Annotated in this window: 218 protein-coding genes, 4 tRNA genes and 6 pseudogenes (2 of these 228 cut by a window edge); 119 read left to right on the top strand and 109 right to left on the bottom strand. The window is 72.8% G+C overall.

What is annotated here, in order from left to right:
* A protein-coding gene (locus ACN26Y_RS07125) for an AraC family transcriptional regulator (protein ID WP_155329514.1) crosses the window boundary here: on the bottom strand, positions 1–626 show its 5' portion. 244 nt of this gene lie to the left of the window's left edge; 626 of the gene's 870 nt are visible here — the first part of the coding sequence; the start codon lies at positions 624–626; its stop codon lies off the left edge, out of view.
* Here ACN26Y_RS07125 and ACN26Y_RS07120 point away from each other — a divergent pair.
* Both ACN26Y_RS07120 and ACN26Y_RS07115 read left to right on the top strand, forming a co-directional pair.
* Positions 614–1,015 (top strand): annotated as a pseudogene (locus ACN26Y_RS07120) (cell wall-binding repeat-containing protein); the annotation flags it as partial. The gene ACN26Y_RS07125 and the pseudogene ACN26Y_RS07120 sit on opposite strands and share 13 nt — an antisense overlap.
* 289 nt (positions 1,016–1,304) lie before the next feature.
* Positions 1,305–2,198: an LLM class flavin-dependent oxidoreductase gene (locus ACN26Y_RS07115; RefSeq protein ID WP_155329513.1), complete on the top strand. Its 894-nt coding sequence runs from the start codon at positions 1,305–1,307 to the stop codon at positions 2,196–2,198.
* An 8-nt stretch (positions 2,199–2,206) separates the two neighbouring features.
* On the opposite strand, the gene ACN26Y_RS07110 is transcribed toward ACN26Y_RS07115, so the two are convergent.
* A complete protein-coding gene (locus ACN26Y_RS07110) occupies positions 2,207–2,638 on the bottom strand; it encodes an ASCH domain-containing protein (RefSeq protein WP_155329512.1) in 432 nt (143 codons plus the stop codon).
* Positions 2,639–2,943: 305 nt separating this feature from the next.
* Between ACN26Y_RS07110 and ACN26Y_RS07105 the strand changes: the two genes are divergently transcribed.
* Positions 2,944–3,072, top strand: a complete 129-nt coding sequence (locus ACN26Y_RS07105) for a hypothetical protein (RefSeq protein ID WP_255456162.1) — start codon at positions 2,944–2,946, stop codon at positions 3,070–3,072.
* 93 nt (positions 3,073–3,165) lie between these two features.
* Here ACN26Y_RS07105 and ACN26Y_RS07100 read toward each other — a convergent pair whose 3' ends face one another.
* Together ACN26Y_RS07100 and ACN26Y_RS07095 are read right to left on the bottom strand one after the other, a co-directional pair.
* Positions 3,166–5,160, bottom strand: coding sequence for a cell wall-binding repeat-containing protein (locus ACN26Y_RS07100; protein ID WP_196255798.1), 1,995 nt, complete (start codon positions 5,158–5,160; stop codon positions 3,166–3,168).
* Positions 5,161–5,352: 192 nt separating this feature from the next.
* Positions 5,353–5,952 (bottom strand): phosphoribosyltransferase, encoded by a 600-nt coding sequence (locus ACN26Y_RS07095; protein WP_370463306.1) that lies wholly within the window; start codon positions 5,950–5,952, stop codon positions 5,353–5,355.
* A 148-nt stretch (positions 5,953–6,100) separates the two neighbouring features.
* On the opposite strand from ACN26Y_RS07095, the gene ACN26Y_RS07090 reads away from it, so the two are divergent.
* The 5 genes from ACN26Y_RS07090 to ACN26Y_RS07070 all read left to right on the top strand — a co-directional run bounded on the left by ACN26Y_RS07090 (position 6,101) and on the right by ACN26Y_RS07070 (position 13,074).
* Positions 6,101–8,290, top strand: coding sequence for a N,N-dimethylformamidase beta subunit family domain-containing protein (locus tag ACN26Y_RS07090; protein ID WP_422734503.1), 2,190 nt, complete (start codon positions 6,101–6,103; stop codon positions 8,288–8,290).
* Between the two features lie 245 nt (positions 8,291–8,535).
* Positions 8,536–9,165 carry a septal ring lytic transglycosylase RlpA family protein gene (locus tag ACN26Y_RS07085; RefSeq protein ID WP_422734502.1) on the top strand — a complete coding sequence of 210 codons (630 nt, stop codon included), beginning with the start codon at positions 8,536–8,538 and terminating at the stop codon, positions 9,163–9,165.
* 100 nt (positions 9,166–9,265) lie between these two features.
* Positions 9,266–10,393 (top strand): PP2C family protein-serine/threonine phosphatase, encoded by a 1,128-nt coding sequence (locus ACN26Y_RS07080; RefSeq protein WP_422734501.1) that lies wholly within the window; start codon positions 9,266–9,268, stop codon positions 10,391–10,393.
* A gap of 165 nt (positions 10,394–10,558) precedes the next feature.
* Entirely contained in the window at positions 10,559–12,415 is a 1,857-nt protein-coding gene (locus ACN26Y_RS07075) for an acyl-CoA dehydrogenase (protein WP_155329507.1), read from the top strand.
* A 389-nt stretch (positions 12,416–12,804) separates the two neighbouring features.
* Entirely contained in the window at positions 12,805–13,074 is a 270-nt protein-coding gene (locus ACN26Y_RS07070) for a DUF6458 family protein (RefSeq protein ID WP_155329506.1), read from the top strand.
* A 61-nt stretch (positions 13,075–13,135) separates the two neighbouring features.
* On the opposite strand, the gene ACN26Y_RS07065 is transcribed toward ACN26Y_RS07070, so the two are convergent.
* On the bottom strand, positions 13,136–13,672 hold the full coding sequence (locus tag ACN26Y_RS07065) for a SixA phosphatase family protein (protein WP_155329505.1): 537 nt from the start codon (positions 13,670–13,672) through the stop codon (positions 13,136–13,138).
* 115 nt (positions 13,673–13,787) lie between these two features.
* Here ACN26Y_RS07065 and ACN26Y_RS07060 point away from each other — a divergent pair, with 115 nt between their 5' ends.
* Positions 13,788–14,072 carry a DUF6458 family protein gene (locus ACN26Y_RS07060; protein WP_155329504.1) on the top strand — a complete coding sequence of 95 codons (285 nt, stop codon included), beginning with the start codon at positions 13,788–13,790 and terminating at the stop codon, positions 14,070–14,072.
* A 61-nt stretch (positions 14,073–14,133) separates the two neighbouring features.
* Here ACN26Y_RS07060 and trhA read toward each other — a convergent pair whose 3' ends face one another.
* Entirely contained in the window at positions 14,134–14,811 is a 678-nt protein-coding gene (gene trhA / locus ACN26Y_RS07055) for a PAQR family membrane homeostasis protein TrhA (RefSeq protein ID WP_155329503.1), read from the bottom strand.
* A 109-nt stretch (positions 14,812–14,920) separates the two neighbouring features.
* On the opposite strand from trhA, the gene ACN26Y_RS07050 reads away from it, so the two are divergent.
* From ACN26Y_RS07050 to ACN26Y_RS07040, 3 genes are read left to right on the top strand one after another with little or no spacing between them, the layout of a single operon-like run.
* Positions 14,921–15,583, top strand: a complete 663-nt coding sequence (locus ACN26Y_RS07050) for a 5-oxoprolinase subunit B family protein (protein WP_422734500.1) — start codon at positions 14,921–14,923, stop codon at positions 15,581–15,583.
* Positions 15,580–16,458 carry a biotin-dependent carboxyltransferase family protein gene (locus ACN26Y_RS07045; protein WP_422734499.1) on the top strand — a complete coding sequence of 293 codons (879 nt, stop codon included), beginning with the start codon at positions 15,580–15,582 and terminating at the stop codon, positions 16,456–16,458. Before ACN26Y_RS07050 ends, ACN26Y_RS07045 begins: the two co-directional genes overlap by 4 nt.
* Complete coding sequence (locus ACN26Y_RS07040; protein ID WP_155329500.1) at positions 16,442–17,191, top strand: LamB/YcsF family protein; 750 nt, start codon at positions 16,442–16,444, stop codon at positions 17,189–17,191. Before ACN26Y_RS07045 ends, ACN26Y_RS07040 begins: the two co-directional genes overlap by 17 nt.
* 58 nt (positions 17,192–17,249) lie before the next feature.
* Here the strand turns inward: ACN26Y_RS07040 and ACN26Y_RS07035 are convergent, their stop codons facing one another.
* From ACN26Y_RS07035 to pdhA, 6 genes are all read right to left on the bottom strand, one after another.
* Entirely contained in the window at positions 17,250–19,082 is a 1,833-nt protein-coding gene (locus tag ACN26Y_RS07035) for an NHL domain-containing thioredoxin family protein (RefSeq protein ID WP_422734498.1), read from the bottom strand.
* 150 nt (positions 19,083–19,232) lie between these two features.
* The gene (locus ACN26Y_RS07030) at positions 19,233–21,815 is read right to left on the bottom strand and encodes an LppU/SCO3897 family protein (protein ID WP_422734497.1); all 2,583 of its coding nucleotides are present in this window, start codon (positions 21,813–21,815) and stop codon (positions 19,233–19,235) included.
* Between the two features lie 365 nt (positions 21,816–22,180).
* Complete coding sequence (locus ACN26Y_RS07025; RefSeq protein ID WP_196255796.1) at positions 22,181–22,318, bottom strand: hypothetical protein; 138 nt, start codon at positions 22,316–22,318, stop codon at positions 22,181–22,183.
* A gap of 227 nt (positions 22,319–22,545) precedes the next feature.
* The gene (locus ACN26Y_RS07020; RefSeq protein ID WP_422734496.1) at positions 22,546–24,039 is read right to left on the bottom strand and encodes a dihydrolipoamide acetyltransferase family protein; all 1,494 of its coding nucleotides are present in this window, start codon (positions 24,037–24,039) and stop codon (positions 22,546–22,548) included.
* A complete protein-coding gene (locus ACN26Y_RS07015) occupies positions 24,036–25,025 on the bottom strand; it encodes an alpha-ketoacid dehydrogenase subunit beta (RefSeq protein WP_155329497.1) in 990 nt (329 codons plus the stop codon). Before ACN26Y_RS07015 ends, ACN26Y_RS07020 begins: the two co-directional genes overlap by 4 nt.
* Positions 25,025–26,200 carry a pyruvate dehydrogenase (acetyl-transferring) E1 component subunit alpha gene (gene pdhA, locus ACN26Y_RS07010; protein WP_155329496.1) on the bottom strand — a complete coding sequence of 392 codons (1,176 nt, stop codon included), beginning with the start codon at positions 26,198–26,200 and terminating at the stop codon, positions 25,025–25,027. Before pdhA ends, ACN26Y_RS07015 begins: the two co-directional genes overlap by 1 nt.
* A 514-nt stretch (positions 26,201–26,714) precedes the next feature.
* On the opposite strand from pdhA, the gene ACN26Y_RS07005 reads away from it, so the two are divergent.
* Positions 26,715–27,647, top strand: coding sequence for a hypothetical protein (locus tag ACN26Y_RS07005; protein ID WP_422734495.1), 933 nt, complete (start codon positions 26,715–26,717; stop codon positions 27,645–27,647).
* A gap of 101 nt (positions 27,648–27,748) precedes the next feature.
* Positions 27,749–28,306 carry a phosphatase PAP2 family protein gene (locus tag ACN26Y_RS07000; RefSeq protein WP_155329494.1) on the top strand — a complete coding sequence of 186 codons (558 nt, stop codon included), beginning with the start codon at positions 27,749–27,751 and terminating at the stop codon, positions 28,304–28,306.
* A 61-nt stretch (positions 28,307–28,367) separates the two neighbouring features.
* Here the strand turns inward: ACN26Y_RS07000 and ACN26Y_RS06995 are convergent, their stop codons facing one another.
* The 3 genes from ACN26Y_RS06995 to ACN26Y_RS06985 all read right to left on the bottom strand — a co-directional run bounded on the left by ACN26Y_RS06995 (position 28,368) and on the right by ACN26Y_RS06985 (position 33,283).
* Positions 28,368–29,588, bottom strand: coding sequence for a hypothetical protein (locus ACN26Y_RS06995; RefSeq protein ID WP_155329493.1), 1,221 nt, complete (start codon positions 29,586–29,588; stop codon positions 28,368–28,370).
* Positions 29,589–29,777: 189 nt separating this feature from the next.
* Positions 29,778–31,439 carry a GTPase gene (locus tag ACN26Y_RS06990; RefSeq protein ID WP_155333968.1) on the bottom strand — a complete coding sequence of 554 codons (1,662 nt, stop codon included), beginning with the start codon at positions 31,437–31,439 and terminating at the stop codon, positions 29,778–29,780.
* Between the two features lie 17 nt (positions 31,440–31,456).
* Complete coding sequence (locus tag ACN26Y_RS06985) at positions 31,457–33,283, bottom strand: GTPase domain-containing protein (protein ID WP_155329492.1); 1,827 nt, start codon at positions 33,281–33,283, stop codon at positions 31,457–31,459.
* Between the two features lie 196 nt (positions 33,284–33,479).
* Between ACN26Y_RS06985 and dnaK the strand changes: the two genes are divergently transcribed.
* The 5 genes from dnaK (at position 33,480) to ACN26Y_RS06960 (ending at position 38,240) form a co-directional block, all read left to right on the top strand.
* On the top strand, positions 33,480–35,372 hold the full coding sequence (dnaK, locus tag ACN26Y_RS06980) for a molecular chaperone DnaK (protein ID WP_155329491.1): 1,893 nt from the start codon (positions 33,480–33,482) through the stop codon (positions 35,370–35,372).
* Between the two features lie 33 nt (positions 35,373–35,405).
* Positions 35,406–36,146 carry a nucleotide exchange factor GrpE gene (gene grpE, locus ACN26Y_RS06975; RefSeq protein WP_155329490.1) on the top strand — a complete coding sequence of 247 codons (741 nt, stop codon included), beginning with the start codon at positions 35,406–35,408 and terminating at the stop codon, positions 36,144–36,146.
* An 83-nt stretch (positions 36,147–36,229) separates the two neighbouring features.
* Positions 36,230–37,408 (top strand): molecular chaperone DnaJ, encoded by a 1,179-nt coding sequence (gene dnaJ, locus ACN26Y_RS06970; RefSeq protein WP_155329489.1) that lies wholly within the window; start codon positions 36,230–36,232, stop codon positions 37,406–37,408.
* Between the two features lie 48 nt (positions 37,409–37,456).
* Complete coding sequence (locus ACN26Y_RS06965; protein WP_155329488.1) at positions 37,457–37,897, top strand: heat shock protein transcriptional repressor HspR; 441 nt, start codon at positions 37,457–37,459, stop codon at positions 37,895–37,897.
* A gap of 145 nt (positions 37,898–38,042) precedes the next feature.
* A complete protein-coding gene (locus ACN26Y_RS06960; RefSeq protein WP_155329487.1) occupies positions 38,043–38,240 on the top strand; it encodes a hypothetical protein in 198 nt (65 codons plus the stop codon).
* A gap of 124 nt (positions 38,241–38,364) precedes the next feature.
* On the opposite strand, the gene ACN26Y_RS06955 is transcribed toward ACN26Y_RS06960, so the two are convergent.
* The 4 genes from ACN26Y_RS06955 to ACN26Y_RS06940 form a co-directional block, all read right to left on the bottom strand.
* On the bottom strand, positions 38,365–38,844 hold the full coding sequence (locus tag ACN26Y_RS06955) for a GNAT family N-acetyltransferase (protein ID WP_230688907.1): 480 nt from the start codon (positions 38,842–38,844) through the stop codon (positions 38,365–38,367).
* A 67-nt stretch (positions 38,845–38,911) separates the two neighbouring features.
* A complete protein-coding gene (locus ACN26Y_RS06950; protein ID WP_155329486.1) occupies positions 38,912–39,343 on the bottom strand; it encodes a hypothetical protein in 432 nt (143 codons plus the stop codon).
* Between the two features lie 181 nt (positions 39,344–39,524).
* Positions 39,525–40,730, bottom strand: a complete 1,206-nt coding sequence (locus ACN26Y_RS06945) for a cation:proton antiporter (protein ID WP_155329485.1) — start codon at positions 40,728–40,730, stop codon at positions 39,525–39,527.
* Positions 40,731–40,735: 5 nt separating this feature from the next.
* A complete protein-coding gene (locus ACN26Y_RS06940) occupies positions 40,736–41,236 on the bottom strand; it encodes a cation:proton antiporter regulatory subunit (RefSeq protein ID WP_155329484.1) in 501 nt (166 codons plus the stop codon).
* A 30-nt stretch (positions 41,237–41,266) separates the two neighbouring features.
* On the opposite strand from ACN26Y_RS06940, the gene ACN26Y_RS06935 reads away from it, so the two are divergent.
* A complete protein-coding gene (locus tag ACN26Y_RS06935) occupies positions 41,267–42,367 on the top strand; it encodes a WD40/YVTN/BNR-like repeat-containing protein (RefSeq protein WP_422734494.1) in 1,101 nt (366 codons plus the stop codon).
* A 26-nt stretch (positions 42,368–42,393) separates the two neighbouring features.
* Here ACN26Y_RS06935 and ACN26Y_RS06930 read toward each other — a convergent pair whose 3' ends face one another.
* Positions 42,394–42,642 carry a winged helix-turn-helix domain-containing protein gene (locus ACN26Y_RS06930; protein ID WP_155329482.1) on the bottom strand — a complete coding sequence of 83 codons (249 nt, stop codon included), beginning with the start codon at positions 42,640–42,642 and terminating at the stop codon, positions 42,394–42,396.
* 325 nt (positions 42,643–42,967) lie between these two features.
* On the opposite strand from ACN26Y_RS06930, the gene ACN26Y_RS06925 reads away from it, so the two are divergent.
* The 15 genes from ACN26Y_RS06925 (at position 42,968) to ACN26Y_RS06855 (ending at position 55,383) form a co-directional block, all read left to right on the top strand.
* Positions 42,968–43,225 carry a hypothetical protein gene (locus ACN26Y_RS06925; RefSeq protein WP_155329481.1) on the top strand — a complete coding sequence of 86 codons (258 nt, stop codon included), beginning with the start codon at positions 42,968–42,970 and terminating at the stop codon, positions 43,223–43,225.
* Between the two features lie 86 nt (positions 43,226–43,311).
* Positions 43,312–45,906, top strand: a complete 2,595-nt coding sequence (gene clpB / locus ACN26Y_RS06920) for an ATP-dependent chaperone ClpB (protein WP_155329480.1) — start codon at positions 43,312–43,314, stop codon at positions 45,904–45,906.
* A gap of 108 nt (positions 45,907–46,014) precedes the next feature.
* Positions 46,015–46,395 (top strand): hypothetical protein, encoded by a 381-nt coding sequence (locus ACN26Y_RS06915; protein ID WP_422734493.1) that lies wholly within the window; start codon positions 46,015–46,017, stop codon positions 46,393–46,395.
* 69 nt (positions 46,396–46,464) lie between these two features.
* Complete coding sequence (locus tag ACN26Y_RS06910) at positions 46,465–47,385, top strand: hypothetical protein (RefSeq protein ID WP_422734492.1); 921 nt, start codon at positions 46,465–46,467, stop codon at positions 47,383–47,385.
* Positions 47,386–47,520: 135 nt separating this feature from the next.
* Positions 47,521–48,144 carry a DUF4178 domain-containing protein gene (locus tag ACN26Y_RS06905; RefSeq protein WP_155329477.1) on the top strand — a complete coding sequence of 208 codons (624 nt, stop codon included), beginning with the start codon at positions 47,521–47,523 and terminating at the stop codon, positions 48,142–48,144.
* The gene (locus ACN26Y_RS06900) at positions 48,145–48,651 is read left to right on the top strand and encodes a DUF2617 family protein (RefSeq protein ID WP_155329476.1); all 507 of its coding nucleotides are present in this window, start codon (positions 48,145–48,147) and stop codon (positions 48,649–48,651) included.
* Positions 48,648–49,073, top strand: coding sequence for a DUF4247 domain-containing protein (locus ACN26Y_RS06895; RefSeq protein ID WP_422734491.1), 426 nt, complete (start codon positions 48,648–48,650; stop codon positions 49,071–49,073). Before ACN26Y_RS06900 ends, ACN26Y_RS06895 begins: the two co-directional genes overlap by 4 nt.
* 42 nt (positions 49,074–49,115) lie before the next feature.
* Positions 49,116–49,538 (top strand): DUF350 domain-containing protein, encoded by a 423-nt coding sequence (locus ACN26Y_RS06890; RefSeq protein ID WP_155329474.1) that lies wholly within the window; start codon positions 49,116–49,118, stop codon positions 49,536–49,538.
* Between the two features lie 62 nt (positions 49,539–49,600).
* Positions 49,601–50,347, top strand: a complete 747-nt coding sequence (locus ACN26Y_RS06885; RefSeq protein ID WP_230689144.1) for a hypothetical protein — start codon at positions 49,601–49,603, stop codon at positions 50,345–50,347.
* On the top strand, positions 50,344–51,906 hold the full coding sequence (locus ACN26Y_RS06880; RefSeq protein WP_422734490.1) for a polyamine aminopropyltransferase: 1,563 nt from the start codon (positions 50,344–50,346) through the stop codon (positions 51,904–51,906). The genes ACN26Y_RS06885 and ACN26Y_RS06880 overlap by 4 nt, the downstream gene beginning before the upstream one ends.
* 70 nt (positions 51,907–51,976) lie before the next feature.
* Positions 51,977–52,762: a hypothetical protein gene (locus ACN26Y_RS06875; RefSeq protein WP_230688906.1), complete on the top strand. Its 786-nt coding sequence runs from the start codon at positions 51,977–51,979 to the stop codon at positions 52,760–52,762.
* Positions 52,763–52,835: 73 nt separating this feature from the next.
* Positions 52,836–53,444 carry a hypothetical protein gene (locus tag ACN26Y_RS06870; RefSeq protein WP_155329471.1) on the top strand — a complete coding sequence of 203 codons (609 nt, stop codon included), beginning with the start codon at positions 52,836–52,838 and terminating at the stop codon, positions 53,442–53,444.
* A gap of 9 nt (positions 53,445–53,453) precedes the next feature.
* Positions 53,454–54,263 (top strand): SDR family NAD(P)-dependent oxidoreductase, encoded by an 810-nt coding sequence (locus ACN26Y_RS06865; protein ID WP_155329470.1) that lies wholly within the window; start codon positions 53,454–53,456, stop codon positions 54,261–54,263.
* A 145-nt stretch (positions 54,264–54,408) separates the two neighbouring features.
* Positions 54,409–54,948 carry an orotate phosphoribosyltransferase gene (gene pyrE / locus ACN26Y_RS06860; protein ID WP_155329469.1) on the top strand — a complete coding sequence of 180 codons (540 nt, stop codon included), beginning with the start codon at positions 54,409–54,411 and terminating at the stop codon, positions 54,946–54,948.
* A gap of 57 nt (positions 54,949–55,005) precedes the next feature.
* Positions 55,006–55,383, top strand: a complete 378-nt coding sequence (locus ACN26Y_RS06855) for an ArsR/SmtB family transcription factor (protein ID WP_007454255.1) — start codon at positions 55,006–55,008, stop codon at positions 55,381–55,383.
* A gap of 134 nt (positions 55,384–55,517) precedes the next feature.
* On the opposite strand, the gene ACN26Y_RS06850 is transcribed toward ACN26Y_RS06855, so the two are convergent.
* The 6 genes from ACN26Y_RS06850 to ACN26Y_RS06825 all read right to left on the bottom strand — a co-directional run bounded on the left by ACN26Y_RS06850 (position 55,518) and on the right by ACN26Y_RS06825 (position 63,382).
* Positions 55,518–56,231, bottom strand: a complete 714-nt coding sequence (locus tag ACN26Y_RS06850; protein WP_155329468.1) for a DedA family protein — start codon at positions 56,229–56,231, stop codon at positions 55,518–55,520.
* 158 nt (positions 56,232–56,389) lie between these two features.
* Entirely contained in the window at positions 56,390–57,175 is a 786-nt protein-coding gene (locus ACN26Y_RS06845) for a thioesterase family protein (RefSeq protein WP_422734489.1), read from the bottom strand.
* Positions 57,176–57,276: 101 nt separating this feature from the next.
* A complete protein-coding gene (locus ACN26Y_RS06840) occupies positions 57,277–59,796 on the bottom strand; it encodes a polynucleotide kinase-phosphatase (RefSeq protein WP_422734488.1) in 2,520 nt (839 codons plus the stop codon).
* Positions 59,793–61,229 carry a 3' terminal RNA ribose 2'-O-methyltransferase Hen1 gene (locus ACN26Y_RS06835; protein ID WP_155333965.1) on the bottom strand — a complete coding sequence of 479 codons (1,437 nt, stop codon included), beginning with the start codon at positions 61,227–61,229 and terminating at the stop codon, positions 59,793–59,795. Before ACN26Y_RS06835 ends, ACN26Y_RS06840 begins: the two co-directional genes overlap by 4 nt.
* Positions 61,230–61,361: 132 nt before the next feature.
* The gene (locus ACN26Y_RS06830; RefSeq protein WP_370463348.1) at positions 61,362–61,604 is read right to left on the bottom strand and encodes an LPXTG cell wall anchor domain-containing protein; all 243 of its coding nucleotides are present in this window, start codon (positions 61,602–61,604) and stop codon (positions 61,362–61,364) included.
* A gap of 1,565 nt (positions 61,605–63,169) precedes the next feature.
* Positions 63,170–63,382 carry a hypothetical protein gene (locus ACN26Y_RS06825; protein WP_155329464.1) on the bottom strand — a complete coding sequence of 71 codons (213 nt, stop codon included), beginning with the start codon at positions 63,380–63,382 and terminating at the stop codon, positions 63,170–63,172.
* 135 nt (positions 63,383–63,517) lie between these two features.
* Between ACN26Y_RS06825 and ACN26Y_RS06820 the strand changes: the two genes are divergently transcribed.
* Complete coding sequence (locus tag ACN26Y_RS06820) at positions 63,518–63,898, top strand: phage holin family protein (protein ID WP_155329463.1); 381 nt, start codon at positions 63,518–63,520, stop codon at positions 63,896–63,898.
* 137 nt (positions 63,899–64,035) lie between these two features.
* Positions 64,036–65,058: a class II fructose-bisphosphate aldolase gene (fbaA, locus tag ACN26Y_RS06815; protein ID WP_155329462.1), complete on the top strand. Its 1,023-nt coding sequence runs from the start codon at positions 64,036–64,038 to the stop codon at positions 65,056–65,058.
* Positions 65,059–65,112: 54 nt separating this feature from the next.
* Here fbaA and ACN26Y_RS06810 read toward each other — a convergent pair whose 3' ends face one another.
* On the bottom strand, positions 65,113–66,360 hold the full coding sequence (locus tag ACN26Y_RS06810) for an LOG family protein (protein WP_422734487.1): 1,248 nt from the start codon (positions 66,358–66,360) through the stop codon (positions 65,113–65,115).
* Between the two features lie 260 nt (positions 66,361–66,620).
* On the opposite strand from ACN26Y_RS06810, the gene ACN26Y_RS06805 reads away from it, so the two are divergent.
* Positions 66,621–67,049, top strand: a complete 429-nt coding sequence (locus ACN26Y_RS06805) for a DUF3151 domain-containing protein (protein WP_155329460.1) — start codon at positions 66,621–66,623, stop codon at positions 67,047–67,049.
* 48 nt (positions 67,050–67,097) lie between these two features.
* On the opposite strand, the gene ACN26Y_RS06800 is transcribed toward ACN26Y_RS06805, so the two are convergent.
* Positions 67,098–69,434 carry a chromosome partitioning protein gene (locus ACN26Y_RS06800; RefSeq protein ID WP_422734907.1) on the bottom strand — a complete coding sequence of 779 codons (2,337 nt, stop codon included), beginning with the start codon at positions 69,432–69,434 and terminating at the stop codon, positions 67,098–67,100.
* 71 nt (positions 69,435–69,505) lie between these two features.
* Positions 69,506–70,501: a hypothetical protein gene (locus tag ACN26Y_RS06795; RefSeq protein ID WP_422734486.1), complete on the bottom strand. Its 996-nt coding sequence runs from the start codon at positions 70,499–70,501 to the stop codon at positions 69,506–69,508.
* A gap of 125 nt (positions 70,502–70,626) precedes the next feature.
* Between ACN26Y_RS06795 and ACN26Y_RS06790 the strand changes: the two genes are divergently transcribed.
* From ACN26Y_RS06790 to ACN26Y_RS06770, 5 genes are all read left to right on the top strand, one after another.
* Entirely contained in the window at positions 70,627–71,916 is a 1,290-nt protein-coding gene (locus ACN26Y_RS06790; RefSeq protein ID WP_155329458.1) for an adenylosuccinate synthase, read from the top strand.
* 194 nt (positions 71,917–72,110) lie between these two features.
* A complete protein-coding gene (locus ACN26Y_RS06785) occupies positions 72,111–73,046 on the top strand; it encodes a hypothetical protein (protein WP_155329457.1) in 936 nt (311 codons plus the stop codon).
* An 84-nt stretch (positions 73,047–73,130) separates the two neighbouring features.
* Complete coding sequence (gene purD / locus ACN26Y_RS06780) at positions 73,131–74,378, top strand: phosphoribosylamine--glycine ligase (RefSeq protein ID WP_422734485.1); 1,248 nt, start codon at positions 73,131–73,133, stop codon at positions 74,376–74,378.
* Between the two features lie 99 nt (positions 74,379–74,477).
* Complete coding sequence (locus ACN26Y_RS06775; RefSeq protein ID WP_155333963.1) at positions 74,478–74,993, top strand: SigE family RNA polymerase sigma factor; 516 nt, start codon at positions 74,478–74,480, stop codon at positions 74,991–74,993.
* A gap of 13 nt (positions 74,994–75,006) precedes the next feature.
* On the top strand, positions 75,007–75,825 hold the full coding sequence (locus ACN26Y_RS06770) for a hypothetical protein (RefSeq protein ID WP_155329455.1): 819 nt from the start codon (positions 75,007–75,009) through the stop codon (positions 75,823–75,825).
* Here ACN26Y_RS06770 and ACN26Y_RS06765 read toward each other — a convergent pair.
* The 4 genes from ACN26Y_RS06765 to ACN26Y_RS06750 form a co-directional block, all read right to left on the bottom strand.
* Positions 75,816–77,141, bottom strand: a complete 1,326-nt coding sequence (locus ACN26Y_RS06765) for an MFS transporter (RefSeq protein WP_422734484.1) — start codon at positions 77,139–77,141, stop codon at positions 75,816–75,818. The two genes, ACN26Y_RS06770 and ACN26Y_RS06765, sit on opposite strands and share 10 nt — an antisense overlap.
* Positions 77,142–77,163: 22 nt before the next feature.
* Complete coding sequence (locus ACN26Y_RS06760; protein WP_155329453.1) at positions 77,164–78,726, bottom strand: AMP-binding protein; 1,563 nt, start codon at positions 78,724–78,726, stop codon at positions 77,164–77,166.
* Positions 78,727–78,824: 98 nt separating this feature from the next.
* A complete protein-coding gene (locus ACN26Y_RS06755; protein WP_155329452.1) occupies positions 78,825–80,039 on the bottom strand; it encodes an acyl-CoA dehydrogenase family protein in 1,215 nt (404 codons plus the stop codon).
* A 1-nt stretch (position 80,040) separates the two neighbouring features.
* Entirely contained in the window at positions 80,041–80,493 is a 453-nt protein-coding gene (locus ACN26Y_RS06750; RefSeq protein WP_155329451.1) for an SCP2 sterol-binding domain-containing protein, read from the bottom strand.
* A gap of 68 nt (positions 80,494–80,561) precedes the next feature.
* Between ACN26Y_RS06750 and ACN26Y_RS06745 the strand changes: the two genes are divergently transcribed.
* Complete coding sequence (locus ACN26Y_RS06745; RefSeq protein WP_196255793.1) at positions 80,562–81,200, top strand: TetR/AcrR family transcriptional regulator; 639 nt, start codon at positions 80,562–80,564, stop codon at positions 81,198–81,200.
* Between the two features lie 63 nt (positions 81,201–81,263).
* Here the strand turns inward: ACN26Y_RS06745 and ACN26Y_RS06740 are convergent, their stop codons facing one another.
* From ACN26Y_RS06740 to ACN26Y_RS06730, 3 genes are read right to left on the bottom strand one after another with little or no spacing between them, the layout of a single operon-like run.
* Positions 81,264–81,869 carry a DedA family protein gene (locus ACN26Y_RS06740; protein ID WP_155329449.1) on the bottom strand — a complete coding sequence of 202 codons (606 nt, stop codon included), beginning with the start codon at positions 81,867–81,869 and terminating at the stop codon, positions 81,264–81,266.
* A gap of 55 nt (positions 81,870–81,924) precedes the next feature.
* The gene (locus ACN26Y_RS06735) at positions 81,925–82,989 is read right to left on the bottom strand and encodes a MaoC/PaaZ C-terminal domain-containing protein (protein ID WP_155333962.1); all 1,065 of its coding nucleotides are present in this window, start codon (positions 82,987–82,989) and stop codon (positions 81,925–81,927) included.
* Positions 82,989–84,377 carry a 3-oxoacyl-ACP reductase gene (locus tag ACN26Y_RS06730; RefSeq protein WP_422734483.1) on the bottom strand — a complete coding sequence of 463 codons (1,389 nt, stop codon included), beginning with the start codon at positions 84,375–84,377 and terminating at the stop codon, positions 82,989–82,991. Before ACN26Y_RS06730 ends, ACN26Y_RS06735 begins: the two co-directional genes overlap by 1 nt.
* A gap of 55 nt (positions 84,378–84,432) precedes the next feature.
* Here ACN26Y_RS06730 and ACN26Y_RS06725 point away from each other — a divergent pair, with 55 nt between their 5' ends.
* On the top strand, positions 84,433–85,725 hold the full coding sequence (locus tag ACN26Y_RS06725) for an acetyl-CoA C-acetyltransferase (protein ID WP_422734482.1): 1,293 nt from the start codon (positions 84,433–84,435) through the stop codon (positions 85,723–85,725).
* Here the strand turns inward: ACN26Y_RS06725 and ACN26Y_RS06720 are convergent.
* Positions 85,695–86,900 carry a PKD domain-containing protein gene (locus tag ACN26Y_RS06720; protein WP_155329446.1) on the bottom strand — a complete coding sequence of 402 codons (1,206 nt, stop codon included), beginning with the start codon at positions 86,898–86,900 and terminating at the stop codon, positions 85,695–85,697. The genes ACN26Y_RS06725 and ACN26Y_RS06720 overlap by 31 nt on opposite strands.
* A gap of 96 nt (positions 86,901–86,996) precedes the next feature.
* Between ACN26Y_RS06720 and ACN26Y_RS06715 the strand changes: the two genes are divergently transcribed.
* Complete coding sequence (locus tag ACN26Y_RS06715; RefSeq protein ID WP_155329445.1) at positions 86,997–87,596, top strand: hypothetical protein; 600 nt, start codon at positions 86,997–86,999, stop codon at positions 87,594–87,596.
* 19 nt (positions 87,597–87,615) lie between these two features.
* Here the strand turns inward: ACN26Y_RS06715 and ACN26Y_RS06710 are convergent, their stop codons facing one another.
* Together ACN26Y_RS06710 and ACN26Y_RS06705 are read right to left on the bottom strand one after the other, a co-directional pair.
* Positions 87,616–88,122 carry a hypothetical protein gene (locus ACN26Y_RS06710; protein WP_422734481.1) on the bottom strand — a complete coding sequence of 169 codons (507 nt, stop codon included), beginning with the start codon at positions 88,120–88,122 and terminating at the stop codon, positions 87,616–87,618.
* The gene (locus tag ACN26Y_RS06705; RefSeq protein ID WP_155329443.1) at positions 88,119–88,508 is read right to left on the bottom strand and encodes a hypothetical protein; all 390 of its coding nucleotides are present in this window, start codon (positions 88,506–88,508) and stop codon (positions 88,119–88,121) included. The genes ACN26Y_RS06710 and ACN26Y_RS06705 overlap by 4 nt, the downstream gene beginning before the upstream one ends.
* Before the next feature lie 240 nt (positions 88,509–88,748).
* Between ACN26Y_RS06705 and ACN26Y_RS06700 the strand changes: the two genes are divergently transcribed.
* The 3 genes from ACN26Y_RS06700 to purB all read left to right on the top strand — a co-directional run bounded on the left by ACN26Y_RS06700 (position 88,749) and on the right by purB (position 91,648).
* Positions 88,749–89,291: a UTRA domain-containing protein gene (locus ACN26Y_RS06700; protein ID WP_155329442.1), complete on the top strand. Its 543-nt coding sequence runs from the start codon at positions 88,749–88,751 to the stop codon at positions 89,289–89,291.
* Positions 89,292–89,308: 17 nt separating this feature from the next.
* Positions 89,309–90,037: a GntR family transcriptional regulator gene (locus tag ACN26Y_RS06695; RefSeq protein WP_155329441.1), complete on the top strand. Its 729-nt coding sequence runs from the start codon at positions 89,309–89,311 to the stop codon at positions 90,035–90,037.
* A 186-nt stretch (positions 90,038–90,223) separates the two neighbouring features.
* Positions 90,224–91,648: an adenylosuccinate lyase gene (gene purB, locus ACN26Y_RS06690; RefSeq protein WP_155329440.1), complete on the top strand. Its 1,425-nt coding sequence runs from the start codon at positions 90,224–90,226 to the stop codon at positions 91,646–91,648.
* Between the two features lie 175 nt (positions 91,649–91,823).
* Here the strand turns inward: purB and ACN26Y_RS06685 are convergent, their stop codons facing one another.
* Positions 91,824–92,390, bottom strand: a complete 567-nt coding sequence (locus ACN26Y_RS06685) for a YbjQ family protein (protein ID WP_155329439.1) — start codon at positions 92,388–92,390, stop codon at positions 91,824–91,826.
* A gap of 24 nt (positions 92,391–92,414) precedes the next feature.
* Positions 92,415–93,098, bottom strand: a complete 684-nt coding sequence (locus ACN26Y_RS06680) for a S1 family peptidase (protein ID WP_155329438.1) — start codon at positions 93,096–93,098, stop codon at positions 92,415–92,417.
* A gap of 393 nt (positions 93,099–93,491) precedes the next feature.
* On the opposite strand from ACN26Y_RS06680, the gene purS reads away from it, so the two are divergent.
* The 4 genes from purS to ACN26Y_RS06660 all read left to right on the top strand — a co-directional run bounded on the left by purS (position 93,492) and on the right by ACN26Y_RS06660 (position 97,986).
* Positions 93,492–93,755, top strand: a complete 264-nt coding sequence (gene purS / locus ACN26Y_RS06675) for a phosphoribosylformylglycinamidine synthase subunit PurS (RefSeq protein WP_155329437.1) — start codon at positions 93,492–93,494, stop codon at positions 93,753–93,755.
* Complete coding sequence (gene purQ / locus ACN26Y_RS06670; protein WP_155329436.1) at positions 93,752–94,435, top strand: phosphoribosylformylglycinamidine synthase subunit PurQ; 684 nt, start codon at positions 93,752–93,754, stop codon at positions 94,433–94,435. Before purS ends, purQ begins: the two co-directional genes overlap by 4 nt.
* Positions 94,436–94,502: 67 nt before the next feature.
* Positions 94,503–97,226, top strand: a complete 2,724-nt coding sequence (gene purL / locus ACN26Y_RS06665) for a phosphoribosylformylglycinamidine synthase subunit PurL (RefSeq protein WP_155329435.1) — start codon at positions 94,503–94,505, stop codon at positions 97,224–97,226.
* A 4-nt stretch (positions 97,227–97,230) separates the two neighbouring features.
* A complete protein-coding gene (locus tag ACN26Y_RS06660; protein WP_155333961.1) occupies positions 97,231–97,986 on the top strand; it encodes a 2-phosphosulfolactate phosphatase in 756 nt (251 codons plus the stop codon).
* A gap of 360 nt (positions 97,987–98,346) precedes the next feature.
* Here the strand turns inward: ACN26Y_RS06660 and ACN26Y_RS06655 are convergent.
* Positions 98,347–100,369, bottom strand: a pseudogene (locus ACN26Y_RS06655) (hypothetical protein).
* Between the two features lie 130 nt (positions 100,370–100,499).
* Here ACN26Y_RS06655 and ACN26Y_RS06650 point away from each other — a divergent pair.
* The 5 genes from ACN26Y_RS06650 to amcA all read left to right on the top strand — a co-directional run bounded on the left by ACN26Y_RS06650 (position 100,500) and on the right by amcA (position 105,221).
* Complete coding sequence (locus ACN26Y_RS06650) at positions 100,500–100,853, top strand: sterol carrier family protein (protein WP_155329433.1); 354 nt, start codon at positions 100,500–100,502, stop codon at positions 100,851–100,853.
* A 159-nt stretch (positions 100,854–101,012) separates the two neighbouring features.
* Complete coding sequence (gene purF / locus ACN26Y_RS06645; protein WP_155329432.1) at positions 101,013–102,530, top strand: amidophosphoribosyltransferase; 1,518 nt, start codon at positions 101,013–101,015, stop codon at positions 102,528–102,530.
* Between the two features lie 60 nt (positions 102,531–102,590).
* The gene (purM, locus tag ACN26Y_RS06640) at positions 102,591–103,745 is read left to right on the top strand and encodes a phosphoribosylformylglycinamidine cyclo-ligase (protein ID WP_155329431.1); all 1,155 of its coding nucleotides are present in this window, start codon (positions 102,591–102,593) and stop codon (positions 103,743–103,745) included.
* A 167-nt stretch (positions 103,746–103,912) separates the two neighbouring features.
* Complete coding sequence (gene amcB, locus ACN26Y_RS06635) at positions 103,913–105,016, top strand: cyclophane-forming radical SAM peptide maturase AmcB (protein WP_422734906.1); 1,104 nt, start codon at positions 103,913–103,915, stop codon at positions 105,014–105,016.
* Positions 104,985–105,221: a multiple cyclophane-containing RiPP AmcA gene (amcA, locus tag ACN26Y_RS06630; RefSeq protein ID WP_366603336.1), complete on the top strand. Its 237-nt coding sequence runs from the start codon at positions 104,985–104,987 to the stop codon at positions 105,219–105,221. The genes amcB and amcA overlap by 32 nt, the downstream gene beginning before the upstream one ends.
* Positions 105,222–105,357: 136 nt before the next feature.
* Here the strand turns inward: amcA and ACN26Y_RS06625 are convergent, their stop codons facing one another.
* Complete coding sequence (locus ACN26Y_RS06625) at positions 105,358–105,573, bottom strand: DUF3073 domain-containing protein (RefSeq protein ID WP_155329428.1); 216 nt, start codon at positions 105,571–105,573, stop codon at positions 105,358–105,360.
* A 292-nt stretch (positions 105,574–105,865) separates the two neighbouring features.
* Complete coding sequence (locus ACN26Y_RS06620) at positions 105,866–106,948, bottom strand: Glu/Leu/Phe/Val family dehydrogenase (protein ID WP_155329427.1); 1,083 nt, start codon at positions 106,946–106,948, stop codon at positions 105,866–105,868.
* A gap of 213 nt (positions 106,949–107,161) precedes the next feature.
* Between ACN26Y_RS06620 and ACN26Y_RS06615 the strand changes: the two genes are divergently transcribed.
* Both ACN26Y_RS06615 and ACN26Y_RS06610 read left to right on the top strand, forming a co-directional pair.
* Positions 107,162–108,001 carry a hypothetical protein gene (locus ACN26Y_RS06615; RefSeq protein WP_155329426.1) on the top strand — a complete coding sequence of 280 codons (840 nt, stop codon included), beginning with the start codon at positions 107,162–107,164 and terminating at the stop codon, positions 107,999–108,001.
* Positions 108,002–108,242: 241 nt separating this feature from the next.
* Complete coding sequence (locus ACN26Y_RS06610) at positions 108,243–108,452, top strand: BldC family transcriptional regulator (protein ID WP_007073996.1); 210 nt, start codon at positions 108,243–108,245, stop codon at positions 108,450–108,452.
* A gap of 131 nt (positions 108,453–108,583) precedes the next feature.
* Here the strand turns inward: ACN26Y_RS06610 and ACN26Y_RS06605 are convergent, their stop codons facing one another.
* The gene (locus tag ACN26Y_RS06605) at positions 108,584–108,964 is read right to left on the bottom strand and encodes a PPOX class F420-dependent oxidoreductase (RefSeq protein ID WP_155329425.1); all 381 of its coding nucleotides are present in this window, start codon (positions 108,962–108,964) and stop codon (positions 108,584–108,586) included.
* Between the two features lie 113 nt (positions 108,965–109,077).
* On the opposite strand from ACN26Y_RS06605, the gene ACN26Y_RS06600 reads away from it, so the two are divergent.
* Positions 109,078–109,860: a class I SAM-dependent methyltransferase gene (locus ACN26Y_RS06600; protein ID WP_155329424.1), complete on the top strand. Its 783-nt coding sequence runs from the start codon at positions 109,078–109,080 to the stop codon at positions 109,858–109,860.
* Positions 109,861–109,870: 10 nt separating this feature from the next.
* Here the strand turns inward: ACN26Y_RS06600 and ACN26Y_RS06595 are convergent, their stop codons facing one another.
* Complete coding sequence (locus tag ACN26Y_RS06595; RefSeq protein ID WP_155329423.1) at positions 109,871–110,167, bottom strand: hypothetical protein; 297 nt, start codon at positions 110,165–110,167, stop codon at positions 109,871–109,873.
* Positions 110,168–110,349: 182 nt separating this feature from the next.
* Between ACN26Y_RS06595 and ACN26Y_RS06590 the strand changes: the two genes are divergently transcribed.
* Together ACN26Y_RS06590 and ACN26Y_RS06585 are read left to right on the top strand one after the other, a co-directional pair.
* A complete protein-coding gene (locus tag ACN26Y_RS06590) occupies positions 110,350–111,207 on the top strand; it encodes a 3-hydroxyacyl-CoA dehydrogenase family protein (protein ID WP_155329422.1) in 858 nt (285 codons plus the stop codon).
* On the top strand, positions 111,204–111,947 hold the full coding sequence (locus tag ACN26Y_RS06585) for an enoyl-CoA hydratase/isomerase family protein (protein WP_155329421.1): 744 nt from the start codon (positions 111,204–111,206) through the stop codon (positions 111,945–111,947). The genes ACN26Y_RS06590 and ACN26Y_RS06585 overlap by 4 nt, the downstream gene beginning before the upstream one ends.
* 56 nt (positions 111,948–112,003) lie before the next feature.
* Here ACN26Y_RS06585 and ACN26Y_RS06580 read toward each other — a convergent pair whose 3' ends face one another.
* A complete protein-coding gene (locus ACN26Y_RS06580) occupies positions 112,004–113,356 on the bottom strand; it encodes an ABC transporter substrate-binding protein (RefSeq protein WP_155329420.1) in 1,353 nt (450 codons plus the stop codon).
* A gap of 154 nt (positions 113,357–113,510) precedes the next feature.
* Between ACN26Y_RS06580 and ACN26Y_RS06575 the strand changes: the two genes are divergently transcribed.
* Together ACN26Y_RS06575 and ACN26Y_RS06570 are read left to right on the top strand one after the other, a co-directional pair.
* On the top strand, positions 113,511–113,900 hold the full coding sequence (locus ACN26Y_RS06575) for a hypothetical protein (RefSeq protein ID WP_155329419.1): 390 nt from the start codon (positions 113,511–113,513) through the stop codon (positions 113,898–113,900).
* A gap of 109 nt (positions 113,901–114,009) precedes the next feature.
* A complete protein-coding gene (locus ACN26Y_RS06570) occupies positions 114,010–114,711 on the top strand; it encodes a DUF2786 domain-containing protein (RefSeq protein ID WP_422734480.1) in 702 nt (233 codons plus the stop codon).
* A gap of 8 nt (positions 114,712–114,719) precedes the next feature.
* Here the strand turns inward: ACN26Y_RS06570 and ACN26Y_RS06565 are convergent, their stop codons facing one another.
* On the bottom strand, positions 114,720–115,238 hold the full coding sequence (locus ACN26Y_RS06565) for an SRPBCC family protein (protein ID WP_155329417.1): 519 nt from the start codon (positions 115,236–115,238) through the stop codon (positions 114,720–114,722).
* 175 nt (positions 115,239–115,413) lie between these two features.
* On the opposite strand from ACN26Y_RS06565, the gene ACN26Y_RS06560 reads away from it, so the two are divergent.
* The gene (locus ACN26Y_RS06560; RefSeq protein WP_422734479.1) at positions 115,414–116,526 is read left to right on the top strand and encodes a hypothetical protein; all 1,113 of its coding nucleotides are present in this window, start codon (positions 115,414–115,416) and stop codon (positions 116,524–116,526) included.
* A 100-nt stretch (positions 116,527–116,626) separates the two neighbouring features.
* Here the strand turns inward: ACN26Y_RS06560 and ACN26Y_RS06555 are convergent, their stop codons facing one another.
* The 13 genes from ACN26Y_RS06555 to ACN26Y_RS06495 form a co-directional block, all read right to left on the bottom strand.
* Positions 116,627–117,325 carry a cation diffusion facilitator family transporter gene (locus ACN26Y_RS06555; RefSeq protein WP_155329416.1) on the bottom strand — a complete coding sequence of 233 codons (699 nt, stop codon included), beginning with the start codon at positions 117,323–117,325 and terminating at the stop codon, positions 116,627–116,629.
* A complete protein-coding gene (locus ACN26Y_RS06550) occupies positions 117,322–117,681 on the bottom strand; it encodes an ArsR/SmtB family transcription factor (protein ID WP_155329415.1) in 360 nt (119 codons plus the stop codon). The genes ACN26Y_RS06555 and ACN26Y_RS06550 overlap by 4 nt, the downstream gene beginning before the upstream one ends.
* Positions 117,682–117,826: 145 nt before the next feature.
* Positions 117,827–118,012 (bottom strand): hypothetical protein, encoded by a 186-nt coding sequence (locus ACN26Y_RS06545; protein ID WP_422734478.1) that lies wholly within the window; start codon positions 118,010–118,012, stop codon positions 117,827–117,829.
* Between the two features lie 36 nt (positions 118,013–118,048).
* Positions 118,049–118,945: an RNA polymerase sigma-70 factor gene (locus ACN26Y_RS06540; RefSeq protein WP_422734477.1), complete on the bottom strand. Its 897-nt coding sequence runs from the start codon at positions 118,943–118,945 to the stop codon at positions 118,049–118,051.
* Between the two features lie 8 nt (positions 118,946–118,953).
* The gene (locus ACN26Y_RS06535) at positions 118,954–120,162 is read right to left on the bottom strand and encodes an NAD(P)/FAD-dependent oxidoreductase (protein WP_155329413.1); all 1,209 of its coding nucleotides are present in this window, start codon (positions 120,160–120,162) and stop codon (positions 118,954–118,956) included.
* Between the two features lie 1,212 nt (positions 120,163–121,374).
* Positions 121,375–122,502, bottom strand: coding sequence for a tyrosine-type recombinase/integrase (locus ACN26Y_RS06530; protein WP_422734476.1), 1,128 nt, complete (start codon positions 122,500–122,502; stop codon positions 121,375–121,377).
* A complete protein-coding gene (locus ACN26Y_RS06525; RefSeq protein ID WP_422734475.1) occupies positions 122,502–122,714 on the bottom strand; it encodes an excisionase family DNA-binding protein in 213 nt (70 codons plus the stop codon). Before ACN26Y_RS06525 ends, ACN26Y_RS06530 begins: the two co-directional genes overlap by 1 nt.
* On the bottom strand, positions 122,699–124,441 hold the full coding sequence (locus tag ACN26Y_RS06520; RefSeq protein ID WP_422734474.1) for a replication initiator: 1,743 nt from the start codon (positions 124,439–124,441) through the stop codon (positions 122,699–122,701). The genes ACN26Y_RS06525 and ACN26Y_RS06520 overlap by 16 nt, the downstream gene beginning before the upstream one ends.
* Positions 124,438–125,070 (bottom strand): GGDEF domain-containing protein, encoded by a 633-nt coding sequence (locus tag ACN26Y_RS06515; RefSeq protein WP_422734473.1) that lies wholly within the window; start codon positions 125,068–125,070, stop codon positions 124,438–124,440. The genes ACN26Y_RS06520 and ACN26Y_RS06515 overlap by 4 nt, the downstream gene beginning before the upstream one ends.
* Complete coding sequence (locus tag ACN26Y_RS06510; protein WP_422734472.1) at positions 125,067–125,714, bottom strand: DUF2637 domain-containing protein; 648 nt, start codon at positions 125,712–125,714, stop codon at positions 125,067–125,069. The genes ACN26Y_RS06515 and ACN26Y_RS06510 overlap by 4 nt, the downstream gene beginning before the upstream one ends.
* Entirely contained in the window at positions 125,711–127,141 is a 1,431-nt protein-coding gene (locus ACN26Y_RS06505) for a cell division protein FtsK (RefSeq protein WP_422734471.1), read from the bottom strand. Before ACN26Y_RS06505 ends, ACN26Y_RS06510 begins: the two co-directional genes overlap by 4 nt.
* A gap of 3 nt (positions 127,142–127,144) precedes the next feature.
* On the bottom strand, positions 127,145–127,516 hold the full coding sequence (locus ACN26Y_RS06500) for a hypothetical protein (protein ID WP_422734470.1): 372 nt from the start codon (positions 127,514–127,516) through the stop codon (positions 127,145–127,147).
* A 176-nt stretch (positions 127,517–127,692) separates the two neighbouring features.
* On the bottom strand, positions 127,693–128,118 hold the full coding sequence (locus ACN26Y_RS06495; protein ID WP_422734469.1) for a hypothetical protein: 426 nt from the start codon (positions 128,116–128,118) through the stop codon (positions 127,693–127,695).
* Positions 128,119–128,279: 161 nt separating this feature from the next.
* On the opposite strand from ACN26Y_RS06495, the gene ACN26Y_RS06490 reads away from it, so the two are divergent.
* From ACN26Y_RS06490 to ACN26Y_RS06480, 3 genes are all read left to right on the top strand, one after another.
* Positions 128,280–129,146 carry a GntR family transcriptional regulator gene (locus tag ACN26Y_RS06490; RefSeq protein WP_422734468.1) on the top strand — a complete coding sequence of 289 codons (867 nt, stop codon included), beginning with the start codon at positions 128,280–128,282 and terminating at the stop codon, positions 129,144–129,146.
* Positions 129,143–129,853, top strand: coding sequence for an HAD family hydrolase (locus ACN26Y_RS06485; RefSeq protein WP_422734467.1), 711 nt, complete (start codon positions 129,143–129,145; stop codon positions 129,851–129,853). The genes ACN26Y_RS06490 and ACN26Y_RS06485 overlap by 4 nt, the downstream gene beginning before the upstream one ends.
* Positions 129,854–129,977: 124 nt before the next feature.
* The gene (locus tag ACN26Y_RS06480) at positions 129,978–130,688 is read left to right on the top strand and encodes a PaeR7I family type II restriction endonuclease (protein ID WP_422734466.1); all 711 of its coding nucleotides are present in this window, start codon (positions 129,978–129,980) and stop codon (positions 130,686–130,688) included.
* Positions 130,689–130,697: 9 nt separating this feature from the next.
* Here ACN26Y_RS06480 and ACN26Y_RS06475 read toward each other — a convergent pair whose 3' ends face one another.
* From ACN26Y_RS06475 to ACN26Y_RS06430, 10 genes are all read right to left on the bottom strand, one after another.
* Positions 130,698–132,386, bottom strand: a complete 1,689-nt coding sequence (locus ACN26Y_RS06475) for an Eco57I restriction-modification methylase domain-containing protein (RefSeq protein WP_422734905.1) — start codon at positions 132,384–132,386, stop codon at positions 130,698–130,700.
* A gap of 418 nt (positions 132,387–132,804) precedes the next feature.
* On the bottom strand, positions 132,805–133,644 hold the full coding sequence (locus ACN26Y_RS06470) for a hypothetical protein (RefSeq protein WP_422734465.1): 840 nt from the start codon (positions 133,642–133,644) through the stop codon (positions 132,805–132,807).
* A gap of 184 nt (positions 133,645–133,828) precedes the next feature.
* Positions 133,829–133,902 (bottom strand) — tRNA-Phe (locus ACN26Y_RS06465).
* Between the two features lie 98 nt (positions 133,903–134,000).
* Positions 134,001–134,077: transfer RNA gene (locus ACN26Y_RS06460), tRNA-Asp, on the bottom strand.
* Positions 134,078–134,103: 26 nt separating this feature from the next.
* A tRNA-Glu gene (locus tag ACN26Y_RS06455) sits at positions 134,104–134,176 on the bottom strand.
* Positions 134,177–134,330: 154 nt separating this feature from the next.
* Positions 134,331–135,128, bottom strand: a complete 798-nt coding sequence (locus ACN26Y_RS06450) for a polysaccharide deacetylase family protein (protein WP_155329411.1) — start codon at positions 135,126–135,128, stop codon at positions 134,331–134,333.
* A gap of 169 nt (positions 135,129–135,297) precedes the next feature.
* The gene (locus ACN26Y_RS06445) at positions 135,298–136,224 is read right to left on the bottom strand and encodes a MerR family transcriptional regulator (RefSeq protein WP_155329410.1); all 927 of its coding nucleotides are present in this window, start codon (positions 136,222–136,224) and stop codon (positions 135,298–135,300) included.
* Positions 136,214–136,816, bottom strand: a complete 603-nt coding sequence (gene idi, locus ACN26Y_RS06440) for an isopentenyl-diphosphate Delta-isomerase (RefSeq protein WP_155329409.1) — start codon at positions 136,814–136,816, stop codon at positions 136,214–136,216. Before idi ends, ACN26Y_RS06445 begins: the two co-directional genes overlap by 11 nt.
* The gene (gene crtI / locus ACN26Y_RS06435; RefSeq protein WP_422734464.1) at positions 136,813–138,294 is read right to left on the bottom strand and encodes a phytoene desaturase family protein; all 1,482 of its coding nucleotides are present in this window, start codon (positions 138,292–138,294) and stop codon (positions 136,813–136,815) included. Before crtI ends, idi begins: the two co-directional genes overlap by 4 nt.
* 32 nt (positions 138,295–138,326) lie before the next feature.
* On the bottom strand, positions 138,327–139,481 hold the full coding sequence (locus tag ACN26Y_RS06430; RefSeq protein ID WP_155329407.1) for a polyprenyl synthetase family protein: 1,155 nt from the start codon (positions 139,479–139,481) through the stop codon (positions 138,327–138,329).
* A 65-nt stretch (positions 139,482–139,546) separates the two neighbouring features.
* Here ACN26Y_RS06430 and ACN26Y_RS06425 point away from each other — a divergent pair, with 65 nt between their 5' ends.
* The 4 genes and pseudogenes from ACN26Y_RS06425 to ACN26Y_RS06410 all read left to right on the top strand — a co-directional run.
* A complete protein-coding gene (locus tag ACN26Y_RS06425; RefSeq protein WP_155329406.1) occupies positions 139,547–140,458 on the top strand; it encodes a phytoene/squalene synthase family protein in 912 nt (303 codons plus the stop codon).
* Positions 140,455–141,777, top strand: coding sequence for a cryptochrome/photolyase family protein (locus ACN26Y_RS06420; protein ID WP_155329405.1), 1,323 nt, complete (start codon positions 140,455–140,457; stop codon positions 141,775–141,777). Before ACN26Y_RS06425 ends, ACN26Y_RS06420 begins: the two co-directional genes overlap by 4 nt.
* Positions 141,778–141,921: 144 nt before the next feature.
* Positions 141,922–142,927: pseudogene (locus ACN26Y_RS06415) on the top strand (FAD-dependent oxidoreductase); the annotation flags it as partial.
* An 89-nt stretch (positions 142,928–143,016) separates the two neighbouring features.
* A pseudogene (locus tag ACN26Y_RS06410) lies at positions 143,017–143,388 on the top strand (NAD(P)/FAD-dependent oxidoreductase); the annotation flags it as partial.
* Here ACN26Y_RS06410 and ACN26Y_RS06405 read toward each other — a convergent pair.
* Complete coding sequence (locus ACN26Y_RS06405) at positions 143,381–144,145, bottom strand: crotonase/enoyl-CoA hydratase family protein (protein WP_155329403.1); 765 nt, start codon at positions 144,143–144,145, stop codon at positions 143,381–143,383. The pseudogene ACN26Y_RS06410 and the gene ACN26Y_RS06405 sit on opposite strands and share 8 nt — an antisense overlap.
* 103 nt (positions 144,146–144,248) lie before the next feature.
* On the opposite strand from ACN26Y_RS06405, the gene bluB reads away from it, so the two are divergent.
* Positions 144,249–144,878, top strand: a complete 630-nt coding sequence (gene bluB / locus ACN26Y_RS06400) for a 5,6-dimethylbenzimidazole synthase (RefSeq protein WP_155329402.1) — start codon at positions 144,249–144,251, stop codon at positions 144,876–144,878.
* A gap of 102 nt (positions 144,879–144,980) precedes the next feature.
* Entirely contained in the window at positions 144,981–145,832 is an 852-nt protein-coding gene (locus ACN26Y_RS06395; RefSeq protein WP_155329401.1) for a Rieske 2Fe-2S domain-containing protein, read from the top strand.
* A gap of 138 nt (positions 145,833–145,970) precedes the next feature.
* Here ACN26Y_RS06395 and ACN26Y_RS06390 read toward each other — a convergent pair whose 3' ends face one another.
* Together ACN26Y_RS06390 and ACN26Y_RS06385 are read right to left on the bottom strand one after the other, a co-directional pair.
* Positions 145,971–147,134 (bottom strand): LysM peptidoglycan-binding domain-containing protein, encoded by a 1,164-nt coding sequence (locus tag ACN26Y_RS06390; RefSeq protein WP_155329400.1) that lies wholly within the window; start codon positions 147,132–147,134, stop codon positions 145,971–145,973.
* A 14-nt stretch (positions 147,135–147,148) separates the two neighbouring features.
* Positions 147,149–147,538: a hypothetical protein gene (locus tag ACN26Y_RS06385; protein ID WP_155329399.1), complete on the bottom strand. Its 390-nt coding sequence runs from the start codon at positions 147,536–147,538 to the stop codon at positions 147,149–147,151.
* 96 nt (positions 147,539–147,634) lie between these two features.
* Between ACN26Y_RS06385 and ACN26Y_RS06380 the strand changes: the two genes are divergently transcribed.
* Positions 147,635–147,949 (top strand): putative quinol monooxygenase, encoded by a 315-nt coding sequence (locus ACN26Y_RS06380; RefSeq protein WP_155329398.1) that lies wholly within the window; start codon positions 147,635–147,637, stop codon positions 147,947–147,949.
* A gap of 8 nt (positions 147,950–147,957) precedes the next feature.
* Here the strand turns inward: ACN26Y_RS06380 and ACN26Y_RS06375 are convergent, their stop codons facing one another.
* The 10 genes from ACN26Y_RS06375 to ACN26Y_RS06330 all read right to left on the bottom strand — a co-directional run bounded on the left by ACN26Y_RS06375 (position 147,958) and on the right by ACN26Y_RS06330 (position 155,512).
* A complete protein-coding gene (locus tag ACN26Y_RS06375) occupies positions 147,958–148,431 on the bottom strand; it encodes a TadE/TadG family type IV pilus assembly protein (protein ID WP_155329397.1) in 474 nt (157 codons plus the stop codon).
* A complete protein-coding gene (locus tag ACN26Y_RS06370; RefSeq protein WP_155329396.1) occupies positions 148,416–148,820 on the bottom strand; it encodes a TadE/TadG family type IV pilus assembly protein in 405 nt (134 codons plus the stop codon). The genes ACN26Y_RS06375 and ACN26Y_RS06370 overlap by 16 nt, the downstream gene beginning before the upstream one ends.
* A gap of 60 nt (positions 148,821–148,880) precedes the next feature.
* Complete coding sequence (locus tag ACN26Y_RS06365) at positions 148,881–149,075, bottom strand: hypothetical protein (protein WP_155329395.1); 195 nt, start codon at positions 149,073–149,075, stop codon at positions 148,881–148,883.
* A gap of 25 nt (positions 149,076–149,100) precedes the next feature.
* Positions 149,101–149,967, bottom strand: a complete 867-nt coding sequence (locus ACN26Y_RS06360) for a type II secretion system F family protein (RefSeq protein ID WP_155333958.1) — start codon at positions 149,965–149,967, stop codon at positions 149,101–149,103.
* A 106-nt stretch (positions 149,968–150,073) separates the two neighbouring features.
* Complete coding sequence (locus ACN26Y_RS06355) at positions 150,074–151,018, bottom strand: type II secretion system F family protein (RefSeq protein WP_155329393.1); 945 nt, start codon at positions 151,016–151,018, stop codon at positions 150,074–150,076.
* A complete protein-coding gene (locus ACN26Y_RS06350) occupies positions 150,979–152,499 on the bottom strand; it encodes a CpaF family protein (RefSeq protein ID WP_422734463.1) in 1,521 nt (506 codons plus the stop codon). Before ACN26Y_RS06350 ends, ACN26Y_RS06355 begins: the two co-directional genes overlap by 40 nt.
* Positions 152,489–153,289: a ParA family protein gene (locus ACN26Y_RS06345; protein ID WP_155329391.1), complete on the bottom strand. Its 801-nt coding sequence runs from the start codon at positions 153,287–153,289 to the stop codon at positions 152,489–152,491. The genes ACN26Y_RS06350 and ACN26Y_RS06345 overlap by 11 nt, the downstream gene beginning before the upstream one ends.
* A complete protein-coding gene (locus ACN26Y_RS06340) occupies positions 153,289–153,948 on the bottom strand; it encodes an SAF domain-containing protein (protein WP_155329390.1) in 660 nt (219 codons plus the stop codon). The genes ACN26Y_RS06345 and ACN26Y_RS06340 overlap by 1 nt, the downstream gene beginning before the upstream one ends.
* Positions 153,945–154,871: a hypothetical protein gene (locus tag ACN26Y_RS06335; RefSeq protein ID WP_155329389.1), complete on the bottom strand. Its 927-nt coding sequence runs from the start codon at positions 154,869–154,871 to the stop codon at positions 153,945–153,947. Before ACN26Y_RS06335 ends, ACN26Y_RS06340 begins: the two co-directional genes overlap by 4 nt.
* Entirely contained in the window at positions 154,865–155,512 is a 648-nt protein-coding gene (locus ACN26Y_RS06330) for a hypothetical protein (RefSeq protein ID WP_370463305.1), read from the bottom strand. Before ACN26Y_RS06330 ends, ACN26Y_RS06335 begins: the two co-directional genes overlap by 7 nt.
* A 455-nt stretch (positions 155,513–155,967) precedes the next feature.
* Here ACN26Y_RS06330 and ACN26Y_RS06325 point away from each other — a divergent pair, with 455 nt between their 5' ends.
* The 3 genes from ACN26Y_RS06325 (at position 155,968) to ACN26Y_RS06315 (ending at position 158,025) form a co-directional block, all read left to right on the top strand.
* Positions 155,968–156,756 carry a prepilin peptidase gene (locus tag ACN26Y_RS06325; protein ID WP_155329387.1) on the top strand — a complete coding sequence of 263 codons (789 nt, stop codon included), beginning with the start codon at positions 155,968–155,970 and terminating at the stop codon, positions 156,754–156,756.
* 118 nt (positions 156,757–156,874) lie between these two features.
* Entirely contained in the window at positions 156,875–157,462 is a 588-nt protein-coding gene (locus ACN26Y_RS06320) for a glycosyl hydrolase family 65 protein (protein ID WP_422734462.1), read from the top strand.
* A gap of 71 nt (positions 157,463–157,533) precedes the next feature.
* Positions 157,534–158,025 (top strand): GNAT family N-acetyltransferase, encoded by a 492-nt coding sequence (locus ACN26Y_RS06315; protein WP_155329386.1) that lies wholly within the window; start codon positions 157,534–157,536, stop codon positions 158,023–158,025.
* On the opposite strand, the gene ACN26Y_RS06310 is transcribed toward ACN26Y_RS06315, so the two are convergent.
* Positions 157,969–158,475 (bottom strand): hypothetical protein, encoded by a 507-nt coding sequence (locus ACN26Y_RS06310; RefSeq protein WP_155329385.1) that lies wholly within the window; start codon positions 158,473–158,475, stop codon positions 157,969–157,971. The genes ACN26Y_RS06315 and ACN26Y_RS06310 overlap by 57 nt on opposite strands.
* Before the next feature lie 102 nt (positions 158,476–158,577).
* The gene (locus ACN26Y_RS06305) at positions 158,578–159,786 is read right to left on the bottom strand and encodes a hypothetical protein (protein WP_422734461.1); all 1,209 of its coding nucleotides are present in this window, start codon (positions 159,784–159,786) and stop codon (positions 158,578–158,580) included.
* A 304-nt stretch (positions 159,787–160,090) separates the two neighbouring features.
* On the opposite strand from ACN26Y_RS06305, the gene ACN26Y_RS06300 reads away from it, so the two are divergent.
* From ACN26Y_RS06300 to ACN26Y_RS06270, 7 genes and pseudogenes are all read left to right on the top strand, one after another.
* Entirely contained in the window at positions 160,091–160,633 is a 543-nt protein-coding gene (locus tag ACN26Y_RS06300; protein WP_155329383.1) for a GNAT family N-acetyltransferase, read from the top strand.
* Positions 160,634–161,560: 927 nt separating this feature from the next.
* Positions 161,561–161,899 (top strand): annotated as a pseudogene (locus ACN26Y_RS06295) (hypothetical protein); the annotation flags it as partial.
* A gap of 151 nt (positions 161,900–162,050) precedes the next feature.
* Positions 162,051–163,016 (top strand): zinc ribbon domain-containing protein, encoded by a 966-nt coding sequence (locus ACN26Y_RS06290; RefSeq protein WP_422734460.1) that lies wholly within the window; start codon positions 162,051–162,053, stop codon positions 163,014–163,016.
* Positions 163,009–163,377, top strand: coding sequence for a hypothetical protein (locus tag ACN26Y_RS06285; RefSeq protein ID WP_230688898.1), 369 nt, complete (start codon positions 163,009–163,011; stop codon positions 163,375–163,377). The genes ACN26Y_RS06290 and ACN26Y_RS06285 overlap by 8 nt, the downstream gene beginning before the upstream one ends.
* Positions 163,374–163,736, top strand: a complete 363-nt coding sequence (locus ACN26Y_RS06280) for a hypothetical protein (protein WP_422734459.1) — start codon at positions 163,374–163,376, stop codon at positions 163,734–163,736. The genes ACN26Y_RS06285 and ACN26Y_RS06280 overlap by 4 nt, the downstream gene beginning before the upstream one ends.
* Positions 163,733–164,464, top strand: a complete 732-nt coding sequence (locus tag ACN26Y_RS06275; protein ID WP_422734458.1) for a hypothetical protein — start codon at positions 163,733–163,735, stop codon at positions 164,462–164,464. The genes ACN26Y_RS06280 and ACN26Y_RS06275 overlap by 4 nt, the downstream gene beginning before the upstream one ends.
* The gene (locus ACN26Y_RS06270; protein WP_155329380.1) at positions 164,451–164,777 is read left to right on the top strand and encodes a hypothetical protein; all 327 of its coding nucleotides are present in this window, start codon (positions 164,451–164,453) and stop codon (positions 164,775–164,777) included. The genes ACN26Y_RS06275 and ACN26Y_RS06270 overlap by 14 nt, the downstream gene beginning before the upstream one ends.
* Positions 164,778–164,924: 147 nt before the next feature.
* On the opposite strand, the gene ACN26Y_RS06265 is transcribed toward ACN26Y_RS06270, so the two are convergent.
* From ACN26Y_RS06265 to ACN26Y_RS06250, 4 genes and pseudogenes are all read right to left on the bottom strand, one after another.
* Positions 164,925–165,272, bottom strand: a complete 348-nt coding sequence (locus tag ACN26Y_RS06265) for a hypothetical protein (protein ID WP_155329379.1) — start codon at positions 165,270–165,272, stop codon at positions 164,925–164,927.
* A gap of 89 nt (positions 165,273–165,361) precedes the next feature.
* A tRNA-Lys gene (locus ACN26Y_RS06260) sits at positions 165,362–165,433 on the bottom strand.
* Positions 165,434–165,503: 70 nt separating this feature from the next.
* Positions 165,504–165,695 carry a DUF397 domain-containing protein gene (locus tag ACN26Y_RS06255; RefSeq protein WP_422734904.1) on the bottom strand — a complete coding sequence of 64 codons (192 nt, stop codon included), beginning with the start codon at positions 165,693–165,695 and terminating at the stop codon, positions 165,504–165,506.
* Positions 165,667–166,488: pseudogene (locus ACN26Y_RS06250) on the bottom strand (helix-turn-helix domain-containing protein). Before ACN26Y_RS06250 ends, ACN26Y_RS06255 begins: the two are co-directional and overlap by 29 nt.
* Before the next feature lie 57 nt (positions 166,489–166,545).
* Here ACN26Y_RS06250 and ACN26Y_RS06245 point away from each other — a divergent pair.
* The 3 genes from ACN26Y_RS06245 (at position 166,546) to ACN26Y_RS06235 (ending at position 168,848) form a co-directional block, all read left to right on the top strand.
* Entirely contained in the window at positions 166,546–166,749 is a 204-nt protein-coding gene (locus ACN26Y_RS06245; RefSeq protein ID WP_422734457.1) for a hypothetical protein, read from the top strand.
* 387 nt (positions 166,750–167,136) lie between these two features.
* On the top strand, positions 167,137–167,619 hold the full coding sequence (locus ACN26Y_RS06240; RefSeq protein ID WP_155329365.1) for a DUF1772 domain-containing protein: 483 nt from the start codon (positions 167,137–167,139) through the stop codon (positions 167,617–167,619).
* Positions 167,620–167,786: 167 nt separating this feature from the next.
* A complete protein-coding gene (locus tag ACN26Y_RS06235; protein ID WP_422734456.1) occupies positions 167,787–168,848 on the top strand; it encodes an NAD-dependent epimerase/dehydratase family protein in 1,062 nt (353 codons plus the stop codon).
* 7 nt (positions 168,849–168,855) lie between these two features.
* Here the strand turns inward: ACN26Y_RS06235 and ACN26Y_RS06230 are convergent, their stop codons facing one another.
* The 7 genes from ACN26Y_RS06230 to ACN26Y_RS06200 form a co-directional block, all read right to left on the bottom strand.
* Complete coding sequence (locus ACN26Y_RS06230; protein ID WP_155333956.1) at positions 168,856–170,028, bottom strand: hypothetical protein; 1,173 nt, start codon at positions 170,026–170,028, stop codon at positions 168,856–168,858.
* Between the two features lie 70 nt (positions 170,029–170,098).
* On the bottom strand, positions 170,099–171,289 hold the full coding sequence (locus ACN26Y_RS06225; RefSeq protein WP_155329363.1) for a GNAT family N-acetyltransferase: 1,191 nt from the start codon (positions 171,287–171,289) through the stop codon (positions 170,099–170,101).
* 47 nt (positions 171,290–171,336) lie between these two features.
* Positions 171,337–172,056 (bottom strand): PP2C family protein-serine/threonine phosphatase, encoded by a 720-nt coding sequence (locus ACN26Y_RS06220; RefSeq protein ID WP_155329362.1) that lies wholly within the window; start codon positions 172,054–172,056, stop codon positions 171,337–171,339.
* A gap of 77 nt (positions 172,057–172,133) precedes the next feature.
* A complete protein-coding gene (locus ACN26Y_RS06215) occupies positions 172,134–172,490 on the bottom strand; it encodes a hypothetical protein (RefSeq protein ID WP_155329361.1) in 357 nt (118 codons plus the stop codon).
* 29 nt (positions 172,491–172,519) lie between these two features.
* Positions 172,520–172,765: a hypothetical protein gene (locus ACN26Y_RS06210; RefSeq protein ID WP_155329360.1), complete on the bottom strand. Its 246-nt coding sequence runs from the start codon at positions 172,763–172,765 to the stop codon at positions 172,520–172,522.
* An 82-nt stretch (positions 172,766–172,847) separates the two neighbouring features.
* Positions 172,848–173,306, bottom strand: coding sequence for a large conductance mechanosensitive channel protein MscL (gene mscL / locus ACN26Y_RS06205; RefSeq protein WP_155329359.1), 459 nt, complete (start codon positions 173,304–173,306; stop codon positions 172,848–172,850).
* A gap of 39 nt (positions 173,307–173,345) precedes the next feature.
* Positions 173,346–174,029, bottom strand: a complete 684-nt coding sequence (locus ACN26Y_RS06200) for a FadR/GntR family transcriptional regulator (protein WP_155329358.1) — start codon at positions 174,027–174,029, stop codon at positions 173,346–173,348.
* Between the two features lie 284 nt (positions 174,030–174,313).
* On the opposite strand from ACN26Y_RS06200, the gene ACN26Y_RS06195 reads away from it, so the two are divergent.
* Positions 174,314–175,516, top strand: coding sequence for an MFS transporter (locus tag ACN26Y_RS06195; RefSeq protein WP_155333955.1), 1,203 nt, complete (start codon positions 174,314–174,316; stop codon positions 175,514–175,516).
* On the opposite strand, the gene ACN26Y_RS06190 is transcribed toward ACN26Y_RS06195, so the two are convergent.
* Complete coding sequence (locus ACN26Y_RS06190; protein WP_155329357.1) at positions 175,513–175,869, bottom strand: STAS domain-containing protein; 357 nt, start codon at positions 175,867–175,869, stop codon at positions 175,513–175,515. The two genes, ACN26Y_RS06195 and ACN26Y_RS06190, sit on opposite strands and share 4 nt — an antisense overlap.
* A 163-nt stretch (positions 175,870–176,032) precedes the next feature.
* Between ACN26Y_RS06190 and ACN26Y_RS06185 the strand changes: the two genes are divergently transcribed.
* From ACN26Y_RS06185 to ACN26Y_RS06160, 6 genes are read left to right on the top strand one after another with little or no spacing between them, the layout of a single operon-like run.
* The gene (locus ACN26Y_RS06185; protein ID WP_155329356.1) at positions 176,033–176,893 is read left to right on the top strand and encodes an STAS domain-containing protein; all 861 of its coding nucleotides are present in this window, start codon (positions 176,033–176,035) and stop codon (positions 176,891–176,893) included.
* Positions 176,893–177,306, top strand: a complete 414-nt coding sequence (locus ACN26Y_RS06180) for an STAS domain-containing protein (RefSeq protein WP_155329355.1) — start codon at positions 176,893–176,895, stop codon at positions 177,304–177,306. The genes ACN26Y_RS06185 and ACN26Y_RS06180 overlap by 1 nt, the downstream gene beginning before the upstream one ends.
* The gene (locus ACN26Y_RS06175) at positions 177,303–177,722 is read left to right on the top strand and encodes an ATP-binding protein (protein ID WP_155329354.1); all 420 of its coding nucleotides are present in this window, start codon (positions 177,303–177,305) and stop codon (positions 177,720–177,722) included. The genes ACN26Y_RS06180 and ACN26Y_RS06175 overlap by 4 nt, the downstream gene beginning before the upstream one ends.
* On the top strand, positions 177,719–178,735 hold the full coding sequence (locus ACN26Y_RS06170) for a SpoIIE family protein phosphatase (protein WP_155329353.1): 1,017 nt from the start codon (positions 177,719–177,721) through the stop codon (positions 178,733–178,735). Before ACN26Y_RS06175 ends, ACN26Y_RS06170 begins: the two co-directional genes overlap by 4 nt.
* On the top strand, positions 178,732–180,081 hold the full coding sequence (locus ACN26Y_RS06165; protein ID WP_155329352.1) for a sensor histidine kinase: 1,350 nt from the start codon (positions 178,732–178,734) through the stop codon (positions 180,079–180,081). The genes ACN26Y_RS06170 and ACN26Y_RS06165 overlap by 4 nt, the downstream gene beginning before the upstream one ends.
* Before the next feature lie 2 nt (positions 180,082–180,083).
* Entirely contained in the window at positions 180,084–181,622 is a 1,539-nt protein-coding gene (locus tag ACN26Y_RS06160; RefSeq protein ID WP_422734455.1) for a SpoIIE family protein phosphatase, read from the top strand.
* Positions 181,623–182,029: 407 nt separating this feature from the next.
* Here the strand turns inward: ACN26Y_RS06160 and ACN26Y_RS06155 are convergent, their stop codons facing one another.
* Positions 182,030–182,866: a helix-turn-helix domain-containing protein gene (locus ACN26Y_RS06155; RefSeq protein ID WP_155329350.1), complete on the bottom strand. Its 837-nt coding sequence runs from the start codon at positions 182,864–182,866 to the stop codon at positions 182,030–182,032.
* Positions 182,867–182,897: 31 nt separating this feature from the next.
* On the opposite strand from ACN26Y_RS06155, the gene ACN26Y_RS06150 reads away from it, so the two are divergent.
* From ACN26Y_RS06150 to ACN26Y_RS06125, 6 genes are all read left to right on the top strand, one after another.
* Positions 182,898–183,473: a TIGR03086 family metal-binding protein gene (locus tag ACN26Y_RS06150; protein ID WP_155329349.1), complete on the top strand. Its 576-nt coding sequence runs from the start codon at positions 182,898–182,900 to the stop codon at positions 183,471–183,473.
* 79 nt (positions 183,474–183,552) lie between these two features.
* On the top strand, positions 183,553–184,089 hold the full coding sequence (locus ACN26Y_RS06145; RefSeq protein ID WP_155329348.1) for a PadR family transcriptional regulator: 537 nt from the start codon (positions 183,553–183,555) through the stop codon (positions 184,087–184,089).
* Entirely contained in the window at positions 184,086–184,787 is a 702-nt protein-coding gene (locus ACN26Y_RS06140; RefSeq protein ID WP_422734454.1) for an ABC transporter ATP-binding protein, read from the top strand. The genes ACN26Y_RS06145 and ACN26Y_RS06140 overlap by 4 nt, the downstream gene beginning before the upstream one ends.
* Positions 184,784–186,328, top strand: a complete 1,545-nt coding sequence (locus tag ACN26Y_RS06135; protein ID WP_155329346.1) for an FtsX-like permease family protein — start codon at positions 184,784–184,786, stop codon at positions 186,326–186,328. Before ACN26Y_RS06140 ends, ACN26Y_RS06135 begins: the two co-directional genes overlap by 4 nt.
* Before the next feature lie 104 nt (positions 186,329–186,432).
* A complete protein-coding gene (locus tag ACN26Y_RS06130; protein WP_422734453.1) occupies positions 186,433–186,864 on the top strand; it encodes a hypothetical protein in 432 nt (143 codons plus the stop codon).
* 3 nt (positions 186,865–186,867) lie between these two features.
* Positions 186,868–188,985: a bifunctional polysaccharide deacetylase/glycosyltransferase family 2 protein gene (locus tag ACN26Y_RS06125; protein WP_155329344.1), complete on the top strand. Its 2,118-nt coding sequence runs from the start codon at positions 186,868–186,870 to the stop codon at positions 188,983–188,985.
* Between the two features lie 72 nt (positions 188,986–189,057).
* Here ACN26Y_RS06125 and ACN26Y_RS06120 read toward each other — a convergent pair whose 3' ends face one another.
* The gene (locus ACN26Y_RS06120) at positions 189,058–189,237 is read right to left on the bottom strand and encodes a hypothetical protein (RefSeq protein WP_155329343.1); all 180 of its coding nucleotides are present in this window, start codon (positions 189,235–189,237) and stop codon (positions 189,058–189,060) included.
* Positions 189,238–189,278: 41 nt separating this feature from the next.
* Here ACN26Y_RS06120 and ACN26Y_RS06115 point away from each other — a divergent pair, with 41 nt between their 5' ends.
* The gene (locus ACN26Y_RS06115) at positions 189,279–190,223 is read left to right on the top strand and encodes a threonine ammonia-lyase (protein ID WP_422734452.1); all 945 of its coding nucleotides are present in this window, start codon (positions 189,279–189,281) and stop codon (positions 190,221–190,223) included.
* 52 nt (positions 190,224–190,275) lie between these two features.
* Here the strand turns inward: ACN26Y_RS06115 and ACN26Y_RS06110 are convergent, their stop codons facing one another.
* Positions 190,276–192,369, bottom strand: a complete 2,094-nt coding sequence (locus tag ACN26Y_RS06110; protein ID WP_422734903.1) for a S9 family peptidase — start codon at positions 192,367–192,369, stop codon at positions 190,276–190,278.
* Between the two features lie 142 nt (positions 192,370–192,511).
* On the opposite strand from ACN26Y_RS06110, the gene ACN26Y_RS06105 reads away from it, so the two are divergent.
* Positions 192,512–193,861, top strand: coding sequence for an FAD-binding oxidoreductase (locus ACN26Y_RS06105; protein ID WP_155329341.1), 1,350 nt, complete (start codon positions 192,512–192,514; stop codon positions 193,859–193,861).
* A gap of 60 nt (positions 193,862–193,921) precedes the next feature.
* On the opposite strand, the gene ACN26Y_RS06100 is transcribed toward ACN26Y_RS06105, so the two are convergent.
* Positions 193,922–195,994, bottom strand: coding sequence for a SpoIIE family protein phosphatase (locus ACN26Y_RS06100; protein ID WP_155329340.1), 2,073 nt, complete (start codon positions 195,992–195,994; stop codon positions 193,922–193,924).
* Positions 195,995–196,186: 192 nt separating this feature from the next.
* On the opposite strand from ACN26Y_RS06100, the gene ACN26Y_RS06095 reads away from it, so the two are divergent.
* The gene (locus tag ACN26Y_RS06095) at positions 196,187–200,554 is read left to right on the top strand and encodes a HAMP domain-containing protein (protein ID WP_155329339.1); all 4,368 of its coding nucleotides are present in this window, start codon (positions 196,187–196,189) and stop codon (positions 200,552–200,554) included.
* Positions 200,551–201,108, top strand: a complete 558-nt coding sequence (locus ACN26Y_RS06090; protein WP_155329338.1) for a response regulator — start codon at positions 200,551–200,553, stop codon at positions 201,106–201,108. Before ACN26Y_RS06095 ends, ACN26Y_RS06090 begins: the two co-directional genes overlap by 4 nt.
* A gap of 7 nt (positions 201,109–201,115) precedes the next feature.
* Here ACN26Y_RS06090 and ACN26Y_RS06085 read toward each other — a convergent pair whose 3' ends face one another.
* Entirely contained in the window at positions 201,116–201,451 is a 336-nt protein-coding gene (locus ACN26Y_RS06085) for an STAS domain-containing protein (protein ID WP_155329337.1), read from the bottom strand.
* 155 nt (positions 201,452–201,606) lie between these two features.
* Between ACN26Y_RS06085 and hemL the strand changes: the two genes are divergently transcribed.
* The 7 genes from hemL (at position 201,607) to ACN26Y_RS06050 (ending at position 209,267) form a co-directional block, all read left to right on the top strand.
* A complete protein-coding gene (gene hemL / locus ACN26Y_RS06080) occupies positions 201,607–202,944 on the top strand; it encodes a glutamate-1-semialdehyde 2,1-aminomutase (protein WP_155329336.1) in 1,338 nt (445 codons plus the stop codon).
* Between the two features lie 64 nt (positions 202,945–203,008).
* Positions 203,009–203,656 (top strand): histidine phosphatase family protein, encoded by a 648-nt coding sequence (locus ACN26Y_RS06075; RefSeq protein WP_155329335.1) that lies wholly within the window; start codon positions 203,009–203,011, stop codon positions 203,654–203,656.
* Positions 203,656–204,231 (top strand): TlpA family protein disulfide reductase, encoded by a 576-nt coding sequence (locus ACN26Y_RS06070; protein WP_155329334.1) that lies wholly within the window; start codon positions 203,656–203,658, stop codon positions 204,229–204,231. Before ACN26Y_RS06075 ends, ACN26Y_RS06070 begins: the two co-directional genes overlap by 1 nt.
* On the top strand, positions 204,231–205,088 hold the full coding sequence (locus ACN26Y_RS06065) for a cytochrome c biogenesis CcdA family protein (RefSeq protein ID WP_155329333.1): 858 nt from the start codon (positions 204,231–204,233) through the stop codon (positions 205,086–205,088). Before ACN26Y_RS06070 ends, ACN26Y_RS06065 begins: the two co-directional genes overlap by 1 nt.
* Positions 205,088–206,758, top strand: a complete 1,671-nt coding sequence (gene resB / locus ACN26Y_RS06060) for a cytochrome c biogenesis protein ResB (protein ID WP_155329332.1) — start codon at positions 205,088–205,090, stop codon at positions 206,756–206,758. Before ACN26Y_RS06065 ends, resB begins: the two co-directional genes overlap by 1 nt.
* A complete protein-coding gene (gene ccsB, locus ACN26Y_RS06055) occupies positions 206,758–207,732 on the top strand; it encodes a c-type cytochrome biogenesis protein CcsB (protein ID WP_155329331.1) in 975 nt (324 codons plus the stop codon). Before resB ends, ccsB begins: the two co-directional genes overlap by 1 nt.
* Before the next feature lie 53 nt (positions 207,733–207,785).
* Positions 207,786–209,267: an AAA family ATPase gene (locus ACN26Y_RS06050; RefSeq protein ID WP_422734451.1), complete on the top strand. Its 1,482-nt coding sequence runs from the start codon at positions 207,786–207,788 to the stop codon at positions 209,265–209,267.
* A 117-nt stretch (positions 209,268–209,384) separates the two neighbouring features.
* Here ACN26Y_RS06050 and ACN26Y_RS06045 read toward each other — a convergent pair whose 3' ends face one another.
* Positions 209,385–209,975, bottom strand: a complete 591-nt coding sequence (locus tag ACN26Y_RS06045) for a protoglobin domain-containing protein (protein WP_155329330.1) — start codon at positions 209,973–209,975, stop codon at positions 209,385–209,387.
* A gap of 203 nt (positions 209,976–210,178) precedes the next feature.
* Here ACN26Y_RS06045 and ACN26Y_RS06040 point away from each other — a divergent pair, with 203 nt between their 5' ends.
* Together ACN26Y_RS06040 and mqnP are read left to right on the top strand one after the other, a co-directional pair.
* On the top strand, positions 210,179–211,639 hold the full coding sequence (locus ACN26Y_RS06040; protein ID WP_422734450.1) for a menaquinone biosynthesis decarboxylase: 1,461 nt from the start codon (positions 210,179–210,181) through the stop codon (positions 211,637–211,639).
* Positions 211,639–212,550, top strand: coding sequence for a menaquinone biosynthesis prenyltransferase MqnP (mqnP, locus tag ACN26Y_RS06035; protein WP_155329328.1), 912 nt, complete (start codon positions 211,639–211,641; stop codon positions 212,548–212,550). The genes ACN26Y_RS06040 and mqnP overlap by 1 nt, the downstream gene beginning before the upstream one ends.
* A 19-nt stretch (positions 212,551–212,569) precedes the next feature.
* Here mqnP and ACN26Y_RS06030 read toward each other — a convergent pair whose 3' ends face one another.
* On the bottom strand, positions 212,570–213,574 hold the full coding sequence (locus ACN26Y_RS06030; protein ID WP_422734449.1) for a terpene synthase family protein: 1,005 nt from the start codon (positions 213,572–213,574) through the stop codon (positions 212,570–212,572).
* A 171-nt stretch (positions 213,575–213,745) separates the two neighbouring features.
* Between ACN26Y_RS06030 and ACN26Y_RS06025 the strand changes: the two genes are divergently transcribed.
* A complete protein-coding gene (locus tag ACN26Y_RS06025) occupies positions 213,746–214,375 on the top strand; it encodes a UbiX family flavin prenyltransferase (protein WP_155329326.1) in 630 nt (209 codons plus the stop codon).
* A gap of 68 nt (positions 214,376–214,443) precedes the next feature.
* On the opposite strand, the gene ACN26Y_RS06020 is transcribed toward ACN26Y_RS06025, so the two are convergent.
* Complete coding sequence (locus ACN26Y_RS06020) at positions 214,444–214,710, bottom strand: BldC family transcriptional regulator (RefSeq protein WP_130321259.1); 267 nt, start codon at positions 214,708–214,710, stop codon at positions 214,444–214,446.
* A 268-nt stretch (positions 214,711–214,978) separates the two neighbouring features.
* On the opposite strand from ACN26Y_RS06020, the gene ACN26Y_RS06015 reads away from it, so the two are divergent.
* The 3 genes from ACN26Y_RS06015 (at position 214,979) to ACN26Y_RS06005 (ending at position 217,624) form a co-directional block, all read left to right on the top strand.
* Complete coding sequence (locus ACN26Y_RS06015; protein WP_155329325.1) at positions 214,979–215,437, top strand: Lrp/AsnC family transcriptional regulator; 459 nt, start codon at positions 214,979–214,981, stop codon at positions 215,435–215,437.
* Between the two features lie 224 nt (positions 215,438–215,661).
* Positions 215,662–216,510 carry an SDR family NAD(P)-dependent oxidoreductase gene (locus ACN26Y_RS06010; RefSeq protein ID WP_422734448.1) on the top strand — a complete coding sequence of 283 codons (849 nt, stop codon included), beginning with the start codon at positions 215,662–215,664 and terminating at the stop codon, positions 216,508–216,510.
* 22 nt (positions 216,511–216,532) lie between these two features.
* On the top strand, positions 216,533–217,624 hold the full coding sequence (locus ACN26Y_RS06005) for a PLP-dependent cysteine synthase family protein (RefSeq protein WP_155329323.1): 1,092 nt from the start codon (positions 216,533–216,535) through the stop codon (positions 217,622–217,624).
* Between the two features lie 79 nt (positions 217,625–217,703).
* On the opposite strand, the gene ACN26Y_RS06000 is transcribed toward ACN26Y_RS06005, so the two are convergent.
* From ACN26Y_RS06000 to ACN26Y_RS05990, 3 genes are all read right to left on the bottom strand, one after another.
* Positions 217,704–218,324 (bottom strand): putative glycolipid-binding domain-containing protein, encoded by a 621-nt coding sequence (locus ACN26Y_RS06000; RefSeq protein ID WP_155333953.1) that lies wholly within the window; start codon positions 218,322–218,324, stop codon positions 217,704–217,706.
* A 137-nt stretch (positions 218,325–218,461) separates the two neighbouring features.
* Entirely contained in the window at positions 218,462–220,054 is a 1,593-nt protein-coding gene (locus ACN26Y_RS05995; RefSeq protein WP_196255790.1) for a DEAD/DEAH box helicase, read from the bottom strand.
* A gap of 187 nt (positions 220,055–220,241) precedes the next feature.
* Positions 220,242–221,323, bottom strand: the 3' portion of a protein-coding gene (locus ACN26Y_RS05990; RefSeq protein ID WP_422734447.1) for a hypothetical protein. Its footprint extends 226 nt past the window's final position; 1,082 of the gene's 1,308 nt are visible here — the last part of the coding sequence; its start codon lies off the right edge, out of view — the gene reads right to left on this strand; the stop codon is at positions 220,242–220,244.

The following is a 221,323-nucleotide window of genomic DNA, read 5'->3' as shown; positions in this document are numbered from 1 at the left end:
CGGTCGACGGCGACCCCGTGCAGGTAGGTCAGCTCGCTGCCCTCGGTGCCGTCCGGGTCGAGGTCGTCGCTGACCTGCAGCAGGCCTCCCGGCTCGGCGTCACCGAGGGCCTTCAGCCGGACGTGCTCCTCCGGCGGCAGTGCGGTGATGTGCCGCTGGATGTGCGGGTTGACGCCATGGTGGATCAGCGGAACCCGCGCTGCGTGTCCGACGAGCCGGAACGCGGGGCGGTCGACGATACGGGTGTCCATGGCAGTGCTCCCTTCGACGGTCAGGCGGAACCTGAGCTGCGACTGTGTGCGAAGGGGGCCTCCGTCGCGGCGAACGTCACCGGGGCCGGCGCCGTGGACCGCCCGGAACGCACGGCCGAACGCCTCGGTCGAGCCGTACCCGTGCCGGACGGCGATGCTCAACAGGTCGTCCTCGCCCCGGACGACGTCGGCAGCGGCGACGGTCATGCGGCGCCGACGCACGTACTCCGACAACGGCATGCCGGCCAGCGACGAGAACATCCGGCGCAGGTGGTACTCGGTCGTGCCGAGCGCGGTGGCGAATCCGTTGACGTCGAACTCTTCGGTGAGGTGCTTCTCGACCAGGTCGACAAGCCGGTTGAGTGCCGAGATCACGAGGCCTCCCTTCGCCGTCAAGCCTGGTTGAACGACCCCGGGCCGCGCCCGACCGCTGCGGTCCGATCCGATCACACGCCTGGCTGCATGAGTCGGATCTTCCGGTCGAGGATCCGCACCTCGTCCTGCCCTCCGTCAACCGGGGGGTCGAAGCGGTACGTGAACACGTGGCAACGCGACGGGGTCCGGAGGATCGGCCGGACCCCGTCGGGGTCGCGACCGGCATCAACTGGCCGGACGCCCTCGCCGGTGGTGCGCTGATGGACCTGCTCAACGGCCCGCTGATGCTCACGCCGGGCACGGCCACCGACCTCGGTCTCGACGCTCTCCACCTGCTCGGTCAGTCCGCCGGATCCACCCGGGAGGTGCTGATCTCCGGCGGAGCAGGGGTGGTGACCGATCGGCAGCGCGACCAGGCCCGGTACTGGATCAGCGGGCCGCTCGGCGCAGGGTTCGTCAACAACCCGACCGGCCTCGCAGCGGCGCGGGTCTGCGCGCGGCGGGCACGCAGACCGCTCAGCCTCGTACCGCCGAGGAGGCGGCCGAGGCCGCCAGGACGGCGCGGGTGGGCCTCGACGCCCTGCGCTGATCGCTTCATCAGAGAGGAAGGGCCCGGCCGTGGTGCGGCCGGGCCCTTCCTCGTCGGAGACTCCTCGTTGGTCGGGCGACGGCTAGGGTGTGATCATGCGGATCGGCATCGTGATCCTTCCGGACCAGCGTTGGTCGGAGGCCGCGCGTCGCTGGCGGCGGGCCGACCAGTGGGGCTTCGACCACGCGTGGACGTACGACCACCTCGGCTGGCGGGACCTGGTCGACGGGCCGTGGTTCGACTCGATGAGCACGCTGACCGCCGCGGCGACCGTGACCAGCCGGATCCGCCTGGGCACCCTGGTCGCCTCGCCGAACTTCCGACACCCGGCCGCCTTCGCCCGCCAGGTCACCGCCCTCGACGACGTGTCCGCCGGGCGGGTCCTGCTCGGCCTCGGCGCGGGCGGTATCGGGTTCGACTCGGCCGTGCTGGGCGGGCAGACCCTGCCGCCGCGTCAGCGGGTGGACCGGTTCACCGAATTCGTCGAGCTGCTCGACCTGGTGCTGCGCGAGGACGGTACGACGTGGCACGGCGACTGGTTCGCCGCGGTCGACGCCCGCAACAATCCCGGCTGCGTGCAGACCCCGCGGGTGCCGTTCGTGGTCGCCGCCAACGGTCCCCGCTCGATGCGGCTGGTCGCCCGCTTCGGCCAGGGTTGGGTCACCACCGGCTCGGGCGGTGACGACCTGGACACCTGGTGGGGCGGCGTGGCTGACCTGGCCGCCCGGATGGACAAGGTTCTCGCGGCGGCCGGCCGTGACCCGGCCACGCTCGACCGGTATCTGTCGCTGGATGCCGCGCCGGTGTTCTCGCTGCGCAGCGCCGACTTCTTCGCTGAGCAGGTGGACCGCGCCGCAGCGCTCGGCTTTACGGACGTGATCACCCACTGGCCCCGGGAGAGCAGCTGGTATGCGGGGGAGGAAGCCGTCTTGGTGGACGTGGCCACGCGCCTCCTACCCGAGCTGCGCGGTGCGACTGCGTGAACGCGCCGTTACGTGCCGAGGTCGCCGGTGGTGATGCCGCCGTGCCCGGCGGAGACCAGCCGGAAGCGGACGCACACGATCGCGGTGTCGTCGTCGACGGGCGTGCCGGCCCGGGCCCAGAAGCGCTGGTGACCGGCCCGCCACTCCTCGAGCGACGCGTCACCCTCTCCCTCCGAGCGGGCGAAATCCCAGGAGACCTGGGCGAAGCGGACCACCTCGACACCGGTGACCTGCACGACGGCGACCAGCCCGTCGTGGTCGTCGACGAGCGCCAGCCGCTCACCGACGTGCTCCAGTTCCTCGCCCTCGCGCTCGTACTCGCTGAGCAGCCCGGCGGTAGCCTGCTTCACTCCGGCGAGCACGAGCGTGTTCAGGTACGTCCGCAGCTCTCCGGGCGTGCCGAGGTCGAGCGTGCGCAGTCCACCGATGCGAGGCCACATCCTGCCGAGGCTACCGGCGGCCGCCGCCCCAAGCCGGGCCGGTGCGACGGTACGGTGACGGATCCGCGAGCACAAGGCGAACATGGCGGATCGGCGGGTAGCGCTCATCCGGGTCGGGGCTACGACACGTGGTACGCGCTCCCTGGCCGCGGAGCGCGGCTGCCCGCCGTCTGGCTGACGTCGTTGCTGCACCGTCCCGAGGTGGTCGACGCCCTCGATCGGGCCACCGCGCCCTTCCTGCTGGTCGGCGGCACCGCCGACTCGTCCTGGACACGGTCCACTCGCCCGCCCGGCTCACCCCGTACGTGGTCGAGATCGCCGACGCCGACCACTCCCTGATCGTGCCGGGGCCGTTGGCCCGCTCCGCCGAGGCGCTCGGACGGGTCTGCACCGCCCTTGAGGACTTCCTGGCCGGACGGGCGCTCGCGCACTGACGACGCCATCCGCCAGAGGTGCTGGAGCAACACCCGCCCCGACAACGCGACGGGGCCCGGCCGATCGGCCGGGCCCCGCTGCTGTAGCCGGTGTCAGCGATGCTTTTCGGCGAACCGCTTCGCGGCAGCCTCCGCGGCCGCCTTGAAGTCCGCCACCGTACGCGGAGTATCGGCCGCAGCCGCTCCCCGCTTGGCGGTGACGTCCTGGGCGCCGGTGGTGGCGCGCCGCACGTCCGTCGGGTTGCCGGCGGTGCTGAAGCCGGCGGGACCGCTGATGGTCAGGCCGAGGCCGTCCCGCTGGATGTCGTTGAGCACAGCGGAACCACCGAACATGATGCCGGTGTGGATGGAGCCGGCGTGCTCGTCGCCGACCTCCCACATGTAGTAGCCGACCTGCGCGCCGTTGCCGGGGGCCAGCACCAGCGGGGCGTCGAGCGACGCCATCAGGGCGCCACCCGAGAGCGCGTCCGGCCAGTTGCCGCCGGTCGCCACGCCGAGGTGTTTGTAGCCGCCGAAGAAGACCCACGCGACCAGCGCGGCCGTCTCGTAGCGATCGGTGCCGACCAACGACGCCGGCAGGTAGGCCTGGGTCGCCAGGTCGGCGGAGCCGCCAACGCTGAAGATTCCGGTGCTGTCCGGCAGTGCGTCGAGGTAGGACTTCGTCGCCGGGGTGAGGCCGCCGCCCTTGGTCAGCACCACGACGGCGGAGACGCCCTTGCCGGGCAGGTTCTGCGCACCGGCGGCGGCACCGGCGGCGAGCGCGTCCGGGAAGTTGGCGCCGGTCGCCGCGAGCACCATGTCGGGCGTCGGGTCGATGGCGTTCGCGATGGAGATCGAGGTGGCGTAGCGGTCGGCACCGGAGAGCCGTACGGTCGGGAAGCCCAGCGCCTTCACCTGGTTCTCGACGGCGGTCGAGAGCGCGCCCGTCCCGCCGAGCAGGTAGACCGTGCGGCCAGGCGCGAGGACCCGGGTGAGCTCGGCGGCCGTCGCCGGGTGCAGCCCCGCCGGCTTGGTCATGAGCAGCGGGCCGTTCTTGGCGGCGGCGAGCGCCGACCCACCGAGCGCGTCCGCGAAGTTGTCCGACCGGGACAGGACCACGGCGTTGGCCTTGGCCCGCGCGTCGGAGGCGTTGCTGTGGGTCGCCCAGTGCGACTGGGAGATCGCCGTGGCGGTGGTGAACCGCTCCGACCCGGCGAGCCGGACCACCCGGTCCTTCTTGGCGGGCCGGTAGTCCGGCACCCCGGAGAGGCCATTGACGACGGTCGGGGTGGCGCCGGCGGTGGTCGGCGCGGTCGCGATGGCCGAGCCCTGCGCGAAGGCGACCTGCGTGCCGTCGGCGTTGAGCACAGGGTCCGACTTGGCGGATCCGCCGGAGGTCACCTGGACCTCGGTGCCGCCGGCCGCGTTGGCGGTCCACACCTGGCCGCCGCGGATGAAGGCGACCTTCTGGCCGTTCGCGGAGATGGTCGGGCTGGCCGCGTCCGTGGCGATCAGCGTGAAGTTGCTGCCGTCCAGGAAGCCAATCTCGGGCGTGCCGCTCGGGTTGCCGCCAGCGTCGCTCTGCCGCTGCACGACGATCCGCTGGCCGCCGTTCGTGTCGGGCTCCAGGTAGTGCTTGCCGTCGTTCGGCGAGCGCCGGACGGACCCCCAGTCCTGGCCGGCAAGGGCTTCCTGGATCTGCCACTGGCCTCCGGCGGCCCGCTCGGCCCAGATCACGGTGGAGCCGTCACCCACCCACTCCGGGGTGGCGCGCTCGACCCCGTCGAAGTTCTGGTCGATCGGGTAGACGATCGCGGCCCCGGCCAGCGGGGACTTGCCGATCGTCGCGACGTCGCCCTGGTCGTTGATGAAGACCGCGCGACTGCCGTCGGGCGACCAGGCCGCGTCCGAGATGGTGTAGCCATCCTCGGAGACGATCGGGGCGCCGCTGGTGGTAGCGATGGTGAACGTGCCGTTGCTCGAGGTGAGGACACCGCTCGGGCCGTGGGTCGCGTATGCGGCGTTCGCGCCGCCGAACAGCGTGGTGGCGCCGATGGCCAGCAGCGTGGCGCACGCTGCCGAACGGCGCGACAGGGAGGATCGAAGCAAGGAAGCTCCTCGAGATCGATTCGCGCCGCAGCTATGGGATCGGGGGCCGGAGAACGGCCGGGGCGGCGCCGCTTCACTGTAGAGGACGTGGGCCAGCCCGCGCTGTCCCACGTCGCGGAACCGGCCAAGACCGACCTGCGGGCGCCGCGAGGCCGGGCCGTGGACTCCCGCCCAGCTCAAGCGTCGAGTCTCTCAGCTCGCCAGGTCGGCGCCGGCGACCAGACCCCGGACGCGCAGCTCGCTGGCGACCTCCGGCGGGCAGTCGACCACCACCGCCGAGGTGCCCAGGGTTTCCGCGCCCCGCGCCGCACAGATGTCGTAGAGGGTGCGGACCTGCGCGCCCGTGGCCACCCAGTCGTCCACCACCAGCACCCGGTCGTCCCGTCCCAGGTGCCGCTCCCGGACGGCCAGGTCGACCCGCCGGCCGCGGAAGTCCGGCGGGCTCTGTGCCCAGGTGAGCGGACCGGCGGGCAGGCGGCCGTCGCCCGGTTTGTGTGCCGGTAGGAAGCCCACGCCGAGCGCGGTCGCGGCGAGGGGTCCGAGCAGGAACCCGGTGACCGCCGGCGAGACGACGACCGTCGGCCGGGCGGCCCGGAACGGCTCCACGAGCGCCGGACCGAGGGCGGCGAGCAGGTCCGCGTCGCGCCACCAGCCGGACACGTCACTGACCAGGTGCGTGGAGCCCGGCCCGGGGTCGATCCAGCGACAGCGGGCGATGAGGCGGTCGCGCAGGTCGGTAGCCACCTCACCATCCTGCCGGAGGCCGGACGGTCCGCCCGGGAGATCCGGCATCGGCTGATCGACCGATCAGGAGAGTTCGTTCGGATTGAACCTTGCCGTGCGACGGCTGATTCCGCGCCCAGTCCTGCTCCACGGGTCGGTACGCGAGCCCGCCTCACTCTAGGGTCCTCCACGATCCGAGCGACTGAGGGGGACAGTCATGTCTGACGAGCTGAATCCGGACGGAGTCTCGCGACGCCGGGTGCTCCGCAACGGGGCGGTCATCGCGGCCGCCGTGCCACCGATGCTCATGGTGGATCCCGGCACCGCGTCGGCCCAGCAGGCCCAGGCGGTCACGATCGACCCCCAGCAGCGGTTCATCCGGCTGGTCGGCGGCGGCAACGGTGTCATCTACGCCATCCAGGCCGACGGCGGCCTGCTGTGGTACCGGCACCTGGGGTGGCAGACCGGGACGGCGACCTGGGCAAGCGGCTCCGGCCGGCGGATCGGCTCGGGCTGGCACGAGTACCGGGCGGTGTTCGGTGGCACCAATGGGTCCCTGTACGGCGTACGGGCCGACGGGACGGTCCACCTCCACCGGTATGCGCTCACCGACTCGCTCTCCGGTGCCGGATCGTGGATCGAGGAGGGCGAGGTCGGCCGGGGCTTCGACCGCTACCCACGGTTGGCCGGCTTCAACGGCAGTATCTACGGCCAGGACAACAAGGGCCGGCTGTACTGGCACCACTACGTCCCGGCGCTGCGGAGATGGGCAGCCGCGGGGCAGTACCTCGGCAGCGGTTTCCAGGGCGGCGTACTCCAGGCGGACGAATTCAACGTCATCTACGCCTACCGCTACGGCAACCTCCACTGGTACCGCCACCTGGGCGGCCCGCGGTGGGCGACCGGTTCCGGTTTCCAGTTCGGTAGCGGGTTCCGCGACATGGCCTACAACGACGGTCTGTGGTTCGCCGGCCAGGGCATCCTGTACGCCGTTCCCCCGAACCCGCCTACCGGCACCCAGACCGGCACCCTTCTCCAGTACCGCGTGTTGAACTACCGGTCCGTTGGTCCGGACAACCGGGTGGTCTGGGCCAACAAGGGAGTGGCGTCGAAGGTGGGGCGCGGCTGGACCATGCAGAGCCAGGCCGCGCTCCAGGGCTACCCCAACACCCCGAGCGTCAAGCAGGGGGAGACGGTCCGGGTGGCGGTGTCGACGGGCTTTACGTCGCTCACCGCGTCTCTGGTCCGCCTGGCGCCGAACACCGGCGAACCGACGGTCATGACGGGCCCGATCCCGGTCGCCGGAGGCATCCAGCAGCTTCCACCCGGGTTCGTCAAAGCGGGTTGCGGCTGGGCGGACCGGATCACCCAGCAGATTCCCGGCACCTGGAAGCCGGGTCTCTACGCGGCCCGCCTTGAGGGGCCGCACCGGCTCCGCCGGTACGTGCCGTTCGTCGTCCGCCCGGCTCAGGTGACCAACCCGATCGCGGTCCTGCTGCCCACCTTCACCTACAACGCGTACAACACCTGGGGCGGACACAGCCAGTACTGCAAGGACCTGGCCGGTCGCCGTCCGTTCACCACCCGCCGGCCGTCGTCGGAGTGGAACGTCGACGACCCGGCGATGCGCGACCACACGCTCTTCTCGGACCTGATGCTGCTGCGCTGGTTGACCCGGCAGAGCCTCGAGTACGACTGCTACGAGGACATGGACCTGCACGCTTCCGGAGCGTGGCTGACGCAGTACCGGGTCCTCGTGCTGGCCAGCCACCCGGAGTACTGGTCCGACGCGATGCGCCAGAACCTGGTCAACTACCAGGCCGGCGGTGGCCGGATCGTCTATGCCGGCGGCAACGGCCTGTACGAGCGGGTGCAGGTCGACGCCAGCCGCACTGTGGTGACATATCGCAAGTCGGACGGGCTGCGCGACGTCTACACGGCGCTGGGACTGCCCGCCTCCCAGCTGGTCGGTGTCAACTACTCGAACCACAGCACGTACGCCTCATACAAGGTCGTGCGCGACCACGAACTCCTCGCCGGCACGGGCCTGAAGGTGGGGAGCACCTTCGGTCGCGACGGCTACAACGGCGCGGCGAGCGGCTGGGAGACCGACGCGATGGTCGGCCTGGCCGGCGAGGCGACCGAGAGCCAGGTGATCGCCCGTGGGCAGAACCCGGGCGGCGGCGCGGCCATGGTGTTCATCGAGAAGCCGAACGGCGCGTTGGTCTTCAGCGCATCCTCGATCTCCTTCGTTGCGGCGCTCGACAGCGATCCGGCGATGTCGACCCTCTTCCGCAACGTCTTCGACCGGATGCTGGAGCCCGGCCCGGCGGTCAGGGCCACGACGGCGCCGATGGAGCGCACCCGACCCGCGCCGGCGGTCCCGGAGCCGATGCACCTCGACTGATCACAGCCGGCTGGCGGGCCGGAAGGAACACCTCGGTCCGCCAGCCGCCGCCGGGACCCGCCGGCCTCCGCCTCGGCGTTGTTTCCGCAGCTCACGGGTTGGCTGAGCGGTCCAGTCGGGGTCGGATGATCGGCTACACGTTCCACCGCAATTCCGACCATACCTTCATGATCACGTTGACTTCGGAAGTGCTTCTCTCGTTACGGTCCGACCCGGTTTGTTCCGATGGCGAAAGGACCGGGCTGGTGGCTGGCAGGCACTCGCGTCCCCGGAGGTTCTCCTCCCCGACCGGCATCGCGGCCACCGCCGCGCTCGGTGTGCTCCTCGCGGTCGGAGGCACCGTCGGCGCCGTGCAGTTGACCGCCGGCGCGGAGACCGAGCGTCCGGCCGCCGTCGACCTGGCGCCCACCGGCGTGGCGACCAGCGCCGACCCCGGCTCGCCGTCCGCGTCGCCGAGCACCAGCGCCTCCCCGAGCCCGACCGCGAGCCCGAAGGTCACCCGTTCGGCGCAGGCCCCGTCGCGGAGCAAGCCGCGCACCGCCACGCCGAAGCCGACCGCCACGAAGAAGACCAGCACCGCCCGTCCGGTCGTGGACACCGGCTCCTGCGGCGCCTCCTTCTACTCGGAGGGGCAGCTCACGGCCAACGGCGAGACGTTCGACCCGTCGGCGATGACCGCCGCGCACAAGACCCTGCCGTTCGACACGAAGGTGCGGGTCACCAACCCGGCGACCGGCAGGTCGGTGACTGTCCGGATCAACGACCGCGGCCCGTTCATCGAGGGCCGGTGCCTGGACCTGTCCCGCGCGGCGTTCGCGGCGATCGCCTCCCTGGACGCGGGCCACGTCGAGGTCCGGTACGAGGTGCTGGGCTGAGCGGGTGCGGCACGGCGATCGGGCCGGTGGCGGGGACCGCCCGGCCAGATCCACCTCGGACGTCGGGCCAGGTTCATTCACCGTTTCACGTCGATCAGGCATGCTGTCCCTCGTACGCACGCACGCCTTCCAGTCGGGCCGCGGCCCACTGAGCCCCGGATCCCGCGCCGGCCTCGGCGCGGCCCTCGGCCTGCTCGCGCTCGTGTCCGCCGTGGAGTTGGCGGACGGCCGGGGTGCGAACTACATCGCCCTCATGGTCGCCGCGCCCTTCCTGGCCGCGGCCCTGGCCTCGTGGCGGGTCGTGCTGGGCGTGGGCGGGGCCGCAAGTGTCCTCGGCGCGAGTTTCGCGCTGGGCGAGCAGACCGTCTCGCTCTCCACCGCCGTCGCGGTCGCGGGGATCGCCCTGGGCACGGCGCTCGCCGCGGCCACGGCGTCGGTGCGGCAGCGACAGGCCGAGCAGATCGCGGAGCTGTCGAAGCTCGCCGCGGTGGCCCAGCAGGCGGTGCTCCGTCCGCTCGGCCCGCAGGTGGGGTCCCTCGCGGTCGCCGCCCGCTACATCTCGTCCACCGCCACCGCGGAGATCGGCGGGGACCTGTACGAGGCGCTCGACACCCCGTACGGCGTACGCATGATCATCGGCGACGTCCGGGGCAAGGGCCTGGACGCGGTCCGACTGGCGAGCATCGTCCTGGGGTCGTACCGGCACGTGGCGTACGAGCGGGCCGACCTGCGGGCCGTCGTCGCCGACCTGGACCGGGCGGTGGCCCGCAGCGTGGGCGACGAGGACTTCGTCACCGCCGCCCTGGTCGAGGAGCGGGGCGGCACGCTGACGATCGTCAACTGCGGGCACCCGCCGCCGCTGCTGCTGCGCCACGGCGCGGTCATTCCCCTCGAACCGCCGGCCCCGGCGCCGCCGCTGGGGTTCATGCCGGTGGTCCGGCCGCGGGTCGAGCGGCTGGAACCGGGTGACCGGCTGTTGCTGTTCACCGACGGGCTGGGCGAGGCCAGGAGGGACGGGGAGTTCTTCCCGACCGCCGACCGGGCCTGGCGGCTCCTCGGTCACGGGACGGTCGCCGACGGGCTTGCGTCCCTGGAGACGGCGTTGGTGGAGTGGGTCCACGGCCGGCTCGACGACGACATCGCGCTGGTGCTGATGGAGTACACGGGCGCCCGCAGCGGGGTGACCGCTGCCGTGCCGAGCTGGGAGGTCGGCGCGGCCGAGGGCTGAGTTGCCGTGGCGTTTCCACCCCGTTGCGGTCCGCGCCGGCGCACCTGAACGGAAGGTGTGTAATGGTCGTCACTTCGTCGATCGGCTTGTCGCTGCCTACCCGCGAGTAATACAGTCGGGGTTACTGATCGGTAACACACCTGTCCGGAAGCGGGGCCAGCGAGCATGACCCACTACAAGAGCAACCTTCGGGACCTCGAGTTCAACCTGTTCGAGGTCTTCGGGGCGGACCGGACGTTCGGCCAGGCGCCGTACACGGAGCTGGACGTCGACACCGCCCGCAGCTTCCTCTCCGAGGTCGACCGCCTGGCCCGCGAGGACCTCGCGGCCAGCTACACGGACAGCGACCGGAACCCGCCGGTGTTCGACCCGGCGACGCACACCGCGCCGCTGCCCGAGTCGTTCAAGAAGTCGTACAAGGCCTTCATGGACTCCGAGTTCTGGCGGCTGGACCTGCCCGAGGTGCTGGACGGTTCCAACGCCCCGCGCGCGCTCTGGTGGTCCCTCGCCGAGTTGGTGCTCGGCGCCAACGCCCCGATCTGGATGTACGCGTCCGGCCCGTCCTTCGCCCACGTCCTGCACGTCGAGGGCACCGAGCAGCAGAAGAAGTGGGCCAAGCTCTTCATCGACAAGCAGTGGGGCTCGACGATGGTGCTGACCGAGCCGGACGCCGGCTCGGACGTCGGCGCCGGCCGCACCCGCGCCATCCAGCAGCCGGACGGCTCCTGGCACATCGAGGGTGTCAAGCGCTTCATCACCTCGGGTGAGCACGACCTCTCCGACAACATCGTCCACTACGTGCTGGCCCGCCCGGTCGGCGTCGAGGGCGTGGGCGGCCCGGGCACCAAGGGGCTCTCGCTCTTCGTCGTCCCGAAGTACCACTTCGACGAGGAGACCGGCGAGCTGGGCGAGCGCAACGGCGTCTTCGCCACCAACGTCGAGCACAAGATGGGCCTGAAGGTCTCGAACACCTGCGAGGTGACCTTCGGCGAGCACGGCGTTCCGGCCAAGGGCTGGCTGCTGGGCGAGAAGCACGACGGCATCCGGCAGATGTTCATGATCATCGAGTATGCCCGGATGATGGTCGGCACGAAGGCGATCGCCACGCTCTCCACCGGTTACCTGAACGCACTCGAGTACGCCAAGAACCGGGTGCAGGGCGCCGACCTGACCCAGATGGCCGACAAGACCGCGCCGCGGGTGACCATCACCCACCACCCGGACGTGCGCCGCTCGCTGCTGCTGCAGAAGTCGTACGCCGAGGGTCTGCGCGCGCTGGTCTGCTACACGGCCACCTGGCAGGACAAGGTCGCCATCGCGGAGACGGCCGGCGACGAGAAGGCCACCAAGCTGGCCAAGCGGGTCAACGACCTGCTGCTGCCGCTGGTGAAGGGCGTCGGCTCGGAGCGGGCGTACGAGCTGCTCGGCCACGAGTCGCTCCAGACCTTCGGCGGTTCCGGCTTCCTTCAGGACTACCCGCTGGAGCAGTACGTCCGGGACGCCAAGATCGACACCCTGTACGAGGGCACCACCGCGATCCAGAGCCTCGACCTGCTCTTCCGGAAGATCGTCCGGGACAACGGCAAGGCGCTGATGGCGGTCGCCGGCGAGATCCAGGAGTTCATCGCCACCGAGGGCGGCAACGGCCAGCTCAAGGAGGAGCGGCAGGCGCTGGGCAAGGCGCTCGCCGAGATCCAGACCATCCTGGGCGTGATGACCGGCTGGCTGGGCGAGGCGCAGGGCGGGGACACCCGCGCCCTGTACAAGGTCGGCCTCAGCAGCCGCCGGTTCCTGCTGGCGGTGGGTGACCTGGTCGTGGGCTGGCTGCTCCAGAAGCAGGCCGACGTCGCCCTGAAGGGGCTCGCCGGCGAGGTGTCCGCGTCCGACAAGGCGTTCTACACCGGCAAGGTGGCCGCTGCCCGGTTCTTCGCCCGCGAGGTGCTGCCGCGCATCGGCGCGGACCGGCGGATCATCGAGAACGCCGACCTGGACGTCATGGACCTCCCGGAGGAGGCGTTCTAAGTACGCCGTACCGCTCAGCGGTGTGGTGAGCCCGGGCCTGATCCGGGAGTGAGCTGGTCACGACGGCCGGCGGGTGTCGACCCGCCGGCCGTCGTGTTTCGTTCCCTCAGCGCGGCCCGGGGCCACGACCCCGTCGGTGGTCCCGCGGACGCCGAGCTCGGGCGGGGCTGCTACCTCCCTTTGCTCTGCTTCAACGGACGCAACGCTCCGGTGCCGGAACCTGTGCGTGGGTTGAAGCAGAGCAAAGGGGCCGAAGGGCGATGGTCGTCCGGGCCGACGGCGGCCCATGATTTCGGGTGTTGTGCGGGTAGCCGCAGCTCACGACGGGTATCCACCGCGGACCACGGCAGAGAACGCCCAGAGCCACCGCACGGGGGAGTGCAGCGCACATGGGCATTGGTAGCGGCATCTTCCTGATCGCCGTCGGAGCGATCCTCACCTTCGCCATCCGGGCCAACGTCTGGTGGCTCGACCTACGCGCGGTCGGCTGGGTGTTCATCCTGGCCGGGCTCGCCGTCCTGCTCACCACGCTCTGGTTCTGGCAGGACCGTCGCAAGCGGGCACGAACGCTGATCGTGGAGGAGAACCGGCTGTCGCACCCCACCGCGATGATGCCGCCGCCTCCCGACCCGCCGCCGCCCACCGCGCCGCCGTCCTGACCCCGCGACGACACACGCCCCGAGCCGCGCACCGACCGGTGCGCGGCTCCGGCGTGGTTCGTCAACCCCGTGCCGTGTGCCGCGCGGTGATGACGCTTCCCGCCCGGCCCAGCTCCGCCCACTCGGCCGCCGTCCGATGCACCGCGATGTCGCTGGTGCGTAGCCCGTCCTGGTCCGCCCGATCCGGGTCGAGCAGCGCCGACAGAAGCGAGATGCCGGGATTGTGGGCAACGAGCAGCACCGTTCGGGCATTCGGATCCACTCGCCGCACCAACGCCAGCAGGTCCTCCGGGTGCGCCTCGTACGCGTCCGCCGCATAGTGGACGGCGGGCGCCGGCCCGGCGGACCCGCCCTCGGGCGGCGTCCCGGTCATGCCCAACGCCACAGCGTGCCAGGTCTCGCGGGTGCGCCGCGCCGCCGAGCAGATCACCACGTCGGGCAGGAGCGCGTGCTTGGCGAGCCACGCGCCGGCCGCCGCCGCGTCCGCCCGCCCCCGCGCCGCCAGCGGACGCTCCACGTCCGGTCCGTCGTCGGGCGGCTCCGCCTTCGAGTGCCGGAGCAGCACCAGCGTGCGGGCCTGGGCGTACGGGTCCGTCATGTCCCCAAGCTTGCCCGATTGGCGATCTCACCGCCTGGGTAAGTCGATGGCTGCCGCAACCTCACCGATGGCCGCGGCGACCGGAACGCCAGGTGACAGCCGAGGAGGCGACGACATGGGCATTGGTGGCAGTATCTTCCTGATCGCGCTGGGCGCGATCTTCGCGTTCGCCGTCGAGGCGAACCTGGGGTGGCTCGACCTGGCCGTGGTCGGCTGGGTGCTGATGCTCGCCGGTGTGGCGGGCCTGCTGGTCACCCTCTACTTCTGGAACTCCCGCCGCCGCACGGTGGTCGCCCGGCCGGTCCGCGAGGAGCGCGTCGTGGCCGACCCCGTCGTGCCGGCGCAGGACCGGGTCGTGCAGGAGTACCGCGAGGTGCGCCGGCCGGGCCCGACGGTCTGACGGCTGTTAAGAAGGGCCCCTTCCTCTACCGGAGGCGTTAAGGAGGGGCCCTTCCTTCGCGTCAGACGAAGAGGGCGAAGTAGATCGCGATGTGGTGACAGATCGCGGCCACCAGCGTGCAGGCGTGGAAGAACTCGTGGTGGCCGAAGACCGTCGGCCAGGGGTTGGGCCGCCGCAGCGCGTAGAAGACGGCACCGACGCTGTAGATGGCGCCACCGACGATCAGCAGGACCAGGGCGGTCACGCCACCGACTCGGAGGATGTCCGGCAGCATCGCCACCGAGACCCAGCCGAGCGCGAGGTAGAGCGGCGCCGAGACCCAGCGTGGGGCGTGCGGCCAGACGAGCTTGAGCGCGACACCGCCGAGAGCCCCACCCCACACCAGCGAGAGCATCACCGTCGCGGGCCGCGGCTCCAGCAGGAGGACGCAGAAGGGCGTGTACGTCCCGGCGATGAACACGAAGATCATCGAGTGGTCCATCCGGCGCATGATCTGGTAGCCCCGCTCGGACCACACCCGACGGTGGTAGAGGGCGCTGGTGCCGAAGAGGCCGCAGACCGTGAGGCTGTAGACGAGGCAGCTGACCAGCGGCGACCAGCCGGGCCGGGCGGCCGCGACGGAGCAGAGCACGATGCCGCAGACGAGTGCGACGAAGAACGCGTACGTGTGGAGCCAGCCGCGCATCCGCGGCTTGCCGATGTCGACCGGCTTGAGGCGAAGCGGTGCGGAGGTGGTCACGCCAACAGGTTACGACACCGTAGGTTACTTGTAAGTAGTGCGCCCGGTCACGGCCGATGAACGCGTGCCGGGGAAACGGCGACGCGGTGCCGTCCGGAAGGATGGCGGGATGCGGATCCGACCGGTCGGGGCCCACGCCCTGCTGCTCGACTGCGCCGGCGGGACCGACCCGGCTGCCGGGGACGACATGACCGGCCCGGGTGGAGCCGTCGCGGCGCGGGTGGAGGCGTGGCGGGCCGAGCTGTGGCGCCGCCGGGAGCGCGGTGAGCTGCACGCCGTCGAGATCGTCCCGGCCGCGACCACCGTGCTGCTCGACGGCGTACGCGACCCGGAGCGCACCGCCGCGCTCGTCGCCGGGTGGACCCCGGCACCGGCCGCCACCGCCACCGCCACCGCCGCGGTCGACGTGCCCGTGACGTACGACGGGGAGGATCTGCCCACCGTCGCCGGCCACTGGCGGGTCGACGTGCCGGCCGTCGTACGGCGACTCACCACCACGGAGTTCCGGGTGGCCTTCTGCGGCTTCGCCCCCGGGTTCGCGTACCTCACCGGCCTCCCCGCCGCGCTGGCCGTGCCCCGGCTGCCGAGTCCCCGCCCCCGGGTGCCCGCCGGCTCGGTCGCCCTGGCCGGCCCGTACGCCGGGATCTACCCGAGCGCATCACCCGGCGGCTGGCTGCTCGTCGGGCGCACCGACCTGCCCCTGTTCGACGTGCACGCCGAGCCGCCGGCCCGGCTCGGCCCCGGCACCCGCGTCCGGCTGGTGCCCGCGTGACCGCCCCGACCGGCGGGCCCGCCGGCACCGTCGAAGTGCTGCGGGCCGGTGCCCTCACCACCGTGCAGGACCTCGGCCGGCCCGGCTGGGCGCACCTCGGCGTGCCGCGCTCCGGCGCCCTCGACCCGGCCGCCCTCCGGCTGGCCAACCGCCTGGTCGGCAACCCCGAGCCCACCGCCGGCCTGGAGATCACCCTGACCGGGTGCGCGCTGCGGTTCACCCGCGCCACCACCGTGGCGGTGACGGGGGCGGACACCGACGTGCGGGTCGGCGCCCGCCCCGGTGACGTCGGACGGCCGCTCGCCGTACCGGCCGGCGGGGTCGTCCGGGTCGGTCCACCCCGCACCGGCGTGCGGTCGTGGCTGGCCGTCGCGGGCGGGATCGGCGTCGAGCCGGTGCTCGGCAGCCGCGCCACGGACACGCTCTCCGGGCTGGGCCCGCCCCCGCTGCGGGACGGCGACCGGCTCCCCCTCGGTACGCCGGCCGGCCCGCCCGCCCCGGTGGACGTCACCGTCCCCGCGCCCCCCTCGGCCGAGCTGCGGTTGACGCTGCGCCTCGGCCCGCGCGACAACTGGTTCACGCCGCTCGCGCTCGACCGGCTGTTCGGCACCGCGTACACCGTCTCGCCGGTGAGCAACCGGGTCGGCGCGCGACTGACCGGCGCTGCCCTGCCCCGCGCGGTGGCCGGGGAACTGCCCAGCGAGGGCCTGGTGCTCGGCGCGGTGCAGGTGCCGGCGGACGGCCAGCCACTGGTGTTCCTCGCCGACCACCCGACGACCGGCGGATACCCGGTCATCGGGGTGGTGGCCGACGTGACCCCGCTCGCGCAGGCCCGGCCAGGGACTACGGTGACGTTCCATGGACCTCAACGCTGACCTCGGTGAGGGCTTCGGCATCTGGCGGCTCGGCGACGACGCGGCGCTGCTGGACCTGGTCACCTCCGCCAACGTCGCCTGCGGCTTCCACGCCGGGGACGCCCCCACGATGCGCCGGGTGTGCGCCGGCGCGGCCGAGCGCGGGGTCGCGGTTGGCGCGCAGGTCGGCTACCGGGACCTCGCCGGCTTCGGGCGGCGGCACATCGCCTACGACTTCGTCGAGCTGCGGGACGAGATCCTCTACCAGCTCGGTGCCCTGGACGCGTTCTGCCGGATCGTCGGCACCCGGGTGCGCTACCTCAAGCCGCACGGCGCCCTCTACCACGCCGCGGCCTGTGCCGAGTCGCAGGCGGCGGCGCTGGTCGCCGCGGTCGGCGAGTACGACGACCAGCTGCCGCTGCTCTGCCCGTCCGGCTCGGTGCTCGCCCAGCTGGCCACCGGTGCCGGGCTGCGGGTGGTCGCCGAGGGCTTCGCCGACCGGGGCTACCTGCCGAACGGGCAGCTCGTGCCCCGGGGCACCCCGAACGCCCTCGTCACCGACCCGGAGCAGATGGCGCAGCGGGCGGTCCGGATGGCCACCGAGCGGAGCGTGGTCGCGGTGGACGGCACGGTGATTCCCTGCCCGGTCGAGTCGATCTGCCTGCACGGCGACACACCGGGCTCGGTGCGCTGCGCCGAACTGGTCCGCGCCGCCCTCGTCGACGCGGGGGTTCCGCTCACCCCGTTCACGTGAAAGGAAGGGCCCCTTCTACAACGCCTCGCGTTGTAGAAGGGGCCCTTGTTAACGGGGCTCAGGCGTCCAGGCCGCGCAGCACCAGCGGGAGGCGGGTGACGGCGCCGTCGACCACCCGGACCGGAACGCCCCAGTCCTGCCGGGTCAGGTGGCAGGCGGCGTGCTCGACGTCGGCGTCACAGGTGGCGGCCTGGGCGGTCACCTGGAGCACGCCCTCGGCCACCGCCTCGTTGACCACGAGCCGCCGGGACAGGTCGGTGCCCGTGCCCGCGCCGTCCAGCAGCAGTTCCGGCGGCGAGGCCGAGACCACCAGCCGGGTCGACGGCCCGTACGTCTCGTCGAGCTTCTGCCCCGGTGCCGGCGTGAAGATGACGTCCAGGGTGACCTCGCCGGCCGCCAGGTCGGTCGGCTTCCGCTCGGCGCGGTGCCGCGGTCCGTCAACGGTGCTGGCCCCCGCGGCGGTGAGCGCGCCCGGCGCGAGCCGGGTCAGCCGGTGGGCGGCCGACTCCACGACCAGCACGCCGCCGTCCGGCGTGACCACCAGGTCGCTCGGCTCGGTGAGCCCGTCGGCGACCGTGCCGACCGCGTCGGTCTCCGGGTCGTAGCGGCGGACCGCGCCGTTGTACGTGTCGGCGATCAACACCGAGCCGTCCGGCAGCGCGCACACCCCCAGCGGGTGCTGGAGCAGCGCCTCCGCCGCCGGCCCGTCGACGTGCCCGAAGTCGAAGAGCCCCTGGCCGACGGCCGTGCCCAGGACCCCGTTCTCGACGTACCGGATGGCGCTGGTCTCGCTGTCGGCCACCCACAGCCGCGAGCCGTCGGCCGACACCGACAGGCCGGAGGGCTGGGCCATCCACGCCTCGGCCAGCGGGCCGTCCTTCAGCGCCTCGACCGTGGTGCCCGCGTACATGCCGGCGGTGCGCTTCACCGGGTCGAACCACCAGAGCTGGTGGATGCCGGCCATCGCGATCACGACCTTGTCGTCGTACCAGGCCAGGTCCCAGGGGGAGGAGAGGTCCACGGAGCGGGCGTCATGCGCGTGGTCGTCGACCGTGGAGCGCCACTGCCGACCGGTGCCGGCGACGGTGACCACCTCGCCGGTGGCCAGGCGCACGCCGCGCAGCAGGTGGTTGACCGTGTCGGCGACCACCAGGTCGTAGCCGGCGACCTCGGCGACGTGCGTGGGCAGCAGGCAGAGACCCTGCGGCTCGGAGAACGTGGCCGCTTCGGCCGGGCCGTCGGCCCGGCCGCGCTCACCGGTGCCGATCCGGCGGACCAGCGTCTCGCCGTCGGGCGCCAGCTCCGCGAGCGAGTGCCGGGCCGAGTCCGACACCAGCAGGTTCCCGTCGTCGAGTACGACGGCCTTGCCGGGGAAGCGCAGCGTGGTCTCCGGCTCGGCGGGCGGCACGTACGGGCCCTCGCCCCGGTGCAGCGTGCCCTTCGCCTCGTGGGTGGCGATCAGGTCGTCGATCAGCCGGGACAGCCCCTCGGCGTGGCCCTCACCGGCCATCGTGGCGACCACGTAGCCCTCGGGGTCGATCACCGCCAGGGTCGGCCAGGCGCGGGCGGCGTACTGCTGCCACATGTCGAGCTCGGGGTCGTCGAGCACCGGATGGTGCACCCCGTACCGCTCGACGGCGGCGGCCAGGGCGTCCGCGTCCTTCTCGTGCTCGAACTTGGGCGAGTGCACGCCGATGACGACGAGCACGTCGCCGTACTTCTGCTCCAGCGGGCGCAACTCGTCGAGCACGTGCAGGCAGTTGATACAGCAGAACGTCCAGAAGTCCGCGATCACGATCTTGCCCCGCAGATCGGACAGGGTCAGGTCCCGCCCGCCGGTGTTCAGCCAGCCCCGGCCGCGCAGCTCGGGGGCTCGTACTCGTGCGCTCATGACCCCATCGTGCCTGACCACCGGCTGCGGACCGGCCCGAGGGGGCGGACGATCTCCATGGCGGGCGTCATCCCGGCGAGCGCCGACCACTGCCGAAAGGCGGCGGCGGGGCCACGGATCGACCGTGGCCCCGCCGTTCGTCGCGTCGGGTCAGGCTGCCGGCTTGAGGCAGAGCACCCGGTTCGTGCCCTCGCCCGGAAGCACCACGTGCGGCTGCGCCGGGTCGGCGCACTTCGCCGGGGCGTCCACCTTCGACACGACGGTGAACGCACCCGCCTCCCCGCAGTCGACGGCGCTCGCGCCACTGCCGGCCTGCTTGACGCAACTGCCCACCGGCGGGTCGAAGGCCGGGGCCTCGTCACCGCCGATCTTCCCGAGCAGCGCGAGCAGGCCCAGCGGGACGGCCAGGATCAGCACGGCGGCGACCAGCACGGCGGCCAGCACCCGTCCGTTGCGGACCTTCGGCGCGGGCGCGTCGGCGGCCGGCTCGGCGATCGGCTTGAACGAGTCGAAGCGGCTCTGGTCCGCCTCGGAGCCGGTCGGCCCTCCCTGGTCCCACGACGGCACGGTCTGCTGGGGCGCCGGGGGGAACGCGGGCGAGAAGGCCGGCTCAGGCGGGGGCGGGAAGCCGGAGCCGTTGACGGCGGCGGCACCGGCGGCCGGGGTACCGAACTGGTCCGCGGGCCGGTCCGCGCCACCGTGGGGCCGGACGCCGTTCATCGGCCGGTCGTGGGCCGGCGCGTCGGCGAAGGTCGGCATGCCCGGCGGGAACGGGGGCGGCGGTGCCGGCGAGGCCGGGACGACGGGTGCGGCGCCCGCGAAGGCGGCCGGCCCGGCGGGCCGGTCCCGGTCGTCGGCGCCACGGCCGAAGCCGTTGTCCGCACCGAAGCCGTTGTCCGCGCCGAAGGAGTTGTCGGGGGCGAAGCCGTTGTCCGGGCCGTGGTCGGGCCGGGCCTCCGGTCCGAACCGGTGCGGAGCCTGGTCAGCCTGGTGGCCGTTCACCGGCTCCACGTCCTCGGTGGACTCGGGGCGGGCCGGACGGCCGTACACGCGGGGCTGCGGCGCGGGCGTCGTCGGACGCAGGGCCTGGTCGGTCGGGGGCATGACACGGCTGGCCAGCGGCACCGAGGCGCTTCCCGACACGGCGCCGGAGGCGCCGCCGGACGGCACCGCGACCGAGGCACGGCCCGCGGACTCCGGAGACGTACGCGGAGCGGGCACCACCGGGGCGGCTGCCGGCTCGTCCTGCCGGGCGGCGGCAGCCCAGTCCTGCTGCCCACCCTCGTAACCCGGGGCCCCGGCGTCCCGGCCGGGCTGCTCCGCGGCGAACGGCGCCGGAGGCGCGAAGTCGGCCGGCGGGGCGGCAGCCAGGCTGGCGCCTGGTACGCGCTGCTCCTGCGGGGGCAGCGGCACCGCGTTCGCCGGCGAGATCCCCGGCCCGGGAGCGGGCTGGTAGGCCGGCGGCTCGTCCGCCCGCTCCGGCTCCCGCGCGTCCTGCGACGCGGCCGGCTCGGAGCGGCCCCACGCCTCGCCCGGCGCCCACGGCTCGGCCTCCGGAACGGCCGGCCGCTGCGCTGGCACCCAGGGCTGCGGCGCGCCCTCCGCGGGCACCGAGGCGCTGGCCCGCGCCGGGGGCGTCGAGGTCGGCTCGGCCGGCTGCCAGCCGCCGTCGTTGGCGGTCGGCGCGGCGGCACGCGCCGCCCACCCGCCGCTCGGCGGCTGCTCGTCGTGACCCGCCCAGGTGTCGCTCGGGCGCGTCTCACCCGGCGCGTCCCGGTCACCGGAGGCCGCCCAGTCGGTCTGCGGCCGGTCGTCCTGGTGGCCGGCGGCCCAGCCACCGGACCGGGCCGGGTCGTCCTGGTGCCGCCGGTCGTCCGGCGTCGGCATGTCCGTGGCCCATCCGCCGGAGGACGCGGCGTCCTGCTGCGGGGCCGGCCAGCCGGACTGGTCCGACGTGGACTGCCGGGCCGCCTCGGCGGGGCGGTCGGGCTCCGGCCACGCCTGCGGCGTGCCGGGCACCTGCGCCGCGCCGCGCACGGCGGGTGCCCAGGCCGGCGCCGCCGCGTCCGCCGCCCAGGCGGGCTGCTCCGGCTGCGCGCCGGTGGCGTCGTCCTGCGGTGCGCCCCACTCGGGCTGCTGCGGCCGGTCGTCCTGGGTGGCGGTGCCGGTCGCCCATCCGCCGGAGGAGGACTGGTCGGGCTGGGTGCCGGGATGCCAGCCGCCGGAGCGGGCCGGGTCGGGGTGGGCGGTCCCGTTGCTCCAGCCGGTGGCCGCCTCGGGCTGGCCGGGCGTCGGGTGGGCCGGGGACTCCTGGGCGGGCCATGCCTGCGGCACCTGGGCCGCGCCCCGGGCCGCCGGGCCGGGCTGCCCCCAGGCGGGCGCGGGCGGCTCGGCCTGGGCCCATGCCGGCGCCTCGGGGGCGGGCTGTTCGGTCTGTGCGCGCCACGGGGGAGCACCGCCGTCGGGTGCCCACGCGCCCGGGGCGGGTGCTTCGCTCTGCTGCGGTACCTGGGCGGCACCCCAGGTGGGGGTCGGCGGTGCCTCGTTCGGCCAGGCGGGCGCCGCCGGGTTCGGCTGCGTGGGCGGCGGGGGCGCCCAACCGAGGTCGGGGTTGCCGACGGCGTACCCGTTGTCCTGCTGCGCCGGCCGGTCGCCGTACGGCGTCGGTCCACCAGCGCCCGGCGACGCCTCGTCCGGCTGCTGGCCGGGGTGCTGCGTGCCCTCGGACGTCATGCGTGCGCCTCCTCCATCACCTGTCGGCCGCCGGCGCCGCGTGCGCGGCACGGCGACCGGCGTCGCCGGTGGGTACCGGCCGTGCCGGCTCCCCGCACCGTATCCGGTGCCCCTGAAGGGGCATCGGGGAGCACTGGCCGTCACTCCGCGTCGCCGGACCGTGTCGATCGGCCTCTATCGGAACCGACCTGCCCGACGGGCGGGCGACGACCGGATCCCACCGTACCGGGCGCCGGGGTGATGGGGGAATCCCGGTGCCAGCCGGTGTGGGGCGGCCGACCGGTGGGTCCGGGTGAACGCCGACGGCCCGCCCGGGTGAACCCGGGCGGGCCGTCGGCTGAGGAGGCGAGGAACGTCGTGGAGCGTCAGTGCATGTGACGCTGGGCGATGGCGAGGATCTCGTCGCGTACCGCGGGCGAGTTGGCCGAGCGCAGCGCGCGCTCGATGGCGCGGGCGCGGCGGTTGGCGTCGCGGCGGTTGCGGATTCGCTCGATCATGCTCATGGGTCTCTCCATCCTGGCTATTCGGTTGTTGGCCCCTGGTGACTCCTATTTAACCGCGTCCAGCCCAAGATTTCCATCGATTGTTAGGTGAGCTGAGACACCTGCCTAACAATCTAAGGTCAGACGGGGGTCGGGGCCGAAGTTCCGTCGCCGAACGGAAACGGCCGGTGTGCCGGGCGTTCACCCGTGGCACACCGGCCGTCCATCGCTCAGCCGAGGCGGACCGGTCAGGTCCAGGCGAGCAACGCCGCCTCCGGATCGGCGAGGAAGTCACCGACGTCCCGGAGGAACTTCGACCCGAGCTCCCCGTCGATGATCCGGTGGTCGAACGACAGGCCGAGCGTCGTGACCTGGCGCGGGCGCACCTTGCCCTTGTGTACCCACGGCATCTCGCGCACCGCACCGAACGCCAGGATCGCCGACTCGCCCGGGGGCAGGATCGGCGTACCCGTGTCCACCCCGAACACACCGACGTTGGTGATGGTCAGGGTGCCGCCGGACATGTCCGCCGGGGAGGTCTTCCCGGCCTTGGCCGTCTGCACCAGGTCGGTCAGCGCGTCCGCCAGCTCCCGCAGGGTGAGCCGACCGGCGTCCTTGACGTTCGGCACGATCAGACCGCGCTCGGTGGCCGCCGCGATGCCCAGGTTGACGTACTCCTTGACCACGATCTCGTCGCCGGCCCAGGTCGAGTTGACCATCGGGTGGCGCTTGACCGCCAGCAGCACGGCCTTGGCGACCAGCAGCAGCGGCGAGACGCGGACGTCCCGCCACTCCCGCCGGCTGCGGAGCCGGTCCAGGGCCTTCGTCGCCCGGGTCACGTCGACGGTCAGGAACTCCGTCACGTGCGGCGCGGTGAACGCCGAGCGGGACGTGTTCTCCGCCGTCAGCTTCCGGACCCCCTTGACCGGGATCCGCTGCTCGCGGTCGGCGCCGAAGCTCGCCGCCGCCGTCGCCGTCGGGACCGCCGCCAGCGGCTCGGCCGCCGGGGTGCCGCTCGCCGCCCGCTGGACGTCCTCCCGGGTGATCGAGCCGAGCGGGCCCGAGCCGGTCAGGGTCGACAGGTCGACGCCGAGATCCTTGGCGAGCTTGCGTACCGGCGGCTTGGCCAGCACGAGACCACCGGCGATGGCGCCGCCGTGCCCGTTGCGGCCGCCCGCCGGCGGCGCGGCCACCGGCGCGGGGGCCGGCCGGACCGGCTCCGGGGCAGGCTGGACCGGCGCGGGCGCCGCCTGGGCCTGCGCCGGGACCTCACCCTTGCGCGGGCGGCGCTTCGCGGCGGTCGTACGCGGGCCGTAGCCCACCAGCACCGCCGTCCGGCCACCCGGAGCGGGGCCACCGATCAGGCCCGGCTCGACCGCGCCCTCGGCCGGCGCGACCTCCACCGCCGCGAGCGACGCGGCCGACGGGGTGGGCAGGTCCCCGTCCGGCGCGCCGGTGGTGGTCGGCGTGTCCAGCGGGCCGGCGCCCGGGTCGGTGTCGATCGCGATGATCGGCGTACCGACCTCGACGGTCGTGCCCTCCCCGTGGAAGATCGCCTGGACCTTGCCGGCCCACTTCGCCGGGATCTCGACGGCCGCCTTGGCGGTCTCGACCTCGACGATCGGCTGGTTCAGCTCGATCGTGTCGCCGACCTTGACCAGCCAGCTGAGGATCTCGCCCTCGGTCAGGCCCTCGCCCAGGTCGGGAAGGTTGAACTCCTTGATCCGCGACATGCCGCTCACCAGCCGAAGGTGCGGTCGACGGCGTCGAGCACCCGGTCGAGGTCGGGCAGGTACTCCTCCTCCACCCGGGCGGCCGGGTAGGGGGTGTCGTAGCCGGTCACCCGCAGCACCGGGGACTCCAGGGAGTAGAAGCACTCCTCGGTGATCCGGGCCGCGATCTCCGCGCCGAGGCCGACGTTGGACGGCGCCTCGTGCACCACCACCGCGCGGCCGGTGCGGCGCACCGACTCGTAGACCACGCCGAGGTCGAGCGGCGAGAGCGTACGCAGGTCGATGACCTCCAGCTCCCGGCCGTCCTCGGCGGCGGCGGTCGCCGCGTCCAGGCAGGTACGCACCATCGGCCCGTACGCGAGCAGGGTGGCGTCGGTGCCGGGCCGGGCGACCCGGGCGGCGTGCAGCGGGTACGCGTCGCCGAGCGGCGCGTCGACCTCGACCGGGCCCTTCTCCCAGTAGCGGCGCTTGGGCTCGAGGAACACGATCGGGTCGTCCGAGGCGATGGCCTGCTGGATCATCGCGTACGCGTCCTGCGGGTTGGAGCAGGAGACGACCTTGAGGCCGGCGGTGTGCGCGAAGTACGCCTCCGGCGACTCCGAGTGGTGCTCGACCGCGCCGATGCCGCCGCCGAACGGGATGCGGATCACCATCGGGATCCGCAGCTTGCCGCGCGAGCGGTAGTGCATCTTCGCCACCTGCGACACGATCTGGTCGTACGCCGGGTAGACGAAGCCGTCGAACTGGATCTCGCAGACCGGCCGGTAGCCGCGGATGGCCAGGCCGATCGCGGTGCCGATGATGCCGGACTCGGCGAGCGGCGTGTCGATCACCCGCTGGTCGCCGAAGTCCTTCTGGAGCCCGTCGGTGATCCGGAAGACGCCGCCGAGCTTGCCGACGTCCTCGCCCATGATGACGACCTTCGGGTCGTTCTCCAGGGCCTTGCGCAGGCCGACGTTGAGGGCCTTGCCGAGGGTGAGCGTCTCCGTGGCCATCAGTGCGCGCTCCCCTCGAACGACTCCAGGTACTTGCTGAACTGCTCCCGCTGCTCGTCGAGGAGCGGGGACCCGTTGGGGTAGACGTGGTCGAACAGGGTGGTCGGCTCCGGGTTCGGCATGGCGAGTACCCGCTCGCGCAGGTGCACCGACTCGCGCTTGGCCTGCTCGTCGACGTCGGCGAAGAAGTCCGCGTCGGCGATCTGCTGCTTCTCCAGGAAGGCCTTCATCCGGGCGATCGGGTCCTTCGCCTGCCAGGCCTCGACCTCGCTGGCGATCCGGTACCGGGTCGGGTCGTCGGAGGTGGTGTGCGCCCCCATCCGGTACGTGTACGCCTCGATCAGGCTCGGACCCTGCCCGTGCCGGGCGTTGTCCAGCGCCTGCCGGGTCACCGCGTACGTGGCGAGCACGTCGTTGCCGTCCACCCGGACCCCGGGGAAGCCGAAGCCGGCGGCCCGCTGGTAGAGCGGGATGCGGGTCTGCCGCTCCAGCGGCTCGGAGATGGCGTACTGGTTGTTCTGGCAGAAGAAGACCAGCGGCGCGTTGAAGACGCCGGCCCAGACGAACGACTCGTTCACGTCACCCTGGCTGGTGGCGCCGTCGCCGAAGTACGCGATCACCGCCTCGCCGTCGTCGGTGCCCGTCTTGCCGTCCATGGCGACACCCATGGCGTACCCGGTCGCGTGCAGGGTCTGCGCCCCGATCACGATCGTGTACATGTTGAACTTGAACTCGTTCGGGTCCCAGCCGCCCTGGTCGACGCCGCGGAACAGGCCCAGCGGCATGATCGGGTCGATGCCCCGGCAGTAGAGGACACCGTGCTCCCGGTAGGTCGGGAAGGCCATGTCCTGCGTGCGCAGCGCCCGGCCGGACCCGACCTGCGCCGCCTCCTGGCCGAGCAGGCTCGCCCAGATGCCCAGCTCGCCCTGCCGCTGCAGGGCGGTCGCCTCGGCGTCCAGCTTCCGCACCAGCACCAGGTCCCGGTAGAGGCCCCGGTACTCCTCGTCGGTGAAGTCGACGCGGTACTCGGTGCCGTCCGGCCCCGTCACGCTGTCGATCCGCTCACCCTCGGGGGTGAGCAGTTGTACAAGCTCGGGGTCGCCGGTCGCGCCCTTCCTGGACCGGGGTGCGGCCCGTCGTCCGCCTCTGGTGACCCCGGGGTCGCCCTTTGCCATCCGTCTCTCCCTGTCGTGTCTGCGCCGGCACCGGGGGGTCACCCGGCAACGCGCAACTCCTGCGCCTGTCCGGCTGGTGCCGGACCGGTTCCTGGCGACCGCGCCTAGCCCCGGTGGGGGTTGCCGCGCGGCGTGAGCCGGATCCAGGGGAGTGGATCCGGTTCGGGAGCGCCGGCGCCCAGCCGGGCCGTCCGCGGGGGTGCGCGGCGACCCCGGCTGCGTTGCCGTCGTGGTCCATATTCGCATCACACGTGAGCGGGCCCACAGCCCGACCGGCCCGCACCTCACCGCCGGTCCGCTTCGTTACACGGATTGCCGGGTGTCTGCTCCATCGACGCACCGACTTTCCGGTGATGGTTTGTCACCGTTCGGGCATATAGGCGTGTCGACACGCTGTAACGGGTTGGCTGACTGAGCGTGACTACGCCAGGGTGAGGAACGCGGGATCGCCGCGCCGCTCCCGGGCCGGCCGCGGTCGCCCGCCGTTGTAGGGGACGACGAGGAGGAATGTGCGGTGTCCGAGCCAGGTGACGCTCCACGGCCGCCGGTCTACGGCCGGCACCGCTCGGGTACCGGCTACCGCCGGCTCGTCGGCGCCCACCGGGCACCCGCCGGCGGCGGCCCGTCGCGGGGCTACCTGTTCACCGTGGCACTGCTCGCCGGCACCGCCTCCATGCCGATCCTCGCCGCGATCAGCACCGGCTCGGCCACCGTCGGCAGCACCGCCCTTCCCGACGCCGGCACCCCGTTCATCCCCACCCCGTCCGTGGGTCCGGTGGTGATCCCGCTGCCGGCGACCAGCCAGCCCGGCGTCGTGCCGTCGCCCACGCCGACGCCCGCCGTGGACGTCCCGAACGCCCCGACCTGGCGCTCCGTCGTGCGGCCGGTGGGGCGTCCGGCCCGTGCCGCCGGCCGGCCGGCGCAGGACGGCCCCGCACCGGCTCCCGCGCCACCACCCCCGCCCGGTACGCCGCCATCCCCGCCGGGTACGACGCCGTCCCCGTCCCCGCCGGCGCCGGTCCCGACGCCGACCGCCATGCCGAGCCCGACGCCCGATCCGACGGGGAGCCCCACACCGACCGAGGGTCCGACCCCGTCGGTGAAACCGACGTACAGCTGGCCGCCGTCGGATCCCACGCCCAGCGACGAGCCGGACGCGCCCACCGCGACCGGTGAGCCCCCGGAGCCCGAGCCGACGGGCGAGCCGTCCGGACCGGTGCCCACCGGTCGGCCGGAGCCGGCGGGGCCGGCCGACCCCAGCCCGACGGATGGTCCCCCGGCGGATCCCATCCGTACGTCACCGCCCCCCGCCGACCCGGCGCCGACCAGCGTGCCGCCGCCGGTCCCGGTGGGCACGACGCCGGCTGCCGACTCCCCGGCCGTACCCGTACCGGGGCGGCCGTCGCGGTCGCCGGCCGCGACGACGGCGACCACCGAGGGCCGGTGAGCCCCGGCCGCCGACGTGCCGACCGGCAACGGGACGGCAGCGGCACGGCGCCGGCCGGAGCGGACCGCCCCGGCCCGGCCCGAGGGGTCAGGCTGGCGCGGATGGTCACCGAGGCGACCGCGCCCGCGATCCTGGTCTCGGTCCTCACCGTCACGGTCGCCTGGCACAGCGCCCGGGGCGGCCTCGACGGTCTGGCGTGGGGGCTGCTCGCCACCGTGTTCGTCAGCGGCATCCCGTTCGCGTACATCGTCGGCGGGGTCCGCCGCGGCCGGCTCACCGACCATCACGTCGGGGTCCGCGAGCAGCGCCGCGTCCCGCTGCTGTTCGGGCTCGGCTCGGTGGCCGCGGGCCTCGCCCTGCTCGCGGTGCTCGGTGCGCCGCGCCCGGTGCTCGGCCTGGCCGCCGCCGGGCTGGTCGGGCTGGTGGTCGCCGTGGCGGTCAGCCACTGGTGGAAGATGTCGATCCACTCGGCGGTCGCGGCCGGCACGGTGGTCGTCCTGGTGCTCACCTTCGGGGCGCGGTTGCTGGTCGCCGCACCGCTGCTGGCCCTGGTCGGCTGGTCCCGGGTGCGGCTGCGGGATCACACCGTGCCGCAGGTGGTCGCCGGTGGGGTGTTCGGCGCCCTGGTGGCGGGCCTGGTGTACGGCACCCTCGGGTGACCCCGTCCACCGTTGACCGACCCGCCCACGCCTGACCGGGTGGGACGTCGGGCGCCGAGGCTCAGGCGCCGTCGTCGGTCAGGTGGTGGCGGTTGGCCTCGATCCAGGCGTCCAGCGCGGCCGGGTCGTCCGGGTCGACGCCGTCGGCCAGCAACTGGGCGACCGCCGCGGTCGCCGGGCTGCGCCGCTCACCCGTGGTGTAGAGGCGCGCGAACTCCGGCACCATCTCCTCGATCGCGGCGTCCGTCCGGGCCGCCGCGGTCTCCGGCAGCCCCTTCTTGCGGGCGCCGTACGCGGCCCAGCCGCGCATCACCCGGGGCAGCAGCGCCGCGTCGTCCATGTCCAGCACGGCCCGCCGGTGAACCCAGTCCAGCAGGAACAGCCCGGCCACCGTCGGACTCCACCGCAGCGGGTCGGGGTCGGTGAAGGTGGCCGCGTGGTCGAGCAGCAGGCCGAGGCAGAAGTGCAGGGAGGCGAGCTGGGCCCCGTCGACGGCGTCCAGCCCGAACCGGGTGGCCTCCGGTGCGGCGAGGAACCGCCGGACGAGGTCCGTACGCTCCGCGGCGGTGAGCGGCTCCACCACCCGGACCGGCGCCGGCCGGCCCACCGGCAGCAGGGCCAGCCGAGCTCCGACCAGCGCCCGGTCGGTGGCCAGCGACCCCTCCCCGGGCAGCTCGCTCAGGTCGTCGGTGACGGCCAGGTGCCGGGTCACCTCGGCGTGCATGCGCGCCGGCTCCTCGTCGCGGAACCAGGTCAGCTCGTCACCGGCGCACATCCGGCGGATCTGGTCGAGGACGCGGGCGGGCGGGCCACCCACGAAGACGTCCTTGGTGATCCCGATGTTGTGGTCGACGAGCGCGACGAGCGCGTGCTCCGGCCCGCCCGCCGGGTCGTCGTACGCGAACGTCGCCAGGTACGAGGTCTGGTCGCCGTACACGTCCCCGTACGACCAGCAGCCGGTCAGGTGGACCCGGCCGAGCTGACCCGACCAGGCGGGGGCGGCGGCGCCGGGGCGGACCCGGTCGGCTCCCGCCGCGTCCGGCACCAGGGCGGCGAAGACCGAGCGGATGGTGGTCGCCGCCGCCGCGCGCCGGCGGGAGGTGGCGGCGAGGAAGTCGCCGACGAAATCGCGGACGGCGTCGTCGCGCCGGGTCTCGGCGACCGCGTACACGCTGCCGAGCAACGCCGCGCCGAGCATCTCGGCGTCCAGGGCGTTGTCGAGCTTGGCCACGTCGCGGGCCGCGTGCAGCACCGCGTCGTAAGGGGTCTGCGGAGTTCCCATCCACCGACCCTACGCCGCGACGGGCTCCCAGGTCGGCTGGAGCGGTGTGGGCACCTCCGCGGGTGCGGCTCGGGCGGCCCCGGCCCGGCATCTCCCGGCCGCGACCTGGGGTCTCTCGGCAGCGGCTCGGCGTGTCTCCACCGGGGCTCGGCGTGTCGCGCGGAGCTGCCCGGCGTCCGCCGCGCCCGGTCAGTGCCGGGCGGCCTCCGCCAGGGTCCGGCGGGCCTCGGCGTACGACGCCAGCACGCCGCGCACCGGCACGAGCACGTACGCCGCCCCGACGTCCGCCACCGCGGCGGTGAGCCGCTGCTCGGCCCGCCGCCGTGCCCGCCGCGCCGCCCACCGCAGCGCGGGCCGGGTCAACGCCGCCACCAGCAGCCCGGCGAGCAGGCCGCCGAGCAGCAGCACGGTGGGCAGGGGCACCACGCCGACGGTCGGATCGTCGAGCTCCGGCAGCCCGAGGGCGCGCAGCGCGTACCCCAGGGCCAGCCAGCCCAGCCCGACCACCGCCGCTGCCGTGACCAGCCACTGGAGGCCCCCGACGAATCGCCACCACAGCGGCCGGCTGCCCATCCCGAGGTCGGTGCGGGCGATCGCGCCGTCCAGCGCGTCGGGCAGGTCGGCCAGCCGGGAGCGGGCGGCGGCGGTCACCGCCGCCGGCCAGGACGCGGGCAGGCCCGCGCCGGCGCGGTCGGCCACCGACCGGATGGCCAGCCCGAGCGCGGAGCGCTGCGCGGCGGTCGGATCGGGCACCGAGGTCGCGGCGACCAGACTCTCCGCCGGGTCCGTGCCGTCGCCGGGAGCGCCCGGCAGGTGCAGCCGGCGCAGCGGATCGGGCCGCAGCCGCCGCCAGCCCCGGACCAGCGGCCAGCCGGTCGCCGCCGCGCCCCGGTGCCGGTACGCCGCCTCCACCGCCTCGGCGACGGCGGGCACCCCGGCGGCGCCGGCGAGGGCCCGGTGCAGCCCGGCGACCGTGGAGTCGTTCAACCCGGCCGGCTCGCCCGCGTCGACCAGTTCGGTCAGGTCGGCCACCACCGCGTCCAGGTCGCCGCGCAGCCGCCGCAGCGCGGCCTGCCGCTCGGCGACCGTCCGCTCCAGCGCCTCCCGCAGCCCGGCGATGCCGTCCGGGTCGACGGCGGCGGTGGCCAGCAGCGGTACGCCGTCCAGGCCGTCCGCGTCGAGCAGCCGACGCAGGTCGGCGACGACCCGGGGCAGCTCGGCCGGGGGCAGCCGGTCGGCCTGGTTGAGCACGACGAGGGTGACGTCCCGGTGCCGGTGGAACTCGCGCAGGTAGCTCGTGTGGATCACGCGATCGGCGTACTTCTGCGGGTCGACCACCCAGACCACCAGGTCGACGAGGCCGAGCAGCCGGTCGACCTCGAGCTGGTGGGACCGCTGCACCGAGTCGAAGTCGGGCAGGTCGAGCAGGATGAGCCCGTGCAGGGTCGACTCGTCGTCGCCGTCGAGCACGCTCTCCCGGACGAACCGGTGCCGGGGCAGCACGCCGACCCAGTCCAGCAGCCGGGTGGCGTCGTCGAGCGGTCCCCAGACGCAGGCGTGCGTGACGCCGGTGGTCGGACGGCGTACCCCGACGGGCGACAGCTCCATCCGGGCGAGGGCGTTGAACAGGCTCGACTTGCCGCTGCCGGTGGCGCCGGCCAGGGCCACCACGGTGTGGTCACGGGAGAGCGCGAGCCGGGTGCCGGCGCGCTCGACCAGGGTGTGCGCGGCGACGAGCTGCTTGTCCGGTAGGTGGCCGTCGACGAGCGCGAGGAACCGGCTGACCGCCTCCAGCCGGGCGACCAGGCCATTGGCGTCCACCCGCTGCTGACCACGGAACGCCTCGCGCATCCGCCCGACGATGTTGCTCACCGCGGCCCGTCCTCCTCGGCCGGCGCGTCGACGGCGAGGCCGCTGCGGCGCCGGGCCAGCTCCACCCGGTCGGCGGCCCGGCGCAGCGTCTCGGCGGTCTCCGGGGCGGGCCGCGCGGCCGCCGTCCGGCCGAGGTAGCGCGCGGCCTCCTCGTCCAGCAGCGTCCGCACCCGCGCCAGCAGGTCCGTCCGGGCCTTGTTGGCCAGCGTACGCACCGCCTGGTCGCCGAAGATGGCCTGGAGCACGGCCTGACCGGCGACGGTCGTGCCGGCCCCGGTCGCGACCTCCAGCCCGGTGGGGATGAAGGCGGTCGACGCGAACACGGCGATCATGACGGCGAGCCCGGTGGCGTTCACCGCGTACGCGGCCGTCCGGGCCACGAAGCGCTTGTCGCCCCCTTCAACCCGCACCAGCTCCAGGACCCCGCGCTGCCACTCGCGGACCAGCCGTTCGGCGCGCTCGGGCAGGTCGGGTGACGGGTGGGCGAGCTCCGGGTCGAGCAGCGCCGTCCCGGCGGGGTGCGCCCGCCACGCGGTGTGCGCGGTCTCCGCCGCCTCCGAGGCGACCCCGCGAAGCAGCGTGACCAGCTGGGACTCGATCGCGACGCGTAGCTCGGCGGCGGGGGCGGGGCGGCCGGTCACCGCGGCGACGATGCGGTCCCGCAGGCGCCCGATGCGCGCCTCGAGCGTGCGGAAGAGCTCTCCGGTGCCCACGAACTCCTGCCAACGAGCCAGCACCTCGCCGCGCAGCAGCCGCCCGTCGGAGAGCCCCTGCTCGACCGTGCGGTGGGCGTTCCGGTACGCGGCGGCGACCCGTTCGTCGAGTGCGTCGGCGGTGGCCAGCTGCTCCTCGGCGGCCTCGGCGAGGCCTTCGACGGTCGGGTGGAGTGTCGCGAGCGCCCCGTCGAGGGTCTGCCGGACGACGGCGTCCCGGGCGTCGGCGTCGGCGGCGAGCCGGGCGAACCAGTCGGCGAGCGGCGCGGTGACCTGCTCGGGGAGCAGGCCCTGCCCGTCCACCCAGGTCTCCGGGAGGACGAACAGCGGCGCGGAGCCGAGGCCCTGGTCGGCGAGCATCTCGGAGAGGTGGGCGGCCACCTCGTCGCCCGCCTCTGGCGGCACCCGGTCGAGCACCATGGCGATGACCGTGCCCCGGGCCTGGGCGGTGCGCAGCAGCTCCCAGGGGACGGCGTCGGCGTACCGGGCGGCGGTGGTGACGAAGAGCCAGAGGTCGGCGGCGGCGAGGAGTTGGCCGGCGAGGGCCCGGTTGGCATCGACCACCGAGTCGATGTCGGGGGCGTCGAGGAAGGCCAGCCCGGGCGGCAGCGCCGGTGCGGTGACCAGGTGCAGGGTGCGTGGGTCCTCGCTGGGGGCGCCGGTGCGGGTGAGGCCGGGCAGCAGCTCGCCCTGGCGGAACCAGCTCGAGTCGGCCGGGTTGCACACCAGCACCGGGGAGCGGGTTGTGGGGCGGAGCACCCCGGCGGCGCTCACCCGGGCCTTGACCAGGCTGTTGACCAGGGTCGACTTGCCGGCGCCGGTGGAGCCGCCCACCACCACGAGCAGGGGGGCGTCGAGCCGGCGGAGCCGGGGCAGCAGGTAGTCGTCGAGCTGGTCGGTGAGCGCCCGGCCGACCCGGGTGGCTGCTTCGGCCGAGGGCAGCGCGAGCGGGAAGTGCGCCGTGCCGATCGCGGCGCGCAGGCCGGTCAGCGCGGCGGGCAGGGTGTCGTCCCCGGTGGTGGCCGGGGCCTCCCCGGCGTCGGTGGGGCCGGTGCGGGCAGCGACGGCGGGCGCGGCGGACTGGGTGGCGGGATCGCCGTGCGTCGTCACCGCTAAAGCGTGCCCGACCGATGCAATGGAAAACAACCGGACGGTAATAACGGGTGGGTTGCGTCGGGTCGGCTCAACCTCGACTTGACGATCGCCGACGGCGTGGCACTATTGAGCCAAGTTCACTCAACTTGTGGTGGGTGTGCTGCGGGCGGTGCCCGTCACCTGCTCAAACGAACGAAGCGAGGAAGCGAAGATGGCACGTGCGGTCGGTATCGACCTCGGCACGACGAACTCCTGCGTCAGCGTCCTGGAGGGCGGTGAGCCCACCGTCATCGCCAACGCGGAGGGCTCGCGGACGACCCCGTCGATCGTCGCGTTCGCCCGCAACGGCGAGGTGCTCGTCGGTGAGGTCGCCAAGCGCCAGGCGGTGACCAACCCGGACCGGACGATCCGCTCGGTCAAGCGGGAGATCGGCACCAACTGGTCCGTCGACATCGACGGCAAGAAGTACACGCCGCAGGAGATCTCGGCCCGCACGCTGATGAAGCTCAAGCGGGACGCCGAGGCGTACCTGGGCGAGCAGATCACCGACGCCGTGATCACCGTCCCGGCGTACTTCAACGACGGCCAGCGCCAGGCCACCAAGGAGGCCGGCGAGATCGCCGGCTTCAACGTGCTGCGGATCGTCAACGAGCCGACCGCGGCGGCCCTGGCGTACGGGCTGGACAAGGGCTCCAAGGAGCAGACCGTCCTGGTCTTCGACCTCGGCGGCGGCACCTTCGACGTGTCGCTGCTGGAGCTGGCCGAGGGCGTCGTCGAGGTCAAGTCGACCAGCGGTGACAACCAGCTCGGCGGCGACGACTGGGACCAGCGGATCATCGACCACCTGGTGAAGACCTTCCGGGGCGAGCACGGCATCGACCTGTCCCAGGACAAGATGGCCATGCAGCGGCTCAAGGAGGCGGCCGAGAAGGCGAAGATCGAGCTGTCCGCCGCCACCACCACCAACATCAACCTGCCGTACATCACCGCCGGCGCGGCCGGCCCGCTGCACCTCGACGTGACCCTCAGCCGGGCCGAGTTCCAGCGGATGACGCAGGACCTGCTGGACCGCTGCAAGGGCCCGTTCGAGCAGGCCGTCAAGGACGCCGGGATCAAGGTCTCCGACGTCGACCACGTCATCCTGGTCGGCGGCTCGACCCGCATGCCGGCCGTGACCGACCTGGTCAAGCAGCTCACCGGCAAGGAGCCCAACAAGGGCGTCAACCCGGACGAGGTCGTCGCCGTCGGTGCCGCCCTGCAGGCCGGTGTGCTCAAGGGCGAGGTCAAGGACGTCCTGCTGCTCGACGTGACCCCGCTGAGCCTGGGCATCGAGACCAAGGGCGGCATCTTCACCAAGCTGATCGAGCGCAACACCACCATCCCGACCAAGCGCTCCGAGGTCTTCACCACGGCGGACGACAACCAGCCGTCGGTGCTGATCCAGGTCTTCCAGGGCGAGCGTGAGATCGCGGCGTACAACAAGAAGCTCGGCACCTTCGAGCTGACCGGTCTCCCGCCGGCGCCGCGCGGCGTGCCGCAGATCGAGGTCACCTTCGACATCGACGCGAACGGCATCGTGAACGTCCACGCGAAGGACCTCGGCACCGGCAAGGAGCAGAAGATGACGATCACCGGCGGCTCCTCGCTGCCGAAGGACGACATCGAGCGGATGCGCCGGGACGCCGAGGAGCACGCCGAGGAGGACAAGCGGCGCCGCGACGAGGCCGAGACCCGCAACCTGGCCGAGGCGCTCCAGTGGCAGACCGAGAAGTTCCTCGCCGAGAGTGGCGACAAGCTGCCCGCCGAGTCCCGGGACCAGATCAACGACGCGCTCGGCGAGCTGCGCAGCGCGCTCGGCGGTCAGGACATCGAGAAGATCAAGTCGGCGCACGAGAAGCTGGCCCAGGTCTCCCAGCAGGCTGGCTCCCTGCTCTACAGCCAGCAGCAGGGCGAGCAGGCGGGCGCCGGTGCGACCGGCGGTGCCCAGGCCGGCGGTGCCCAGGCCGGCGGTGCCCAGGCCGGTGGTGCCCAGGCCGGCGGTGCTCAGGCCGGCGGCGCCGACGACGTGGTCGACGCGGAGATCGTGGACGAGGACAAGAAGTGACGGTCCTCCCACGCAGAGGGATGAGGTAGCCGCATGACGGACAAGCCACGAGCCGCCGACCCGGACAGCACCGGGTCGGCGCCGGGTGGCTCCGCGTCCGCCGGCAAGGCCGGCGAGGAGCCGCGGGTCGTCATCCGTGACAAGCGCAAGATCACCGAGACCGCGGGCGCGGACGCGGCTGCCGCCGACGCCGGGACGGACGTCCCGGCGGAGGGGCTGGTCGAGGAGGCCGAGGTCGTGGTCGACGAGATCCAGGTCGAGGCCGCCGAGGCGGAGGCCGGTCCGCCGGTGGTGGACGCGCCGGCCGAGCCGGTCGACGCCGCCGCCGCGACGTCGCTCGGCGCCGAACTGGAGGCGCTGCGCGCCGACCTCGACGAGCGGACCCGGGACCTCCAGCGGGTGTCGGCGGAGTACGCCAACTACCGCAAGCGGGTGGACCGGGACCGGGGCCTCGTCACCGAGCAGGCGACCGGGGCGGTGCTGGCCGCGCTGCTGCCGATCCTCGACGACCTGGACCGGGCTCGCGAGCACGGCGACCTGGTCGGGCCGTTCGGCGCGGTTGCCGACCAGCTCACCACCGCGCTCGGCAAGTTCGGCCTGACCCCGTTCGGGGAGAAGGGCGACCCGTTCGACCCGACTCTCCACGAGGCGGTGGCGCACCAGACCTCGGCCGACGTCACCGAGCCGACCTGCGTGCAGGTGATGCGACGGGGCTACCAGATCGGCGAGCGGCTGCTGCGGCCGGCGCTGGTCGCCGTGGCCGACCCCGAGTAAGTGGCGCGACACGATGACCGGACCGTCCCGCCCGCCCGCTCCGGGCGGGCGGGACGGTCTCGAAGCGGGAAGGGGGTGGACCGGTGAGTTCCAAGGACTGGGTCGAGAAGGACTACTACGCCGTCCTGGGCGTGCAGAAGGCCGCCTCCGCTGACGACATCAAGAAGGCGTACCGGAAGCTGGCGCGCGAGTCGCACCCGGATCACAACCCCGGCGACCCCAGGGCCGAGGAGCGGTTCAAGGCCGTCTCCGAGGCGTACGCGGTGCTCGGCGACGAGGCCAAGCGCCGCGAGTACGACGAGATGCGCTCGCTGTTCGGCTCGGGCGCGTTCCGCCGCAGCGCCCGCGGCGGGGGGCAGCCGGGCGGCATGCCGTTCGACGTCTCCGACCTCTTCGGCGGCGCGGCGGGCGGTGACCGGCGCTTCGGCGGCGCCGGCTTCCAGGACCTGTTCAGTTCGATCTTCTCGGGCGGTGGCGGTGGCGGTGCCGGGCCCCGGGGGCCGGCCCGCGGGCGGGACGTCGAGGCCGAGGTCGCGCTCGACTTCGACGACGCCGTACGCGGGGTGACCCTCCCGCTGACGCTGCGCGCCCCCGGCGTGTGCGACACCTGCCACGGCAGCGGGGCGAAGCCCGGCACCCAGCCGCGTACCTGTGCGGTCTGCCACGGCGCCGGCGTGACCACCCGCAACCAGGGGTCGTTCAGCTTCTCCGAGCCGTGCCGCAACTGCCAGGGCGTGGGCACGGTCGTCGAGGAGAAGTGCCCGGAGTGCCAGGGCACGGGCGGGGTCACCAAGACCCGGACGCTCAACGTCCGGTTCCCGGCCGGCGTGGCCGACGGCCAGCGGATCCGGCTGGCCGGACGGGGCGAGCCCGGCGAGCGCGGCGGCCCGGCCGGCGACCTGTACGTCCACGTCAAGGTGCGCCCGGACGATCTGTTCGGGCGGTCCGGTGACGACCTGACCCTGACCGTGCCGATCACCTTCGCCGAGGCCGTGCTCGGCACCGATCTGCGGGTACCCACGCTCGACGGCGCGGTGACCCTGCGGGTGCCGCCGGGTACGCCGAGCGGGCGCGTCCTGCGGGCGCGGGGCAAGGGGGTGGTCCGCAAGGACGGCCGGGCCGGGGACCTGCTGGTCACCCTGGACGTGGCGGTCCCGGCGACGCTGTCGGACGAGGCGCGGGTGGCGTTGGAGACGTTCGCCGCGCAGACTCCGCCGGCGGCCCGGGAACATCTCGACGCGCGGGTGCGTCGTGTCAGTTGACGTGGTGTTTCAGTGGGCCTGATGCAGTACGTGCGGAGGTGAGCGGGGATGTCGGACGAGTTCGTCGGCGCGGGTGACCCTGCCTACGAGGCCAAGGTACTGATGATTTCGGTGGCGGCGCGGATGGCGGGCATGCACCCGCAGACGCTCCGCCAGTACGACCGGCTGGGGCTGGTGCAGGCCGGCCGGGCGGCCGGGGGCGGTCGCCGGTACAGCGTCCGGGACGTGGTGCTGCTGCGCGAGGTGCAGCGGCTCAGCCAGGACGACGGCATCAACCTGGCCGGCGTCAAGCGGATCATCGGGCTGGAGCGGCTGCTGGAGCAGGCGCAGCAGCGGGTGGCCCGGCTGGAGGCGGAACTGGACGCCGCGTACCGCCGGATCGCCGAGCTGGAGGCCATCGCCCGGTTCCCCGGCAGCGACCTGGTACCCACCAACCGCACCTCCACCGCGCTGGTGGTCTGGCGTCCCCGCCGGAACCCCGAGCGCTGATGGATCGCACCGAACGGCGGTGTCCCCTGCCCGGGGCGCCGCCGTTCGCCGTATCCCGGTTTTTCCGCGCCACGTGTGGGCGGGTCCGCTAGCCTCAGAATCAGGTTCAACCAACTCAATCCGGACTCCGATGGCAGGGGGAGCCATGGCGGAATCGGCGAAGAAGGTTGCCCAGCAGACGGAAGACCGGCTTGAGCAGGTGGCCGAGAACGTCCGGAGGAAGTTCGACAAGCTCACCGAGGGGAAGCTCGGCGACAAGATCAAAGAAGGGCGGTTCGCCGACGCGGTCGATCACGGCATCGACCAGGGGCGTCGCGAGAGCCGCAATCCGAAGGCGCGCTGACGGCCGACGTCAGCCGACGTGCGGGCCGGGACCCACGGGGGGTCCCGGCCCGCACGCCGCACCTGTTGATCGTGAGTCAACGGGTGAATCGACCCGCCAATTTCCTGATCGACCAGGTAGGCCGTCAATCGCCGGTGCTGTTCCTGGTGTACTCGACCTTGGCCGGTCCCTCGCTCTCCAGCTGGTCCCCGTGCACCCAGCCGCACGCCTCATAGAACGAGTTGGCCGCGGTGTTGTCCGCGAAGCTCTCAAGCCGGATGGTCGAGTGCTGGGCGAGGAGCGTTTCCTCCGCGTGCCGAAGCAGGAGACGGCCCAATCCTCGACGGTGGTGATCGGGGTCGATCATCATCAGGTCGATCGTGGGGCCGTCAAGGATGGCGAAGCCGACGATCCGGCCTTCCTGGCTGAGGCAGAGCACACCACCCCGCTGCAGATGGCTCGCTACGTGGGCGTCAGCAGCGCCACTACCGATAAACCAGTCCACTCCCTCGTCGCCGAGAAACCCGCGGTAACGGGTGTCGATCGTGCGACGCGCGAGCGCCTGAAGCTCATTGAGGTCTTCCCCGGTCCCAGGTCGGATGGTGGGGTGCTGTTCGGTCGGCACGGTGATTGCAACTCCAGGGGTGGGGTGGGCGCGCAAACGTTGCCCGATGCGTCCGGAACGGCGGCGCTCAGCCGAGGCGGCGGTTCTCGCGGACCAGGCCGCCCTCGCACCAGTCGCGGTAGACGAACAGGTCCGGCCGGGCCAGCAGCACCCGGCTGTTGTGCGCCCACGTGCGCATCAACTCGTCGCCGTCCCGCTCGGCCTGCTCCACCAGCTTGCGGAAGCGGCGCTTCGGGTGGGCACGGAAGTTCGTCCGGATCCCGTCCGCGGCGTAGATGTAGAGGCAGTGCATCGCGAAGCGGCGGGCCGGGCAGGCCGGATCCATGGCCAGGTCGAAGAGGGTCAGCACCAGCCGGTCACCGGAGACCAGCAGGTCCCAGTCCGGCGGCATCGAGGTCAGCGGCACCGAGTCCGGGTGGTACGCCCACGCCCGCAACTCCGCCGGTGACGGGTCGACCGGATTGGCGAAGCCGTGGAACGTCGATTCCTGCACGCTCACCGGCCAACCTTCCCGCTCTCCCACGCGGGCCGACGTACACCCGCGAACCCCATGGCTGCTGGGGCGAAACGGTAACGCGGAGGGGCGACCAGCGGTAGACCCTGCCGGAAGCAATTCGGCAACCGTTGGCCGGCCGGCTCCGCGCGTACGGGTCGAAACCGGCCGGGACGACGGAAAGCCGTCAGTCGGCGACGGGTGCCGGCTGGGCCCGCTGCGCCGCCGCCCGGCGCCGCAGCCAGCCCTTGAACCAGGCGAGATCGGGAACCCGTGCCAGCATCGGCCCGGTCACGACCGTGATCAACACGTACGCCGTGGCGAGCGCGGCCAACCGCGGCTCGACGCTTCCGGCCGCCACCGCCAGACCGGCGATGACGATGGAGAACTCCCCACGGGGCACCAGGGCGAGACCGGCGCGCCAGCGGCCGGGCTCGGCGATGCCGGCCCGCCGGGCGGCGAGGTAGCCCGTCAGCGTCTTCGTCCCCATCGTGATCACGGCCAGCGCTAGTGCCGGCAGCAGCACCGGCGGGATGTCCCGCGGGTCGGTGACCAGCCCGAAGAAGAGGAAGAACACCGCGGCGAACAGGTCGCGCAGCGGGGTCAGCAGCTCGCTGGCGTGGTGCGCCACCGGCCCGGAGATCGCGATGCCGACCAGGAACGCGCCGACCGCGGCCGACACCTGGAGCTTCGCGGCGACGCCGGCGACCAGCAGGGTCAGGCCGAGAACGCCGAGCAGCAGCGCCTCCGGATCCTTGGCCGACATGATGTTCGAGATGATCCGGCCGTACCGGATCGCCACCACCAGCACGACCAGCACCGTGGTGACCGCGATGGCGAGCGCGATCCCCCCGCCGATCAGGCCGGTCCCGGCCAGGACGGCGGTGAGCAGCGGCAGGTAGAAGGCCATCGCCAGGTCCTCGATGACCAGCACCGAGAGCACCACCGGCGTCTCCCGGTTACCGAGCCGGCCCAGGTCGGCGATCACCTTCGCGATGACGCCGGACGACGAGACCCAGGTGATGCCGGCGAGCACGATCGCGGCCACCCAGTCCCAACCGAGCAGCAGCGCGAAGGCGGCTCCCGGCAGCGCGTTGAGCACGCCGTCGATGAGCCCCGCGGGTGCGGCCGCCCGGAGGTTGCCGACCAACTCGCCGGCCGAGTACTCCAGGCCGAGCATGACCAGCAGCAGGATCACGCCGATCTCGGCGCCGATCGCGAAGAACTCCTCGCTGGCCTTGAACTCGAACACGCCGCCGTGCCCGAAGACCAGGCCGGCGAGCAGGTAGAGCGGGATGGGGGAGAGGCCGATCCGTCGGCTGAGCCGGCCGAGCAGGCCGAGCAGGAACAGCAGCGCGCCGACCTCGACGAGCAGCGACGTGGTTTCGTGCATCCGCCTCAGCCGTCCGGGTCACCGTCGGCGAAGATGGCGGTCACGCCGTCGAGGCCCTGCCGGGTCCCGACGACGACCACCACGTCACCGGCCGCGAAGCGGAACGAGGGGTCCGGAGAGACGATCACCTCGCCGTGGCGCAGCACCGCCACGATCGAGGCGCCCGTGCGGGTACGCGCCTTGGTGTCGCCGAGCTTGCGACCGACGTACGACGAGCCGGCCGGGATCGCGATCTGCTCGGTGAGCAGGCCGGCGGCCTGCTCCCGCAGGCCCGACAGCTGGCCGAGCATCAGCGACGCGCCGAGGATGTCGGCGAGCGCCTCCGCCTCGTCGTCGGTCAGCGGAATGTCCGCCTGACAGGAGTCGGGATCGTCCGGGTCGTACAGGACGAGGTCACGACGGCCGTTGCGGTGAGTGACGACGCCGAGCCGGCGTCCGGACTCCGTCACCAGCTCGTGACGTACGCCGATCCCCGGTAGGGCAGTCTGTTCGACACGTACTCGCACGGCACAAGGCTACCTCTGACGGAGGTCGGGATGATCGAGCGGCGTCTCCCCTGGCTGGTCGCACTGGTGCCGATGCTGGCGGCCTGTTCGATCGGGGACATCCGCCGCGACCCGCCGTCCCGGACGGCCCCCATTGGGCCGTCCGCCGCCATCTCGCAAACCCCCGGGCCTCCGCCCACCGCGGTCGCCGTCGCGGAGACGCGTCGCGTGCAGGTTGCGGTGCCCGAGGGGTACGACCGCCCGTACGTCGAGTTCGTCGACGCCTCCCACGGCTACGCCCTCTTCGCCTCCTGCGGCGAGCGGCCACCTGGCCGGGACTGTCCCGCGCTGCTCTACGCCACGACGGACGGCGGCCGCTCGTGGCGGAAGCTCCGGCACCCGCGACCCGTCGCCGACAACCAGCAGGTGTACGTCGCCACCGGCGTGCTGGCACTGCTCAGCGAACCGTACGGCTGGTGGGCCTCCACGGACGGCGGCCGGACCTTCCGGCACACCAGGGGCGAGGCGGGGCCCGTCGAGTGGCGGGCCGCCCAGGGGCGCTTCCAGATCGTCGAGGCCGAGGGCGGCGTGGGCCGTTGGGACGGCGCCGGCCTGGACCGGCTTCCGGTGCAGCCCGGGGTACGGGGACTGAACACGGTCGGTGAGAGCAGAGGATTGCTCGCCGCGGCCGGGGCGGCCGGCGGCCTGCCGTACGCGGCGGTCTCCACCGACGGGGGGCGGAGCTGGCGGGCGACCCCGGTGCCGGCACCGGCGACCGGCGACGTGAACATCACCCGGGTCGAGGTCGCGCCGGACGGGGAGCTGTGGCTGATCGGCGAGCGGCCGGACCGCAGGGGATTCCCGGCGCTGTGGCGCTGGGCCGGCTCCTGGCAGCCGGTACGCGCCGAGGGGCATCCGGAGCGGGTGGCCCCGCCGGCGCTGCTGGGTGGTGGGCGAGCGGCGGTGGTCAGCTCACGCGGGGCGGGTGTGGTGGCCGGCGGCCGCTACACCGACGTGCCCTGGCCGGTGAGCCCCGAGCACTACCTCCGGATCCTCGACGACGGCACCCTCACGGCAGCCGCCCCCAAGGAACTCCTCCTGGCCCGACCCCCCTTCACCACCTGGACGAGGGTGGTGCTGGAGGCGGCGTAGGTTTCGAGATCTTGGAAGATCTCGGGTCACGCCTCGCCGTCGCGACGTGTCGGGGCGGGACGGGGAGTGACGTAGGTGCCCTTGCCCTGGTGGCCTTCGATCAGGCCCTCCGCGTGAAGGATCAGCAGAGCTGATCGCACGGGCTCGGCGGAGACTCCGTAGTGAACGGTCATCTCACGCAGCGACGGCAGCTTGTCGCCCGGGGCGTATTCACCTGAGCTGATCTTGTCGCGGATGTCCTGTGCAATCCGCTGGCGGTCGGAAACTCGGGGCATGACGGCACTCCTGGTAGGCCCCAAGATCTTCCCATGATCGCGACCGATCCTCCAACACTTCGCGTGCTTAGCATGGTCACTTGTTGTGTTCGAATGCTTTGCATTGTATGTTGGCTTCGACGGGCGGTCCGTGGCGGAAGTCCTGGTAGGCAACCAACTTCTCGACGGCGCTCATCAGGCCGAGGCGGGCATCCCCCGTGGCTCGTCTCGGCCGCGTTCAACCCTGCGGACGTACTGCCTATGGAGGCTGCGGTGGCAGGGTGGGGCGGCCCGGCCGACGGGACCTGGCCGGGCCGCCCCTTCCACCTGACGGCGAGAGGTTGCGATGAGCGGGCGGTACGTCATCCACCTGCCGGTCACGGCGCCGGACCTGGCCCGAGTCAAGATCCTGGCTCGGGCGGTCGCCCGCTCGCTGGCCTTCCTCGGCTGCGTCGAGGCGGGTGGGATCACGGTGTCGACGGAGGACAATCAGGGCGTACGCCATTGGGTCTTCTGCGACCGCAAGCTCGACGGCGGCCGGCGCTGCGCCCTCCGGGCCGACCACGAGACACCCTGCACGGCGCGCCCACCCTGGCCACGGTGACTCAGGTCACACCCGTAGGGTTGAGCGGAATGGGCTCAACTCTGGGAGTGTCCGTACCAGTGGACAACGCCGATCCGGGGGAGCCCATGAACACCGAACGTCTCACCACCAAGAGCCGCGAGACCATCACCGGTGCCGTCGCACTCGCCAACCAGCGCGGCCACGCCACCGTGGAGCCCTGGCACCTGCTGCTGTCCCTGCTGGACACCGAGGGGTCGACCGCGGCCGGCCTGCTGCGCGCCGTCGGGGCCGACCCCGGCGAGCTGCGCCGGGCCACCCAGCGCGCGATCGACGCGCTGCCCGCCGCCCGCGGCTCCAGCATCGCCGAGCCGACCCTGGCGCGCGAGTTCGTCAACGCCATCGGCGCCGCCGAGCAGATCGCCCGGCCGCTCGGCGACGAGTACACCTCCACCGAGCACCTGCTCGCCGGCCTGGCCCGGGTGGGTGGCGCGGTGTCGGCCGCGCTCACGTCCGCCGGTGCCACCGAGGAGACCCTGGTCGCCGCGTTCCCGACCGTGCGTGGCGGCGACCGGCGGGTCACCACGGCCGACCCGGAGCAGACCTACCAGGCCCTCGCGAAGTACGGCGTCGACCTGACCGCCAGTGCCCGCGACGGCAAGATCGACCCGGTGATCGGCCGGGACGCCGAGATCCGCCGGGTGATCCAGGTGCTGTCGCGGCGTACGAAGAACAACCCGGTCCTGATCGGTGAGCCGGGCGTCGGCAAGACCGCCATCGTGGAGGGTCTCGCCCAGCGGATCGTGGCCGGTGACGTGCCGGAGTCGCTGCGGGACAAGAAGCTCGTCTCGCTCGACCTGGGCGCGATGGTGGCCGGCGCGTCGTACCGGGGGCAGTTCGAGGAGCGGCTGAAGTCCGTCCTGGAGGAGATCAAGAACTCCGACGGCCAGGTCATCACCTTCCTCGACGAGCTGCACACGGTGGTCGGCGCCGGTAAGGGCGAGGGCTCGATGGACGCCGGCAACATGCTCAAGCCGATGCTCGCCCGCGGCGAGTTGCGGATGGTCGGCGCGACGACGCTGGACGAGTACCGCGAGCACATCGAGAAGGACCCGGCCCTGGAGCGCCGCTTCCAGCCGGTGCTGGTCGGCGAGCCGACGATCGAGGACACCATCGGCATCCTGCGCGGGCTCAAGGAACGCTACGAGGTGCACCACGGCGTACGCATCACCGACGCCGCGCTGGTCGCCGCCGCCGCCCTGTCGGACCGCTACATCACCGACCGCTTCCTGCCGGACAAGGCCATCGACCTGGTCGACGAGTCGGCGTCCCGCCTGCGCATGGAGATCGACTCCCGGCCGGTCGAGGTGGACGAGATCGAGCGGGCGGTGCGCCGGCTCGAGATCGAGGAAATGGCGCTGGCCAAGGAGCCGGACGCCGCGTCCGCCGAGCGGCTGGAGCGGCTGCGCAAGGAGCTGGCCGACAAGCGCGAGCAGCTCACCGCCCTCTCGGAGCGCTGGCAGCTGGAGAAGAGCCACATCACCAAGTTGTCGACCGCCAAGGAGGAGTTGGAGCGGCTCAGCGGGGAGGCCGAGCGTGCCGAGCGCGACGGCGAGCTGGAGCGTGCCGCCGAGCTGCGGTACGGCCGTATCCCCGCGCTCAAGGCCGACCTGAAGCGGGCCGAGGAGGAGCTGGCCCGGCTCCAGGCCGGTGGCGCGATGCTGAAGGAGGAGGTCGGCGCGGACGACATCGCCGCCGTGGTCGCCTCCTGGACCGGCATCCCGGCCGGTCGCCTGCTGGAGGGCGAGACCGCGAAGCTGCTGCGGATGGAGGAGTCGCTGCGCGCCCGCGTGGTCGGCCAGTCCGAGGCGGTCGGCGCGGTCTCCGACGCGGTGCGCCGCGCCCGGGCCGGCGTCGCCGACCCGGACCGCCCGACCGGCAGCTTCCTCTTCCTCGGCCCCACCGGCGTCGGCAAGACCGAGCTGGCGAAGGCGCTCGCCGAGTTCCTCTTCGACGACGAGCGGGCCATGGTCCGCATCGACATGAGCGAGTACGGCGAGAAGCACTCCGTCGCCCGCCTGGTCGGTGCCCCGCCCGGCTACGTCGGGTACGAGGAGGGCGGCCAGCTCACCGAGGCGGTGCGCCGCCGGCCGTACTCGGTGATCCTGCTCGACGAGGTGGAGAAGGCCCACCAAGACGTCTTCGACATCCTGCTTCAGGTGCTCGACGACGGCCGGCTCACCGACGGCCAGGGCCGTACGGTGGACTTCCGCAACGCCATCCTGATCCTCACCTCCAACCTCGGGTCGTCGGTGATCAGCGACCTGACGCTGGCCGAGGAGCAGCGACGTGAGGGCGTCCTGGCGGTGGTCCGGTCGCACTTCAAGCCGGAGTTCCTCAACCGCCTCGACGACATCGTGGTGTTCGCCGCGCTCCAGGGTGAGGACCTGCGGGCCATCGTGGACATCCAACTGGACCGGATGCGCCGCCGGCTGGCCGACCGCCGTCTGGGCCTGGAGATCACCGAGCCGGCCCGCACCTGGCTCGCCGAGCACGGGTACGACCCGATCTACGGTGCCCGCCCGCTGCGCCGCCTGGTGCAGTCCGCCATCGGCGACCAGTTGGCGAAGGCCCTCCTGAGCGGCGGAATCCGCGACGGCGACACGGTAAAGGTCGACCTGTCCGACTCCAAGGACGCCCTGGCGGTAACGGCCGCCCCCTGACCCGCATCCCTGGTCGATCATGAAGTTGGCGGGCGATTCGATCTCCTTGGAGCCCGCCAACTTCATGATCGACAGGGTGAGGGTGGGGCGGTGGGGTAGGAACCGGGCGTGTTCGGGATTGGGAGGAAGAAGGGGCGGGAACTGGCCGCCGCGCTCGCCGAGCTGCATCGCGCCGAGACGGTCGCGTTCGGACCGGTGGGGATCGCCGGGACGCTGCTGCCGGTGACCGAGGCGTACCGCCGGGTCGAGGCCGCGCTGGCCGACGACCCCGACGCGGTACGCGCACAGCTCGACCGGCTGCTCGGCACCGGCTCGCCCGCCGGGCGGGTGTACGCCGCCGCTCTGCTGGAGCGGCTCGACCCGGCGGCCGGACGGTCGGCCTGGGAGCGGCTCCGCGACGACCCCGCGGAGGTCCCCACGTTCACCGGCTGTGTCATAGACCGCACGACCCTGCGGGAGTACGCCGGGGACCGCCTCGGCCAGTCGTGATCAACCGGCCGGTGACGAGCGGCCGAACGGCTCTGCCGGCGCTGGCGTCGCAGCCCTACCTTGCCTGACATGACCGCTCCCACCGGCGTCCCGGCACGCCCGCCCCGGCCGCGTACCGTCGATGTCGCCTTCTGGTTGCAGCTCACCGCCGTGCTGGTCCTGCTCGGCCTCCTGGGCCTGGTGATCGCTCAGGCGATCCAGTGGGACGGGCGCATCGACGACGCGGTCCGCGCGGTTCCGAGCGCCGACCCCGACGAGGTACGCGCCGAGCGGTGGGGCAACGTCACCGGTGCGGTCTTCATCGGGCTGCCGGTCCTGCTGCTCGCGGTCTGGTACGCCGCGACGGCCCGGCCGGTCCGCCGGGGCGGCAACACCGCCCGGATCCTGGTCTTCGTGGCCGCCGGGGGCCAACTTCTGGTCTGCCTCGGGCAGGGCTGCTTCGGGGCGCTCTTCTTCCCGATGATGTTCGTCGCCGGCTTCGACGGGGAGGGGCCTCCGTACCCCGACGAGGAGGGCATGCCGGAGGACTTCTGGGGGGACAGCGCCTTCCTCGACGCCCTGTACGGGACGACCGACCCGTTCGAGGCGGTGTTCTTCCCGCTGGGCATGGCCGGGGCGCTGGCGGTGTTCCTGCTGACCGGCGCGGTGGTGCTGCTGCTGGCGCTGCCGCCCGCGCACCGCTGGTTCGTCCCCGCGGTGCCCGTGCGACCAGCGCCACCGCTGCCTTCGCCTGTCATCCCGCCATACAGCTACGCCCCGCCGGGCTACGCCCCGCCGGGCTACGTCGCGCCGGGCTACGTCGCGCCGGGCTACGTCGCGCCGGGCTACGTCGCGCCGGGACATGTCCCGCCGGGCTACGTCCCCGCCCCGCCCGGATACCTGGTCTGCCCCGACCCGTCGGCGCACGCGCAACCACCCGCTACGGGCGCACCCGTCGATCCCGGGCAACCCGGCCCGGACTCGCCCGGCTCCTCTGCCGACGATGGCTGACCCGATCACCGTCGAGCGTCCACAAGGGAGACGGGAAGACACGGCCGGTAGCCGGTCGATCACGCTATCGGGAGAAGTTTCCCCAGGTGCGCGGGGTTGTTACCGTCTGCGCCGACGTACCTGGGGAGGTTGTCGGTGAACGGGTCGGTGGCGTACCTGCTGGCGGGAGCGGGCTGCGTGGTCGGGGTGGCCGGGGTGGTGATCGCCGTACTGGCCCAGCGTCGTTCCCGCCCGCGCCCGTCCGGCGCCAAGGGTCCCGGCGACCCTCTCCGGGACCGGGACGCGGACGCGCTCCGTGGCGACCCGCGCCGGCTCAAGCCCGGCGACATCGTCGAGGTACGCGGCGTGACGTACCCGGTCCGGGGTTCGATCCGCCTGGTCGAAGGCGGGTGGAGCTGGGCGGAGCACCTCCTCGACGACGCGGGCGGCGTACGCCGCTGGCTCTCCGTCGAGGAGGACCCGGAACTGGAACTGGTGCTGTGGGAGGCCGAGCCGGGAGCAACGGTCACGCCGGGCGCCCCGACCATCGACTTCGCCGGCCGCCGGTACAGCTGGGACGAGTCCGGGCAGGCCCGCTACACCGCGGTCGGCACGACCGGACTCGACCCGAGCGGCACCATGCGCTACCACGACTACCAGGCGCCGGGCGGCGCGCGGCTGTCGTTCGAGGCGTACGGCGAGACCGGGTGGGAGGTGGCCCGGGGCGAGAAGCTGCACCGGGCCGAGGTGATGATCTACCCGCAGGCCGAGGTGGGCTGAGTGCTCGTCACCCTCCACGCCCCGTACGTCGACACCAGCGCCGCCGACCTCAGCCTCGCCCTCGACGACGCCGAGCGCCCCGCGCTGCACGTGCTCGACCTCGACCTGCCCGGCGGCGTCCACGTACGGCTGCGCCTGCTCGGCGCCTCGCACCAGGTGGTGCTGCGGGCGCCCGGCACCACGTTGACCGAGACGGTGGCCTGCCTGCCCGGCCGCCGGCCCGACCTGCCCGGCGCCCTGCACGACGAGCGGGCCGGCTACCGGTTCACCGCCACCGTGCTGCGTCCGGAAAGCAACGGCCTGCGGGACCGGGTGGCCGCGCTCCGCGCGGACCTGGCCGACGACCCGTACGCGCTGGTCGGGGTCTTCCCCGGCGACGTCGACGCGGTCACCGCGCTGTCGGTGCGCCCCGACCCGCCGGACGGCGCCCTCGGCTGGCGCACCTGGCACGCGTACCCCCAGACCAACGAACTCGTCCTGACCGAAACGGTGGTGGCCCTGCGATGACGTACCGACGCTGGTTCGTGGTGGGAGTGGTGTTCGCCGTCATCGGCGCGCTCGTCGCCGCCTTCGCCATCTTCTACGGCAACTTCTCCCCGCGCGGCTTCGTGCAGGACCGGTACGACCGGGCCTCCGCCCGGGACATCGGCGGCGCGGCGGTCGCCTACATGTCGTCGCGCCGGCCGAGCCAGGTCGCCGAGGAGATCACGGACGCCTGGAAGCCGGCCGACCGGTACGTCGACGGCAGCGGCGTCTACCTGCGCTACGACGACGACTCGGTGGTGATCCTGCCGGCCGCCGCCGGTTCGCTGATCCTCCTGGAGAAGCTCGACACCGCGTACCCGCGCTACCACTCCACGGTCGGCAACCACTGGGGTTGGGGCCGGGGGAACACCGTCCGGGGCGGCGGTCCCGGCAGCGGCAAGTAGATCCAACACCTCCGAAGTCCGAACGATCCCTGGAGCACCCCTGTGCAGACCCTCGTCACCGACCTGCTGGTCACCCTCGCGTACGGGGTGGTCGGCGTCGTCCTCATGGGCATCGGCTACGTCCTGGTCGACGTAACCACCCCGGGAAAGCTGAACGAGCTGATCTGGAACGAGCGCAACCGCAACGCCGCGCTGCTGCTCGCCTCGAACCTGGCCGGTGTCGGCGTCATCGTGGTCGCCGCGATCGTCGCCAGCGAGGACGACTTCGTCCTCGGGCTGGTCGGCGCGGCGTCGTACGGGATCCTCGGCCTGGTCATCATGGCCGCCGCGTTCCTGGTGCTGGACGTCGCCACCCCCGGCAAGCTCGGCGAGATCCTGGTCGACCCGGAGCCGCACCCGGCGGTCTGGGTGTCCGCGGTCGTCCACCTCGCCACCGGCGCGATCATCGCCGCCGCGATCAGCTGATGGCCGGCGGCAGGGCGCCCGGGAAGGCGGCGCCGAAGAAGAAGGGCGGCCAGGCCGCGCTGGTGTGGGGCATCGTGACCCTGGTGCTGGTCGGCGCCTGTGTGATCGGGGTGGCCACCGGCGGTGACGACGACAGCACCGTGGTGCCGCCGCCCACCGCCACCGAGCGGAACGACACCGTGCCGATCCTGCGCCAGGCCTTCGAGAGCCAGGGCATCTGCTACGGCTGGAAGCTCCAGGACGGTTACCGCGACGACGACGTGGTCAGTGCCGGGTCCAACCTGGGCGACGGCGTCCCGGTGGAGAACCACCCACAGTGCCCACGCTGGGTGCAGGTCAGGGGCATCGTCACCTACACCTCGGACAGCAGCGAGGCCGAGGACTACGCGTCCGTGGCGGTGCAGGGCTCGCCCGACTTCGAGGCCAGCGACCTGATCCTGGTGCAGACCGGGCTCTCCCGCTTCGACCTGACCGACGACGCCTTCGTCGACGACCCGGGGTGGGCAGTCACCCGCGCCGCCGTCACCCTGCCGCTGCTCGTCGCCGAGCGCGGCGCGGCCAGCCCGGAGCCGGTGGACACCGCCGCCGCGCCCGCCGACCCGACTCCGCTCAAGGACGCCGGCAGTGACCTGTGGCGGGACCGGTGTGGCTGGTTCATCGGCGCCGCCGCGCTGCTGCTGATCACCGCCCTGCTGGTCACCGTCGGTCTGGTGCTGCGTCGCAGGCAGCGCCGGGAGGCCGCCGCACCGGCGGTTCCGGGCCCGCGCCCCAGGGGCGGGACCGCCGCGCGTACGCCGGAGAAAGCGTGACGGTCGACGCGCCGGCACGGTGGCGCCTCGCCCGCGCCGCCGTGCTGGCCGCGGTGTTCGTCTGCGCCGCCTGCGGCCTGGTCTACGAGCTGGCCCTGGTCGCGCTCGGCAGTTACCTGATCGGCGACACGGTCGGCCAGGCGTCGATCGTGCTCGGTGTGATGGTGTTCGCCATGGGCGTCGGCGCGCTCGCCGCCAAGCCGTTGCAGTCGCGCGCCGCCGCCGCGTTCGCCGCGATCGAGCTGGCCCTGGCCCTGCTCGGCGGCCTGTCCGTGCTCGGCCTCTACGCGGCGTTCGCCTGGCTGGACCTGTACGGGCCGGCCCTGGTCGGCACCGCCTTCGTGCTGGGGCTGCTGATCGGCGCGGAGATCCCGCTGCTGATGGTGCTGCTGCAACGCATCCGGGCGCAGGCCGCCGGAAGCGCGGTGGCCGACCTGTTCGCGGCCGACTACGTCGGCGCGCTGCTCGGCGGCCTGGCGTTCCCGTTCCTGCTGCTGCCGCTGTTCGGCCAGCTCAAGGGCGCGCTCGTGGTGGGTGCCGTGAACGCGGTCGCCGGCCTGGCACTGGTCTTCACCGTCTTCCGGCGGGAGCTGAGCGGCCGGGCACGCGTCGCGCTCACCGCCGGCTCCGTGGTGGTGGCCCTCTGCCTCGGGTACGCGTGGCTGACCGCCCGCGACTTCGAGGTGACCGCCCGGCAGCAGCTCTACCGCGATCCGGTGGTGCACGCCGAGCGCAGCCGCTACCAGGAGATCGTGCTGACCCGGTCGGTCGCCGAACCCGGCCGCGGCGCCACCGACCTGCGGCTGTTCCTCAACGGTGACCTCCAGTTCAGCTCGGTCGACGAGTACCGCTACCACGAGGCGCTGGTGCACCCGGTGCTCGCCGGGCCGCGCGGCGAGGTGCTGGTGCTCGGCGCCGGGGACGGGCTCGCGGTCCGGGAACTGCTGCGCTACCCGGACGTCCGGCGGATCACCGTGGTCGACCTGGACCCGGCGGTGGTGGCGCTGGCCCGCAGCGAGCCGCAACTGCGCCGGCTCAACGGGGGCGCCCTCGACGACCCCCGCGTACGCGTGGTGCACGCCGACGCGTTCGGCTGGCTGCGGACCACCGCCGAACGGTTCGACGCGGTGGTCGCCGACCTTCCCGACCCGGACGAGACGGCCACCGCCAAGCTCTACACCGTCGAGTTCTACGCGCTGGCCCGCAACGCCCTCGCCGCCGGCGGGCGGCTCGTCGTGCAGGCCGGTTCGCCGTACTTCGCGCCCCGGTCGTACTGGTCGATCGACGCGTCGCTGCGGGCGGCCGGGTTCGCCGTCACGCCGTACCACGTGGACGTTCCCTCCTTCGGCGACTGGGGTTTCCTGCTCGCCGCGCCCGGCGCGACCGCCCCTGTCCTGGCCCTGCCGGCCGGCGTGCCGCCGCTACGCTTTCTCGACCCGGCCACGTTGGCCGCCGCCGCGGCCTTTCCGCCGGACCGGCGCCGCGTCGACGTTCCGGCCTCCACGCTGCTGCAACCCCGGGTGCTGGAGTACGCGCGCGCCGAGTGGCGCGGCTACTGACCCGTCGCGCCGCCCTGCCCTGTTGGTCCGCACTCGGTACGGTGTGTGCGCGATCTAGGGAAGGAGAATCGTGGTCGATCCTCACCAGCAGCCCGCCCGGGTACGCCCGAGCGTCGTGACCATTTCCAGCTACCTGCTCATGTTCTACGCCGCCCTCTCCGTGCTGAGCCTGATCATCGGTCTGAGCACGCTGGGCACGTTCCAGGACGTCTACCGGGACGCCTTCGCCGGCACCGAGGCGGAGGGCAGCGAGGGCGTCATCGCCTTCGCACTCGTCGGGGGCAGCATCGTCAGCCTGCTCTTCGCGGTCGGGCTCGTCGTCCTCGCCCTGCTGAACAACCGGGGGAAGAACGTCGCCCGGATCATCACCTGGGTGGTCGGCGGCATCGCCCTCTGCTGCTCCGGTCTGGCGCTGGCCGGCACCGCCGCCGGCAACGCGATGGGCGGCCAGACCAGCGGCGACGTGCCGAGCCAGGAGGAGATCAACCGTCGTCTCGACGAGGCCCTGCCGTCCTGGTACGAGCCGGTGACCCTGCTGCTCACCGTTCTCAGCATCATCGCCCTGCTGGCGGCCCTGATCCTGCTCGCCCTGCCGAAGGCCAACGAGTTCTTCCGCAAGCAGGAGCCGGCGTGGGAGCCACCGGTTCCCGGCGCCGCCTACCCGGCGTACCCGTCGACCCCCGGCCAGCCCGGGTACCCGCCGACCCCGGGTTACCCGTCGGCCCCGGGCGAGCCGGGCCACCCGCAGGCCGGCCCCACGCCGGGCGCCCCCGGCCAGCCGGGCGGCCCGGAGCAGGGCGGCGAGGCGCACCCCGGGTCCGACCGCCCCGGTCCGACCCCGCCGCCGGTGAGTTGAACGTCGGATAGCGGCGACGACGACGATCCCTCCGGATAGGTTGCAACCCGACGCCTATCCGGAGGGACCAGTCGTGTCGTACCCCGATCGGGCCCGTCGCCCCGCGGTGGTGACGGCGGCCGTCGTGCTGCTGGTGGCGATGGCGGCCGTCGCCGTCGCGTACGCCGTCACGAGCGTGTTCGTTCTGGCCGGCACGGTCGACGCCTTCCGGTCGGCGGCGCGGGACACCTCGGCCAGCGCCGACGAGATCGACACGATGGTGTTCGGGGTCGGCGCCTGGACCGTGCTCGGCGCACTGGTGAGCCTGGTCGCCGGGCTGCTGCTCGCCGTCCTCGCCGTCGGCGTGGGCGCCGGCCGGTCCGGCGCCCGGGTCGGGACGTGGGTCGTCGCCGGGTTGGGGATGCTCGCCGGCTGCTGCGGGCTGGCGGGGCTGGCCGTCCAGCGGGCCACTCCGTTGGAGCTCGACGAGAACGAGCGGGGTGTGGCCGAGTTGCTGGCCCGGCTCGACGACGCGTACCCGGGCTGGTGGATCCCGCTCGGCGCAGGGCTTTCGATCGGGCAGGTGCTCGGCTACCTTGTGGTGGCCGTGCTGCTGGCGCTCCCCGCGGCGTCCGCCTGGTTCCGCCGGCCGGCACCGGCGCCGTACGCCCCGGCGTACCCGCCCCCGTACCCCCCGAGGTGAGGACCGCCCGTGACGCTCGACCAGCCGACCACCGAGCGACGGGCCCTCGTCACCGGCGCGACCGCCGGCATCGGCGCCGCCTTCGCGCGGCGGCTCGCCGCCGACGGCTGGCACCTGGTGCTCGTCGCCCGGGACACGGCCCGGCTGGCGGAGTTCGCCGCCGAGCTGACCGGCCGGCACGGCCACGAGGTCGAGACGATCTCGGCGGACCTGTCCACCGACGACGGTTGCGCGGCCGTGGAGCGGCGGTTCGCCGAGGGTTCGCCGATCGAGCTGCTGGTGAACAACGCGGGCATCAGCCTCAACACGCCGTTCCTGCGTTCGTCGGCCGAGGCGGAGGCCCGCCTGCTCCGGCTCAACGTGCACGCCGTGATGCGGCTGACCCTGGCCGCCCTGCGTCCGATGACCGAGCGGCGGCACGGGGCAGTGATAAATGTCTCTTCCGTTGCCGGATTCGGGGCGGTCATGCCCGGATCGACGTACTCGGCCAGCAAGGCGTGGGTCACCAACTTCAGCGAGTCGGTCGGGCTCTCCGCCCGCCCGTTCGGCGTACGCGTGATGGCGCTCTGCCCCGGCTACACCCGCACCGAGTTCCACGGTCGGGCCGGCATCGACATGTCGAAGACCCCGGAGTGGATGTGGCTGCGGGCCGAGGACGTCGTCGACGAAGGCCTGCGTGACCTGGGCAAAGGCAAGCTGGTCAGCGTGCCGGCGTGGAAGTACAAAGTGGCCGTTGCCGGCCTGCGGCACGCGCCCCGGCGGCTGCTCGAGGCCGTCTCCCGCGACACCCGCGGCCGGATCGGGCGCGACGCACGCTGACCGACCCGGGGCACGACGGGCCCCGCCGTGCCGGCGAGCAGTGGCTCAGCGTAGCGGGACATCGCCGTCCGTCTCATCGCCCGCAGGGTCGACACGGGTGGACCCGACACGCGGCTCACAGCGTCGAGCAGTACCCTCTATCGCCATGGGGGACCACGACGACCTGCGTAAATTCATTACCGACCTGGCTGTGGTCCATGGACGGGTGGTGCTGTCCTCGGGACGCGAAGCGGACTGGTACGTCGATCTGCGACGCGTCACGCTGCATCACGAGGCGGCCCCGTTGGTGGGCCGGGTGATGCGGGAGCTGACCGCCGACTGGGCGTACGACGCGGTGGGTGGGTTGACGCTCGGGGCCGACCCCATCGCGATGTCGATGCTGCACGCCGCCGCCGGCACCGACCGCCCCCTGGACGCCTTCGTCGTCCGCAAGACGGGCAAGGCGCACGGCCTCCAGCGTCGGATCGAGGGGCCCGATGTGACCGGGCGACGGGTGCTGGCGGTCGAGGACACCTCCACCACCGGTCAGAGCGTGTTGACCGCCGTCGAGGCGCTTCGCGAGGCCGGGGCCGACGTGGCGGGCGTGGCGGTTATTGTTGATCGAGGCGCCGGCGACGCGGTGCGAGCCGCCGGACTGCCGTACCGAGCGGCCTATACGTTGGCTGACCTCGGCCTTGTGGCGTAAAAGTCTGCCGATTCGGATCTGCTGATATGCAGGCGGATCGATGCTGCTGGTGGAAGGATGGAATACGTGGGAACTGCGTTGGCTGAAATGACCATGCCTCAGATCTCGCCGCTTGCCGGCGAGCCGATCGAACGTGCCGATGCCGAGCGGCTGGCCGGGGTCCTCAAGGCCCTCGCCGACCCTGCCCGGTTGCGGCTGCTCAGCCTGATCCAGTCGGCTCCGGAGGGGGAGGCGTGCGTGTGCGACCTGACCGCGCCCCTCGGCCTCTCGCAGCCGACGGTCAGCCACCACCTGCGTATCCTCACCGAGGCCGGCTTGCTGGAGCGGGAGAAGCGCGGGGTCTGGGCGTACTACCGGCTGGTGCCGAGCGCGATCGCGACCATCGCCGATCTGCTGACCCCGCCGCGCAAGCGCGCCACCAAGAAGGCGCGCTGACCCGTACCGCTCGTCCGGTGCCCTCCCCGACCAGGGATGGCGCCGGACGGCCGGCCGGGGCCGCCCGACGGCCGAAGCCGTCACCCTCAGTACCGCCCCGGTAGGCGCCCGCCCCGGGCCGTTGCCGGCCCGGCTCAGTGCTTGCCGTAGTGCTCCCGGGTCTCCCGGATCGCCTCCTCGGCGGCGGCCCGCTCCGCGGCGGTCGTGCCGCGCTTCGCCGCCATGCGCGCCCGCAGCAGCTCGACCACGATCGGCACCACCGAGATCGCGACGATCGCGATCAGGATCACCTCGATGTTCGCCTTGACGAACGGGATCTGGCCGAGGAAGTAGCCGAGGACCGTCACGCCGGTGCCCCAGAGGATGCCGCCGATCACGTTGTAGACGACGAACGTGCGGTAGTTCATCCGGCTGACGCCCGCGACGATCGGCGTGAACGTCCGCACGATCGGCACGAAGCGGGCCAGCACGATCGAGCGGGCGCCGTACTTCTCGAAGAAGTCGTGTGCCTTCAACAGGTTCTCCTGCTTGAACAGCTTCGAGTTCGGCCGGCGGAACAGCGCCGGGCCCACCTTGCGGCCGAACGCGTACCCCACCTGGTCGCCCGCGATGGCCGACAGGGTGATGAGCAGGCAGACCAGCCAGAGCGGCCAGGTGATGTACTGCCCGTCGGCCGTGAGCAGGCCCGCCGTGAACAGCAGCGAGTCACCGGGCAGGAAGAACCCGATCAGCAGGCCCGACTCGGCGAAGACGATCACCAGGATGCCGAGGAGGCCGAACGTCGAGATCAGCACCTCGGGATCGAGCCAGTCCGGGCCCAGGGCCAGGGTGGTGGTGGGCGTCGACACGAGGGTGACCTCCGAGGTCGGTCGGCTGGCGAACGGTCGTCACCGGCGGCGACGGACGTCCGTAGTCTAGGCGGCTGCCCGATCCGGCCGGTGGGCGACGTCACAGTGGCCCGGTGACCAGCTGACGCCGCGCCCGCCGGCGCCGGGCCGCATCCGCGTCAGCGCGGGGCCACCACCAGCGTCTGCAGCGCCTCGCCGACGGTGCCGTCGAGATCGGCGAGGCGGCTGGCCGCGACGCCGGAGCCGTGCGGACCGATCGTGGTCGCCGAGTCGAGCAGCAGCCACTCGCCGCGCGGCGGCCGGTGCAGCGTCACCGTGAGGTCCACGTTCACGAAGAGCCAGCCGGCCAGGTCCAGCCGGGCGCTCACCCCGCTGCCCGAGTCGGCCACCAGCAACGCGAGCTCGGCCGGGCGTACCGGCTCGCCGGGCACCAGCGGGATGCGGGGCCGCGCCCACACCCGGGCCGGGCCGGGCTCCGCGAACCCGCCGGAGACGACCCGCCACTGCATGCTCGACAGGTAGCCGTCGGTGTGGGCGGTCGCCCACAGCTCCGGATCGGCGCCGGAATCCGGGCCGGGCACCGCCGGGGCGTCGTCCGGAGTGGCCGGTGTCCGCTCGGCCGGCGCGATGATGCGCCAGCCACGGGCGTGCAGCACCTCCTGCCCACCGGCCTCGGCGACCCCCTCGACGAGGGTGATCCGGCGGCCGGCGCGCAGCGTCCGTACGCGCAGCGCCAGCTCCGCCACCGGCACCGGGCGCAGGATGTCCACCGTGACGCGGCTGAGCAGTTGCCCGTCGACCGGCTCGTGGGCGGAGAGGGCCCGGGCGAGCAGCGCCGACGGTGGGCCGGCGTGCTGGGCGGCCGGATCCCACGGGCCGGCCGTCGCCGCGGTGGCGCGGAACCGGCCCGCGCCGGCCGGCTCGTAGAACGCCTCGTACGTCATGGTCGGCGACCCTACCGGCCGCCGTGCCCGCTTGATCGACCCGGATGACCGGGCGGCCGGCCGTGCCGCCCCGACCGCGCGGAGGTCGAGGCGGCCTGCGCCTACAGGCGCGGGTCGACCGGCTCGGACTCGCAGGCGAGGATCGCGAACACCAGCTCGTGGCGACGCCACAGCGGCGCCCCGGCGACCAGCGCGTCCAGGGCGGCCAGCCCGAGGCCGTGCTCCCGCAGGGCGAGGCCACGCTTGCGGCCCAGGGACCGGCGACGCAGCAGGGCCAGCTGGTCCGGCTCGGTGTAGCCGGGACCGTAGATGATCCGCAGGTACTCCCGGCCCCGGCACTTGACGCCCGGCTGGAGCAGCGATCCCCGCGCCGACCGTGCCGCGAGCCCGGCGTACGGCTTGACGACCATGCCCTCGCCGCCGGCCGCCGTGAGCCCGAGCCACCAGTCGGTGGCCTCCGCCTCGGCCGCCGGGTCGGACAGGTCGACCACCCGACGGCGGGTCGGCGTCACGAACGCCGGGTCGGCGGCGTGGAGCCGGTCGGCCAGGTCGAGGTGCCAGCCGTGGTCCCGGTCCGGGTAGGCCGACTTCGCCCCGGCCAGCACCGCGAACGGTGCCAGGGTCACCCCGCGCAGGCCGTCGGTCGGCCCCACGTACGCCCGGTAGGCCGCCGAGTACGCGGCCACGTCGTCCCGGCGGCGGGCCGTCCGGTCCCGCAGCTCGCCCAGGTCGATCCCCCGGGCGGTGGCGGCGTCCAGCGCGGCCAGCGCCGCGGGCAGGGCCGCCCGGCCGGCGGCGCCGACACTCGCGTACTGCTCGCGGATCAGCCCGCCCGCCTTCGCCGACCAGGGCAGCAGCTCACAGTCGAGCAGCAGCCAGTCGGTGTCCAGCTCGGCCCAGAGCCCGGCGACGCCCACCGCCGTCCGGACCCGGGCGAGCAGCTCGTCGTCCAGCGGCGACCCGAAGAACGGCCGGCCGGTCCGCGTGTACACCGCGCCGCCGCCGAACGGGCCGAGCGACGGCTCCCGGTCGACCAGGACGACCGCCCGCGAGCCCATGTGCTTCTCCTCGCAGACCACCCGGTCCACGCCCGCCGCGCGGTAGTCGGCGAACGCCTCGGCCGGGTGCTCCAGGAAGCCGTCCACGGTCGACGTCGAACACGGCGCCATCGTGGGCGGCAGCCACACCAGCCGGTGCGGGTCCACGGCGAAGCGGCTCATCACCTCCAGCGCCGCGGCGGCGTTCTCCGCCGGCACGGTCAGCGACCCGTACGGGTGCTCGACGTGCCGCCGGCCGGTCACGTCGGTCAGCTCCAGCACCTCGTCGGGACGGGCCGGCGCGGCGGTCAGCGGGCGGACCGGCGCGTACCACTCCCGCTCCGCCGGCACCGAGACCAGCTCCCGCTCGGGGTAGCGCAGCGCCGTGAGCCGGCCGCCGAACACGCAGCCGGTGTCGATGCAGATCGTGTTGTTGACCCACTCCGGCTCCGGCGTGGGCGTGTGCCCGTACACGACCGTCGCGGACCCCCGGTACTCCCGTGCCCACGGGTAGCGCACCGGCAGCCCGTACTCGTCGGTCTCGCCGGTGGTCTCCCCGAACAGGGCGAACGCGCGGACCCGGCCGGACGCGCGGCCCTGGTACTCCTCCTTCAGCCCGGCGTGCGCCACCACCAGCCGGCCGCCGTCCAGCACGTAGTGGCTGACCAGGCCGTCGACGAACGCCGCCACCTCGGCCGCGAACGTCTCCGGCTCAGCGGCGAGCTGCGCCATCGTCTCCGCCAGGCCGTGGGTGAGCCGCACGTCCCGGCCGCGCAGCTTGCGCAGCAGCTTCTGCTCGTGGTTGCCGGGCACGCAGAGCGCATGTCCGGCCGCGACCATGCCCATCGCCAGGCGGAGCACGCCGGGCGAGTCCGGGCCGCGGTCCACCAGGTCACCGACGAAGACCGCGGTACGCCCCGACGGGTGCGTCGCGTCCACCGGCCGGCCGGCGTCGTCCCGCACCAGATCCCAGCCGAGCCGGACCAGCAGCGCCTCCAGCTCGGCCCGGCAGCCGTGCACGTCGCCGACGATGTCGAACGGCCCGGCCAGCTCCCGGCGGTCGTTGAAGAGCTTCTCGTAGCGGATCTGCGCGGCCTCGATCTCCTCGACCCCGCGCAGCACGTGCACCTTCCGGAAGCCCTCACGCGCGAGCTGCCCGTACGTGCGCCGCAGGTCCCGCTGCATCCGGGCCAGCACCGGCCGCCCGAAGGTGCGGTCGGCCCGCGACTCCGTACGTTCCCACGCCAGGGCCTCGGGCACCTCCAGCACGATCGCGACCGGCAGCACGTCGTGCTCGCGGGCCACCCGGACCAGGGCGGCCCGCGCGTGCGGCTGGAGGTTCGTCGCGTCGACCACGGTGAGCCGCCCGGCCCGCAGCCGCCTGCCGGCGACGTAGTGCAGTACGTCGAACGCGTCGGCGGACGCCGACTGGTCGTTCTCGTCGTCGGCGACCATTCCCCGGAAGGCGTCGGACGAGAGCACCTGCGTCGGCGCGAAGTGCCGGCGGGCGAAGGTGGACTTGCCCGAGCCGGAGACGCCGACCAGCGCGACCAGGGCCAGCTCGGGAATGTCGAGGACGGTCATCGGTCGGCCTCCGTCCGGGTGAACACGGCGAGTTGGGTCGGTGCGCCCACCTCGGGGTCGTCGTCGCCGACCCCCCGCAGGACGACGGTGTAGCCGTACGTGGAACCGACGCGGGCGGCCCAGCCGGCGAACTCGGCGCGGGTCCACTCGAACCGGTGGTCGGCGTGCCGGAGGCGTCCGGCGGGGAGACCCTCGTAGCGCACGTTGTGCTCCACGTTCGGGGTGGTCACCACGACCGTGTGCGGTCGGGCGTGGCCGAACACGGTGTCCTCCAGCGCGGGCAGCCGGGGCGGGTCCACGTGCTCGACGACCTCCATCAGCACCGCCGCGTCGTACCCGCGCAGCCGGTCGTCCCGGTAGGTCAGCGCGGACTGCCAGAGCCGGATCCGGTCGCGCTGCCGCTCCGGCAGCCGCTCCAGCCGCAGCCGCCGCGCGGCGACGGCCAGCGCCCGGGTGGCGACGTCGGTGCCGACGATCTCGGTGAACCGTCGGTCGCCCACCAGCGCCGCGAGCAGCGCCCCGCCGCCGCAGCCCAGGTCCAGCACGCGGCTCGCACCGGCCTCGGCGAGCGCCGCGAGCACGGCCTCCCGCCGGCGTACGGCGAGCGACGGCCGGACCGGTCCGGCCTCCTCGGTGGTCTCGTCCACGGTGTCGGCGTCGGCGGCCGGCTCGTCGGCGAGCCGCTCCTCGGCCAGCCGGGCCAGCGCCAGCCCGGCCAGCGCCCGCCGGTGCGCCAGGTAACGGCGGCTGATCATCGCCCGTTCGGGGTGGTCGGCCAGCCAGCCCGCGCCCGCCCGGAGCAGCTTGTCCACCTCGTCCGGAGCCACCCAGTAGTGCTTCGCGTCGTCCAGGACCGGCAGCAGCACGTACAGGTGGTTGAGGGCGTCGGCCACCCGCAGCGTGCCGGTCAGCGTGAGGTCCACGTACCGGCTGTCGCCCCACTCGGGGTGCGTCTCGTCGAGGGGGACCGGGGTGGCGGTAACCGTCCAGCCGAGCGGGCCGAACATCCGCGCCGCGACGTCCACGCCGCCCCGGCACCGCAGCACCGGCACGCGGACCTCCAGCGGGATCGGCGTACGCGCCAGCTCCGGCCGGTCCCGGGACTCGCCGCGCAGCGCCGAGCGGAACACCCGGGACAGGGCGGAGGAGAGCAGGCTGGACGCCGCGTACGGCCGGTCGTTGACGTACCGCCCGAGGGTGAAGGTGTCGGGGGGTGCCGCCGCCTGCCGGCCCTTGCCACGCGGGCCGGCGAGGCGCAGCGGGTCGACGTCGAGCAGCAGGGCGGCGGTGCAGCGGTCCTCGCCGGCCTCCGGGTAGAACACGTGCGCGGTGCCGACGGGCACGTCGAAGGAGTGCGCCCGGTCGGGGTGCTTCACCAGCAGGTGACCGAGGTCGGTCGCCGGACGGTGGGTGGTGGAGAGGGTGAGCAGCACGCCGACCATGGTGTCAGTCTCGTCGATCTTGTGTCGTCCCGTTTTGCCCTGCCGTCGGGCCTGGATCGCGCCCGTAACGGACGGTGCCCCGCCGACCGGACAGGTCGGCGGGGCACCGGGTGGTGGGAGGTGTCAGGCCACGAAGCGCGTCTTGCGACGGCGGGTCACCACGTAGCCGGCGGCGCCGGCGATGAGCAGCAGGCCGCCGATGACGGTCACCAGGGTGGTCGAGTCACCGGTGATCGGCAGGGTCGGGTCGTCCCCGTCGCCGCCACCCGCGCCGCCACCGGCCGCGTTGACCAGGATCTTCGCGGTGTCGTTGGCCGGGTTCAGGTCCTTGATCTCGAGCTCTTCGTGGCCGGTGCGCAGCTTCACCTCGCCGGTCTGGCTGCCGGCCTTGTCGATGCGCACCTCGAACGCGAACTCGGCCTTCTCGCCCTTGCGGAGGACACCGTTCAGGAAGCACTGGTAGACGGCGGCACCGGGCTTGCCCGGCTCCACCTCGTCGTTGTCGACGTCCCAGCAGGTCTCCGGGGCGCTCACGGCGGTGACGCCCTTCGGCAGCGTGACATAGGTCGTGACCCACATCCCCTCGGCGGCACCGGTGCCGACCGCCGCCGGGCCGTTGTTGACGTAGCCGACCTTCATCGGGGCGGTGCTGCCGACCTCGCCGTTGACGGTGGCGCCGACCGCCGCCACGTCGGCCTTCTGGTCGCCGGTCACCTGGAGCTCGATCCAGGTCTCGTTGTTGTACGGGTCGACGTCGGTCTGCGGCGTACGCTGCGCGCCGGCGGCGGACTCGAGCTTCAGCTCACCCTCGGTGCCCTTCTGGCCGAACTCGACGCCCAGATCCGCCTGCGACAGGAACTCCTCCCAGTCGGCCGGGGTGAACCAGATCGCGGAGCCGAAATCGGTGTTCGGCGCCCAGTTGTCCGCCGGCACGGTGAACCCGAAGCTGGAGTCGAGCCGGACGGTCGCGTTCTCGGCGATGGTGGTGTCGAACGTGCAGGCGAAGGCGTGGAAGTCGAACTCGCCGCTGGTGTACTCGCAGTTCTCGTACCGCTTGGAGGGGGTCAGGCCGTACGAGCCGAAGACCAGCAGGACCGCACCGTTGGCAGCCTTCTGCCCCCGGTTCTCCACCTGGAGCGGGGCCTTGACGGTGGTGCCGGGAGCGCCCTTCAGGGCCAGAGACTCCGAAGCGGCCAGGTCCACGCCCTCACCGATGGTGACGGTCGAGCTGAAGGTGCCCGAGCCGCCCTCGGTGTCGGTGACGGTGAACTCCAGCGCACCCTCCTGGCCCGCCTCGGCGCCGTCCTTCGCGCGCACCATCAGGTCGACGATGTTCAGGAACGAGCCGTCGTCGTCCTGGTCCACGACCTTGCAGGTCAGAATCGCGCCGGACTCGGTGCAGTCGTCCTCCATGAAGGGCTGCACGTCGGCGAAGGCCGCAACCTTGCTCCGGTCGACCTTGACCGTGAAATCGCCCAGCCGCTCGGTCGTGAGGCCGAAGAGGCTGACCCACTTCTCGGTCCCGCCGGGAGCGAGGATCACGTTGTTGGCGTAGAGGTCCAGGTCGTCGGCCGGAGCCGCCGAGGCTGGGATTGCGGAGGCGGCCACGAGCGCGCCTGCGACGCCGATCCCGGCGAGCCAGCGCCGGGCGGAGTGCTTGAGCATGGGGGTTCCTTCGATGGGGGTCGCCAGAGGTGGTGGCCAGCGGATCTTAAGGAGCCCTTAAGCGTGTTCGCTGCCCCCGACGCTCCCCGAGCGGCAACATCGACCAAACGGCTGATCATCTCCGCCGCAACGGCCGGGTCCGCCGTCACGCGAGGTGAGCGCATCGACCGCCCTGGTGCTGTGCCGGTCCCCGTCCGTTGAACGGATCCGGCCGGCGCCGCATCCCGTGTCCGGGGGCGGCACCGGCCGGTCTGTCCGGTCGAGCGTCAGCGGTAGTCGTCCTCGTCGGCGGCGACGACCCGGGCCTGCTCCATGGCGTCCCAGTCGGCGACCTCCAGGCCGCGGTGCGGCTCGACGTCGACCTCGCTGGGACCGACGACCGTGGCCTGCTCCACCGCGTCGGCCGGCTCCGCCTCCAGGTCCCGCTCCTCCGGAGCGAGGTGGTCGCTCGGGGCGAAGTCCTCGTCGGGCTGACCCATCGTCCCTCCCTGGATCTCGTGCGGACAGCTACCCCACACACCGTACGGGTTGACCACCGTCCCCGCTCGGAGCCGGGACGAACGAGGAAACCGGAATGGTGCCCCCGCCCGGTGCGCCGGTGCCACGATGGTGGCATGGGCTTCCTGATCCGGCTGGCGATCACCGCGGTCGCGCTGTGGATCACGACGCTCATCGTGCCCGGGGTGGAGGTGAGCGGCCGGTCCGGCGCGAACACCGCCCTCACCCTGATCGTGGTGGCACTGATCTTCGGTGTGGTCAACGCCGTGCTCAAGCCGCTGATCAAGGTGGTGGGGTGCGTCTTCTACCTGCTCACCCTCGGGCTGTTCGCGCTGGTGGTCAACGCCCTGCTCTTCCTGCTCACCGACTGGATCGCCGGCGTGCTGGACCTGCCGTTCCAGGTGGACGGTTTCTGGGCGGCCTTCTGGGGTGCGATCGTGATGGCCGTCGTGACCTGGCTGATCAGCGTCGTCGTGCCGGACAGCCTGGAAGGGTGATGACCGCGGGCGCCGGGTCGGTTGTGCCGGCCGCCACCTTCTACGGGATACTGCCGGCGGTGGACAGCGCGGTCCGGCGCACCCAAGGACAACAGCGGCCGGTGACGGCCGAGAGCGGTAAGTAAGGAGCGTTCGACATGCCCATCGCTTCCCCCGAGGCCTACGCGGAGATGCTGGACCGGGCCAAGGCAGGCCGGTTCGCGTACCCCGCGATCAACGTGACCTCCTCGCAGACCCTCAACGCGGCGCTGAAGGGCTTCGCCGACGCGGAGAGCGACGGCATCATCCAGGTCTCCACCGGCGGCGCCGAGTACCTGTCCGGCCCGTCCGTGAAGGACATGGTCACCGGCGCGACCGCCTTCGCCCTGTACGCCCGCGAGGTGGCGAAGAACTACCCGGTCAACATCGCGCTGCACACCGACCACTGCCCGAAGGACAAGCTGGACAAGTTCGTCCGGCCGCTGATGGGCATCTCCCAGGAGCGCGTCAAGAACGGCCAGGAGCCGCTGTTCCAGTCGCACATGTGGGACGGCTCGGCGGTGCCGGTCGCGGAGAACCTGGAGATCGCCGAGCAGCTGCTCACCGAGGCCGCCAAGGGCAAGATCGTCCTCGAGATCGAGGTCGGCGTCGTCGGCGGCGAGGAGGACGGCGTCGAGAACGCCATCAACGAGAAGCTGTACACCACCGTCGAGGACGGCCTGGCCATGGTCGACGCGCTCGGCCTGGGCGAGAAGGGCCGCTACATGGCGGCGCTGACCTTCGGCAACGTGCACGGCGTCTACAAGCCGGGCAACGTCAAGCTCCGCCCTGAGGTGCTCCACGACATCCAGGTGGCCGTCGGCGGCAAGTACGGCAAGGACAAGCCGCTCAGCCTGGTCTTCCACGGCGGCTCCGGCTCGCTGCTGTCGGAGATCCGGGAGGCGCTGGACTACGGCGTGGTGAAGATGAACATCGACACCGACACCCAGTACTGCTTCACCCGTCCCGTCGCGGACCACATGTTCCGCAACTACGACGGGGTCCTCAAGGTCGACGGCGAGGTCGGCAACAAGAAGATGTACGACCCGCGGGTCTGGGGCAAGGCCGCCGAGGCCGGCATGGCCGCCCGGGTGGTCGAGGCCTGCGAGGCCCTGCGCTCCACCGGCACCAGGATGAAGTGACGCGCTGACCCGTACGGCGGCCGGCTCCTTGCGGGGAGCCGGCCGCTCGCGTCTTCAGGCCCCGGTGAGCAGGCGTACGGCCACCCGGACGTCGTCGGTCACGTGGATGGTGGGTGAGAGGTCCCCGAACGGGGACGCGGCGAGCAGCGGTCGCAGCAGCGACTCCACCGGCAGCTCGCGGGTCCAGTACGCGCGGTCCAGGAACACGTACGCGCCGCTCGCCCCGTCGGTGCCGTAGTAGGTCTTCGTCGCCGCCTGGAACACCTCCTGCACGGTGCCGGCCCGGCCGGGCGCGAACACGATCCCGCCCCGGGCCAGCCGCAGGATCGTGTCCTCCCGGATGGCGTTCGAGAAGTACTTGGCGATCCGCCCGGCGAACAGGTTCGCCGGCTCGTGCCCGTACAGCCAGGTCGGGATGGCGAGCCCGCCGCCGCGCGCCCAGTCCACGTCGCCGGCCGTGAGGGCGGCCGAGTCGGCGCGGGACCGACTGGCCGCGTCGCCGGTGCCCGCCGGCGGCGGGAGCGCCGCACCGAACAACTCCCGGACCCGCAGCGCCGCCGCCGTGTACCGGTCGTGGTCGGTGAAGTCGGGTGCCCCGGCCAGCAGATCGATCGCCTCGTCCAGGTCGGCGGCCGGCCGCAGCGCCAGGTACGCACCCAGGTTCGCCGCCTCCATCACACCGGGCCCGCCGCCGGTGACCACCAGCCGGTCGGCCCGGGCCAGCTCGCGACCCAGCACGGCCGCCATCCGGTACGGCGTGCTGCCCCGCGGCACCGCGTGCCCACCCATGATGCCGACCACCGACTGCGGGCCGTGCGTGGCCAGCCAGGCGCGGGTGGCGTCGGCGAGGGCGTTGTCCACACCGTGGTCGTGCAGCCGCTGACCGAGCGCCTCCCGGACGTCCGGCAGCGCACCGCCGTGGGTGCGGAAATGCGCGTACACGCGGGTGTCGTACATGCCCTCGAAGCCGCCGTCGGCGAAACCGGCGGCCAGGTCCTCCGGGGTGTACAGGTGCGACGGCTGCGTGGGGTACGGCAGCCCGGAGAAGGGCGGCACCACGTTCGCGCCGCGCCGGATCAGGTCGGCACCGACCTCCCGGGAGGCGAACCGGCAGCCGACGAAGAGCGTGCCGGCGACGGCCACGCCGCGGAGGTCGGGAGGGTCGAGATCGAGCCGGAGCCCCTGCACGGTCAGCCCGGCGAGGCTGCCGGTGGCCAGCCGCCGGTCGAACTCGGTGCGGGTCTCGACCTCGTCGGCGCAGATGTGCGGCTCGATGACGTCCGCGGGTGGTGGGGTCGGCACCGGATCATCCTGCCCGGTCCCGGCAACCCGCCAAACCACCCGCGGGCCGGGCGGAACCGGCCCCCATGGGCAGGAGCCCGGTGGCGCGGCCACCGGGCTCCTGCGAAACCGGGTCCTGGGGAGGCTCCGGACCATTAGTTGTAGTGGAAAACATCCCGCTCCGGCATGGGCCGCAGGCGTGACCAACTCCTCACCCGTTCAGCCGACCGGGTCCGCCAACCCTCTCGCGTGTCGCGTTGCGAAGCGGGTTGAATGGGACGATGCAGAACCTGTTGCCGGAGCCACCGGCCACCCTCCTACCCGCGCACGACGAGGCCGACGCTGCCCTGGCCGCCGCCGAGGAGACCGGCAGCGACGAGGCGTTCGCCGAGGTGGCGGCGCGCTTCCCGACCTTCAGCGCGGCCTGGGCCGCGCTGGCGGCCCGCGCCTTCGCGGCGGGCCAGGTCATTCCGGCGTACGCGTACGCCCGCACCGGCTACCACCGGGGCCTCGACCAGCTGCGCCGCAGCGGCTGGAAGGGGCACGGCCCGGTGCCGTGGTCGCACGAGCCGAACCGGGGCTTCCTGCGCTGCCTCTACGTGCTGTCCCGGGCCGCCGACGCGATCGGCGAGGCGGACGAGGCGGCCCGCTGCGCCCAGTTCCTCCGCGACTGCGACCCGGCTGCGGCGGACGCCCTGGCCAGCAACTGACCGCACCACCGAGGGCCGGCCGGGTGCGTGGCCGGCCCTCGTCGTGGGTCAGAGGCCCTCGGCGACCGCTGCGGCGATCTTGAGCCAGGCGTCGCGGGTGGCGGCGGAGAGCGCCCCGTACCGGATCGGCTCGCCGGTGTCGATGAGCCGCTCGTACGGGGCCAGCAGCACCGCCCGGGTCCGCGCCGAGAAGTGCTCCTGGATGGCCGGCAGGTCGATCTCCTTGCGCGACGGCGGCATCGAGACCACCGTCACCGCCTGCCGGACCAGCCGCTGCCGCCCGCTCTGCTCCAGGTGGTCGAGCATCCGGGCGGCCGTCTCGGCCGAGTCGTTCCGCGCCGACATGGTGACCACCAACTGGTCGGTGGCGTCCATCGCGGCCTGCCAGTTCTGGGCCCGGACGTTGTTGCCGGTGTCCACGAAGATCAGCTTGTAGAAGCGGCTGACCACCTCGCGGATCTCGGCGAACGCGGCGGCGGTGAGCATCTCGCCGCCGGTGGCCGACTCGTCCGAGGCGAGGACGTCGAACATCCCCTCACCCTGCGACCGCACGTACTGGGACAGGTCGCCGACCCGCCCGTGCGAGCCGTGGAACTGCCCCAGGTCGCGCAGCAGGTCCCGGACGGTACGGGCGTGGAAGTCCTGCTGGGCGCGCATGCCCAGGGTGCCCTGGGTCTCGTTGTTGTCCCAGGCCAGCACGTAACCGCCGCGCTTCTGGCCGAACGTCATGGCGAGCAGCAGGATGGCGACGGTCTTGCCGGCGCCGCCCTTCGGGTTGACCACGGTCACCTGCCGCAGCCCGCCGAAGTTGCGGCGGACCATCTCGATGTCCCGCCGCAGTTCCTGCTCGTGCCGGCCGGGCGGCAGGCGCAGCCCGATGCGGTTGGCCACCGCCCGGACGCCCATCGTGGCCACCGGGTCCGCGGGGCGCACCTGCCGGCGCCGGGCGAAGTCCTCGGCCGTCGGCGGGGCACCCACCTCGGGGCTCCACCCCGCCTGGGGGGCCGCTTCCGGTGTCGGGTACTGCCCGGGCTGCGCCACCGGGCTCTGCTGCCAGGGCGGCGGATACCAGCCGGGCTGGGGCGGGAACGGGCCGGGCGGCGGTGGCACGGCAGCCGCCTCGCCGGGGGCGCCCGACTCGGGCGGGGTCGCGGCCGGGACGGCCTCGGTCGGCGGCGCCCACGCGGGGGCGGGCGGGGCGGTTTCGTTGCCCCAGGCGGCGGCGGGCGTACCCGCCTCGGCCGGCGGTGCGCCGGTGGTGTCGTCGCCCCACGCCGCGGACGGCGTGCCCGCCTCGGCGGGCTGCGCGCCGGTTTCGGTGCCCCACGCCGCGGACGGCGTGCCCGCCTCGGCCGGCGGCGTCCAGGCGGGTTCCGGCGGGGTCCCCCCGGCGTCCGGGCGGGTCGGCTGGGCGGGCGATGCCGTGCCCGGATGGCCGGGTGGCTCGGTCGGCCCGGGTCGCTGCGGGGGCTGGGCCCACGGAGACTCGCCGGCCCGGCCGGCGGGAGTGCCGCCGGGCGCGGTGTGGTCCCCGCCGGCGTGCCGGGTCGCCGACGTCCCGCCCCGCGCTCCGGCGTAGCTCTCCGTGGCCTGCGGGGCCGCCGATCCCTCGCCCCGCGCTTCGGCGTAGCCCTCGCCGGCGTGCCCCGCCCTCGATGTCTCCCCTCGCGCCCCGGCGGTGCCCGGAGCGCCGGTGCCCGGGCCGGCGGGACCGGCCGCGTCGAGGCTGAACGGCAGGTCGAGGTCGACGCCGGCGGGCTGACCGGGTCGGGGTGCCGGCACCGCCGCCACGCCGGCGGCCGGTGGCGGGCCGGCGTGGCCCGCGCCCGCGCCGCCGGACGCCGTACCGGTGTGTGGGGCGGGGTGCGGGAAGGCCGAGCCGCCGCTCACCGGCGCGGTTGCGGCGTCCGGTCCAGGGAGGTTGCCCCCGGCCGTCGCCGGATGGGTGCCGTGGGCCGGACCGGGCGGCGGTGGGGGCAGCGGGGTCTGGCCGCCCCACCGGGCCGGATCGCCGGGTTGGGCCGGAGCACCTCCGGGTGCCCACCCGGACGGGGAAGTTCCGCCGGGCGCCCAGCCGGACGGGGCGTCGGCGGGTGCCCACCCGGACGAGGCGCCACCGTCGGGCGACGCGCCGGTGCGGTCGTCGGTCGGGTCCGGGCTCCACGGACGGGCGGCTCCGGGCGGGCCGATCATCGCCCAGCCACCCGGGACCGGCGCCCCGCCGCTCACCGCCGGCCCGGCGGACGCGGGTGGCTGGCCGGGGACGCCCGGTGGCGCCCAGGACGGCGCTCCCTCTGCCTGGGCTGCGGGCCACAATGGTTCGATGTCCCGCTCGGGCACCGGCTGCTGGCCGGGCGCGTACGACCGGTCGGCGTTCTCGTCCACCACGAGTCCTCCCCATTCCTCCTGCCGAGGATAGGCCCCCGGGGCCGGCCGGGTCGGATCGCCGGGACCGGTCAGGCCGACCACACCGCCCAGGCGCCCGGCTCGGTCCACCAGGACCGCTTGCGGCTCAACGTGCCCTCGGCGCCGTCGTCGACGAACGGGACGGAGCCCTCGCGGGGCACCACGGCCACCGCCCGCCCACGGGCGCGGCGGACCTCGAGTCGTACCCGCTTGCGACCCCACCGCGACCGGACGACCACCGGGACGGCCACCGCGACCTCGACCAGGCCGTCGGTCGGGTCCGGGGTCGCGAGCAGCGCCACGTCGTCCAGCCGGGCGTACCCACCGGCGTTGCCGATCGCGCAGGCCAGCAGCGGTTCGTCGCCCGCGGTGAGGATCGTGTCGTCGACCTCCACCCGGCCCCGCCAGTGCAGCGGCCGGCCGCCCTCGTCGGCCGCGCCGAGCAGCGCGCCGTCGAGCGTCACCGAGCCGCCGTCGTTGCGCAGCAGGTCCAGCCGTCGGGGTGCGCCGTCCAGCACCGCGGCGGCGACCGCCGCCGGGTCACGGGGCAACCCGAGCTGCGCCGCCAGGTCCCGGTGCGCGCCGCTGCGGGCCGGATCGAGCGGGAGTACGCCGACCGGCGGCAGGTCCGGCACGGTCCGGTTGGCGGCCAGGTCCTCCGGGCGGCGGCTCGGCGGTGGGGCGTACCGCCGGACCAGCCGGCGCACCACGGCGCGCAACTGTGCGTCACTGGCTGTGGCGACGACGAGGCGGGTCTTGGAGTCGGGGTCGGGCCAGGCGAGACCGTCCGGCCGGGGTGGGCCGTCGAGGCGGGCGAGCACCTCGTCGATCTCCGCGTCCGAGCGGGCGGTCACCGTCTCCACCCGCGCGCCGCGCGCGGTCAGCGCGTCCGCGCAGGCCAGCACCGGTACGCGCGGCGTCTCGCAGCGTTCCTCGGCCGGCTTGGCGGCCGCCTCGCCCGCGCCACCGCAGCAGCCGTCGCCGCTGCCGCAGCCGCCGGGGGCGTCCCGCTCCGAGCCGAGGGTGAGCAGCACCACGTCGTACACGGGTTGGAGCCTCCTGACTCTCGGCGCAACCCCTGCCGGTCGCGCCGTCACTACTTGTTAGCCTGACACCCCGGGCTCGCTGACCGGTCGCCACCTGGCACCCGAGCCTTCTGGAGGCTGAGAAGATGCCAGCGATCGTGCTCCTCGGTGCCCAGTGGGGCGACGAGGGCAAGGGCAAGGTTACCGACCTGCTGGGTGAGCGGGTCGACTACGTCGTGCGCTACTCCGGCGGCAACAACGCCGGTCACACGGTGATCACGCCGGACGGGCAGAAGTACGCGCTGCACCTGATGCCGTCGGGCGCCCTCTCGCCGAGCGCGAGGATCGTCATCGGCAACGGCGTGGTGGTCGACCCGAAGGTGCTGCTCACCGAGATCGACGGGCTCGCCGAGCGCGGCGTGGACGTCTCCCGGCTGCGCATCTCGGGCGACGCGCACCTGATCATGCCGCACCACCGGGCGCTGGACCGCGTCGTCGAGCGCTACCTCGGTTCGTCCCGGATCGGCACCACCGGCCGGGGCATCGGGCCCGCGTACGGCGACAAGGTCGCCCGCATGGGCATCCGCGTGCAGGACCTGCTCGACCCGGGCATCCTCCGCAAGAAGCTGGAACTCGCCCTGCGCGAGAAGAACCAGATCCTGTTCAAGGTCTACAACCGCAAGGCGATCGACGTCGACGCGACCGTCGAGGAGTACCTGGAGTACGCCGAGCGGCTCACGCCGTACATCGCGGAGACCCGGGCGATGCTCTGGGACGCGCTGGACCGCGGCGAGACCGTGCTGCTCGAGGGCGCCCAGGCGACCATGCTCGACATGGACCACGGCACGTACCCGTTCGTGACCTCGTCGAACCCGACGGCCGGCGGGGCGTGCGTCGGCGCGGGCATCCCGCCGACCGCCATCACCAAGGTCATCGCGGTGAGCAAGGCGTACACCACCCGGGTCGGCTCCGGGCCGTTCCCGACCGAGCTGTTCGACGACAACGGCCAGCACCTGCGCAAGATCGGCCACGAGTACGGCACGACCACCGGCCGCGAGCGCCGGTGCGGCTGGTTCGACGCCGTCGTCGCCCGGTACGCGTGCCGCCTCAACGGCGTCACCGACCTGGTGGTGACCAAGCTGGACGTGCTGACCGGGTTGCCGAAGGTGCCGATCTGCGTCGGGTACGAGATCAACGGCCGGCGGGTCGACGACATGCCGATGACGCAGACCGACTTCCACCACGCAACCCCGGTGTACGAGGAACTCGACGGCTGGTGGGAAGACATCACCAAGGCCAGAACCGAGGACGAACTCCCGGAGAACGCGAGGCGCTACATCGCCCGCATCGAAGAACTCTGCGGCACCCAGGTCAGCGTCGTCGGCGTAGGCCCAGGCCGCGAGGAAAACGTACTCCGCCACCCCCTCCTCCCCTAACCCACCCCACCCCCACCCCACCCCCCCCGGGCCCGGGTCACCCGCGTTGATCATGGAGTTAGCGGGTTGGTTGATCTCTAAATCACCCGCTAACTCCATGATCAACCAGGGCACGGCGTGGGTTGTCCACAGGAGGGTCGGGGTTATCCACAGGGTCTCGCGGTCGGAGTGAATGTGGTCCAACGTCATGTTCCGTGGATCGTGACGAGGTGCTGGGCAGGATTCTGGGGCTGCAGGACGGGTTGATCACCCGGGCGCAGGCGCTGCGGATCGGATTCAGCCGGAACGAGATCGACTGGCTGGCCGGGGCTGGTCGGTGGCGACCGGTTGCGCGTGCGGTCTACCTCGTCGGCCATGATCCTCAGGGCGAGGTGTCTCGGCGATGTGCGATCCGCGCCGCGTTGCTGTCGCTCGGGCCGCACGCCCACGCCGTGCTGGGAACGGCCGCAGAGCTGCACGGCATCGCCGGCCTGCCGCAGAGCAGCGAGATGCATGTCGCCGTGCCCGGGCGCTGTGGCCGGCCGCAGCCGGCCGATCCGCCGAACGTGGTGTTGCACCAGTTCGAGCGTTCGTCTGGTCAGCTGGTGCGAATCGACGGCCTTCCGGCGACGACGCCGCTCGTCACCGTGGCCGAGGTGATCCTTCGGGTCGCTCGATATCCGGCAGTCTCGGTGCTCGACTCAGCGCTGAATCGAGGGCTTGTCGCCGACGATGACCTGCTCGTCATCCCTCGCCTCATCCGGGGTCGGCGGGGAGCGGTCGCAGCACGGAGCTACCTGGCGGAGGCGGACGGGCGGGCCCAGTCCCCGCTGGAGACAAGGGCGAGACTGCGCTGCGTCGACGGCCGGGTGCCGCCCGATGTCCTGCAATTGGAGGTCCGCGACGACGACGGCTACCTGCTCGGCGTCGGCGACCTGGGCTGGCGCGCCTCCCGGGTGATCGCCGAAGCGGACGGCAGGGGCCCGCACGGCACCCCGGACGCGATCTTTGCCGACCGCCGCCGGCAGAACCGCCTGGTCAACGCCGGCTGGACGATCCTCCGCTTCACCTGGCAGGACACCCTCGACCCGGCCTACATCCCCTGGACCGTCCGCAACGCGATCGCCGCCGCCCGCGCACGTCGATCATGACGTCAGCGGGTGAGTCGATCTCCAGATCACCCGCTGACGTCATGATCAACGGGGGCGGGGTGGGGGGTCGGTAGGATCGGGCGCGTGCGGGTTCTTCTTCTTGGTGGTGGGGGGCGGGAGCATGCGCTCGCGCTCGGGCTCGCCGCCGATCCGGCCATTCAGACGCTGATCGCGGCTCCCGGGAATCCGGGCATCGCCGCGCTCGCCGACATCAGGGACGTGGTTGCGGCCGATCCGGGGGCGGTGGCGGCGTTGGCCGTGGAGACCGGCGTCGACCTGGTGGTCGTCGGGCCGGAGGCGCCGCTGGTCGCGGGAGTCGCTGACGCCGTACGCGCCAAGGGCATCCCTGTCTTCGGCCCGTCCGCCGAGGCCGCCCGGCTGGAGGGCTCGAAGACGTTCGCCAAGGACGTGATGACCGCCGCCGGGGTGCCGACCGCCCGCGCGTACACCTGCACGGACGCCGACAGCGTCGCCGCCGCCCTGGACGCGTTCGGCGCGCCGTACGTCGTCAAGAACGACGGCCTCGCCGCCGGTAAGGGCGTCGTCGTCACCGACGACCGCGCCAGCGCCGAGGAGCACGCGCGCGAGTGCGGCCGGGTGGTGATCGAGGAGTACCTGGCCGGCCCAGAGGTGTCGCTCTTCGTCGTCACCGACGGCGAGGCGGCCGTTCCGCTGCTGCCGGCGCAGGACTTCAAGCGGGTCGGCGACGGCGACACCGGCCCGAACACCGGCGGCATGGGGGCGTACGCGCCGCTGCCCTGGGCCCCGCCCGGCCTGGTCGACGAGGTGATGCGTGACGTCGTCCACCCCACGCTGGCGGAGATGCGCCGCCGGGGCACCCCGTTCGCCGGCCTGCTCTACGTCGGCCTGGCGATCACGGCGGCCGGCCCGCGGGTGATCGAGTTCAACGCCCGCTTCGGCGACCCGGAGACGCAGGTGGTCCTCGCGCTGTTGGAGACGCCGCTGGCCGGGCTGCTGCACGCCGCGGCCACCGGCACGCTGGCGGATCACCCGCCGCTGCGATGGCGGGACGGCGCCGCCGTCACCGTCGTGGTCGCCGCCGAGGGCTACCCGGCGACGCCACGCGCCGGCGACGTGATCACCGGCGCCGACCGCCCGGGCGTCATCCACGCCGGCACTCGTCGCGACGCCGACGGCACCCTGCGCTCCGCCGGAGGCCGGGTTCTCTGCGGTACGGCCACCGGCTCCGACCTGGCCGCCGCGCGGGACGCCGCCTACGAGCTGGTACGCGGCATCGAGCTGGCCGGCTCGCACCATCGCACCGACATCGCCGTCGCCGCCGTCGAGGGCCGGATCACCATTCCGGCCTGACGCCCGCCGCCGGTGGCGCCTTCCGAGAAAGTCGCCCGCCCCGGGCAACCCGGACCCTCGTCGCCTCCGTTTGAGTCGTGAGGCGAGGAGGTGACGGGGTTGCCCGTCGACATCGAGGGTTACCGCGAGTACGTCGGTGCCCGGCTGGAGCCGCTGCGCCGCACGGCGTACCTGCTCTGCGGTGATTGGCACACCGCCGACGATCTGGCGTCGACGGCCCTGGTCAAGTTGCTGCGGCACTGGCGGCGGGTGTCTGTCATGGACAGCCCGGACGCGTGGCTCCGGCGTACCCTCCTGCGGGTCTGGCTGGACGAGCGCCGCCGACCGTGGCGGCGCGAGGCCGCCTGGGCGCAGGTTCCGGACGCCGCCGTCCGGTCGGGCAGCGACGGCACCGCGGACCGGCTGACCCTCCTCGCCCTGCTGGCCGAGCTGCCGCCGCGTCGCCGCGCGGTGCTCGTGCTGCGGTACTTCTGCGACCTTTCGGTCGAGGAGACCGCCCGCGAGCTGGGTTGCACCGCCGGCACCGTGAAGAGCCAGACGGCCCGGGCGATCGACGCGCTGCGTGAACGGCTCCGAGCGCCGGGCCCAGCGGAGGAGGCGAGAAGCCGTGGATGAACTCTCCCAACGGATGCGTGCGGCCGTTGGCACGGCACCGCCGACCCGGATCGACGTGGAGGATCTGATCAGCGCCGACGCGCGGCGACGCCGGCACCGGGCGTGGACGGTCGCCGGCACCGGGGCGGCCGCCGCCGTCGCTGCCGTCCTGGCGGTGCCGGCGATGCTCGTCGGTCCCGCCGGAACGCCGGCCGCCGGCCCGCCACCCGCTGCGTCGGCGTCGGCCGTCGGCACGCCGCTGTGCGACTCGGTGACCCCGAAGGCCAGCGGCCCGCAGCCGCCGCTGCAGTCGCACGACACGGTCCGTCCCCGTCCGACGGAGACACCGGCGGAGGGGGTCGGCCGCCTGTCCGCCGCGCTTCGGGAGGTGGTGGCGTCCCAGCTGCCGGACGGCGTCTCGGTCGAGTCGGTGCAGCCGCGGTGCAGCGCGCCCCAGTTCCGGTACCACCCGAGCTACCGGGAGTACGAGGCGGGCGGCGAGCTGCGGCAGGGAGAGTCAGCCGGATGGTTCATGGTGCGGGTCGCTCCGCGACCGGCCAGGGACGAGGCGACGTGCGAGTTCGCGCCGGACTCGCGTAACTGCAACCGGGTGGTCCATTCCGACGGGTCGGTTTCGGTGTTCAGTCGCATGCCGCTCGGTGATGGCTTGATCCAGCTGTCGGTGTCGGTGTTCCGTCCGGACGGCACGCTGGTGTCCGTTGTGACCAGCAACGGTCGGATCAAGCCGGCCGGCAACGGCACCGCTACGACGGTCACCGCCAGGGAACCGTTGCTGACCGGCGAACAGATGATCGCCATCGGCCGGGCGCCGGGGCTGACGCTCTACCCCTGACCGGGTGGGTCGCGATGGGCCGAGGGTGTCCACTGCTCGCCCAGCGGGACGGGCCCCTCGGTCCGCCACGTCGTCCCGCCGGGCGGGGCGGGCGGGTATCGGGGTGGCTCGTCCAGCGCCCGCAGCACTGGCAGCGGTGCGGCGGCCACGGCCGCCACGAGCAGCGCGCCGGCCAGCACCAGGAACGCCGTCCGTAGGCCGAGCCACTCCACCAGCGGGCCGGCGAGCAGGTAGCCGGCCGGGCCGGCGGCGTACGCGAAGGAGGTCATCACCCCGACCACCCGGCCGCGCAGGTGTTCCGGGGTGCGGGTCTGCATCGCGTAGTTGGCGAGGGGGTTCACCGGCCCGTACGCGAGGCCGACGAGCGCGGCGGCGGCGAGCAGCACCGGGTACGCCGGCAGGAACGCGAGCCCGAGTAGGGCCACGCCGGTGATCACGAGCGCGACGGCGATGAGCGTCCGGCGGTGTACCAGCCGCCCGGCGGCGCCGGAGCCGAGGGCGCCCACGACCGACCCGGCGCTCATGGCCATCAGGACCGTGCCGAGCCGGGCGGGCTCCCCCTGAGCGACGAACCAGGCGGGCAGGAGTACGCCCTCGACCGGCAGGTAGAGCGCGACCAGCACCATCGTGATCAGGGCGATGGTGCGGAGCAGCGGGTCCCGCCAGACGAAACGCAGGCCCTCCGTGGTGCCGCGCCACACGCCGCTCGGTGGACGTTCGGGCCGACCGGCGCCGGGCAGCCGGACGGCGGCGATCAGCACGACGGAGAGCGCGAAGCCGGCGGCGGTGACCCAGAACGTCGCGCTCGGGCCGACGGTGGCGATGAGCAGGCCGCCGATGCCGGGGCCGACCAGGAAGGCGACGCCGAAGACCGCCTCGTGCACGCCGTTGGCCCGTTCGATCCGCCACCCGGCGGCCTGCGCCGCGGCGGGCAGCAGCGTCTCCCGCGCGGTGAGGCCGGCCGGGTCGAAGACCGCGCCGAGCACGGCCAGCGCGACGATCCAGCCGAGGTTCAGTCCGAGCAGGACGTCGACGAGCGGGATCGCGGCGACGGAGACCGCCGAGAGCGCGTCGGAGACCAGTGCGGTCCGCCGGCGCCCCAGCAGGTCGACCACCGTGCCGGAGACGAGGCTGGACAGCAGCAGCGGGAGGCCGCTCGCCGCCGCGACGACGCCCGCCGCCGTGGCGCTGCCGGTGCGTTCCAGCACCAGCCACGGCAGCGCCACGATGGCCACCCCGTTGCCGGTGGCCGAAAGCAGGGTCGCCGCCTCGACCAGCAGCAACGGCGTACGGCGGCGACGCCCGGCGGGGATCATGATGACCGAGCGTAGAGGGCGGTCATTCGTAGTAGCGGCGCAGTTCGCGGGTGAGCACCTTTCCGGTGGCGTTGCGCGGCAGGTACTTCACGAAGACGACGTCCCGGGGGACCGAGAAGCGGGCCAGGTAGTGCCGCACGTACTCGCGGACCGCGTCCGGGTCGAGCGTCTCGCCGGGGTGCAGGGCGAGGAACGCGGCGAGCCGCTGCCCGTATTCGGTGTCCGGCACGCCGATCACGGCCGCTTCGCGGATCTGGGGTAGCTGCGCGAGCAGGTGCTCCACCTCGGACGGGAAGACGTTCTCGCCACCGGAGACGATCATGTCGTCGGCGCGGCCGTCGACGAAGAGCAGGCCGTCGGTGTTCATCCGGCCCAGGTCACCGGTGTCGACCAGGCCGTCGTGGCGTTCCCGGTCCGCCCCGGAGGTGTAGCCCTCGAAGAGCATCTCGTTGCCGACGAAGATCCGGCCGACCCGGCCGCGCGGTACCGGCTCGCCGGCCTCGTCGAGGATGGCCACGCGGGTGCCGTGCGGGGGCCGGCCGGCGGTGGTGGGGGCGGCGCGCAGTTCGGCCGGGCCGGCGATGGACGCCCAGGAGACCTCGGTGGAGCCGTACAGGTTGTGGAGGACGTCGCCGTACGTGTCCATGAAGGCGGTGGCGAGGCCGCCGGGCAGCGCGGACCCGCTGACCGCGACGACCTTCAGCCGGGGTTTCGGGTCCGGCGGCGGCACCTCCATCAGTCGCTGCACCATGACGGGTACGGCGAAGAGCGCGTCGCACCGGTGCGTCACGAGGGCGGCGAGCGTGGCGGCCGGGTCGAAGCGGCGGTGCAGGACGATCGTGGCGCGCAGCGCGAAGCACACCTGGAGGGCGGCGAAGCCCCAGGTGTGGAAGATCGGGGCGGCGATCAGCACCCGGTCCCGGACGTGCAGCGGGATGCGGTCGATGATGGCGACCAGCGGGCCGAAGCCGTTCGGTGTGGGCCGCCGCGCGCCCTTCGGCGCGCCGGTGGTGCCCGAGGTGAGGACGATGATCCGGCCGTCGCGTTCGGGCGGGGTCAGCGAGCCGGGCAGGGCGTCGACGGTCAACTTCTCGCGGGCCCGCTCGTCGAGGCGGGGAAGTTCGTCGGGGAGGCCGAGGAGCCGCTCGGCGAACTCGTCGTCGTGCACCAGTGCCCGCAGCCGCTGCTCCTCGGCGACGGTCGCGAGTTGCGCCGCCGAGAGCCCGGTGTTCACCAGGACGGCGTCGACCCCGAGCAGGGTGGCGGCGACGATCGTCTCGATCAGGCCGTGGTGGTTGCGGCAGAGCACCCCGATCCGCTCCCCGGCGTGGAGGCCGTACGCCGCGCGCAGCGCCCGGGCCAGCGCCTCGGACCGGTCGAGCAGCTCGGCGTACGTCAACTCCGCGCCCTGCTCGTCGACCAGCGCGGTGCGGCCCGGATCCCGGGCGGCGGCCTGGCGCAGCTCGCCGGCGAGGCTCCAGCCCCACCGGCGCAGGGAGTTGAGCTGGGCGGCGACCCGGATCGGCCGGCCGGGGGTGAGCAGTCCGCGGCGGGTCAGGGTGGCGACGACGAACGGCAGGTCCATGCCACTGGCCTCCTTCGGCGGTACGCGAAGGGCCCCCGGAACCCGGGGGCCCTTCCTCGACGAACGGTGCAGCCGCGGACCGGCCGGGCTGGCGGGGCTCAGCGGATCTGGACGCCGGAGATGGCGCGGGAGATGACGAGCCGCTGGATCTCGGAGGTGCCCTCGAAGATGGTGTAGATCTTGGCGTCCCGGTACCAGCGCTCCACGGGGTGGTCGCGCAGGAAACCCGCGCCGCCGAGCAGCTGCACCGCCTTGTCGGTGACGGCGACGGCCACCTCGCCGGCCTTCAGCTTGGACATCGATCCCTCGCCGGCGGTGAAGGGCCGGTTGTTGCGCCCCATCCAGGAGGCGCGCCAGACCAGCAGCCGGGCCGCGTCGATCTCCATCTTCATGTCGGCCAGCGCGAACGCGACCGCCTGGTTCTCGATGATCGGGCGTCCGAACTGGATCCGGTCCTTCGCGTAGTCCAGCGCGTACTCGTAGGCGGCCCGGGCCACGCCGAGCGCCTGCGCGCCGACGGTGGGCCGGGACAGCTCGAACGTGCGCATCGCGGCCTGACCGGAGGCGCGCTGCCCGGACCGGGCCCGGGCCAGCCGCTCGTCGAGGGCGTCCTTGCCGCCGAGCAGGCAGCGCCCGGGCACCCGTACGTCGTCGAGGAAGACGTCGGCGGTGTGCGACGCGCGTAGGCCCAGCTTGCGCAGCTTGCGGGTCGCGCTGAGCCCGGCGGTGCCCGGCGGGACGACGAACGCCGCCTGCCCTCGCGACCCGAGTTCCGGGTCGACCGAGGCGGTGACGACGTGCACCCCGGCGATACCACCGTTGGTGGCGTACGCCTTCTGCCCGCGCAGCACCCACTCGTCGCTGGCCTCGTCGTAGACGGCCCGGGTGCGCATCGCGCCGACGTCGGAGCCCGCCTCGGGTTCGCTGGTGCAGAACGCCGCGACGGCGGGCGAGTCGATGTCGCCGAAGCACTGCGGCACCCACTCGACGAGCTGGTCGGGGGTGCCGGCGCCGTAGATGGCGGCGACGGCGAGCCCGGTGCCGAAGATGCTCAGGCCGATGCCGGCGTCACCCCAGAAGAGCTCTTCGCTGGCGATGGGTAGCGAGAGCCCGGTGGGGTCGGCCCAGCAGGTGGCGAGGAACTCGAAGCCGTAGAGACCGACCTTGGCGGCCTCCTGGATGATCGGCCAGGGAGTCTCCTCCCGCGCGTCCCACTCGGCCGCGGCCGGGCGCACGACCTCGGCTGCGAAGCCGTGCACCCAGTCGCGTAAATCCCGCTGTTCCTCGGTCAGGTCGAGCGAGAACTCGGCCATGTCAGCCCTTGGGGATGTCGAACAGGTTGGCGATGTTGGCGGCGAGGCCCAGGTCGCCCTTGGCCTTCAGCTTGCCGGTCATGAACATCATGACCGGGTTGGCCCCGCCGGAGACGGTCTTGAGGAACTCGACCGGGCCCATGGTGAGGCTGAGCTTCGGGTCGTGCTGCGGGGTCTCGTTGACCGTGCAGGTGCCGTCGGCGATGACGACCTCGTACGTGTCGGTGCCACCGTCGGGGCGGCCGGTGATGTTCCAGTGGATGACCGCGTTGGTCGAGCCGGCCCGGTCGGCCCGGAACAGCTGCGGCATCCGGCCGAAGACCTCGCTGAGGATCTTGCCGCGCAGGTCGCCGGACATCACCTCGGCGATCTTGTCGTCGGGGGTGGACTTGACCAGCTGCGCGAACTCCTTGGGGCCGACGTTGGCGAAGTTGGCCGGGTCGAAGTCAGTCATCAGGCGCACCTTCCGGGGAATTGGCTACTCGTGCGTAACCCTACGCACGAGTAGGTATGCTCGCAAGGGTGTCCAGCACCCCCACCTTCAAACGACTGCCGCGGGCCGTCCGTGAGCAGCAGATGCTCGACGCGGCGGTCAAGGTCTTCTCCCGACGGGGCTACCACGCGGCCAGCATGGACGAGATCGCCGACGACGCCGGCATCTCCAAGCCGATGGTGTACGCGTACCTGGGCACCAAGGAAGAGCTCTTCGTCGCCTGCCTGCACCGCGAGGGGACGCGGATGATGCAGGCCATCGCCGGTGCCGCCGCCCCCGACCTGCCGGCCGACGAGCGGCTCTGGCGCGGGCTGCGCGCCTTCTTCGGCTTCGTCGGCGCGCACCGGGACGGCTGGGCCGTGCTCTACCGGCAGGCCCGTGGTGAGCAGCCGTTCGCCGGGGAGCTCGCCGCGATGCGGGCCCGAATGGTCGAGGTGGTCGCCGGGATGCTCGACCACGCGCTGCGCGCCGAGGGCCGCGAGGTGACCGAGGCCGAGCTGGAGGTGGTCGCGTACGCCCTGGTGGGCGCGACCGAGTCGCTCGCGGACTGGCTCGCCGACCATGCGGAGGCCGACCCGGAGAAGACCGCCACCCGGATGATGAACGTCGCCTGGGTCGGCGCCGCCCAACTCCTGCACGGCACCACCTGGCGCCCACCCGAGCAGTAAGGAAGGGCCCCTTATTAACGCCTCCGGTAGAGGAAGGGCCCCTTCTTAACAGCGCCGCGCCCGTCAGCCGCGGGCGGTGGTCCGGCGGCGGGCACGGCGCACCGCCTCGATCAGCACCGTCACCACCACCGACACGCCCAGGCCGGCCAGGACGCCCCGGAGCGGGTCCCGCTCGAAGGTGATCCCGCCGAAATAGCCGAGCAGCACGCAGTACAGCGCCCAGGTCACTCCACCGATCGCGTCGTACAGCAGGAACGACCGCCGCGGGTAGCGGACCGCACCCATCGTCAGCGTGACCGCCGTCCGGCCGCCCGGGACGTAGCGCGCGGTGGTGAGGATCATCCCGCCGTGCCGGTCCAGTGCCCGGCGGGCCCACTCCAAGCTGGCCCTGCGCCGGCTCTCCGCCGGGAAGTTGGCGAGCCGCCGCGCGCCGCCGCCGCGTCCGATCTCGTATGAGACATGGTCCCCGGCGATCGCGCCGAGCGCGGCGGACACCCAGACCGCCACCAGCTCCGGCTGGCCGCTCGTGGCGAGCACGGCCGCGGCGATCACCGCCGCCTCGCCGGGCACCATCGGGACGACCGCGTCGACCGCCGTGAGCGCGAAGATCAGCAGGTACACCCACGGTGAGGTGACCGTCTGTCGCAGCAGGTCGAGCACGGACTCCATGCCCCCATGCTCGGGGCCGGGCTGTTAAGAAGGGGCCCTTCCTATGCAAAAGGCGTTAAGAGGGGGCCCTTCCTTCCGCCCGGACCGTGCCGAGCAGGTGTGGGCGGGCGTGGGAGTCGTGGATGGCGAAGTTTCCGGTGGGGGTGCTGTTGAAGTTGACCGTGCTGGGTAGGGGCAGCGGCAGCTTGAACGCCACGTCGACCGTGTAGGCGTCCGGCAGCCGGGGCTCCAGCGCGGCCAGGCAGCGCGCCTTGCTCCACATGCCGTGGGCGATCGGGCGCCGGAACCCGAACAGTCGCGCGCCGAGCCGCGAGGTGTGGATCGGGTTGTGGTCGCCGGAGACCCGCGCGTAGGCCGTACCGACCGACGGCTCGACCCGCCAGCGGGCCGAGGCGGCCGGCGCCAGGGTCGGCTCGGCCCGGTCGCGCCGCTCGCCGCCGCCGGGCGTGCGCTCCTTCCCGAGGTACGTGGACACGCCGCGCCAGACCTCCTCGCCGCCGACCGAACCCACCAGCACCACGTCCACCACCCGGCCCCGGTCGTGCGGGCGCAGGTTCTCGGCGTACGTGGTGAAGTCGAGCGTCTCGTCGGCGCGGATCGGCCGGTGGACGGTGATCCGGTTGCCGACGTGGACCACGCCGGTGAGCGGGATCGGGAAGTCCGGGGCGGTCATCAGGCGCAGCGCCAGCGGGAAGCCCATGATGTGCGGGAAGGTGGCGGGCAGCCGGTCGGTGAGCCGGAACCCGCACACCCGGTCGTACGCGGCGAGGTGACTCCGGTCCACGGCGACCTCGGCGACGGCCAGCTCGACCGACGGCGGCTGCGGAGCGCGCCGGCCGCGGCGGCCGGGCAGCGCGCCGAGCAGCGCCCGGCGGTAGAGCGCCCCCGCCGCCGGCATCTGCGCCAGTTCGACGCGGGACCGAACGACCCGCGCGGCGGTCGCGGTCAGGTCGTGCGTCCGGTCGTCGGCGAGCGCCGACAGGTCGTGGGTCGACTCGAGGCTCACGTCGTGGCCGCCGGGGTGCGGCGCCGCGAGGTCGCGTTCGGGGATGACCTGGGTGGGACCCTCGATCAGCTCGTCGACGGTGAGGTCGTCGGATGGTTCCTTCGGGCCCGCCATCACGCCCCCAGCAGACTCTGGCCGCAGACCCGGACGACGTTGCCGCTCACCGCGCCGCTCGCCGGCCAGGCGAGCCAGCCGATCGTCTCGGCCACGTCGACCGGCAGGCCGCCCTGGGACAGGCTGTTCATCCGCCGGCCCGCCTCGCGCAGCATCAGCGGGATCCGGGCGGTCAGCCGGGTCTCGATGAACCCCGGGGCGACCGCGTTGACGCTGATCCCGCGGCCGCTCAGCGCCGGCGCGAGCGACTCCACCAGGCCGATCACGCCGGCCTTGCTGGTGGCGTAGTTGGTCTGCCCGCGGTTGCCGGCGATCCCCGCGATCGAGGAGACCGAGACGATCCGCCCGCCGGCCCGGATCAGCTCACGTTCCAGCAGCACGTCGTTGATCCGCTCCTGGCTGGACAGGTTGACGTCGAGCACCGAGTCCCAGCGGTCGACGTCCATCCGGCCGAGGGTCTTGTCCCGGGTGATGCCGGCGTTGTGCACCACCACGTCGACCCGGCCCTGCCGGCTTGCCAGGTGCTCGGCGAGCCGGGCCGGCGCGTCCGGGGTGGTCAGGTCGAGCTGGACGGCGGTCCCGCCGATCTCGTTGGCCACCCGGGCCAGCTCGTCGCCGGCGGCCGGGATGTCCAGGGCGACCACCTGGGCGCCGTCGCGGGCGAGGACCCGGGCCAGTGCCGCGCCGATCCCGCGCGCCGCGCCGGTGACCAGCACGATCTGCCCGTCCAGCGGGCGGTCCCAGTCGGCGGGCGGCTCCGCCCGCCCGGTGCCGATCCGGACCACCTGCCCGGACACGTACGCGGACCGGCCGGAGAGCAGGAACCGGAGGGTGGCGTCGAGGCTGGTGAGCGTGCTCGCGTCACCGCTCGGGGTGACGTGGACGAGCTGGGCGGTGACGCCCCGGCCGAACTCCTTGCCGATGCTGCGGGTCAGCCCCTCCAGGGCCCGCTGCGCGGTGGCCTCCCGGGGCGACGGGCACTCGGCGGGCGTGGTGCCCAGCACGATGACCCGCCCGCTGGGCAGCACCGAGCGGGCATGGGGGTGGAAGAAGTCGTACAGCTGGCGGAGCCCGGTCGAGTCGGTGATGCCGGTGGCGTCGTACACCAGGGCGCCGAAGCGTGCGCTGGCCGGGGCCGGCTGTGCCGACGTGTCCCCGGCCGGTTCGACGGCGGCCGGGTCGCGCAGCTCGACCCCGGCGGCGGTCAGGATCTTGCCGACCGGCTCGACGAGGCGGCCACCGGCGGCGGCGCCGAGTAGGACGGGCCCGGGGAGGAGCGGGTCGCCGGAGCGGTGCCGGCGCAGGCGCGGCGGGTCGGGCAGCCCGAGGCGCTTGACCAGCGCGCGGCCGGCCCCCGATTGGACGAAGCTCGCGTACCTGTCGGTCATAGGCGTAGCCTACTGGCGAGTAGGTTGAGAGCAAGCCTTTCGAGGAGGCGGGATCGTGCAGAACATCCGGCGGGTCGCGGTCATCGGCGGCAACCGCATTCCCTTCGCACGCTCCAACTCGCGGTACGCGGAGGCGTCCAACTCGGACATGCTCGGCGCGGCGCTCGACGGGCTGGTGGCCCGCTACGGGCTGGCCGGCCAGCGCGTCGGCGAGGTGGTGGCCGGGGCGGTGCTGAAGCACTCGCGGGACTTCAACCTCACCCGCGAGGTGGTGCTCGGCTCGAAGCTCGACCCGCACACCCCCGCGTACGACGTCCAGCAGGCCTGCGGGACCGGCCTGGAAGCGGCCATCCTGGTCGCCAACAAGATCGCCCTCGGCCAGATCGACGTCGGCATCGCCGGTGGCGTCGACACCACCTCGGACGCGCCGCTCGCCGTCAACGAGGAGATGCGCCGCACGCTGCTCAAGCTGAACGGCGCCCGCACCCTCGGCGAGCGGCTGAGGATCGCCGCGCGGCTCCGGCCGACGCAGCCGTTCCGGCCGGACATCCCGCGCAACGCCGAGCCGTGCACCGGGCTGTCGATGGGGGAGCACGCCGCCCGCACCGCCGTCCGGTGGCAGATCGACCGGCGGTCCCAGGACGAGCTGGCGCTGCGGTCGCACCAGCGGCTCGCCGACGCGTACGAGCGGGGTTTCTTCGACGACCTCATGACGCCGTACCTCGGGCTGACCCGCGACCAGAACCTGCGGCCGGACACCACCCTGGAGAAGCTCGGCGGCCTCCGGCCGGTCTTCGGGACGAAGGGGCCGGACGCCGACCAGGCCACCATGACCGCCGGCAACTCCTCGCCGCTGACCGACGGCGCGTCCACCGTGCTGCTCGCCAGCGAGGAGTGGGCGCGGGAGCACAGCCTGCCGGTGCAGGCGTGGTTCACCTGGTCGGAGACCGCCGCCGTCGACTTCGTGCACGGCGACGAGGGGCTGCTGATGGCACCCGCGTACGCCGTGCCCCGAATGCTGGCCCGCGCCGGCCTGACCCTCCAGGACTTCGACTACTACGAGATCCACGAGGCGTTCGCCTCGCAGGTGCTGGCCACCCTGGCCGCGTGGGAGTCGCCGGAGTTCTGCAAGGACCGGCTGGGACTGGACGCCCCGCTCGGCGCGATCGACCGGGACCGGTTGAACGTCAACGGTTCCTCGCTGGCCGCCGGGCACCCGTTCGCGGCCACCGGCGGCCGGATCGTGGCGACGCTCGCCAAGCTGCTCGCGGAGAAGGGCGGCGGCCGGGGCCTCATCTCGATCTGCGCGGCCGGTGGTCAGGGCGTGACCGCGATCCTGGAGCGCTGACCGGAAACGAGGAACCGGCGCCCGCCACGGAGATCCGAGCCGACGGCGGTGGTGCGCGCGATCAGCGGTCGTGTGCCCGCCGCGTCGGCCACGACGAACCGGCGGTTGGCGTGGGCGAACAGGGCTACCCGTCCACCACCCAGGTCGACGAGGTCGAACCGCTCGTTGCTGCCGGCGGTGGTGCTGTTCGCGATCAGCGGCTTCGTACCCGCCGGGTCGGCCGTCACGAAGCGCCTGACGATCGCCTGTCGGAGCGACTTGTTCGCATCGGCGACATTCGCCCGGTAGAACTTCGTTGCGGGCCCGACCGCCGTCGCGCTCGGGATCAACGATCCGGAGGCGTTGGTACTGACGTACCGGCCGTTGGCGGCGGACTTGAGACTGACGGTGCCGTCGCTGTTCTGCTGCATCGTGAACCGCTGCGGCGTGGTCACGGTGGGAAGCCCAGGCGTCAACGCCGCACTACCCGTGGCGTCCGTGGTGAGGTAGCCCTGATCGGCCCGCGAGAAGAGGGCGACCTGGCCGTTGCCGGCGTCGGCGACGTCGAACTCCGCCGTCGAGTCCAGCGTGGTCCGGTTCGGCCCCAGCGGACCGCCGGACTTCGGGTCGCGCCCGACGTAGCGCTGGTTGCCCACGGCGAGCAGGCCCACCGTCGCGAGCCGCCGCAGCACGCTCACGTCCCTGCCGGCGCTGGTCGAGCGGTTGTCGGTGCCGATGACGTCGACGGCGACGTGGTAGTTGCCCGGCTTGGCGTAGCGATGGGTGATCCTCGGCGACGTCTGGGTGACGGTCGTGCCGTCGCCGAACGTGAAGCGGTACGAGGCGATCAGCGCGCTGCCGGGCTGCGACGCCGAGGCGTCGAGTTGCACCGAGTCGGCGGCCAGATTCAGGACCGCACGAAGCTGGGCGCTGGGATAGCGGACCAACTCGGTAGCGCCGCGGTCGGCGTACGAAGTCGGACTGGCGCCGGTGTTCGGTACGGCCCAGTCGTCGACGCGCGCGACGCCCCACTCGTCGGTGGTCTGGTACCCGGGGGCTGCCGAGTTCGCCGAGTCCCGCTTGTCAACGTTGTTGTCACTCTCGCGGTCGTGTGCGGCCTGACCCGACGCCGTACGGAACGCCGCGAGGGTCATCCGGGTGCCGTTCCAGCCGTAGATCGTGGAGGACGGCAGCACGGCGCCTGGCGGCCGACCGGTGTTGCCGACCGTTCCTACCGTGGACGCAGCCCGCCCGGACCTCACCGGTGACGGGGTCTCGCGAGGGGAGTGGTCATGTCCGGTCCAGCCCTGCTCCGCACCACCGTCGTCGCCCTGGTCGCCGCGCTGGCGGTCGCCGGCTGCGGGTCCGCCGGCACGAGCACCTCGGAGTCCAGCGCCACGACCTCGGTCACCGAGACCCCGGGCGGAGTGCCGACGTCCGGACCGGGCACATCCGCTCCCGGCACGACGGCGGGCGGGCAACCGGCCGGCGGTGGCCCGACCGGCACGGGGGCGACGGGCGGCACCGGCAGCAGCGGCGGGAAGTCCGGCGCCGGGTCGACGACGAGCACCGGCCCGTCCATCACCTACTTCCGGGTCGCGCAGCAGCCGTCCTGCCCAGCGGGCACCAGCGCCAACCCGATCGCCGGCACGTCGGTCGTCCTCGAGTGGAAGGCCAGTAACGTCGACTCCGTCGCCCTGTCCGTCGACGGCCCGGGCGTGTACGCCGACAACTACCCGCCCACCGGCAGCGAGACCCTGAACTTCCCCTGCTCCGGGTCGGAGGGCGACGTCCAGCGGCACACCTACCTGCTGACGGTCCGCAACGCCCACGGCACGCAGACGAAGACCCTCGTGGTGACCGCGACCGTGCACGACGTCCCGGAGGTGTGACGTCGCCCTGACGGAACCGCTATCCGGATCTGCTGACGTCACCCGTCGGTCGCACCGCGCCGTCGCCGTCGCGTAGCCAGCCGAGAAACCGCGCGTACAGCGCCTCGACCGGCAGGTGACGTAGATCCGACACCGCGTCGGCCAACTGCATGCCCAGGTAGACGCCGAGCGCGGGGCGGTCCCTGGCGTACCGGTCGAGCAGGCGCTGCCGGCGGTCCGGGCATGGCCAGGCCTGCCCGCAGCCGGCGCAGCACCAGTCCGGCCGGACCGGCACGTGCGCGATCGGGCACGGCTCCGGCTTGATCCGGACGGCGTCGATGCGGGCGAGCACCCGTCTCTGGCGCGGGCCGCGCGGGTCGCCGAGTTCGACGCCACGCAGGTGGATCCAGAGGCCGTCGCTGTGTCGCTCCCGCCGGCCCAACTCGACCACCCGCAGGGTCAGGGTGCCGAGGCCGTAGCAGTAGTGCTGCTCGGCCAGCTCGACCACGTCGCCCACGCGGAACGGCAGCCCGGGGAGTGCGGTCACGGCGTGACCCCGGCGTTCGGATCGGTAGGGGCGGCACCGAGCCGGATGAGCCAGACGAACGTGAGCAGCGGCGCGCGGCGCGGCGGCTGCGCTGTAGTCCTCGTCTGCGTCGAGGTCCGTCCCTGAGTTGCCGTCGCCGACCCGAACCAGTCCCGCCAGCCGGCCCGCCGGCGGCGCGGCTGGCGAGCGGGCAGCACCGGGCGGCCCAGGTCCACCAGGCGGTTTGCCGCCGCGTTGGCCGGACCGCAGGGCCCGGGGACCAGGCAGACCGCGCAGAAGCCGCTTTCCCGATCAGGTACGTGGCTTGCCAGGATCTCGCGTGCCGCCTCGGCCTCCGCCACCTCGCGGTGCCAGGACCGGCTGACCGCGGATCGGTACACACCCATCTCCCACTCCCGTTTAGCGGGGGCGGGCGCCCACGGCGTCCCCACCGCCGAAGGCGAGTGCGGCGGTCAGGGTGCCGTTGTCGAACGACAGGCATACGCCCGCCCCGTCAGGGGCCACTGCGCGCCATCGGACGCGCATCGAGAACCTTACTGCTTATCTAATAAGGCAGCAAGGATGTGACGCCGTGAGGGTAAAGGGGGATGGATACCCTTGCCGACGGAGTCGGCAAGGAGGCGAAGATGGGCGAACGTCAGTGGCTCAGTGTCTCGATGCCCTACGTTCGGCCGGATGATGCTCATGGTGGCGACGCATGGGGCGCCGATGCCGCGGGGCAAGGCGGAATTGGCACGCAGCGACTGCTCGATGTGCGTGAAGTGGTGCCGGTCGCCGAGGTGGCTGAAATTTTTCGCCTGGAACCGGGCGATCGCCTGATCGTCCGACGCCGGTTGATGCTGCTGGACGGTCAGCCGGTGGAGTTGACCGACTCGTACTACCCAATCTCCATCGCCCGCGATACCGCCCTTGCCGAGCAGCGGAAGATCCGCGGTGGGGCCGTCAGGCTGCTCGCTGAGTTGGGCTATCGTCCGAAGCGAGTACGGGAAGACGTCTACACGCGTCAGCCCGACGCGGCCGAGCGGCGCATGCTCGACCTGACCGGTCACGATTGGGCACTGGGCCTCACCCGTGTGCTGAGCACGGAAGAAGGCGTACCGGTCGAGGTCAGCATCATGACGATGGTGCCGTGGGGCCGGCGCCTACGATACGAGCTGTCGATCGACTGATGGAGCGGGAGCCTGACATGGCCAGCGGAACCGATGGCCGCCCGCGCCATGAGCAGATCGCGGCCGACCTCCGGTCCCGCATCATGTCCGGCGAACTTGCTCCGGGGTCGCAGTTGCCGTCGATCCCGACGCTCGTGCAGCTGTATTCCGCTGCCACCGCGACGGTGCAGCGCGCCCTCGGCGCGCTGAAAGCGGAGGGCGCTGTCTACAGCGAGGTCGGTCGGGGCGTCTACGTCCGGCGGAGGCGGCCGCTGGCTGTCGAGGCGTCGGCATACGTCACCCCTTCGCCCGAGGGCTACGCCTATCGCCTCCTTTCCGTGGCGGAGGTCGTGCCACCAGGGGAGGTGGCGCACGGCTTGGAGTTGACCGAAGGCGAGCGAGCCATCCTGCGGCATCGGCTGCTCCTGCACGACGACGAGCCGGTCGAACTGTCCTGGTCGTATTATCCGGCGGCCATCGCCAGGGGCACCGAGCTGGCTGAGCATCGCAAGATCAGGGGCGGAGCGCCAAGGCTCTTGGCGGACCTCGGCTATCCGCAGCAGCACATGCGCGACCGTGTGTCGGCACGGATGCCCACGACGGAGGAGATCGAGGAGCTCGACCTGCCGCCGTACGTACCAGTGCTGCGTCAGCTGCGGGTGATCCGCTCGGTCGATGGTCGCCCGGTCGAGGTTTCGGTTCTCGTCAAGGGCAGCCACCTGCATGAGCTGCACTACGACCAGGATGCTCTGACGCAGAGCACCTGACCTGCCACGGCCTTCCGGCCGACTGGGTTAGACCTGCGCGTGCGACTGCCAGCAACGCCCACGGCACGCAGACGAAGACCCTCGTGGTGACCGCGACCGTGCACGACGTTCCGGAGGTGTGACGCGACCCGCGCCGGTCCGGAGACCCCCGCGGCCGCCGCCGGCGCGTACGGGAGAATGCGGTACGTGACGACGATCCCCAACGTGCTCGCCAACCGGTACGCCTCGCCCGAACTGGCTGCCCTGTGGTCCCCGGAGGAGAAGATCCGGATGGAGCGGCGGCTGTGGCTCGCCGTCCTCCGGGCACAGCGGGACCTCGGCGTCGCCGTGCCGGACGGGGTGGTCGAGGCGTACGAGAGGGTGCTCGACCAGGTCGACCTCGCCTCGATCGCCGAGCGGGAGCGGGTCACCCGGCACGACGTGAAGGCCCGCATCGAGGAGTTCAGTGCCCTCGCCGGGCACGAGCACGTGCACAAGGGGATGACCTCCCGGGACCTCACGGAGAACATGGAGCAGCTCCAGGTGCGGGCGTCGTTGGAGCTGATCCGGGACCGGGTGGTCGCCACCCTGGCCCGCCTCGCCCGACTCGCCGTCGAGCATTCCGACCTGGTCATGACCGGTCGTTCGCACAACGTCGCGGCGCAGGCGACCACGCTGGGCAAGCGCTTCGCGTCGGCCGCCGAGGAGCTGCTGATCGCGTACGAGCGGCTGGACGACCTGATCGGCCGGTACCCGCTGCGGGGGATCAAGGGCCCGGTGGGCACCGCCGCCGACCAGCTCGACCTGTTCGACGGCGACGCCGACAAGGTCGCCGAGCTGGAGCGGCGGGTCGCCGAGCACCTCGGCTTCAACCGGGTGCTGAACAGCGTCGGGCAGGTCTACCCGCGCTCGCTCGACTTCGACGTGCTCTCCGCGTTGGCGCAGGTCGCGGCCGGGCCGTCGTCGCTGGCGACCACGATCCGCCTGATGGTCGGCCAGGAGCTGGCCACCGAGGGCTTCCAGCCGGGTCAGGTCGGGTCCAGCGCTATGCCGCACAAGATGAACACCCGCTCGTCGGAGCGGGTCAACGGCTTCGCGGTGATCATCCGGGGTTACCTGTCGATGGTCGGCGAGCTGGCCGGCGACCAGTGGAACGAGGGCGACGTGTCCTGCTCGGTGGTGCGCCGGGTGGCCCTGCCGGACGCCTTCTTCGCCGCCGACGGGCTGTTCCAGACGTTCCTCACCGTGCTGGACGAGTTCGGGGCGTACCCGGCGGTGATCAACCGTGAGCTGGAGCGCTTCCTGCCGTTCCTGGCCACCACCAAGATCCTGGTGGCGGCGGTCCGGCGGGGTGTGGGTCGCGAGGTTGCCCACGAGGTGATCAAGGAGCACGCGGTCGCCGTCGCCCTCGCCATGCGGGAGAAGGGCGCCCCCGAGAACGACCTCTTCGACCGCCTCGCGGCGGACGGCCGGTTGGGCCTGAACCGGGCCGAGATCGACGAACTGGTCGCCGACCGGCGGGCCTTCGTCGGCGCCGCCCCGGCCCAGGTCCAGGCGGTGGTCACCCGCGTATCCGAGGTGGCGGCCGCCCACCCGCAGGCGGCCACCTACACCCCACCCCCGATCCTCTGACCCCACCCCACCCCACCCCACCCCACCCTTCCCGGCCCCCACCCGCCCTTCCCGGCCCCCACCCGCCCTTCCCGGTTGATCATGAAGTTAGCGGGTGAGTCGATCTCCAAACCACCCGCTAACTTCATGATCAACGCCGTTGGGGTGGGTGGGGTGGGGTGGGGTGGGGTGGGGGTCAGGAATCGCGGGTGGGGGTTTCGGCGGCTGTGCGGAGGTTCGGGGCGCTGGCCGGTTCGGCGATGCCGCCCGGCTCCTCCGCGAACTCGCCCTCGTGGGCCGTCTCCGCGGCGACCAGCGGCTGGTCGGGGGGCATGACGTCGGGAACCTTGGGTACGACGATCACCGCCGTGCCGTACGCGCAGATCTCCATCCACATCTCGCCGCAGTCCCGACTGTCGAACCGCATGCCGATCACCGCGTTCGCGCCCAGCCGGCGGGCCTCCTCACCGAGCCGGGCCACCGAGTCGGTGCGCCAGCGGGTCAGGTTGTCCGGCGCCATCGGGTCGTACGCGCCGCCGCGCAGATTCTTCACGCCCTCGCGGTACGGGTTCCGCGTCCTGGCCATCGAGGAGACCACCTCGCCGAGGATCTGGCGGATCTCGTAGCCGGGAAGTTGATCCGTCGTCACGACCAGCACGTTTCCGATGCTGTCAGCCGATCGTGGGGCCCAACGTGAGCCCTGTTCACCTGGTCGGATGCTGAAAAACCGCGCGGCGCGGACGGCCGGCGCTCCGCCGACCATCCGCGCCGCCCGAGGCGCTAACCGTCAGACACCGGCCACCGAGGTGATCCAGGCCCGGTTGTACGCGACACTGCCGTAGTTCTGGATGCTGGAGCCGTCGGCGGTCGAGGCGACGCCCACCTGGCGGCCGTTGTAGAACTGCGGGCCGCCCGAGTCGCCCCGCCACGCGTTGCCGTTGATCCGGGTGCTCCGGATGGCCTGCCCGCCGTACGCGTCGCTGGCGCTGTTGCTGGTGACCCGGACGCTGGCGGTCTTGAGCTGGCTGGAGGCGGAGCAGCCGCTGTAGCAGGTCATGCCCCAGCCGTAGATCGAGTTCGTCGAGCCGATCGGCGGGTTGCTGCTGGCGAGCGTGACGTAGCTGGTGCTCACCGAGCTGGACAGCCGCATCAGGGCCAGGTCGTACCGGCCGTAGGTGGCGCTCACGGTGCGGGTGACGCCGCCGGAGGAGCGGTAGACGCTGCCGACCCGGACGGACATCGTCCCGCCGAGGCAGTGCCGGGCGGTGAGCACCCACTGCGGGGCGATGATCGTGCCCGAGCAGGTGAACGAGCCGTTGCTGAACACCGCGGCGGCCCACGGCGCCGACGAGACGTAGCCACCCCCGATGATGTAGGGCGTGGGTGTCGGGTTGGCGACGGCGCCGGAGCTGGCGCCGAGCACGCCGGCCACCGCGGTGGCGAGGACCGCGACCAGGGATCGGATGCGCATGTGAGGGCTCCTTCGGGGTTGGCCCGGGTTCACCGGGTCCGGCCTGCCGGCCGACGGCTCGGGTGGCTCGCCGGCCGGGGACTTCCATCGACATCTGACGATGTACGGTAGGGCTCTGAGATGTGGTTCACAAGTGTTTCATCGAAAACCATCAATTGAATCATGGCGTGATGCCCGACCGGGCAAAGGCGGGCGAACGGGGTCGGACGGCAACGGAACCGCATCGGGACGGCAACGAACCCGCATCGGTCTCCGGCCCCCCGCGCTGACAATGTCGATCACTGCCTGAACCGCGTACGGCCGGTGCGTCCGAGGCGGCATCTGCCAGGTAGGCTGGCTGCGCTCGCCCGTAGTGGGTCGGCACCCAACTGCGTACACAGTCAGGAGTGCCCAGTGCCTCGCGTCGTCGTCGACGTCATGCTCAAGCCCGAGATCCTCGATCCGCAGGGCCAGGCCGTCGCAAACGCGCTGCCCCGGCTCGGCGTCAGCGACGTCGCCTCCGTCCGGATCGGCAGGCGGATCGAGATCGAGTTCACCGGTGAACCGGACCTGGACCGCGCTCGGGAGATCGCCGACAAGTTGCTCGCCAACCCGGTCATCGAGGACTTCACCGTCCGCCTGGTCGAGGCCGACGAGACCGTGGACGCCCGCTCGTGACCGCCCGGGTCGGTGTGGTCACGTTCCCCGGATCGCTCGACGACGGGGACGCCGCCCGGGCCGTCCGGATCGCCGGAGCCGAGCCGGTCCGCCTCTGGCACGGTGACCCGCAGCTGCACGGGGTGGACGCGGTCGTCCTGCCCGGCGGCTTCTCCTACGGCGACTACCTGCGGTGCGGTGCGATCGCCCGGTTCGCCCCGGTCATGGAGACGATCGTGGACGCCGCCCGGGGCGGCCTGCCGGTGCTCGGCATCTGCAACGGCTTCCAGGTCCTCTGCGAGGCCCACCTGCTGCCCGGCGCGCTGACCCGCAACCAGCACCTGCACTTCCGCAACCGCGACCAGGTCCTCCGGATCGAGTCGGCCGGCACCGCGTGGACGAACGCGTTCCAGCCCGGCCAGGAGGTGCTCATCCCGGTCAAGAACGGCGAGGGCTGCTACGTCGCCGACACCGCGACGCTGGACCAGCTCGAGGCCGAGGGCCGGGTCGTCGCCCGCTACGTCGGGGGCAACCCCAACGGGTCCCAGCGCGACATCGCCGCCATCACCAACGCCGCCGGCAACGTGGTCGGCATCATGCCGCACCCGGAGCACGCGGTGGAGGCGCTCACCGGCCCCTCCCTGGACGGCCTCGGCTTCTTCACCTCGGTGCTCAAGCACCTGGTGGGGGCCCCGGCGTGACCGTGCGCGGCATCATCGGTCGGCTCACCCGCCCGACGGGCGGCCCTGAGCGCAGCGAGGAGAGCTCATGACCACCCAGGACCCGGTCCGGGAGACCTCGGACGCCATTCCGGCCGCGCCCGCAGCGCCGGCCGGGGAAGCCGTGCCCGCCGACTGGGCCGACGGCGTGGACACCGTCCCCCGCGCCGGCGGCACGCCCGGTGAGCTCCAGCCGTACACCGAGCTGGGCCTGCGGGACGACGAGTACGAGCGGATCCGGCAGATCCTCGGCCGCCGGCCCACGCAGGCCGAGCTCGCGATGTACTCGATCATGTGGAGCGAGCACTGCTCCTACAAGTCCAGCAAGGTGCACCTGCGCCAGTTCCAGGAGAAGGCGCCGCCGAGCGACCGGATGCTCGCCGGCATCGGCGAGAACGCCGGCGTGGTCCGGGTCTCCGACGAGCTGGCGGTGACCTTCAAGGTCGAGTCGCACAACCACCCGAGCTTCGTCGAGCCGTACCAGGGCGCCGCGACCGGCGTCGGCGGCATCGTCCGGGACATCCTCGCCATGGGCGCCCGCCCGGTCGCGGTGATGGACCCGTTGCGCTTCGGTGCGGCCGACCACCCGGACACCGCCCGCGTCCTGCCCGGCGTGGTCGCCGGCGTGGGCGGCTACGGCAACTGCCTCGGCCTGCCCAACATCGGCGGCGAGGTGGTCTTCGACCCCTGCTATCAGGGCAACCCGCTGGTCAACGCGCTCTGCCTCGGCGTGTTGCCGGTCAGCCGCCTGCAGAACAAGGCCGCCGTCGGCCCCGGCAACGTCGTCGTGCTGATGGGCGCGAAGACCGGCCGGGACGGCATCGGCGGCGTGTCGGTGCTGGCCAGCGCCACCTTCGACGAGGGCAGCGAGCAGCGCCGCCCGTCGGTGCAGGTCGGCGACCCGTTCATGGAGAAGCTCCTGATCGAGGCGTGCCTGGAGCTGTACGACGCCCAGCTGGTCGCCGGCATCCAGGATCTGGGCGGTGCCGGCCTCACCTGCGCGCTCACCGAGACCGCCGCCGCGGCCGGCACCGGCATGCGGGTCTGGCTGGAGCGGGTGCCGCTGCGCGAGCCCTCGATGGAGCCGCACGAGATCCTGGCCAGCGAGTCCCAGGAGCGGATGTTGCTGGTCGTCGAGCCGGACAAGCTGGAGGCCGTGCTCAAGACCGCCGAGAAGTGGGGCGTCTGGGCCACCGCGATCGGCGAGGTCACCCCGCCGGCGCCGGACGGTCAGCCGGGCCGCCTGGTCATCACCTGGCGGGACCACCTGGTGGTCGACGTGCCGCCGGGCTCGCTGGTGGACGACGGCCCGGTGTACGCCCGCCCGATGCGCGAGCCGGCCGACCTGATCCTGCTCCAGGCCGACCGCGCGGAGACGCTGCCCCGGCCGAGCGACCCGGAGGCGCTGCGGGAGACCGTCCTGCGGATGATCGCGTCGCCCAACCTGGCCGACAAGACCTGGGTCACCGAGCAGTACGACCGGTACGTCCTGGGCAACACCGTGCTCGCCCAGCCGGAGGACTCCGGCGTGATCCGGATCGACGAGCGCACCGGCCTCGGCGTCGCCCTGTCCGTCGACGGTAACGGCCGGTACGCGCGCCTCGACCCGTACCACGGCGCCAAGCTCGCGCTGGCCGAGGCGTACCGGAACGTGGCCGTGACCGGCGCGAAGCCGATCGCCGTCACCGACTGCCTCAACTTCGGCTCGCCCGAGGACCCGGGCGTGATGTGGCAGTTCGCCGAGGCCGTCCGCGGCCTGGCCGACGGCTGCGCCGAGCTGGGCATCCCGGTGACTGGCGGCAACGTCAGCTTCTACAACCAGACCGGTGCCGCCGCCATCCACCCGACCCCGGTGGTGGGCGTGCTGGGCGTGCTGGACAACGTCGCCGATCGGGTGTCGATGGGCTTCGTCCCGCGCGGCGGCGGCGACCACGACCAGATCTACCTGCTCGGCGAGACCCACGTGGAGCTGTCCGGCTCCGAGTGGGCGTGGGTGACCCACGAGCACCTCGGCGGCGTACCCCCGCAGGTCGACCTCGCCCGCGAGCGGGCGCTCGCCGACCTGATGGCGGAGGCCGCGCGGGTCGGACACCTCAGCTCCGCGCACGACCTGTCCGACGGCGGTCTCGCGCAGAGCCTGGTCGAGTCCTGCCTGCGGCGGGGCGTCGGGGCCCGGATCGCCGTGCCGGAGCGGTTCGAGAGCGGATCGATGCCGTTCGTCTTCCTGTTCAGCGAGTCCGCCGGCCGTGCGCTGGTCTCGGTGCCGCGCGGGCACGAGAAGGCGTTCACCGCGCTGGCCGCCGAGCACGGCGTACCGGTCGAGCTGATCGGTGTCACCGACCCGGCCGGCGGTGCGCTGGAGGTGCACGGCCAGTTCCGGATCGGCCTGGACGAGCTGCACGCCGCCCACACCGCCACCCTGCCCCGCCTTTTCGGTGGGTCGGAGATCCTGGAGGTGGACGCCCCGGCGGCCGGCGTGGCCGGCGCCGTCGAGGCGGTGCCCCTGGCCACCGCGACCGACGCCGAGCCGGTCGACCCGGCCGAGGTCGTGAGCGAGCCGATCGCCTCGTCCGGCCCGGACCCGGTGACCGGCGCACCCGAGCCGATCGTCGAGCCCGGGGAGCCGTCGGGCGGTGTCGCTTCGCCCGGTGGCGTGATCGCGACCCCGCCGACCGAGACGGCCGAGGAGCGGGCGACGGCCGGCGACGCCACCGAGGCGTCCGACCCGGGCTCCGGTGACTCCGAGCAGCCCCCCGCTCCCGACGAGCGCTGAGGTGTTGGCCGCCGCCGTCCACTCCCAGCCCGGATCGGGCGCCCGGTTCGAGTGGGGGTTGGCGGGGGCGGCCGAGTTCGGCCGCGTCTGCGCGGTCCTGGTGGTGGTGGACGTGCTCTCGTTCACCACCGCCGTGGAGGTGGCCGTCTCCCGGGGCATGCGGGTCCACCCGTTCCCGTGGGGCGAGCAGGCCGCCGAGTACGCCGTCCGCGTCGGCGCCGTCGCCGCGGTCGGCCGCCGACGCACCACCCCGGACCATCCGTGGTCACTGTCGCCGGCGGCCCTGCGCACCGCGCCGGCCGTCGCCGACCTGGTCCTGCCCTCACCGAACGGCTCGGCCATCAGCGCCGCCGCGAGCGCCACCGGCCTGCCGGTCGTCGCGGCCTGCCTGCGCAACGCCCGCGCCGTCGGGCGGTGGCTCCGCCACCAGGGGTACGGCTCGACGGACGCGCCGATCGGCGTCGTCGCCGCCGGGGAGCGCTGGTCGGACGGGTCGCTGCGCCCCTCCGTGGAGGATCAGCTCGGTGCCGCCTGCGTCCTCGACGCGCTGTCCGGGGTGCCGGGCGGCCTGTCCGTCGAGGCGGCCATGGCGCTCGCCGCACTCGCCAGCACACCGGACGTCCCGGCGGCCGTCCGGGGCTGCGTCTCCGGTCGGGAACTGGCCGAGGGCGGATTCGCCGAGGACGTGGAGATCGCCGTGGAGGTCGGCGTCTCGGGCGTCGTGCCGGTGCTCCGCCAGGGCGTCTTCACCCGCGCCTGACCGGTACCGCAGCCTGCACCGCTCGGCGGCTGCCACGGTCCGCCGGATCCCGCGCCCTCCTTCCCGGGATCTCTGCTCGCCCGTGCCAGCCGATGCCACCGGCCGAGCGCCGCATGTCATGCGCGCGCCCTTTGCTCTGCTTCAACCTACGCAACGGAAATGCCAGAAAACCATTGCGTCCGGTGAAGCAGAGCAAAGGGCACGAATGTCTTCCAGGCGTCGTCGTACCGATCACGTTGGGGCCGGACCGTCGACGATGTGCGCGGTCCAGCACCACCTCGCAGATAGCCGACCGTGCCGGAGACGAGGGAGGGGCCGTCCGATGCCGGACGGCCCCTCAGCGTTCGTCGTGTTCCGGTGTCAGTCGTCCAGCCAGTCCAGGCGGCGACCGCCGCGGTCCTGCGGCGGGCCGTCGGGTCGGCCCCGGCCGGCCTGCGCCGGGTCGCCGTACCCGCCGCCACCGTAGCCGCCCTGGTCGTAGCCGCCGCGGTCGTCGTAGCCGCCGCGCTGGGCGGCCGGGGGCTCCTGGCCGTAGCCGCCCTGCTGGCCGTACCCGCCGCTGCTGTAGCCGCCCTGGTCGTAGCCGCCGCGGTCGTCGTACCCGCCGCGGTCGTCGTAGCCACCGCGCTGGGCGGCCGGGGGCTCCTGGCCGTAGCCGCCCTGCTGGCCGTACCCGCCGCTGCTGTAGCCGCCCTGGTCGTAGCCGCCGCGCTGGTCGTACCCGCCGGTCGGCTCGCCGGCCCGGCCGTAGGGCGCGGAGTCGGCCTGGCCGTAGGGCGCGGAGTCGGCCTGGCCGTAGCCGCCGTCCTGCTGGTACATGCCGGTCGCGTACGGGTCGGCCGGTGCCGGGTACTGCGTGGCGTCGCCCTGGTAGCGGCCGGTCGGCTCGTCGTACCGCTCGCCGTAGCCGGGCGCGCCGCCCGTAGCCGGTGGGTAGCCCGCCCCGGCCGCGGCGCCGGCGGGGGCGCCGTAGTCGTTGCCGCCGTATCCGCCACCGGACGCGTTGCCGTAGCCGCCACCGGAGGACGGCGCGTTGCCGTAGCCGCCACCGGACGACGGCGCATTGCCGTAGCCGCCGCCCGAGGACGGCGCGTTGCCGTAGCCGCCGGCGCCGTAGCCGGCCGGCGCGGCGGGCTCGTCGCCGTAGCCGCTGCCGGCCCAACCGCCGCCCTGGCCGGCGGGAGCGCCGTACGGCTGCGGGGGAGCGCCGTACGGGTCCGGCGGGACGTCGTCGACCACCGGGCGGTGCATCATCGTCGGGGCGTCGCCGAGACCGGCGCCGCCGACCATCGTGGGAGCCGCCCCGGCCGGGTTGACCACACGGGTGTGGTCCTCGGCCCCGCGGTACGCGCCCCGGGCGGCGGGCACGGCGCCGGCGGCAGCGGCCGGGCCGTCCTCGGCGTCTTCACCGTTCTCCTTGCGCCGCATCCAGAGCAGCACGATCGTGCCGACACCGGCGGCGACGAGAAGACCGCCCAGCAGGATGATCAGCAGCGAGCCCATGCCGCCCGAGTCCGCGTTGCTGGCGTTGGTCGGGGCGGCCGCCGCGGCGTCGGCCGACTCCTCGGTGACCTCCTCGGTCACCTCCTCGGTGGGTGCCGCCTCCACGGACGCCGACGGCGTGGCGCTCGGCGTGGTCTCGGCCTTGATCGCGAGGGTGAGCCGTTGGCCGGTGATGGACTGCCCGGCAGAGGCGTTCAAGCTTTTCGTGGTGGTGACGTTGTCGAAGCTCGCGCCGATGTCGATGCGGCCGGGAGCGATGGGCTTGCTGGTGGTGCCGGTGAAGCGGAAGTTGCCATTTCCGTCGGCGATGGTGTCGAAGCTGCCGCCCTTCGCGTCCTTGAGGGCCACGTAGGCGTTCGGCACCGCTTCGCCGCCCTGGTTGACCACCTTGCCGGAAATCGACTTCACGGTCTGCGCCTGCGTCGGCTCCGGGGCGGCCTTGCCCTTGACGCTGAGCTGGAACGTGGCCGTGCCGGGACCCGAGTCGGCCTCGACCGCGACGGTGACCGTGACGTTGGCGTCGGTGGCGTTGTCGTTCGCCTTGATCGTCACCAGTTGCGACTTGGGCAGGTTCGGCGGGTTGAAGCGGAGCTCGTCGCACCCGCGGGAGCAGGTGACGCCGGAGGGCAGCCCGGAGAGGCTGATCCGAGCGGTCTCGTCGTTGTTGCGCGGCGTGACGGTGACAGTGACCGTGGCGTCGCTGCCGGCGTTGACGGTGACCGAGCCGGGGGTGACCGCCACGTCAGCCGCGAACGCGGGGGTGGGGGGGACGGTGAGCAGGGCGCCGACAACCAGCGCCACGACCACACCGGCCCGCTGCTTCCAGGCACGTCGGTGTGTTGACACGTCCACCGCCCTTCCGGACTGACTTACCCTCCACGGCCGGCGGGCGCCGGGCCGGGAATCATCACGGTACGAATACGCCGTCGGCAACTATGCCTTGTCTGACCGGATCAGCGCGACCCAGGGCCGGCGTGATGCGCGCTGCGCGTGGGTCGTATCGTCCCGTCGTGTCCTCTCCGCACGTTAAGTCCGCCGCGGTCGCGGCGGCGTTGTCGGCGCTCGACGAGGGGCGCACGCCTGATCGGTCGGTGTACCGAGGGGCGGTCCGTGCCCTGTTGACCGCCCTCGCGGAGCGCGCCCCCGGCCGATCGGTGGAGGTGCGTGTCCCACCTTACGGTGCAGTTCAGTGCGTTTTGGGTCCTCGACACACCCGTGGCACCCCGCCGAACGTGGTGGAAATGGACCCGGAGACCTGGCTGCGGGTCGCCACCGGTCGCCTCGACTGGGCCGAGGCGGTCACGGAGGGTCGCGTGCGGGTGAGCGGGACCCGGGCGGACCTTTCCCCGTACCTGCCGCTCTAGCTGCGACGATGATCGGCGTCCGGTGACGGCCCGCAGCCATTTCGTGACTTTCTGTGTCGCTTCGGGTTCGCGTACACTGTCAGGCGACGACAGTGGTCCCGGCCGAACAGTGCGGATCCCGCGATCCCGCGAGGCCAGTCCAGCATGAGGGAGCGGCAGGTGCCCCGAGGCGATGGCCGGCTGAGCCACGACCTTGATCCCCAACGTCCCGGCCCCCAGGACGCGTGTGGCGTCTTCGGCGTCTGGGCGCCCGGCGAGGAGGTCGCCAACCTGACGTACTTCGGGCTGTACGCGTTGCAGCACCGGGGGCAGGAGGCGGCCGGCATCGCGGTCAGCGACGGCTCGGGCGTGGTGGTCTACAAGGACCTCGGCCTGGTCGCCCAGGTCTTCGACGAGCCGACCCTGGCCAGCCTGCGTGGGCACGTCGCCATCGGCCACGCCCGCTACTCGACGACCGGCGCCTCGAACTGGGAGAACGCCCAGCCGACGATCCGGTCCACCACCTCCGGCACGACGATCGCGCTGGCCCACAACGGCAACCTGGTCAACACCGCCGACCTCCAGCGGGAGGTCGGCGAGCGAGGGCTGGTCGCCGACGGCGCCACCAACGACACCTCCCTCGTGACGATGCTGCTCGCCAGCCGGCCGGACCTGTCGGTCGAGGCCGCCGCGCTGGAGGTGCTGCCGCGGCTGCGCGGCGCGTTCAGCTTCGTCTTCATGGACGAGTCGACGCTGTACGCCGCCCGCGACCCGCACGGCGTCCGCCCGCTGGTGCTCGGCCGGCTGGAGCGCGGCTGGGTGGTCGCCAGCGAGACCGCCGCACTGGACATCGTCGGCGCGAGCGTGGTCCGCGAGGTCGAGCCCGGGGAGCTGATCGCGATCGACGAGGACGGGCTGCGCTCCACGCGGTTCGCGCCGCCGGAGCCCAAGGGCTGCCTCTTCGAGTACGTCTACATCGCACGTCCGGACGCCACCATCGCCGGCCGCAACGTCCACGCGGCGCGGGTGCAGATCGGCCGTCAGCTCGCCAAGGAACACCCGGTCGAGGCCGACCTGGTGATCCCCGTGCCGGAGTCCGGCACGCCGGCCGCCATCGGCTACGCCGCCGAGTCCGGCATCACGTACGGCGCCGGCCTGGTGAAGAACCCGTACGTCGGGCGGACCTTCATCCAGCCGTCACAGACGCTGCGCCAGCTCGGCATCCGGCTCAAGCTCAACCCGCTCCGCGAGAACGTACGCGGCAAGCGGCTGGTCGTGGTCGACGACTCCATCGTCCGTGGCAACACCCAGCGGGCCATCGTGCGGATGCTCCGCGAGGCCGGCGCGCTGGAGGTGCACGTCCGCATCTCCTCCCCGCCGGTGACCTGGCCGTGCTTCTACGGCATCGACTTCGCCACCCGGGCCGAGCTGCTCGCCAACGGGCTGGACAACGAGGGAGTCCGCCGGTCGATCGGCGCCGACACCCTCGGGTACGTCTCGCTCACCGGCCTCATCGCGGCCACCGAACAGCCGAAGAGCCGACTCTGCCGGGCCTGCTTCGACGGCGAGTACCCGATCGAGCTGCCCGCCGCGAACCTGATCGGGAAGCACGTCCTGGAGGGGGTCGGCCGGCGGGTCACCGCCGAGACCTCCGAGCAGCGCGGCCTTCCGGTCGTCGTAAGCACCCACCACCCGTAGCACCACCGGGTGCGGCCCGGCCGGCGCCGGTCCGCATCGGAACCACCAAAGGGGAGAACCGTGACGCACGTGTCCGAGCGCAGCGGCGCAGGAAGCAGCCCGACCGGCGCTGGCGGCGACCGCCAGCCCTGGACGGCCGGCACCGGCCGCCCGGCGCGCAAACGCGCGGTCTCGTACGCGGACGCCGGGGTCTCGATCGAGGCGGGTGACCGGGCGGTTGAGCTGCTGAAGTCCAAGGTCAAGCAGACCCGGCGGCCCGAGGTGATGGGTGACCTGGGCGGCTTCGCCGGCCTGTTCCGGCTGGACACGCAGAAGTACAAGAACCCGATCCTCGCCTCGTCCACCGACGGCGTGGGCACCAAGCTGGTCATCGCGCAGCAGATGGACATCCACGACACGGTCGGCATCGACCTGGTCGCGATGGTGGTGGACGACCTGGTGGCCTGCGGCGCCGAGCCGCTGTTCCTGCTGGACTACATCGCCACCGGCGAGGTCGTCCCGGACAAGGTCGCCGAGATCGGCGCCGGCATCGCCGACGGCTGCCGGTACGCGGGCTGCGCGCTGCTGGGCGGCGAGACCGCCGAGCACCCGGGCGTGCTCCGCCCGGACGAGTACGACATCTCCGCCACCGGCGTCGGCGTGGTGGAGGAGAGCGAGATCCTCAGCTCGGAGCGGGTCGAGGTGGGCGACGTCGTGATCGCGATGCGGTCGTCCGGCCTGCACTCCAACGGGTACTCGCTGGTCCGGCACGTCCTGCTCGGCGCCGGCCGGATGCGGCTCGACGTGGTCATCGAGGACTTCGGCCGCCAGCGCACGCTCGGCGAGGAGCTGCTGACCCCGACGAAGATCTACGCGCAGGACTGCCTGAAGCTGATCGCCGAGGCGGAGGTGCGGGCCCTCGCGCACGTCACCGGCGGCGGCATCCCGGGCAACCTGGTCCGGATCCTGCCGGAGCACGTCGACGCGGTGGTCAACCGCTCCACGTGGAAGCCGCAGCCGATCTTCGACCTGGTGCAGTCCAAGGGCCGGATCGAGGACCCGGAGATGGAAGCGACGTTCAACATGGGCGTCGGCATGTTCGCGATCGTCTCGGCCGAGGACGCGGACCGCGCGCTGGCCACCCTCACCGGGCGCGGGGTCGACGCCTGGCAGGCCGGCGAGATCATCGAGGGCTCCGGCAACGTCCAGATGATCGGGCAGCACACCCGCGGATGATCACGCTCTGGTGATCGTACGGGCACCTGATCAGGGCTTCACCCGAGTGGCCATCGCCGCCTAGCCTGAAGGGCACCCTCAACGCTGCCGGGCACGCCTGTGCCTGGACAGCTCCTCAGGCGCGGCAGAGGAGGGCGATGGCTGCTCGGGGACGGTCGATCGGCGGGATGCGTGGCCTGGCCACCGTCCCGACGTACGTCGTGATGCAGCCCACCACCCTCTGCAACCTCGACTGCGCGTACTGCTACCTGCCGTTCCGGGCGGTCGACCGGCGCATGCCGGTTCCGGTGGCGGAGGCGGTGGCGGCGTCGGTCAACCCGTGGGCGCGGGCCGGCCGGTTCTCGGTGGTGTGGCACGGCGGTGAGCCCCTCGCTGCCGGCCGGGAGCACCTCGCAGCGCTGATCGCACCGTTCGGGCCGGAGGTCGAGCACCACGTCCAGACCAACGCGACGCTGATCGACGACGACTGGTGCCGGTTCTTCGCCGAGCACCGGGTCCGGGTGAGCGTCAGCGTGGACGGGCCGCGGGAGCGCAACGGTGACCGGGTCGGCCGGGGCGGGCGGCCGGCGTACGACCGGATCGTGCGCGGTGTGGAGGCACTGCGCCGGCACGGGCTGCCCTTCTCGGCGCTGGCCGTGGTGGGCCGCCCGGAGCCCGGTCTCGCCACCGAGCTGTACGACTACTTCCTCGACCTCGGCCCCGAGGTGCTGGGCGTCAACATCGAGGAGACCGAGGGCGTCAACACGCGGGACAACAGCCACGATCCCGCGGCGGTGACCGCGTTCTGGGCGGAACTGGTGGCGGCCTGGCGCCGGGACCCGCGGATCCATCTGCGCGAGGTCGAGTGGTCGCTGCGGTACGCCGCCGCGGTGCTCGACGGCACCGCCGACGATCTGCTGCCCCGCCGGCTGGACCCGATCCCCACCGTCGGCCACGACGGGTCGGTGACCGTCCTGTCGCCCGAGCTGGCCGGCTTCACCGATCCCCGGTACGGCGACTTCAGCAGTGGCAACGTGCTGGTCACGTCGCTGGCGGAGATCCTCGCCGGCGCCGAGGGGACGCCCTGGGTCGGCGAGTTCCTCACCGGTGTGGAGGCCTGCCGGACGTCCTGCCCGTACTTCGGATTCTGTGGCGGCGGTCACGCCGCCAATCGCTACTTCGAACTGGGGCGTTTTGACGGTACGGAGACCGAACACTGCCGCAACAGCAAGATCCGCCTACTGGAGGGAGTGTTGGAGCATGCCAGAGACCACCGGTCACCGGCAGCCTGAGCGAGCGACGGGGGTCGCCCTGGAGGAGGTCGCCGACCGCGTCCGCGCGGCGGGCCCGGGCCTGTCCGCGTTGCTCCAGGAGGCCGAGGTCGCGCGTCGACTACGTGCGGAGGTGGCGGGTGGCGACGGCGCCAGTGCGGTCTGCGCCTGGAACCACTTCGAGAACATCCCGACCTTCTACAACTGGAACAACCGCCCGCGCTGAACACGGGCGGCCGCCGAGCCAGGGGCCGGCCGGACGGGGTCCGGCCGGCCCCTGGGCTTTCAGTCGGGACGCCGCTGCCGAACGGGCACATACGTGAGCACGCGGGGCTTACCGCGTGCTCAGTTGCGACCGGGGGTCAGCGGGTGGGACGGACCCAGGACTCCGGGTCGTCGTCCGCGTGGTCCTCGTCATCGTCGTCGACATACTCTTTGTAGTCGTCGTCGAAGTCGTGGTCCGACTTGCGGCTGCCGCCGAGTTCTCGCTGCAAGGCGGCGAGGTCGGTGTTCGGGGAGTGGTACTTCAACTCCCGGGCCACCTTTGTCTGCTTGGCCTTAGCACGGCCGCGCCCCATGGCTCGACCCCCTCGCACAGAATGCGGGGCAGCCCGAAGGCGGGCCCCGATGACGTCAGGCATCTCTCGTGGCTCTTACGGTACATGGGGATGCCGTCGTTCGGCACCTCGGGTTACCGTCGACCGGCTCCGCGCGTCGCGGTGGTCCAGCCGTCACACAGTGTACCCGGTAAGGACCGATCGCGTGTGCGCCCGTGACACCGGACAATTCGCCTCGAATAGAGCTTAACGGCGGCGGCAGGGTTCGGGAGGCCGGGGGCGGAACCGGCTGGCGCCGCCCCCGGGACCCGGGTCAGGGCAGGTGGATCGTCCGCAGCCGGCCGACCTCCGCCATCCGGCGCTCGGCCAGCCGGTCCGCCGCCACCGCCGGCGGCACGCCCTCGGCGTCGGCGAGCTGGAGGATCTCCCGCGTGGTGTCGTAGATCTTCGTGGCCCGCAGCTTGGCCCGCTCGAAGTTGAAGCCCTCGATCTCGTCGGCGACCTGGATCACCCCGCCGGCGTTGACCACGTAGTCGGGCGCGTACAGGATGCCGCGGTCGGCGAGGACCTTCTCGATGCCCGGGTGGGCGAGCTGGTTGTTGGCCGCGCCGGCGACCACCTTGGCACGCAGTACCGGCACCGTGTCGTCGTTCAGGGCGCCGCCCAGCGCGCACGGGGCGTACACGTCGATGTCGGCGGCGACGAGCGCGGCGGCGTCGTCGGCCAGCGTCACCTGCGGGTAGGTCGTGCGGGCCCACTCCAGGGCCTTCGGGTTGACGTCGGTCGCCACCACCTCGGCGCCGTCGTCGACCAGGTGGCCGACCAGGTACTTGCCGACCTTGCCCAGGCCGGCCACGCCGACCCGCTTCCCGTGCAGCGTCGGCGCACCCCAGACGTGCTCGGCGGCGGCGCGCATGCCCTGGAAGACGCCCCAGGCGGTGAGGACCGAGGAGTCACCCGCGCCGCCGTGCTCGACGCTGCGGCCGGTGACGTACCGGGTCTCGCGGGCGACCACGTCCATGTCGGCGACGTAGGTGCCGACGTCGCAGGCGGTGTAGTAGCGGCCGCCGAGCGACTCGACGAAGCGGCCGTACGCGCGCAGCAGCGCCTCGCTCTTGACCTGCTCCGGGTCACCCCAGATGACCGCCTTGCCGCCGCCCAGGTCCAGACCGGCGAGGGCGTTCTTGTACGCCATGCCGCGGGACAGGTCGAGCACGTCGGCGAGGGCGGCCTCCTCACTCGCGTACGGGTAGAACCGGGTGCCGCCGAGCGCCGGGCCCAGCGCGGTGGAGTAGATGCCGATGATCGCCTTGAGGCCGGTCTGCTTGTCCTGGCAGAACACGACCTGTTCGTGGCCGGTCGACCCCGGGTCGTCGGTGGTGGCGAATACGCCCATGACTCGCTCCTGGTGTGGGGTGCGGCCTTGTGGGCCGCGGACCTGTGGACGCCGGCGGGATGCTGCCGGTGCCGCTGAGCCTAGTATCGGCCGACGCCGTCCCGCCGTCCCCGGCGCGTGGCGTCCGCAGGCCGGGACCGGCCGTGGTCGCCCGTGGCGCGTCCGGTGCGGTGCGGGCGGGGCTACGTGTCCGACTCGTGGGAGGATCGCGCCGTGCCGTCGCTCTTCGCTTCATACCTGCGCGTGTACGAACCGCTGACCGCCTTTGATCGCGACCGTCAGTCGTACTGGCGGCGCTACGTCGAGCAGGGACGCGCCGTGGCCCCGGTGGAGGGCCCCGGACGGCAGCGGACGTCGGTGATCGAGGCGCTCGGCGCGGGCTGGACGCGACTGCCGGACCTGCCCGACGAGGCGTACGTCCTGGAGACCGACGACACCCTGCTGGTCTGCCCGTGGAACCTGCGCATCCGGGTGGCGGAGGCGGCCCTGAGCGCGCGGGACGGCGTACCGCCGGTGCTGGCCGACGCCTTCGTGCCCCCGGTGCTGGCCGGGCAGGCCAAGGCGGTGGTGGACGACTGGCGCAGCGGGGCGCGGGTGCTGGAACACGGCGTTCCCCGGGTGCACGAGCAGATCGCCACCTGGGGGGTGCCGCTGCGGTGGTTCGTCCTCTTCGACGCGGAGGAACGACACCACGTGACCCGGCCGGGCCGGCGGGCGCTGCGCTACCGGACGGAGATCTCCAAGGCCCGCCGTCGCGCGTCCCGCGCTCTGGCGGTGCTGCGCAAGTCCGTCGGTGCGGCGCCGATCACCGAGGCCGTGGAGGAGGCGGCCCGCTGGCTGGAGGAGTTCCACCCGCGGTCGGTGGTGGAACTGGACTACGGCGGGCTGGTCGAGCTGCTCTCCGACGAGACGCTCGCCGCCGACGACTCGCCGGAGCTGGTGGCGGCCGGTCTCAGCGGGCTGTCGCGGGGCGAGGCCGAGGAGGCGTCGGCGGCGTACGACAAGCTGGTGGCGCGCTGGCGGGCGGTACAGCTTCTCGAGCGGTGCAATTAGCGACATATTGCACGATTACGCGAGGGTCCTTCGTAGTTGACGCATCACGAACCGTGATCATGAGTCCGAATAAGGTACTTTCTGCCGTGTAAAAGTCGCATAATTCGGGCATGGTTCATCCGTCCGTCTAGGGACGTTCGGCCGTTCGGCCCATGTCGGACATCGGGGACTAGCCGGACCATGGGAGACGCGTCGGCCGGCGGGACCCCGGCCGATGTCTATACATGTGGAGGAGTGACCCATGGCATCGCGAACGCACGAACCGGAGCCGCTGCTCACGCCGGCCGAGGTGGCGTCGATGTTCCGTGTCGACCCGAAGACGGTGACCCGGTGGGCCAAGGCGGGCAAGCTGAGCGCCATCCGGACCCTCGGCGGACACCGTCGGTACCGGGAGTCGGAGGTCAGGGCCTTGCTGCAGGGGCAGATCCCGCAGCAGCGCCAGGGGGACTGACCAGCACCGACAGTCAACCAGACGATGCGCGAAGGGCGGCGGACCGATCGGTCCGCCGCCCTTCCGCGTGTCGGCCGACGTCCGCTCCCCGAGCGCACCGGGGCCCGCCGCCGACCGACCGGCCGGAGAACCTAGTCCTTGATGGTGACCCGGATGCCGACCGTCCCCTGCTCACCCCGGCGCAGCCGGCTGCCGAGCAGCGTGAGCCGGCCGAGCAGCCGGTACTTCTCCTTGATCAGCGCCCGGACCCGGCGCGTGCCGGCCGGATCGGACAGCGTGGCGTGACCGGGCACCGAGGGCCCGTGCGGCCGGCCGCGGACATCGCACGGCGCCACCGTCACGTCACCGCTGCGGCGGATCCGCTTCACCTTGCCCGAGTCGGCCACCGTCCACACCGCCAGCGCATCGCCGTCGCGGACCGCCCACACCGGCGTCGGCACCTCCCGGCCGTCCTTCCGGAAGGTCGTGAGCAGGATGTACTTCTCCGCCGCGAGGCGGTCCAGCGTGGTCACGCCGCCAGGATACGGCCGCTGCGGTCGCGCGACGGTGCGGTTGGGCGTGTCTCCTGGATCGCCGTCCCGGGCCGCCCGGCGAAGATCCGGGCGACACGCCTAACGTGACGGGTGTGATCGGCGAGCCGCGCATCGGGGACGTGATCGGGGAACTGCTGCGCGACGCCCTCGCCGTGGCGACCGGGGTCGGCCCCCGACCGCTCGTGGGCGGCCGACTGCCCCGCCCGGTCATCGAGATCATCGAACGCGACGACGGCCTGGTCAACGGTGCTCCGGCGGCGCACTACCTCGAGGGGCCGGAGCACTGGCAGCCGTACGACCACCGGGCGGTCGACCGGGCCCGCGGCGCCACCCTGGACGTGGGTGTCGGGGCGGGCCGCATCGCGCTGCTGCTCCAGGAGCGGGGCTTACCGGTGACCGGACTGGACACCTCGGCGGGCGCGCTCGACGTGTGCCGCCGCCGGGGCGTACGCGACCTGGTGCACGGGACGGTCGACGCGCACGTCGCCGACGGGCGGCGCTACGACACCTTCCTGCTGCTCGGCAACAACCTCGGCCTGATCGAGGGGCGCGAGCGGGCACCCGGCTTCCTCGCCGCGCTCGCCGCGCTCGCCCGCCCCGGCGCGCAGGTCATCGCCCACGGCACCGACCCGTACGGCACCCGCGACCCGGTGCACACCGGATACCACGAGCGCAACCGCCGCCGGGGCCGCCTCGGCGGGCAGCTCCGGCTGCGGCTGCGCTACCGGGAACTGGGAACGCCCTGGTTCGACTACCTGGTGTGCTCGGCCGAGGAACTGGGCGCGCTGGTCCACGACAGCCCCTGGCGCCTGACCGACGTCGACGACCAGGACGCCCCGTACTACCTGGCGACACTCCGCCTGCGCGGGCGGTAGGACGGCGTCCTCACACCTGGACGGTCGGGGGGAGCGGCTCGGGAGGCAGGCCGCCGTCGCCGTCGACCACCGTGTCCGGGGTGCCGTCCTCGTCCAGGTCGACCATCGTCACGTCGACCGTGCCGTCGCCGTCGGTGTCGAACTGGAACAGGTCCGCCCTGCCGTCCCCGTCGGTGTCCACCACCCACACGTCGGTGCGGCCGTCGTTGTTGGTGTCCGCGCGCAGCAGGTCCACCCGGTCGTCCCCGCGCGTCTCGACGGTCTCCGCCGGGCCGACGGCGTCCGTGGTCTCCGGTGACTGGCTCATCTCGTCGTCCTCCTTCGATCGATGCCCCGACAAGTACCCGGACCGTCCCGGCGCCACGCCTGCCGGCGCGGGCCGGCCGGGGACGTCGACGCAGGCCCTAATAGGGTCGGCCGCATGAGCGAGTCGAACAGGCGGAGAGGCGCGGGCGAACCCCGTGGCGCCGCCCGAGGCAGGGAGGCGTCATGAACGACCGCTGTGTCGTCGTCGGGGCCGGCACGATGGGGCTCGGGATCGCGTACGTGGCGGCCGGGGCCGGGTACGCGGTGGAACTGGTCGAGGTCGACCGGGCGCGGGGCGAGGCCGCCGTGGCCCGCCTGGGCGAGCTGTGGGACCGGGCGGTGGGCCGCGGCAGGCTGACCGCCGAGCAGGCGGCGACGAACCGGTCGCGGATGACCCTGCGCGGCGCGCTCGCCGAGGTCGCGGAGGGGCCGGACGTCGTCGTGGAGGCCGTACCGGAGCGGACCGACCTCAAGCGGACCGTCCTGCGTGACGCCGAGGCGCTGCGCCCGGCGCTGCTCGGCAGCAACACCTCCAGCATCTCGATCGCCGAGCTGGCCGACGGGCTGGCCAGCCCGGACCGCTTCCTCGGCCTGCACTTCTTCAACCCGGTCTGGGCGATGGCGCTGCTCGAGGTCGTGGTCGGCCCGGCCACCGCGCCGGAGACCACCGACGCGGCCGTCGCGCTCGCCGGCCGGTTGGGCAAGGACCCCGTCGTCGTACGCGACATGCCCGGTTTCGCCACCTCCCGGCTCGGCGTCACGCTGGGGCTGGAGGCGATCCGGATGGTCGCCGACGGGGTCGCGAGCCCGGCCGACATCGACAAGGCGATGGTGCTCGGATACCGGCACCCGGTCGGCCCGCTGGAACTCACCGACCTGGTCGGCCTGGACGTCCGGCTGGACATCGCGCGTACCCTCCAGGCCGCGTACGGCGACCGGTTCGCGCCGCCGCCGCTGCTGGTGGAGATGGTGGCCGCCGGCAGGCTGGGCAAGAAGTCCGGGCAGGGCTTCTACCGCTGGGAGAACGGGGCCAAGGCGTGACCGGGCTGCGCGTCGAGGAGCACGCCGACCGGGTGGTCGCCACGCTGGACCGCCCGGAGAAGCGCAACGCCATCGACGCCGACCTGGTGCGGAGCCTGCACGAGTTGTGCGCCGCGCTGGAGGCGCGCCCCCGGCTGCTGCTGCTCACCGGCGGCGCGGAGGGCATCTTCGCCGGCGGTGCCGACATCGGGCAGCTCCGGGAGCGGGGTCGCCTGGACGCGCTGGCCGCGATCAACTCCGCCGTGTTCGCCCGGATCCGGGCGCTGCCCATGCCGACCGTGGCCGCCGTCGACGGACCGGCCCTGGGCGGGGGCGCCGAGCTGGCGTACGCGTGTGACCTGCGGGTCTGCACGGCCCGTGCGGTCTTCGGGCAGCCGGAGGTGCGGCTGGGGATCCTGGCCGGCGCCGGTGCGACCCACCGCCTGCCGGCGCTGGTCGGGGAGGCGCGGGCCAAGGAGCTGCTCTTCACCGGCCGGCGGGTGGACGCCGACGAGGCGCTGCGGATCGGACTGGTCAACCGGGTGGTCGCCGAGCCGGCCGACCTGCTGCCGACGGCTCACGGCCTGCTGGACGAGATGGCGAAGGGTTCCGCCCTGGCGCTGCGGCTCACCAAACTGGCGGTGGACGCGCCGGCCGCCGCCCACCCGCAGCTGGACCTGGTCAGCCAGGCGGTGCTCTTCGAGGACGAGGAGAAGCACCGGCGGATGACCGAGTTCCTGGAACGCCGCCGCGACCGCTGACACGGAGACGGCCGCACCGGTTCACCCGGTGCGGCCGTCTCGGTCCGTTCGGCGGCTCAACGCCGCAGCTGCACCCCCGCGTCGGCGAGCGCACGGATCACCGCGGCCGACTCACCGAAGCCGATGATCAGGACGGCGTCGGCCCCGAAGGACTTGATCTCCTGGGCGCCGGACGTGAAGTCGACCGGCTTGGCCTTCGCGTCCTCCGGCGGCTCGTACGTGAGCAGCTTCAGCCGGTCCGCGCCGATGCCGGCCTTCTCCAGCTCGGCCCGGACGAAGCCCTGCAGGCCCTCACCGTAGGAGTCCTTACGGGCCACGATGGCGATCTTCTGCGGGCCGTCCCGCATGATCACGTCGGCGAGCGCCCGACCCTGGAGGCTGTCCGGCGGGGCCGTCCGGAAGTAGAGACCCTTGTCGTCCAGGTCGGTCAGGCTGGCGTCGGTGTTCGACGGGGAGAACAGGACCAGGCCGGCCTTCACCACGTCCGGCAGCACCTCCCGGGAGATGCCCGAGCCGCCCGCGCCGATGATGACGTGTACGCCGGCCTCGACGTGGCTGGCCACGGTGGCCTTGGCGACCGCCGGGTTGGTGCCGTCGTCACCGTCGATCCAGGTGACCGGGTCGCCCAGGGCGCCACCGGCGGCGTTGATCTCCTTGATGGCCAGCGCGGCTCCGGCGGACAGCGGAGGGTTGGCGATCGCGAGGTCACCGGTCTTCGGCAGCAGACCGCCCAGCACCAGCGGGGAGCCGTCGTTGCGGTCGGCCGCGCCGGTGCCCTGCTTCTTCGGCCGCGGCGGAGCCTTGGTGCTCGCCCCCGACTCGAGGCCGGCCCCGACGAACTCGGTCTTGCCGTCGTTGATCTGCTGCCCGTCGAAGTGCAGCGTGGCGTAGCTGGCCGTGGACGGCTCACCGGCGTCGGTGAAGCCGGCCCGGGTCAGGGAGACGCTGCGGTACTCGATGTCCTGCCCCTTGCGGGCCAGATCGAGGCAGCTGGCGGCCGTCTCGCAGCGCTGCCCGCCGTTCGTGACGCCGACGATCTGCTTAGCGATGGCGGCCGGGTCGGTGCTACCGGCCAGCTGCGCGGCGAGCGCGCTGATCAGCACCGCGTCGTACGCCTCCGCCGCGTAGAGGAAGTCCGTCAGGTTCGGGTCGACGGCCAGCAGCCGGCGCTTGAAGTCCTCCGGCAGCGGCGTCAGCGGGGTGGTGCCCTTCATACCGTCGACCAGACCGGCCCGCTCCTTCAGCTCTGCGGCGTAGGAGTTGAGCATGTTGCCGTCGGTGCCGTAGAGGCGCACCTGGGTGTTGGTGCTGCCCTCTTCGGGCTTGTCGGTCCCGCAGGCGCTGGTGGCGAGCAGGAACGTCGCGCAGGCGGCCAGGGTGGCTGCCCGCGAGGCGCGTGAGATGAGCATGGTCGTCCTTCCTCCGCGAAGGTCCGCTGCGCAGATTAGCGTGCCCGGCTTTCCCGCGGGACCGTGGCCGTGCCTCAATCCGCAGGTAGGCCCCTTTGCTCACGGAGAGTTACGGCCCGGCTGGCGCTTGACGGCCCGTCCTACCGTGCCCTGCGTGACCGATTCACCACAGCAGACGCAGGAGGACGCCGCAGCGGTGCTCCGCTCGGCGCTGGCCGGCGACGGGGAGGCGGTCTGCGGCACCTTCGACGCCGTCGTCGACCGGTCGGGCCTGGCCGGCGCGTACGGGGTCGCGTGGTGTCTCGCCGCGACGATGGTGGGCCAGCCGACCGGTTCCGGCACCTGCGCCCTCGACTTCCCGGGCATCGACGAGGCCGGCTACGACACCCGCTGGGTGGCGCGCTTCGTGAGCGCGTACGCCAACTCCGACGCCGACACCGGCGCGGCGCTGTTCGGCGCGGCGGCGGCCGACGGGCTCCTGCCGGACTGTTTGCTCACCCTGGCCGGGTCGACGGTGGCCACCCTTCGCAGTCGCGCCGGGTAGCGCGGCGCCCGTCGGGGGGCGGGCGCCGCGACACCTCGGCCGGTGCCGCCGTCGCGGGGTTGACGCGTCACCTCGTCCGTCGTCCGCCGTCCGTGATAGGCCTGTGCACATGTCCGAGGCGATGCTGAGCAAGGTCCGCAAGCTGCTGGCGAAGGCGGAGGACCCGGCCTGCACACCCGCCGAGTCGGCGGCGTTCATGGCCAAGGCGACCGAGCTGATCGCCCGCTACGGCGTCGACCGTGCGCTGCTGGCCGCCCGCGACCCGGCCACCGACCCGGTCGGCGACCGGGTGGTCGAGGTCGTCGCCCCGTACGCCCGGGACAAGGCGGGCCTGCTCGCGGCCGTCGCCGATCCGCTGCGCTGCCGCTGCGTACGCCGTCGGCACGGCAGCGGCTTCGCGATGCACCTCTTCGGCTTCGCGAGCGACCTCGAACGGGTCGACCTTCTCTTCACCTCACTGCTGGTGCAGGCCGCGCACGGCCTGGCCGGCACCCCGGTCCCGCCGGACGAGCACCCCGCCGCGTTCCGGCGGTCCTGGCTGGCCGGGTTCGCGCAGGTGATCGGGGAGCGGTTGCGGGCGGCGGAGGTGGCGGCGGCGAGCGACTCGGGTGAGCCCTCCGTCGCGCTGGTCCTGGCCGACCGCTCCGACCGGGTGCAGCGCCGGCTCGCGGAGGTCTACCCGCGGCTTCGTACGGCCCCGAGGCGGCGGCTGGCCGGGACCGGGTTCCGCTCCGGTGCCACCGCCGGCCACCGCGCCGACCTCGGCGGTCGCGGTGTCAGCACCGGCCCTCGCCCGGGTATCGGCCGCTGAGGCGATACTCAGCCGGCGACGCGCTTCGCGACGACGCTCGCGTAGCGGGAGAGCAGCTCGTGCCAGCCGGCGGTGAGTGCCTCGCGGTAGCCCTCCGCCGCCGTGCCGTGCCGGTCGAAGTGCCGGTGCTCCAGCTCCACCCGGGTGCCGCCGGACGGGTCCGGCTGGAACAGCGCCTCGACCTCGCTGGCCTGGGAGGGGTCGGGGACCGGGACGCGGTCCGCGCCGATCTGCCAGGTGAAGACGAGCCGCCGGGGCGGGTCCCAGGTCAGCACGCGGCCCCAGTCGTTCCGGAAGCCGTACGGGCCGATCTCGTAGAGCATGCCGCCGGCCCGGGGTTCCATGCCCAGCTCGGTGAGGAGACCGGGCCCCGACCACGTGTACTCCGTCACCCACCAGTCGGTCATCGCGCCGGTGAACACCCCGAACGCCTGCTCGTCGGAGGCGGGAACGAGGAGTGAGCTGCGGAGCGAGAACCGTTCGACGTACTGCCGGATGTCGGCCGGATCGGGCATCTCCTGTCCCATAGGCCCGGACCATACCGGCTGATGCCCGGGTGTGCGACTTAGTGGTGCTGCCCGGTTCCGGACACCCCCGGGACGCCGCTGCGTACACCGGTCTCCTGCCGGGATGGGCGGACGGAATTCGGGTAAGCGCGCCCGACCGTCCTTGGCAGCCGGTGCGTGGAGCGGAGCGGGGAGCATGAGTGACGAGAGGCAGGAGCGGGGCGCGGACCGGCCCGTCGACGGGCCGACCCGGTGGCGGGTGAGCGCCGAGCCGGCCCGTCGGGACACGACCCGGCCGGACGCGGACTCCGAGCCGGACGTCCTGCTCGACGTGCCGGAGGTGTCGGTCGACTCGATCCGCCTCGCGGTGGACGGGCTGGACGCCGACCTCTCCCTGCGCGCCCGACTGGCCAACCTGCTCCAGATCGACGCCGGGGTCCGCGTCCACCTGCGGAAGGTCGAGCTGGACATCACCGGTGTGCAGGCGGAGGCGCTGCTCAAGGTACGCCTCGAGAAGCTGGTGGAGATCCTCGACCGCGCGCTGACCACGATCGACCGCAACCCGCAGATCCTCGAAATCCTGTCGGGGACGGCCAGCGCCTCCATCGACGACGTGAACCGTGCCGCGCAGCAGGTCATCGGTGACCAGCTCGCGGCGACGGCCCGCCAGCTCTCCGGCGCTCCCGCCGAGGCGGTCCGCGCCACGGGGTCCGTCGCCCGTGGTGCCGGCGAGGTGGCGAGGGGCGTCACGGAGGCGACCCGTGCCGGCGGTGCGGCGACCCGACCTGGTGGCGAGGCGGCCGGCCGGGCCGTTGGTGGGGCCGGCCAGACTGCCGGCGGGGTGGGCCAGGGCGTGGGTGGCCGCGGCGGCGGAGCAGCGGACCGCGGGGCCGGCGAGCGGGGCGAGCCGGAGGGCGGCGGTGCCACCGACGAACTGGGTCAGCGGACCGGGGCGATCGGGGCCGTCGCCGACCGGACGCTCCGGGAGCAGGCCGCCGGACGTCCGAGCGGTACGGGTCAACCGGCCGGCGAGGGGCGTCCGACCGGTCCGACCGCACCCGGCCCCGGTGGTGGCCCGGGTCAGGGCGGCCCGGGCGGTCCGGGTCGGGGCGGTCCGGGTCGGGGCGGTCCGGGTCGGGGCGGTCCGGGTGGGGAGTCGGCAGCGGGCAGGGAACCGCAGGAGGAGCCGGGCGAGGGGCCGCCGAGCGCCGCACAGCTGGCCGAGCAGGCCAGCGAGACCCTGCGACAGGTGGGCCGGAGTGTGTGGGAGGCGATCCAGGGCGGGATCAGCCAACGCCGAAACCAGTGACCTGGTGGTCGTCTCCGGTTGATCCACTCCATGCCGCCGGCGTCGCGGCTTCCAGCCGCCGGAGAAACCTCATGCCGCCGATCCGGAGTCGATCCTCTTCCTACGCCTTGCGGTCGGTGCAGCAGCCGTCGGCGCAGCCCGAGGGTTGGCCGGTGGCGTTGTCGGAGACCGGCAGCGGTGCGCAGTCGTCGCAGTGCTCGCCGCGCCACGCCGCCACGCCTTCCCGCACCGCGACGCCAGCGATGACGAGCCCAGCGATCGGGTCGGCCCAGGACCAGCCCCACAGGGCGTTGAGGGCGAGGCCGACGAGGAGCACCGCGGACAGGTAGGTGCACAGCATCGTCTGGGTGGAGTCGGCCATGACGGTGGCGGAGCCGAGCTCCCGGCCGGTGCGCCGCTTGGCCCGCACCAGCAGCGGCATCACGATCAGCGACGCCACGGCCAGAGCGATGCCGGCGGGGCTGGCGTCGGCGTCGCCGCCAGCGAGAAGCGAGCGGAGGGCGTCGAAGGTCACCCAGGCGGCCAGGGCGAAGAACGACAGGCCGATCAGCCGTAGCGCCCGGCGCTCGCGGTCCTCCGGCACGCGGGAGCGGAACTGCCAGATGAGTACGGCCGCGCTGGACACCTCGACGAACGAGTCCAGGCCGAAGCCGATCAGAGCCGTGGAGGACGCCGCCGCCCCGGCGGCGACGGCGACCAGGCCCTCGATCAGGTTGTAGCCGGCGGTGGCGTAGGCCAACCACAGGCTGCGCCGGGACAGCACCGCCCGACGCTCCGGAGTCAGCAGGGACGTGCTCACGCGGTCGCCCCCGCCGCGGAGCCGGCCGGCGTCCCGTAGACCGGGCAGAGGGCTACGGCCTCACCGGTGGCCGCCAGGACCTGCTCTGCCGAGCGCAGCAGGTCGAGCAGCTCAGGTCGGGTCAGCGCGTAGAACGACTGGCGACCGTCGACCCGGTAGTCGACCAGCCGGCAGTCACGAAGACAGGCCAGGTGCTTCGACACCGTCGACTGCGCCAGGCCCAGCTCGTTGGTCAGGTCCACCACCCGCGCCTCCCCGGACGCGAGCCGGTGCAGGATCGCCAGCCGGGTCGGGTCACCGAGGGACCGGAACAACGCCACCGCAGGTTCGAGACCAGGTGCGCAACCAATCGCCATGAAGCGATGATAGCGCCTGAACAGCATGATGCGACGCTTCTCCGGGCCAGGCTCCCGATGCCCTCCTGGGTCAAACCGGCTTGCTCGCGCCAAGCCGCTGGCCGTTCTGGCCGCAGTGGCGTTGCCGTGGCGGGAGGTGGCGCAACTAGGCGCGCCGCCGCCAGCCTCGTGGCTCTGCGAGCAGGATGATCAGGCTGCCAATCGGTCCCCACCAGCTGGGCGCGAAGTAGGGCCGGGGATCCAGGCCCTTGCGGTCGACCAACCACCGGTTGAGGCGGAAGAACGCGAAGAACCCCGCCAACCAGGCGAGGGGTTCGATGAACCTGTCCACCCGGCCTCCAACCAGACGTAGCTGCTCAACGTCGGCTCAGCGTAGGGTGAGCGGGGTTTCGGACTCGATCCGGGACAGCTTCTCCGGGTTACGGACGTAGTAGATGCCGGTGACGCGAGCGTCCTCGATCCGCAGCGCGGCGACGCCGTCGATCTCCCCGTCCAGGCGAAACAGCAGTGCCGGATTGCCGTTGATCACGGTCGCTTCGGTGGTGAGCGTGCCTCCGACCTTCCGCATGGAACCGAAGAACATGCGGACAGTCTTCTCCGCGCCGACAATCGGCCGCAGGGCGGCCTGTTTGACGCCGCCGCCGTCGCCGACCACGACCACGTCGGGCGCGAGCACGTCGAGCAGGCCCCGCAGGTCGCTGGTCTCGACCGCCCGCTGGAACGCCTCCAACGCCGCCCGCCTCTCGCTCGGGGAGACCACCGTGCGGGGGCGGCGGGCATCGACGTGCCGGCGGGCGCGGTGAGCGATCTGGCGTACGGCCGCCGGGCTCTTGCCGACGGCGGCGGCGATCTCGTCGTAGCTGACGTCGAACGCCTCGCGCAGCACGAAGACGGCGCGCTCGGTCGGCGAGAGCGTCTCGAGGACGAGCATCATCGCCATCGACACACTCTCGGCCAGCTCGACATCCTCCGCGGTGTCCGGCGGGGTGAGCAGCGGCTCGGGCAGCCAGGGACCGACATACGCCTCCTTGCGCCGCTGCAGGGTGCGCAGGCGGTTCAGCGACTGGCGGGTGGTGATCCGGATCAGGTAGGCGCGCTGATCGCGTACCTGATCGAGTTCGACCTTGACCCACCGCAGCCAGGTCTCCTGCAGCACGTCCTCCGCGTCGGCCGCCGACCCGAGGATCTCGTAGGCGACGGTGAAGAGCAGGTTTCGGTGGGCGACGAAGGTCCCGGTCGCCGGGTCACCGGCGTGGTCGCTCATCTCGGCACCTATCCTTGAGCCCGCCGGCCGGTGACCGCCGGCGCCTCGCCGCCCTTGGCGCGCCGCAACTCCTGGCGCTGGCGATCCTTGAACCAGAGATTGAGCGAGCCGGGTCTGCGCGCCTCGTGCGCCATCTGCCAGACGGTGCTCCTGCACACGGTCTCCTTGAGCATCGCCATGGTCCGGCCGCCCACCGAGAACACCCCGGTCGCGATGTCGTTCTTCTTGGCGTACTGGACCATTCCGGCGCGGCGCCCCAGGCTGATGCACTGGCCGGAGAACCCGACGTTGAAGTCGGCGGGCTGCTCGCCGGCGATCCGGCTCAGCACCGTCTCGGCGGCCTGCGGACCCAGCTGCACCGCGGACTGGCAGCTCATCCGCACCGGCAGGTTCGACGGTGCCGCCGAGTCCCCGGCCGCGACGACGCGTGTGTCGTCCACGCTCGTGAGCGACTCGTCGGTGAGCAGGCGCCCCAGGGCATCCGTGCTCAGCCCGCTGCGAGCGGCCAGATCCGGCACGCCGAATCCCGCGGTCCAGATGGTCACGCCGCTACCCAACTCGCGGCCGTCGGCGAGTTGGACGGCATCGCGTGTCACGCCCGTCACCGTCGCGCCGGGGCCCTCGATCACGGTCACGCCGAGCCTGGTGAGCCGCTCGGCCACCGAACGTCGGGCCCGGGGATGCAGGTAGGGCCCGAGCACCCTTCCGCACACCAGGGTCACCTTCCGGCCCAGCTCCGCCAGCTCGGAAGCGGTTTCAAGGCCGGTCGGCCCGGCTCCCACCACCGTCACCGTGGCCGATGCGGGCGCGGTGTCGACGACCGGCTGCAGCCGCCGCGCCTCCTCCAGCGTGGAAATCGGGTAGGCGTGCTCTGCCGCGCCGGGCACGCTCGGGTCGGCGCTGCCGCTGCCCACGGCGTAGATCAGGTAGTCGTAGCCGAGCGTGCCGCCGCTCGCCAGGGTCACGCGACGCCCGGACGTGTCGATCCGGGTCACGGTGTCGACCACCAGCCCGACGCCGCCCGCCAGGATCCTTCGGTAGTCCACAACCGCGTCGTCCGAACCGCCGACCAGCTGGTGCAGGCGGATCCGCTCGACAAAGACCGGACGCGGGTTGATCAGGGTCACTGTCACGCCGTCGCGCCGCGTCAGGCGGTTGGCCGCCATCACACCGGCGTATCCGCCGCCGACCACGATGACATCGATGTTCCCAGCCATGGCTCTCTCCTTCGTTCCCAAGGTCCGGCCTCAAGACACCGCAGGTCCGGCGGGTTGTGACATCAGTGAGCCAGATCACTCGCCGAGCGCCGAGACGAGCACCGGGCGGAGGGCGGCGGCGTAGGGATCTTGGCAGCCCGGAATCGAGGCCGCGTGAGCCTGACTGACGAGGAACCGGCGCTGGTCGCTGTCCGCTTGGTGGTGGGCGTCATCAGCCTGGCGTTGCTCATCGTCGGTGTCCGCGTCGCCGTGGCTCGCCAGCTGCCCCGAAGAGGGCTTCACATCGGGCGTCCGACGCCGGGGTCGCGTCCCCAGCCGGTCTGCATCGGGGGCGGTGTTGCGTTGGTAGGCGCAGGCCTCCTCATCCAGCAGGTCGCGTCGCTCGTCCCGCTGCCCTTCGCGGTCAGACTCGCCCTGCTCGGGGTGGCCTGGATCCCATGTCCTTCCCGGTGGGAGTCGCCCTGTTCGCGGTGTCACTGCTGCTACTGCTGACTGCGGCGGGATCGCTTGCGCTGCTCCGCCGCTAGCCGCGCATGGTGATGTGCCGGGGCAGTCGCACGTCGTCACCCGTGCGCAGCCAGCTCCGACTGTCCACCCCCGGGGCACTCCTCCGGCGGGGCGTAGGCACGAATGGTGCCGTTGTGCCGCGCAACTCTTCCGTCAGCGGTGAGGGCTACGAGGCGTTTACAGACGGGGCACCGGCCCCGATGGTGCTGCGAGCGCTGAGTCACCTTGCCTGCCCGGGTAGGTCGTTGCACGTCTTCAGTTTCATCCGCCGAGCCATGCCGCCCATCGTCGCCGATCGAGGCTCGAGAGCAGGCAGACCAGGGTCCGAGCCGTGCGGTGGTCGACGGTTGCGCGGTCGCTCCCAGGCAGCCCCGAGCGGACCCTGGGCCGCTCCACGCTGGGTGGGACTCACGGCGGAGACAGCTCTGAGGCCCGCCGGGTGGGGAGGGGGCGCATGCGATCTGGGTGCGACAGGCGGCGGCCAGCGGAGGCCAAGAGCGGTCAGCCAGGGGCAACGCCAACAGCTGCCCGATGAGGGCACACAGCAAGATCCCCACCTGCGTTTCCGCTGGTGGGGACCTCTGTAGCCCGGCGAAAGGCTATGTGGCCAGGGGCGGGGTCGAACCGCCGACCTTCCGATTTTCAGGCACCTGCATATCCGCAGGTCAGGGAGCCGCAGAGGACCGCCGTGCAACCGACGTGCGACTAGTTCCGCATCGTGATGTGCCGAGGTAGCCGTGCAACGTCACCGTGCGCAGCGAGTTCCGACAGCGCCTTGGCGATCTCACGGTCACGGCCGTCGACGGCGTGCAGGTACCGGCGAGCTGCCGCCATGGACGAGTGCCCGAGTCGCTTCATCAGGTCGGCCAAGGTCGCGCCAGTCTGCGCGGCGAGGGTCTGACCGGTGTGCCGCAGGTCGTGGAAGGTCAAATCATCGAGACTGACCTTCTTCCGCGCCCGGACGAACGCCTGATACAAGGTGTTGCCCCGCAGCGGCGTCCCGTCGCGGCTCACGAACAGCCGATCCGTGCCCGCGTACTGATCCAAGTGCAGCCGAACCAGCGGCACGACGTGAGGCGGAATAGCGATCGTCCGCTTTCCAGCCTCCGACTTGGGATCCTTGTCGAACGCCTGCCCTAGAGCATGCAGCGGTTCGACGCGAGCCTTCCGAACCGTGATCGTGTGCTCGGTCAGGTCCACGTCTGAGACGCGGAGGCCGGCGATCTCGCCGCGCCGCAGGCCGCACCACGCGGCGATGAGAACAGCGGTGCGGTAACGCGGGTTGATGGCGTCGACCAGGGCGACGACCTGAGCGGGCGTGGCGACTGGCCGCTCAGCGACGCGCACCGTCCCGGCCCCGGGAATCTGGCACGGGTTCCGGGCGATGATGCCCTCCCGCACAGCGGTGTTCATGACCATGCGCAGGAAGCGGTACGACTGCGAGATGGAAGTGCGCCCGCCCTTGCCCCGCAGCGCGGCAGCATGCCACTCCCGGACGCGGCTGGCGGTGAGTTCCCGAAGCGGCACCTCAACCAGGGGTGCCAGGTGCAGCCGCAGGTTCCGCTCGCACGTCTCCCGCCACCGAACGCCGATCTTCGGACTGTCCCGCAGGATGGCCCGCGCGTAGTTGCCGAACGCTTCCGACGCCGCACGATCGTCCAACCAGGTGCCGCGCGAGATGTCCGCCTCCACAAGCGTCAACCACCGGTTGGCATCAGTCTTCGTTTTGAAGGTGTGCGGCGCAGTCCGCCGAGCACCACCACCAGGCGGCACGAACGAGGCTTGGAACCGCCCGGAAGGCAGCTTGCGAATCATGCCGAACCGGCGCCCCATCAGGCCACCACCTTCCCGCCCGACCAGGACACGGTGACCGGCTCAACCACGCCGGAGGCGACGAACTCCGCCAGCGCGCTCTCGGGGATGCGGACGTGAGAACCACCGAGCTTGACGTAGCGGATGCGCCGTTCGGCGATGAGCCGGCGGGGGAATCGCTCGGTCGTGCCGAGGCGAGCCGCGGCTTCCTTGACGGTCAGCAGCTTCTCCACTCGGTGGCCTCCTTCCCGGTCGTGTCCGTGGTCGTGGTTGCCGAAACGTCGGGCGGGTCAGCGGCGGCCCGTCTGGCGGCGTCGAGTTGGGCGCGCCATTGGATGCGCTCTGAGATGGCGCGCAGGACCCGGTGTCCGAGGGGCGGCACGTCCGGGTCGGTGGGGCGGGCGAGTTCCCAGGCGTGGCGGTGTTCGCTGCCGGGTGCGGCGGTGTCGGCGTCGGTGGTGACGCCGAGCAGGGCCTTGACCCAGTCGCGGCGGTCGGCCCGGTGGTCGGTCAGCGTCTTGCCGGACCACTGTCGGGAGATAAGGACGCGCCGCCCGCCGATGCCGAGGGTGTCGCGCTTGTGGACCTTGTTCTTGCAGGTGCCCGGCCGCAGCCCCGGTCGCGCCTTCTTCGGCTGGACGCCGTAGAGCAGCCAGTTCGCGCACCGCTCAGAGCACGGCGTGTGCCGCAACTCCTGCCACAGCCGTTCCAGGTGCGCCCTCTGCCGACCGGTCGTCACGTCGTGGCAGTCGGCGGCCTGCTTCGTCAGGTACTTCGTGATGTAGCCGACGCACCGGTCGGCGTCCTTGGTCCCGGCGAGGACGCCCTTGGCGTCGACCTGCATGCCGAAGCGGACGACGTGCACCGGGGTGGCGTTGGGGTCGGCGTCGACCAGGTCCAGGGCGTCATCCCACGACGGCAGCAACCGGCCCGAGCCCGGGTCGGTGTAGCCGGCGGCGTCGGTGTCCCACTGCGGCGCCCTTCCCGGTTCGTAGACGCGGTGGTCGACGGAGGGCCACCAGACTTGGTGGTAGGTGGCGGCGGCGACCTGGCGAACGAGGGCGCGGGGGATGGTGCCTCGGATGGCGAAGTGCGCGTGCGGGGCGAGCCGTCGTTGCGGCTCGACTGCTCCGGCGTATTGGACGTTCCAGCCCACGGCGCGGCGCAGGTTCTGCCAGAACCGATCGAGCAGCCGGGGGAAGTGCACGGCGTCCCAGGCGGCCCGCCGGTAGTCGTAGGCGTCGGGGTCGACGGGTGTCCCGTCGGAGTGCACCCGGCCGTAGGAGCCGAGGGTGAGGGTGAGGAACATCGACGGCCGGAACACCGTCCCGTTACGGCCCTCGAAGGTCCGACCCACAGTCCGGTTCTCCACCGGGAGGCGGGGCAGGTCCGGAGCGTCCTGTCGCCGTTTGGTGGAGCGCACGCGGCGCTTGCCGTCGCCGTCGTCCTGGTCCTCGCTGGCGTGCGGTGGGGCGGGGCGGCCCCGGAGTCCTTCGGTGGTGATCTGTGACTCCAGTTCTTCGATCGCGTCGTCCAGGTCCGCGACCTGGTCCCATTGGGAGGCGCGGGCGGCTTCGTCGCGGGCGAATTCCAGGTGGGCGCGGGCGACGATGAGGCCGCGTTGCGCGTCGGTGGCCGGCTTCGGTCCGGGGTCGGGTTCGTCGTCGCGGTGCCAGCCCTCGCGGATCTGCTGCTGCCGCAGCCGGCGGGCACGGGTCGCGCAGGCCGGGCACTTCGCCTCTTGGGTGGCGCCGCAGGGCATGTCGATGACTTCGGTCTGCCCGGAGTCGAGGTCGGTGCGGCGCAGGCTGACGGGGCGGGTGCAGACGCCGTAGTCGGCGGCGAGGTCGGCCACGACGTCGACGGAGCGGGGCATGAGCATGCGGGCGGCCCGGGAGCCCGGCCTTGGCTCCACCACGGGGGCGGGTTCGAGGCCGGGCAGCGTCGGGGTGAGCGTCATCGGCCCACCCCCGTAACCAGGTCACGGACGCGGACGGTCGGGCGGGTGTCGGTTGCGTGGTCGTCGCGGTGGCGGTCGAAGACAGCGACCCCGGTGCGGGTGGTCTTGGCTCGGTACATGGCGGCGTCGGCGTCCGCGAGCGCGGCGGCGAGATCCGGGCCGGCGGGTGCGAGGCCGATGCTGGCGGTCACCGAGACCGTGACGCCGGACGGGAGGCGGACGGGTGCGGCGATGGCGGCGGCCAGCTGGCGGACGGCGGTGGTCGGGTCGGAGTCGAGAAGCAGGGCGGTGAATTCGTCTCCGCCGAGGCGGGCCGGGATGCCGTTGACGGTGCGCAGGCGGTGGGCGACGGCGGTGAGGACGTGGTCTCCGGCGGCGTGGCCGTGGGTGTCGTTAACCGGCTTGAAGCCGTCCAGGTCCACCACCGCGACCCACGGGCGGTGCGGGGCGAGCTGCTCCCACGCCTGGGCAAGACCGGTGCGGTTGGCCAGCCCGGTCAGCGGGTCACGGGCAGCGGCCCGCTGGAAAGCGGCCAACTCGTACCGGACGACGTAGAGGCGGTACTGATCGAAGGAGAACAGGGCGAGGGCGGCGGTCAGGAGCAGGCCGGTGAGCAGGTGGTCGGTCATCGGGTCACCTCTCCGATCAGCGGGACACCGTTGCGGCGGGTGAAGGCGGCCGGCGACACCGGAGCCACCGGGACAGCCGGGGCAGGCCGGGTTGGCTCGACGTCGACCAGGGCGACGGGCTCAGGCAGGGTCGGCGCGGGGGCGGCGACGGGAGCGGCCGGGGCCGGGTGCTCGACCGGGCGGGCCTGAGTGGTGGGCTCATCGACGGGACGGGCAGGCGCGGGGTCGGCGGCCGGGGCTGGTGCGGGTGCGGTGGTGAGGACGAGCTTGGACAGGCCGATGAACGCCAACGCCGGGACGGCGGAAAGCAGCCATCCGGACAGGCCCGGCTTTGCCACGGCGAGCTGCGCCGCGAGGGAAAGGGCGACGGCGGCGATGAGTAGGAACATCGGGTAGCCGATCGGCCCGCCGGTGCGGCGCCGCTGGCGGATGGTGAGCAGGGCGGCGACCGGCACCAGTTCGGAGATGACAGCGTTGGCCCAGCCGAACCACGCCCCCGTGCCCGGGAGTGAGTTGTCGAGGGTCCAGTCCTTGACGTGGGTGAACGACGCGGCCCCGGCGAAGCCGGCGACGATGAGCAGGATGACGACGAGGACCAGGCCCTCGACGCGGTCGGCGCGGGTGGCGGTGGGATGCGGCTTCATGCGGCACCCTCCAGGATCTCGCCGTCGATGACCCGCAGCCGGCCGTAGGTCTGCGCCATGTCGCGGATCTCGTCATCGCTCAGGAACGAGAACCGGACCCGCATCGGCGTCGGGTTCCCGTCGATCACCACGAAGCCCACGCCGGGCAGGGACTGCGGGATGCGGTCACACAGCGCGCCCCGGTCCCGCATCCCATCCCCGAGCACCAGGTCGACCTGCGCGGCCTCAGCCAGTCGGAGGCCGATGCGGGTCGGGAACAGGTCCCGGAACGGCAGCACTTCCTTGCGCGGGTCCTGAATCGCCGCGACCACGTGCACGCCCACCGCGCGGCCCTGGGACAGCAGGATCGACAGCGCCGCCTTGATCCGGTCCTTCAACTGCCGGTCGGTCAGATAGGCGGTCAGGTTGGCCAGCTCGTCAATGACGACGACGATCAGCGGCTCGTCCGGGGTCGGGGTGTGCTGGCGGGTCCGGCCGTAGAGCTTCCCGGCCCGGTCCTTCGCGACCGATGCGGCTTCCTCGATTAGCTCCGCCATGGCGGCGTAGTCCTTGCGGGCGAACCGGGTGAACATGGGCGCACCCATCCCCAACTCCATGCCGCCCTTCGGATCCAGGCCCCAGATCTGCACCAGCCCGGAGGTGACCCCGGCGGCCAGGGAGCGGACCACGGACCAGATCACCGAGCCCTTCCCCGCACCCGTCGCACCCACCACCAAAACTTGGGTGCCGAACAGGCGCAGCTCGTAGCCGTCGCCGTCTTCCTGACGGCCCACGGGCAGGGCGGTGAACTCCGGCACCGCCGGGACGGGCAAGGGTCGGATGAGCTTGGCGAGGGGGTCACCGCGGAACAGGTGCAGCAGCACCACATCCGGACGCGGCCCCGGCATCGCCTTGACCTGCCGCACCCCGAACGTGTGGGCGAGGCGTTCCGCGACGCGGGCGAAGTCGTCCGGGATCTGCCCGGTCACCATCCGCACCGTCACCACGTCCACCCCGGAGGCGCAGCGCACGCGGCGCAGGACGGGCAGCACGGTGTGGGAGTCGAACGAGACGGCGAGTTTCGCGGTGACCATCGCGGCGTGCCAGTTGCGGCGGTAGACCATCCGCCGGTAGCGGGACAGGACCGGCCACCACCCGAACCGCAGCCACGACGCCCGGTGCCCGAACGCCCACCCGGTCGACACGACGGCGACCAGGCCGACGAACCCGACCGGACCGGCCCAGCCGTATCGGAGGTAGAGCCAGGCGAAGAAGACGGCCGGGGCGGTCAGGTACCAGAAGCGCACGAGGACCAGGACCAGGCGGCCGAGGGCCTTGAGCGTCCACCAGGACAGGGCGAGCCACATCGGGATGCGGACGAACGGCGTGCGGACGTTGATCGGCGCGCCTTCGATCCGGTCGCCCCGGATCACGTTGACCAGCGGCATCGCTCAGCCCTCCCCGACAGCGGTGGCGAACAGGGAGCCTTGGCCCGGCGTGCCGGGACGACGGCGAACCACCCGACGACGCACCGGCATCCGAGCCGGGGCAAGGACGGCCAGGTCGACCGGGCCGGTCTGCGGGGCGGGGACGTGGCGGGTCATGGTCGGCAACCACCGGCCCCGACCGAGCACCGCGCGGAGGTCGACGCGGTCGGACACGTGCGGGGCGATCAGGTCCGGGTCGAGGTGGCGCAGCTTGACCACCGTCCGCGCGAGGGCTGCGGCGGCGGCGGAGATCTCGACCAGGGCGGCGACGCGGATCGCGTCGGACGGGATGGTGGTGTAGACCTCGCGGGCGGCCCGGATACCAGGACCAGCCAAGCGCATCACGGTGCGGCGGTGGGTGCGACGGTACGGGGCAAGGCGCGGGTTCCCGGCGATGCGGGCAGCGTCAGCTAGCGTGGGCATCAGCCCAACTCCTTCCAAGGTGATCGGGTGAGGCGCGGGGCGGGAGTTGTCTTGGCGGGCGAGTCCCGCCCCGCGCGTCCAGGTCTGAATCAGGCCGCCTGCTTCACGGCGGCCGGCTCGGTCATGGCGCCCGCGCGGATCGACCACGCCTGACGCGCCCGGCACTTCCCCGAGCCCTTGCACCGCTGGCTGTCGACGTACGGGGTGAGCGTCACGTCGGTGAAGGTGACCGCCGGCGGGTAGCCGGGGATCTTCGACGGCGGCGGCACCGGCTGCACCGGAGCGGCGATCTTCACCTTGACCTCCTTCGACCCGCCGAACTTCCCGGCCTCCGGGTCCAGGTCCAGAACCTTGACCACCCACAGCCGCTCACCGGTGTCCTTGTCACGCGCCTGGTCATCGCCCTGGCCGCGCTTGTCGAAGTCCGTCACCGCCTCCACACCCAGGCACAGCGCACCCTGCGGGAAGACGTAATCGAACGGAACCGGAACCTTGATCGTGTTCGGGACAGCCATTGCCCTACCTCCAGCTCTGCCCGCCGGCACTCCACCGGCCTCGGGATGCGACTTGGCTAGCCAAATCGCGTAGGACCCAAGGTAGGCCAGCCTGGCTAGCCAGGTCAAGAGTTGGATGCTGATTGGTCTAGCTTGGCTAGTCAGCAGTTACTCTGACCTGCATGACCAGCGAGCTGGAAACCCTGGCCGGGCTGGACCCGGACGACCCCAGGCCCCCGTCGCAGCAGATCGCCAACGTTCTGCGAGCTGCGATTCGTACCCGCAAGTTCGAGCCAGGCGAGCGACTGCCGTCGCAGAACGACCTAGCCGAGCGCTACAACGTCGCCCGAGAGACGGTCAAGACCGCGCTGCGCATCCTGCGCGACGAGCGTCTGATCGTCACCCGTCAGGGCAGCGGCGCATTCGTCCGCGCACAAACCGAGCGCCCGGTAGGACTCCGGCCCCATGTCGAGGCGGCCTTCGAGCGCGCCCACGTCACGATCGAATTCGCCGGCTTCTCCGGTGAGACCCTCCACGGAGTACTGACCGAGCCGCTCGACAAGATCCGGGCCGGGCTACTCACGCCCGAGTCCGTCACCGTTCGCATCCTGCTCCCGGACACGAGAGAGCCCATGGCCCTGCCGTGCCTGGCCGAGACGCAGACCGACGATCCCGGCGTGCGCGAGCGCGCCGAACGGATCACCCGTCGGCACACGGACGCCATCTTCGAGGCAGTGCGCGAACTCGGAGACCTCGGCTTGGTCAAAGACGCCTCAGCAGAGGTGCGCGTGCACCGCGCAGCGCCGCTATTCAAGCTCTACATCCTCAACGGCGAGGAAGCCTTCTTCGGCTTCTACCCGGTCGTAGAGCACACCGTCATGATCAAAGGCCAGCCCACAGCCATCTACGACCCGATGGGCAAGGACGCAATCCTCTTCCACCGGGCCGTCAGCGACGACGAGGCTTCCGACGCGTCCCAATACGTAAACCAGGCCCGGACCTGGTTTGACTCCATGTGGTCAACCATCGCGCACGACTACACGCCATGAACCCGCGATACAGCGTCGCCCAGGTCCTCAACGACACCGGGCCGATCCTGCTCGACTTCGACGGGCCAGTCTGCGCCGTCTTCGCCACCCTCACGGACTCCACCGTCGCAGCCGAGCTACGCCGCGCTATCGAAAAGCAAGGCGTCGAGATACCCGAGCAGATCAGAGCCGTTGGCGACCCGCTCGAAGTGCTCCGCTTCACCGCGACCGTCGGCACACCAACATTGGTGGAGCGAGTCGAGGACGAGTTGTGCCGCGCAGAGCTGGCCGCAGTCGACGGCGCCAAGCCGACTCCCTATGCACGGGAGGTCATCGTCGCCGCCTACGAGGCCAGCCGACCCATCGCGATCGTCAGCAACAACTCGGCCGCCGCCATCGAGCGTTACCTGATCGCTCATCGACTCACCCGATACGTCATGGCCATCGTTGGCCGGGCGCATGCCGACCCGACTCTGATGAAGCCGAACCCGGTACCGATCCAGCGCGCGGTACTGGCGGTAGCCACCGACCCCGCCAGGTGCGTCCTCGTGGGCGACTCCGTTTCCGACATCAGAGGCGGACGCGCCGCTGGAGTGCGAACCATCGGGTTCGCCAACAAGCCGGGCAAGGCTGGCCCGCTACTGCAAGCAGGTGCGGACGCTACCGCCGAAGGTGCCAGGGGCATGGGGGAGCTTGCTCGGTTCCTGATGACCCGCACGAGCGGATAGACACTCTTGAACGGCCGATCGATCCTCCCACCAAAAGACCAGTGCGTGGGATCACACGTGCGGCGTCGCGGCGTTAAGATCTTGGATCTCTCGCTCACGAGTTGTCTGACCTAGGAGAGCATCCTTGAGCCTGTACCCCGGCGACGAGCCACACGACGCTACCCAAGCCGCAGTCCAAGCTTTTTGGGAGAGCCGGCTCAGTCAAAGGTCCAAGCAGGAGGGGACGACCGGAGGTGAAGCCCGCAGCGGAGCCCACATGAACGGAGTAAGGGACCTCGTAGCAGACATCTTTGTCGATGCTGGGATGCCTGCGAGCTCTATCGTCTACGAGCCCTACCTCCCAGGTTACTACCGTGCCCGAAAGCGTTGGGATATGGCCGTCCAATACAAGGGCAGCTTAGTCGCGGCGCTGGAGTTTAAGTCACAGGTCGGCAGCGTTGCCAAGAACATCAACAACCGCTTCGAGGAAGCTCTCGGAACAAGTACCGACACCTGGGCAGCTCAGACAAAGAATTTCGCCTTTGGCGAGGTTCCTCCGTGGCTAGGGTATGTTTTCGTCCTAGAGGAAACCGAAGAAACAGAGAGGGCGGGAAGAGATCTCAGGTCCCTCTTCCCCGTTGATCAGACGTTTATCGGCATGTCCCCGAATCAGCGATACCAGGAAATGATCTCGCGTTTCGTTGGCGATAACGTATACCAAGCGGGATGGTTTATCACAACGCAGTGGCACGGAGATGGAGTTTCATACGCAGAGCCGCTTGTCACCGCGAGCGGGAGAAGCTTTCAGGTCGCAGTCCAGGGACGCGTCAATCTCGTCCGCAGCATGCTCGACTAGCTTAGCGAGCTAGATGGGTAGCCTCTGCTCGATCCCATACACACGTTCTGCAATTCTCGTTGCCGCCGCGCGGTCTCTCCGGTCGAACGCATCGGAGAGCAGCGCGCGGTCCCGCTCTGAGATGGTTTCGAAGCGAGGGACCCGGATGCGGCGCAGGTACTGCGCTTGGAAGCGGAGGGTCCCGCCGCGCATCTTCACCGCGTATGCCTCGATGAAGGCTTGAGCCACTGCGGACAGCAGCAGGCCCCCGAGCACTCGTAGATCCCAGGCATCCGACACGATGTAGTACAGGTTGTGATGCGGGTAGAGGTGGCCCTCGTCAAGCACGGGATGGATCGTCAGCTTCATGTCCGGAAACAGCAGTTTGGCCCGGCCAGTCAACATGTGATCGACCTTGTCGATCGTGCGGTACCAGTTTGCCGGCTGCTTCCCGGCTACATGCCGCTTCTTGAGGGCAGCGGCATGCTGCCCGAAGTAGGCCCGCAGCCGAGGATGCGCGTCGAGGTCAACCAATCGGCCAGAGCTATCCCACGGGTTGACCAAGTAGTGCCCGGACCAGTTCAGATGCCCAGACAACGTGTCCTTGACCATCGAAAGTGGCAGAAGACGGTCCGGCTCCACCTCAGCGCCGGTGGTTACGAAAACGCCGTCCGCACCAGTAGCCACGCCGATTCCCACGCGCGTGCCGGTTGCCTCGTCCTCTAGCAGCGGGAAGCGATCGTTTAGATCCTCGATCAACGCGAGGCGGGCAGGAGAGCCAGCCGGCCACGAGTCCAAGCCCGCGAACCAGTGGGGCAGCCGAGCAATCTCGTAGCTATCGCTCACAACCGGCGCCGCAGTCTCCTGCCGCATCCATGCAAGAACCGCGGCAGCATCGCGGGGACCGAAGGAACCGCTCGTGTCTGCTACCACCGCTGCCCCCTGCTCGGCTCTCCGCAAGATTGAAATAGCAGGGTAGGCGGACACCTGTTCCTCGAAGGCGTCAACGTCGTGCATTGTGATCGTGGCGTCGACGCTGTATCCATCGCTGATTAGCTGACGCAGCTGGCGCCCGTACTGGTTCCGCATCCAACGATCGGCGCAGATGAAGCCCAGCACCCCGCCTTGTCTCAACGATCGGAGCCCGACCTCGAAGAATCCGACGTACACGTCTGCCCGCCCGACCATCACTGAGCAGGCCGCGCGATATGCAGCCATCCGATCGCTCGGCACGTCTTCCAGCCGAATGTATGGCGGGTTACCTAGAACAAAGTCGACCGTCTCGTCGTCGCAGGGGTCTAGGAGGTAGTCGCCCTGCTGGACCCAGGCATCAGCGGCGGCAAGAGCGTCCTCGCTCGGCCATCCGTCGTCCAAGAGGACCTTCTCGACCAGACGCCGACTAGCTTCGACGTTCCGCGCAAGCAAGTCGTAGGCGCGAATCGCGTTCGCTGCTCCCGAGAGCGACTGGCCGTGCTGCCGGCATGAGGCACTGAGGCGAGCAACCATTGGACCAAGGAAGGCGCCGGTACCGCAGGCCGGTTCAACGGCGGTCAGGGAGGCAAGATCGAGTTCCGGCCGATAGCCGGCGACGTCAAGGATCAGGTCGACGATCCAGCGCCGGGTGAAGACCTCACCGTGCTCAACCGCTTCATCCGGTATCGCCGTCAAGCTGGCCATCGCGGCCCCCAGCGTCGGCTGTCGCATCCCCAAACCTGCCATCACCGCCAGAGCCTACGGCAGGTGCATGGCACCTCTAGCTGGCAAGAACGCGTGCCGTTGCCGAATTCACCTCTTTAGGATCAAGGCGGCCCGCAAGCGGGCCGCGCCGGTCGCGCTCGGCCTGCTGGCGGCGCAAGCGCCGGCATCGGCCGGCGCGCCGGCCAATTGAAGGGCATGCCTCCGGCGGGGGCCAGACGACTCCGAGATGGAGTTGCCGAACGGTTCCGGTTCGTGGGTGGTGGGATGCCATCCCGCCAGCCGCCGACCCAGGCAGAGCCGAGCAGACCAGGGCCAGGGCGCCAAGGTCGTTCGTCCGGTAGGGCGCTCCACCTTGTCACCCTGGCCCTGGTCCGCTCCACGGTGTGTGGGTCGGCGGCAGACGGGATGGCAGTAGGCGCGAGGGGCGGTCTGCGGTGCCTCAGGCCCGAGCGATAGCTCCGGATCGCCCCCACTGAACGATCGTCACTGCGAGGTGCAGCACAGCCTGCGCCTCAGCCAAAGATGGCGTCCGAGGATTGCCAGCCGCGTGACGGTCGGGGTTCGGCCAGATGGTCTGGAGCATCGTGACCAGCGGGTCGATGCTGTGATTCTGCTCTGGCCCCGGAACTGCCAGTCGCCAACGGTCGCTCTGGCTGCGAAGCTGGCCCAGCACATGGCCAATCTGCGGCTTGTCCTGAGCTGGCACGACGATCGGCGCAAGGATGGCTTCAACCGCCTTGATGGCGTGATCCCACGCGTCAGACGCGTCCGCATCCCGTCCGAAAGCCCGCGACCACGCTTGGCCCAGCTCCGCACTTGCAAGATCGTCCGGATCCGTCGCCTGTTCGAACGCCTGAGTAGCCGCAGGATCAACACGACGCTCAAGTCCCTTGCGGTCGCCCCGGAGCGTCCAGACTGAGCCGCCTTCCTCCAAGATCCGCGCAAGCTCCGATGCGTCTGCATGGGGTGCCATATAGAGGGCCGCATCCAGTGCGTCTAGGTACCGATCGTCGGCTGAGTGACAACTGTGGAGGAAATCAGCCATGAGGGTGCTCGTGGGGACGTTGCTCCTGAGCGGCAGTCGCACGGCCAGCGCCACCCGCCGGATGATGTTGCCGTTGAGTGTGCGGTGGCGCGTTCCGGCTGTCACCGTAATGGCCGTCATGGCGCTTTTCAGCCAGTGATCGAGTGAGGCGCGGAGGTGGGAAGGAGTTCCCTCGTACGGTCCGTCATCGGACGACACGCCACGTCTGGCTGATAGCCGTCGCCACTCCGTCATGACGGGACTCCTCCGGTTCCCTTGCCCGCTTGGCCGTGCAGCCAACGTGCAACTAGCAACGGCAACCAGGGGTCAACAGCGGACTACCTCAGTCAAGCTGGCTTCTGTTGTCGTGTAGCACAAGCACCAGCGCCGACCGGCGTTTTCGCTGGTCGGCGCTGGTTTAGCCCGGCGAAAGGCTATGTGGCCAGGGGCGGGGTCGAACCGCCGACCTTCCGATTTTCAGTCGGACGCTCGTACCAACTGAGCTACCTGGCCGTGCTCGGCTCATGCTACCCGGCCGCCGTGGTCTCCGCCGAACAGGGTCACATGCTCCGATACGCAGAACGCCGCGCGTGATGGCGCGGCGTCAGCGCTGGCGGTCCTGACGGGACTTGAACCCGCGACCTCCGCCTTGACAGGGCGGCGAGCACTCCGACTGCTCCACAGGACCTAGCTTGCCCGGCCGAAGCCGAACCGTGCCCCCAACGGGATTCGAACCCGTGCTACCGCCTTGAAAGGGCGGCGTCCTGGGCCGCTAGACGATGAGGGCGGCCCCGCCATCATTGCACACTCGCAACTTCAAGCGGACTTGCTCCCATCCGGCCCCGCCGGAGGCTTGGAAAGCATACGTGATGCCCCGCCGGTCGACCAAACCGGTATGGCCGGAGCCGCAGCGGACCGCGGAACCGCAGCTCAGACCCGTTCTAGCGGAGTCGGATGATCCCGTACCGGGTCTTCAGGTCGGCGATCATCCGGGAGCAGGCGGCCAGGGTTGCGCCCCGGTCGCCGCCTCCGTCGTGCAGCAGGACGACCGCGCCGGGCCGGGCGGCGGTGTGCACCCGCTCGCTGATCTTCTCCGCCGGCGGCTTCCCCCAGTCCTGCGGATCCACGGTCCAGTGGAGTGAACGCATCCCGAGCTGCTTGGCGACCTGCACGACCTCGGGTGTCCACCGTCCGCCCGGCTGGCGATAGAAGGGCACCCGTGCCGTGGGGACCGCCGCCCGGATCGCGCGCTGGGTACGGAGGAGGTCGGCCCGGATCTCGGCGACCGGCCGCCGGCCCAGGTCGACGTCGTGGTTCCAGCTGTGGTTGCAGAGCTGGTGGCCTTCCTCGACGATGCGGCGGACCAGGTCCGGGTGACGGCGGACCTGCGTACCCACCACGCAGAAGGTGGCGGTGACGCGGGCGGCGCGCAGCCGGTCGAGCACCTGGGGGGTCCAGACCGGGTCCGGGCCGTCGTCGAAGGTCAGCGCGACGCCGCTGACACCGGTGGTGCGCTGGAGCCCGGCGGGCAGCGTGGTCGGCAGCGGACGCAGGGGCCGGGCCGCGGGGGGCTTGCGGGTCGGTCGGGGTGTCGCGGTCGGTGCCGGCTCGGCGGGAAGGGTGCCGGAGGCGACGGGGCTGGGGCCGGTGACGGCCCGCAGCCGTCCGGTGCCGTCGCCGCAGCCGCCGCTGAGGACGACCAGGGCCAGACCGGACGCGAGGAGAGCGCGTAGGCGCATCGTTCGCTCCGAGGGGGGGTGGCGGGTCGGCGGACCTCCCGGAGGCTACGTGACGGTTCCCGGCACCGGACACCCCTGAGCGGCCTGCGTCACAGTCGCGCACCGATCACGTCACAGCGCGTGAGCGCGGCCCGGGTCGCCCCTCGTCGACGCCGGGCGGGACGTGGGACTATTCCCTGGTCGACTGGTCCAGTGAGTCTCGGACGGCCACCGCGAGCGAGACCGCCTCGGCGAGGCCGACCGGCCGGACGACCCCCGCCGGCAGCGTCTCGGCCCGCCACCCGGGCCCGGCGGCGAGCACCAGCAGTGGCCGGCGGGGCGCCGCGAGCAACGCGGTGAGCTGCTCGGGGCCGGCGGTGTCGCGGGTGTGCGACCAGATCACCACGGCGGCCGGCCCGGTCCGGTTGACCGCCTCGAGTAGCGCCTCCACCGGCACCCGGGCGCCGAGCATCCGGTACGCGACGCCGGCCTCGGCCAGCGCCGCGCCGAGCGCCTCCAGCGGCAGGCTGTGCTGCTCCTCGTCGGCGCAGGAGAGCAGGATGCGGGGTGGACCGCCGGGCGCGTGGGCGCGGGCGACCGCGGCCAGCACCTCCGAGACGCACCGGGACACGAGGTGCTCGACCTCGATGAGTGCGGCCGTGGCGGCGTGCCGTTCGCCGATCCCGACGAGGACGGGACGCAGGAGCCCGTCCCAGGTGGCGACGACCCCCTCGACCTGGATGGTGCGGGCGATCGTTTCGTTGATGACGACCGAGTCCAGCCGCATGGCGGCGCGAGCCAACCCGCGGGCCGCCGGACCGGCACGCCCCACCGGGATGGTGCCACCCCCGTCGCGGGTGCGGGCCGCGCGGGCACTCGGCACGGCGCCGGGCGCCTGGCGGGCCCAGCGGGCAGCCTCGGCCGGGGCGATCCCCTCGGCGGTGAGCCGCCGCATGATCTCCAGGCGCGCGAGGTCGGCCGGCGTGTACCGGCGGTGGTGCCCCGGGACGTGCTCGCTGGGCCCGAGCCCGTATCGCTGGTGCCAGGTACGCAGCGTCGTCACGGCGACTCCCAGCCGCCGGGCGACGGCCCCCGCGCTCAGCGCCTCATCCGCCACCCGACCGCTCCGCGGCGTCAGAGGCGCCCGGCTGGAGCGCGGCGGAACCGGCCGGACCGGCGGGATACAGGAGGCGGTTCACCACCCCGCCCAACCAGGGGGCGTACGCGTACGGGTCGGCGTCGAGGTCGGCTTCCAGCTCGACGGGGTCCACCCAGCGCAGCTCGGCGACCTCGTCCGGGTCCGGGTGCAGGGGGGTGTCCGGTGGGAGGACACCACGCAGGACGTGGTCGTACTCGAACTCGACCCGGCCGGTCGCCGGGTCCTCGGCGTAGTAGACGTACACCCCGACCTCGGTCAGTTCGACCGGGCCGACGCCCAGCTCCTCGGCGAGCCGCCGGTTGGCGGCGACGGTCAGGGACTCACCGGGACCCGGGTGCCCGCAGCAGGAGTTGCCCCACCGCAGGGGGAAGCGGGTCTTCACCGCCGCGCGGCGCTGGAGCAGCACCCGGCCCGCCGGGTCGACGAGCAGCACCGAGAAGGCCCGGTGCAGCTTCCCCGGCGGCTGGTGCGCGGCGGACACGGTGGTCCGACCGGTCGCCCGACCGGCGTCGTCCACCAGCTCGACCTGGTGGGCTTCGCGGGCGGTCACCGGCGGCTTCCCGTCACGCGGGCGGCGGCGAGCTTGCCGGAGATCAGCACCATCGGCACGCCGACGCCGGGTTGTGTGCCGGAGCCGACGAAGACCACGTTGCCCAGGCCGCGGTGCAGGTTGGACGGGCGGAACGGGCCGGTCTGGAAGAGGCTGTGCGCGGAGGCGAACGGGGTGCCGGCGGCCATGCCCTGCGCCGCCCATTCGGCGGGGGTGATCGTCCGCAGCACCTCGATGCCGTCCCCGAAGCCCACGTAGCCGCGCTCCTCCAGCGTCCCCACCAGCCGGTCGGCGTAGCGGTCGGCGAGGCCACCCCGCCAGTCGAGCGGCGCCCGGTCGAGGTTGGGCACCGGCGCCAGCACGTAGTAGGTGTGCCGGCCGGCCGGCGCCACCGACGGATCGGTCCGGCTGGGGTTGGTGACCAGCAGCGACGGGTCGCTCATCAGGTCACCGCGCCGGATGACCTCGTCGAAGGTGCCCCGCCACGACCGCCCGAAATGGATGTTGTGGTGAGCGATCTTCCCATAATCCCGCGTCGACCCGACGTGCAGGACCACGCAGGACGGCGAGTAGGTCAGCCGGCGCGGCCGGGCCGGCGGGAGCAGGTCCCGGTACGCGACCGGCAGGTCGGGGTTGAGCACCACCACGTCCGCCGGGACGAACTCGCCCTCCGCGGTGCGCACGCCGGTGGCGCGGTCACCGGCCGTCTCCACTCGGGTGACCGTGGTGCCGTACCGGAACTGCACGCCGTGCTTCTCGGCCGCGCCGGCCATCGCGCGGGAGACCGCGTGGATGCCGCCGCGCGGGAAGTACACCCCGGCCACGGAGTCGAGGTACGCGATGACCGCGTAGATGGCCAGCGCGTCGTGCGGGGCGAGCCCGGCGTACATCGCCTGGAACGAGAAGATCCGTTGGGTGCGCGGGTCCCGGAAGAACTGGTTGATCTTCGTCTGGAGCCGGCGGAACGCGCCGTTGGCGAGCAGTTTGAGCAGGTTGCCGGTGAGCAGGTCGGTCGGCGCGTCGAGGTTGCGCTCGATGAAGTCGGCCCGCTCCAGCCGCCACAGGTCACGCGCGTAGTCCACGAAGCGCAGGTAGCCGTCGGCCTCGCGGGGCCCGCAGACCTTCGCGATCTCGGCGGCCATCCGGGTGGTGTCGGTGATGACGTCGAGGGTCGAGCCGTCCGGGTAGTACGCCCGGTACGCGGGGTCGAGCGGGGTCAGGTCCAGCCAGTCGTCCAGTTCCTCGCCGACCGCGCCGAGCGCCTCGGCGATCAGGTCGGGCATGGTGAGCACGGTGGGGCCGGTGTCGAACTCGTACCCGTCGACGGTGAGCCGACCGGCCCGGCCGCCGGGCGCCGGCTCGCGTTCGAGCACCGTCACCTGCCGGCCGCTGCCGGCCAGGTGCAGCGCGCACGCCAGCCCGCCGAGACCGGCGCCGACGACCACGACCCGGTCGGTACGCCCGTTCACGGTGCGCACGCCGCGACCACCTCCTTGTGCGAAGTTGCCCATCATGCCCGCCGGTTCGTCGTGGCGACGGCGAGGCCGGTCAGCGCGGTGCGCGCGGTCCGGTCGATCGACGGGTTGTCGAGGGCGGCCAGCGCCTCGGCGACCCGGTCGGAGATCATCCGCTCGACGCGGTCGACTGCACCGGTGTCGGCGACCAGTTCCGCCAGCCGCGCGATCTCACCGTCGCCGGTGCCGGCGCCGATCCGGTCGAGCGCGCGGCGCTGCGCCGGGCCGGCCAGGTGGCGGGCCAGCATGAGCAGCGCGGTCGGCTTCCCGGTGCGCAGGTCGTCGCCGGCCGGCTTCCCGGTGGTCGCCGAGTCGCCGTAGACGCCGAGCAGGTCGTCGCGGAGCTGGAACGCCTCGCCGACGGCCAGCCCGTAGCGGGTGTACGCGGCGATCAGCGGCCCGTCGACGTCGCCACCCGCCAGCGCCGCGCCGAAGAGCAGCGGCCGCTGCACGGTGTAGCTCGCGGTCTTGTACCGGGCGACCCGCAGCGCCCGGTCCACCGACCAGTTCGCCGCGTCGTTCTCGCCGAGGACGTCCAGGTACTGCCCGGCCACCGTCTCCACGCGCATCTGGTCGTAGCAGCGCCGGACGTCGAGCAGGCGTGCCGGCGGCAGGGCGGTGTGGGAGAGCAGCCGGTCGGCCCAGACCATGCAGAGGTCGCCGATCAGCACCGCGACCGCCTCGCCGAACCGGCCGGAGTCGCCGCGGTGGCCGGCGGCGGCGTGCTGCGCGGCGACCACCACGTGCGCGGCTGGCCGGCCGCGCCGGGTCGCGGACGCGTCCATCACGTCGTCGTGCACCAGCGCGAACGTGTGCAGCAGCTCCAGCGCGGCGAGCGCCGGCAGCACGGGTGCCGTCGGCTCGGCGACGCCGACCACGCCGCGCCAGCCCCAGTACGCGAACGTCGGGCGCACCCGCTTGCCACCGGCCAGGACGCAGTCGCGCGCGGTCGCGGCGAACCCGCCCATCGCCGCGTCGATTTCGGTCAGCGCGTCGACCTCGGCGGCGAGGAAGGCGGCGAGAGTGTCGTCCACCCCCGTGACCAGGTCCTCTGTGTACGCGGCCGGGACCGCGCGGATCGGGTCGTCCCGCACCGCCGGGCGTGCCGGCGGTGCACGGAGCGCGTCGCCCGCAACTGCGTCGTTAGCCATGTGGGCGAGCGTACCCTAGAGTTACGAGTTGCGTCGATTGGTGCGTCGATAGGAGGGAGGGGCCGGTGGACACGAATCTCACCGCTGCCTATGACCGTTGCCGTGACCTGCACCGACGTCACGGTCGTACCTACTATCTCGCCACCCGGTTGCTTCCCGCCTGGAAACGGCGGCATGTTCATGCGCTGTACGGATTCACGCGCTACGCGGACGAGATCGTTGACCGCACCGAGGACCTGCGCCCGGCCGAGCGGGCCGCCCGCCTCGACGACTGGGGCGGCCGGTTCGTCGCCGGCCTGCACGGCGAGCCGGTCGACGACCCACTGCTCCCCGCCGTCCTGCACACCATCGCCGTCTTCGATCTCGACCGGGACGACTTCGCGTCGTTCCTGAAGAGCATGGCGATGGACCTGACCGTCCACTCGTACCGCACCTACGACCACCTGCTCGACTACATGGAGGGTTCGGCGGCGGTCATCGGCACGATGATGCTGCCGATCCTGGGCAGCTCCGACCCGGTGGCGGCCCGGGAGCCGGCCCGCCAGCTCGGTTTCGCCTTCCAGCTGACGAACTTCATCCGGGACGTCGCCGAGGACCTCGACCGTGGTCGCACGTACCTGCCCGACGAGGACCTGGCGCGCTTCGGGGTCACCCGCGACGACCTGCTCGCCGCCCGCGCGGCCGGACGCGCCACCGAGCCGATCCGCGAACTCGTCCGGTACGAGGTCACCCGCGCCCAGGAGCACTACGCCGCCGCCGCGCCGGGCGTCACGATGCTCGCCCCCGCCTCGCAGGCCTGCATCCGCACCGCGTACGCGCTCTACGGCGGGATCCTCGGCGAGGTGGCCGCCCAGGACTTCGACGTCTTCGCCCGCCGGGCCGTCGTGCCGGGGCGACGCCGGCTGGCGGTGGCCGCCCGCGCCCTGCTCACCCCGACCGGCACCCCGGTCACGGTTCCCGGCCCGCCGGTCCGGTGACGTCGCGTACCGCGATCGTGCTCTTCACCCGCGACCTGCGGGTGCACGACCACCCGGCGCTGGCGACCACCTGCGCCGCCTTCGACCGGGTGGTGCCGCTGTACGTGCTCGACCCGGCGCTGGCCGGCCGCTCGCCGAACCGGACCCGCTTCCTGCACCAGAGCCTCGCCGCCCTGCGCGAGGCGCTGCGGAAGCGGGGCGGGGACCTCGTGGTCCGGCACGGCGACCCGGTCGTCGAGACGGTGAAGCTGGCCGAGGAGGTGGGCGCGGCGGGGATCGCCCTCTCCGCCGACGTCAGCCGGTACGCCCGCCGCCGCGAACGCCGGCTGCGCGACGACTGCCGGCGGCACCGGGTCGCGCTGCGGACCTTCCCCGGCCTGACCGTCGTCGAGCCGGGTGCGTTGACGCCCGGCGGCGGCGACCACTACCGGGTCTTCAGCCCGTACCACCGGGCGTGGAGCGGCCACCGGTGGCGGGCGGAACTGGCGGCGCCCCGCCGGGTCAGCCTCCCCGCGGGGGTACGGGTCGGACGGCTGCCGGCGCCGCCGGCCGGAGAGTCGCCCGACGCCGTACCCGGTGGCGAGGACGAGGCGCGGCGCCGGTTGTCCCGGTGGCTGCCCACCCTGCCCCGCTACGACGACCTGCACGACGACCTGGCCGGGGACGGCACCTCGCGGCTCAGCCCGTACCTGCGCTGGGGTTGCCTGTCTCCGCTCGCCGTGGCGAACGCGGCCGGTGACCGCGGCTCGCCGTTCGTCCGGCAGATCTGCTGGCGGGACTTCTACTACCAGGTCACCGGCGCGTTCCCCGACATCGGCGCGAGGGCGTACCGGCGCGGGGCCGCCGAGGACTGGCGGTACGACGACGACGCCCTCGCGGCCTGGACCGAGGGACGGACGGGGGTGCCCGTCGTGGACGCCGGTATGCGGCAGCTGCGGGCGCAGGGCTGGATGCACAACCGGGCCCGGCTCGTCACCGCCGGCTACCTGACCAGGAGCCTCGGGCTGGACTGGCGTCCCGGCGTCGCGGTCTTCTTCCGCTGGCTGCTCGACGGGGACGTCGCGAACAACTCCGGCAACTGGCAGTGGGTGGCCGGCACCGGCAACGACACCCGGCCGTACCGGAGCTTCAACCCGGTCCGGCAGGCGCAGCGGTACGACCCGGACGGCGCGTACGTCCGGCGGTGGGTCCCCGAGCTGGCGGCGGTGGGCGGCGGGGCGGTGCACCAGCCGTGGCGGCTGCCCGACGAGGTACGCCGGACCCTCGACTACCCGCCGCCGCTGTCGGCCCCGGGCAGCGACCCGGTCTGGCTGCGCTGACCCGGGTCACCGCCAGACGGTGACCTCGAGGATCCGCCCGCCGCCGTCCGGTATCCGTCAGCGACGCCGCCCGGAGGTTACGGAACCGGGAATTCCCCCGGTGGGTGCTGGTTGGGCCGGCAGTCGGTGCGGAATGCTGACGGGATGGCGGAGCCGCAGATCGTGGACGTGGTCGTTGTCGGGCTCGGCGTCGGCGGGGAGGAGGTCGCCGGCCGGCTCGCCGAGGCCGGGCTGAGCGTCGTCGGCGTCGAGCGGAGCCTGGTCGGGGGCGAGTGCCCGTACTGGGGGTGCATCCCGAGCAAGATGATGATCCGGGCGGCCAACGCGATCGCCGAGGCGCGGCGTGTCGACGGCCTCGCCGGGACGGCGCAGGTCCGCCCCGACTGGGCGCCGGTGGCGAAGCGGATCCGCGAGGAGGCCACCGACACCTGGGACGACCGCGCGGCCGTGGACCGGTTCGTCGGGAAGGGCGGCCGGTTCGTCCGCGGCAGCGGGCGGCTCGACGGTCCTGGCCGGGTCCGGGTCGGCGACCAGGTCTTCCAGGCCCGGCACGGGGTCGTGCTCGGCACCGGCACCCGCCCGTCCGTTCCGCCGGTCGACGGGCTGGCGGACACCCCGTACTGGACGAACCACCAGGCGATCGAGGTCGAGGAGCTGCCGGAGTCGCTGCTGGTGCTCGGCGGCGGCGCGATCGGGCTGGAGCTGGCGCAGGTCTTCGCCCGGTTCGGCGTCCGGGTCACCGTCGTCGAGGCGCTGGACCGGGTGCTCGCCGTCGAGGAGCCCGAGGCGTCCGAGGCGGCCGCCGCCGCGCTGCGGGCCGACGGCGTGAAGATCCACACCGGAGTGACCGCCGAGCGCGTCGACCACGACGGGCGGCGGTTCACGCTGCACGCGGGCGGGACCGCGTACACCGCCGACCGGCTGCTGGTCGTGACCGGCCGCCGGGCGCACCTCGACGAACTGGGCCTGGACAGCGTCGGCGTCCGGGCGGACCAGCGTTACCTGGCGGTCGACGACCGCCTGCGGGTCACCGACGGGATCTGGGCGGTCGGCGACGTCACCGGCGAGGGCGCCTTCACCCACGTCGCCATGTACCAGGCCGGCATCGTCGTCGCCGACCTGCTCGACCACTTCCGGCGGGCCGGCAGCACGCCGGACGCCAGCGGCACCGCCAGTGTGACGGGCGGCGCGATGGGCGCGGCGAGCACCCACGCCGTGAGCGGTTCGAGCGGCTCGGCCGGGACGGTTCCGCGAGCCGACTACCGGGCGCTGCCCCGGGTCACCTTCACCGACCCGGAGGTCGGCGCGGTCGGGCTCACCGAGCAGCAGGCCCGGCAGCGGGGGATCAACGTCCAGGTCGGAACGGCGCAGCTCGGCTCGTCGACGCGCGGCTGGATCCACCGCGCCGACGGCTTCGTCAAGCTGATCGCCGACGCGGACCAGGGGGTGCTGGTCGGCGGCACGTCGGTCGGGCCGGCCGGCGGCGAGGTGCTGTCCGCGCTGGCGGTCGCCGTGCACGCGGCGGTACCGCTGGCCCAGCTCCGCCACATGATCTACGCGTACCCGACGTTCCACCGCGCCATCTCGGAGGCGCTGCGCGAGCTCAGGTAGCCGGTGCGCCGTGCCGGCCGGCCCCGGCCGCGAACCGGGCCGCCCCCGCCAACGCGTCGGTGGCCAGCGAGTCCATGCCGTACCGCAGCTCGGCCGCCAGGGCTTCGGGCTCCGCAAGCGCCGCGGTCGCCAGCACCGACGCCCGGTCGTTACGCAGGCAGGTCTGCGGGTGCCGGGCGATCTCCGCCGCGAGCCGCTCGGCCGCCGTCCGGGCCTCACCCGGCGCGACCAGCCGGTTCACCAACCCCATCGCGTACGCCTCGTCGGCCGGCACCGGCCGGCCGGTGAGGATCAGGTCCATCGCCCGGCTCTCGCCGATCAGCCTCGGCAGCCGGACCGTGCCGCCGTCGATCAGCGGTACGCCCCACCGCCGGCAGAGGACCCCGAGCACCGTGTCGGACTCGGCGACCCGCAGGTCGCACCAGAGCGCCAGTTCGAGGCCGCCGGCGACCGCGTACCCGGAGATCGCCGCGATCACCGGCTTGGACAGCGCCATCCGGGTCGGGCCCATCGGGCCGTCCCCGTCCGGCTCGACGCGGTTGCCGCGCGGGGTGCCGATCGCCTTCAGGTCCGCCCCGGCGCAGAACGTGCCGCCGGCGCCCCACAGCACGGCCACCGCCGCCTCCGGGTCGGCGTCGAAGGCGCGGAACGCGTCGGCCAGGGCCCGGGCGGTGGGACCGTCGACGGCGTTGCGCGCGTCCGGCCGGTCCAGGATCACCGTGGTCACCGCTCCGGCGTGCTCGACGCGTACACCCATCGGCACAGCATGCCCCCGGCGGTGCCGGCGCGCCAGGTGCCATCCTGGTGCACGATCTTGCGGAGTGCCCCGCGAGAGCGGGCGAGCGTAGCGGAGCCTGCCCATGGACCTGTACGACGTCATCCACCGCCGCCGGGACGTGCGGGCGCAGTTCACCGGGGCGCCGGTGCCCGACGACGTGCTGCACCGGGTGCTCACGGCGGCGCACGCCGCGCCGAGCGTCGGCTACTCGCAGCCGTGGGACTTCGTCGTCGTCCGCGACCCGGAGCTGCGCCGGCGCTTCCACGACCACGTCAGCGCCGAGCGGGAGGTGTTCGCGGCGACGCTGGACGGAGCGGCGGCCGAGCGGTTCGCCCGGATCAAGATCGACGGTGTGCTGGAGTCCAGCCTGTCCGTCGTGGTCACCTACGACCACTCACGGGGTGGGCCGGCGGTGCTCGGCCGGCACGCCATCGCCGACACCGGCCTCTACTCCGCCTGCCTCGCCATCCAGAACCTCTGGCTCGCCGCCACCGCCGAAGGGCTCGGCGTCGGGTGGGTCTCCTTCTACCGGGAGGAGTGGCTGGCCGGCCTGCTCGGCATCCCGGCCGGGATCCGGCCGGTGGCGTGGCTCTGCCTCGGCCCGGTCACCCATTTCGAGGCCGTACCCGACCTGGAGCGCCACGGCTGGCGGCGGAAGCGCCCGCTCGCCGAGGCCGTCCACGTCGACCGCTGGGGCGCGACCGCGGGTTGACGCGTGGCGGTGCGCTCCGCCCACGACCGCCGTCTGGTCGGCGTCACCCGGTTGCCGACCGGACGGGGTTTACGGCCCGTTTCGCCGGGAAGTGGATACCCCGTGCGAGCGCTACTGACCAAGATCGAGCAGACGTCCCGGCTGGACCGGATCGGGGACCCGCTCCAGCGGGCGGTCCAGGCCACCCTCCGCCCGCAACGCGTCCGCGACCTCCTGCACGGCGTCTGGCTGGGCCACCCGCTGCACCCGGCGATGGTGCAGGTTCCGGTCGGCGCCTGGATCAGCACCGCGGTGCTGGACCTGATGCCGGGTCAGCGACGCGCCGCCACCACCCTCTGCGCCGTCGGCACGGTCAGCGCGGTGCCGGCCGCCGTGGCCGGGCTCAACGACTGGGCGGCCCTCTCCCGGGACCAGCGGCGGATCGGCCTCCTGCACGCCGCCTCCAACACGATCGGTCTCGCCTGCTACGCCGGGTCGGTCGCCGCGCGGCTCGCCGGCAACCACCGGCTCGGCCGTACGCTCGGCTGGCTCGGCCTCACCGCGGCGAGCGTCGGCGCGTACGTGGGCGGGCATCTCGCGTACAAGCAGGGTGCCCAGGTCAACCAGAGCATCTCCGAGCTGCACCGGATGAGCGAGGGCTGGCACTCGATCGCGGACATGTCCGCGCTGCCACAGCGCACGCTGGTCACCCGCGAGATCGACGACGTGTCGGTGATCCTGTACCGGCACGGCGACGACGTCACCGTGATGCTGGAGCGCTGCCCCCACCAGAGCGGCCCGCTCGGTGAGGGTGAGGTGCAGGAGATCGACGGCCACGCGTGCGTGGTGTGCCCCTGGCACGGCAGCACGTTCCGCCTCAACGGCGGCGAGGTCGTGCACGGCCCGTCCGCGAACGACCAGGTCGTCCTGCCCACCCGGGTGGTGGACGGAGTCCTGGAGGCCCGCCTCCCGTGACGCGGCACCGCCCGACCGTTGCCGCCCATGATCGGATACGCCGCACCGACTCGACACGCCGGTCCGACCGTCCCTGAGCCGTATCCGATCTTGCGCTGTGCGGAGTGGACGCGCGGATGATCGGCCCCGCCGGCGGCGTCAGTCCCTCCGGTGCCGTCCGCTCGGAAGCTCCCGCTGGTGCCGGGCCGTCGCCGCGCCCCGGCCCGTTACGACCCGGACGGTGGCCGGGCGGCGGCGCAGGCCGAAAACCGCGCCGATCTGCGCGCCGATGATGCTCGACACGGCCAGGATCGCCGACACGGCGAGCGGTCGGTTCACCCGGTCCGGGTCGCCCGGTCGGGCCGCGCCCACCGTCACGGCCGGCCCGCCTCTCGGAGCCGTGGCGGACGGCTCGTCCGGCGCCGGCCGTTCCGGGGCCGGCACGGGCGCCGCCGGTGGCCGCGGGGTCGGGCGGGCCACCAGCCGGCCGGTGGCGTGCGGGCGGGCACCCCGGTCCTCGGCCTCGGCCGGCAGCCGCAGCAGCTGTCCCGGGTGGATCCGGTCCGGGTCGGCCAGCCGGTTCATCCGTGCGAGGGTCCGGTACTCGCCGAAGCTGTCCAGGTACCGCTCGGCGATCGAGCCGAGGTGGTCGCCCTTCGCCACCCGGTAGACCGGCGCGCGGCCGGCCTGGTCGCGGGGAGTGGTCGGTGTGCTGGCCCGGGCCGGCGACGCGCCCAGCGCTTCCCGCGTGATCCGTGCCGCCTGGTGTGGCGTGGCCAGGGCCGGTGCGGCGAGCACGGGACGGTCGACGCCGGTCGGTGCGGCGAACGCCGGGCGGTCGAGCGCACGAACCGTGGACCCGGTCGCGTGGTGCGGCGCTGCCAGCGTCGTGGCGGTCGGCGGCGTGGCGAGCGCCGGTGGCCCCGCCGCGACCGCCGCCGCGCTCGCCGCCGCCGGGCTGGCCGCCAGGATCAGCGCGACGGACCCGACCAGCGTGGCGGCGGCCCGCTGCTGCCGGCTCATCCCGGGCAGCCGGGGCGCCGGCCGGCGCAGCACCAACGCGCCCAGCTCGACCAGGACCGACAGCGCGAAGGTGGCCCACCCCGCCCAGCCGGCCAGCGCGAGCGCCCGCAGGAACAGTTGCCCGTCGTCGCGGCTGGTCAGCACCGCGCCGACCTCGGCGAGCGTGGGCACCTGGTCGGGCAGCGGGTTGCCGGCCAGCGCGAGCAGCGCCACCGGTGCCCCGACCAGCAGCGCGCAGAGCAGGACGAGCGCCCCGAAGCCGGTGAGGACCCGTCCGACGGTACGAGCCGGTGTGGCCATGGCTGCCTTCCTTCCTACGGCGCGCCGGTGAGCGCCCGGGCGGTCGCCTCGCCGGAGACGGTGACGGTGTCGTCGAAGCCGACGAGGCCGAGCAGGGACCTCTGGTACGTGACGGTGACGCGGACCCGGACGACGGTCTCCCCGTCGACCACGGGGAAGCTGACCGTGTGGCTGGTGGCGCCGGCGGCGGTCAGGTAGGCGGCCACCGCACGGCGGGCCTGCGGCTGGTCGATCCGCTTCGGCCCGCCCTCGATCGCGGCGGCCCGGTCGATCGACTGGCCACCGACCCGGGCGGCCTCGGCGGCGAGGTTGTCGGCCCGCTGCAACGAGCGCAGCTGCCCGGCCCCGTCGAAGGCGAGCGCGACGATCGTCAAGATGCCGATCGCGGTCACCGCCAGGAACACGCTGACGCGGCCGGAGTCGCCCCGGGCGTGTCGTACGGCCGGGGCATGCTCGGCGGTACCGGTGGGCGCCCGGTCCGCCGGAGGGAGGGGGATGTCATGGCGTTCGGATACGTGGGCTCGATGCGGGCCAGGCCGGGGCGTCGCGCGGAGGTGGTGGCGATCCTCCTCGAGGCCGCCGACCAGGTCGCCTCGGCCGGGTGCTCCCTCTACGCGGTCGGCGTCTCCGAGACCGACCCGGATCTGATCGTCGTCAGCGAGATCTGGCGGTCCCGGGAGCACCACGCCGCGTCCCTCCAGCTTCCGGAGACCCGCGCCGCCATCGAGCGGGCGATGCCGATGCTGACGGGTGAGTTCACCGGCCAGGAGCTGAACGTGGTGGGCGGCCTCGGCGTCCCGGCGGCACTGTCCTGAGCTGGCGCTCATCCCCGGCTCCGGTAGCGGTCCAGCGGTGACGTGAAGCTCGCCGTCACCCGCTTGCCGGTGGGCATCCCGGGCAGCACCGACAGGTGCACGTCGGACAGGTCGACCGAGCAGGAGATCCGCACGGTGACTGAGGCGTCCTGGCCGACCGGGCTGTGGAACGCCGCGTCGAAGCTGGTCGGCCGTCCGTTCACGGTGCCGCTGAAGGCGAGGGTGGGCGTACCGGCGCAGTTGAGCCGGCGCCAGTCGAGCAGCCGGACGGCCGCCTCCCGGGCCTCGCGGCGGGCGGTGCCGGCGTCCCGGGAGATGGAGGCGGCGCGCGCGGCGTCGTGGGCGGCGGCGTCGACGGCCTCGGCCGCCACCGCGGTACGCCCCGCGACGCCGGCCAGCACGAGCAGCGCGATGAAGGCCGGCGCGAGGATCGCCACCTCGACCGAGACGGAACCACGCTCGCGGCTCACGGCGTCGTCCACCGTTCCACGGTCCCGTGCGCGCTCTGGCGCACCGGGAAGTCCACACCGGGGACGACGGAGAGCGAGCGGCCGCTGACCGTGCAGGTCACGTCGGTCGCGCTGGTCACGCAGCTCGGGCCCGGTGACGTCCAGCCGACCAGCCAACCGCCGGCCGCCGCCAGGAACCGCCGCGCGCGGGCCTCGCCGGCCCCCGGTGGGGCCTGGTGGACGCGCTGCGCGTTGACCGCGCTCTGTGCGGCGTTCAGCGCCGTCGACCGGGCGACGAACCAGGCGGCCACCTGGATGGACCCGAAGAGCAGCACGAAGATCACCGGCATGACTACGGCCAGCTCGACCGGACTGGCTCCCCGGTCACCACCGCCGAGCGGGTCGACCGCGACGGCGCGCATGCCGCATCGCCGGGCGGTGTCGTCCGCCCGGCGACCGGCCGGCAACGTTCGGCGCATCGATCAGGGCGCGGTCGGAATGGCGTTCATCCAGTTCTGCGCACGGGCCGCGACCAGCGCGGTGACGGTGAGCGCGGCGGCGACCAAGCCGAAGATGATCACGGCGGTGGGGACCGGGCTGTCGCCCCGCTCGCCGTCACGGCGCAACTCGGCGAGCCGCGCGACCAGCGCGACGTGCAGGTACGTGATCAGAGACATCGGGTGCTCCTTGTCGGGGTGGCCGTCAGAGACGGGCGAGGAACGGGTACGTGGCGAAACCGAGCAGGACGAACACGAGCAGGGCGCCCGGGATGTCGAGCCGACTGGTCACCCCCTCTGCCCGGGCCAGGTTGTCGGTGCGGATCTGGTCGCGTAGGGAGTCAGCGCGGCTGCGCAGGGTCTCGTGCACCTGTGCCCCCTCGCTGCCGGACGAGCGCATGATCGCGCCCACGTCGCCGAGTTCCGGGATACCGATGCGGTCGGCGAGTTCCCGCAGTTCGTCCCAGGGGGAGTGCATCTGGAGCTGGGCGAGCCGCAGCGACTCCCGGATCCGGTCGAAGACCCAGCCGTCGCAGACCTCCGCCGCCCGTTCCAGGGACTGCACCGGGCCGTGCGCTGCGGAGAGCTGCAACGCCACCAGGTCGAGGTACGTGCAGACGGCCGCCCGGAACTCGTCGCGGGCGGCGTCCGCCTTCGCGAGCACCGCCCGGTGCGCGAGCAGCGCGCACACCAGGGCGAGGCCCAGACTGCCCAGCACCGGTACGGCCACCGGCAGCCGTACGCCCACGGTGGCGAGGGCGACGCTCAGCAGACTCGGTGCGGCGAGCCCGATCAGGGCGGAGAGCAGGAGCGACAGGGCGTACTGCTCCGGTGTGCGGTCGAGCAGGGCGAGTTGCTGATGCGGTGGCCGCAGCCAGCGGGCCAGGCCGGACAGCCATTCCAGCCGCCGGTCGGCCGGGGCGACCGCGCGGGCGCCGGGCGGCTGGTGCAGCCGTCGCAGCGCGGGTCCGAGCGCCGGGGTCGCCGGTACGAGTTCCCGGACCACCAGGAAGACGCCGAGCCCGATCGCCGACCCGGCGGCCACCGCGACGACGAGCTGCCAGTTGCCGATCACCGGAGCCACCTTTCGTTCGCGGCTGCGGGGCTCACAAGCTCGACGGGCCTTCCGGCTCGGCCGCGTCCCACGCGAGCCGCCCCGGAATGCTCGCTCCTCGCGCTCACGCGATCACCTCGTGCGGGTCGGGGGCCGGCAGGAAGCGGGCCGGCCGCTGCGGCTGGCTCATCGCACGTACCCAGGCCAACAGGGCGATGAAGGCCGCGCCGAGCAGCGCCATGACGAGCTGACCGATGGGGGTTCCGTACGGGCGGATGTAGTCGGTGTTGAGCAGGCCGTACGCGATCGTGGTCAGGGTCATGCCGGTGAGGAACCGGACCGCGAACCGGGGCTGGGTGCGCTTCGCCTCGACCTCCCGCCGGGTCGCGACCTCGGCGGCGGCGGCCGACGCGATCGAGCCGAGCACGTCGCCGAGTCGGTCGCCGCGGTCGGTGAGGTGCAGGATCAGCGCCGCCACCACCTGGTCGCACACCGGGTCGGCGATCTCGTCGGCGAACGCCAGCAGGGCGGGGCGGGCCAGCCATCCGGCCTGGAGGCGGGCGGCGAGCAGCCGTACCTCCTCCTGGATCTCCTCCGGCGCGGTGGCGACGGTGCCGGTGATCGCGGCCTGGAGGCCCTGGCCGGTCGCGGAGACGTCCTTGAGCCGGCGGGTCCACTCGCCGACCGCCTCGATCCGGGCGATGGCCCGCTGCTCGGCCCGGCCGACGGAGAACAGCCAGGGGGTGCCGGGCACCGCCACGGCGACCAGCAGGCCGACCACCGGCAGCCCGGTCACCAGGAAGGCCAGCGCGCCGGCCAGCACGGCGCCGACGAGCAGTGCCTGGTGGGCCCGCTGCTCGCGGGGGGTGGCCCCGGGACCGCGCCAGAACCGGGCGAGTCCCGGCCCGGCGCCCGGGCGGGGTCCGGCCGGCCGGCGGGTGCCGACGATCGCCACGACGGCCAGCAGCAGCCCGGCGACGCAGGCGGCGCCGGAGGCGACCGCGACGAGTTCGATGTCGACCACGGAACTCACCGCCGGCCCAGCCGGGTCTGCCGGGGACGTCGCCACGCGCCGGTGCCGGCCTCGATCCACCGGCCCAGCAGCCGGGCGTCGTAACCGACCCGGAGGAGCTGGTTGCGGATCCGCTCCGGCAGGTGCCGGGGGACCGCCCGGCCGTCCGGTCCCGGCCCGAAGACCGTGGTGGTGGTGATCCGGTTGCCGTCACCGACGCCGATGACCTCGTCGACGTGCGAGACGAAACGGTGCTTGCGTCCGCCGATCGCCGTCTCGTCCTCGACGGTGACGTAGACGATGAGGTCGAGCGCGTTGCCCGCCATCCGCCGGGCCTGGTCGACCGTCATCTCGCGGCCGTGCGCCAGCGCCAGCTCGATGATCCGCTCGCCGACGCCGGCCGGTGTCCGGGCGTGGATCGTGCACATCGAGCCCCGGCTGGTCGTCATCGCCTGGAGCATCGGCACGATCTCCCGGGACCGGACCTCGCCGACGATGATCCGCAGCACGCCCATGCGCAGCGAGACCGGGATCAGATCGGCGATGCTGACCTCGCCGGCCGGGCGGCCGTCCGGCCCCCGCTCGCCGTGCCCCTCCCGGGCCTCGAAGCTCATCACCGCCCGGTGCCGGTGCCCCCGCCGGGCGGGCAGCAGCTCCCGGCTCTCCTCCAGCAGCACGTACGGCTCGTCCGGCGGGATCTCGTTCATCAGCGCCCGGATGACCGTGGTCTTCCCGGCCCCGGCCAGGCCGGCGACCATGATGTTCAGCCCGGCGCGCAGGGCCGCGCGGAGGAAGTCGCGCAGCAGCGGGTCGACCATCTCGTCCAGGTCGCCCCGGCCGCCGGCGATGTCGTCCAGGCTCACGTCGAGCGTGTTGTGCTTGCGGATCACCGCGTACGGGCGGTGGCTGACCAGGAACACGGCGGCGAGGCGGCTGCCGTCGGGCAGTTGCAGGTCGAGAGTGGGCTTCGACGTCGACAGGGAGCGTTCGGTGGCGCCCGCCCGCCGGGCCGCCGCCTGGAGGATCTCCACCAGCTCGTCGTCGCTGTCGGCGATCGGCTCGGCCCAGTCGACGCCGCCGCCGTGCCGGGTGATGCGCACCTGGTCGCAGCCGAGGATGTGCACCTCCTCGATGGTGTCGTCGACCAGCAGCGTCTGGAGCCGGCCGAGCCCGGCCAGCTCGGCGGTGACCTGGTCCAGCAGGAGACGTTCCTCGCCGGCCGCCATCGGGGTGCCGGCCCGGCGGACCGCGTCCGCGTACTCGGCGACGACCGCGACCGCCAGCCGGGCGCGCTCGGTGTCCTCGGCGTCGGCGTCGAACTCCCGGCCGCGCTGCCAGAGGGTGAGCCGTTCGCTGAGTTCCCGGCGCAGCTCCCGGACCACCTGGAAGTCCACGCGGGGGCGCGGGGGCGCCTCCGGCGGCGGTGCCGGGACCGGCGTCGGATGGTGCCGGCCGTTCGGCGGCGGCAGGGGTGGCGCGATCGACGTCGCGGTGGGCGCGTGCCGGCGGGGGTCGGCGGAGACCGGTTCAAACCGCATCCGGCACCCCCTGCGCCACCGGCCAGGCCAGGCGGGCCCGCCGCCGGTCCAGCAACGCTCCGACCGGCACCTCCAGCGCGCTCGCCGCACGCATCAGCGGCCGTCCGGCCCGCACCGTGCCGCCCAGGGCCAGCACCCCGGCGGTACGCGGGTCGTGCGGCAGCCGTGCGATGACCGGCAGCCGCAGGGCCTTGCTGACCTCGCTGCGCCCGTGCCCGCCGCCGACCAGCAGCAGTCGCAGGGTGCCCGCGGGCACCCGGTGCTCGGTGAAGTCCCGCTCGATCGCCCGGACCAGGGCGCGGGTGGCGGACAGGTCGGGCAGCCGGGCGTTGGTGACCACCAGCACCACCGAGGCGGCGCGCAGGATCGGCCAGGGCGGGCCGGCCACGTGCAGGCGTCCGCAGTCGACGAGCACGTCGTACGCGGGGTCGCCGCGGTCCAGCCCGGCGAAGAAGTCGGCGAACCGCTGCCACAGCGGGACGACGCTGCCCGCCTGGGCGGGATCAACGACGCCCGGCAGCAGCAGCCGTTCCCGCTTCGGGGCGTCCAGGTCGACCAGCTGCGACCAGAACGCCGTCTCCAGGTTGCCGTCGCGCAGCTCCCCGACGGCCAGCTCGCCGATGCCCCGGGGCCCGTCGAGCGCGCCGCCGAGGTAGCCGGCGAGCACCGACCCGCCGGCCGGGTCGCACTCGGCGAGCACCAGCCGCCGGTGCCAGGTGAGCGCGCAGGCCAGCGCGGAGGTGGTGACGCCCGGCGACCCCTTGGCGGCGACCAGCGCGATGATCGCCATCAGGCCGCCTCGGTGAGGGCGACGGCGATCCGGTCCTGGGCGACCAGCGCCGCCACCGCCGGTACGTCCCGGACGGCGAGCGCCACGTACACGACGACCTCGTCGTCGTTCTCGGTGGTCGTCGTGTCGATGACGGTGGCCTCGAAGCGGGTGACACCGGTGGCCGGCCGGTCGTCGTTCCCGGCCGGGGTGCTGACCAGCAGCACCTTGTCGCCGGGGTGCAGCTTGCGGGCCGGCACCTGGGACGGTTCGAGACCCAGAGCGAGCTGCTGCTGCCCGGGGCCGAGGAGGGGCTCGTCGGTGAGCTGGTCCATGGTCAGCAACGTCCCGGGGACGAGCGCGACCTTCGCCCGCTTGCCGACCACGTCGTCCCGCCGGCCCACCGGCACCGGGGCGAGCCCCTGGCCGCCGGCGACCTGCACGGTCACCAGGTCGTCCGCGCCGATTGTCCGGCCGACCTCGACCGGGCGGGCGATCGCCAGGTAGCTGCCGGTGGCGCGGACCGAGGTGACGGCGAACGCCGCCCCGAGCCCGCCGAGAGCGATGAGGAGGACGGCCAGGCCGAGCAGCCCGGGGCGCATCCGGCGTTGCCGGACCACCCTGGGCGGGACGACCGGGGCGTCCACCGGTCCGGTTCCGTTGCGCGTCGCGAGGCTCACTCCGCCACCACCTGTAGTTCGTTGATCTGGATCGGGACCGTGCCGCTCGTCCGGGTGACCGGGATGACGTCGCTCTCGCCGCCACCGCGCCAGGTCACCGACCAGTGCGTGGTGGCGCCGACCCGGTACGTCCCGGCCTTCGGGTAGCCGCTGTGGTAGCCGCAGTCGGGGGAGCGCTTCCCGGCGTGCGCTCCGGTGGAGCTGTAGGGGGTTCCGGGGCCGGCGCAGGTGACCCTCTCCCCGTTGCCCATGTCCCAGACGATGCGGTCGACCCGCGCCTCGATGGCGACGGTCAGCCCCCGGTCGGAGGCGGACGCGCGCAGCGGGCCGAAGTAGTTGTCGCCCCGGCTGGCCCACATCCACACCGGCAGCCCGACGAGCCCAGGGCCGATCTGCCGGCGCGGTGCGACCGCCACGCGCGGCGGGAGCAGGTCGATCGAGGCGAGCGCGCGCCGGGCCAGCTCCTCCGGGTCGGGTGGGGCGCCGTAGCCGGGCGGCGGCGAGTCGCGCAGCTCCAGCCGCTGGGAGCCGAGGTCGCCGCCGTTGCAGGTCAGCACGTACCACTGCTGGCCGGCGGGAGTGTTCGCCGGCTGCGGCTCGGCCAGCTTGTAGTAGCAGCCGTCGCCGTTGTTGAACCAGCCGAGCACCTGGTCGTAGCAGGGGATGACGCGGCCGTTCCACTGGCAGGTGCCCCCGCCGCCTCCGTCGCCGCCCCCACCGTCGCCACCACCCGGGCCGCCGGTCCCACCGCCCGGGGTGCCCGGGTCGTCGTCCCAGACGTCGCAGTTGGTCTGGCCGGGCGGGCACTCCGCGCCCGGCGGGTCGGCCCAGCCGACGGCTGGCACGGACCCGGCGACCATCGCGGCGGCCAGGGCCAGGCCGGCGAGCATCCGGCGGCGTGACCGCCCGCCCCGGGTCAGCACGGCTGGTCCTCGTGCGAGGCGCCGGCGCTGATCAGCCAGCGGCCGTCGGGGTAGCGGGTGGCGGTCGCGGTGGCCAGGTGCCGGGTGCCCCGGCTGCCCGGCACCACCCGCTTGTCGCGGGCGTAGACCAGCCGCCAGCCGGTCGCGTCGAGGCAGTCCTGGATCTCCACGGTGGGCGGGACGGCGTCAAGGTCGACGGCGGTGACGGTGGGGTCGGAGACCAGCGTGCCGACGCGTACGGCACCGTGCTCCTTCGCGGTGCGGATCGCGAGGCGGACCCGGGTCAGCAACGGGTCGGCGAGGAATGTGGACAGTTCCGGATGCTGCGGATCGCTGCGTCCGCTCGCCTTCCGGGACGCGGCGAGATATCCGGAGTACGCGGCGAGCGCGGCTTTCCGGGCGGTGTGTTCGTCGGCCCCGGACCGCACCCGGGCGGGTGCCCCGTCATCGGCCGCCGTCGCGGCGGTCGCTCCCCGGTCGGTGCCGCAGCCCGTCGCGGCGCCGAGCACCGCGACCGTCACCAGGTACGCCACAACGTCCCTGAGCTGCCGTTCTAGCACTGTCGCGCCTCCTCGTCGGCATCCCGGCGGCCGGTGTCCCGGCGGATCCGGGCGTGCGGAAGCGCGGCCGAATGACCACATCCGGACCTGTGGAAAAACGCATCCGCATTTACCGTGACTGATCTTTACAAATGCAAATCCCTGTGCCGTCCCGGTCGAAAGATCGAGGGTTGCATCGCACCCAAGGGGCGAGCATAGGCTGACGGTCGCCGATGCAACAGAGGCAATTCAAGCGAACACGCTGCGTGATGAGAGGTGGTGGCAGCCGGTGGTGGCGGTCAGGTTGCCGGCCGGCGGCCGGATGGCGGGTGCGCCGGTCGCCTCCGGGTGGCGTCGCGGTCGCCGGCCGGGGTGTCGTGCGGGCCGGGCGGGCGGGCGGACTGTGGGTGAACGACGGCTCACGTCCGCTTTGCCCCTCGGTTCGGAAGCCGTCCGTCGGCCGTCCCCGTCGGAAGCGGCCAGCCGTTCGAGGGGGCGTCCGTCCGGTGTGGAGGTAAGTGCCGGCGCCGGAGCGCCCGTTACAGTACGGCGAGCCTATGGCTACCCAGCGTGTTCGTAGCGGCAGGTTCGGCACGACGGTGAGAGCACCCCGACGCGGCGGTCGGGCAGCGCTGCTCGCCGTGCTCACGGTCACCCCGGTCCTCCGGCTGGCAGTGCTGCGGCACGCCGTACCCCCGGGTTCGACACCCCGGTCCGGTTGCGACGCCTGCGGCGCCCCGGTCGACCTGGACCGCCCGTGGCCGGCGCTCGGGCCGGGTGCACGGTGCGGGCGGTGCGCCGCCCGGGTGGGCGCGCCACCCGGCACGGTGGAGGCCGCCGCGGTCGCGGCCGCGACGGTGCTCCTGCTGGTCGGGCCACCGGCCGTCGAGCTGGCCGCGGTGGCGTGGTGGCTCGGCTGGGCGGTGCCGCTCGTCTTCGTGGACGCGGCGGTGCACCGGCTGCCCGACCGGCTGACCGGGCCCGCCGCGCTCGGCACGTGGCTCCTGCTCGGGCTGGCCGCCGCCCTCGGTGCGGGGTACCCGCCGTGGCTGCGGGCCACCGCCGCCGGCCTCGCCCTGGGGCTCCTGTTCGCCGGCACCACGCTCCTGCTCGGCCGGCTCGGCTTCGGCCTCGGCGACGCCAAGCTCGCCGTGGGCGCGGGCCTGCTCCTCGGCTGGCACGGCTGGACGGTCCCGGTGCTCGGGCTCCTGCTGGCGTTCGCCCTCTCGTCGGTGGCCGCCCTGGCGCTGCTGGCGACCGGCCGGGCCCGCTGGTCCAGCCACCTCGCCTTCGGCCCGTTCCTCGTCGCGGCGACCGGCGCCGCCCTGCTGCTGACACCCGCCTGAGCCGGGACATGCCCGGTGCCCGTACCCGCCGGCCGTGACCTTCTCGACCGCCGCACAGTGACCGGCCAGCTCAAGGTGGGAGCCCTGACGGCCAGCCGCGACGGCCGAGCGGCCGTGTTTGGCGAAGGGCCCGCGGTGGAACTGTGACGGTCACGCAGACGGCGGCCGGTCAACCCGACCGCCGTTTACGACCGCGCCCGAGGCCCGGACCGTCCGCGACTCGTCGCTGTCGGCCTCCCCGCAGGCCGTGCTCGCCGCCGAGGTCGGGCACCTCGACCTGGCGTACGGCCTGTTCGCCGAGTCCGTGTCGCAGGACCTCGCGGACCTCGGCGACAAGACCGCCGACGGGCTGCACCTGGCGTCGCTGGCCGGTGCGTGGCTGGCGCTGGTGCAGGGCTTCGGCGGTCTGCGCGACGACCGGGGAGTGCTCTCCTTCGACCCGCGGCTGCCCGCGGAGATCCGGCGGCTCGCCTTCTGCCTGCGCTGGCACGGCCACCGCCTGGCGGTGACACTGACCGCCGCCGAGGCCCGGTACGAGCTGCCGGACGCCGACCCGGACACGACCGTCGAGCTGTGGCACCACGGCGAACACATCCACCTGACCGGCGGCAGCGCGGCAACCCGCCCAATGCCCCCAATCCCCGCCCCCGCCCCAGTCCCCCATTCCCCCCGCCGCCCCCAGGTGAAAGGAAGGGCCCCTTCTTAACGCCTCCGGTAGAGGAAGGGCCCCTTCTTAACACCGAGGCGCGGTACGAAGAGACTCACTACGGTGGGGGCGTGCCCGACCTCCAGCGGCTCGCCGCCCACCACGCCGACCCGCTGCTCGCGTTCGAGCGGGACAACCGCGCCTGGTTCGCGCGGTCGATCCCGGACCGCGGGGACGACTACTTCGCCGACTTCCCGGCCCGGCACGCCACTCTCCTCGCCGAGCAGGCCACCGGCGCGTGTCACTTCCACGTCCTGGTCGACGACGACGGTCGCGTCCTCGGCCGCTTCAACCTGGTCGACGTCGCCGACGGGGAGGCCGAGCTGGGCTACCGGGTCGCGCAGCGGGCCGTCGGGCGCGGGCTCGCGACCGACGGCGTCCGGCAGGTGTGCACGCTCGCCCGGGACGCGTACGGATTGCGCCGGCTGACCGCCGCGACGACCCTGGACAATCCCGCTTCGCTGGCGGTGCTCCGGCACACCGGGTTCACGCCCGTCGGCGAGGTGTCACTCGACGGCCGCCCCGGGTTGCGGCACCGCCGTCAGCTGACCCTCGACGGCTGAGCCGCCGGCCATGTGCCGGCGCACCTCCTCCAGCGCCTCGAACGCGTACGCCCAGTTGTGGCACTTGAAACTGCGCAGCCCCTCGATCGGCGTACGGCAGTCGGCGCAGCGCACCCCGGCGATCCCGTCCGGGATCTCGGTGTTGACGAACTTGCGCTCGCCGAGGATGACCGTCGCGATCATCATGCGGTCGTGCACCCCGGCCAGCGCCGAGTTGACGATGTCGTACCAGTTGACCCGCCGAGCGCACTTCGGGCAGTCCGGCTCGTCGCCACTGACCCACAACGGCGCGCCGATGCTGCGCGGCGGCATGCCGAGGAGCTTCTCGATCCGGCGTACGTCGGACTCGCTGGTCGTCCAGCGGTGCCGGCCCGGCAGTGACGCCGGCGAGTCGTAGACGGCGCGGAACAGGACCGGATCGACCTCCACGGTCTCGCGCTGACGGGTCATCGGCGTCCTCCTCGACGATCGGTGTTCCACCGTCGCCGCAGCGGACGGCGGGTGCAACCAGATCAACGACAGGGCAGCCCGGCGATCACCGTCCCGTTCGGTTCAGGAGAAGTCCGTTGCTCCTTCCAGCTCTGCGAAGAGCAGGTGCTCCGCACCGTCCAGGGTCACGTGGGCATTCATCTTGACGCCCGGCATGCGCCGGGTGCTCGATCCGATCCGCCACCGCCAACTGACCAGCCCCTGCGCGTTGGCGGTCGCCGCACCCAGTCCCCGCGCGCGGCTGGTGCGCCCGCTCGGGTAGACGATTTTCAGGTTGCAGGGGGCGTTGGGGCGGGTGCAGGCGAGCACGCGGCCGTGCCCACCGATCCAAGCCGTTCCGACGGCCGCGGTGTTCAACACGAAGATGTTCAGCGAGTCGCAGATCTTCGATATCGACTTCCCCCAGGCGCGGACCTCCGGGGTGCTGATGCTCGCGAAATGCAGCCCGACCGCCGTGAAGGTCTCCCGGTCCAGCCACAGTGCCCCCGAGTCGCCGTGTTGGGAAAGCACCCCCTGGGGCAGCGGGAAGTCGTCGGGAACGACCGAGAACTCCACCCCGTCGGTGCCGTCGATGGTGCCGCCCGTGACACCGGTCCGCAGCCCGGACTTGATCACCTTGAGGCCGACGACGTGCGGTTTGCTGCCGGACGCCGGCTGTGGCAGCCCGACGATGTCGGTGGAGACGTTCCGGCCGCGGGTGCCGTCCTGCTCGCCGATCGAGCAGACGGCAGCGTCCAGACCCTGATCCCAGCGCAGGAGCCGGCCGAGGAAGTTGTTCGGTGGCTCCGGGTCGGGCGCCACCGGGTCGGGCTGGATGATCGGGTCCATCGCGACCGGCGGATTGACGACCGCGACGTGCCAGTTCGTCAGCGCCAGAGGTCGCAGGGTGCCCCGCTCGAACACGATGGACCCCAGCGTGCCGGGGTCGCCGGTGCCGGGACCTCCCACCTTGAGATTTCCGATGTTGATGCCGCCGAGGACCGGATCCTGACGGGAGTGGCGGAAATCCGCGTCGGGTTCGGGGTTGCTCTCGATGACGTCAACCGGAACGCCGTCGTTCTCATCGGGCAACCGCTCGCTTTCGGCGAGGCTTCGTGTCGGCACCTTGCGGGTGACGTGTACCCGGATCGCGAGACGGTCCGAGGGGCGTCTGCGCTTGAACGCGAAGCCGATGTCGACGGAACGGACGTTCGGGAATGCCATCAGGCGCTTCCGGTGGCGACGCATGAACGTGAGCAGCCGATCCTGTTCCTGCGGAGTGATCTCGTGCACGGCGCCCTCCCCTCCCGTGGAACCTCACCTGCGCCCGACCGCGATGCTGCTGCTCGTCCTCCTGCCGGTGCCGTTCCCCTTGTACGCCACGCCATGCCCCGGGTCACCTCGGCCACCCGGGCCGGCCCGCCTTGGCATTCCGGGTTGGGGCAGCTGGGGGCTCCCATCCTCGACACCCGGTTTGCTCTGATTTCGGGCGATCAACATGGGTCTTGCCTTCGGCGTAAGGGGAGTGCTCCGGAGTCTGATTCGGTTGCCTCGGAAAGGGGTTGCCGCCGGCCAGGCCAGTGGATAGGAAACGTGCATGCTAAGGGGCAGCAAGGTCGGGCTCAGGGCCCGGCACGAGGACGACATCCCGATCCTGCAGGCCGAGCTCTACGACGACGTGGTCAACCACTCGCGGTCCCAAGCCCGGCCGTGGCGGCCGATCACGCCCGGCTCGAAGAACCCGCAGCTCGTGGTGGACGACAAGGAGCAGGGGCACGTCCCGTTCTCGGTGGTGGAGCTGGACGGCGGCGCGCTGGTCGGCACCGCGGTGCTGTGGGGCATCGACAACCACAACCGGTCCGCGCACATCGGGCTGGGGCTGCTGCCGTCCTTCCGTGGCAAGGGCTACGGCACCGACGTGGTCGCGGTGCTGTGCCACTACGGTTTCGTGGTGCGCGGCCTGCATCGGCTGCAGATCGAGACGCTGTCGGACAACCACGCGATGCTGCGCTCCGCCGAGCGCAACGGCTTCGTCCGCGAGGGCGTGCTGCGCTCCTCGGCCTGGGTGATGGGCGAGTTCCTGGACGAGGTGCTGCTCGGGCTCATCGCCCACGAATGGAAGCTGGACTCGAAGGGCTAGTACGGGCTAGTAGTGCTTTGTTAGGTTGTTGTGGCGTGTCGCTTGTACGGGGATCGTGGCGGTGTTTGGCTGCGGTGCGTGGATGAGCGGGATCTGGTTCGGGTGCGGGCGCGGCTGGAGGACTGAACCGCCCTCGGCCTCGACCACTTCGAAGGCCGCTCCTGGATCGGCCGGCACCGCCACGTCACCCTCACCGCAGCCGCCCAACTGTTCCTCACCCAACTGAGGCTGACACGCCCAAAAGCAGCGGGGCAGACCTGAGCCTCTACGCCGTCCTCCGCGAACTGCAATGCCTACTCGCGATCTGGCTCGGGTTCTGCCCCCTCTGCCGCCAACTCGTCCTAACCTGACAAAGCACTATTAGCTGCTGTACCGGTCCGAATCACGGCAACAGCGGCCCCGTAAAGGGCTGGCTGGGCCCGACGATGGCTCGAATACGCGCGGAACAGCCAGTGGATCGAATACAACTATCAAGGCCATGTGGCTCTCAGCCGGGCTCTGGCCTTGACCCGAGACGGTTGCGATTTGGAGCTGACCGGATGATTGGCATTCCAGCTAGTGGAGGAACACCGTGGTTGACGACAATCTGACTAGGGGCGGAGCATTCCTGCTCACGGTTTGCGGGCTGCTGCTAGCTGCCCTCGCCTTGACCATCGGAGTCATCACCGCTGTGATGGTTCTGGCCGGGATCGGCGTCCTCCTGGGAGCAGTGTTTATTCATGCCGGGCTGGTAAGGAGCGCAGACCAGCGCAACGACAGATAACGCCTCGCTGCACAGGGGAACGGACAGGGCCCCGGCAAAGTCGCGGAGCGCCCGGCTTGATGTGGTTGGCGTAGACGCGCCCTTGCCGGTGGCAGGAGGGCGGGCATGACCGGTTCAGATGATCATCGAGGTTCCTACGCCTTGTTGATCGTCCGAAGTGAGTCATGCCCGGCCTGCCATCATCGCTGATCTCGTCCTTGTCACGCGCACCGGCGATCACCGTGCCCGAAACCGCTGCTGGGCTGCGCGCTGCACACGGCGCTGCCCACGACGAGCACGGCCAGCCGGTGCCGGTCCGGCTGGCCACCGACAACGGGCCGGCGTTCACGTCGGCCGCGCTCGCCCGGTTCATCGCCGCCCGACCCGAGCTGACCCACATCTGCGCCCGCAAGAAGGCACCAAACACCAACGGCGTACGCGAACAAGCGTTCGGGCCACTGAAGTACGAACGGCTCTACCACGAGGAGATCACCGACGGGCCGACGCTCGACGCCATCGCCGAGGCGTACCGGGCCGAGTTCAACCACGTCCGCCCGCACGAGGGCATCGCGTTCAACCCGCCCGCCGAGGTCCACCTCGGCCAGGCCGATCCCACCATCCCCAACTTTTCGAAGATCAAATCCTGCCCAAAACCTGACGCGGGACAAGAAGTCGTTGGCGGCGACGCCCAAAGGCCGGACCCGCCGCTACCGCTACTACACCTGCTTCACCCGCACCCGCTACGGCAAGCACGCCACCTGCACCGCGCCCCGGCTCCCCGCCGACGAGCTCGACCGCATGATCCTGCGGGCCCTGCACGACTTCTACACCACCGCCGAGCCCGTCCTGGCCGCCATGATCGAACGCGCCCAAGCCCAACGCGACAGCACCGCCGACGACCGGCGCGCCGAACTCACCGCCACAGCCAACCAGATCACCCACACCGAGAACGCGATCACCTGCTACCACACCGCCTTTGAGAACGGCACCATGGACGACGCCACCGCCGGACCCCGCATCCGCTCCGCCAACGGCTCGCCCAACTCCAGGCCCGGCACACCGAACTCGACGCCGACCCGACCGCCCAGCCCACGCCCCGCCGCCCGGCACCGTCGCCCGCATCCGCGACCACCTCGCCACCATTCTGGCGAGCGGCACCACCACCGAGCGCAAGGCCGCCATCGAGACACTCATTGCCGAAGTTCAACTCACCGACCAGGGAGTCGTACCCGTGTTCAAGATTCCCACCGACACGACAATGCCCCCGCCCGAAACGGACGGGGGCACCTCGAAAGAGCCACCGGTTCGCACAATGGTGCGGTCGGTGGGCCGCCAGGGACTCGAACCCTGAATCCCTCCGGCGTGGTATGGATCGTCTCGCATCGGCGGATCGAGGCGCTGACCTGGGCGACGTCTGGTGTCGCCTTACAACGATTGACAGTTCTTGTCGGCGTCATTTGTGCCCGAGGTGTGCCCGATGATCTTGCCTACTTCGACCGTTGCGTAGCTCGATTCGCCTCGTATCCGCTGGGCGCTGCCACCCGAGCAACCGATGCGCCTACTTCCCGACAAGGATCTTCTGCGCTGAACGGCGGGGTCGCGGTCCGTGGTCGCGCTGTGGCATGGTGCGGTCGTGAGTGAGACGGGGCAGACGGATCGGGTGACGGCAGTGCCGGACAAGCTGAATCAGTGGCATGACTTCCGCAAGAGCGTGGCGCTGGTGTCGATGGTGCTGTTCTTCTTGTGCCTGGTCGGCCTGGGCTTCCTGGCCTATCAACTGGTCATCGTTGGTGACGACCGTGGAGTCTTCAACCCGTGGTCATTCTTGCGATTCATGTCGGTGACAGTGCCGCTAGGTGTGGCTGCGGTGACGGGCGTCGGCGTCTACCGGGCCGCTAACAACGCCGAGTCGAAGCGGCGTGGCCGGATCATGACCCTCGCGCTCCTCGTCGCCGCGGTCATGCTCGTTGTGACCGGCGTTATCAAGGATCGCCTGTCGTGAGCTTCTCGGTTGAGCCCAGCGCCCTGGAGCGCGCCGCTTCCCGCCTCAACGAGGCGAGCCTCGACGCCCAGGCCGCCAAGGCGTACATACTCAAGCACACCGACATGCCCGTGCAGGGCCAAGGACTGCTCAGCGAGGTATGGCCTGCGCACCAGCTGCTTCTCGACGCGATGAACAAGCGGCTCGCTCACCTGGTCGAGCTGCTGGAGAAGTCCCGGGACGCGCTCCAGGGCACTGCGGACTACTACCGGTACACGGACGCCGGCAACGCGGCCCGGCTGGACGCCACCTACCCGACGGTTGACCGCAGCGGTTACGAGGTGCCTGGCGGGCGCCCGTTGACTGGGAACCTGCCGTGATCGAGCCGATCGACTTCCTCGTCGAGCCTGGCGAGCCAGACGCTTCCATGACCAAGGGTTTCGTCAACCCGATCGGCATCTTGGACGCCATCTCCATCTCCCACTGGGTCAACCAGATCATCAAGGACGTCGCCGGCTACGACGTCATCGGCACCATCACCAACGTCTTCGTCGGCGACTGGCAGAGCTTCTACAAAGCAGGTGACGCCTACGGCAACCTCGGCCAGAGCCTGCAAGCCCTCGGCCAGAACGTCAGCTTGACCGCCGCGCAGATGGATCACCAGTGGGACGGACAGGCCGCCGACGCCGCCTTCGTCTACCTCCGCAAACTCGCGACGGCAGCCGTCGAGCAGAACGTCGTCCTGACCCAGATCGAGGAGAACTACCACGAAGCAGCCCGCGCCATCTGGCTCCTGGCCGACATGATCGGCGGCCTCATCAAGATGATGATCGACAAGGCCATCATCATCGGCGTCAGCGCCGCCGCAGGGACCGCGCTCATCGAGACCGGCGTCGGTGCCGTCGCCGGCTACGGCATCGCCGCCTGGCAAGCCACCGAGCTGGTCAAGAAGGTCAACGACGCCGCACTGAAGATTCAAGCCGGCGGCACGGCCATCCTCAGTTTCTTCAGCTTCATCAAGGCTCTTGCCGAGCAAGGCGGCGACCTGTCCAAGTTCCCCCTGCCGGACCGGCCCTACGTCAGCCCGGTGCTCCATGACGCGGCCTGACTCCGAACCCGAGCGGCAGTTCCTCGGCCTCACCGAAGGCGACCCCGGCCTCGCCAAGCTCGTCCACGCCAGCCTCACCCGCCTCCGCGACGGTGCCGCTGGTGACGACCTCCAGGAACTGGCCCGCGACATCCTCGCCGGCCGCACCGACCTCCGACAAATCGCCGCCACCGACGCCTACGGCGGAGAACTCCTCGACCGCTTCCACCGCTTCAGGGACTGGGAACAGAATCTCGACCCAGACGAGCGGCAACGCCTCGCCGACGAAGCGGCTGAACTCGCCGCAGGTCAAGGCATCCGCGATCAGCAGTAGAGGCCGCTAGTGAGGGATCCGCGCTCGTCGCGCTCGGCAACGGCGAGGATGACTACGACGTTGCTCTCGTTGGGCAACACCGGCCGCCAGGATGGGACCGACACCCGGGATGGCTTGGATCGCGGTGTAGCCGGCGTGCCCGGCGAGTCAGGCCCGGATCGGCCCACCAACGATGCCGAAGTCGACCGCGTCGATCAGTCGACACAGCGAGGCAACCCGACCGCGGTATGCCCCGCAGGCGAGGCTTCTCCGACGTGCCTCGGCCGGGCTGTCGGAGCTGGTGGTCATCTTGTCTGCGACCACGTTCAATGTGCAGCGTGCTTCTCCCGCAACGCCCCGGCCGACGGTCTCCACTGCCCGCAGGGTCCCTTCGGGCCCTTGAATGATCTCGACGAACAGGCCGAGCAGCCGTGAATTGCGCACGAGCGGTCCATCCGTCATCGTCCGCCCTTCAGCTGTTCGCTTCGTCGCCGCTTCCGAGAGCATCCCTGACACGGAAGTCAGGCTGACCGTTGGTCCACTGCTGTACCGGCCCCGAGCGCGGCGATAGCGATCCGGGTCAGGGCCGCTGACCTGCGTCTGAGTGGGCCGCCAGGGACTCGAACCCTGAACCTATGGATTAAAAGTCCACAGCTCTGCCATTGAGCTAGCGGCCCGCGCGCTCAGGTTACCGGACACTCGACGCGGGTGGCCTCCGGCCGCCGGGCAGGCGTCGATCTCTGCAGGTCAGGAGCGGGCAGAGAGGTCCGCGACGAAGGTACGCCACGCGGCGGGCGGGAAGGTGAGCGCCGGGCCGGCCGGGTCCTTCGAGTCCCGCACGGCAACCATCCCGGGCAAGTTGTCCGCCACCTCGACACAGTTCCCGCCGCTTGAACCACTGCGGCTGGACTTACGCCACGTTGCGCTGGAGAGGTCCATGATCACCCTGCACTTCCTTCACCAGATCGATGGACTGCTGGCGCGGCAGTGCCTCGTTCCGCACACCTTCCCACTTGGCCAGCAGGCTTGCTACATCATCCTTGCTGTCGACCACCACTCCGCCCAGTTGATTTTCCAGGTGGCCCACCCAGCCGCCGTCAGCGGACCGGGCCAGCGCGAAGGGTCCGGACAGACCAATGTGCAGCCCGGTCGTGGTCGGGATCACGTGCACGTGAACGTGGGGCAGCTCCGCCAGTGCGATGAGGTGCGCGACCTGTTCCGCCATGATGCCGCTGAATCCATCGCCCGTCCGCCGTAGCGCGGCTTCGTCGAGAACGGCGACCAGTTGCGGAGGTGTCGCACTGGTGAGGATCTTCTGCCGTTCCATGCGGGCGTTGACCTGCTGGTCGACCTCGGCGGCCGACATCAGGTCGTTCAGACGCATGATCACGTGGGCGTAGTTCTCGGTCTGAAGGAGGCCGGGGATGAGTAGCGGCTCAAACAGTCGGAGTTGCCGGGCGGCGCGTTCGGCGTCCAGCCAGGGGAGGAGCCAGGACGGGGCGCCGAGTTGGGCGGCGAGCCGTTCGAACAGGCCGCCCGTCTTGAGGGCGCGGTCGGCGCCCTTGATCTAGTCCATGGTGAGGGCGCGGCTGCCGCTCTCGACGGCGCTGACATGGGAGGCGCTGAACCCGGCTCCCCGGCCGAAGGACTCCTGCGTCATGCCGGCCGCACCTCGGGCCCGGCGGATCTCGGCCACGATGAAGTCCGCGAGCGGGCCTGCCACGTCAGCCACCCGGAGCCTCCCAGTTCGTCGATCGACTACCCACCGCGCCACGGGGACGTGATCCGGGTGCCGGAGGACGGCTACATGTTCGGCACCGGGGTTCTGACGATGCACGTAGCGGAGGTCATCGACCGCCGCCCGGTCGACGGGGTGGTCTGGGTTGACCTGCGCGGCCACGAGGTGCACCCGGACGGCTCGGTCCGTGCCCGGCCACGGCACGTGTCCGTACGCCTCGACCGCGTCACCGTCGTCCGGGGCGCGTTGCGGTGACCCGCCTGCGCGCCCACGTTCCGTCCCGCCCGACGTGGCGCTGCGCCGCCTGCGGCATCGCCTGACCGTCCTCGCCGGCCAAACTGCGCCTGCTGGCCGCGTACCGCACCGATCGGACGTCCCTCCCCGTCTACCTCGGCACTCTCCAGGCCGAGGCGACGACTCAGCTCGCCGAGGTGGAGGGCGACACCGGGCCGCTGCCTTCCAAGATTCCGGAGAGGGATGAGCCGCAAGACGATTGCGTATGGGGGTGAGCGGGGCAGGCAGGGGCGTACGGCTCGCGGGGCGGTTCACTGGGTGATGACGTGAACGAGTCAGCTCCAAAGGTCGCCAGGCAACTCGATCGCGGCGAGTCGACGACCGCACCAGGAAACGGGGGTGGCACCCATGTCGGAGTTCATCAGTCTCGCCGCGCTCGCGGGCGCGGCGTTCACCAGCGGGCTGATGGCGGGGCTGTTCTTCGCGTACGCCTGCTCGGTCATGCCGGGTCTGGCCGCGACCGACGCGCGGACCCTGGTCGGCGCGATGCAGTCGATCAACCGGAAGATCCTCAACGGCTGGTTCCTGGCCGCGTTTCTCGGTGCGCCCGTGCTCACGGTGCTGGCCGTCGCGCTGCAACCGGGAGACGGCCCGGTGCTGGTGTGGAGCGCCGCCGCGCTGGTGGCGCACCTGGTGATGTTCGGCGTCACGATGCGGGTCAACGTGCCGCTCAACAACCGACTCGACGCCGCCGGGCCGGTGGACCGGATCGGCGACCTGGCAGCGGTGCGGGAACGGTTCGAGCGGCCGTGGGTGCGGTGGAACCTGGTCCGCACCGTCGCCTCGGCCGCCGCCTTCGCCGCCCTGCTCGGGGCGCTTCTCGCCCACTGACGGGCGCCGACAGCGGGACCAGAAGCACGCCTGGGTCCGCCAGGCCCCTCGCCCGTGAGCCCACCGCAGCCCGACCCGCCGGGCGCGCCGGCCGGTCCCGCGGGACGGACGGCCGCAGGCCACCGCCGGGGCGGTTGGGGAGCGGCTGACCGGGTACGGGGTCGGACATGCGGATCGTGGTGGTGGGGGCGAGCGGCAACGCCGGGACGGCCCTGTTGCGCCGGCTGCGCCGGGAGCGCGGACTGGACCTGGCCGGGGTGGCGCGACGCCTGCCCGGCCCGGACGCCGGTGAGCCGTACGACCAGGTGGAGTGGCACTCCTGCGACATCGGCGCGCCGGGCGCGGACGCGCAACTCGCCGAGATGTTCGCGGGTGCCGGTGCGGTGGTGCACCTGGCCTGGCAGATCCAGCCCAGCCACGACCAGCGGGTGCTGCGCCGCACCAACGTGGGCGGCAGCCGCGCCGTGATCGACGCGGTGGTCCGGGCAGGCGTGCCGGCCCTGGTGTACGCGTCGTCGGTCGGCACGTACGCGCCCGGCCCGAAGGACCACCCCGTGAGCGAGCGCTGGCCGGCGACCGGGGTGCCCGGGTCCTCGTACAGCCGCGACAAGGCGGACGTCGAGGCGCTGCTCGACCGGGTGGAGCGGGAGCACCCCGAGTTGCGGGTGGTGCGCCTGCGGCCGGGCCTGAACTTCCAGCGGGCGGCCGCCACCGAGATCGCCCGGTACTTCGTCGGCCCGTTCGTGCCGTTGCGGCTGCTGAAGTACGGGCGGCTGCCGCTGGTGCCCACGAACCGGCGGCTGCGGATGCAGGCGGTGCACACCGACGACGTGGCCGACGCGTACGCCCGGGCGGTCCTGGGTGACGCGCGTGGCGCCTTCAACGTCGCCGCCGACCCGGTGCTGACGCCGGAGTTGGTGGCCCGGCACTTCCACGGCTGGACGGTGCCGGTGGCCGCCCCGGTGCTGCGCGTGGCCGCCGCGCTCACCTGGCGCGCCCGGCTGCAACCCATCGACGCCGGCTGGGTCGAGCTGGCCCTGAACGCGCCGCTGATGTCCAGCGAGCGCGCTGAGACCGAGCTGGGCTGGACGCCCCGGCACGACGCCCTCAGCGCGCTGAGGGAACTCTTCGCCGGGATGGCCGAGGGCGCGCACACTCCCACCCCACCGATGACCCGTGCCGGGAACGCCCCGCGTCACCCCGTCCCGGGCCACGGCAACCCCTACTGATCCGGGGTCAGCTCAGGCGGGACGACGTGACCGTGGGGTTGCGGGCGCCGAGGAAGAAGATGCCGGGGTAGCCCCGGGTCTCGAAACCACGGCTCGGGTTGCGGCGGAGGGTCGAGTTCTCGATCCGCATGGTGCCGGTGCGGTTGTTGCTGACGAAGAAGACGGCGCCGCCGCCCTCGTTCGCGTCGTTGCCCTCGATGACCGTGCCGGCGATCCGGACGGTGAACTCGTTGCCGTCGCAGTAGATCGCCCCACCGCTGCCTCCGCCCGGCGCGCCGGCCCGGGCCGGGTTGGCGCCGCTGCCGATCGCCTCGTTGTCACGCAGCACGCTGTTGAGCACGACCCACGAGACGCCGATGCTGCTCAACGCGCCGCCGTTCGAGCAGGAGCCGCCGGTGAAGGTGCTGTTCACCACGTAGACCGGCTTGTTCTCGTACTGGCTGAGCACCCGTACGGCCGCGCCGCCGAGGTCGGGCCCGGTGCGGTCGCACCGGTTGCGGACGAACCGCGAGTTGACGATCTTGAGCCGCCCACCGCGGACGAAGACGGCACCGCCACCGCCGCCCTCGGCCTCCTCCCCGGTGGAGTTGCCGTCGGCGAACGTCAGGTTCTGCACGGTGAGCTGCGGGTGGTCCTGGTTCTGGCAGTGCGAGGTGGTCCAGCCCTGGGCCTGGTCGCAGGTGTTCATGTAGAGGATCCGCCGCTTCCCCTGGCCGCTCAGGGTGACCCTGCCGCCGCCGTCCAGGACCACCTTCGGCCCGTTGGCGTTGCGGACCTTGGCCGTGGCCGTCATGGTGATCGTCACCGGGTCCGGCCCGCAGTCGAAGGTGATGATCCCGCCGGCCGCGACCGCCTTCACCACCGCCGCGGACGTGCAGCTCGCCGGCGTGCCGGTGCCGATCCTGCGGGTGGGCCTGGACGTGTCCACCGCCCGCGCCTCGGCCGGCACGGCGGCGGCGCCGTCGGGGTTCCCGGCCGGCGCCGGCCGCGCCGAGGGGCGCGGGCTGGGGGACGGCCCGCCCAGCCCGGCACGGGCGGCCGGACGATCCACAGCGGACGCGGACGACGGGGGTGTCGCGGACGTGGCGACCGGGGCTGGCGTCGCCGGCTCGGTGGAACCGCAGGCGGCCAGCGTCGCGGCGACGACGGCCAGGGCGGCCAGGACAGCGGCGGGCTTCAGGTGCACCTCGTGATGGTAGAAGCGGGTGGGCCGGGCGCCGAGAACGTTAAGGAGGGCCTAAGGAACCGGCTCAGAAGTCGGCGAAGAGGTACGGCAGCCGGCGCGGGAACAGGCGACGCAGCTCCGCACCGGCCTCGGCGGGCACGTCGCCCAGGCCGCGCAGGCGCACCTCCACCGGGTCCAGCACCCCGTACGCCAGTGCGGAGAGCCCGGCCGCGGTCAGCGTCGCCGACGGGGCGGTGCCGGTCTCGCCACGGACGATCTCCAGCGCGCCGGTGGTGCCGTCGAGCAGGTACCCGCCGGCCAGCCAGCGGTCCCCGGTCAGCTCCACCCGCACCCGGCCCGGGCCGGCGGGAAGCCCGGCGAGCGCATCCACCGCCAGCAGCCGGGCCATCGGCGCGGAGGAGCCCGGCCGGGCCACCCGGCTCTCGACGTGCACCTCGAGATCGGTGAGCCACAGCTCGGGCGTCTCGGTGACGGGGACATCGAACCGCACCGTCGCCACCTGGTCGACGTGCCGGGCGAAGAACTGCAACAGCAGCGCCCGGGCGTGCGGGTCGGTGGCGAGCAGGTCGTCGGCGGCCAGCGTGCCACCGTGGTCGTCGATGCGGTAGGTGACCGCCCCGGTCACGACGCCGTCGACCCGTGCGGTCACCAGCCACCGCTCGTCCCGGTCGCGCAGCGCGACCGCCCGGTAGTCGGGGAAGAGCGCGAAGCCGTGCCGGTGACGCAGGCAGCGCTCGGTGAAGTCCCGCCACGACGGGTAGCCCACGCCGATCCGCTCCCACCGCACCTCCCCGGGCAGGTCGGCACGGAGCAGCGGGGCCAGGTCGGCCACCGGCAGCGTGACCGTACGCGGCATCGGCAGCCCCGCGTAGCCGAAGCGTTCGTAGAACGACGGCCGGAACGGCCAGAGCGCCGTCAGCTGGTGACCCTCGTCACGCATCTCGTCCAGGAGTTGGTGCAGGAGCGTGCGCACGTGCCCCTGCCGACGGGCGAGCGGATGGGTGACCACCCCGGCGACGCCGGCCATGGGCAGTACGCGGCCGCGCAGGTTCTGCCGCATCGGGATGGCGGAGACCGCCGCGCACGTCTCGCCCGCCTCCTCGACGACCAGCGTCCGGTTGCCCTCGTTGTAGGGCAGGTACTCGCGGAACTCCTCGGCCCGCGCCGCGCTCCGCGGCGAGGCCTCGAAGGCGTACGCCTGGAGGGGGAAGCTGGCGGTGAGTCGCTCCTCCGAGGAGAGTCGGCGGACGGTCATCCGACCATCCCAACCCGGCGAGCCGGCCGCCGCAACCGCATTGGGTCTCAGAGCGGGGTGACGTCGGAGACCACGACGGTGACGTTGTCCGGCGCGCCGGCCTGGTGGGCCAGCTTGACGAGTTGCTCCCCGCAGAGCTGGCGGTCGCCGTAGCCGGCCAGTGCCGTGGCGATCGCGTCGTGCTCGACGTAGTCGGAGAGCCCGTCGCTGCACAGCAGCAGCCGGTCGCCGGGCGCGACGGTCAGCGCCCCGATCGCCGGCGGGGTGTCCGAGCCCTGCACCGCGCGGGTCACCAGCGACCGCTGGGGGTGGTGGCGGGCCTGCTCGGGGGAGAGCGCGCCCTGGTCGACCAACGCCTGCACGAACGTGTCGTCCCGGGTGAGCTGGGTCAGCTCCCCGTCCCGCAGCAGGTAGCAGCGGGAGTCGCCGACCTGGGCCAGCACCAGCGTCTCACCGGCCAGCAGCGCGGCGGTCAGCGTCGTACCCATGCCCTCCCGGGCGGGATCGACGGTGATGGCCGCGTGGATGCGCTGGTTGGCGGTGCTGACCACGGCGCGCAGCGCGTCGGCGGCCTCGTCGGGGGTGGTCGGCGGGGTCAGCTCGTCCAGGATGCGGATGACGATCTCGCTTGCCACCTCGCCCGCCGGCAGGCCACCCATCCCGTCCGCGACGGCGACGAGGCGCTCGCCCGCGAGGGCGGAGTCCTCGTTGTTGGTCCGGACCAGACCGATGTCGTTGAGGATGGCCGAGCGGAGGATCAGCGTCATGGGATCAAGCTTGCCAAGAACACCCTCCGTTCGTCTCTACGCGCCGGTGGGTGGATTGTGAAACTTGCTGACGCCTTTCACTCCTCGGCGGGCAGATCTTCCAGTGGGACGTCGAGGCGCACCGCGTCGGTGACGGTGGCGATCTGGTCGGCGAGCACGTAGACCGCGCCGGTGCGGACCCGGTCGGTGGAGACCTTCAGGTAGCCCGCGTGCAGGAGCCGGGCCGCCAGGTCGGCCGGGACGTCCGGCTCCTGCACCGCGGTCGACTCGATCAGCTCGTCCAGACTGCTGCCCGGGTCGGCGGTCGGCGCCTGCACGGTCACCGCGTTCGGGTCACCGCGCTGGACCAGGTCCACGGTGCCGATCTCGGTGCCGGCGGCGTCGACCACCCGCATGCCGGTGGTGACCCGGGAGAGGACCTGCTGCTGGCTCATACAGGCGCGGTTCCCGGCCGGTCTGCGCGCTAAACGCGGCCCCAACCGCCCGGCGGGCGGGGCGACAGCTCGCGCCACGTGTCGGTGCCGTGGAGCAGGGCCCGGACCGTCTCCTCGGCCTCCTCGGCGGTGTCGTACTCGTAGAACTTGGAGACCCCCTCCGACCCGCCGGCGCGCTGCTCGACGTACCACCGGTCGGCGTCGGCCCGGAGGAAGACATCCCGCCGGGCCAGGCGGCCCCATTTCCCGTTCCACCAGTGCTTCCGCTGCTCCATGGCGGGGACTCTATCGAACAGACGTACGAAAATGTGCGGCCCCCGCGGGATTCCCGCGAGGGCCGTTGTGCGTCTGCCGCGTTCAGTACCGGGTGGGCGGTTCTTCCCGCCGGCCGAGCACGTCGTCGAGAGCGCCGCGCTGCTGGGCGGGGGTGCTCCGGCCGGCCGCGACCAGGGCGTCGCGGATCTCGGTGAGCAGCTTGACCTCCTCGCTGGGCGCGGCCGGCGGCGGCTCCTCGCCCCGCCTGCGGCGCTCGGCGAGCCGGTTCATCGGGTAGACGACCAGGAAGTACAGCACTGCGGCGGTGAGCACGAAGGTGATCAGGGCGTTGATGAACGCGGCCCAGTCGAAGGCCTGTCCGCCGATCTTCCACTTGCCGGCGCTGAGTGCGGAACCCCCGCCGAGCAGCTTGATGAGCGGTTCCAGGAACGACTTGGTGAGCTGGGTGACCACGCCGGTGAACGCGGCACCGATGACGATGCCGACCGCCAGGTCGACGACGTTGCCGCGCATGATGAAGTCTTTGAAGCCCTTGAGCATCCGTACTCCCGAGGTGTCCGGTCTTCCGTCCGGCACAACCTATGCCCGGGGCGGCGGCTCCAGAAAAGCGCCCGCTTCGATCGCCGCCCGCTCGGGGTCGCCGGCCCGGATCGCGTCCACCAGCCGGGAGTGGTCGACGTGCCGCTCCGGGACCAGCGCGCCGGCCATCGCGGCCGCGAGGGTGCTGCGCAGGGCCGTGCCGACCGAGGCGTAGAGCTCGGCGAGCATGCCGTTGTGCGCGGCGGCGACGACCGCGGTGTGCAGCGCGGCGTCGGCCTCCACGAACTCGTCGACCCGGCCGCCGCGCCAGGCCGCCTCGCGGGCGGCGAGCGCGCCGTCGAGCGCCGCCAGGTCCTCGGGGGTACGCCGCAGCGCGGCCAGCCGCGCCGCCTCCACCTCGAACGCGCGCCGCACCTCGACGACCTCCGCCATCCGGTCGTCGGTGAGCCGGCGGGCCACCACCGGGGCCAGCTCGTCGGTCGACACCACGTACGTCCCCGAGCCCTGCCGGCACTCCAGCACCCCGGCGTGCACCAGGGCGCGGACCGCCTCGCGGACGGTGTTGCGCCCCACGCCGAGGGCCGCCACCAGCTGCGGCTCGGTCGGGATGCGGCCGCCTACCGGCCACTCCCCGCCGAGGATCCGCTCCCGGAGCTGGGCGATCGTCTCCTGCACGCGCCGGCCGCGCGGCGGCACGGCGACGGAATCAGTCACCGGTGGCACTGGTTACAACCCCTGCCGAAAATTCATCCCATGATTGTAGGTTCGACCGCATGACCCCGCCACCGCCGCCCACCGCCTCCACGAGCGTCCCCATCCCCGCCGCCCCCACCGCCCCCACCTCCGGCAGGAGGCCGCACTTTCCCCGAAAGAGCGGCCACCGGAGCACGGTAGGCAGCACTTTCCCCGAAGTTGCGGGTGGTGCGGGCACGGGTGGTGCGGGCGCGGGTGGTGCGGCCACGGGTGGTGCGGGTGCGGGTGGTGCGGGTGCGGGTGGTGCGGGCGCTATGGAGGTGGGCGGCGCGGTACGTGGCGGTCTGCTCGTGCTGGTCGGGATGCTGCTGGTCGCGGTGAACCTGCGGGCCGTGGTCACCAGCCTCGGCGCGCTGCTCGACGAGGTGCGGACCGGGCTCGGGCTCTCCGGGACGATGGCCGGCCTGGTCACCACGCTGCCCACGATCGCGTTCGCCGGGCTGGGCGCCCTCACCCCGTGGCTGGTCCGCCGCGTCGCCCCGGCCCGGGTGCTGGTGGTCGCCATGGCCGCGCTCGCCGCCGGCCAGGTGCTGCGGGCGGTCACCGGCTCGGCGTTGGTCTTCGTGCTCACCAGCGCGCTCGCGCTGGCCGGGATCGCGGTGGCGAACATCCTGCTGCCGATGCTGGTCAAGCAGCACTTCCCGCACCGCACCGGGCTGGTCACCGGGGCGTACACGATGGCCCTGACCGCCGGCACGACGGTGGCCGCCGCCTCCGCGGTGCCGATCGCGCACGCCTTCGGCTCGTGGCGGGTCGGGCTCGGCGTCTGGGCCGGGCTGGCCGCGGTGGCCGTACTCCCGTGGGTGCCCCTGGCGCTACGGGCCCGCGCCGCCGCGCGGCGGGCGACCCCGACGGCGAGCGCCGCCCCCCGGCTCCGGATCCGGCCGGCGCGGACCCGGCTGGGCTGGGCGATGGCGGTGTACTTCGGTGCGCAGTCGCTGAGCGGGTACGCGATCATGGGCTGGCTGGCGCAGCTGTTCCGGGACGCCGGCTACCAACCGGAGGCGGCGGGGCTGCTGCTGGCCGGGGTGACCGCCCTGGGAGTGCCGATCGCGCTGCTCATGCCGACGCTGGCCGGACGGATGCGGACACTGCGGCCGCTGGTGCTGTCGTTGACGGCCGCGTCGACGCTCGCCTACCTGGGGCTGGCGCTGTCCCCGCACGACGGCGCGCTGCTCTGGGTGACCCTGCTGGCCCTCGGCCAGGGAGCTTTCCCGCTGATCCTCACGACCATCGGGCTGCGGGCGCGCACCGCCGAGGGGACGGTGGCGCTGTCGGCGTTCGCGCAGAGCACCGGCTACGTCATCGCGGCGCTCGGGCCGTTGCTGGTCGGGGTCCTCTACGAGGCCACCGGTGGCTGGGCGGCGCCGATCGGGTTCCTGCTGGTCGCCCTGACGGTGCAGACCGGTGCGGGTCTGCTCATCGCCCGTCCCCGGTACGTCGAGGACGAGGCTTAGGAGGAGGCGGGAGTAGGGTCGCCGGCGACGGCCTGCTCGACCGTCGGGTACGTCTGCAGCACCTCGACGAGCCCGCTGACCTCCAGAATGCGCAGTACGCCCCGCTGCGGGGCGGCCAGCCGGACGACGCCGCCGGCCTCGTCGCAGCTGTTCTTGGCGCGGACGAAGACGGACAACCCGGTGGAGTCGCAGAACGAGACCTCGGCCAGGTCGAAGACCAGCCGGCTACGGCCCTTGTCCAGCAGGTCGGTGATCTGGTCCTGCAACTTGGGTGCGGTCGCCATGTCCAGTTCGCCCGCGACCGACACGACGACGACATCGCCGCGCTGTTCCGTGTGCACCGTCAAGGACATTCGCCAGACCTCCCGTTATCGGGGAAACGGTATCCCACGATCGGGGTGCCACGCAGATCGGGAGCCGATGTCCTGAGGCGCCCGTCATTCCTTTGCACCGTGACAAGTAGTTGACGGGTGTGCGGTGATAGAGTCCGCCCGGTCCAGGCTGAGGGGGTTTGCCATGGCGTTGAGCGCCGAGGAGAGCAGTCGACTGGCGGGTCTGTTGACCAGCCACGGCGACCAGGTCACACAGCGGTGGACGGAGGTCGTCACCGACTCGCTGCGGGGGCGGCTCAGCCAGGCCGAGCTGCGCCGGCAGGTACAGGAGCTGTACCGCAGCCTCGTGGCGGTGAGTGAGCAGGGCGCCCTCGACCTGGAGACCGAGCCGGCGGCCGAGCTGCGGGCGGTTCTCGCCGAGCTGTCCCACAACCGCGCCCGGCAGGGCTTCTCCGCCACCGAGACGGCGGTCAGCGTGTTCGCCCTCAAGGAGGTCCTGCTGGAGCTGCTGGACGCCGAGCGGAGCGACACCGCACTCCGCGACTTCGTGGCGTTCTCCGCCCTGGTCGACCAGATGGGCCTGTTCACCTTCGAGAGCTTCGTCCGCACCCGCGAGAGCCTGATCGCCGACCAGGCCGAGCAACTGCTGGAGCTGTCCACCCCGGTGGTGAAGCTGTGGGAGGGCGTGGTCGCCGTCCCGCTGGTCGGCACCCTCGACTCCGCCCGCGCCCAGGTGGTGATGGAGCGGCTGCTGCAGACCCTCGTCGACACCGGCTCGCCGTACGCGATCATCGACATCACCGGTGTGCCGGCGGTGGACACCCAGGTCGCCCAGCACATCCTCAAGACCGTGGTGGCCGCCCGGCTGATGGGCGCCGACTGCATCATCTCCGGCATCCGCCCGCAGATCGCGCAGACCATCGTTGCTCTGGGCATCGAGTTCGGCGACATCGCCACGAAGGCCAGTCTCGCCGACGCGCTGCGGCACGTGCTTCGGCTCACCGGGGTCGAGGCCAGCCGCCGCACGACCCGCCGGGAGATCTGATGGAGCGGGTGCCGATTCTCAAGATCGGCGACATCCTGCTGGTGTCGATCCAGGTCGACATGTCCGACCAGACGGCCGTCCAGCTCCAGGAGGACCTGGCCGAGCGGATCGTCGCCACCGGCTGCCACGGCGTGGTCATCGACATCACCGCCCTGGACATCGTGGACTCGTTCGTCGGGCGGATGCTCTCCACCATCGCGTCGATCTCGAAGGTGCTCGACGCCGAGACGGTGGTCGTCGGGATGCGGCCCGCGGTCGCCATCACCCTCGTCGAGTTGGGGCTGTCACTGAACGGGATCCGCACCGCCCTGAACGTCGAACGGGGCATGGAGTTGATCGCGCGGGCACGCGCCGACGATTACGCCGAGGACCTCGACGACGAACCGGACTCCGAGACGACGGCCTCGCCGTGACGACGGGCCTGGAGCTGGGCCAGCCGCAGGCGCAGGCGATCCACAGCGACGAGGACGTCGTCCGGGTCCGCCAGTTGGTGCGGACGGTCGCGGTCGCGGTCAAGCTCTCCCTGGTCGACCAGACGAAGGTGGTCACCGCGGCGAGCGAACTGGCCCGCAACACCCTCGTCTACGGCGGCGGCGGCACGGTCGAGGTGGCCACCGTCGACAACGGCAGGCGGCGCGGTGTCCGGATCGTCTTCGCCGACACCGGCCCCGGCATCGCCGACCTCGACCTGGCCCTCACCGACGGCTACACCACGGGCGGCGGGCTCGGTCTCGGCCTGAGCGGCGCCCGCCGGCTGGTGGACGAGTTCGACATCCGCACCGGCCCGGGCGAGGGCACCACGGTCACGGTCATCAAGTGGTCCCGATGACCGGCGACGCGGTCTCCGACCGCGGCGACTGGTTCCGGGTCGAGGCCGGCAGCACCGCCAGCGCCGTACGGCGGGCGGCCGAGCGGCTCGGCACCGAGCTGGGCCTCAGCCCGGCCCGCACCGCCGACCTCGCCATCGTCGCCGCCGAGCTGACCAGCAACCTGGTCAAGCACGCGGACGGGGGGATGCTGCTGCTCCGGCCGGTCCGGGCCGAGCGAGAGGCCGGCGTGGAGCTGGTCGCCGTGGACACCGGCCCGGGCATGGCCGACCTTACCGTCTCCTCCCGGGACGGCCACTCCACCACCGGCACGCTCGGCATCGGCCTCGGCGCGATCGCCCGGCAGGCGACCTGGTTCGACGCGTACTCCCGGCCGGGCCGCGGCACCGTGCTCGCCGTGCAGGTGTGGCCGCCGGAGGCCCGGCCCGGGCCTCGGTGGGTCGGTGCGCTCACCCGTCCCCTCACCGGGGAGTCGGTCAGCGGCGACGGGTACGCCTGGCGGATCGTCGAGGGCCGGCGTCAGCTGCTCACCTGTGACGGCCTGGGGCACGGGCCGCTCGCGGCCGCGGCCACCGGAGCCGCGATCGACGCGTTCCACCGGGCTCCCGCCGCGTCGCCCACCGCGGTCGTCCAGCACCTCCACCGGTCCATCACACACACCCGGGGTGCCGCGCTCGCGGTCGCCGAACCCGATCCCACCACCGGCATGCTCCGGTACGCCGGCGTGGGGAACATCGCCGGCGTGATCGTCACGGCGGACGGACGGCGGCGCGGTCTCGTGTCCCTGCCCGGCATCGTCGGGCACCAGCGCCCGATGGTCCGCGAGTACGAGTACCCCTTCCCACCCGATTCGCTGCTCGTGATGCACAGTGACGGGGTGGTGGATCGCTGGCAGCTCGACGACTACCCGGGTCTCGCCGGGCGGTCGCCCCTCGTGGTGGCCGCGACCGTTCTGCGGGACGCCGGCATCCGCCGCGACGACGCGTGCGTCCTGGTTGCCCGGGGGGAGCCGTGACCGCGCCGCTGCTGCAGATGGGGCTGCGCGTCGAGCACGACATCTTCGTCGTCCGGCAGCGGGGCCGGGAGGTCGCGGCGGCCGTCGGCCTGGAGCACCAGGACCAGGTACGCGTCGCCACCGCGCTCAGCGAGGTTGCCCGTGACCTGCTGCGGGCCGTCGGCGGGGCGGACGTGACGTTCTCCGCTGTTCCCGACGCCGTTGACGGTGTGCACCACCTCAGGATCGACCTCGCCCCGGTCGGGCGGCTCCCCGGTGGCCGGTACGAGCCGCAGTCGGGCACCGTGGCGCGTCTGGTGGACACGCTGGACGTGGTGGCCCGGGAGGGGGATACGGTCGTGAGGATGTCCCGACGTGTCCCCGTCGCCGCCGCGGCGCTGACCCCCGAGCGCCTCGCCGAGCTGCGCGCCGCACTCGCGGTCAGCGCGCCCGGCAGTGCCCTGGACGAGTTGGCCGCGCAGAACGAGCAGCTCATCGCCGCGCTCGACGAGGTACGCACGCAGCGCGACGAGCTCGCTGTGCTCAACGAGGAACTGGCTGAGACCAACCGCGGGGTGATGGCGCTCTACAACCAGCTCACGGAGGAGCTGGAGGAGACCAACCGGGGCGTGGTGGCCCTCTACGGTGAACTGGACGAGAAGTCGGCCCAGCTGCGCGCGGCGAGCGAGTCGAAGAGCCGGTTCCTCGCCAACGTCAGCCACGAGCTGCGGGCGCCGGTCACCGCGATCATCGGGCTCGCCCGGCTGCTGGCCGACTCCGCCTCCGACCCGCTGACCGCCGAGCAGGCCCGGCAGGTCGGGCTGATCCGCTCGTCCGCGGCCGACCTGCTGGCTCTGGTCAACGAGCTGCTGGACCTGGCCAAGGCCGAGTCCGGGCGGATCGAGCCGGACTGGGCGGAGGTGGACCTGCGGCCGATCTTCGGTCAACTGCGCGGCACGTTGCGGGCGCTCGCCACCCGCCCGGGAGTCGAGCTCGTGGTGGAGGAGCCTCCCGCCCCGGCCACCCTGCGTTCCGACGCGGTGCTGCTCGCTCAGGTGCTGCGCAACCTGCTGCACAACGGGCTCAAGTTCACCGAGCGCGGCGAGGTGCGGCTGCGCGCCCGGCGCGCCGACGACCGCTGGCTGCTCCAGGTGTCGGACACCGGCCTGGGTATCGCCCCGGAGCTGCACGACCGGATCTTCGAGGAGTTCTACCAGGTCCCCGGCGCCACCCGGGTCGGTGGCACCGGCCTCGGCCTGCCGTACGCGCGGCGCCTGGTCACGCTGCTCGGCGGCGAGCTGGAGGTGACCAGCACGCCCGGCGTGGGCAGCACCTTCACCGTCTCCCTGCCCGTGGGCGGAGTCTGACCGTGGACGGCGGTCCCGCGACCGTCCTGGTGGTTGACGACAGTCGCACCAAGCGGTACCTGCTGGTGAGCTGGCTCTCCCGGGCCGGCTTCACGGTGCTGGAGGCGGAGACCGGTGGGGAGGCGCTGGCGCGGGTCGAAGTGGACCGGATCGACCTGGTGGTGCTCGACGTCCGCCTGCCCGACCTCAGCGGGTTCGAGGTATGCGAGCGAATCAAGGCGGACCATCCGGCCATACCGGTGATCCACGTGTCGGCTCACGCCGTGGACGTGGTGGACCGGGCGCAGGGGCTCACCCGGGGCGCGGACGCGTACCTGGCCGAGCCGATCGAGCCGGACGAACTGGTCGCCACCGCACATGCCGTTTTGCGTTACTACCAGGCCCGGCATCGGGCGGAACTGCTCGCCGAACGGCTGCTCGGGCTCGCCGACACCACGGTCGCGGTGCACGCCGCACCGAACTTCGCCCGGCTGCTGGAGGAGGCGGCCGCCGGTGCCGCGCAGATCTTCCGGTGCCCGGCCGCCGTGATCGCCGAGACCTTCGACGGCGACTGCCTGGCCGGCGTCGCCGCGGGGCCGAGCGCCGGGGCGGGCATCGTGCCGTGGGTCGTCGACGACTCGGGCATACCGACCGGAGCCACCGTCCGCGTGGACGACCCGGCCCGGTGGGGACTGGTCGACTGGCCGGCCGGCGACACGGTGACGGTGGCCGCCGCTCGGCTGCGCGAGGACCGGGCCCCGCTGTACGTGGTGGTGCCGACCGCCACGCAGACCGCCCGTACGCCGGTGCTGGTGCAGCTCGCCCAGGCCGTCGCGGCGGCGGTGGAGGCGCAGCGCTCCTTCGACGAGGAGCACCGCATCGCCGTCACCCTGCAGCGCAGCCTGCTGCCCCGCCGGATCCCGGAGATCGCCGGGCTCGACCTGGCCGTCCGCTACGAGCCGGCGAGCGCCCAGACCGAGGTGGGTGGGGACTTCTACGAGCTGGTGATGCTCGACGGCCACCTGCTGCTCGCCATCGGGGACGTGGCCGGGCACTCGCTGCACGCGGCGACCGTGATGGCCGAGCTGCGACATGCCGTACGCGCGTACGCGGTCGAGGGGCACCAGCCCGGCGAGATCCTGCACCGGGTGAACGAGCTGATGCGGACGCTGCTCCCGGCGGAGCTGGCGACGATCTGCGTCCTGCTGCTGCACCCCGGCACCGGCCACATCCGCATGGCCACCGCCGGCCATCTGCCGCCGCTGCTCCACGCGGACGGCCGGGTGGAGTTCGTGCAGCAGAGCGCCCCGCTGCTCGGGGTCCGCGCCCAGCGGCCCGCGGACCTGGAGTTCGTGCTGCCGCACGGCGCCACCCTGGTCTTCTACACCGACGGCCTCATCGAGCGGCGGGACGCCACCATCGACGACGGGCTGAGCGCCCTGGCGGCCGCCGCCACCCGGATCGACGACGACCTGGACCACTTCTGCGCGCGGCTGCTCGTGGAGTTGGCCCCGCCCGAGATCCACGACGACGTGGCCGTGGTGGCCCTCCGCCGCCGCTGACCCGCGCCGCCCGTCGCCCGGCTGTCACCGGCCAGGGCGCTCGCCGCAGAGGCTCGGCGTCGCCGGCCGCCACTGAAGGTCACGTCCGGTCGGTGTCACTGTGGGTGACATGTGTTCCACGCCCGCGGATGACGCCGCGCTCCTTTGCTCTGCTTACACATACGCACGAGTCGGTTGAGCTGGGGCGCAGGCCCCAGCGCGTGAAGGAGTGGCACCTGCCGTGCTTGCCCTCCGTTACCAATGCGTCCGTTGAAGCAGAGCAAAGGACACCAGGGCCTGCCGAGTGGTGCGGCGAGGCGTGACCGAGAGTAACCTCCACCAGGTCGTCGGGGACGATCGTCCGGAACGGAAGAGCGTCAGCGGCAAATGGTGGTCCCGCGACGTCCACGGTGGGACGTGCGGTCGGGTCAGGTGAGCGAGCGGGCGTACCCGGCCGGGGTGCGGCCGGTGACCGCGCTGAACTCGCGGACCAGGTGGGACTGGTCGCTGTAGCCGAGGTCGGCGGCGAGACGCGCCCAGTCGAGAGGGCCGCCGGCCGCCTGCTCGATGGCCTCCTGGAGGCGGTAGCGGCGGATCACCCACTTCGGGCCGACGCCCACGTGCGCCAGGAACAGCCGTTGCAGGCGGCGGACCGAGGTGCCGTGGCGGCGGGCGACGTCGTCGACCCGGACCACCGTACGGTCGCCGCGGATCGATTCCACCAGGTCGATCACCTCGTCGTTGACCGGGTCCGGCTCGGGCGCCCAGCCGGTGAGCAGAGCGTCCAGCGTGCGGCAGCGCTCGGCGTCCGTACCCCCGCAGCGGCCGGCGTGGGACGGGCCGGCGCCGGCGCTCACCAGGGCGGCTGCCGGCGGCCAGCGGTCGGCCAGCGTGGGAAACGGCCAGCGACCGCCGGTCAGCTCGGCCACGGATCCGCGCCAGAACGGATGGAAGCCGCCGGGCCGGAACTGCACCCCGCTGACCCGCCCGCTGCCGACGAGGGTGACCGTGAAGAGTTCCCGCCCCACCCCGGCGACCTCGCCGGTCTCCGGGCCGTCGCCGTCGCGGCGGAACACCACGTTCACGGCGGGATGCGGCACGATCTGCTGGGCGAACGGCTCGGTCAGGTCCCAGTCGATGAGCCAGTAGTGCTCCACCCAGCGACGCAGCACCGGGGCGGGCAGACGTCGGCGGAAGCCGACCGCCCGGCGCAGCCGCGCCGGGTCGAGGATGCCCCGGTCGTCCCCGCGCGGCCGCTGTCGCATTTCTTCAAGACCACCTTCATACGCTGGCCCTATGGCCACACACACTAGCGACCTCCTGGCGGCCGCCACCCCCCGAACCGTCGCCGTGGTGCGCGGCATCGCCGACGACCAGCTCGACCTGTCCACGCCGTGCGCGGAGTTCACGGTGCGCGACCTGCTGAACCACCTCTTCGAGGTGGTGGTGAACTTCCAGGAGCTGGCGGCCAGGCGCCCCGCCACGTGGGCCGACAAGCCCGACCACCTCAGCGACGGATGGCGAAACCGGTTCGAGACCGAGACGCGACGGTTGATCGACGCCTGGTCCGACCCGGCCAGCGTGTCGGGTGTGTCGCCGGGCATGGGGCTGCCGCAGGAGACGGTCGGCGGCATGGTGCTGCTGGACCTGACCGTGCACGGGTGGGACCTGGCCGTCGCGACGGGCCAGCCGTACGAGCCGGCGCCCGAGGCGGTGGGTGCCCTGCACGAGCTGGTCGAGCAGCTCGGCCCGCTACCCCGGAAGATGGGCGTCTTCGCGGAGGCCGTGTCCACCGCGCCCGGCGTGCCCGACGCGCACCGGCTCCTCGCCGCCACCGGCCGCGATCCCGCCTGGACGGGCACCGCCCGCTGACCTTCGCCGGTTCCGGCGGCGCGCCGCGCGTCGCCGGGACCGTTGACATTAGCTATTCACTCGATGAATAGTGACGGACGTGTCCACACCGCACGTCCTCCTCGGGCTGCTCGCCACCGGCACCAGGCACGGTTACGAGCTGAAACGCGCCCACGACGAGCGGTTGCCCCGCGCCCGGCCGCTGGGCTTCGGCCAGGTCTACGCCACCCTCGGCCGGCTGCAGCGCGACGGCCTGGTCACGGCCGCCGGGCAGGAACGCGACGGCGGTCCGGACCGCACGACGTACGCGCTCACCGGTGCGGGTCGCGCCGCGCTGGACCGCTGGCTCGGTGAGGTCGAGCCACCGATGCCGTACGTGGCCAGCACGCTCTTCGCGAAGGTCACCGTGGCGCTGCTGGTGGCCGACGTGGACCGGGCCCGGGCGTGGCTGATCGCCCAGCGGCGGGCCCACACCGATCGGCTGCGCGAGCTGACCGCCGCCAAGTCGGCGCCCACCGCCACCCTCGACGACGTCGTCGCCCTCGACTTCGCCATCGCCCACCTCGACGCCGACCTGCGGTGGTTGCACACCACCCTGGACCGGGTCGCCGACTGGCACCGGGAGGTGCACTCGTGACGCAACTTCAGGCTCGCGGTGTGGTCAAGGCGTACGGGCCCACACCCGCGCTGCGCGGGGTCACGGTCGACCTCGCGGAGGGGGAGATCGTCGCGGTGACGGGGCCGAGCGGCGGCGGGAAGTCGACGTTGCTGCACTGCCTGGCCGGCATCCTGCGCCCGGACGTGGGCGAGGTGACATGGCGCGGCCACCGAATCGACACCTGGTCCGAGGCGGCCCGGTCCCGGCTGCGGCGGACCGAGTTCGGCGTGCTGTTCCAGTTCGGTCAGCTCGTCGCCGAGTTGACCGCGGCGGAGAACGTCGCCCTGCCCCTGCTCCTCGCCGGCACGGGGCGGCGAGAGGCGCGGACGGCGGCGCTGACCTGGCTGGAGCGCCTCGGGGTGGCGGAACTCGCCGACACCCGGCCGGGCGAGATGTCGGGCGGCCAGCAGCAGCGCTGCGCCACCGCCCGCGCCCTGGTCACCGAGCCCCGGGTGCTCTTCGCCGACGAGCCGACGGGGGCGCTGGACACGCTCACCGGCGAGCAGGTGCTGACGCAGCTCGTGCGGCTCGCCCGCGAGCAGGGCACCGCGGTCGTGCTGGTGACGCACGAGCCGCGCGTCGCCGCGTACGCCGACCGGGAGATCGTTCTCCGCGACGGCCTCGTGGACCACACCGGCCTGGGCCTCGACGCGCCGCTGCTCGGGGAGCGGCGGTGAGGCCGGGCGCCGCGCTGCGTCTGGCCCTCGCGGGCACCCGCACCGACGCGGCGCGGGTGGCGCTGACCGCGCTCAGCGCCCTGCTGGCCACCCTCGCCGGGCTGGCCGCGTTGACCGTCCTCGCCATCCCGACCCCGTCGCACAGGTCGACCGGGCCGGGCACCGACTGGTCCGAGCAGGTCAGCAACAACTGGTCCGAGCAGTACAGCAACGCGCTGCTCCGGGAACCCGGCCTGCGCGGCGGTACGGCGTTCGCGCTGCTGCTGCTCACGATCCCGGTGCTGGCGCTGGCCGGCCAGTGCGCCCGACTCGGTGCGCCGGCCCGGGACCGGCGGCTCGCCGCCGTCCGGTTGGCCGGTGCCACGCCGGGCCAGGTGACCGGCCTCGCGGTGCTGGAGACCGGCCTGGCCAGCCTTCTCGGCACCGTGGTGGGGCTCGCGGTGTACCTGGGCGGCCGGGAGTTGCTGCACCGGCCCGACGGGCGGGGCCAACTCGCCCTGCCCACCGACGTACTGCCCCCGGCCGGCGCCGTGGCCGCCGTCGTGCTCGGGCTTCCGGTGGTCGCGGCCCTGGCCACCGCACTGATGCTGCGCCGGGTCACCACCACGCCGTTCGGGGTGGTGCGCCGGGTACGGGCCCGGGGACCGCGACCGTGGCCCGGCCTGCTGATCCTGGCCGGGCTCGCGGCGTTCAGCGCGATCCGGCCGCTGGGCCTCTGGTACGACCGGCGGTCGAGCGAACCGCCGGACTGGCTGCTGCCGGGCCTGCTGGTCACCGGTGGACTGGCCGCGATGATCGGCGTGGTGACCGGAGCCGGCTGGATCTCGTACACGGTCGGCCGGATCCTGCACCGGTGGGCGCGCCGCCCGGCCACGCTGCTGGCCGCCCGTCGCCTCACCGCCGACCCGTGGGCCGGCAGCCGCACCTTCGCCGCGCTGCTGGCGGCGGTGCTCCTCGGCGCCGGGGCCGCCGGGCTGCGAGCGCACTTCGAGGCCGCGCTCGTCCTCACCCGTCGGGTCGGCGGCGGTATGCGGGACGACCCCTTCTACCTCGACACGATGGACCTGGTGGACCTGACTGTCGCCGTGGCGATGCTGATCGCCGCCGGTGGGCTGGTGGTGGCCGTCGTCGAGGGTGTCACCGCCCGACGCCGGGCGTACGCGGCGCTGGTCGCCACCGGGGTGCCGCGCTCGACGCTGGGCCGGGCCATCGGTTGGCAGGCGCTCGCACCGGCCGTGCCCGCGATCGCCGTCGCACTCACCGTCGGGCTGCTGCTCGCCCGTGGCCTGTTCGGCACTCCGTCCGGCGGCGGTTACGAGCAGACGGTCTGCGACGCCGGGCCGCCGTGCGACGATCCCGCCACCCGGGCGGCGTACACCCGTACCGAGTGGGTGCCGGAGGTGACCGTGCCGCCCGCCGTACCGCTGGAGCAGCTCGCGGCGCTCGGCGGCGGCGCCCTGGCCGCGGTGCTGATGACGGTCGCGGCCGGCGTCCTCCTCCTGCGCACCAGCACGGTGGTGGAGGAGCTGCGGACGACCTGACCGCGTGTAACGCGCCGTTCCGGGCACACGCTGTTGCCACCGGAGGCCCGGCCGGCGGGCCCGGCGCCGGGGAATCGGCGCCCGTGGCAGCGGGAGAACTGCAGATGCACAACCAGCCGGGCGGACCGCCGCCGGTGTTCGTCGACCGGACGGGCCGGCGGCGCCGGCTCACCGTGATCGCCGGTACCGCGATGGGTCTCGGCCTGCTCACGAGCCTCGCCCTGATCCTGGCCGGTCTCTTCGTCGACTCGTCGGTCACGGTGCCCGGCTGGTCCGACGACCGCGCCCCGGTCGAGGCCGAGCTGGACGGCCGCGACGAACTGGGCGGCGCCTCGTCGGCGGCGCCCCGCCCGGAGCCGGCGACCAGCACCACCGTGCCGCGCCCGACGGCCACTCGCAGCACCGCACCGGCCACGCCGGCGACCAGTGCCACCCCCGCCGCCCGGCCGACCCCAGCAGACCAGCCGGGACAGGGCCAGGGCAACGGGCCGCGACCCACCGCGAAGCCGAGCCGCTCGCCGGGCAAGCCGAGCTGACAGGTGGCCCGGCACATTGCCCGCCGGGACCCGCGGGCGCACTGGTTCCTGCTCCTGCTCGGTGTGCTGCTGCTGCTCGCGGCACTCACCCTCAACGCGTTGGTCACCGGCCTGGCCGGTGGGTCCGGGCCGGCAGGTGACGGCCACGACGTCGCCGCGCCGGGTGTCCCGAAGGAGGTGACGACCGGCGGGCCGGTGCTGCGGTTGGATCGGGACGAGCCGGTGACCCGCGCGATGCCGGACCGTACCGTCGCGCTGACCTTCGACGACGGGCCCGATCCGCGCTGGACGCCGCAGGTGCTGGACGTGCTGCGCCGGCACGACGCGAAGGCGACCTTCTTCGTGGTCGGCGCCCGGGTCAACGAGCACCCCGATCTCGTCCGGCGGATGCTCGCCGAAGGGCACGAGATCGGCTCGCACACCTTCACCCACGCGCACCTGGGCGCCGCGTCGACCTGGCGCCGCGACCTGGAACTCTCCCTCACCCGCAAGGCGATCGCCGGCGCGACCGGTCGCGAGGTCACCCTGCTGCGCCCGCCGTTCTCCTCCGGGCCCGGGGAGCTGACCGGCCCGGAGTACGACGCGCTGCTCGCCGCCGCCGGCACCGGCCACGTCGCGGTCCTCGCCGACCGGGACACCAAGGACTGGCAGCGCCCGGGAGTCCCGGCGATCATCGAGGCGGCGACGCCGCAGCGGGGCCGCGGCGCGGTCGTCCTGATGCACGACGGCGGCGGGGACCGGTCGGAGACCGTCGCCGCACTGGAACGGCTGCTGCCCGACCTCACGAAACAGGGCTACCGGTTCACCACCGTCTCCGACGGCATCGAGGCGCCCGCCTCGATGGTGCCGACGAGCCTCGACAACCGGGTGAGCGGTACGGCGCTGCGGTGGACACAGACCGGTGCCCGCTGGGCGGCCGGCGCGATGGAGGCGCTGCTCGCCGTCGCGTTGGTGCTCGGACTGGCCCGGCTCGCCGTCCAGGTGGTCTGCGCGCAGCGCCACGTACGGCGGGTCCGCCGGCCGGCCCGCGGCCGGTACGCGGTCACCGAGCCGGTCTCGGTGATCGTGCCCGCGTACAACGAGGCGGCGAACATCGCGGCGACGGTGCGCTCCCTGGTCGCCAGCGCGTACCCGGCGCTGGAGGTGATCGTCGTGGACGACGGGTCCAGTGACGGCACCGCCGAGATCGTCGAACGGATGCGGCTGCGCGGCGTCCGGGTGGTCCGGCAGGCCAACGCCGGCAAGCCGGCCGCGCTGAACACCGGCATCCGGGCCGCCCGGGCGAACCTGCTGGTCCTCGTCGACGGGGACACCGTGTTCCAGCCGGACACCGTGTACCGGCTGGTGCAGGGCTTCGCCGACCCGACGGTCGGGGCGATCTCCGGCAACACGAAGGTCGCCAACCGGCGGCGGCTGCTCGGGCGCTGGCAGCACCTGGAGTACGTGATCGGCTTCAACCTCGACCGCCGGATGTACGACGTGCTGGAGTGCATGCCGACGATCCCGGGCGCGATCGGCGCGTTCCGCCGTGAGGTGCTGCTCGCCGTGGGTGGCGTCCCCGCCGACACGCTCGCCGAGGACACCGACCTGACCATGAAGGTGCTCCGGGCCGGCTGGCGGGTCGTCTACGAGGAGGCGGCCATCGCCTGGACCGAGGCGCCGTCGACGCTGCGCCAACTGTGGCGCCAGCGCTACCGCTGGTGCTACGGCACGATGCAGGCGATGTGGAAGCACCGGCACGCCCTGCGCGAGTCGGGTGCCGGCGGCCGGCTGGGCCGGCGTGGCCTGCCGTACCTGACCGTGTTCCAGATCGTGCTGCCGCTGGCCGCGCCGGCCGTGGACGTCTACGCGATCTACGGGCTGCTGTTCCTGCCGTGGACGACGCTCGTGCTGGCCTGGGCCGGGCTGCTCCTGCTCCAGGCGGCGACCGCCGGGTACGCCCTGCGGTTGGACCGGGAACGCCTCGGGCCGCTGTGGAGCCTGCCGTTCCAGCAGGTCGTCTACCGGCAGGTGATGTATCTGGTCGTGGTGCAGTCGGTGGTCACCGCGCTGATCGGGAACCGGCTGCGCTGGCAGCGCATGGTCCGTACCGGCGACGCCGCCGCGCTCCTGCGCGTGTAAGGAGGGGTCCCTTGTTAACGCCTCCGGTAGAGGAAGGGCCCCCTCTTGACACCGCCGATCCTGCACGGCGGCTCACCCACCGCTGAACAGGCCGGCCGAGAGCGCGAGCAGCGTGCCGACAGCACCGGAGCAGCAGCAGACCAGCAGGGCGGCGACCACCGCGAGGATGGCCCAGACCCGCCGGTCCCGCGCCGCCGCCCGCAGGCTCGACCGGGGTACGTCGTCCGCCGGCCCGTCGTCCCCCGTGCTCACGCCGGAAGTCTACGGTTCCGCGCACCGGGCAGGATGGGGCGATGGAGCTGGTGTCTCTCGACGACGTCCAGGTCGCCGCCGCGGACATCGCGGGCGTGGTCCTGCGTACCCCCTTGCTGCGGACCTGGTGGGACGCGGACCTGTGGTTGAAACCGGAGAGCCTGCAACCGGTGGGGTCGTTCAAGCTGCGGGGCGCGACGCACGCCGTCGCCCGACTGACCGCCGCCGAGCGGGCGCGCGGCGTCGTCACGCACTCGTCCGGCAACCACGGCCTGGCTCTGGCGTACGCGGCCCGCACCGCGGACGTACCCTGCCGGATCGTCGTCCCGGAGGGTGCCCCGGCGGTGAAGGTCGACCGGATCCGGGCGCTGGGCGTCGAGGTGATCACGGTGCCGCCGCCACGTCGAGGGCCGGAGGCGGAGGGGATCGCGGCGGAGACCGGGGCGGTGCTGGTGCCGCCGTTCGACGACCGGCGGATCATCGCCGGGCAGGGCACGATCGGCCTGGAGATCGTCGAGGACCTGCCCGACGTCGACGTGGTGCTGGTGCCGATCGGCGGGGGCGGGCTCTCGTCGGGCATCGCGACGGCGGTGACGGCGTTGCGTCCGGCAGCGACCGTGATCGGCGTCGAGCCGGACCTGGCCGCCGACACCCGCGACTCGCTGGCGGCCGGCTCGGTGGTGGTCTGGGGAGAGGAGCGCACCTACCGGACGATGGCCGACGGGCTGCGCCTACCGCCGTCCACGCTGATCCTCGCCCACCTGCGGGCCCGCCTCGACGGCATCGTCACCGTCACCGAGGAGGAGATCCGGGCGGCGATGGGCCGGCTCGTCCGGGACGCCCGGCTGGTGGTGGAGCCGAGCGCGGCGGTGGCGGTCGCGGCACGGCTGTTCCACGCCTCCGAGCTGCCGGGCGGACGTACGGTCGCCGTGGTGACCGGCGGCAACGTCGATCCGGCGGTGCTGGCGTCCGTGCTCGGGTGTTAGGAAGGGCCCCCTGTACAACGCCAGGCGTTAACAAGGGGCCCTTCCTTGCACCTCAGGCGCGGCCGAGCCGGTCGAGGATCCAGGCGTTGACGAACGCCTCCTCGCGCCAGGCGTCGTACCGGCCGCTCGGACCCCCGTGACCGGCACCCATCTCGGTCTTGAGCAGGTAGTCGCCCTGCGGGGCGGTCGCCCGCAGCCGGGCGATCCACTTCGCCGGCTCGTGGTAGAGCACCCGCGTGTCGTTGAGGCTGGTCACCGCGAGGATCGCCGGGTAGTCCACGGCCCGCACGTTCTCGTACGGCGTGTAGGACTTCATGTACGCGTACACCTCGGGGTCGTCGAGCGGGTTGCCCCACTCCTCCCACTCGGTGACGGTCAGCGGCAGCGACGGGTCGAGGATCGAGGTGAGCGCGTCCACGAAGGGCACCTGCGCGACGATCCCGGCGAACGCGTCCGGGGCGAGGTTGGCCACGGCGCCCATCAGCAGGCCACCGGCCGAGGCGCCCCGGGCGACCAGCCGGTCGCCGGCCGTCCAGCCGGCCTTGACCAGGTGCCGGGCGCAGGCCACGAAGTCGGTGAAGGTGTTCTTCTTGGCGAGCAGCTTGCCCTGGTCGTACCAGCGCCGGCCCAGCTCGCCGCCGCCCCGGATGTGCGCGACGGCGAAGACCACGCCACGGTCGAGCAGGGACAGTCGGGCCACCGAGAACCAGGGGTCCATGCTGGCCTCGTACGAGCCGTACCCGTAGATGAGGCACGGCGCGGAGCCGTCCCGGGGGGTGCCGGCCCGGCAGACCAGCGAGATGGGCACCCGGGTGCCGTCGTCGGCGAGCGCCCAGTCGCGGTGCTGCTCGTAGGCCGTCGCGTCGTACGGCCGCCCGTCCGGGCCCGGCAGCACCGGCTTCTGCCGGCGCAGCGTCATCTGTCGGGTCACCAGGTCGTAGTCGTACACCGAGTCGGGGGTGACCAGTGAGGTGTAGCCCAGCCGGACCTGCCGGGTGCGGTACTCCGGGTTGCTGCCCAGCCCGACGCTGTACAGCGGCTCGGGGAACTCGATGTCGTGCGGGTCGCCGCCGCCGATCGGCAGCACGCGCAATCCGGTGAGCCCGTTGGTGCGCAGCGTGACGACCAGGTGGTTCTCGAACGCGTCGACCGCCTCCAGCCGGGTGCCCGGGGAGTGCTCGATCAGCGGCACCCAGTCGCCGGGGGCGTCCGCCGAGGTGTACGCGAGCGCGAAGTCCTCGGCGCCGTCGTTGTGCAGGATCAGGAACCGGTGCCCGTGGTGCTCGACCGTGTACTCCACACCCTGCCGCCGGGGCGCCACCGAGGCCGGCGTGCCGGTCGGGTTGCCGGCGGGGATGACCAGCACCTCGCTGGTCACCTTGCTGTGGATGTCGATGACGACGAACTTCTCCGAGCGGGTCAGCTCGACGCCCACCCAGAACCGCTCGTCGTCCTCCTGGTGGACCACCGCGTCCTCGCTCGACGGGGTGCCCAGCGTGTGCCGCCACACCCGGTTCGGGCGCCACGCGTCGTCGACGGTCACGTAGAACAGCACCGAGGCGTCGGCGGACCAGGCGGTACCGTAGAACGTGTCCGGCACCTCGTCGGGAAGCAGTTCCCCGGTCGTCAGGTCCTTGACCCGCAGCGTGAAGCGTTCGTCTCCGGAGAAGTCCGTCGAGTAGGCCAGCCAGCGCCCGTCCGGGCTGACGTCGAACGCCCCGAGCGCGAAGAAGTCGTGCCCCTCGGCGAGCAGGTTGCCGTCGAGCAGTACCTCCTCGCCGTTCAGGGGCGCGCCGTCGAGACTGATCGGCGGGTCCGTCTCGTCGTCGCGGACGGCCCGTCGGCAGTGGACGCCGTACTGCTGGCCCTCGACCGTGCGGGTGTAGTACCAGTACCCGCCCTTGCGGGCGGGCACCGACAGGTCGGTCTCCTGGGTGCGCCGGCGGGTCTCCTCGAACAGTTGCCCGCGCAGGTCGGCGAGGTGGGCGGTCCGCTTCTCGGTGTACGCGTTCTCGGCGGTCAGGTGGGCGATCGTCTCCGGGTCGTCCTTGACGGCCAGCCAGGCGTACTCGTCGACGACGGTGTCGCCGTGGTGGGTGCGGTCGGTCGGCACCTGCTTGGCGACGGGCGCGGGCGACGGCTCCAGGTCGCGGCGGGGCGACAGACGCGCCGAGCCGGAGTTGTCGGAAGTCTCGGTGGTCACGCCGTCACGTTACCGGCCGGACGCCCGGTCACCCCTTCGTGCGACATGCCTTCCGCAACTTTCGAACATGTGTACGATGACCGGCATGGCGGCAGCAGCGAGTTCCACCGATCGGCCCGGCGCCCTCGACATCACCCGGAGGCTGGCGGAGATCTGCGGGCCGCCCTTCGCCCGCCTCGCCGGCGCGGCGGATGAGGTGGCCGGCCGCCCGGCCCGCTGGGTCGCCGTCCCGGGCGGGCCGCGCGCCGCCGCCGAGGTGCTCCGGCTGGCGGCCCGGCACGACCTGACCGTGGTTCCGCGCGGAGCCGGCACGAAGATCGACTGGGGGGCCGCCCCCGAGCGGGTCGACATCATGCTCGACACCGGCCGGCTCGCCGGCATCGGGCACGAGCCGGTCGGCGCCGCGAGCGCCGAGATCGGCGCCGGCACCCCGTTGCGGGCCGTGCAGGCCACCCTGGAGCGCACCGGCCAGCGGCTCGCCCTGGACGCGCCGTCCAACGGCGCCACCCTCGGCGGGGTCCTGGCCGCCGGCGAGGCCGGTCCCCTGCGGCACCGCCACGGCACCGCGTGCGACCAGCTCGTGTCCCTGCGCTATCTGGACGCCGACGGCGAGCTGGTCGGTGCCGGTGGCGGCGCCGAGGGGCTGGAGCTGGCCCGCCTGCTCTGCGGCTCGCAGGGCGCCCTCGGCGTGCTGGTCTCCGCCACCCTCCGGGTGCACGCCGTGCCGGCGAGCCGGATCTGGGTCACCCGTCCGGTGTGGACACCGCTGGAGGTGCACGACCTCGTGCGTACGGTGCTCGCCGCCCGCCTCGATCCGGCGGCGGTCGAGTTGGACCTCCCGGCCGGCGCGGGACCCCGGCCGAGGCAGGGGGGCCGGGCCGAGTCGATGGCGCGCCACCCGTCGATGACGGGACGCACCACCACCGGCCCGGCCCGGGCCGGCACCCTGGTCGTCCTCCTGGAGGGTGGGCCCGCCGACGTGGCCGAGCGCGCCGACCGGATGGTGTCGCTGCTCGGCCCCGGCGCCACGGCCAGCCACTCCGCGCCGGAGTGGTGGCGGCGTTACCCGTTCGGCCCGGGCGACACGGCGCTCCGGCTGGAGGTCCCGATCAGCGACCTGCACGCGGCCGTGTACGCGCTGCGCGACGCCGCCGGCGCGCCCGTCCCGGTCCGTGGCTCCGCCGGGCTCGGCGTCGTGCACGCGGCCCTGCCCGGTGCGATGCCCGCCGAGCGGGTGGCGTCGATCCTCGCCGCCGTGCGGGGGGTCCTGCTCGCGCGGCAGGGGCGGTGTGTGGTGGTCTCGGCCCCGGAGCCGGTGCGACGGGCGGTCGACCTGTGGGGTGAGCTGGCCGGGCTGGCCCGGCTCCGCGCCGCCAAGGAACACCTCGACCCGCACCACCGGCTCGCGCCCGGCCGCCTCCCCGGCGGCCTTTGACCCGTTCCGGACCTCCCGCGCAGGCCCCGCTGGCCGGCCGTCCCGGCCCGGCCGGGGCGGTCAGCCGGCGTCGTTGCGGAGGACCAGGATGGCGATGTCGTCGCGGGGCGGCTCGGGGGAGAATCCGATCGCGGTCGAGCGCAGGCGGGCGGCCACCACGTCGGCGGAGTACGCGGCGAGCGGGGCGGCCGCGTCCCGGAGGCGGTCGACACCGAACAGCTCCCGGCCGCGCCGCCGTTCGGTGACCCCGTCCGTGTAGAAGATCAGCGAGTCGCCTGGGTCGAGCGGGATCTCCGCCGTCGGCGAGGCGATCGAGTCGAGCAGGCCGAGCGCGGTGCCGCCGGTGCCGACGAAGTCGGCCCCGCCCGCGGAGCGCAGCAGCACCGGGCGGTCGTGGCCGGCCAGGTGCAGTGACACGTCGAGCTGGTCGCCGTCGCCCGGCCCGACCGCCGCCAGCGCCAGCGTGCAGTACCGTCCGCCGCCCCGCTCCACCAGCGTCCCGTTGAGCCGGGCCAGCGCCTCGGGCAGCGGCTTGCCGTCGCCGACCAGCGTGCGGATCACGTCCCGGACCAGGCCGGTGACCGCCGCGGCCTGCACACCCTTGCCGGAGACGTCGCCGATGACCACCAGCCAACGCCCGTCGGGCAGCGGCAGCACGTCGTAGAAGTCGCCGCCCACCTCGGCGTCGTCCCCGGTCGGGACGTACTCGGCGGCGAAGCCGATCCCCTCGACCACCGGAAGCACCGGTGGCAGCAGGGACTGCTGGAGGGTCTGGGCGACCCGGCGGCGCTCGGCGTGGATCCGGGCGTTCTCGATCGCCAGCGCCGCCCGGCGGGCCACGTCCTCCAGGACGGCCACCTCGTCCGGGTCGTGGCGGTGCCGCTGGTGCCGGCCCACGGCCAGGGTGCCTAGCCGCTGACCACGGGCGATCAGCGGCACGGCGAAACCCTCCATCGGCGCGCCCAGCGGCAGCTGGGTGCCGTTGCGGGACGCCTCGCGCAGGCGGGCCTGGATCGACTCCGGCCCGGTCTCCCGGAGCACCGCGTGCAGCTGCGGCAGCACCGACTCGTCGGCGTGGCTGGCCGCCGCCAGCCGCAACCGGCCCCACTCGTCCGTGGTGTGCACCGCGCACCACTGCCCGAGCCGGGGCACCACGAGCTGCGGAACGAGCGCCATGGTCAGCTCGACGTCGAGGGACTGGGCGAGCAGCTCGCTCGCCTCCGCGAGGAACGTCAACCAGGCCTGCCGCCGGACGTCGGCGCGACGCAGCCGGTCGTTCTCCAGGTGCAGCGAGAGCCGCTCGGCCATCAGCGCCGCCAGTGGCCGGGCGTACGCGGACGGCGCCGCGTCCAGCTCCAGCTCGCCGGCGTACGGGCGGTGGACGGTGAGCGGCACCCGGAGCAGTTCGTGGCCCGCCCGGGGTTGCCGACCGTAGCGCGCCAGCACCTGCGGGCCCTGTCCGTCGCCCCGGTCCAGCCGGACCACGCCACCGGCCGCGCCGACCATCTCGGCGACCCGGGCCAGCAGGCTGGTCGCGAAGTCGGGGAGCGGATCGTCGGCGTACGGGTCGGGGGTGGTCTGCATCAGCTGGCTCATCGCCGCGGCGCTCGGCGCGGAGCTGTCGCCGGCCGGGGGGTCACCGCCGGCGGACGCCGCGTTCGGCACGACCGGGGCGTCCCCGGCCGGCGCGGCGCCGGGCGGAGCCGGACGGTCGAGGCGGAACCAGACACCCTTCCCGGTGGGCAGGTACGTGGTGCCCCACCGGCTGGCGAAGTGGTCGACGAGCAGCAGACCCCGCCCGCGTTCCGAGATCTCGGTGATGTCGCTGCTCTCGTTGCGGACGCCGACGGTCAGCTCGTCCACCGGCCCGCCGGCGAAGTCGGACACGGTCACGGTGAGGCCGAGGCGGTCGGCGACCACCTCGACGTCCAGTTCGGTGCGGGCGTGTTCGACGGCGTTGGTGGACAGCTCGGTGGTGAGCAGCAGCGCCTCGTTGGTCAGCTCCTCCAGGTGCGCCTCGGCGAGCACGGACCGGACGAGGGCCCGCGCGGCGGCGGGCGTACGCCGGTCGGCGGGGAGCCGGACCCGCCGGACGTGCTCGTCCCGCCCGCCGGGCTCCGCCTCCGCTGACATCCCCGTATCCTCCATCGCCGCCCCTGCGGGTGCCAAGCGAACCGTACGGACCGATCACGGCCCGTCAGCGGTCCGGGATGGCGCCTGATGTCCGATCCGGTACGCATTGACCGTCGCGCTGGCCTGGCGTAGACCGGGTCGCAGGCACAATATGGGATGGCCGACCTGTCGCCCCGACGTGAGCGAGGAATGATGACCACGGCGAAACAGCCGGTGGCGGATCCGTCCGCGCCGGACCACGAGGCGGTCCTCGTCGAGCTGACCGAGGCGTTGCGGCGGGTCCGCCGCGGTGATCTCAAGGTGCGGCTGCCCCGCCGGGCGGGCCGCGCGGGTGAGGTGGCGGACGCCTTCAACGAGGTGGTCTCGCTCCAGGAACGGCAGTACCACGACCTGCGCAGGATCAGCCGGATCGTCGGCCGGGACGGCCGGCTCACCGAGCGCCTCGACGACGAGGGCCTGGACGGCTCCTGGGCCGAGGGGCAGCGCGCGGTCAACTCCCTCATCGACGATCTCGGTCGCCCCACCACGGAGATCGCCCGGGTCATCGTGGCGGTCGCCGAGGGCGACCTCTCGCAGCACATGGCGTTGGAGATCGACGGCCGACCCCTGCGCGGTGAGTACCTGCGCATCGGCCGCACGGTGAACACGATGGTCGACCAGCTCTCGTCGTTCGCGGACGAGGTGACCCGGGTGGCCCGCGAGGTGGGCACCGAGGGCAAGCTCGGCGGCCAGGCCGACGTCCGGGGCGTCGCCGGCACGTGGAAGGACCTCACCGACTCGGTGAACACCATGGCGTCGAACCTGACCGGCCAGGTGCGGTCGATCTCCCAGGTGGCGACGGCCGTGGCGAAGGGCGACCTGTCGCAGAAGATCACCGTGGGGGCGCGGGGCGAGGTCGCCGAGCTGGCCGACACGATGAACTCGCTGACCGACACCCTGCGCCTCTTCGCCGAGCAGGTGACCCGGGTGGCCCGGGAGGTGGGCACGGAGGGCAAGCTCGGCGGCCAGGCCGAGGTGCCGAACGTGGCCGGCACCTGGAAGGACCTCACCGACAGCGTCAACTCGATGGCGTCGAACCTGACGTCGCAGGTGCGCAACATCGCCCAGGTCTCCACGGCGGTGGCCCGCGGCGATCTCTCACAGAAGATCACCGTCGCGGCGCAGGGCGAGATCCTGGAGCTGAAGGACACCGTGAACACGATGGTGGACCAGCTCAGCTCGTTCGCCGACGAGGTCACGCGGGTGGCGCGTGAGGTGGGCATCGAGGGCAAGCTGGGTGGTCAGGCCCAGGTGCGCGGGGTCTCCGGCACGTGGCGGGACCTCACCGAGAACGTCAACCAGCTCGCCGGCAACCTGACCAGCCAGGTCCGCAACATCTCGCAGGTCTCGACGGCGGTGGCGAAGGGTGACCTGAGCCAGAAGATCACGGTGGACGCGCAGGGCGAGATCCTGGAGCTGAAGAACACCGTGAACACGATGGTGGACCAGCTGTCGTCGTTCGCCGACGAGGTGACCCGGGTGGCGCGTGAGGTGGGCACCGAGGGCAAGTTGGGTGGTCAGGCCCAGGTCAAGGGCGTCTCCGGTACGTGGCGGGACCTGACCGACAACGTGAACTCGATGGCGTCGAACCTGACGTCGCAGGTTCGCAACATCGCCTCGGTCACCACCGCGGTGGCGAAGGGCGACCTGAGCCAGAAGATCACCGTCGACGCCCGGGGCGAGATCCTGGAGCTGAAGTCGACGGTGAACACGATGGTCGACCAGCTCAGCTCGTTCGCCGACGAGGTGACCCGGGTGGCGCGTGAGGTGGGCACCGAGGGCAAGCTGGGTGGTCAGGCCCAGGTCCGTGGCGTCGCCGGCACGTGGCGCGACCTGACCGACAACGTGAACTCGATGGCGTCGAACCTGACGTCGCAGGTCCGCAACATCGCCCAGGTCTCGACGGCGGTGGCGAAGGGTGACCTGAGCCAGAAGATCACGGTGGACGCGCAGGGCGAGATCCTGGAGCTGAAGAACACCGTGAACACGATGGTGGACCAGCTGTCGTCGTTCGCCGACGAGGTGACCCGGGTGGCCCGTGAGGTGGGCACCGAGGGCAAGTTGGGTGGCCAGGCCCAGGTCAAGGGCGTCTCCGGTACGTGGCGGGACCTGACCGACAACGTGAACTCGATGGCGTCGAACCTGACGTCGCAGGTTCGCAACATCGCCTCGGTCACCACCGCGGTGGCGAAGGGCGACCTGGGCCAGAAGATCACGGTGGACGCGCAGGGCGAGATCCTGGAGCTGAAGAACACCGTGAACACGATGGTGGACCAGCTGTCGTCGTTCGCCGACGAGGTCACGCGGGTGGCCCGGGAGGTCGGCATCGAGGGCAAGTTGGGTGGTCAGGCCCAGGTCAAGGGCGTCTCCGGTACGTGGCGGGACCTCACCGAGAACGTCAACCAGCTCGCCTCGACGCTGACCACGCAGCTGCGCGCCATCGCGCAGGTCTCCACCTCGGTGACCCGGGGCGACCTGACCCAGCGGATCGCGGTCGAGGCGCAGGGCGAGGTCGCCGAGCTGAAGGACAACATCAACCAGATGATCGTCACCCTCCGGGAGACGACCAAGAAGAACGCCGAGCAGGGCTGGCTGGACTCCAACCTGGCCCGCATCGGTGGTCTGCTCCAGGGTCAGCGGGACCTCGGCGAGGTCTGCCGCATGATCATGATGGAGGTGACGCCGCTGGTCGACGCCCAGCTCGGCGCGTTCTTCCTCGTCGACGACTCGGAGGGAAGCGTCCGGCTGCGGCTCGCCGCCTCGTACGGCTACGTGGCGCGCGGACACGACGTCACCTTCGGCCCCGGCGAGGGGCTCGTGGGGCAGACCGCGCTCTCCCGCCGCACCATCCGGGTCAGCGCGGCCCCGGACGGCCGGCTCACGCTGCGCTCGGGGCTCGCCGACACGCCGCCGGCCGACCTGGTCGTGCTGCCGGTGCTCTTCGAGGGCGAGCTGCTCGGCGTGATCGAGTTCGCCGGCGTGTCGGCCTTCTCCGACCTGCACCTGGCGTTCCTCGAGCGGCTCGTCCTGACGATCGGCGTCGCGGTCAACACCATCCAGGCGAACCGGCGTACGGAGGAACTGCTCGCCCAGTCGCAGCGGCTGGCCCACGAGCTGCAGGAGCAGTCGGCCGAACTCCAGCGCACCAACGCGGAGCTGGAGGACAAGGCGAAGCTGCTGTCGGAGCAGAAGGGCAACATCGAGACGAAGAACCGGGAGATCGAGCTGGCCCGGCTCGGCCTGGAGGAGAAGGCGCAGCAGCTCACCCGGGCGTCGGCGTACAAGTCGGAGTTCCTGGCGAACATGAGCCACGAGCTGCGTACGCCGCTGAACTCCCTGCTGCTGCTGGCCCGGCTGCTCGCCGAGAACTCGGAGCGGAACCTCAGCCCGAAGCAGATCGAGTTCGCCAGGACGATCCACAGCGCCGGCTCCGACCTGCTCTCGCTGATCGACGACATCCTCGACCTGTCCAAGATCGAGGCGGGCCGGATGGACGTCGAGCCGACCGAGATCCGGTTCGCCGAGATCCGCGGCTACGTCGAGCAGGCGTTCGCGCCCCAGGCGGAGGAGAAGGGCCTGGACTTCGACGTCCAGGTCAGCGGGGACCTGCCGGAGGCGATCGTCACCGACGCCCAGCGCTTGCAGCAGATCCTCCGCAACCTGCTCTCCAACGCGGTCAAGTTCACCGACGCCGGCGCGGTGACACTCAAGATCGGTCCGGCGCCGGGTAATGCGGTGTTCGACGTGCCGGCGCTGACCAACGCCCGGCAGGTGATCGCGTTCACCGTTGCGGACACCGGCATCGGCATCTCCGACGACAAGCTCTCGATCATCTTCGAGGCGTTCCAGCAGGCCGACGGCACCACCAGTCGCCGCTACGGCGGCACCGGTCTGGGGCTGTCGATCAGCCGGGACCTGGCCCGGCTGCTGGGTGGTGCGATCAGCGTGTCGTCGGCGCCCGGGCAGGGGTCGACGTTCACGCTCTTCGTACCCGACGTGTTGGCCCCGGACGCCGTCGTGGCGCCGGCGCCGCCCTCGCCCACCCGGGCGGGCCTCCCGTCGTCGCTGCTGATGCCGCCGGTGGAGCTGCTGCCGGAGGCGTCGGAGGCGCCGGCCACGCGCCAGTTGGAGGGTGCGACGGTGCTGATCGTGGACGACGACGTCCGGAACGTCTTCGCCTTGACCAGCGCATTGGAGCTGCACGGCATGACCGTGTTGTACTCGGACAACGGGGCGGACGGCGTCCGCCTCCTGGCCGAGCATCCCGAGGTGGACATCGTGCTGATGGATGCCATGATGCCCGACCAGGACGGATACGAGACGACGCGGCAGATCCGGCGTAATCACCGGTTCGCCGACCTGCCGATCGTCTTCCTGACCGCGAAGGCGATGCCCGGTGACCGGGAGTCGGCTCTGGCGGCCGGGGGTAGTGACTACATCACCAAGCCGGTCGACCTGGACGAGCTGATCGAACGCATGTCGTCCTGGATCAGTGGCAGCCGGAGCGAGGAGAGTTCGTGACCCAGATGGCGAAGGCGCTGCTGGTGGACGACCGCCGGGAGAACCTGATGGCCCTGGAGGCGATCCTCCAGGGGCTTCCGGTGCAGTCGGTGGCGGTGGAGAGCGGCGAGGCGGCGTTGAAGCAGCTCCTCGTCGACGACTTCGCGGTGATTCTCCTCGACGCGCAGATGCCCGACATGGACGGCTTCGAGACGGCCAGCCACATCAAGCGGCGGGAGCGTACCCGGCACGTCCCGATCATCTTCCTCACCGCCGCCGACCGGGACGCTCAGCTCGCGCTGCGCGGGTACGCGGCCGGCGCGGTGGACTACCTGACCAAGCCGTTCGACCCGTGGGTGCTGCGTGCCAAGGTGTCGGTGTTCGTGGAGCTGTGGGTGAAGACGCGGCAGCTCGCGGCGCAGTCCGACCTGGTCCGGGAGCGTGACCGGCAGTGGCGGCTGCTGACCGACGCGGTGGACGAGGCGACCGCCCTGCTGCGCGGCGACGCGGACCCGGAGGCGGTGGCCCGCGCGATCGACCTGCTGGAGCAGGCCCGCTGGGGCAACACCGACTGACGGCCGGTCAGGTGGTGGGGGCGTCGTTGCGGATCATCAGGGCGCTGCGGAGGCCCGTGATGTCGAGGACGCGGAGCAGGAACTCGCCCACGTTGGTGAGGACCAGCAGGCTCTGGGCATGACTGGCCTTGCGACTGAGCACGACCAGCGTGCCCAGGCCCTGCGAGTCGCAGAAGGTGACGCCGCCCAGGTCGAGCACGATCCGCGGCGGCGGATCCGTCAGCACCTCGTTGACGACGGTCGAGAGCTGGGCGGCCGTGAGCATGTCGATCTCACCGGCGAGACGCAGGATGGCCTCGTCACCCGACCGGTGCAGCGTGATGGACAGTTCGGCACGATCCACCGGGTCAGCCTATCGCGATCTCGACGCACCGGCCCGGCGAGGCGGAGCGGGCCCGGCGACCAGGGGCGGAGGACACCCGGCCGGGGTGAGACTGGTAACCCCCGGTACGGGGTGCCTGCCGATCGGGCCTCCGACGCTGACACAATGGCGGCATCGTGACCGATCTGTTTCCCGCCGGATCCGGCCGCTACCCGGCCGACGCACCGGCCTCCGAGGCCCTGTTCGCCCGCGCCCGCGCCCTCGTGCCGGGCGGGGTGAACTCCCCTGTCCGCGCCTTCCGGGCGGTCGGCGGCACCCCGCGGTTCATGGTCCGGGGGGAGGGGCCCTGGCTGTACGACGCGGACGGGCGGCGCTACGTCGACCTGGTCTGCTCGTGGGGGCCGCTGATCCTCGGCCACGCCCACCCGGCGGTGGTCGAGGCGCTGCGCGAGGCCGCCGCCCTCGGCACCAGTTTCGGCACTCCCACCCCCGGTGAGGTGGAGTTGGCCGCCGAGATCGTCGACCGCACCCCGGTCGAGCAGGTGCGGCTGGTCAACTCGGGCACCGAGGCCACCATGTCGGCGATCCGGTTGGCCCGCGGCTTCACCGGCCGCTCCAAGATCATCAAGTTCGCCGGCTGCTACCACGGGCACTCGGACGCGCTGCTCGCCGCCGCCGGGTCCGGCGTCGCCACCCTCGGCCTTCCCGATTCACCCGGCGTGACCGGCGCGGCGGCCGGCGACACGATCGTGCTGCCGTACAACGACCTGACCGCCGTCGAGGCGGCCTTCGCCGCCGAGGGACCGCACATCGCCGCGGTCATCACCGAGGCCGCCGCCGGCAACATGGGTGTGGTCGCCCCGCGCGACGCCTTCAACCAGCGGCTCGCCGCGATCGCCCACGCGCACGGCGCGCTGCTCATCGTCGACGAGGTGATGACCGGGTTCCGGGTCTCCCGCTCCGGGTGGCACGGCCTCGACGCCTCCGAGGCCGACCTGTGGACGTACGGGAAGGTCATGGGTGGCGGCCTGCCCGCCGCGGCCTTCGGCGGACGCGCGGAGGTGATGGGGCGCCTCGCCCCGGCCGGGCCGGTCTACCAGGCCGGCACGCTCTCCGGTAACCCCCTCGCCTGCGCCGCCGGCCTGGCCACGCTCCGGCTCGCCGACGACGCGGTCTACCGCAGGCTGGACGAGACGGCCGCCGTCGTGGGCAAGCTGGCGGGCGACGCGCTGGCCGCCGCCGGGGTCCCGCACCGGCTGTCGTACGCGGGAAACATGTTCTCGATCTTCTTCACCGACGCCGACGTGGTCGACTACGACAGTGCGCGCACCCAGCAGGTGCCGGCGTTCAAGGCGTTCTTCCACGCGATGCTCGCGGCCGGGGTCTACCTGCCGCCGAGCGCGTTCGAGTCGTGGTTCGTGTCGGCGGCGATCGATGACGCCGCCCTGGAGCAGATCGCCGGGGCGCTTCCGGCGGCGGCGGCCGCGGCGGCTGCGGCGGGTCACGGGGGGTAGCGGTGAGCGCGAGGAGTGCGCCGGGTTTGCGAGCCCCGCAGTCGCGAACAAGGGGGGCGCAGCGGTGAGCAAGACGGTGGTCCACGTGCTGCGGCACGGCGAGGTGTACAACCCCGAGGGCATCCTCTACGGCCGGCTGCCGGGCTTCCGCCTGTCCGAGCTGGGCGTGCAGATGGCGAAGGCCGCCGCGCAGGGGCTCGCCGAGCGGGAGGTCGTGCACGTGGTGGCCAGCCCGCTGGAGCGCGCCCAGCAGACCGCCGAGCCGATCGCCGCGCAGTTCGGGCTGCCGGTCGGTGTCGACGAGCGGCTGATCGAGAGCGCCAACTGGTTCGAGGGTAAGAAGGTGTCCCCGGGCGACGGGTCGTTCCGCGACCCGCGCAACTGGTGGGTACTGCGCGACCCGGTGACGCCGAGCTGGGGTGAGGCGTACCGCGCGATCGCGGAGCGCATGTTCGCCGCCCTGCACGCCGCCCGCGTCGCCGCCGAGGGGCGGGAGGCCGTCCTCGTCTCCCACCAGCTGCCGATCTGGACCCTGCGCCGGTACGTCGAACGCAAGCGCCTCTGGCACGACCCGCGTAAGCGGCAGTGCGGGCTGGCCAGCCTCACCTCCTTCCACTTCGACGGCGCCAAGGTGGTCGGCATCGGGTACACCGAGCCGGCCGCGCACCTGATCGCGATGTCGCCGACCGCCCGGACAGCCAAGGGGGCGTGATGAACCGGCCTCTCAGGTTGACCGCCGGCCTGCTCGCCGCCGTCGCCACGGCGGCGCTCGCCGCCTGCTCCCCGTCGAACGCGGAGAAGGCCTGCGACAACCGGGACGGGATCATCGAGTGCGCTCCGGACCAGCGTTCCGCCGCCCCGGAACTCGCCGGTGAGCTGCTTGACGGCGGCAGCTACGACGTGGCACGCGACCGCGGCCAGGTCGTGGTGGTCAACTTCTGGGGTTCCTGGTGCGCGCCCTGCCGCGCCGAGGCCGACGACCTGGAGGCGACCTACCAGGCGACCAAGGGCTCCGGCGTGACGTTCCTCGGCATCAACATCCAGGACCAGCGGGACAAGGCGAAGGCGTTCGAGGAGGGCCGGGTGACGTACCCGAGCCTGTTCGACCCGCCGAGCCGCCTGGCGCTCGCGCTGGACATCCCGCCGAACACCATCCCGGCCACCGTCGTGCTCGACCGGGAGGGCCGGATCGCCACCGTGATCCGGGCCGCCGTCAAGCAGGAGGGCCTCCAGCCCATCGTCGAGCGGATCGCCGCGGAGTCGCCCGCGCCGACCGGCCAGCGCTGATGGGCGAGACGTTCCGCGAGCTCGCGCAGTCCGGTCCGCTGCTGCTCGCCATCGGCGCGGCGGCCCTGGCCGGCCTGGTGAGCTTCCTGTCCCCCTGCGTCCTCCCCCTGATGCCCGGCTACCTCTCCTACGTAACGGGCCTAGCCGGCGCCGACCTCGAAGGACGCCGCGAAAGGAAGGGCCCCCTCTTAACGTCTCCGGTAGAGGAAGGGCCCCCTGTTAACACCTCGGGCGGGGGCGTGGCGGTGCGGGAACGCACCCGGGCCGCCGCGGCGGCCGTCAAGGGCCGGGTGCTCGCCGGCACGCTGCTGTTCATCGCCGGCTTCACCGTCGTCTTCACCGCCACCGCGATCCTGTTCGCCACCGTCGGCAAGGTCCTCTTCCAGTACGAGCGGACGCTGGAGATCGTGATCGGCGGGCTGATCGTGCTCCTCGGGCTGAGCTACGTCGGGGCGCTGCCCGGGTTGCAGCGCGAGTTCCGCATCCAGAAGCTGCCGTCCGCCGGGCTGCTCGGCGCGCCGGTGCTCGGCGCGGTCTTCGCGCTGAGCTGGGTGCCCTGCACCGGCCCGACGCTCGGCGCGGTGCTGGGAATGGCCACCGTCGGGGGCCAGACCGACCGGGCGGTGGTGCTCGCCGTGGCGTACTGCCTCGGGCTGGGGGTGCCGTTCCTCGTCTTCGGGCTGGGCTTCCAGCGCCTGCTCGGGGTCTTCCGCGCCGTCCGGCGCAACAGCCGGTGGGTCACCCGGGTCGGCGGCGTGCTGCTGATCCTGATCGGCCTCGCCCTCGTGACCGGCGGCTGGACCAACTTCGTGAGCTGGTTGCAGGCCACCGTCGGCGCCGGTGAGGTGAGCATCTGATGACCGTCGTGGACGAGCGGCCGGCCCCGCCGGCCGAGGCGCCCCGGCGCCGCCCCAACCCGGTACTCGCGTTGCTGCGCAACTCGTGGCGGCAGCTCACCAGCATGCGTACCGCGCTGGTGCTGCTCTTCCTGCTCGCGGTCGCCGCGATCCCCGGCTCCGTCCTGCCGCAGCGCGGCGTCAACCCGGAGGACGTACGGGACTACTTCGCCGCCCATCCGGACCTGGCCCCGGTGCTGGACCGGCTGGGCGCGTTCGAGGCGTTCGGGTCGGTCTGGTTCTCGGCGATCTACCTGCTGCTCTTCACGTCGCTGATCGGCTGCATCACGCCCCGGCTCCGGGACCACGTCCGGGCCCTACGGTCGCAGCCGCCCGCTGTCCCGAAGCGGCTCGACCGGCTGCCCCAGCACGCCGTCCTCGCCGCCCCGGCCGGCGGTGCCGCAGCGATCGCCGAGTCGCTGCGCCGCCGCCGCTGGCGGGTGGTGGTGCGGGGTGACGAGGTCTCCGCCGAGAAGGGGTACCTCAAGGAGACCGGCAACCTGCTCTTCCACACCTCGATGGTGGTGGTGCTGGTCGGTGTCGCGCTCGGCTCGTGGTACGGCTGGAGCGGCAACCGCCTGCTGGTGGCCGGCGCGGAAAACGCGTTCTGCAACACCCAGCAGCAGTACGCGGAGACGTCGTTCGGTGCCCGGGTGGGCAGCGCCGACCTGCCGGGGTTCTGCCTGAGCTTGAACGACTTCGAGGCGGAGTTCCTGGAGTCCAACGGCCAGCCGGAGTCCTTCAACGCGGAGGTGACCGTCGACGAGGACGGCGGCGCCCCGCGCCCGGCCGAGTTCTCGGTCAACTCGCCGCTGCGCCTGGACGGCGCGAACGTCTACCTGCTCGGCCACGGGTACGCCCCGGTGGTCCGCTACACCGATCGCTTCGGCCGCAGCCAGACCAGCACGACTCCGTTCCTCACCACCGGAGACATCGGGATCACCGGCGAGGGCGTGGCGACCTTCCCCGACGCCAACGTCGACCCGGCCACCGGCAAGCGGGACGCGAACCTCCAGATGGCCTTCTCCGGCCTGTACCTGCCGACCGCCCCGCAGGAGGGCCCGTTCGTCCGGTCCGAGTTCCCGACCGAGCGCAACCCGCTGCTCAACCTCGTCGCGTACCGGGGCAACCTGGGCCTGGACGCCGGCATCCCCGGCTCGGTGTACGAGCTGGATCAGCGACAGGTGCGGGAAGGCAAGGTCAAGGAGGTCGGCACGAAGCTGCTCAAGGTCGGCGAGGCCTGGACGCTGGACGACGGCTCAAAGCTGGAGTTCCTGGGCACCGAGCCGTACATCGTGCTGTCGGTGCGGTACGACCCGGGTGCGACGCTGCTGCTGGCCAGCTCCGGCACGCTGCTGCTGGGCCTGATGGGCTCGCTCTTCGGCCGCCGGCGCCGGGTCTTCTTCCGGGTGCTGCCCCCCGCCGGGGTGACGGCCGGTGACCCCGCCGGTGGATCTCCGACGGGCGGTAGTAGTTTGGTCGAGGCCGGTGGGCTGCCGCGCACCGACCATCCCGGGTTCGCCGACGAGTTCGCGCAGCTCGTGGCCGCGGTCAGCGGCGACGGGACGCGGGACGAGCGGGTCGGTGCCGGTCCTGACGACCAGGCCGGGGCGCGAGAAGGAGCCGAGTGATGTCCGCACTCTCCGACCAGCTGGTGTCGTTCGCGATCCTGGCGTACCTGGTCGCGATGATCAGCCACGCCGTCGAGTACGCGCTCGGCAACGCCCGTACCCGGGCCGCCGCGCCCGCCCGCGAGCTGGTCGGCGCGGGCGTGGGAGCGCCCGGCGAGGTCGTCGCGAAGGTGCCGGCGGCCGACGGTACGGCAGCGGCCGAACGCACCGCCGCGCGGGCCCGGCTGGCCGGCCGGATCGCCGTCGGCGCGACCGCCGTGGCCGCCCTGCTGCACCTGGGTGCGCTGGTCACGCGCGGCCTCGCCGCCGACCGGATGCCCTGGGGCAACATGTACGAGTTCGTGCTGACGGTCTCGTTCATCGGGACCGCGGGCTGGCTCGCCGTGCTGTGGAAGCGCCCGCCGCTGCGCCGCCTCGGGCTGTTCCTGACGCTGGTCATGGTGCTGCTGGTGGCGACCGCCGAGCTGGTGCTGTACACGCCGATCGTCCCGCTGGTGCCGGCGCTCAACTCGTACTGGTTCGTCGTCCACGTCTCGACGATCGTGTTCAGTTCCGGGGTCTTCCTGCTCGGTGTGGTGCCGGCGGTCGCGTACCTGATGCGGGCCGGCTGGGAACAGGGCCGGCGGAGCTTCCCGTACACCCTCGCCAGGCGGATGCCGGCGGCGGCGGCCCTGGAACGGCTGACCTTCGTGCTGCACGCGTTCTCGTTCCCGATCTTCACCTTCGCGGTGATCGCCGGGGCGATCTGGGCCGAGGCGGCCTGGGGCCGGCCGTGGGGCTGGGACCCGAAGGAGACCTGGGCGTTCATCTCCTGGGTGGTGTACGCGGGCTACCTGCACGCCCGGGCCACACCGAGCGTGAAGCGGAACGTGGCGACCTGGCTGGCCGTGCTCGGCTTCCTCACCGTGCTGATGAACCTGTTCGGCGTGAACATCTTCTTCGAGGGCCTGCACTCGTACGCCGGCATCGACTGACCCTGCATTTTGTATAACTACAGTTATAAGAAGTGTAGTTATACTTTGCGTCCATGGAGCTGAGCAAGCCCGCGGAAATCTTCGACCGTGACGTCGAGTGGGCGGAGTTGGTCCGCTTCGCCACCGACGACCGGCGAGGTGCCACGTTGGGCGTGGTGAGCGGGCGCCGCCGGCAGGGCAAGACGTTGCTGCTGTACGAACTGGCCCGCGCCGCGGGCGGCTTCTACTTCGGGGCGACCGAGGCGACACCGACGGAGTCGCTGCGGCGGCTGGGCGAGGCGCTCGGCCGGCACACAGGTGCCCCTGGGCCGGTCCATCTGGCCGACTGGTCGAGCGCGGTTGACGCGCTGCTGGCCCTGGGTCGCGAACGCCAGCTCCCGGTGGTGATCGACGAGTTTCCCTACCTGGCTCGGGCGAGCCGTGACCTGCCGTCGGTAATCCAGCACGCACTCACCCCGGGCCGCGCGGAGCGCACCGACTCCCGTTCCCGTCTGCTGCTGTGCGGCTCCGCGCTCTCGTTCATGGGCGGGCTGCTGGCCGGCGCCGCTCCGCTGCGCGGGCGGGCCGGGCTCGAACTTCCCGTCGCACCCCTCGACTACCGGGCGGCGGCGGCCTTCTGGGGGATCAGTGACCCGTCGCTCGCCGCCCGGGTGTTCGCCATCGTCGGGGGCACACCGGCCTACCGGCGGGAGTACGTGCAGGACGACTCGCCCGAGGGGCCCGGCGACTTCGACGACTGGGTCGTGCGGGCGGTGCTGAATCCTGCGCGTCCACTGTTCCGTGAGGCGCGCTACCTGCTCGCCGAGGATCCGGACCTGCGGGACACGGCCGTCTACCACTCCGTACTCGCGGCGGTCGCCGAAGGCAACGGCACCCGGGGCGGCATCGCCGGCTTCATCGGGCGCAAGGCCACCGATCTGCAGCACCCGCTCACGGTGCTCGAGGACGCCGGCCTCCTGGTTCGCGAGCCGGACCCGCTGCGCAGCGGCCGTAGCCGATACCGCATCGCGGAGCCTCTCATCACCTTCTACCAGACCGTCATGCGGCCGGCCTGGACGGCGCTGGAGCAGCGGCGTGGCACGGACGTCTGGCGACGTTCCGAGCGACGGTACACGAGCGGGGTGCTGGGCCCGGCGTTCGAAGAGATCGTCCGGCAGTGGGCCGTGCGCTTCGCCGCGCCCGATACGCTGGGCGGCATCGCCGCCGAGGCGAGCTCGGGTGTGCTGACCGACCCGGCCAGCCGGACGAGCCTGGAACTCGACCTCGTCGCGCTCGGAGAGCCGCCACCTGGCGACGGCCCCCGTCCGCTGCTCGCCGTCGGTGAGGTCAAGTGGGGCCGTACGTTGGGCGTCCCTGACCTGGACCGGCTGGCCAGAGCGCGTGACCTGCTCGTCGCCCGACCCGGCCTGGACGCCCGTGGTGCCCAGCTGTTGCTCGCCAGTGGTGCGGGGTTCACCGATGACCTGCGCCAGGTCGCCCAACGCCGGCCTGACGTGGTTCTCGTCGACCCGGCGCGGCTCTACACCGGTGACTGAACACCGCGGGACGCACCGCCCGGGGGTGATGCCGGGGACCAGTTGGCCGGGGTGATCGACCGCAGGTCGTCCTCCATCGCGGCGACCCGGTCCGGGCCGAACGTGTCCGCCCGGCGATCACCAACAGCCGGTAGCGGTGAACGGCCTGCTCCACAGGGCGACCTGGAGGACGACCGACTTCAGCCACGCCTGGTGCATGGCCTCGACCTCGTCCGCGCTGTGCCCCTTGTTGGCGAGGAACGGCCGGATGGTCGTGGTGATCGGGACGATGAACGCGATGATGTGCCGCAGGTTGATCAGCGGTACCGAGGGGGCGTTGTCGGTCGCGTTCTTGCGTTGCGGGGTGTGCCGTAGCCCGATCTCCTCGGCGTAGTCCAGCCACGCCGGGTCGTACGGCCGGTTGCAGGTGTCCAGGATCCACTGGCCGAACCGGCCGCGTACGCGCTGCTGGTAGTCCTCGATCGGCTGGCCGCCCGGAGTGGCGAAGTAGGCGGCGAGATGCGGGTGGGCGGTCACGAAGCCGTACCAGACGTCGAGGATGTCCTCGATCTGATCGGCCAGCACCTCGCCCGCGGTGCGCAGTGCCGCCTCGTCGCTCGGCGCGAACATCGCGCTGGCCTTGATCTGGTCGAGATCGGCGAGGGTGACGGGGGATCGGGCGACCCGATCCGTGCCGTACGTGTATCCGGCGACCTTCGTTCCCGTCATCTGGTAATCCTCCGTCGCTCGCATCGGGGATGTGGGACTCGACTTCCTGCCGAGGAGGGTACGGTCTGAATCCCGGCATGCGTGCTGAAGCGGCACGAACCCATCCGAAGGGTGCGGGCGACGATGGGTCAGCGTCGTCGCGGCAAGCCGGGGGACCGACCCGCCTCGGCCGGTCACGACCGGGATGCGGGAGACTTGCGGGTATGGCGGCTCGTGGCTTCCCGTACACCGATCTCAAGGACTTCCTCGCGGCGCTGGAGCGCGCGGGTGAGCTGCGGCGGGTGACCGTCCCCGTCGACCCCACCCTGGAGATCAGCGAGATCGTCACCCGCACGGTCCGCGCGGGTGGCCCGGCGCTGCTCTTCGAGCGCCCGACCCGCGGTGAGATGCCGGTGGCGATCAACCTGTTCGGCACCGAGAAGCGGATGGCGATGGCGCTCGGCGTCGATTCGCTGGACGAGATCGGCGCCCGGATCGGCGCTCTGGTCAAGCCGGAACTCCCGGTCGGCTGGTCCGGCATCCGTGAGGGCCTGGGCAAGGTCATGCAGCTCAAGTCGGTGCCGCCGCGCAAGGTGAAGACCGCGCCCTGCCAGCAGGTGGTGTACCGGGGCGAGGACGTCGACCTGAACCGGCTGCCCGGCCTGCAGGTGTGGCCCGGCGACGGCGGGATCTTCCACAACTTCGGCCTGACCCACACCAAGCACCCGGAGACCGGCAAGCGCAACCTCGGGTTGTACCGGCTCCAGCAGCACAGCCGGAACACGCTGGGCATGCACTGGCAGATCCACAAGGACTCCACGGCGCACCACGCGGTCGCCGAGCGGCTCGGCCAGCGGCTGCCGGTCGCCATCGCCATCGGCTGCGACCCGGTGGTCTCGTACTCGGCGAGCGCCCCGCTCCCCGGCGACATCGACGAGTACCTGTTCGCCGGCTTCCTGCGCGGCGAGCGGGTCGAGATGGTCGACTGCCTGACCGTGCCCCTTCAGGTCCCGGCCCACGCCCAGGTGGTGCTCGAGGGGTACATCGAGCCCGGCGAGCGGCTGCCCGAGGGCCCGTTCGGCGACCACACCGGCTTCTACACCCCGGTCGAGCCGTTCCCGGTCCTGCACGTCGAGACCATGACCATGCAGCGCGACCCGGTCTACCACTCGATCGTCACCTCCAAGCCGCCACAGGAGGACCACGGCCTCGGCAAGGCCACCGAGCGGATCTTCCAGCCGCTGCTCAAGCTGCTGATCCCGGACATCGTCGACTACGACCTACCCGCCGCCGGCGTCTTCCACAACTGCGCGATCGTGTCGATCCGCAAGCGCTACCCGAAGCACGCCCAGAAGGTCATGAACGCGATCTGGGGCGCACACCTGATGTCGCTGACCAAGCTGATCGTGATCGTCGACGAGGACTGCGACGTGCACGACTACAACGAGGTGGCCTTCCGCGCCTTCGGCAACGTCGACTACGCCCGCGACCTGCTGCTCACCGAGGGGCCGGTCGACCACCTCGACCACTCGTCGTACCAGCAGTTCTGGGGCGGCAAGGCGGGTGTCGACGCCACCCGCAAGCTCCCCGAGGAGGGCTACACCCGGGGCTGGCCCGAGGAGATGACCATGAGCCCCGAGGTGGTCTCGCTGGTCGACAAGCGCTGGAAGGAGTACGGCGTCTGATGGCCGTCGTCGACGCGCCGGTCGAGCGGCCGGGCCGGGTGAGGTCATTCCTCAAGCTCGTGGCGATCGAGCACTCCGTGTTCGCGTTGCCGTTCGCGTACCTCTCCGCGTTGACCGCGATGGAGGTGACCGGCGGACGGGTGCGCTGGCTCGACCTGCTGCTGATCACCGTGGCGATGGTCGGGGCGCGGACGTTCGCGATGGCCGCCAACCGGATCCTCGACCGGCGGATCGACGCGCGCAACCCGCGTACCGCGAACCGGGAACTGGTGACCGGAGCGGTGAGCCTGCGGACGGCCTGGACCGGCGCGGCGGTCGCGCTGGTCGTGTTCCTGGCCGCCGCCGCCCTGCTCAACCCGCTCTGCCTGGTGCTCGCGCCGCTCGCCGTGGTGCCGCTGGTCGTCTACCCGTACGGCAAGCGGTTCACCAACTGGCCGCACGCGATCCTCGCGTTGGCGCAGGCGGTGGGCCCGGTCGGCGCCTGGCTCGCGGTGACCGGCACCTTCGCCGGTTCGTGGCCCGCGTGGCTGCTCGGGGCGGCGGTGGGGCTGTGGATCGGCGGCTTCGACCTGATCTACGCGTGCCAGGACGCCGAGGTGGACCGGGAGATCGGCGTGCACAGCGTGCCGGCCCGCTACGGGCTGCGTTTCGCGCTGCACGCCTCGACCGTCGCGCACGTGGTGACCTTCGCCTTGTTCATCTGGTTCGGCGTACTGGTGGGCTTCGGCTGGCTCTGGTGGATCGGGCTGGCACTGACCGCGGTCGCCTTCGCGTACCAGCACGTGGTGGTGAGCCCGACCGACCTGAGCCGGGTCAACCGGGCGTTCTTCACGGCCAACGGCTTCGTCGGCATCGCGCTGTTCGTCTTCGCCCTGCTCGACCTGGTGGTCCGGCTCGGCCTGCGGCCCTGACCGGCCGCCCCGGCCGGTGTTAAGAAGGGGCCCCTGCCCTACCGGAGGCGTTAAGAAGGGGCCCTTCCTTACCCGCGTAGCGGGTGCTCTCGACGGTCCAGTCGATGGTGCCCCGGACGGCGTTGGCGATCACGTCCAGGTGGTCGCCGACCGCGGCGTCCACCGCCCGGCCGAACGACGGCACCGCCGCGCGTAACTCCACGAAGCGGCGCATCGACTCCCGCCAGCGATCGGCGACCAGCGCGACCGCCTCGGCCAGCGGCACCCGCCGCTCACCGGCGACCGCCAGCACCAGGTTGTGCCCCACGGCGGTGGGCTGCTCCCGATCCAGCGACGCGAGGTCGTTGTACCAGGACAGCAGGTCGTTGCCGGTGTCGGCGACCCGGCGCAGCGCCGGGTGGTGGTAGACCGCGTCCGGCAGCGGGCGCCCGGTCACGAACTCCACCAGCGGGTACGACAGGTACGCCGCCGAGGTGGCGCGCCGCAGCTCGATGTACTCGGCGACACCCGGCCGGTGGCCGGCGGCCTTGCCGACCGCTTCCCGCCAGGTGCCGTCGAGGTGGTGGGCGACCGCGTCGGCGACCCGCGTCCGCCACCGCGCCGGCATCCGGCGGCGCGGCTCCCGCCACGCGCGGACCAGCAGCCGCCGCAGCCCACCGTCCAGCCCGGGGGACCGGAGGCGGGCCCCGCCGTGCAGCACGGTCAGCGTCCCGGTGCGCAGTGCGCGGATCTCGTCCGGGGCGAGCCGCTGCGGCCCGTCGCAGGCGTCGTCGACGAGGAAGAACCAGGTGAAGAGCGCGGTCAGCACCCGCAGGTCGGCCTCGGTGGCGCCCGGGTAGAGCCGGCCGGCGTACCGGGCGACGCCGGCGGCGGCCAGCCGCCGCCGGGCCGCGGCGTCCAGCGGCAGGTCGAGACCGGGCAGCAACTCGTCGACGAGCCACCGCTGCACCGCGTCGGCGTACGGCGAGATCCGGGGCGCGATCGGGCACTCGGCCCGCAGCGACCAGAGGACCGCCCCGGTCATCACCGATTCCTCCCGCGTGCGAGCTGCCGACGATGCATATCGCTGCGGAGAGCATGTCAGGTTGGCGGGATGCCCGCCTTCCGGGGCGGACAAGCTGGCTGAGTGGGGTGGGAAACCTCCCAAACCGGGGGTGCCATCGGCCGGGCTGCGACGACCAGGCAGGCTGGAGGCATGCGCGAACCATGGGTGGTCGGGGTGTCCGGGGCGTCCGGCACGCCGTACGCCGCCGCCGTCGTCCGGGCGCTGCTCGACGCCGGCGAACCGGTGGACCTCATCGTCTCCCGGGCCGCCCGGTTGACCATCCTCGACGAGACCGGTCGGTCGTTCCGCGACGGGCACTGGGCCGAGGACCTGGCCGCCTGGCTGGGGCAGGACCTCGTCGGCGCCGACGTCCGCCACTGGCCGGCGGGCGACCTGGCGGCCGGGCCCAGCAGCGGCTCGTATCCGGTACGCGGCATGGCGGTGGTCCCGGCGAGCACGGCGGCCTGCGCCGGCATCGCCATCGGCCTCTCCAAGGACCTGCTGCAACGGGCGGCCGAGGTCAACCTCAAGGAGCGCCGGCCGGTGGTCGTGGTCCCCCGTGAGACGCCCGTGACGCGGAGCCACCTGGAGCACCTCATCGCCCTGCACGACGCCGGTGCGGTGGTACTACCGGCCAGCCCCGGCTTCTACGGGGCGGGAGCGGCGGCCTCCGCCGCTCAACTCGTGGACTTCGTCGCGGGCAAGGTGCTGGACGCCCTGGGCGTACCGCACACGCTCTTCCGCCGCTGGTCGGGCGAGTTGGGCGCGGCGCGCGAGTGAAGCGCGCGCCGGTCCGATCGGCGCGCGGACCGGTTGCCAGGATCCGGTCCGCGCGACGTCACACCGCTTCAGTACATCCCGGCGTTGGCCGGGCCGGAACCGGTCGAGGCGGTAGGGCCCGCGTTGCGTGGCTTGCCCATGTCCTCCGCCTCGTCCAACATGCCCTCCCCCTCGAGCAGGGCCCGCACCTCGGATTCCCGAAACCGGCGATGCCCGCCTGGAGTCCGGATACTGCCTATCCGGCCCGCCGCCGCCCACCTCGTCACAGTCTTGGGATCAACCCGAAACAGCGCGGCGACCTCACCCGGTGTCAGCAGGCGATCTCCAGTGTCCACAGCCCCCTCCTCGCGTCGACGAAGCCCCCGGCTGAACACACTGCCCCCGGCCGGTGCGAGCCCAGAGCCGTCATGAGGGACGTATGGCAATTACAGCACCGGCGACCTGGCTTGTCCGCCAAACGCGAAAAACCCACTGAGTGGGAAGTTAGGAAATGTTACCCGCGAACGTCCGTCTTCACGGCTGGTTTGTGAACAATTACGCTCCGTATGCTCATCCGGGACCGCGCACTCGGCGTGACCACCGTGGGACTAGGGTCTACAGTCCGTGGACGCGATCGACCTGAGCCTCGTTGAGCTGCTGCGCGGCAACGCCCGCCTCTCCTACGCCGAGCTGGCCCGACAGGTGGGGCTCTCCGCCCCGGCCGTGCACGAACGGGTCGGCAAGCTGGAGTCCAGCGGCGTGATCCGCGCGTACCGGGCCGAGGTGGAGCCGGAGACCATCGGCCTGGGCGTGACCGCCATCATCGGCATCGTCGAGGACTCGGCCGCGGACACCGACGACGTGCTGGAGGCGTTCCGGGCCATCCCCGAGATCGAGTCCTGCTACTTCATGGCGGGGGTCGAGTCGTTCCTGCTCAAGGCCCGGGTCGGGACGATCGCCGAGCTGGAGGCGCTCATCGTGCGCCTGAACCGCACCCCGGGCGTGGCGTCCACCCGTACCTCGATCGCCCTGTCGACCAAGTGGGAGAACCGGCCCCAGCCCGTCGCCCCACCGCCCGCCTGACCCGGTCGCCCGCAGTCCACCTCCCCAATTCCCGGCCGGCGACCCCGAAGCGGACGCTGTCGAGCTGCCCCGTCGGTGCGACCACGTCGGCCGGTCCGGGCCGGCGTCGCCGCCCCGTCCATGAGGGCAGCTCGACAGGAGACGGACACCGTCCCGACCGGCACGGAGGAGCGTCGCCGTCGCGGCTCTGGCGGCAACCGGACCGGCGGTAGTAGCGTGCGCCGATGACCATCCCGACGACCGGCGCGGGCACCGTCGCCCCCGGTGCCGCCGTGGTGACCGGCGCGGCCGGGGGACTCGGGCAGGCCATCGCCGCCGCGCTGCACGCCGACGGGTGGCCGGTCCTCTTCACCGACCTCGACCCCGACGCGGTGGCCGCCGCCGCGGCACCGCTGGGCGGGTGGTCCCGCGCGCTGGACGTCCGCGACGAGGCGGCCTGCGTCGACGTCGCGGCCGAGGCGGCCGGACGCGGCGGTCTCGGGCTCTGGGTCAACAACGCCGGAATCCTCGTCACCGGCCCCTCCTGGGAGCACGACGCGGCGACCCGACGCCGGGTGCTGGAGGTCAACACGCTCGGCGCGATGAACGGCAGCCTCGCGGCGCTGGCGGTCATGCGGAGCCAGGGGCACGGGCACGTGCTGAACGTCGTCTCGCTCGCCGGGCTGGTGGCCGCCCCGGGTGAGACCGTCTACGCGGCCAGCAAGCACGCCCTCGTCGCGTTCAGCATCGGTACGCAGGCCGACCTGCGGCTGGCCGGGCACCGGGAGGTACACGTGTCGTGCCTGTGCCCGGACGGGATCTGGACGCCGATGCTGCACGACCGGCTGGACGACCCGGGCGCCGCCGCCTCCTTCACCGGGACGCTGCTCACGCCGGAACGCGTGGCCCGCCGGGCCGCGCGACTGGCCCGGCGGCCACGCCCGGTGGTCGCCGTCCCGCGCTGGCGGGGCGCGCAGGTCCGCCTCCTCGACGCGCTGCCCGGCGCGGCGCTGCGGCTCCTGCCGGCGGTGATGGCCGTCGGCCGGGCCGGCCAGCGCCGGCAGCGCCGCCGGACCGGCGGCGGGCCGTACTGACCAGGCTTGCTAGGTTTCCCGGGTGACTCATCTCGACCGGTGCGACGAGGCCAGCCGGCGGTGGGTGACCGAGGCGATCGCCACCGTCGAGGCGGACGCGAACCGGTCCGCCGACACCCACCTGCTGCCGTTCCCGTTGCCCCGGGAGTGGGGGATCGACCTCTACCTCAAGGACGAGTCGGTGCACCCGACCGGTTCCCTGAAGCACCGGCTGGCCCGGTCGCTGTTCCTGTACGGGCTCTGTAACGGCTGGATCGGGCCCGGCACCACGATCGTGGAGGCCTCCTCCGGGTCGACTGCGGTCTCCGAGGCGTACTTCGCCCGGATGCTCGGGTTGCCGTTCATCGCGGTGATGCCGGCCTCCACGTCCCCCGAGAAGATCGCGAAGATCGAGTTCCAGGGCGGTCGGTGCCACCTGGTCGACGACCCGGCCAAGGTGGTCGTCGAGGCGCGCTGGCTGGCCGAGGACTCGGCCGGCCACTTCATGGATCAGTTCACGTACGCCGAGCGGGCCACCGACTGGCGGGGCAACAACAACATCGCCGAGTCGATCTTCTCCCAGCTCGCCCTGGAGCGGCACCCCGTACCGGCGTGGGTGGTGGTCGGAGCCGGCACCGGCGGCACCAGCGCCACGATCGGCCGGTACGCCCGCTACCGGCGGCTGCCCACCAAGCTCTGCGTCGTGGACCCGGAGAACTCGGCGTTCTACCCGGCGTGGCAGGCCGCCGACTGGTCGGTGCGCACCGGACGCGGCTCCCGGATCGAGGGGATCGGCCGGCCCACCGTCGAGGCGTCCTTCCTGCCCTCGGTGGTGGACCGGATGGTGCAGGTGCCGGACGCCGCCTCCCTGGCCGCCATGCGGGCCGGCTCGGCCGTCCTCGGCCGGCAGGTCGGCGGCTCCACCGGGACCAACCTGTGGGGCGCGTTCGGGCTGATCGCCGAGCTGCTGGCCGAGGGCCGCACCGGTTCGGTCGTCACGCTGATCTGCGACGCCGGGGACCGCTACGCCGACACCTACTACGCCGACGACTGGGTCGCCGCCCAGGGCCTCGACCTGGCCCCGCACCTGGCCACCGTCGAACGCTTCCTCGCCGACGGCGCCTGGCCCGCCTGACAGCAGCCCGCTCGACGCGGCACGGCCCGGGAACGCCGGGCAGCCTGTTCAGCGCCCGCCGAGCCCGGGGGAATTCCGGTCAGCGCGGCGCGGCCCGCTCCGCGAGTCCCGGGTAGCGCAGCACGTACCCGTCGCCGTCCACGTCCAGTTCGGCGGTGAACGTGTCGCTGGTGAAACGCACCCGGCCGGGGCCCAGTCCCGTGTAGACCTGCTCGGCGGCGACCACCACCAGGCTCGGCACCAGCACCCAGGCGACCGCGATCCGGTGCGGCGTGTCGGCGGGCCCGCCGGCCAGGCCGAGCCGGCGTACCGGCAGGGTGTTGAAGAGCGCCGACCCGCCCAGGTCGACGTCGAGGGCGTCGGCCAGGCGATCCGGGTCGTCGGTGCCCGGCAGGCCGGCGGGCGGCTGACCGGCGGCGGCCAGCGCGGCGTCCAGGTCGCCCTGCTCGGCTGTGGTCACCCGCCACCGGTCGACCGCCCGTTCCAGGCGTACGCTGCGCAGCCAGCCCGACCCCTCGGCCTCCACGACCAGGCTCGTGGTGACCCAGTCCGGATCGGTGCCGAGCTGGTACCGGCACGTGTACGGGATCGGGTCCACGGCGACCTGGGTGCCCCGCGCCGTCAACCCCTGCCCGTCGTCGACGAGGGCGTGCTCGGCGCCGGCGGTGTCGGTCCGGGTCCAGAGGAACGACTTCGGCATCGTCGGCATGAACCGACGCTACGCGACCCGGCGCGGCCGGGCAGCGCAGTCGGCGGCGCGGCCGGTGATCGGATCCGCCGTGGCGTCGGCACGACGGCCGGAGGGTCGCCCCGACGAATCCGATCAGGTCCGGTGCGTCAGTGCCGGCCCGCGGCGGGGCGACCACCGAAGGGCCGGTCACCCGGTCGCCGCTCCGAGCGGCCGTCGACCGGCCGGCCCGGGTGGCGGCGGTCGTCGAACCGCCGGTGGTCGCCGCGCTCGCCGAAGCGGCGATGCTCGCCACGGTCGGCGAAGCGCCGGTCGTCGCCGCGCTCGCCGAAGCGCCGGTCGTCGCCGCGCTCGCCGAAGCGTCGGTGATCGCCACCGGCCGAACGCCGGTCGTCGCCGCGCTCGCCGTACCGCCGGTGGTCGCCGCGCTCGCCGTACCGTCCGTGCTCGGCGCGCTCGCCGTGCCCCCGGTACGCCGGGCGGCGCGGACCGGAGGGGCGGCGCGGCTCGGGCTCGTCGCGGACCGGGACGCCACTCGGCTCGCGGGCGCCGGTCAACTCGGCCAGGGCCGGGTCACCGGCCCGGACCCGGGTCTGCGCCGGCTCGACGCCGGCCTTCTCGAGCATCGCGAGGGTGGTGCGCCGCTGCTTCGGGAGGACCAGGGTCGCCACCGCGCCGGACTCGCCCGCCCGCGCGGTACGCCCCGCCCGGTGCAGGTAGTCCTTCGGGTCCTTCGGCGGGTCGACGTGCAGCACGAGCGAGACGCCGTCGACGTGGATGCCGCGTGCCGCCACGTCGGTGGCGACCAGGACGTTCATCCGGCCCTCGCGGAACTCGGCGAGGGTGCGGGTGCGCATCCGCTGGGTCTTGCCGCCGTGCAGGCCCCCCGCCCGTACGCCGACCGCGGCCAGCTGCTGCACCAGCCGGTCGACGCCGAGCTGGGTACGGGCGAACACCATCGTGCGCCCCTCCCGGGCCGCGATGGACGCGGCGACGGGGAACTTGTCGTGCGGCGGGATCAGCAGGAGGTGGTGGTCCATGGTGGACACGGCCGCCGTCGGCGGGGCGGTGGAGTGGGTCACCGGGTCGGTCATGAACCGCTTGACCAGCGCGTCCACGTCACCGTCCAGAGTGGCCGAGAAGAGCAGGCGCTGCGCGTCGGCGGGGGTCTTCGCCAGCAGCTCGGTCACCTCGGGCAGGAAGCCCATGTCGGCCATCTGGTCCGCCTCGTCCAGCACGGTGACCTCGACGTCCTCGAGGCGGCACACGCCCCGGTCGATGAGGTCCCCGAGCCGGCCGGGGGTGGCCACGACGACCTCCACCCCGCGGCGCAGGGCGTCGATCTGCCGGTCGTACGGCACGCCGCCGACCGCGGTCTTGAGGAACACGCCGACGGCCTTGCCGAGCGGGAGCAGGGCGTCGTTGACCTGCATGGCGAGTTCGCGGGTCGGCACCAGGACGAGGGCGCGCGGGTGCAGGGGCCGGGCCGGCCGCCGGTCGGCCACCCGGGCCAGCAGGGGCAGGCCGAAGGCCAGGGTCTTGCCGGAGCCCGTCTGGCCGCGCCCGAGCACGTCCCGGCCGGCCAGGGCGTCCGGCATGGTGGCGCGCTGGATCTCGAACGGCGTGGTGATGCCCTGCCGGGACAGGGCCCGGACCAGCGGCTGGGGCAGCCCGAGGGCGGCGAAGTCGATCGTGGTGTCGGCGGCGGACGAGGTCGTGCCAGGGTCGAACGAGGTGGTCAAGAAAGGCCTTTCGAGCGGGGCGCATCTTCGCGATGGCCCGCCGCGGCTGCACGCCGCCGGATCGCCCGCAAGACCGCCCATGGGCGCGCGTTGAGGCGCGCCGGGTCAGTGATCTCCACCAGTGTACGGCGGTCCGCCCGGACCGCCACGTCGTCGCGGAGCCGTAGTGGGGCGGCTCACCCGGCCCTCACCGGCTCAGGATGTCGCCCACCAGCCCGTCCATCGCGTCGTTGGCGAGCAGGACGACCAGCACGCTGATCGCCACCAGCAGCCCCACCGACACGGCAAGGACGAGCACCACGCGGGCGTTGCTGGACCGCTCCTCGGCCGGCGTCTCCGTCCAGCCCTGGGCGAGGATGTGCCCGGTGAGGGAACCGGACGTCTCGAGCGGGTTCGCCGGGAAGGCGACGGTGGCGAAGCCCGGCCCGTCCGATCCGGCGCCGTAGATCGAGCCCAGATCGCCCTCGTGCCGGTCCGGCCGGCCGGCCCACGGACCGCCCGCGGGTGCGGTCGGCGGACTGCCGGCGGCGTCGCGCGGGCCGGGAACCGCCGGCGGTGCCGGCACGGCGGCGCGTCCGGTGAGCGGTGCCGGCTGCCCGGCCGCCACGGCGGACCAGGAGGTCGCGGGCGGCGGCGGGAACGGGGGCGACGGCATCGGGCCGGGCGGTGGCGGGGGCGCGGGCACCGGCGGGCCGGGCGGCGGCGCGGGCGGGCCCGGCACGGGCGGGACCGGGCCGGGCGTCGGTCGCGGCGGAATCGGGCCGGGCGGGTACGGACCCGGGGCGGGCGGCGTCGGGCCGGGCACCGGTGGGGTGGGCGACGGCGGGGTCGGCCCGGGGACGGGTGGCGTGGGCGCGGGCGCCGGCTCCGGTTCCGGAACCGGAGGCTTGGGCGGTTGCGCCGGCTCCGGCGGTTGCGCCGGCTCGGGGGGCTCCGGGTTGACCGGCCCGGCCCGGTAGATCCGCGCCTCCCCGGTGGCCGACCGGATGGCCGCCGCCTCGACGGCCGAGACCCGGCTCGCCCCGGGCACCGACACGCTGGCCCGCGCGGCCCGACCATCCTCGGGCACCCCGTCGGCGTGCCCGCCGTCCCGGGCGTCGTCCGGTCCGGTGTCGTCGGCCGCCCGGGGGCCGGGCGCGTCCGGATCGTCGGGGGCCGGTGCCCGTCCGCTGTCCGGGTCGGAAGCGTTGGCGCGCTGGCCGGGAACCGCCGGTGCCGGTACGGCGGCGGAGCCGGTCGCCCGGTAGGTCGTCGCGGCCGTGGCGCTCG

This window comes from Micromonospora sp. WMMD558 (genome assembly GCF_049315255.1).
Lineage (GTDB): Bacteria > Actinomycetota > Actinomycetes > Mycobacteriales > Micromonosporaceae > Micromonospora.
This window is presented reverse-complemented; position numbering and strand designations above follow the sequence as displayed.

What these genes read in the sequence shown, in the direction of transcription:
- ACN26Y_RS07110 (WP_155329512.1), bottom strand. Translation starts at nt 2,638, where the DNA reads ATGTGGCCTCGCATCGGTGGACTGCGCACGCTCGACCTCGGCACGCCC.
- ACN26Y_RS07095 (WP_370463306.1), bottom strand. Translation starts at nt 5,952, where the DNA reads ATGCCGGATCTCCCGGGCGGACCGTCCGGCCTCCGGCAGGATGGTGAG.
- ACN26Y_RS07090 (WP_422734503.1), top strand. Translation starts at nt 6,101, where the DNA reads ATGTCTGACGAGCTGAATCCGGACGGAGTCTCGCGACGCCGGGTGCTC.
- ACN26Y_RS07080 (WP_422734501.1), top strand. Translation starts at nt 9,266, where the DNA reads ATGCTGTCCCTCGTACGCACGCACGCCTTCCAGTCGGGCCGCGGCCCA.
- ACN26Y_RS07075 (WP_155329507.1), top strand. Translation starts at nt 10,559, where the DNA reads ATGACCCACTACAAGAGCAACCTTCGGGACCTCGAGTTCAACCTGTTC.
- ACN26Y_RS07070 (WP_155329506.1), top strand. Translation starts at nt 12,805, where the DNA reads ATGGGCATTGGTAGCGGCATCTTCCTGATCGCCGTCGGAGCGATCCTC.
- ACN26Y_RS07065 (WP_155329505.1), bottom strand. Translation starts at nt 13,672, where the DNA reads ATGACGGACCCGTACGCCCAGGCCCGCACGCTGGTGCTGCTCCGGCAC.
- ACN26Y_RS07060 (WP_155329504.1), top strand. Translation starts at nt 13,788, where the DNA reads ATGGGCATTGGTGGCAGTATCTTCCTGATCGCGCTGGGCGCGATCTTC.
- ACN26Y_RS07050 (WP_422734500.1), top strand. Translation starts at nt 14,921, where the DNA reads ATGCGGATCCGACCGGTCGGGGCCCACGCCCTGCTGCTCGACTGCGCC.
- ACN26Y_RS07040 (WP_155329500.1), top strand. Translation starts at nt 16,442, where the DNA reads ATGGACCTCAACGCTGACCTCGGTGAGGGCTTCGGCATCTGGCGGCTC.
- ACN26Y_RS07035 (WP_422734498.1), bottom strand. Translation starts at nt 19,082, where the DNA reads ATGAGCGCACGAGTACGAGCCCCCGAGCTGCGCGGCCGGGGCTGGCTG.
- ACN26Y_RS07030 (WP_422734497.1), bottom strand. Translation starts at nt 21,815, where the DNA reads ATGACGTCCGAGGGCACGCAGCACCCCGGCCAGCAGCCGGACGAGGCG.
- ACN26Y_RS07025 (WP_196255796.1), bottom strand. Translation starts at nt 22,318, where the DNA reads ATGAGCATGATCGAGCGAATCCGCAACCGCCGCGACGCCAACCGCCGC.
- ACN26Y_RS07015 (WP_155329497.1), bottom strand. Translation starts at nt 25,025, where the DNA reads ATGGCCACGGAGACGCTCACCCTCGGCAAGGCCCTCAACGTCGGCCTG.
- pdhA (WP_155329496.1), bottom strand. Translation starts at nt 26,200, where the DNA reads ATGGCAAAGGGCGACCCCGGGGTCACCAGAGGCGGACGACGGGCCGCA.
- ACN26Y_RS07000 (WP_155329494.1), top strand. Translation starts at nt 27,749, where the DNA reads ATGGTCACCGAGGCGACCGCGCCCGCGATCCTGGTCTCGGTCCTCACC.
- ACN26Y_RS06995 (WP_155329493.1), bottom strand. Translation starts at nt 29,588, where the DNA reads ATGGGAACTCCGCAGACCCCTTACGACGCGGTGCTGCACGCGGCCCGC.
- ACN26Y_RS06990 (WP_155333968.1), bottom strand. Translation starts at nt 31,439, where the DNA reads ATGCGCGAGGCGTTCCGTGGTCAGCAGCGGGTGGACGCCAATGGCCTG.
- dnaK (WP_155329491.1), top strand. Translation starts at nt 33,480, where the DNA reads ATGGCACGTGCGGTCGGTATCGACCTCGGCACGACGAACTCCTGCGTC.
- grpE (WP_155329490.1), top strand. Translation starts at nt 35,406, where the DNA reads ATGACGGACAAGCCACGAGCCGCCGACCCGGACAGCACCGGGTCGGCG.
- ACN26Y_RS06965 (WP_155329488.1), top strand. Translation starts at nt 37,457, where the DNA reads ATGTCGGACGAGTTCGTCGGCGCGGGTGACCCTGCCTACGAGGCCAAG.
- ACN26Y_RS06960 (WP_155329487.1), top strand. Translation starts at nt 38,043, where the DNA reads ATGGCGGAATCGGCGAAGAAGGTTGCCCAGCAGACGGAAGACCGGCTT.
- ACN26Y_RS06945 (WP_155329485.1), bottom strand. Translation starts at nt 40,730, where the DNA reads ATGCACGAAACCACGTCGCTGCTCGTCGAGGTCGGCGCGCTGCTGTTC.
- ACN26Y_RS06935 (WP_422734494.1), top strand. Translation starts at nt 41,267, where the DNA reads ATGATCGAGCGGCGTCTCCCCTGGCTGGTCGCACTGGTGCCGATGCTG.
- ACN26Y_RS06930 (WP_155329482.1), bottom strand. Translation starts at nt 42,642, where the DNA reads ATGCCCCGAGTTTCCGACCGCCAGCGGATTGCACAGGACATCCGCGAC.
- ACN26Y_RS06925 (WP_155329481.1), top strand. Translation starts at nt 42,968, where the DNA reads ATGAGCGGGCGGTACGTCATCCACCTGCCGGTCACGGCGCCGGACCTG.
- clpB (WP_155329480.1), top strand. Translation starts at nt 43,312, where the DNA reads ATGAACACCGAACGTCTCACCACCAAGAGCCGCGAGACCATCACCGGT.
- ACN26Y_RS06910 (WP_422734492.1), top strand. Translation starts at nt 46,465, where the DNA reads ATGACCGCTCCCACCGGCGTCCCGGCACGCCCGCCCCGGCCGCGTACC.
- ACN26Y_RS06895 (WP_422734491.1), top strand. Translation starts at nt 48,648, where the DNA reads ATGACGTACCGACGCTGGTTCGTGGTGGGAGTGGTGTTCGCCGTCATC.
- pyrE (WP_155329469.1), top strand. Translation starts at nt 54,409, where the DNA reads ATGGGGGACCACGACGACCTGCGTAAATTCATTACCGACCTGGCTGTG.
- ACN26Y_RS06855 (WP_007454255.1), top strand. Translation starts at nt 55,006, where the DNA reads ATGGAATACGTGGGAACTGCGTTGGCTGAAATGACCATGCCTCAGATC.
- ACN26Y_RS06845 (WP_422734489.1), bottom strand. Translation starts at nt 57,175, where the DNA reads ATGACGTACGAGGCGTTCTACGAGCCGGCCGGCGCGGGCCGGTTCCGC.
- ACN26Y_RS06840 (WP_422734488.1), bottom strand. Translation starts at nt 59,796, where the DNA reads ATGACCGTCCTCGACATTCCCGAGCTGGCCCTGGTCGCGCTGGTCGGC.
- ACN26Y_RS06825 (WP_155329464.1), bottom strand. Translation starts at nt 63,382, where the DNA reads ATGGGTCAGCCCGACGAGGACTTCGCCCCGAGCGACCACCTCGCTCCG.
- ACN26Y_RS06820 (WP_155329463.1), top strand. Translation starts at nt 63,518, where the DNA reads ATGGGCTTCCTGATCCGGCTGGCGATCACCGCGGTCGCGCTGTGGATC.
- fbaA (WP_155329462.1), top strand. Translation starts at nt 64,036, where the DNA reads ATGCCCATCGCTTCCCCCGAGGCCTACGCGGAGATGCTGGACCGGGCC.
- ACN26Y_RS06805 (WP_155329460.1), top strand. Translation starts at nt 66,621, where the DNA reads ATGCAGAACCTGTTGCCGGAGCCACCGGCCACCCTCCTACCCGCGCAC.
- ACN26Y_RS06790 (WP_155329458.1), top strand. Translation starts at nt 70,627, where the DNA reads ATGCCAGCGATCGTGCTCCTCGGTGCCCAGTGGGGCGACGAGGGCAAG.
- ACN26Y_RS06770 (WP_155329455.1), top strand. Translation starts at nt 75,007, where the DNA reads ATGCGTGCGGCCGTTGGCACGGCACCGCCGACCCGGATCGACGTGGAG.
- ACN26Y_RS06765 (WP_422734484.1), bottom strand. Translation starts at nt 77,141, where the DNA reads ATGATCCCCGCCGGGCGTCGCCGCCGTACGCCGTTGCTGCTGGTCGAG.
- ACN26Y_RS06760 (WP_155329453.1), bottom strand. Translation starts at nt 78,726, where the DNA reads ATGGACCTGCCGTTCGTCGTCGCCACCCTGACCCGCCGCGGACTGCTC.
- ACN26Y_RS06755 (WP_155329452.1), bottom strand. Translation starts at nt 80,039, where the DNA reads ATGGCCGAGTTCTCGCTCGACCTGACCGAGGAACAGCGGGATTTACGC.
- ACN26Y_RS06750 (WP_155329451.1), bottom strand. Translation starts at nt 80,493, where the DNA reads ATGACTGACTTCGACCCGGCCAACTTCGCCAACGTCGGCCCCAAGGAG.
- ACN26Y_RS06740 (WP_155329449.1), bottom strand. Translation starts at nt 81,869, where the DNA reads ATGGAGTCCGTGCTCGACCTGCTGCGACAGACGGTCACCTCACCGTGG.
- ACN26Y_RS06735 (WP_155333962.1), bottom strand. Translation starts at nt 82,989, where the DNA reads ATGGCGGGCCCGAAGGAACCATCCGACGACCTCACCGTCGACGAGCTG.
- ACN26Y_RS06730 (WP_422734483.1), bottom strand. Translation starts at nt 84,377, where the DNA reads ATGACCGACAGGTACGCGAGCTTCGTCCAATCGGGGGCCGGCCGCGCG.
- ACN26Y_RS06715 (WP_155329445.1), top strand. Translation starts at nt 86,997, where the DNA reads ATGTCCGGTCCAGCCCTGCTCCGCACCACCGTCGTCGCCCTGGTCGCC.
- ACN26Y_RS06705 (WP_155329443.1), bottom strand. Translation starts at nt 88,508, where the DNA reads ATGGGTGTGTACCGATCCGCGGTCAGCCGGTCCTGGCACCGCGAGGTG.
- ACN26Y_RS06700 (WP_155329442.1), top strand. Translation starts at nt 88,749, where the DNA reads ATGGGCGAACGTCAGTGGCTCAGTGTCTCGATGCCCTACGTTCGGCCG.
- ACN26Y_RS06695 (WP_155329441.1), top strand. Translation starts at nt 89,309, where the DNA reads ATGGCCAGCGGAACCGATGGCCGCCCGCGCCATGAGCAGATCGCGGCC.
- ACN26Y_RS06685 (WP_155329439.1), bottom strand. Translation starts at nt 92,390, where the DNA reads ATGGTCGGCGGAGCGCCGGCCGTCCGCGCCGCGCGGTTTTTCAGCATC.
- ACN26Y_RS06680 (WP_155329438.1), bottom strand. Translation starts at nt 93,098, where the DNA reads ATGCGCATCCGATCCCTGGTCGCGGTCCTCGCCACCGCGGTGGCCGGC.
- purL (WP_155329435.1), top strand. Translation starts at nt 94,503, where the DNA reads ATGACCACCCAGGACCCGGTCCGGGAGACCTCGGACGCCATTCCGGCC.
- amcB (WP_422734906.1), top strand. Translation starts at nt 103,913, where the DNA reads ATGCGTGGCCTGGCCACCGTCCCGACGTACGTCGTGATGCAGCCCACC.
- amcA (WP_366603336.1), top strand. Translation starts at nt 104,985, where the DNA reads ATGCCAGAGACCACCGGTCACCGGCAGCCTGAGCGAGCGACGGGGGTC.
- ACN26Y_RS06625 (WP_155329428.1), bottom strand. Translation starts at nt 105,573, where the DNA reads ATGGGGCGCGGCCGTGCTAAGGCCAAGCAGACAAAGGTGGCCCGGGAG.
- ACN26Y_RS06620 (WP_155329427.1), bottom strand. Translation starts at nt 106,948, where the DNA reads ATGGGCGTATTCGCCACCACCGACGACCCGGGGTCGACCGGCCACGAA.
- ACN26Y_RS06610 (WP_007073996.1), top strand. Translation starts at nt 108,243, where the DNA reads ATGGCATCGCGAACGCACGAACCGGAGCCGCTGCTCACGCCGGCCGAG.
- ACN26Y_RS06595 (WP_155329423.1), bottom strand. Translation starts at nt 110,167, where the DNA reads ATGAGCCAGTCACCGGAGACCACGGACGCCGTCGGCCCGGCGGAGACC.
- ACN26Y_RS06590 (WP_155329422.1), top strand. Translation starts at nt 110,350, where the DNA reads ATGAACGACCGCTGTGTCGTCGTCGGGGCCGGCACGATGGGGCTCGGG.
- ACN26Y_RS06580 (WP_155329420.1), bottom strand. Translation starts at nt 113,356, where the DNA reads ATGCTCATCTCACGCGCCTCGCGGGCAGCCACCCTGGCCGCCTGCGCG.
- ACN26Y_RS06570 (WP_422734480.1), top strand. Translation starts at nt 114,010, where the DNA reads ATGTCCGAGGCGATGCTGAGCAAGGTCCGCAAGCTGCTGGCGAAGGCG.
- ACN26Y_RS06565 (WP_155329417.1), bottom strand. Translation starts at nt 115,238, where the DNA reads ATGGGACAGGAGATGCCCGATCCGGCCGACATCCGGCAGTACGTCGAA.
- ACN26Y_RS06560 (WP_422734479.1), top strand. Translation starts at nt 115,414, where the DNA reads ATGAGTGACGAGAGGCAGGAGCGGGGCGCGGACCGGCCCGTCGACGGG.
- ACN26Y_RS06550 (WP_155329415.1), bottom strand. Translation starts at nt 117,681, where the DNA reads ATGGCGATTGGTTGCGCACCTGGTCTCGAACCTGCGGTGGCGTTGTTC.
- ACN26Y_RS06540 (WP_422734477.1), bottom strand. Translation starts at nt 118,945, where the DNA reads ATGAGCGACCACGCCGGTGACCCGGCGACCGGGACCTTCGTCGCCCAC.
- ACN26Y_RS06535 (WP_155329413.1), bottom strand. Translation starts at nt 120,162, where the DNA reads ATGGCTGGGAACATCGATGTCATCGTGGTCGGCGGCGGATACGCCGGT.
- ACN26Y_RS06530 (WP_422734476.1), bottom strand. Translation starts at nt 122,502, where the DNA reads ATGGGGCGCCGGTTCGGCATGATTCGCAAGCTGCCTTCCGGGCGGTTC.
- ACN26Y_RS06520 (WP_422734474.1), bottom strand. Translation starts at nt 124,441, where the DNA reads ATGACGCTCACCCCGACGCTGCCCGGCCTCGAACCCGCCCCCGTGGTG.
- ACN26Y_RS06515 (WP_422734473.1), bottom strand. Translation starts at nt 125,070, where the DNA reads ATGACCGACCACCTGCTCACCGGCCTGCTCCTGACCGCCGCCCTCGCC.
- ACN26Y_RS06510 (WP_422734472.1), bottom strand. Translation starts at nt 125,714, where the DNA reads ATGAAGCCGCATCCCACCGCCACCCGCGCCGACCGCGTCGAGGGCCTG.
- ACN26Y_RS06505 (WP_422734471.1), bottom strand. Translation starts at nt 127,141, where the DNA reads ATGCCGCTGGTCAACGTGATCCGGGGCGACCGGATCGAAGGCGCGCCG.
- ACN26Y_RS06495 (WP_422734469.1), bottom strand. Translation starts at nt 128,118, where the DNA reads ATGGCTGTCCCGAACACGATCAAGGTTCCGGTTCCGTTCGATTACGTC.
- ACN26Y_RS06490 (WP_422734468.1), top strand. Translation starts at nt 128,280, where the DNA reads ATGACCAGCGAGCTGGAAACCCTGGCCGGGCTGGACCCGGACGACCCC.
- ACN26Y_RS06485 (WP_422734467.1), top strand. Translation starts at nt 129,143, where the DNA reads ATGAACCCGCGATACAGCGTCGCCCAGGTCCTCAACGACACCGGGCCG.
- ACN26Y_RS06475 (WP_422734905.1), bottom strand. Translation starts at nt 132,386, where the DNA reads ATGGCAGGTTTGGGGATGCGACAGCCGACGCTGGGGGCCGCGATGGCC.
- ACN26Y_RS06470 (WP_422734465.1), bottom strand. Translation starts at nt 133,644, where the DNA reads ATGACGGAGTGGCGACGGCTATCAGCCAGACGTGGCGTGTCGTCCGAT.
- ACN26Y_RS06450 (WP_155329411.1), bottom strand. Translation starts at nt 135,128, where the DNA reads ATGCGCCTACGCGCTCTCCTCGCGTCCGGTCTGGCCCTGGTCGTCCTC.
- ACN26Y_RS06430 (WP_155329407.1), bottom strand. Translation starts at nt 139,481, where the DNA reads ATGGCTAACGACGCAGTTGCGGGCGACGCGCTCCGTGCACCGCCGGCA.
- ACN26Y_RS06405 (WP_155329403.1), bottom strand. Translation starts at nt 144,145, where the DNA reads ATGGGTGTACGCGTCGAGCACGCCGGAGCGGTGACCACGGTGATCCTG.
- bluB (WP_155329402.1), top strand. Translation starts at nt 144,249, where the DNA reads ATGGACCTGTACGACGTCATCCACCGCCGCCGGGACGTGCGGGCGCAG.
- ACN26Y_RS06390 (WP_155329400.1), bottom strand. Translation starts at nt 147,134, where the DNA reads ATGGCCACACCGGCTCGTACCGTCGGACGGGTCCTCACCGGCTTCGGG.
- ACN26Y_RS06380 (WP_155329398.1), top strand. Translation starts at nt 147,635, where the DNA reads ATGGCGTTCGGATACGTGGGCTCGATGCGGGCCAGGCCGGGGCGTCGC.
- ACN26Y_RS06370 (WP_155329396.1), bottom strand. Translation starts at nt 148,820, where the DNA reads ATGCGCGCCGTCGCGGTCGACCCGCTCGGCGGTGGTGACCGGGGAGCC.
- ACN26Y_RS06365 (WP_155329395.1), bottom strand. Translation starts at nt 149,075, where the DNA reads ATGTCTCTGATCACGTACCTGCACGTCGCGCTGGTCGCGCGGCTCGCC.
- ACN26Y_RS06350 (WP_422734463.1), bottom strand. Translation starts at nt 152,499, where the DNA reads ATGCGGTTTGAACCGGTCTCCGCCGACCCCCGCCGGCACGCGCCCACC.
- ACN26Y_RS06345 (WP_155329391.1), bottom strand. Translation starts at nt 153,289, where the DNA reads ATGGCGATCATCGCGCTGGTCGCCGCCAAGGGGTCGCCGGGCGTCACC.
- ACN26Y_RS06330 (WP_370463305.1), bottom strand. Translation starts at nt 155,512, where the DNA reads ATGTGGTCATTCGGCCGCGCTTCCGCACGCCCGGATCCGCCGGGACAC.
- ACN26Y_RS06325 (WP_155329387.1), top strand. Translation starts at nt 155,968, where the DNA reads ATGGCTACCCAGCGTGTTCGTAGCGGCAGGTTCGGCACGACGGTGAGA.
- ACN26Y_RS06310 (WP_155329385.1), bottom strand. Translation starts at nt 158,475, where the DNA reads ATGACCCGTCAGCGCGAGACCGTGGAGGTCGATCCGGTCCTGTTCCGC.
- ACN26Y_RS06300 (WP_155329383.1), top strand. Translation starts at nt 160,091, where the DNA reads ATGCTAAGGGGCAGCAAGGTCGGGCTCAGGGCCCGGCACGAGGACGAC.
- ACN26Y_RS06270 (WP_155329380.1), top strand. Translation starts at nt 164,451, where the DNA reads ATGACGCGGCCTGACTCCGAACCCGAGCGGCAGTTCCTCGGCCTCACC.
- ACN26Y_RS06255 (WP_422734904.1), bottom strand. Translation starts at nt 165,695, where the DNA reads ATGGACCTCTCCAGCGCAACGTGGCGTAAGTCCAGCCGCAGTGGTTCA.
- ACN26Y_RS06240 (WP_155329365.1), top strand. Translation starts at nt 167,137, where the DNA reads ATGTCGGAGTTCATCAGTCTCGCCGCGCTCGCGGGCGCGGCGTTCACC.
- ACN26Y_RS06235 (WP_422734456.1), top strand. Translation starts at nt 167,787, where the DNA reads ATGCGGATCGTGGTGGTGGGGGCGAGCGGCAACGCCGGGACGGCCCTG.
- ACN26Y_RS06225 (WP_155329363.1), bottom strand. Translation starts at nt 171,289, where the DNA reads ATGACCGTCCGCCGACTCTCCTCGGAGGAGCGACTCACCGCCAGCTTC.
- ACN26Y_RS06220 (WP_155329362.1), bottom strand. Translation starts at nt 172,056, where the DNA reads ATGACGCTGATCCTCCGCTCGGCCATCCTCAACGACATCGGTCTGGTC.
- ACN26Y_RS06215 (WP_155329361.1), bottom strand. Translation starts at nt 172,490, where the DNA reads ATGAGCCAGCAGCAGGTCCTCTCCCGGGTCACCACCGGCATGCGGGTG.
- ACN26Y_RS06210 (WP_155329360.1), bottom strand. Translation starts at nt 172,765, where the DNA reads ATGGAGCAGCGGAAGCACTGGTGGAACGGGAAATGGGGCCGCCTGGCC.
- mscL (WP_155329359.1), bottom strand. Translation starts at nt 173,306, where the DNA reads ATGCTCAAGGGCTTCAAAGACTTCATCATGCGCGGCAACGTCGTCGAC.
- ACN26Y_RS06195 (WP_155333955.1), top strand. Translation starts at nt 174,314, where the DNA reads ATGGAGGTGGGCGGCGCGGTACGTGGCGGTCTGCTCGTGCTGGTCGGG.
- ACN26Y_RS06190 (WP_155329357.1), bottom strand. Translation starts at nt 175,869, where the DNA reads ATGTCCTTGACGGTGCACACGGAACAGCGCGGCGATGTCGTCGTCGTG.
- ACN26Y_RS06185 (WP_155329356.1), top strand. Translation starts at nt 176,033, where the DNA reads ATGGCGTTGAGCGCCGAGGAGAGCAGTCGACTGGCGGGTCTGTTGACC.
- ACN26Y_RS06180 (WP_155329355.1), top strand. Translation starts at nt 176,893, where the DNA reads ATGGAGCGGGTGCCGATTCTCAAGATCGGCGACATCCTGCTGGTGTCG.
- ACN26Y_RS06170 (WP_155329353.1), top strand. Translation starts at nt 177,719, where the DNA reads ATGACCGGCGACGCGGTCTCCGACCGCGGCGACTGGTTCCGGGTCGAG.
- ACN26Y_RS06155 (WP_155329350.1), bottom strand. Translation starts at nt 182,866, where the DNA reads ATGCGACAGCGGCCGCGCGGGGACGACCGGGGCATCCTCGACCCGGCG.
- ACN26Y_RS06150 (WP_155329349.1), top strand. Translation starts at nt 182,898, where the DNA reads ATGGCCACACACACTAGCGACCTCCTGGCGGCCGCCACCCCCCGAACC.
- ACN26Y_RS06130 (WP_422734453.1), top strand. Translation starts at nt 186,433, where the DNA reads ATGCACAACCAGCCGGGCGGACCGCCGCCGGTGTTCGTCGACCGGACG.
- ACN26Y_RS06115 (WP_422734452.1), top strand. Translation starts at nt 189,279, where the DNA reads ATGGAGCTGGTGTCTCTCGACGACGTCCAGGTCGCCGCCGCGGACATC.
- ACN26Y_RS06105 (WP_155329341.1), top strand. Translation starts at nt 192,512, where the DNA reads ATGGCGGCAGCAGCGAGTTCCACCGATCGGCCCGGCGCCCTCGACATC.
- ACN26Y_RS06100 (WP_155329340.1), bottom strand. Translation starts at nt 195,994, where the DNA reads ATGTCAGCGGAGGCGGAGCCCGGCGGGCGGGACGAGCACGTCCGGCGG.
- ACN26Y_RS06095 (WP_155329339.1), top strand. Translation starts at nt 196,187, where the DNA reads ATGACCACGGCGAAACAGCCGGTGGCGGATCCGTCCGCGCCGGACCAC.
- ACN26Y_RS06070 (WP_155329334.1), top strand. Translation starts at nt 203,656, where the DNA reads ATGAACCGGCCTCTCAGGTTGACCGCCGGCCTGCTCGCCGCCGTCGCC.
- ACN26Y_RS06065 (WP_155329333.1), top strand. Translation starts at nt 204,231, where the DNA reads ATGGGCGAGACGTTCCGCGAGCTCGCGCAGTCCGGTCCGCTGCTGCTC.
- resB (WP_155329332.1), top strand. Translation starts at nt 205,088, where the DNA reads ATGACCGTCGTGGACGAGCGGCCGGCCCCGCCGGCCGAGGCGCCCCGG.
- ccsB (WP_155329331.1), top strand. Translation starts at nt 206,758, where the DNA reads ATGTCCGCACTCTCCGACCAGCTGGTGTCGTTCGCGATCCTGGCGTAC.
- ACN26Y_RS06050 (WP_422734451.1), top strand. Translation starts at nt 207,786, where the DNA reads ATGGAGCTGAGCAAGCCCGCGGAAATCTTCGACCGTGACGTCGAGTGG.
- ACN26Y_RS06045 (WP_155329330.1), bottom strand. Translation starts at nt 209,975, where the DNA reads ATGACGGGAACGAAGGTCGCCGGATACACGTACGGCACGGATCGGGTC.
- ACN26Y_RS06040 (WP_422734450.1), top strand. Translation starts at nt 210,179, where the DNA reads ATGGCGGCTCGTGGCTTCCCGTACACCGATCTCAAGGACTTCCTCGCG.
- mqnP (WP_155329328.1), top strand. Translation starts at nt 211,639, where the DNA reads ATGGCCGTCGTCGACGCGCCGGTCGAGCGGCCGGGCCGGGTGAGGTCA.
- ACN26Y_RS06030 (WP_422734449.1), bottom strand. Translation starts at nt 213,574, where the DNA reads ATGACCGGGGCGGTCCTCTGGTCGCTGCGGGCCGAGTGCCCGATCGCG.
- ACN26Y_RS06025 (WP_155329326.1), top strand. Translation starts at nt 213,746, where the DNA reads ATGCGCGAACCATGGGTGGTCGGGGTGTCCGGGGCGTCCGGCACGCCG.
- ACN26Y_RS06010 (WP_422734448.1), top strand. Translation starts at nt 215,662, where the DNA reads ATGACCATCCCGACGACCGGCGCGGGCACCGTCGCCCCCGGTGCCGCC.
- ACN26Y_RS06000 (WP_155333953.1), bottom strand. Translation starts at nt 218,324, where the DNA reads ATGCCGAAGTCGTTCCTCTGGACCCGGACCGACACCGCCGGCGCCGAG.